The organism is Bacillus sp. AFS012607 (assembly GCF_002558005.1).
Taxonomy (GTDB): domain Bacteria; phylum Bacillota; class Bacilli; order Bacillales; family Bacillaceae_G; genus Bacillus_A; species Bacillus_A thuringiensis_S.
Genome location: NZ_NTVM01000009.1, coordinates 1 through 214,085 on the forward strand (window position 1 = coordinate 1; position 214,085 = coordinate 214,085).

Consider the following 214,085-nt stretch of genomic DNA (forward strand, 5'->3'; position numbering starts at 1 on the left):
TTCCTTATGTTAACATCTTCATTTTTCAATGTCAACTAAGTTTTTCAATTTCTTTTTTGTCGTTTTCTGCGTTTCCGCATCAGCGACGGTTATTAATATATCATGCAGTATATACAGGGTCAATACTTTTTACAAAAAAATTTCACATCCCGTTAAAAACTTAAAAATCGCTGTAAAAATCATTATAGCACCCATTCATTCTTCATGGCTCCCCTCCTATCCATTTCATATCTTATCCCTTTATCAATTTACTCGAGAGTGAAAATTCTAAATTTTATGTTATATTATTATTATAGGAGTGTGGTGAGAATGAGCATTAAGTATTCAAACAAAATCAATAAAATCCGGACCTTTGCATTAAGTTTAGTATTTATCGGCCTCTTCATTGCATACTTAGGTGTCTTTTTCCGCGAAAACATTATTGTTATGACAACGTTTATGATGGTTGGCTTTTTAGCTGTTATCGCTAGCACTGTCGTTTACTTTTGGATTGGTATGTTATCTACTAAGACTATCCAAATTATTTGTCCAAGCTGTGATAAGCCAACAAAAATGCTCGGCCGTGTCGATGCATGTATGCACTGCAATCAACCTTTAACACTAGATCGAGATCTAGAAGGAAAAGAATTTGATGAAAAGTATAATAAGAAGAGTTATAAATCATAAGTATCAAGGGAAATACGAGTTTGCAACACTACAAACGTTTCAACTCATTAAAAAGTTGATTTCTTAAGAAATCAACTTTTTAATTGTTTTATTAAATTTATTACACCTATTTTTTCGAAATAACAGTAAACATCCCTGTCATGTTAGGCGAATAATCTTTAAAATCATATTTTTCGTAGAATGACGTTTTACCTTGCGACGCAAACAAACCAATGAATGCTTTATCTGGAGCATTCTGATTTAAGTATTCTACTAAAGTATTCATTATTTTCTTTCCAATACCATTCTTTTGATACTCTGGATGAACCACTATATCTTGAATATAGAAATAGATAGCCCCATCACCAACAATTCTCCCCATGCCGATGATTTGATTATTATCCTTGACTGTTATACAGTAAATCGAATTTTGAAGTGATATTTCCGCAACCTCAAAGTTCATATAATTAGTCCATCCCACAGAATCACATAAATATTTATATTCTTCCAATGTTGGAATGTCACTTTTAATCTCATATTTCTTCAAAATGTCCCCTCCAAGAATTCATTTCCACCAATACAAAGTAAATTCGACAAACTTTTATCTAACCCTTCTTACTAACTTAGCACTGTAAATCCCGATTAACCTCACGCTAATCCTTATATAATAAAGAAAGAGGCTGACGTATAGCCGTCAGCCTCTTTCTTTATTATATATTACGCCTTATGACACTCTGGACAAACGCCATAAATTTCTAAGCGATGACTATTAATAACGAAGCCTGTCGTTTTTGCAGCTTCCTCTTCAAGTTGTTCCAAACCTCCATAAGGAAAATCAACAATCTTACCACATTTTTCACAAATCACATGATAATGTTGACTTGTAACATAATCAAATCTACTTGAAGCGTCTCCATAAGTTAATTCCTTTACAAGTCCAACCTCTTTAAATACACGTAAGTTATTATAGACAGTTGCAACACTCATATTTGGAAACTTACCTTCTAATGCTTTATAAATGTCATCCGCTGTTGGGTGCGTCATTGATTCCACAAGGTACTCTAAAATAGCATGACGCTGTGGAGTAATGCGTACACCCGTATTTTTCAGCATTTCTAGCGCTTCTTTTAATTCTTCTTTGACCACCGTCATGCACCCCGATTCTATACGGATTATTATTTTATAATTCTTATAAAGAGTGTACTCCTTTTCTTATAAATCGTCAATATTTCTACTATAAGTATGTGGTTTATTTTTATATTCAGGGCTTGTTTTTATGTATCTTTCCCTTTTTCTTCATATATTACATAGAAAAAAGTGCGACATAATCGCACTTGGAATACTATCATCTGAGGAGGTATGCCCTACACTTCCACTTTATGTAAGGCAGTAAAATATGTATAGACACTTGCCTTGTTTCTGCATATTTTATCTCCACTATAGATTTATTTTATATAAGAAAGAACATCCTCAATATGTCCTTTCACTTTCACTTTACGCCACTCTTTCACAAGTTCACCATCTTTATTAATAAGGAATGTAGAACGCTCGATTCCCATATACTCTTTCCCAAAGTTCTTTTTCAGCTTCCAAACATCATATAACTCTGCTACTTTATGATCTTCATCTACTAAAAGTGTAAATGGCAATTCATGTTTCTCAATGAATTTCAAATGTCTATTCGCTGAATCAGGACTTACTCCAAGAATAACCGTATCCTTCTCTTGAAATACTCCATACGCATCACGAAAATCACATGCTTCAGTTGTACATCCTGGCGTCATATCTTTCGGGTAAAAATAGAGAACTACATTTTTACCGCGGAAATCAGCTAGGCTAACTTCTTCTCCGTTACTTCCCTCTAATGTGAATTCCGGTGCCATTTCTCCTACTGTAATCATAGTTATCACTCCTACTCTTTTCCTTTACTATAACAAATGCTTCCTTATTTTTCATTGTCTATTACAGACCTCATCACAAAAGCAAAAGGGAGTGTATATCCAATTAGCGCTTCTGCAATTGCAATCCATCGCCCAATTCCAATCGGAGATATGTCACCATATCCAACAGACAATAAAGTAACTGCGCTAAAATATAAACAAACTTCAACGAGTTGAAAAGAATGAGCGTTCAAACTTTCTCCGTCCTCTTTCAAAACTGCGAAACCCATTTCCTCTAATACAACGTAACTTAATCCAAACGCGATCAGTACTGTTGTATAGATTAAAAATAATGTGGCCAAATTATACAGCGAAAAAAAACGCGTTGAATCTGAATAGGAACTCCATAATAATTGGACACTTTTCAAAATAGCGATTGCTGCAAGTAATAGAATAAATCCCCATAACATGTCCTCCACCTCATTTTATATGTATGAGACGACCATTGGATTTATCCCTTAGAAACAAACAAGCTTCTATAATTAATTCCCAGCACCACGGTACCTTTTTACCCCTTGATTCCAAAGAGTGATTGCAATCGTAAAACAGATAACACCAACAATTGGCGTCGCGAATGCATAACTATTCCATTCTGTTTTTCTTAAAAAGTATGCTGCTGGATATACTCCAACAAACGCAAACGGTAAAACAAACGTTAAAATGAAACGAATTACACGATTATAAATATTAACAGGATAGCGCCCGTAATTACCTATGTTATACATAAGGGGCATAATTGAACTTTTCGCATCTGACCAAAAACCAAGGCTCGCAAGCGTAACAAATATCCCTCCATATACAAGTGCGCCTCCTCCTACCATCAATATAAATAAGAAGAAATCATACCAGTAAAAAGATAATTGTAACTCTACAGCTGCATATCCCATTACAATCATTCCTGTAATGGCCCCAATTAAAGACTCAAGTTCCATTCTTTCTAATATAATTTGAAACAAGCTATGAATCGGTCTCGTTAATATACGATCCATCTCCCCTTTAATAATGTAACGATCATTAAAGTCCCATATGTTAAAGAAAGCTGAGAAAATGGCAAACGGCACTAAAAAGAAACCATAAATAAAGATTACTTCTTCTCTACTCCAGCCTTTTAATGCTTGTGTATGCCCAAACACAACGAGAATAAAGATTAAATTAACAGCCTGTAGTGATAAATCAGAAAGTAATCCAACGATAAAATCGCCCCGATACTCCAATTTTGTTTTTATATATTGGCTTGCATATTGCAAAAATAGTTTTATATATATCATCTCATCATCCCCCTTGTACAATTAGACGTTTTCTCGCCGTTCTCCACATAAGTACAATTGGAATAATAAGGACAATCGCCCAAATTACTTGGAATAATAATGCCTCATACAATTTATTTCCTTGTATACCTTCTGAAAAAATCATACTCGGAATATAACTAATGGCTTGAAACGGTAAAAACATCATTGCCTTTTGGGCCCATAACGGATAAAAACTAATCGGTAATAATAGACCAGAAAATAAATCAATAACAACGCGTTTTGCATACATAATTCCACTATTATTAAATAGGAAGAACGTGAGCATTCCCGTCATTAAATTAATTTGTGTATTAATAATAAAACTAAATATTAGAGACAAGAAGAAATATAACCACGTTTGAAAATTCGTTGTAATTTGCAATGAAAATAATAACGTAACGATAACCATACCTGGAATTGAAAAAAATGCAAAACGAAATATCCCTTCCCCAAGACCTTGCATCACTTTCATCCCTAAATAATTATATGGACGAATCAGTTCTACCGCTACACGTCCTTCTTGAATCTCCATCGCAATTTCCCTATCTATATTATTAAAATAAAAGGCACGTGCCATCCACGCAATTGCGATATACGTAGTCATTTGCGAAATAGATAAACTTTCAATGTTCTCTTTTCCGCTATAAATTGCTTGCCATAAAAAATAATACGCACCGATATTAATCGTATAAATTAAAATCCCGCTATAATAATTTGTGCGATACGCAAGCATCATTAAAAAGCGAATTCGAATCATTTCAATATACTTACCCATGTTTAATACCTTCTTCATAAATGTTACGAATAATTTCCTCTGTAGACACTTCATTAATTTTTAAATCTTTAATTTGAAAGGCTTGTACTACTTTAGAAATAAGCATTGAAATAATAACTTCTTCATTCGGTATTTTTGCAACCCACGCGTTTTCCTCTTTCGCTTTCGACCAAACGACATGACTATCTGGCATAACCATTGATAAAGCCTGATAGGAAACTGGTGCAATAAACTGAAAATGTATTTCCTTCTCTGCTCCCCACTGCGTACGAAGATTATTTAAAGAACCGTCATACATAATATTTCCTTCATCCAGCATGATAACACGCTCACATAATGCTTCAATATCAGTAATATCATGGGTTGTTAATAAAATTGTTGTTTTATAACGTTCATTCATTTCTTTTAAAAATTCACGTATTTTCAATTTCACAAGTACATCTAGCCCAATTGTTGGTTCATCTAAAAATAATAACGGTGGGTTATGAATTAATGCTGCCGCTAATTCACAACGCATTCTTTGACCTAGAGATAACTTTCGAACTGGCTTATCTAATAAAGGACCAATATCTAACGTTTCAATCACGTGTTCCATATGCTCTTTATACTGAGCGTCTGATACACCGTACACTTTTTTTAATAAACGAAAAGATTCTTGTACAGCAATATCCCACCAAAGTTGTGAACGTTGACCGAAAACAACACCAATGGTTCTTACAAATTCTTCTCTCTGCTTATGTGGGTTCATCCCATTTACTAAAATCTCTCCTGATGTCGGAGTCAAAATCCCCGTAAGCATTTTAATTGTTGTTGATTTACCAGCACCGTTCTCACCGATATAACCAACCATCTCACCTTGTTTTACAGTAAAAGATACATCATTTACTGCTGGTACTATTTTATAATTACGATTTAATAAATCGCGAAATGCACCCTTTAAACCCGGACGACTTGAATAGGCTGTAAATTCTTTACGTAACCCTTGTACCTCAATTACCGATTTCATAATCGGACCCCCCTCCTAAATGTCACAACGAATAGTTTACCCAACTGCCTTCTCTATCACAAACAATACGTCTTTTCGAAAAACATGTTAGAATAATACATAGATTTTTGTAAGGAGATGAATGGTAGTGAAATTCACAAAATCAGAAGCATTACATAAAGAAGCTTTAGAACATATCGTTGGCGGCGTTAATAGTCCTTCTCGTTCTTTTAAAGCAGTTGGCGGTGGCGCTCCTGTTGCTATGGAACGTGGAAAAGGTGCTTATTTCTGGGATGTAGACGGAAATAAATATATCGATTATTTAGCAGCATACGGTCCTATTATTACTGGACATGCTCACCCGCACATCACAAAAGCAATTACAACAGCTGCTGAAAATGGTGTACTTTACGGAACACCAACAGCGCTAGAAGTAAAATTTGCAAAAATGTTAAAAGAGGCAATGCCTGCTTTAGATAAAGTACGCTTTGTAAACTCTGGTACTGAAGCAGTAATGACGACAATTCGTGTTGCTCGTGCTTACACAGGCCGCACAAAAATCATGAAATTTGCTGGTTGTTACCACGGTCATTCTGATTTAGTACTTGTAGCAGCTGGATCTGGTCCTTCTACACTAGGAACACCTGACTCAGCCGGCGTACCACAAAGTATCGCTCAAGAAGTTATTACTGTTCCATTTAATAATGTAGAAACTTTAAAAGAAGCGTTAGATAAATGGGGACATGAAGTAGCGGCTATTCTTGTAGAACCGATTGTTGGAAACTTCGGTATTGTAGAGCCAAAACCTGGATTCCTTGAGAAAGTGAATGAACTTGTTCATGAAGCTGGCGCACTAGTAATTTATGATGAAGTTATTACCGCTTTCCGCTTCATGTACGGTGGTGCTCAAGATTTACTTGGCGTAACACCAGACTTAACAGCTCTTGGTAAAGTTATTGGCGGCGGACTTCCAATCGGTGCTTACGGTGGTAAGAAAGAAATTATGGAACAAGTTGCTCCGCTTGGCCCTGCATATCAAGCAGGTACAATGGCAGGAAATCCTGCTTCTATGGCATCTGGTATTGCTTGTCTAGAAGTTCTTCAACAAGAAAGACTTTATGAGAAATTAGATGAACTTGGTGCCATGCTTGAAAAAGGAATTTTAGAGCAAGCTGCAAAACATAATATCGATATTACATTAAACCGTCTAAAAGGCGCTTTAACTGTATACTTCACAACAAATACAATTGAAGATTACGATGCAGCACAAGATACAGACGGTGAAATGTTCGGTAAATTCTTCAAGCTAATGCTTCAAGAAGGAGTTAACTTAGCACCTTCAAAATACGAGGCATGGTTCTTAACGACAGAACATACCAAAGAAGATATTGAATATACAATTGAAGCTGTAGGCAGAGCATTTGCTGCTTTAGCAGATAGCAAATAATCTCGTCATTAAAAGGAAAAAAGAAAGCACATCTTTCTTTTTTCCTTTTTTCTATTTCATAAATCCCACATTAATAGTATAATTATTCATAATTATCTGTTTTATATTCTTTTACATCATTACTATCTCTGTGTACAAGGTGATTCACACCTTAAATAGTAAGATTATTCTAACTTTTACAAGAGGGGGGATTGACGGATGCTCAATAAAACAAATACATGGACACCGTCTTTATTTCGAGATTATAGAAATGCAGAACATGATGCGTGTGGAATCGTTTCCGTTATGGAGAAACGAAAAATTCCTACAAAAGAAAACATTGACCTTTGCATACAATCACTCGTCAAAATGAATCATAGAGCTGGTTTCATTAATGGCGAGGGCGATGGCATCGGCATTCACATTGATGTACCAAAAACGCTTTGGAATGAAAAACTAAAAAGTAGTGGATATAATCCAACGATTGTGGATCATCCCCACTTTATCGTTGGACATTTTTTTCTAAATAAAAAAGAAAACATTACTGCCTTAAAAGATTATATTCGTACGCAATTAAACAACAAAAACTTTACTATCATTTTCGAAAGTGATGATGTAACAAACTCAGATGCGCTCGGTCCACTCGGTAAACAAGAAGAACCTTTATTTTGGCAAGTTGCCCTTATCGCAGAAAATGAAATTACAAATATTGAGCAAACATTATTTTCTGTCACAATAAAAATAGAGGAAAACGAAGCAATTCATGTTGCTTCATTAAGTCGTGATCATGTTGTATATAAAGTTCTAGGTGCTGGTGATACACTTGTTGCCTACTATAATGATTTACAACATCCACTTATCGCTTCAACTATGACATTAGGACATAACCGCTACTCTACTAATACATTATCTAATTTTTTTCGTGTACAACCATTTAGTATTCTCGGACATAATGGTGAAATTAACACAATCGCAAAATTACGCGATCAAGCTGAAATGATTGATGTACCACTTACTGCTGGAGGCAGTGACTCTCAAGATTTAAACCGCACCTTAGAAACCCTACTTGTTCAATACGACTACAGTTTATTTGAAGCAATGGAAATACTATTTCCACCAATTATTAATGAAATTAAACTTTATGAAACACCTTTACAAGATTTATATACGTATATACGTGAAGCATGGGGACATTTTGCACAAGGACCAGCTGGCATCATTTCCCGTTTTAAAGATGAAGCTGTTTTCAGCGTTGATTCCCTTGGATTACGCCCAGTATGGAAAGTAGAGACAGAAAGCTCTTATATTTTCTCTTCTGAACCTGGAGTTGTATCACCAACTAAATATGTAGCAGAACCAAAGCCACTCGCCCCTGGAGAAAAGGTCGGATTAAAATGGAATGAACAAGATGAACTTGTTCTTTATGAATATGACAAATATCAAATCCAAGTATATAACCGTTTTAAAAAGCGAATTGATACTACCAATTATCATTTAAATTTATCTATCCCTGAAACGCAAAAAATCCAAGGGCTATGTGATTTTGTTCAAGTTGAAACGAAACAATACGTCGCTTTCGGATGGGACCGAGAACATATTCAGCTTCTTGAACAGATGGCAACAAAAGGTGTTGAACCAATACGCTCACTTGGGCATGACTCACCACTTGCCGCACTTGATACTGATAGACGAAATATCGCTGACTTTATTAAAGAAAGTGTAGCTGTTGTTACAAACCCAGCAATTGACCGTGACCGTGAAATTGAACACTTCTCTACACGTACTGTACTTGGAGAGCGTCCAAGTTTATTAAGCGGCGCAAAACGGCCATTTGTAGTTGAAATGCTTTCACCAATTATTTTAGAAGGCAGCGTGGCACAACCTATTGCAGAGGAATTACACACAATTACGTACGAACAACTCACAGCGTTATTTAGGACTCATAACTCTATTGCCACAATCTCTGCTACATTCAGCTCGTCAGAAACCCTGCAATGTGCATTAAGCCGCATTAGTTCTGAAGCGATAGCTGCTGTTAACAATGGTGCTTCCCTACTAGTATTAGATGACGCAAAAGCCCATCTAAATGAACGCTTGTGGATTGATCCACATTTAGTTACCGCGAAAGTACATCAAGAATTAAGTGAAAATAAATTACGCCGCAATTGTTCTCTCGTTATACGTTCTGGTGCCCTTCGCTCCTTACATGACATTGTCACGCTATATGGATTAGGAGCAGATAGTATTAATCCATATTTATTATTCGCGACTGTAAGTGATGGAACAAAAACACCAATTACGAATCTGTATAATGCACTTAATAAAGGATTAGAAAAAGTCATTTCAACAATTGGAATTCATGAGTTACGTGGTTACGGACGTCTCTATTCATCTATTGGGTTACATGAGGAAATTGCAAATATATTACAAATCACAAATTTCTTCGGTTCAAATGATTTAGCTTTTTCACTTGAATCACTTGCTGAAGATGCAAAAATACGAGCAGAGGATTATAACAATCCTAAAATTAGAATGCGAAAATCATTTCATATATTCCCGCGAATTTGGAAAGCAATCGGCGATGTTGCAAAAGGAAATCCTTATGATGACTACCGTGACAAGTTAAGTGAACTAGAAGAGAATAATCCAATCGCAATCAGACACCTTGTTCAAACGAAACAAACAAAACATGTCGTTCCAACTGAAGAAGTATCTATCGGCATTCAAAATCATAATTTACCATTTATTATTAGTTCTATGTCATTTGGTTCTCAAAACGAAATTGCCTTTCGCGCATATGCAGAAGCGGCCGATCAGCTAAATATGATTAGCTTGAACGGTGAAGGCGGCGAAATTAAAGATATGATCGGGAAATACCCACATACACGCGGACAACAAGTGGCATCTGGGCGATTTGGAGTAAATGCCGAACTACTAAACTCATCGAATTTAATTGAAATCAAAATCGGTCAAGGCGCAAAGCCTGGTGAAGGTGGGCATTTACCTGGTTCAAAAGTGACAGCCAAAATCGCTGAAGCACGTAATGCGACAATCGGCTCAGATTTAATTTCACCTTCTAACAACCATGATATTTATTCAATTGAAGATTTAGCTCAAATGATTACGGAAATTAAAACAGCTAATCAACTTGCCAAAGTAGCCGTGAAAGTCCCTGTTGTTCCTAATATCGGAACAATTGCTGTCGGTATCGCCAAAGCTGGTGCTGATTTTATTAACATTAGCGGATTCGATGGTGGAACAGGTGCTGCACGTATTCACGCCTTGCAACATGTAGGTCTTCCTGTAGAAATTGGTGTTAAAGCCGCTCACAACGCTTTATTAGAAGCGAGCATGAGACATAAAGTAGAGATTTGGGCAGATGGTGGTATTCGAAGTGTAAATGATGCCTTGAAAATCATGCTCCTCGGAGCAAACCGTATTGGATTTGGCACACTGTCAATGATTGCAATCGGCTGTACTACTTGCCGTGGGTGCCATCTAGATACTTGCCATGTTGGAATTGCGACACAAATTGAGTCTGAAGCACAGGCAAAAGAACATGGATTACGCCGCTTCGTCCCACGCGAATTAGAAAGCGCAGTTGCTGGCCTGCTAAATTTATTCACCTCTTTCGGTGTAGAACTAAAACGATTAACAGGACAGCTTGGGTATACAAATTTACAAGCAATTGTCGGGCGTTCTGATTTATTAGAGCAAGTTCGGGGCGAAAATTTATTAAACTTATGTAATTTACTACAAATAATAGAACATCCATCTGTTACAACAACAAAAGACGTACCAGAAAAACAATTTAAAACAGTTCATTCCGCTGACTCAAAAGAATTAGTAGGCGTTGGTGTAGAGCAACGCGTTATGGGCGGTCTAGAATCATGTTATCGCGTTCGCAGTAAACTATATGAAGCTACTCAACTTGAACCACTTACATTAAAGTATACGAATGGTTCTATCCCTGGAAATGGGTTAGGTGCTTACAATAGTGAAAATTTATTTATACACGTAAATGGCGGCGCACAAGATGGCATTGGTAAAACTTCCTTTGGTGGTGGTATTTATATAACGAAATCAAAAGGAAAAGACGGAGTATATTATAACGGTTCTGTCGGAAAAGGATTTGGATATGGGGCACAAAAAGGGGCACTATACGTGCAAGGGAACGCTGATGCTCGTGCTGGCATTCGCCTTTCTGGGGCAGACATGATCATTGGAGGTAGAATAACAAAACCACTCCGTGAAAAAGAGCAAGGAAATATAGGTGCATACTCCAATATTAAAGGTTTTGCTTTTGAATATATGACAAATGGGCGAGCGCTTGTTTTAGGTGACCCTGGTCCATGGATTTGCGCTGGCATGACTGGCGGTGTTGTTTATTTGCGTCATGATTCAAACTTAGGCTTAACAGAACAGGCCTTAAAAAGAAGAATTGCAAAAGGGGCAAATGTTACATTACAATCAATTAGTAAAAATGGTTTGAAAGATGTAACTGAATTATTGCTAGACTATATTCGTGTACTAAACGAGCATGAGCAATATGAGGAAGTTGCTTTGTTAACCCCATTATTAGATGATATACAGAACCAGTTTTTTGAAATTATCCCAAAAAAAGAACAGGCAGATCCATCTATCTCAACAGAGTAACATGAGTAATTTTCATTATTAAGAAAAAATTGACGAAGTACACTTCTCATAGTAATCTATAGTAACAATTTGAGACCTGCTGAAATTCAGCAGGTCTTTTTACTAAAAACTGATGTTTAAAAGAAATTAGGAAAAATTATAAAGTGAAACTTTAATTAGCCTACAGCAATTGAGCGTTTACCGGCATCCAGCTACTGAATTTAGAGGCGGGAATCTTACTGTTCGCAATTAGCCGGATAAAATGAATACTAATTTCTTTTAACGTCACTAAAATATCACTTGCTAACATATTGTAATGAATGTATAGTATCATGTTGTACATTCATTATGACAAGAGAAAGGATCTTATTAAGGGTATGAAACTTGGTGCTCGCATTTTAAAAACGGGTATTGCCATCACGTTAGCTTTATTTGCTTGTATTTTACTTCAATTACCGAGTCCGGTATTTGCGGGAATTTCAGCTATCTTTGCTGTTCAACCGTCTGTATACCGTTCTTATTTAACCGCACTTGAACAGATTCAAGCAAATGTAATCGGTGCGATATTTGCTATCGCATTTGCTACTGCTTTTGGACATAATCCTTTTATTATTGGATTAACATGTATATTAGTAATTGCTCTTACACTGCAATTACGATTAGAAAACACAATATCAATTGCTTTAGTAACAGTTATCGCCATTATGGAGTATCAAGGCGAAGACTTCTTTAGTTTTGCCTTACTTCGATTTGCGACAATTATGATTGGTATTATTGCAGCTTCACTTGTAAATTTAGTATTTATGCCGCCGAAATATGAAACAAAACTTTATCATCGTATCGTTGATAATACAGAAGAAATTGTAAAATGGATTCGAATGAATAGCAGGCAGGCTTCTGATTTTACAACGCTAAAAACTGATATTGATCGTATGAAAGAAAAAATGATCAAACTAAATCATTACTATTTGCTGTATAAAGAAGAAAGAAGCTACACGAAAAAAGTAAAGTTCGCAAAAATTCGTAAGCTCGTTTTATTCAGACAAATGTTAGCGACAACAAGCCGTGCTTTAAGTACGTTAAAATCATTACACCGTACTGAAAATGAACTACGCTACATGCCGGAAGAATTTCAGGAATCTATCCAAAACGAACTTGATTCATTAACGCATTATCATGAACAAGTTTTATTAAAATTCATTGGTAAAGCAAAAAAACAACAATCAGTTGAAATGCTTGATGAAGTTGAAACAGGTAAACAAGAATTAATTGATATCTTTATGGAATATCAAAACAAGGACGATGAAGAAGCATATAAAACATGGTTACATCTCTTCCCTCTTATTTCTTCCATCATTAACTATAGTGAAGAAGTAGAGCATTTAGATTTACTTGTAGATAGCTTCTACACATACCATAAACCAGAAAAAGAACTCCAAATCGATGATAAAAAAGAAGACGAATAAAAAAGCAGCTCCTTTTATGCTAAAGGAGCTGTTTCTGTTATATGTTGAAGTTGATATAAATTATAATAAAATCCTCTTTTTCGCATTAACTCTTCATGAGAACCGGTTTCTTTAATCTGACCGTCTTCAATATAAATGATCGTATCAACATGCGTAATTGTCGCTAATCGATGTGCAATTATAATCGTTGTCCGGTCAGCAGCTAACGTCTGAAGCGCCTCTTGAATATACCTTTCATTTTCTAAATCTAAAGCCGAAGTTGCTTCATCCAATATAAGTACCGACGGATTCTTTAGAAATACGCGTGCAATTGCCACGCGTTGCCTTTGCCCACCCGATAGCTTCACACCACGTTCTCCAACGACAGTATTATAACCATCTGGTAAATCTATAATAAAATCATGAATTTGCGCAGCTTTGGCAGCTGCAATCACTTCTTTCTCTGTAGCTTTCGGATTTCCATATAAAATATTAGCTTCAATTGTATCGCTAAACAATAAATTATCTTGCAGTACAATTCCAATATTACTACGTAAATTTCTCATATTATACTTCCTTACATCTATGCCATCTACATAAACCGTGCCTTCAGAAACATCATAGAAACGCGGGATCAAACTAGCAAGAGATGACTTCCCTCCTCCACTCGCTCCTACAAGCGCTACTTTCTCTCCAGACTGCATAGTTAATGACAAGTTGTGTAATATCTCTTTTTCATCTGCATTATAACGAAAAGAAACATTATCAAATACAATTTCTCCATTTAATTTTTCCGTTTGTATCGCATTTGGCACATTAACAATATCGTATTTTTCATCTAACAGTTCAAACACACGATCCATCGATGCAAAAGATTGTGTCAATGTTGTAGATGAATTAACAAGGCGGCGAAGCGGACTATATAAACTATCCATATATCCAACAAAGGCTACCATCGTCCCTAGCGTTAACTGCCCCTGAATTACTTCATATGCTGCAAAACCAATCACAAGTAACGGACCTAAATCGGTTAACGTATTTACTGCCGAAAATGTTCTCGCCGTCCAACTTGTATGGTTTAATGCTTTCGTTAAAAATTCATTATTTCTTTTTTCAAACTGCTTCCCCTCATACTCTTCTAACGCAAAGCTACGTGTCACTTGCATTCCTTGAATACGTTCATGCAAATACCCTTGCATCGTCGCTAACGCTTGTGAACGCTCTTTCGTCAATTTCCGAAGACGTCCGAAAAAATATTTCACTGCTATTACATAAATAGGTAAAATCAATAACGCAACAAATGTTAATTTTATATTCATAGAAAACATAACAATGATAGCGATAGCAATTGTTGCAGTATCTAACCAGACGTTCATCAAACCTGTAATTACAAAATCTTTCGTTTGTTCTACATCATGGATGACCCGTGAAATAATCTCCCCTGTTTTCGTATTCGAATAATAACGTAAGCTTAACTTTTGTAAGTGACCGAAAATATGCTTCCGCAAATCATACAGTATTGTATTTGCGATACGTTGCGCGAAATATTGACGATAATATTCAATCGGTGGTCTTAATACCGCAAAAATAAAAAAAGCAATTCCAATCGCTGTTATTAATTGAGATGTTTTATCTTGAAGTGAACCCGCCCCTTGAATTACATCATCGATAATATACTTTAATAACCACGGCATAATAAGTGGAATACCGAACTTAACTAGTCCAATAATAATTGTAATAGCAATAAGCCATCGATATGGTTTAACAAATTGTAAATATCTTTTTATGCCCTGCACATAATCCCCCCTCTAATAGGACAAACCTGCCGGGAAATTCCCTGCAGGTTTGTTTTAATTTCTGTACATTAAATATCGTTCATACCACATATCTACGAAATCTGGTGCGAATGGACCTTTTCTTTGATGAATCCACTGTGTTAAATGTGCTACATTTCGTTTTAAAATTGTATCTATAACAGGTGGATACTGCATAATTTGACTATGTTTTTCATACTCATCTTCATCTAGAAGCGTATATGTCATATCTGGATACACTTTAATATCTAAATCATAATCAATATACTTTAATGCTTCAGAATCATACGCAAAAGGTGAGCTTAAATTGCAATAATAATATACGCCATCCTCCCTAAGCATCCCAATCACATTAAACCAATAGTTAGCATGAAAATAACAAATTGCTGGTTCGCGCGTAATCCATGTTCGACCATCTGATTCTGTAACTACTGTACGATCATTCGCTCCGATCACAAGACTCTGTGTCCCTTTTAAAATTGTTGTTTCTTCCCACATTCTATGAATGGAGCCATTATGTTTATAACTATGTATTTGTACTTTTTCTCCTTCTTTGGGAAATCCCATATATGCTCCCTTCTTTCAACTGCAAATGCCCTTTGAACGGCATTCACTTTTTTTCTATTATAACTTTTTTGTCAAAATTTTAAAACTAAAGGGATAACACTCTATTTTCCACACTGAATATGCAGGAGGTTTATCGTTGAATACAATAATCCCCAATCTTCTCAGGAAACAAGGATTGTATTGTATTATTTATAAAGTGAAACTTTAATCAGCCCTCACCAATCGGGCTTTTACGGGCAGCCCGCCCCCCACCTAACTTCTTTGCTTTCGCTGAATTTTGAGGTGGGGGTCTTATTGCCCGGCAAATAGCGGGATAAACGAGGACATGTAATAAAAAAAGCCCTTCTCTATTTGAAGGACTTTTCACCTGAGACAATGATATATCTTATCCTAAATTTGAAATCATTTTTTCAGTTGCAAAAGATTGGATTACACTATTTGTTTGTTCTTCAAATTTCTCATGTAACATCTTCAACGCTACTTCTGTTCTATATATTTCCTGACGGATAAAATGCAGTTCCTTTTTATCGCACATATCTTTTTCATTCATTTCAATTTGTTGATACTTCTCTAGATGTGCTTGTAACTTTAACAACTCATCCATCGTTTCTAATTGCTCCCCTACCAACTTATCAAAATCGTTCATTACTTACCCCCTTTGGACTTATTCATCAGTTATTATTCCTAATTACATATTTCTAATTGTTAACTTCCTTTTCCTTTGACTACATTTGTTGACTTATTAGAAGTTATGTCGTTCATTTTCTTTTCATTACAAAGATCCACACACAAAGAAAACACTTCTCTCGAATTGGAGAAGTGTTTTTCTTTCATTACTCGTTTGAACTAGAAGATTGTGATTGTTTTGCAGCTGACTTAGCATTTTGTTTTTTCACAGCATGCACGTCTGTTTCAGTTGCAAATTCTGTACCATAGCTAGCGTTTGCACTTTGTGCACCAGAAGCTTGTGCTTTCTTTGCTTCTGATTGTGCGTTTGCTTGTTTTACTGCTTGTACATTTGTTTCAGTCGCAAACTCTGTACCATAACTAGCATTTGTACTTTGAATGCTAGCACCAGAAGTTGCCTTGTTATAACCTTGTTGTTTTTTACTCATCTTTCTCACCTCCACAACCAATAATGTAACCAATTCACTTAGAGGCTATCCGTAATTTTATTTTGAATAATTTCCGCATATATCTTTTGTTACTTATTCAAACTATAAGAAATGGAGGTGGAAATATGTATATAGGACGCGATATGACTGAACTAACAATGGTTTCAAAACATGAATGGAAAGAAGATGAATTAGCTTATTTTCATCACTCACTACAACAGATTCTGCCTTATTTAAATGCAGAAGGTCAAAGTATTTACAAAGAAATTGTAGTAGAAATTGAATCAAGAGGCGGCTTACAAGAAGGTGAAGCTAGTTGGACTCATGGGACAAAAATTTCTTACGACTAAAAAAGTGTTCCCTAGATTGGGAACACTTTTTTATTTATTGTATTGTAATTTTCTCCACGCAATTTTCGTAAATAGTACGATGCGATTTCGAAAAAGGTAATTGCTCAAATGCTTCTTTCGATACAAATTTCAATGTATCTGTATCAACAATATTGCCAGTTACCTTTCCATAAAATACAAATATATCCCAAGTACGATGTGTAAACGTATGTTGTACATTCATTGCATATTCATCAATAGAAACCGCGAGTTCAAATTTTTCTTTCATATAATCTATAAGCTGTTCCTTCTGATTTCGAATACCTTCTCCAAGTTCAGCATTAGGAAACTCCCACATATTAGCTAACAAACCTGTACTTGGACGTTTATTAATAACGTAACGACCGTCTTCAGTTTGAAGTACTCCTGCAACAATAGGTACCATTTTAGGAGCTTTCGCTTTACTTTTTACTGGTAATTCTTTTTGAACACCTTCAGCATATCCTCTGCAATGCTCACGTACAGGACAAAGTAAGCACGATGGATTTTTAGGAATACAAATCAGTGCACCTAATTCCATCAATCCCTGATTAAAATAAGATGGGTTTTCTACTGAAATAATTTCACGCACAATCTCTTCAAAAACTTTTCGAGTCTTCGGTTTTGCAATATCATCCCATACTGATAAAATGCGAGATAATACACGCATAACATTTCCATCAACTGCCGGCTCTGGTATACCATATGCAATACTTAAAATAGCACCTTTTGTATATGGTCCGACTCCTTTTAACTTTTCAATTTTCTTTACATCACTTGGTACAACCCCGCCGTATACTTCTTTTACCTCTTTTACTGCCGCATGTAAATTACGTGCTCTAGAATAATATCCTAAACCTTCCCATGCTTTTAATACTTCTTCATCATCTGCGTTCGCTAACGCTTCAAGTGTAGGAAACTTCCCCATAAAATTTGCGTAATATGGTTTTACGGCTTCTACTCTTGTTTGCTGTAACATAATCTCAGAAACCCAAACGCGGTATGGATCTTTATTTTTTCTCCATGGTAAGTCGCGCTGCTCCTCTTCAAACCAACCAATTAAATCATTTTGAAACTGCTCTATATTAAATTTTTTTAGTATTTCAAGTGTCAAACTTGATCCCCCTCATTTTTTTGCATATAAGTACTATTATAAAGATTTTAGGAAAAAATTTAAGTAAGATGACATAGGAAATTGAAGGCAAAGGACTTGAGGTATCGAATAAAAAGAGTTACATTAATAAAAAACGGAGGTGGATTTTTATGGACACAGCCACTCACCTTGTTATGGGTATCACTTTAGGTAGCTTAGCAACATTAGATCCAGCCATAGCACAAAGTGATATTGGCCCACAAGCTGTTATGCTTGCTACAATTGCTGGTTCCAACATTCCTGACATTGACACAGTTTTAAAATTGCGTAATAACGCTAAATATATAAGAAATCATCGCGGAGTTACTCATTCCATTCCCGCGGTAATTCTTTGGTCATTTCTTATAAGTGGCATCTCTTTCGCCTTCTTTTCAGACGCTCCATATCTTCATCTACTACTTTGGTCATTTATTGCAGTCTTCCTTCACGTCTTTGTCGATATTTTTAACGCCTATGGTACACAAGCATTACGGCCCTTCACAAAAAAATGGGTCGCACTCGGCGTGATTAATACATTTGATACCGTAATTTTCTTTATCCATATACTTGCAATTGCTTGCATGCTCGTCGGTTCTCATAAAGGATACACAGCCTTAGCAGCATATATATTAATGATTATTTACTATATCGGACGGGTTATGATGCACCGAAATATAAGAAGCGTTGTACACAAACGTTTCAAAAATGTCGAAAAGATTATCATTTCTCCTTCTTACCGATTTTATCATTATCATTTAGCAGTCGTTACAGCTGATTATTACTACGTTGCGAGATGGCACCGTGGTAACATCATGATATATGACAAATTCGATCGGGTACCGTTCCCAGAAAATGATATTATGCGAGCAGCTAAACAAGATGAAAACATCTCGGCCTTCCTATCTTTCTCTCCTGTATATCGCTGGGATATTTTTGATCATGATCATTATTATGAAGTACGATTCATTGATTTACGGTATCGCAGTAAAGATTATTATCCATTTGTCGCGATTGTTCAGCTCGACCATAATTTAAATATTATTAGTTCCTATACAGGATGGATTTTTAGTGAAGAAAAACTTCGAAAAAAGCTGGAATTACTTCCACATTAAAAAAAGCGACTTAAGTCGCTTTTTTTAATGTTTCAAATGATCTTCTTGATTAATTAAATGGCTATACTTCGGATTATTTGTACGCATTTCATGAAGGCGTACACCATGATTATTAATCCATGATCGTACCACTTGCTCAGTCATTTCCTCACCTTGATAACGCCCTGATTTTGCATAAGTTGTTTGAAAATCTTCCCAAAGTAATTCAACCCACGCACGTGCTTGTCCGTAAGAAAGCTTGTCATTCTTATCTAATAATTCTTTCGTTAATGCTTCATAAATATCATTCATGTTCTAATCTCCTTTTCCCTATTTATCCCTTCATTTCTAAAGGATAGTTTCTTCTGTTTTGCACATTCTATAAGTGATACTTCTTAAAGAGGTATCAACTGATGATGAGGAGGGCGTTCGCAATGGGTAAACAAGCCGAATTTTGGTCTGAGTCAAAAAACAACAGCAAAATCGACGGTCAGCCGAAAGCGAAATCACGCTTCGCTTCGAAGCGACCTAACGGCACAATTAACACGCACCCACAAGAACGTATGCGTGCTGCAAATCAGCAGGAAGAGTAATACAGTTACAACCTAAAAAATTAACTTCCTACACGAGGTGATAAAGATGAGCTACCGTGATCGTTTAGATAGTCGTTCTGAATTATTTAACCATACGTGGACTCGTCCGAAACATGCGAAAGCGCAAGTTAACGGACAGACGCAGCAAACCCAGTCTCTCATTATATTGGCCAACGAATGTAAAAAACGCCAATTTTAGAATCTCCTATCTCCTTTAACGCCTACCAAAGATGAAAACCAGAGAGATATTTGCTCTCTGGTTTTTATTTTTCTTGCAATAAGGAAATTGGTATTCCAATCTCTTCATTATCATTTTGTTTATAACCCCAAGCGAATACCCCATTGAAGTAAGTAATTTTAAATAATATACCAGGTTCTTCTATTAATTCATATGTTTCACCAATATGGAATTTGTTTATATCAGTCATATAAGCGCGAGCCATTGCCATCTTTCTCATTAATACATCGAACTCATTTACAATTCCAAGCTGTTCAGCCTTTATTGCTTGCTCCTTCAAATCCCCAATTTCTTCTCTAAGCTCATGTGGTGTCATTTCACTGTAGCGTTTTGGCATATTCATCTCATTATTCCCCTCATCCCTCTTCACGTTTCATTTGTAAAAATATCTCTATCTCATCAATAGAGAATCCTTTTCGATATAACGCTTGTTTCATCTTGTTTTCAAATGTCCATCCATCATACTTCTTATATTTCTCATAATACTTATTCCCATGATAGTGTAACGCTTCTTGTTGCTTTTCGTCATCTCTTTCGTCTTTCAATTCTTCCAAACAAATTTGAATTACTTCTCTAGAATACCCTTTTCGAACAAGCATCTCATCCAACTTTAGCTTCATTTGTAAAAAAGAATGCTTTTGATAAGATTTTTTTTTCTTTTCTATGAGAAACAAGGCATTCTCAATTTGCTTTTCCTTCGGATATTCTTGTAAACTATGCATAATAATTAAATCCTGAACACCTTTATTTAACAACTCTCTTTTAATAACAGTTGGACCTTTTCGATTCACATTACTTTGCGTTCGCGTATATAAAACCGCGTACTCTTTATCATTAATATATCGGTCATGTAATAATTTCGAAACGACTTCAGAGATGATGGCCTGTCCCACTTCTTTTTTTCGTAAAAAATCTTCTATTTCTTGTTTTGTTCTCATTTGATAGGATAAATAGGAGATTGCTTGTAAATATGCTTTTTGTACCTCTTCATTGTACAAAATATTTCCTAACTCTATTTCATCAATTTCTAAGCCTTTTTGTAATCCATGTTTCATTAAGATTACTTGATCCACACTAAACCCGTACTCTTCACCTTGGCCTTTATCAATATAAATATTAAATCGTTCTTTCGATCGCTTTTGTACTTCTATTTTTGTAATGACAGCCATACTCTCACCTCCCTATTATTTTAACATAGTCGAGGAACATTTTTTCTTTTCAAGAATATATATAATGAGGAGGAAATGATTATGAAAATCGCAATTTCTGGTGGCACTGGTTTTATTGGTAAATACCTCTCTACTTTTTTTATTCAAAAAGGATATATGGTCTACATTCTTACTCGAAAGAAAACTACTAGAACCTCAAACCATAACCTTCAATACGTACACTGGACACCAGATTTATCTACCTTTCCACTCTCCTCTATCGATGTAGTCATTAATCTAGCTGGAGAATCTATCAATAGTAGATGGACAAAAAAACAAAAAGAAACAATATTAAACAGTAGAATTCAAACAACAAAAGGACTTATTCAACAACTACAAGTAATGGAAACAAAACCACATACATTTATTAATGCAAGTGCTATTGGATACTACGGAACATCTGAAATAGAGTCTTTTACTGAGCAACAAGAAACTCCCGGAAATGATTTTTTAGCAGAAACAGTATTTTTATGGGAGCAAGAAGCAGCTAAAGCATGTTCTCTCGGAATAAGAACAATTTACACAAGATTTGGCGTTGTATTAGGTGCAGATGGCGGAGCCTTGCCAAAGATGTTACTTCCCTATCAATTCTATATCGGCGGCACCATTGGTTCTGGGAAGCAATGGTTATCATGGATTCATATAGACGATGTCGTTCGTATGATGGATTTCATCATACACAAAAAAGAAATTGATGGCCCTCTTAATATGACAGCACCAACACCTATAAGAATGAAGGAATTTGGAAAAACCATCGCTGTCGCAACGAGAAAACCACATTGGCTGCCTGTCCCTTCATTTATGCTTCACGCCTTATTAGGTGAGATGAGCATACTTGTACTAGAAGGGCAACATGTATTACCTAGTAAAGCAATTAAACATGGATACCAATACACATTTCCGGCAATAGACCATGCATTACAAAATATACTTTCGCATACAATGTAGTACTTCTAAAACAAAATTTTACATGGGCCCTTTTAAAACTTTCATTTTCTAGGATCCGAAGCATTACCATACAAATAACCTTTCAGTTACTTTCCCTTAACTTCCATTAGCATTATAAAGTAACAGAAATGAGGTACCTATGAAAATATTGCTCAAACAAGCCATTGTATACCCTATTACATCTCCAAAGTTTCAAGGCGATGTACTCGTTACAGAAGAGCGAATTACCGAGGTCAAACCTTTTATTCAACCTACTCAAGATATGACCGTTATAGATGCACGGGCACTCCATCTCTTACCTGGCTTTATTGATGTCCATACTCACCTTGGTCTCTATGATGAAGGTACTGGTTGGGCTGGAAATGATGCCAATGAAACATCTGAAGTTTCAACACCACATATTCGTTCTTTAGATGGTATCCACCCTTTCGATATTGCCTTTCAAGACGCTGTGCAAAATGGAATTACAACCGTTCACGTTATGCCTGGTAGTCAAAATATTATCGGGGGTACTACTTGTGTAATAAAAACAGCTGGAACTTGTATTGATCATATGATTATTCAAGAACCTGCTGGTTTAAAGATTGCCTTTGGAGAAAATCCTAAAAAGGTCCATAGTAATGGAACGAAAGAATCCATAACACGTATGGGGATTATGGGGTTACTACGGGAATCATTCTATGAAGCACAACACTACGGGCACGAAGCTGATTTTCGAATGCTTCCTATTTTAAAAGCATTACGTCGTGAAATACCCGTACGTATCCACGCTCACCGAGCAGATGATATTAGTTCTGCGCTACGCTTTGCAACGGAATTCAACCTCGATCTACGTATTGAACATTGTACAGAAGGACACTTTCTTGTTGAAGAGCTTTCGAAACACAATTTGAAGGTTTCAGTTGGTCCCACTCTGACACGCCGTTCTAAAATCGAACTAAAAAACAAGACATGGGATACTTACCATATATTATCCAAAAATGGTGTGGAAGTTTCTATAACGACAGACCATCCTTATACACCCATTCAATATTTAAATATTTGTGCTGCTGTTGCAGTAAGAGAAGGGTTAGATGAGAAAACAGCACTAGAAGGAATCACCATATTCCCAGCGCGAAATTTGCGTTTAGAGGATAGAATTGGAAGTATCGAGGTTGGAAAAGACGCCGATCTCGTGTTATGGACTCATCATCCTTTTCATTATTTAGCCAAGCCTGTACTAACTATGATTGATGGAAAAATAATTTACAAAAAAAATAAAAAAAACTAGTTTATTTTTTTGACTAGATAAAGTATTATACGATTATAAACTGAATGAAACCATAATCAATTTGTGTCGTGATTATCATTTTCAAATTGATGAATGGGGAAGGCAAATGGTGCGCCACCAGCGTTAGAAACTGGTTCTAGTGGGTTCGATTCCCACCCCGAAATTTTTTAAAGATTGATATAAAAATTTCGAGGGTGGGGTGTTTTTTCGTCATGCTACCCTCGTGTGAGGAGGAGTTAGTATGTTGAAAAAACGCGACTTACACGACAGCCACGTTCTATACGAGTTAATGGTGGATCCAGCTGTCTTCCCTTTTGTGCGTCAAAAGGCTTATTCTTATGAAGAATATTTATTCTTAACGAAACAAACAATTGAAGCTGAAGAGCGTGGTGAATTAATTTCACGCACAATTTTAGATGAATGGGGTAACCCCATCGGAACAATTACTTTATTTGATGTGCAAGAAAAAGCTGGGTTTCTCGGGACATGGCTCGGCAAACCATATCATGGAAAAGGCTATAATAAATTAGCAAAAGATTCATTTTTTAGTGAACTTTTCTATGAATTAGATATTGAAACAATCTTCATGCGTATTCGTAAAATAAATATTCGTTCTATTAAAGCTGCAGAAAAACTGCAATATGTAAATCTAGCAAACGAAACAAGAAAAGCCGTATATGATGAAATTAACGCAAACGAAGAAGTATATAACTTATATGAAATTCCAAAAGATCAATACACACTTGCTACAATGCGAGATACAACCTTCCAAGATGCTCATCAATTAAAAGAAGCATAATCTAAATTTTCTGAAATGATAATCAATCATTAACATTTTCCATATGCGTATATCCCCTCATGTCTTTGGAAACGATAAATAGTAACTTTAAGACACGAGGTGATTTGTAATGGATAAAAAGAAACGTGATAAAGCAAAAAATACATTATCTAGTACACAAGAAGTTCTCTATCAACGAGAATTTCAAAAAGCAGATCGTGCAGCAGGATATCGCTCGAAAAGCATTTAAAGTGAAAATGAATAATTAGAAGTTTCCCCCCTAATTATTCATTTTCATTACATAATTTTCTCGACTGATAGAAGTAAGCAAAAAGGACCCTTATACATAAGGGTCCTTTTTGCTGTGGACAACTTTATCCACAAAACCAACGAAATTGTTAGTAATTTTCAAAAACATTTAATATTTTTCTATATTAAAGTATATATCAGCTGTTTTAATTGTGGATATTTTTCTAAAAATTGTGGACAATGTGGATATAGTTGTTAATATTCCGACTTTACTGTTTAATGAAAGCGCAATCCTTTTGTGGATAACTAGCTGAATTTTCTTTGAAAATAATAAAGAACCCTCTTTACATATACAAAGAGGGTTTCATATTAAGTAAAAGATTGTGCAAGAGCAGGTGATTTAATAGGTATATGCCGCGGTTCTGCATGATTTTCTGCCAAAATTGCATCTACAATATGACCAGCTGGCTCTGGAAGATAGATGCTTTTCATTGCTTCTTTCATTTGAAGAAGCTTCACATCATCTTGTAATAATGCCTCTGTTTTTGCAAAAACCTCACTATCATCGCGAATGACAACTGCTGCTCCTTTTTTTTCAAAGTACATCGCATTTTCATTTTCTTGTCCTGGAACAGGTTTATATAAAATGACAGGTACTTGCAACGCTGCTGCTTCACTTAATGTTATTCCGCCTGGCTTCGTAATCATACACGAAGTAACTCGGAATAATTCATCAATATTTTCAACATACCCAAACACTTTTAATGCATCGGAATTTTGATTCTGTAAACTTAATAAATCCTGTTTTAAAGCTTCATTTTTCCCACAAACGACAACTACTTGTAAATTAGGCACTGACATAAATGATTGGCATAGTTCTTTTACATTTCCTAATACCCCATGAGCACCTGCTACAATTAGTAAAATCTTTTTATTCTTACATAACTGATATTTATTATATATGATGTCTGGATTTACCTTTAACTCAAAACTACTCCGAATTGGAATTCCTGTTTCAACAATTTGTTCCGCAGGTACACCGATATCAACCATCAATTCTTTCACGTGATCCGTTGCAACAAAATAACGATCTACTTCTCGATGAATCCATATTTTGTGCACGCAAAAATCAGTTAATACGTTATAGACAGGAATTGAAATTCCTGTTTGTTTCTTCAATTCTGGTACAGCGATAATTGGAAATGTATTAATTACAATATCTGGTTTCTCCACCTGTAACAGTGTTTTCAAACGTTTTCTTCCAAAGTTCGCATACCAAGATGCTATTTTCTTATCATAAATTTTTTCTACCCCGTAATAAAACAAACGATATAATTCTTTTCCTATTGTATAACTTTTTAAATATAAATATTTTGTAATGTCAGTTATAAATGGATGTGATTCTCCAAACAAGTCGCATACAATAACATCTTCAATTCCTTTTTGGCGAAATGTTTGTTCTAATGTTTTTGCTACTTGCACATGACCATTACCGTAATGTGCAGTTAATATTAAAACCTTGGGGTTTTTTATCAAACAAATCCACTCCTAGCTTTTTGTTTCTCCATATTGCATATACGACAATAGGAAAAACATTTTCCTTAAAAATTACATAAACAGATTCTAATAATTCCCTTTTCAGCTATGTACCTGTCGTGGATATGCAAAGCATATAAGATTGACCCCTTAATCCTATCTGTGCTCATATCTTTACATTATACTTTCCTATAAGAGCTTTCGCAATAACTTACAAATGTTCTCTATTCCATGATACTCACTCTTTTACTTCTTAATTCTTTTTACTATTTTGATTTCCCTTTACAATTATGTAAATTTCTCCACTTATTCCGTACAAAATTATGGATATTCTACTTTCAGTATACTCTTTTATCAATATATACTCTAGATTTTATTGTAAAGAAAGCAAAAAGCCTAATCCAATATTTGGATTAGACCGCTTGTAAAATATGTTTAGCATGTTCTACATTTTTCTCAGTAGGTGGTTCTACATTTGCGAGTGGATACTTATGTCCAAGCGCCTCCCATTTATATACACCAAGCTTGTGATATGGTAACACTTCAACTTTTTGAACATTAGACAGACTTTGAATAAAGCTAGATAGTTTTTGTAGATCCTCTTCATTATCCGTAACACCAGGAACTAATACGTGTCGTACCCAAATCGGTTTATCCTTATTCGATAAATAACGAGCGAATTGTAAAATATGTTCATTTGGTTTCCCTGTTAATTTACGATGCTTTTTGGAATCGATATGTTTCAAATCCAATAAAACTAAATCTGTATAATCCATTAAAATATCTAGCTTACTTTGGAATTCTGGTTCCTCAGAATAACAACCACCCGAAGAGTCGATTGTTGTATGGATACCAGCCTCTTTACACTTTTTAAACAACTCAATTAAAAAGTCTAGCTGTAATAATGGCTCTCCACCGCTAACTGTTATACCGCCTCCGGAGGCTTCAATAAATGGAAGGTAACATGTCACATCCTGCATCACTTCTTCAACTGTTATTTCTTTACCTTTACCGATTTCCCAAGTATCAGCATTATGACAATATTGACAACGTAATAAACACCCTTGTGTAAATATGACATAACGAATCCCTGGGCCATCAACAGTACCACAAGACTCTACAGAATGTATTCTTCCTTTTACCATGTTACTTCCTCCTTTATTGAAACAGCCTCCCTTCGCTATATATTAAGAGCGAAGGGACACTTTTTTCATTTACATGCTTTCATGCATTGTACGGTTAATTACATCAATTTGTTGTTCACGAGTTAATTTAATAAAGTTTACAGCGTAACCAGATACGCGAATTGTTAATTGTGGATATTTCTCAGGATGTTCCATTGCATCCATTAATGTTTCACGATTAAATACGTTAATATTTAAGTGATGGCCTTCTTTTACTGCATAGCCATCAAGCATAGATACTAAGTTACGTACTTGTACATCATCTTCTTTACCAAGTGCTTTTGGAATAATAGAGAATGTATTAGAAATACCATCTTGTGCATCTTCATATGGTAATTTAGCTACAGATAATAATGAAGCTAATGCACCTTTTGTATCACGTCCGTGCATTGGATTTGCACCTGGTGCAAATGGTTCTCCAGTACGGCGTCCATCTGGAGTGTTACCAGTTTTCTTACCGTATACAACGTTAGATGTAATAGTTAAAATTGACATTGTATGAACGGAATTACGATATGTTTTATGTTTACGAAGTTTATTCATAAATGTTTTCACGAGATTTACAGCGATTTCATCTACACGATCATCATTGTTACCGTATTTAGGGAAGTCTCCTTCAATTTCGAAGTCCACTGCAATACCGTTTTCATCACGGATTGGTTTTACTTGTGCGTATTTAATTGCACTTAATGAGTCTGCTACTACAGATAGACCCGCGATACCTGTTGCCATTGTACGAAGAACATTCGTATCATGAAGTGCCATTTCAATACGTTCATAGCTATATTTATCATGCATGTAATGGATAACATTTAGTGTGTTTAAATATAGACCCGCTAACCATTCCATTGTCATATCAAACTTATGCATAACTTCTTCGTAATTTAATACTTCAGAAGTAATTGGTGCGTACTCAGGACCAACTTGTGCTTTTGATTTTTCATCTTTACCACCGTTAATCGCATATAATAATGCTTTCGCTAAGTTTGCACGAGCTCCGAAGAACTGCATTTGCTTACCGATTCTCATTGCAGATACACAACAAGCAATTCCGTAATCATCGCCGTAATCAGCACGCATAATGTCATCATTTTCATATTGAATTGCTGATGTTTTGATGGACATTTTCGCACAGTAGTTTTTAAAGTTCTCTGGTAATTGTTTAGACCAAAGAACTGTTAAATTCGGTTCTGGAGCTGGTCCTAAATTATCTAATGTATGCAAGAAACGGAATGAGTTCTTTGTTACTAATGGACGACCATCTAATGCAATACCACCGATAGATTCAGTTACCCAAGTTGGGTCACCAGAGAATAATTCATTATAATCAGGTGTTCTTGCGAATTTCACAAGACGTAATTTCATAATGAAGTGATCTACAATTTCTTGTACTTCTTCTTCTGTTAAAGTACCATTTGCTAAATCTCTTTCAATGTAAATATCTAAGAATGTAGAAGTACGTCCAAGACTCATTGCAGCTCCGTTTTGCTCTTTAATCGCCGCAAGATATGCGAAGTATAACCATTGGAACGCTTCTTGTGCATTTGTTGCTGGTTTAGAAATATCGAAACCATGAGAAGCAGCCATTTGTTTTAGTTCTTGAAGTGCACGCATTTGCTCAGATAATTCTTCGCGTAAACGCATTGTATCTTCGCTCATTACACCGCCAGTTAAATTTAAATCAGCTTTTTTCGCTTCAATTAAATGATCAATACCATATAATGCTACGCGTCGATAGTCACCGATAATGCGTCCACGACCGTATGCATCTGGAAGACCAGTAATAACGCCTGATTTACGTGCATTTCTCATTTCTGGTGTATAGGCATCGAATACACCTTGGTTATGAGTTTTTCTCCAATCTCTAAAAATACGACTAAGTTCTTTGTCCATTTCGTATCCATAAGATTCACAAGCTTGCTCCGCCATACGAATACCACCATATGGTTGTAAAGAACGTTTAAATGGTTTATCAGTTTGGAAACCGACTACCTTTTCAATATCTTTATTTAAGTATCCTGGGTCATGTGATGTAATAGAAGAAACAATTTTTGTATCCATATCAAGAACGCCACCGTTTTCACGTTCTTTTGTTGTTAAATCCATTACTTGATCCCAAAGTTGTTTCGTTGCTTCAGTTGCTTCTGCTAAGAAAGATTCGTCTCCTTCGAAAACGTTTACATTATTTAAAATGAAATCGCGAACATCAATCTCTGCTTTCCATTTTTCACCTTTAAAGTTTTCCCATGCGTTTTTAACATTTTCTAATACTTGAGTCATCCTAATCTCCTCCATTTTTGATTAGTACAGGACTAAGATTTTTTATATAACAGCTTACACACTTAGAATACTACTTTTTTAAGAAAGTGAACGAAATAGTTGTGACATGTTTGTGAAAAGTTGAGCAAACCACTATATATATAGTGGTAACTTCATTTAAAAGTCTTTAAAATTAACCCTTTCCTTAATTGTATTTTTTTGGTATTCTTATATACGAGTCCTATTTTGTAATATAAGAACAATACCCATTGTAGAGCTGTAATACTCTTATCTCCTAATCTGTTATAGTTTTTATAACAGAACAAAAAAGTGTACACATGTTGTACACTTTTTTGTTACTTCTATAAAACATCTCTTTTTCTATTGCCATCATAGAATCCGCCACGATTGTCTGTTAATGCAATTATTTGCTCTAGTCCCTCTATATGATCACCTATAATTCGAAGTACAGCTGGAGGATGACCTATTTTTGCAAAATGTTCACTGGGACGAATACGGTTCATCTTATCAACCTCAACACGATATACACACGCAATTTCAAATCCAGAAAGAAGAGCCTTCACTTGTGCTACACAAGGTGACAATAAAGATTTATACCCAATTGCTTTCAAACACTTGTGGCTAAATGCATTAGGTACCGCAATAAGTGATCCTACCCCTAAATCCTTTCTATCACAAGCTAAATTTAGTGCATACTTAAACGCAGTTACAAGATGAAGTGGTACTCTTAGATCTAAATAATGATTTAAATCATTTAATGCGACGTCCTTTCCATCTGCAATAGCTTTTGCAAAAGGATATAGCTCCCTAGCTGGAATAACAAAATCACCATCTATAAATAACACAATTTCTCCTTTTGCAAAATAAGTTCCAAGTGAACGCCCTACATCGTTTCCAAGGGCTTCTTTATATACAATTGTCGTTGCGCCCTTGTCTTTTGCAATCGTTGCTGTTTTATCTGACGAACCATTTACGACGACGATGATTTCAAAAGGTTCAATTTTACGAAGCTCTTCTATAACGTTTCCAATTGTTTTCTCTTCATCTTGTACAGGAATAACAACCGATAGTTGCTTTCCTTTATACAAATTGGATGTAACGCCCCATCCTTGATAAAAATCTTCGAAATTTAAAGTATGATAGACGCTATTCCTTTTCCTATTTCCATCATAATATCCCCCGCGTGTATCACTGCTTACTATCCGTTCCGCAACAGCTTCTATATGATCACCTATCATTCTTCTTTCAGATTGAGAAAGGCTCGTGCCATATGCAGCATGTTCAACCGGTCGAAATTTATTCGGCGTAATAACATCAATAGCACAATGACGGCTAATTCTCCATTTACTTTGTGCTATACGTAAATGAGCTACAATAGGATTAACTAAACATTCGTATCCAATACTCTGGACGACTTCTTTCGTCAACGCATGAGGTACAGATAATAAAGAATCTATTTTTAATTCTTCACGCTCTAACATTGCATTTAATATTTGACGCCACACTGTAACAGAATGGGGTTTTTGTTTCTTTAAAAACAATGCGTCCAAATTATTTAAAACGATGTCAGTCTGATCATGTAAAATCGGATTAAGAAACAATTGTAATTTTGAAGTTGGAATAGCAAAGTCCCCATCTATAAATAGTAATACATCACCTATCGCATATTTTGCGCCAACTGCACGTCCAACATCGTTTCCTAATAGTTCTGTATGCCTGATTACTTTACATCCTAACCGATTAGCAACCTCTTCTGTACCATCATTACAACCATTTGCTATTACAATAATCTCTACTGGATTTAACGGTTTTACCGATTGAATAACGTCTGAAATTGTATCCACTTCATTACTTGCAGGAATAATAACTGATAGCGACTTAGCCATTGTTTTCTTCATGAAACCACTTAATAGTTTCTTTCAATCCTTGTTCCCACGTTACTGTCGCTTGAAATTGAACAAGCTCTCTTAACTTCGTTACGTTCGGCCTTCTATTTGGAATTTCTTCAAAGCCATGTGGATATACTTCCTCAAAAGGAACTTGTATAATTTTTGAAGAAGATTTCGTTAGTTTTTTAATTGTTTCTGCTACTTCTTTTATACTCTTTTCGTTCTCGGAACCTATATTAATAATCTCACCATTTACCTTCTCATCCATTGCTCGAATCGTTGCCTCTACCGCATCACTTACATACGTAAAGCAACGTGTCTGCTTTCCATCTCCATATACGAGAATATCTTCTCCTTGCAGGGCCGCACTGATAAATCGCGGGATTACCCCTGCATACGGACCATCTTTCGCTCTTGGACCATAAATATTAAAATAACGAACAATTGTTACCGGTAAACCTTCTAATGCGTAGCCTAAACATAATGTTTCTTCTAATGTTTTACACACTGCATAACTCCAACGTATTTTAGAAGTTGCCCCGTACAATCGGTCCCCTTCTTCTGAGAAAGGCGGTTTGCCCTTGCCATATACTTCGGAAGTAGATGCAAAAACTACTTTCTTCTTTCCTTTTAATGCTGCTTGTAAAATGTTTCTCGTTCCATCAAAATTCGTTTCAATGAGCTCTATACTTTTTTCCATTGTCGTTTTAACACCTAAAATTGCTGCTAAATGAAACACTACATCATGTTGATTTACTAACTCATAAATAGAATTTTTGTCTAAAACACTTATTAGAATAACCCGCATCTCTCTCATTAGCTCATTATGATACTTATTTTTCCCTTTATAGAAGTTATCCACAATCGTGACTTCATAACCCCTTCTCACCAACTCTTCAGCTAAATGAGATCCAATAAATCCGGCCCCACCTGTAATTAAACATTTCTTACTCATACACTCACCTTCTTTATAATTCCCCTTGTATCTATTACTCGGTTCATTCCTTTAAAAAGCTTCCAATCGATATTAGAATGATCAGTTAAAATTAAAATACAACCTGCCTCTTTAACTGTTTGTTCATCCAAGGCAACGGATTGATACACCTTATCTCCAATTTCTGCAGAAGAAATATATGAATCATGGTATTTTATCTTGTATCCTTCTTTTATTAGTAATTGAATAATTGGCAAAGCCGGTGATTCCCTCAAATCATTTACATCTTTCTTATACGCGATTCCTACAATTAAAACTAGTCCGGGTGATTGCACCATGCCCTTTACTTTCCGGACAATTTTCTCTGGCATTTCTTCATTAATTACATGTGCCGCCTCAATTAATTGACTAATTGCCCCATTCTTTTTTATTCTCCATTGAAAATATAAAGGATCTACGGGAATACAGTGCCCCCCTATCCCTGGTCCTGGCCAATACGGAGTAAATCCAAACGGTTTTGTAGATGCCGCTTCAATAACCTCATAAAAATCAATCCCTAAACTTTCACATAGTGTGTTTAACTCATTTACTAAAGAAATGTTAACTAAGCGCTGAATATTTTCAAATAGCTTACACATCTCTGCTACTTTCGGAGAGCTAACAGGTACAACTAAGTCAAAAATGCTACTATATAAATCCTGTACTTTTTGTTTGCACTTTTCTGTTTGTCCACTAATAACTTTTGGAATAGCTTGAACTGAATATTGACTATTTGCTGGATCAATTCTCTCAGGAGAATATCCAATATAGAAATCTTCTCCTACCTTTTTGCCGGCTTGAGAAATAATAGGAATAATAACTTCCTCAAGTGTGCCTGGGTATGTGGAACTTTCAAAAATGAAGGTTTGTCCTTTTTGGAGATTTTGTTGTATATAATGCGAAGCTGAAATGAGGGCACTTAAATCTGGTTCTCTTCGTTCATTAATTGGAGTTGGAACAGTAACAATAACATAATCACTATTTTGGAAATCAGTAATACCTTTATCTGGTGTATTTACTATTAATTTATTTTTAGTCAATAAACTTTGTAACACTTTAGAAGAAACATCTGGAATATAACTTTCTCCTTTTATAATCGATTCTATTTTTCTAGTATCTTTATCTAATCCTAGTACGGTATATCCTCTTTCTGCAAAATGGACTGCTAAAGGAAGACCAACATACCCTAATCCAATAATAGCTACTTTACTACTAGCATTCATCTGTATTCTTTTCTTCCTTTCTCAATTGTTGAATAATGTCTCTATCGCGATCTCCATCCGTAAAACTCCCACGTTCGTCTGTATATTGTAATAGATAAGCAATCGCCTCAAGTTGATCACCGAAAATACGGTCAAATGCCGGAATACGTCCATTTACAAACCCATGTTGCTCCGGGCGTACCCGATTGGTTTTTATAACATCTACAAATTCTACTGCTGTAATAGAAAAAACCTCCAAAATAGCTTTCATTTGGGCTAATGGCGGAATAACAAGCGAGTCATATCCTATTTTCTCTATTACCCTTTTATGCATAGCATGTGGTACTGCCGTTAATGAGTTATTCCATAAATCCGGTCTTTTCGCTACTAAATTCACAAAATATTTCCCCATACTAATTGGATCTGCAGGATGAAACATATCTAATAAGCATTGTAAATCATTTAAAACCACGTCACTTCCATCTTCAACAGCTTGCAAAAATGGAGTGAGTTTTTTTGCTGGAATAACAAAATCACCATCAACGAATAAACAAATATCTGCCGTAGCATGCATGGCACCTATCGCTCGTGCTACATTATGTCCAAGCGCCTTCGTAAATTCAACAACAATAACATTTTCTAGCTTTGCGTGTTTAACAGTCTCAAAATCTGCGCCATTCGCGACAACAATAATTTCATCTACCCCTGCTTTTTTCACTTCTTGTATAACAGATCTTATCGTCATTTTTTCTTCTGACACTGGTATAATCGCACTATATTTCGCTTTTTCCTTCTTTAATACAACGGGTTTATAGTTCCCTATAAACTCTCTATCCCTGTTTCCCTCCGAAAAACCGCCGCGTTTACCATATGTTTCGATTACGTATTGTAAAGCACGTAAATGATCACCCATAATACGGCTAGTCGCTTTCGGATAAGGAGAACCAGGTGATGTTCCCGTATGCACAGGACGAACCTTATTTGTGTGAATTACATCGACCGAAGCCGTATCAACAATATCTACTCCTCTAGACATCGCCATCGCTTGAAATAGTGCTGGATCTGCTAAATTCCACCACCCAAGTTTCTCGATAACTTTCCTGTTCATCGCATGTGGAATTGCGATTAAAGATCCAACAACAAGCTCCTTTTTATTCAAATAACGATTCAACATGAACTTTCCAACTGTCGTATAATGTGGTCTCATCTTTAAATAAACCGACCATGTTAAATTATTCACAACAATTTGATGCCCTTGTTGAATCCCTTTCACGAAACGTTGTAACTCTTTACTATCAATAACAATATCACCATCTAAAAACAAGACAATTTCACCTTTTGCTTCTCTAGCTCCAATAGCCCGTCCAACATCATTGCCAAGAGAATGTTTATAATAAATCATGTGACAATGATGTTGTAACGCTATTTCTTTCGTCCCATCTGTTGACCCATTATCTACCACGATAATTTCGTAAGGCTCGAGCTTCTCCACTTCTACTAAAACTTGCGATAAAGTACTCGCTTCATTGTGCGCTGGAATAACAACTGATACTCTCATACTTGTATCACGCTTACCCTTCCAATCGAACATAAGCAATAATAGGAGTACGCACAATTACATCTTCCGGTGGTCCATAAGAAGGAGAAGTACGCACAATTATCGCCCCATCTGTCACAGATAAAAGAATGCCTGTAACAATTTCTACAGCTGTCACAACTTGCACTAGCTCACCAACATGGTTACGTAATTCATCAGTAAATAACATATATAACTCTCCTTTCTTACACTTCTTTAATTGATATAATGCTTGTAAATGGTAATAAAACTTCAGTTCCTATTCCTTCTTGCAATGTTAAGAAATCATCACCAACTGCTACAATAACGCCTGTTAATTGTCCAACCGTCACCGTAATTTCTACGTTTTTACCTAAATACTGCTTTGCAATTTCTTTAAAAGGTGATGTATTGCATTCTTTTAAAATATTACAAATAATAGATTGAAATTGACTTGATTTTATAAATTCTTCCGTAGCTTGCTTAGAGTTTCTTTGAATAAACCTTGCAAAGTTTTGCGAAAATAAAAGTCGTTCCACAGCAGGCAATAATTTGTCATCTAAAAAATAGCCTAATTGTCTATTAAATAATCTTGATAACTTATGCCAATATTTTCCGAACAGACACATACACTTCTCCTCCTATTATTTTTAGATTACAAAATTTTACATCCATACATCTTAATGTATACAAAACAGATATTTTTGTGATAGGTAAGACATACATTTTCTAAAAGAAATATTTGTTTAAGGGCATAAAAAAAACTATCCAAAAGGATAGTTTCTTACACTTCAATATTCCGCAACATTGTATAAATGTCGTTATTCACTTTACCAAACGATTTAATGTTGTTTTGGATGTTAGATAATAAAACGACATACACACTTCCGCTTTTACTAAATCCATTTAAGCAATTCCATCCTGGCATTACACCGTGATTCGAATAACTTCCTGGGTCTACGTACCATCCAAATCCGTAATCTTTTTTTCCGCCTGTAAACATTTGATCATAGCTCTCTTTTGAAATTAACTTTCCAGAGAAGAGTGCTTCGTTAAATAAATATAAATCATGTGCACTCGTATATATATCACCACAACCATATAGTTGTGACATGCTCGGAATATTAGGTGTTGTCATATTGTTATTTACTATTTTATAACCCGTTGATGGGAATCTTGTTTGTTCTAATTCTGTGCCAAAACCAGAATGTTTCATACCCACAGTAGCAAAAATATGTTGTTTAATATATTCTTCGAGCGGCTGTCCACTTACCTTCTCGGCAATGTATGCAAGTATAGAGTAGTTCGAATCGGAATACTTCCACTTCTCTCCTGGACCACCAATACGCTTTTGATTTCCTATTCGCTTTATCAGTTCTTCATGAGAAATATCTTCTTTTCCCTGCTCATATTCTGGAATCCCTGATGTATGTGTTAATAGATGTTTTAGCTGAATACTATTACCTTGTGGAAAATCTGGAATATACTTCGCAACAGTATCTTCTACTTGTAATTTTTTTTGATCTTTCAACTGCATAATAGCGGTTGCTACAAACGCCTTTGAAATAGAACCAATATAAAAAGTCGTCTCTGAATTATTGGGTACTTGCTGCTCTTTATTTGCCATACCGTACCCTTTATTCAGAAGAACTTTTCCGTTCTTCACAATAACAGCTGTCCCGCTAAATCCTGCGTTTTGTAAATACTGGTCCAATTGAGCGTTTTCATTAATTTCTTGAGGTGGTCCTTCAGTAGGCTGTTCCGCAGCTTGCGCTTGCTTCACTTGTTCTTCCTGCTCTTTTTGTTTTTGTTCTTCTTGCTTCTTTTTTTCTTCTTCTTTCTTTTTTAGCTCTTCTTGTTTCTTCATTTCTGCTGCCGCTTTTAAAGTTTCTTCTTTCTTATTATGCTCAACAATTTTTGTATACATGAAATATACAAGTGATAATAGTAAGACGAGAATGATTGTCCTTTTTATGTATACAATCGGCCGATGTGCTTTCCCATTCGCATTATTTTTTTCCTGATCCATAATTGCTTTTTTCCCCTTACTCACCAATAATTTAATTCCTCTACTAAAGATTTATTTTAGTAGATTATGGATAATCCATTCTATATCATCCCTACTTTATCACGCACTGCAGATATTACCAACCCATATGTACAAAAAAGAAAAAGAAAATTTACAAAAGTAAGATTCCCTTTAAATTATAAAAAAAAAAGAGGATATCCTGTAAAAAATTGATGTTATCAATCTTTTTGGACATCCTCTTATCTCATTATTTATACGTGTTTTTTCATATCATCGGCAACAGATTCAACATTTGTACCTACGATAACTTGTACACTTGTGTCACTTAATTTCATAACGCCTTTTGCACCGGCACGTTTTAATGCTGCTTCGTTTACTTGACTAGCATCTTTTACTTGTAAGCGTAGACGTGTTGCACAGTTATCAATAACTGTTAAGTTTTCTTTTCCACCTAGAGCTGCTACGTAAGTTTCACCAATTGAACCTGCAACTGGTGCATCCACATCTTCAACTAACTCATCGTCATCTTCACGACCTGGAGTTTTTAAGTTGAACTTCTTAATTAAGAAGTAGAATACTGCAAAGTAAATTGCTGCATAAATTAAACCGATACCTGCTAATAATACAGGTTTTGTTGCAATACCAAAGTTAATAACATAATCAATAGCACCTGCGCTAAATGTGAAACCATCACGAATGCCAAGTGATGTTGTTATGAATAAAGAAAGACCTGTTAATACTGCATGCACACCATATAATACTGGTGATAAGAACATGAATGAGAATTCGATTGGCTCTGTAATACCAGTTAAGAATGAAGTTAATGCTAAACCAGCTAACATACCAGTAACTGCTTTGCGTTTTTCTGGTTTAGCAGCCGCAATCATTGCGAAACACGCTGCTGGTAAACCAAACATCATAACTGGGAAGAAACCAGTCATAAACATACCTGCTGATGGATCTTTTGCAAAGAAACGAGCAATATCACCATGAACAAGATCACCAGCTGCATTTGTAAAGTCACCAAGTACAAACCAGAAATAAGTGTTCATTACGTGATGTAAACCGATTGGAATTAATAAACGGTTTAATAATCCGAATAACCCTGCACCGATTGAACCTAGGTTTACAATACCGTGTGACACTGCATCAATACCAGTTTGGATTGTTGGCCAAATTTGACCAAATAATAATCCTAAAAGAAGCATTACAATAGACGTAATGATCGGTACGAAACGTTTTCCAGCGAAGAATCCTAACCATTCTGGTAGTTTAATCTTATGGAATTTGTTGTATAGTAATCCAGCGATAACCCCGGCAATAATACCACCGAGTATAGCCATATTTATTTTTGGTGTCAAAGCTGCTGCTTTAGAAACTTTATTCATCGTATCTGCTAATTTAGTTGGATCTACTGAACCGACTAAATCTTGAACACTTTTTAATTTATCATTTAATTCTGCTGTTGAGTAAGTAACACTTAAAGCATTAGTTGTATTCTTCATAACTAAATAACCAATTGCACCTGCAAGACCAGCTGCACCACTACCGTCAACAGATAAGCCGATTGCAACACCAATTGCAAAAATAAGTGCTAAATTATCAAAAATTGCTGCACCGGCCTGTGCCATAACAGGAATGTTTAATACGTCTTCTTGTCCTAGACGAAGCAATAATCCTGCTGCTGGTAGTACTGCGATCGGAAGCATTAAAGCTTTACCAATACGTTGTAAAAACTGCAACATTTTAATTCCCCCTAATTCAATTTATGAAATCGTTATCATTATAAGTACGCCTTAGAAAACGCTTTCTATTTACATAACCATAATAACATATAGTTGTATAGATGTGTAGTTTTTATTTTTGGATTTTTTATGGATAAATCTCCTATTTCCAAACTGTTATATAAAAGGGAAATTCTCCTTTTTTAATACAGAGGACGCGAAACGAACGACCTGCTATAGAACATGTAACTTTCGTTTTATCATTCCACTTTTTCATGTTATTATTTATTTCCGAGCATATCGGGAAAAGTAAACTTAGTTAATTCGAAATAGGAGCGTTGGTACTATGCAGTGCATTGAAACAAACAACTTACAACAGTTGTTAGAACAAGTAAAACCATATACAAAAAAAGGAAAACTTGCTACTTATATCCCCGAACTAGGAAATGCAAATCCAGACGATTTAGGGATTGCCATTTTCCATAAAGAATCAGAATATATCCATGCAGGCAACTCACAAACACTATTTACTCTTCAAAGTATTTCCAAAGTAATTACACTTGCCCTTGCCCTTTTAGACCGTGGCGAAGAATATGTATTTTCTAAAGTTGGAATGGAACCAACGGGTGACCCATTTAATTCTATTATTAAGTTAGAAACGACAAGTCCGTCCAAACCCCTTAATCCAATGATTAATGCAGGAGCATTAGCTATTACAAGCATGTTAGCAGGAAAAGATAACGAGGAAAAAACGGAGCGTATCCTTCATTTTGTACGTGAAATAACAGATAATCCTACTATTAATTATTCTTCTAAAGTTGCCAATTCAGAATTAGAGACAGCTTACTTAAATCGTTCACTTTGTTACTATATGAAACAAAACGGAATTATCGATTGTGACATCGAAGAACTTATGGATTTATACACTCGTCAATGTGCAGTTGAAGTAAACTGTATTGATTTAGCACGTATTGGCTTAATTTTTGCAATGGATGGATATGATCCATATAAAAAGAAACAGATTATCCCTAAACATATTACAAAAATTTGCAAAACATTTATGGTCACATGTGGTATGTATAACGAATCTGGTGAATTTGCAATCCGTGTTGGTATCCCTGCAAAAAGTGGTGTAGCCGGTGGCATTTTCGGCTGCGTAAAAGGTGAAATGGGAATCGGTATTTTCGGGCCAGCTTTAGATGCAAACGGAAATAGTATCGCTGGTTTTAAAATTCTTGAACTTCTTTCTGCTCAAGAAGGCTGGAGTATTTTTTAATGGAAAGTTATCCTGCTAGTATAGCGGGATTTTTTTATTTGATCTGTTATCAATATCCATACAAAAACGGTATTGAAAGTTTCTCTTTATTATGCATATTTGCTCCCCCCTCCCGAATAATATAGTACAACCTAGCGCTATATGTGGAGGTGTGAAAGATGAAACTAATATTTCAAATGGGAAAACAACCTGTTCTTGAAAAAACAATTCTTCTTTTTATATTGAGTATTGTAGAAAGCTTAAAGCTAAAAGTTGTTTCACTCGACGAAGCTCACCGATACATATTCAATTTAGAAGTACTTGAACTATTAATGGACCGGAACATCGATGATCAAGTACTTGAACTTATTCATTTCGGAATGGGACTTGAAGACATTCACCATGTGCTTCCTGAAGAACTTGAGCATACGATCGAAGAATTAAAGTGGCTTTGCATTCAAGTATTAAGTGAGTACAGTATGCATGAAGAATCCGAACAATTAATTGAAGATATACGGTAAAAAAAGCACCTATGTAGGTGCTTTTAATGTTTTTTTAAACTATTTTTATACGCCTCAATATTTACTGGTAGCTCTTCCTCTTCCAAAGTATGTTCATTTACATCTTTATGAATGAACGCACCTTTAGGTGGTTGATGATCATGCCCTTTTTTCTTATGATCAAATGCTTTCCCGCGTCCCATACAAATCCCCCTTTCTTAAAAGAAATCCGTATTAGTATGGAGAAAAGTACGTCGATATATGCAATCCCTTGCTGTATTTCCAAGGAAATACTCGAACCTTGTTTTCTACTCTCCTTACAACAACTGATCGATCCCAATAAGAATTAATAACACTCCTGCAATAACCGTCGCCCATTTCCCTAAGTATTCTGCTAAATATCGTTTTCCTACATACCCAAAACCACTTATGCAAATAAAACTAAACACCCCAGAAATAGTCGCTGTAAGCCAAAGGTTTAAATTTGTTACTCCAGCATCGAACCCACCTGCGATATTATTAATAGACAATGCAACCCCTAAAACAAGTGCTTCAGAAAAACTAATTGTTTTAGATCCATCGAAATCTGCTTTTTCTGGATCACGTAAAATTCCCATAAGTACATTATCATCTTTAGAACCTGCTGTATTTTTTTGACTCAAGAAAGGCTGGCATAAAATAAACACCCCGATTATCCCTAAAACGATTGCTCCAATCAAGTTTGCTGTAAACTCTGAAATAAATAACGCAATCCAGTTCCCAAAAAATCCCGCTAATAAAGTAAATAAAAATCCAAAGAATGCGATGATAAAATTGTTAAACCACGAAATACGAATTTTACGAATGCCATACGCAATTCCAACACCTGCATTATCTAAATTAGAAGCGATCCCGATTAAAAAAATTGAAAATAAGCCTGCCGTACTCATAAATAGTCACCCCTTTTTCTCACTTTTCAATGCATATTATGAAAATGTTGAGCAACTGTGCCTGTCTGTTTCATATACTTGTAATAAATGCTCAACATTTTTTCAACACTAAAAAAGGAGTGCCTACACTATGGCTAATGAAAACCCGAATGATCGGCTTGGTAAATTAATAAAAAAACTTTTAAAAGAACGCGCCCTATCTATGCGCCAACTAGGAATACTTACAAATATTGATCCTGCAACGGTCTCAAGAATTATTAATGGCAAACAACCGCCGAAACAAAAACATCTACAAAAATTTGCAGAATGTCTTCAAGTTCCACCCCAATTGTTATTTGATGAAATGTACCCTGATTCTCCTCACATAAATAAAGAAAAAACGGATATGTACACATCTCTTGATACCATTCAGCAAACTTTACAATCCTCTAACTTATTCGATTTCGATTACACTACAACTCGCGTAAAACAAGAACTCGAAAATTACGAACGCTATGCCCAGACAACAGAAGGCGAAAATCGTATTCGTGACAGTTTCGCAAGCAAATTAGAGCAAATTGATAGTGCTGGTCCTTTTATTGAACAATTAACAGATATGTATCAACAATTTTGCAATGAAACCATTTCAAAAGAAGAACGTGCAGTTCTTGGGAGCGCATTACTTTATTTCATTTTATCGACAGATATTATTCCCGACTATCTCTTTCCAATTGGCTATTTAGATGATGCGATTGCCGTTGAATTAGCAAAAGAGAAATTACTTGAAATGAAACGAAAGACATAGCAAAATAAAGAACTATTTCAGTTGTTTCTATTTAACTCTGAAATAGTTCACTAAAAAATAGTACAAGTATACATACCTGTACTATTTCAACATACTAATCTATTTTTTCATATGACACCATTCATATATAAATGCTGTTATTACTTTTGTAAATTCAATTAACTGCTCTACTTCTACTTTCTCATTTATTGAATGAGCTTCCTCTAATGTGCCTGGTCCGTAAATAACAGCCGGAATATGAAATTCACTAAACCAACCACCATCCGTTACCGTTGCAGACATATCTAAAATTGCGTTTTTAGAAAGAATTGATTCATGTACTGAGCTAAGCGTTTTTACAGCTGTATGTTCACTATCTATTTCTAAAGAAGGAAAAATTTCACCACGATCTACAATCATTGATTCTCCGCCCCACTTAAATTGTGGCGGATTTTCACTTAACCATGGATCGGCAGCTGCCACCTTTCCAATATACTCTTCAATTTCGTTTATTATTTGTTCATGTGTTTCATTCGGATAGAAGTGCACTGTTATCCACAATCGGCACTCATCCGCAATGAACGCCGCATGCCTTCCTCCCTCAATAACAGCTGGATTAATTGTTGTTGTTCCAGATGGATAGCCTTCATATGTTTTCATGACTGCCCAGTGGCGCTCTAATTCTTGTAAGCTTTGCACAATTTTCATCATTTTTTCAATCGCACTCGCTCCAAATAAACGTCCTCCAGCATGGATCATTTGTCTACGCGTTGCATCATGAAACGTTTGCGGACTTTTCACTGTAATCCATCCAGTAATGACACCGCCTTGCCCTTGCATATGTAAATCACTCGTATCCACTACGACTGCAAAATCAGCATCGTAACCCCTTTTGCAGCATTGAAGTGTACCTGCTTCTCCAACTTCTTCTCCAATTACTGATTGAAAAGTTAAATCTCCAGGTAATTCAATACCAGCTTCTTGTAAAAGTTGAATGGCAAATAGCGCTCCAGCCAACCCACCTTTCATATCTGCTGCGCCACGTCCAACTAACCAGCCATCTTTTATAAATGGATTAAATGGATTTGTTTCCCACGCCTCATCTGCTGAAACTTCAGCTACATCCATATGCCCATTAATAATAAGACTTTTATATGAGTCACTTTTTATTCCTTTTTTTACTCCAACAACGTTCGGATCATTCCGATATACATCCCATTTATCAATACTAAAATTTCGTTTTCTTAAAAACTCTGCAATAAATTCTTGCGCTTCATTTGTATTTCTCGCTGGTGGTGCTGGTGTTTCAAAACGAATTAAAGTTTTTGTAAGTTCTAGTAATTCCTCTTTCCTTGAATCTATTTGTTTTAACAACTGCGAAACTTCTGGATTCATCGCTAATTCCCCTTTGCATACATAGTATGTTTCCAGCTTTATTTTCACAAAAAAAGAGACTGTTTACAATTTTACAGTCTCCTAATTAATCACTATTATAAATTCTCTACTTCCGTTGTATTTGTCTTTTCAATATGCTCCACATTACTTCCCTTATTTCTTGTAGCACGATAAAACAGTAAACAAACAATCATAAATGGAATACCACAATACAATGCCATTCTTTGTTCTGGAATAAAGGCCATGCCAACGATTACTGTTAAATTTAATACTAACGCAAGAAGTGGTACAAATGGATACAATGGTGTTTTAAATTTCAAGTCCTTAACATCCCCGCCCCGCTTCATGTATGACCTTCTAGCTAATAAATTTGATAAAGCAATAGATGCCCAAACTAGTATCGCTCCGAACCCAGCGATAGAAAGCAGCCATAAATAAACTGTATCTTCCGCATAAATACCTGATAGTAGTGAGAGACACCCTACAATTGTGCTTACGATTAATGCATAAATAGGAACACCGTTTTTAGATAACTTGCCAAAAATTGGACTAATCATTCCTTGATTAGACATAGACCATAGCATACGCGAAGTTGCATATAATCCTGAATTCGCAACGGATAGTACTGCTGTAATAATAACGAAATTTATAATATCTGCTGCATAAGGAATACCAATTTTATCAAATACAACTACGAATGGACTTTCTATTACTCCTGCTTGCTGCCAAGGGAATAGTCCAGCAAGAATAAAAATAGATAGTACAAAGAAAACAAGTATACGCCAAACTGTATTGTTAATTGCCTTCGGGATCGTTTTCTCTGGATTTTCACTCTCACCTGCTGCAATACCAACTAATTCTGTTCCTTGGAAAGAAAAATTAACTGCAATCATTGTAATTAAAATGGCTGATAATCCATTTGGAAACAATCCACCATAATCAGTAAAGCTAGAGAACATTGGCGCTGGTTCATTTCCTTTCATATCTAGAAAACCAAACATTGCTGCCCCGCCCAAAATAATAAATACAATAATTGTAATTACTTTAATACTTGCAAACCAAAATTCCACTTCCGCAAAACTTCTTGAAGATAACGCATTAATAGCAAAGAGCAGTACTGCGAACACTACACACCAAATCCATGACGGTACATCGGGAAACCAGCGTTTCATCAAAATACTAACTGCAATTAATTCAATGCCTATCGTAGCAGACCAGTTTAACCACGACATCCATCCCACTACATAACCCGCTGCAGGGGAAATGTGCTTTGTCGCATACGTTTGATAAGACCCTGCGTCAGGCATCGCAACAGCTAATTCTCCTAAACAGAGCATCGTTAAATACATTACAAATCCACCGACAAGATACGCTACAATTGCTCCTCCAGGTCCAGCTTCATGAATCGTATAACCTGACCCTAAAAAAAGTCCTGTACCAATAACTCCACCGAGTGCAATCATAAATATGTGCCTGCTTTTCAATTCTCTTTTTAATCCTTGGTTTTGATCCATCATATAAATCCCCCTTTTCACTTTGCCAACCCATTTAATGTAAGCGTTTTTAAAATTATTCACCGTAAAAATAATGAGTTAAAAGAGCAAAATTACACGTCACTTACATTAATCACTGCCTGTTACTAAAAGGTCATCCCTTACTGTTATTAATAACTTTTGATCAGCAATAGCTTGTCCTTCTACTACTTCTAATGATTCAATATAACCACTGATCCCTATCTTAATTTCTACTTTCTGTTTATCTATTGTTTCAATTAACGCTAATTTCTCCCACTCGTATACGTAAGAACTTTCCGTAACAAATAACTTCTCTACTTTTCCATAACAAGGACTATACACACCTTCTATAACTGTCTTCACTTTATAAATTCCCCCTCTTATTAATTGACACCGCAACGTTGTATATCCTATAAAAATTCATATTCTCCCCTCTAGAGATTTCGAATATTATTTATGCAAAATACGTACCAAGTCTCTGATTCATATATTAAATGAGAGTTTCACACAAAAAAGCGTGCACAACCGCAAAATTTTTCTATCATTTGAGAAGTTTTAAAAGGAAAATAGCAAAAAAATTTTGCGGTTTTATAAGAATTTTAATAAAATTATAAAAAGTCAGTCTTCATAGGGTGAAATGAGGAGAAGATAATCTATGCGTACAGAAGACATTAATTTTAAACAGATCATTGAAATGAATATGCTATATGAAACTTTACTCAATGAACTCGATATCGGGATTCATATTATTAATGAGGAAAGTAAAACGATTGTCTATAACCGCAAAATGATGGAAATTGAATCAATGGATCGCTTAGATGTGCTATATAAAAGTCCTTTAGAGGTATTTGCATTTGAAGAAAATAAAAATAGTACTCTTATAGAGGCATTAAAATTTGGAAAAACAAAGAAAAATATAAAACAAACGTATTTTAACAATAAAGGACAAGAAATTACAACGATTAACGATACTTTCCCTATAATAGAAAATGGAAAAATTAAAGGTGCCATTGAAATATCAAAAGAGATCAGTCACTTAAAGCAAACAATAAGAATAGGCCCTTCTCGAAAACAAAGCACTAAATTTACCTTTGATCACATAATTGGTGATTCTGAAGCAATTCAATCCATCATTACAGAAGGAAAAAGAGTAATTCGTACATCTTCCTCCATACTTCTCGTAGGAGAAACAGGTACTGGTAAGGAACTATTTGCACAAAGCATCCATAATGAAAGTCAGCGTTCAACAAAACCTTTTATTTCACAAAACTGTGCCGCTATACCTGATACCTTAATGGAAAGCCTATTATTTGGTACAAATCGAGGTGCCTTTACAGGAGCAATAGATAAACCAGGTTTATTCGAAGAATCAAACGGAGGAACTTTGTTATTAGATGAAATCAATTCATTAAGCCCAATTCTTCAAGCTAAGTTGCTACGGGCTATACAAGAAAAAACAATAAGAAGAATCGGAGGTACACACGAAAAAGAAATTGATGTTCGTATTATAGCAACTATTAATGAAGATCCCTTCGAAGCCATCGCACATGATCGATTAAGAGAAGACTTATATTACCGATTAAGCGTCGTTACTTTATGTCTTCCGCCTTTACGGGAAAGAAAAGAAGATATTCCAGCTCTTGTTCAGCACTTTATTAAAAAATATAATACTCAATTCGTGCTCAACGTAACCGATGTAGATGTAAATGTAAGTGAATTTTTCTATGCATACGATTGGCCTGGAAACGTACGGGAATTGGAACATATAATTGAAGGTTCCATGAACTTGATAGAAGATGAAACCATCATTACAGCTTTTCATCTTCCTACTCGCTTTCGCGAACAAATAAAAAAAGAATTCAACATGCAGCATACACTAACTAATCACAATACTGATGCACCTAAAACTTTAAAACACACAATAGAAAAAATGGAAAAAAACTACATCAATCAAATTCTTAAAGAGAATCACGGTAACATCTCACAAGCTGCAAAATTTTTAGGATTAAGTAGACAAAATTTACAATATCGAATTAAAAAACTGCATTTACACATATGAAATGAACATTTCTCCAAATGCAAAAAATAATTTGGTAAAATATGTTACAATGAACATATAACATGCTAGAAAGGGGCTATATATATGAGTAATGATAAAAAATTAAAGTTATTACAATACTTATACTTTTTCCCTGCCATGCTCTGTATGATGTTATTCATTAATTCCGATGTAAGCAGCTCTCCTTATGCAAAGCTATTAGGAACAATTTCGGGCTCCTTTGCAGCTATTATGCTTGCTGCTTTTTGGAATTTGAAGCTACATATAAAAAACGAGAAATCTTCGTAATACTAAAAAAATCGAGCTACTTAGCCCGATTTTTTTATTTGCCATTAAAACTCAACATTCTCTAAATACAACCCACTTGCCTCAGCAAGACAATTAATTTGATTGCGCTGCTTTTCTTCTAAAATGTTTGGAATTGCTTCAGCATCTAATTGTCCTAATCCAACTTCAATTAATGCCCCAACAATTTTTCTTACCATGTTATGAAGGAATCCGTTCCCACTTACTCTAATTTGTACAAATCCTGCCTCTTCCATCACATCAAGTGTATATACTTCTCGAACCATAGATTTTTTCTTTGATTTCGCATTTGAAAAAGCAGTAAAGTCATGTGAACCAACTAAATGTTTTGCAGCTGCTTTCATGCTTTTCACATTTAATTTTTTATTCACATGCATGCTGTATTTACGCATAAATGGATTTGTATGCTCTTCATTCCAAATTTTATACAGATATGTTTTTGCTTTAGAATTGTAACGAGCATGGAAACGATCATGTACTTCTTCCACATTCGTAATGCTAATATCATTAGGTAAATATTGATTTAAATATTTTTTCACTTTATGTTCCACTAACTTCTCATCACTTTGAAAGTTAGCAACTTGATTCAAAGCATGTACACCAGCGTCTGTTCTACTACAACCGATAATTTCAATTTCTTTTCCGATCATTTCAGATATGACACTTTCGATTTTTCCTTGAATCGTATTATCGTTATTACCAAGACGTTGCCATCCTTTAAAACGTGCACCATCGTACTGAATCGTTAATTTATAATTATTCATCGTATTCTCCTTGTCTTAATGGGCTAAAAATATAATCCCTCATACAGCTTTTCCATATGAGGGAACTATAACATATTGTTACTTCATTCTAAAAGGAATAAAGTAATCTATTTACTAATTACGATTCGTTCGAATCCAGGAATCTCCTAAGTATGTTCTAATTTTTAACCAACCAAATGATGTTGTAGATTCTTCAACTACAAATACAGTTTGTGGTGCAAAAGTACCGATTGCTCTACCGAAAGGTTGATCAAATGCCGTAAATACATTTGGGACATGGTAATAAGATCCTTGTGGTGCAATCCATTTTTCCCCAACCTCAACCTTAATTTTCTTCCAACCATTTTCTCCTTGTTGAAGTACTCTTACAGATTTGGCTGAGAATTTCACACCGTGATGCATGTACTTAGGTTCATTGTATGCATAAAAATCACGATTAATATGTTCCACGTGTGGATAACGAACAATCCACTTTGGCCCTAAATACGTGTTAATTAAAGACCAACCGTTTTCTTTTGTCTGCAAAATATTAACCGTTTGTGGAGCGAACCAAGCATCTGGATTTTTAGCTTCAGGGCTACTGTATGCTGCAAAATTCTGCTTCATTATTTGTGGCATTCCATTTACACTTGTCCACTTCTGCCCCAAATATGTATCAATCAAAATTTCACCTCTTAGTGTACCATCACGTGCAATAACAGTTTGAGGACCAAATACGTACTTCGCACTGTCCATATTAATCCAATCAAAAGCTTCAAAAGTTCGATTAATTTCTACTTTAGCGCCCTCTGGTGCGATAAATCCACCACTTATCTTCCACCATCCACTAGGATGTTGATTTGTAACATAAACCCTTTCTCCTGGCTGCAGTTCTTTTTTCACAGGCGAATTAAAACTACGACTTTCATATACTTTTAATGTTTTTGTTGTTTCATATGATTCCGCATGTGCAGAAGTTGCAAATAAAGAAACCATCCCAAAAACAAACAATGCCAACCATTTTTTCATAAATCTTCTCCCTTTCAGCTTATTTTCTATAGCAAAATTGCTATGTTACATCCATATTGTAATTTATTAATACAAAGTGGTCTATACAATCTGAATACTGTATATTTTTACAAATTCTTTTCAAATGCAGAAAATAATTTCATATACTTCATACAGAAAGTATGTATATTGATTACGTAACGTGATTTAGCTGCCAGCATAACAAAAAATGTTGATGTAGTTAACTACATCAACATTTTTAATCCTTCTTATTTCAACTTTAATCTAACTACATTTTCTACATGCGCAGTATGCGGGAACATATCAACTGGTTGCACATACTCCACTTCATAACTCTTCATTAATGCTTGTACATCACGTGCTAATGAAGAAGGATTACAAGACACGTACACAACTTGTTTCGGTTTCACCTTTAAAATCGTTTCCAGTAATTTATCATCGCAACCTGTACGTGGTGGATCGACAACAATTACATCTGGACGCCATCCTTCTTTTACCCATTTCGGTAACCATTGTTCAGCTTTACCTGCTTCATATTTCGTATTTGTAAATCCGTGACGCTTCGCATTTTTTCTTGCATCTGCAATCGCTTCTGGAATTACATCCATACCACGTACTTCCGCTGCATCGTTCGCAAGCCAAAGTCCGATTGTACCAACACCACAATACGCATCTACAATTTTCTCATCGCCTGTTAACGCAGCTGCTTTTTTCGCTTCATCATATAAAACAATTGTTTGTTCTGGATTTAACTGGAAGAATGCACGTGCTGATAATTCAAATGATAAATCGCCAAGTGTTTCTTGAATTACTTCTTTTCCAGCTAATTTAAATGTTTTATCTCCAAAAATAACAGATGTTTTACGCCAGTTTACATTTTGCATAATTGATTTAACCGCTGGCATCTGTTTTTGTACTTCTGCAACAAATTGTTCTTTATTTGGTAATTCTTCTTTTGTTGTAATAAGTGTAACTTGTACTTCCCCTGTTTGAACTGCAGTACGTGTTACAATTGTGCGTACTAAACCTTTTTGTTTTTTCTCATTGTAAATAGAAACATTTAATTTTTCTAAAATACGTCTTACAACTTTTGTCGCTTCATTCGTTGCTTTATGTTGAATCATACAGTGAGCAATATCAATTAACTGATGTGAGTTTTGTTTATATAGCCCTGTAATAACCTTTTCGTCTTTACGCCCCACTTGTAATTGACTCTTATTACGGTAATGCCATGGATTTTCCATGCCAAGCGTTGGACGAATTTTCTCTTCCATACTGTTTTTCATGTACTTCTCAAATGCTTGTACAACGATATCACGCTTTTGATTCAATTGTTCTTTATAATCTAAATGTTGCAGCTGACAACCGCCACACTCCTCATATACTGGACACGGTGCTTTCACACGATGCGGTGAAGCTTTACGAACTTTTTTCACTTTCGCTTCAGCGAAGCCACGCTGAATTTTCGTTGTTTCTGCAACAACTTCTTCTCCTGGTAATGCCCCTGGAATGAAAACAACTTGTCTCTTAAAATAACCAACGCCTTCTCCGTTAATCCCAAGACGTTTAATTGTCACAGGAAACGTTTGACCAACTTCCAACTTACTCTCATGTTGCTTTTGTATCATTATTACACCTCTACTCTATACTTTTCCATAAATATAACGCTGCATAACTGCAGTATGGTTCACACTCTTGTTTCACTTTTTCTAAAAATGCATCATCAGGTTTATCATCTAATTGAAATATACCTTGCACTGCACGCTGAATCCCAATGTCCGCTTTCGGAAACATATTTTTCCGTCCAATCCCAAACATTAAAAAGTTTTGCACTGTCCATGCACCAATTCCCCTAATTGGCAACAATTGTGCTGAAACTTCTTCTTCCGTCCCAGTTTCTATACTCGCTAAATTTAATGTACCACTGACAATACTTCGACCTAATCCTACTATATATTCAGCCTTTCGCTGACTAAACTTCTGCTCTCTCAATTCTTCTATTGAAATATTTGCTACTATTTCCGGAGTGGGGAAAAAGAATACACCATTCTTCTCTGTTCCATACCGTTTCACAAATTGTTCTGTTAACACAGTAGCAAATTTCAAATTTATTTGTTGGTGAATGATACAGCGAAGAAGACAAGCAAAATAATCAAATTCTAAAATAATTGGAGTATAAGCATATGTTTCAAATAGTGGACGTAATGATGTGTTTAAAAAATGATTTTGTATATCTTGAAACGGTTCATTCCAATGAAAAATGGCCCTCATTCGTTTCATGACTTTCTCCGGATCTCCTGTCTGACTAGAAATCCAAAACTGTGGATTTTGAACAGTACCAATCCCTTGTAAGCGAACAACAACCTGTTCCTCTTCTATGCAAAGCGGGATATAAATGACTTTCTCATCTAATTGAATGACGTTAAGAGGATCAAAAGATAAACGTTTTAATACTTCTTCAAAATGATACGGATACTCTAACGTAACATGTTCGCTCCACATACGTTTCCCCATCCTTTTTACACATCATTATAGCATGAGAAAACCGTAAGCATACATGCTTACGGTTGATTGCTTTTTACTAAGTCATCTAGACTTTTAAAATGATACCCTTTCTCGCGCAAATCATCAATGATTTTCGCAAGTGCTTCTGCATTATCTTTTGATATTGCATGAAGTAATAAAATAGATCCTGGGTGAATCATCGTCATAACATTATTATGCGCATATTGCCATCCTCTTTGCTGATCCACTTTCCAATCCAAAAATGCAAGTGACCAAAATACATTATAGTAGCCCATTTCTTTCGTAAGAGCTAACGTTCTTTCACTAAATACGCCGCGCGGAGGACGTACATATTTCACTTCTTTTTGCCCAGTTACTTTTTTAATTTCTTCCGTTACACTCGTTAATTCTTCACGAAGCTTCTCATCATTTACCGCTGTAAAATCAGGATGACTCCAAGAATGATTTCCAATAATGTGTCCTTCATCCTTCATTCTTAACAATAAATCTTTTTGTGTTTTAATGTAATGCCCCGTTACAAAGAAAGTTGCTGGTACTTTTTTCTCTTTTAATACATCTAAGATTTTCCCTGTGTATCCATTCTCATATCCATTATCAAATGTTAAATAAATATCTTTTTTCTTCGTATCTCCTAAATAAAACCCGCCATTTTTTTGCAGTAAATCCGTATATAACTTTCCTGCATCTGGTACTGTTTCATTTTTAGGACGCGGGATTCCCCAGTTATGTGGAGTATTTGTATAAGCCAATGTTGAAACTGGAACAAGTGCCATCATAATTGAAAAAATGAGACCGATATATAACCATTTATATTTCATAAATAGTCTCCTTTCCATATATAATCGTACCTGTAGTTTCTGTTTCCTTACTTACTTTCATGCTGTGCATGTTTTTCTATATATACCAAAAAATGCATCTCGAAAGATTCGAGATGCATTTTTGTTTATTTAAATACCGGCTCTTTAAAGCTCGCTAATTTTTCAAGTGATGTTTTATCAACATCTGCATGTAAACTATTACCATGAGAGTCCATCGTTACAACTGCTTTAAAACCTTCAATGCGTAAATGCCACATTGCTTCTGGAATACCAAATTGTAAGAAATCAACATCTTCCACTTCTTTAATACATTCAGCATAATATTGCGCGGCACCGCCGATTGCGTTTAAGTACACGCCACCGTGTTCTTCTAAAGCCGCTAATGTTTTCGCACCCATACCGCCTTTTCCAATAACAGCGCGAATACCAAATTTCTTCATAATATCGCCTTGGTACGGTTCTTCACGAATACTTGTCGTTGGACCTGCCGCTTTAATTTGCCAATTGTCATTGTCATCTTTCACAACAACTGGACCACAGTGGTAAATAATTTGTCCGTTTAAATCTACTGGACAATCATTATCCATTAAATGCTTATGGATTGCGTCACGACCTGTATACATCATGCCATTAATTGTTACAACATCACCAACGCGAAGTCCACGAATTTGCTCTTCTGTAATTGGTGCTTGTAATACAATCTCACGTTGCTCTGTTTTTTCTTGTGCTTCATGCTGAAGTGTATCTTCACCTTCTTGATATAACCAATCCATAATTTCACCTGTTTCAGGATGGATTGTTACACCTAGGCGGCGATATGCCCAGCAATTATACGCCACAGATACGTAGAAGCTAGCTGGCAGGCGGTTATACACGCCAATTTTACAGCCCAGTAAAGTTGTTTCTCCACCAAATCCCATCGTACCAATGCCAAGCTTATTCGCATTTTCTAATACGTACTCTTCAAGTTGTTGTAACTCTGGTACTGGATTGACATCATCTAATGTACGGAATAATTGATTTTTTGCTAATTCATAACCTGATGTGCGGTCTCCCCCGATACCAACACCAATTACACCAGCACTACATCCTTGACCTTGTGCTTGGTATACTGCATGAAGAAGGCATTTACGAATTCCTTCTAAATCACGGCCAGCTCGTCCAAGTCCTTCTAGTTCACACGGTAAGCTATATTGAATATTTTTATTCTCACAGCCACCACCTTTTAGGATTAAACGTGCATCAATATAATCTTTTTCCCATTGTTCAAACTTAATAACCGGTGTACCTGGTCCTAAATTATTTCCACTATTGTCTCCAAAAAGAGAGTCAACAGAATTTGGACGAAGTTTACCATCTTTTGTCGCCCGCTCAAGCGCATTATAGATAGCTTCCTTCAACTTTAATTGATTCACACCAACTGGTGTATAAATTTTAAACGTTGGCATCCCTGTATCTTGGCAAATCGGTGAGATGTTATCATCAGCCATTTTAATATTATTTGTAATTGTGCCAAGTGCCATCGCAGAACGAGTCCCTACATTTTCTCGCTCTTTCGCTTGTTGAATCGCACGACGAACATCTTTCGGTAAGTTCGTTGACGTTTCAACAATTAGTTGATACATGCTTTCTTGAAGCTTTTCCATTGTTACTTCCCCCTCAATTGTGAACGCTACCAAAACGTTATGAGCTGAAAATTCCATTGTTATGCTCTTTAGCTTTTTATTTGTTTCACGCTATTAAAGCATAAATGAAATTTTTCACAACTTGATTATACCTCTTTTTCTATCGTCCTTCTATTATCCGCACAGAAAAAGGCTACCAAATTGGAATTGGCAGCCTTTTTAATATATTATTCGTCTTTTTTAAATTGCTCACATTTTAATTCTAATTCATCTAACATTGCAAGAAGACGATCTACATCTTCTAATTCTACTTCTTCAGGTTCAATTGTATCAATTACTTCAATGAACATATTTAAACGCTCTTTTAAATATACTAATTGTGTATCTTTATCTTGAATTGCTTTTCCCATGAAGGCACTCTCCTTTTAATTCGAGTTGCTTTTATTATACCGCAAAAATGATTGCTATGGGCATGAAATTTCACCAATTTTGTCACAGTCATCCACTATAATGTAAGCCCTCTCTCTTTTCATGCTAAAAAGTTTCACTTTATAAAAAGCACATATTCTTCTATTATAGAGAATGGACAAATTGTTATTTCAATAGTCAAAGGAGTATTTCATATGACGATATCACAAAAAATGAAGCCGATTACTCCTTCTTACGATCCATGGGAAGCGTATATGGACCTTGAAGAGTACGGCAAACTACTATTAACAAATGTTGAATTTACAACGACGACGTTATGCAATATGCGCTGTGAGCATTGCGCTGTTGGTTACACGTTACAGCCGAAAGACCCAAATCCGCTTCCGATGGATCTTTTATTAAAACGATTAGATGAGATTCCTCATTTACGTTCTTTAAGTATTACTGGCGGAGAACCTATGCTTTCAAAAAAATCCGTCGACAACTATGTAACACCACTCTTAAAATACGCCCATGAACGAGGCGTTCGCACTCAAATCAACTCTAACTTAACTATAGATTTAGCACGTTACGAACAAATTATTCCTTATTTAGACGTGTTGCATATCTCTCATAACTGGGGAACAATTGATGACTTCGTTGAAGGCGGATTTGCAATGATGGAGCGTAAACCTACTTACGAACAACGTGCAAAATTATTCGAAAGAATGATTACAAATAGTAAGGCTCTATCAGATGCAGGTGTACTTGTATCTGCCGAAACAATGTTAAACAAAAGAACTCTACCACATATTGAACATATTCACCGCCAAATCGTCGAAGAGATGGGCTGTAAACGTCATGAAGTTCACCCAATGTATCCAAGTGACTTCGCGAGTAATCTAGAGATTTTAACAAAAGCTGAAATTCGTGATGCGATTGAGCATTTACTAGAAATTCGCGATGAAAATGTATGGATGTTATTTGGAACTTTACCTTTCTATGCTTGTAGCGATGACGAGCGAGACATTGCCACATTTAAAAAATTACAAGAGAGCAAAAATGTAACCGTTCGTAACGATCCAGATGGCCGTTCTCGTTTAAATGTAAATATTTTCGATGGAAATATTATTGTGACGGACTTTGGTGATGTTCCACTTCTAGGAAACATACAAACAAACACATTACAAGAAGCATATGACAAATGGAGTGCTTCAAAAACAGCAAAATCATTAAGCTGTCACTGTCCTGCAGTAAAATGTCTTGGACCAAATGTTCTTGTAAAAAACAGCTACTATCCGACAGAAGATTTCTTATCAAAAACAGCAAACATTACATTATAAAAAAACGTCAGCTTATAAGCTGACGTTTTTTTATGTTATTGCGAGTGGGAAGAAGAAATGAATTTAAAAAATAAATGATCATGAATTGGAATCGCCGCTCCAATTCCTTGAGAAGTAATATTTTTCACAACAAGTCTTTTTTGATTTCCCTTTAATACAAGATACACTTCTCCAAATGTTACTTTTCCCTTTTCATTTACTGCTGGTGTATAAGCGTATAAATATCCGAGTTGACTCGGACTAATATTATACACACGCTCATGTCCAGTACCATAACCAATAGTTGTTTTAAACGAAAGGGGCAATTGTACTTTTTCAAGCGCTTTGAGAAGCATCATTTTTTTCACATCTGCAGCATCTTTCATATCTGCTGTTAAATCGCCTTCAACCGTCTTTTGTGTTTCTTGCTTATAGCGAAGTGGATATAAACGGTCTCCTCCGCGATTATCATACACATTTCGATTCACTTGTTTATATTCCCAATTAATCGATGTGTCTACTGATTCATAATGTAAAGCCCATTGACCTAAATAAATTTTTGCCCGGTACCCTACTGCAAGCGGCGCATTTGAAATTGTCGTTTCATTAAACATCCGAATTAAGTCTGGATTTTCAATTTTAATATTAGCTGTTTTCAATAGTTCTTGAGCAAACTTACTTGGCTGTAAACGTGGCAAATCTTGCGCATCATTTGGAAATGTATTGTCTTTTGAAATATTTAAAACAGATGAAGGCATTTTTGTTCCTACTGTTGTCTTTGCAAAACTCATGTTAGGAAATAATAAAATAAACGAGACCATAGTTGAAAGACATATGCTGTATACTCGTTTCACCTGTCTGGCTCCTTCCTATGTAAAGGTATATATACTACTTTGTTTATTGTTTTCTCTGAGCACAATTGTTATGCCTATTTTTCATAATAAATAAAAACCAATTCCCATAATGACATACGCCGCTAGTAAAGTGCCGCCTTCAAACCAGTTTGTATCTCCATCATTTGAAATCGCAATCGTTAAGAAAACGGCTGTAATCATAGATACAAGTTCTGGTATGGTAAATACTAAAGGCATCCTCTGCGCGAAGAACATAGATAGCAATACTAGTACAGGAGCAACAAACATGGCGATTTGTAATGTAGAACCTATTGCAATTTCGACTGCAATATTTACTTTATTTTTATAAGCCATAATAATTGCAGATGCATGTTCCGCTGCATTTCCAACAATTGCAACGATAATAACCCCTATAAATAATTCTGACCAACCAAATGATTTTGCAACAGTTTCAAAAGTATGCACGAGCGCCTCTGATACATAAGCTACCGCCAGTGTTGCTATCGCTAAAATAAGGAGTGCCTTCCCTTTCGACCACTCTGGCTCTTCTTCATGCGCTACTTCGTCACTTTTATGTTGATATACACCACGGTGCGTAACTAACTTAAATAGTAATGCAGCAATGTACATGATAATCATAATAATAGAAACACCTATACTTAATTGATACGTCTTGCCAGCGTCCATCTTCATTGAAAAAATCTCTGGAATAACAAAGGCCACGACAACAGCAAATATTAATAAAGCTGAATTATGCCTTGCATCGTAAACGTTAAAGCTTTGCCTTTTATATTTAAGTCCACCTACAAAGAAGGATAGTCCTCCTACTAATAATAAATTTCCAAGTACAGAACCCGTTAAAGAAGCTAACACCACTTCAATTAACCCTGCTTGAAGTGCAAAAATTGAAATGATAAGTTCAACAGCATTACCGAAAGTAGCATTTAATAATCCGCCTATTCTAGGACCAGATACAATTGCTAAACTCTCTGTTGCTCTCCCCATAAAACCAGCTAACGCGATAATCGTAATACAATACACAGCGAACATAATTGTTTCTGGCCAATGAAGTGTTTTTCCAAGTACAGATAGTGGTACACCTATAAGTGCTACTATAAGAAATATTTTATTAAACATGCTTTTCACCCTTCCATCGTATGTATTTCTCCTCAATATTATTATTATTCTTCTCCTAACTTGTCCGATTTCATCACAATTACGTTTAAAAAATCGACTTGAAGAAAACAGTATGAAAGATATTTAAATTATCTTGTTTAAACAGAGAAAATATAAATTAGGAAAAGAGGTAAAGAATATGCACTTAAAAGAGAAAATTGCAACTATTATCCAAGGACAACGTACCGGTGTATTATCCACAGTACGTAACGAGAAACCGCATAGTGCCTTTATGATGTTTTTCCATGAAGATTTTGTACTATATGTTGCAACAGATCGACAATCAAAAAAGATAACAGATATTGAACAAAATCCTAATGTCCATGTACTACTCGGACGAGAAGGAAAAAAATTAGATGAAGATTATATTGAAGTTGAAGGATTAGCTTCAATCGAGGAAGACTCAACATTAAAAAACAAGTTTTGGAATAATAGCTTAAAACGTTGGTTACTCGGTCCTGAAGACCCTAATTACGTATTGATAAAAATCAATCCCGACACAATTTATTACATCGATGGTGCCGGTACGACGGAGCCTGAGTTTTTACGACTATAAAATAAAACAAGCCCCCTTTAGGTGGGCTTGTTTTGTCGAAAAGTTCTTTTGAAAAAAACAATAAAATAGGTGGAACTTTCTAAAGATTCTGTTATATAATAGCAGTAACTTAAATAAACTGTATTAAAACAGATTGAGAGGAGAAATAAAATTGATGAAGAGAGAAGAACGCAAAAATATGATTGAGTTTATTGAAAAGAAGAAAGGGATTGAGCGTGACGAATTACTGTTTATGACAGACGATGAAGTAGAGCATATTTATAATGTAACGTACTTTTTATATGAGGAAATTGCAGAGTAGCATAATAATCCCCACCTTATTAAAAATATAAGGTGGGGATTATTTCGTTATTTAGCCCACTATTTGCGGGCAGTAAAACTCCCACCTTAAAATTCAAGTGGAGCAAGAAGTTAAGTTGGAGTCATGCTTCCTATAAACCTTAATTACTTCAACTTTATACATGAGAATCATTTTCATGTATAATACTGTAAGATTGGAGGGATTTTACTATGAGTTCGTGGCTCTTATTTGCACTATTATCAGCAATTGCTGCTGCCCTTGTATCGATTTTTGGAAAGTTTGGTTTAGACGGAATCGATGCAAACGTTGCAACAACAATTCGATCTATTATTATGGCATTATTTATGATAGGCGTTATTATCATACAAGGTAAATTTCAAAATATCGGCGACGTACTGCTAAATAAAAAAGCACTGCTATTTATCACATTAAGTGGGATTGCAGGTGCTTCTTCATGGCTATTTTATTTTCTTGCCCTCAAAACAGGAAAGGTTTCACAAGTAGCTCCTGTCGATAAATTAAGCGTCGTATTTTCTATCATTCTCGCTATGATTATCCTCGGTGAAAAGTTAAACTTTATGACCGGTGTTGGTGTAGTCTTTATTACAGCTGGTGTATTATTTATTGCTTTCAGCTAAAAAAACCGCTATTAGCGGTTTTTCTTTTTCTTTATGTAAAACCATACAACACATGTAACAACTGCTGAAATTAATAAAATCCATATTCCATAATGATGTAAACTATACTCAACGAAGCGCCACTTCTCGCCTAACTTCCAGCCAAGCCCAATAAAAACACTTATCCAAATGAGCGCACCACCGTAAGCGTACAAACAAAAACGCCAAAGTGTCAAATTTGATACCCCAGCAAAATATGCCGTTAAATGACGTACTCCCGGTATAAAATAACCAATCATTAAAAGAAATGGCCCATATTTTTCAAATAAAATATGTGTTTTTTCAATGTGATGTTCTTTAATTCTAATTTTCGGCCCATATTTCTTTAAAACAGGGAGCCCAAGTTTTAAACCTAATATGTAGCTTAACGTAATCCCTAACATCGCACCAGCCATCCCACTTAAAAAAGCAGCAGTTCCTGACATAACTCCTTTTGAAACATTATAACCAATAAAGGTCAATAAAAACTCGTCTGGTATCGGTAATCCGACAATCCCACCAGCCAAAGCTATAACAATTCCAAAATAGCCATAATGCGCGATTAACTCGCCAATATGTTGTTCCATTCGGAAGACACATCCTATGCACGATCGTTATTCCACATTGTACCCTTTCTATCTTTAAGGCAAACATGGTATACATATTCACTATACATTGTTTTTATAATGAACTCTACTTCTATTCTTTCCTTTAACAGAGATAAAGTGAAACTTTAATCAGTGGGGCTTTTCTTCATCCTCTACTAATTATTAATCTACGCCAATCTTGCTTCTACAGACATCCCGACTCCCACATAACTCACTTACATTCACCAATTTTGAGAGTAGATTCTTACTGCCCGCAAATGACCCGATAAAAAATAAAAATTCATATGCGTGTTTTTTTGTTACAATAAAGGAAAGTTACTTTTCGCAACGGTTTAACTCTCAAGAAAAATGATATATCTAGCAAAAACATAGTTTGGTCTATATAATGCAACTTCTACCTATTAAAAGAACATGAACCCTTTTACATACAACATCATTTTTCTAAATTATACAGGGGGGAACGAACATGACCATTGAAAATCAATTTATTCAAAAAGTTTACTATAAAACATTTTTAACAGAAGAAACTTCTACTCCTGCATCGGAAGTACTCGGTGAAGCATATATAAATGAATCTAAAAATGAATTCTCCAACATTTCTAATATTCGATTTGCTCAAGGTGAATTTTATTATCAAAATAAAGATTTTGAAGCAGCTATATTTAAATGGGAAAAAGTAAATAATGCTCTTGCACTTTGGGCAACAAAAAATATTGCAGATGCTTATTTTGAACTAGGATTTTTACCAAAGGCAGAAGAAATTTATCAATCCATTCAAACAGAAGATACAACTCTTACGATGGAGGTTTCCTTACAACTTCTTTCTCTTTATATCGAACAAGATCGTTTAGGACTTGCTTTTAAGACGATTAGTGAAGCTGTTGCATTCCAACCGGATTACCCAAATATTACTGCAATTGCACGTTCTTTCTATGAAAAACAAGAAGATTGGAACAACGCTATCGAACTAGCTGTTCAAGAAGGTATTCGAACACAATCTTTACACTGGTTTGATACGTTAATAAATTACATAAATAAAGGATTTACAAAAAATATTAAGCCTGAATATTTCTATGAGTCTTTAAAAGCTCTATATGCTGTTGATCAAGCTCAATTTAAAGAACTTGTTATTGCTCTTTGGAATAGCTATCAACATGAATCCTTATACCTTCCTTGGATTCAAAGTATTAATCATTTATTCTTGCATATTGAAACAGACAATAATGACGATTGGAATGAAATTTCTACTCGCTATCAAGAAACATACTTTGCATTAATTACCGGAAATCATTTTATGCATGAATTAAACGGACTTGTACCAAATTTATTAACAAATTGGTTCAGTTTAACGAAAGCAAAAGATTCTCTAGTTGTCTCTGCAGCAGTGTTAGCATGGAATGAAGTCTCACCTACAACTTTAGAATCATTACTCGTAAAAAGTGCTGGATCCTTACTTTCTAATACATCTGCTGAAGCAGATGTAAATATGGAAACAGTTTCTCATTTATTCGAAACAATCGCTGTGTGGGCTGAGAAAAATGATGTAGATTTAAGTCATCAATTTACGCTACTCGTCCATGAACTATGCGATTTAAATGTCACGCCACTACTAATAGCTGGAACTAGTGACCATGATAAAACATCATTTGTTAATTCAATATTAGGAGAGAACATCTTAAATGAAACTTTAACAACTCCTATTCTATTTAAAGACGCTAGTCAAACTGAAATAACAGAATTTACCGCGTTAGATATACGAAGTATCCCTAACCTTGATGAATTCCATCAAATAACGGCTACATCTGCTCAGTCGGAACTTGAGAAAAGATGTATAGAAATTAAGCTACCAAGTAGGTTTTTAAGAAAAAATAAGTTTACATTTCTTATTACACCATCCATTCAAGGACAATTGGATAAAAACAATGCATACTTTGAATACTTACAAGCAGCAGATAGTCTTGTTTACGTATTAAATTCTTCTTCACCATTGCATAGTGAAGAAATTGATACGTTAATTTATTTACGTGAACAAGTATCAAACTTACAAATTCACTTCGTATTACACACAAATAATACGACTACTAATGAAAAACTAATTAGTAAACTTAAAGTGCATTTTCCAGATGCACAATTCTTCCCATACTCTCCTTCGCAAGAGAGTAGCCAGCAACTTGGAGATGTAACAGAATCTATTCTCTCTAATCTTGCAAAACGCGATATAGAAAAAGAACGTATAGAAAAGCTAATATGGTTTACGCAAAAGACGATTGCTTATCTCATAAACGAACGTGTGGAATTAGAAAATACATTAGTAAAATCCGTACGCTGGAATAAACACATCTCAGTGAAACTTACTGGATTTATTAATAACCTTACTGCTCTTGAAAAAGATAAAATTCGCTCTATTACCGAATCCTATCTTTTAACGAAAGAAGAAATTACACGAGATATACATTCTCAAATTCCTGAATTATTACAGAGCTGCTCTGATCTTGTTCAAGAAGATAGTGATTTCAAACTAGTTCATGAAGAATTAAATGCTGCAATGAATGAACGAGTTCAAAAGCATGTACAACAGGTACTTCTTCCTAAATTTACTGGGTCTATTCAAGAATGGATTGAAACAGCACATAATGAATTTATTCAAGCTCAAGCTTATTTAGATGAAATGAGTGAAACATTTAATAAATTATATAAAGAAGAACGTATGAAACTTCCTTGCGATTTCAAATTATTAGATGATTGGAATCGAGATGTTGTACGAATGACAAATCGAATTACAGTAACAAACATCAATATTTTATTACGCTTTACACCGACACAGTTTTTCTTAAAAAGTGCCGGAAAATTATTTGGTAATATGCAAAAAAACCAATCTATGCTCGCCAACAAATATAAACAATATATTGAAACAGAAGACTATACAGAAATTGCTCACACAATTTCAAAACAATTCTTCCTACAATTTGAAGTATTTGAAGGGGCATTAGAACGCGATATCATGATGTTCTTTAAAGATCCACTTAGCATATTGAAACAAAATGTGGATGCAGCTCAACTTGAGATACAGGAAGATGAACAAACATTAGCAACGCTAAGAAGCAATCCAGAAACATATCATGATCCTTTAGCGTTATTTAAACTACAATTGCTACAACATAAATTCGTTTTAAGTACTACAAAGAAACATGAAGATATCTTTGTATCTAACGAATCTCCTACTGTTTAACAGAAAAACCAAGCAAACTAAAATTTGCTTGGTTTTTTTACTTTATTATCTTCATATGTTCAAACGGATAATAAATGCCTGCTAACTTTCCTAACACATCTTCTCTATCAATAAAACCTAAACCATTTCTACTATCTTTACTTATTAGGCGATTATCTCCCATAACAAAAATCTTATTTTTAGGAATTGTAATCGGTCCAAAGTCCTCTGTTAAATTCATAAGTTTTTTTTCTGCTTGTTTTTTATTACTATCCAAATACTCTTCATCTTTCACTTCAGAATTTACATATAATTGATCATTTCTCATCTCAATAATATCTCCTGGCAATCCAATCACTCTTTTGACATAAAAATTATCTGTTTTCACAACAATAATGTCTTCTCTCCCATAGCTTTCAAATTGTTTTGCTAACTTATTAACAATCACCTTATCTCCATCTTGCAACGTCGGCCTCATGGATGCTCCTTTTACAGTCGTAGGGAAAAACACAAAAATTTTCGCCAAAAACACCAATAAACATGCAATTGCAATCGTTCCAAAAAATTCACGCCAACATTTTTTCCTTTGCATCATTTCACCATCTCATCATCTTTTTACTTTTATTATAAATAATACGACTGATATTTTTCTACAAAATTCTGAATTATTAAATTATAATATTAGAAATTTCAAAATAACAATACTGATCAAATTAAACAAGCAAAAAAGATACTCTCAAAATAGTCTATCCACTATTTTTGAGAGTATCTTTTTATAATCCCACATATACAATACACATTTGAGCAGCTACATATGTAAACCAAATCCAAAGTGGCTCATACTTCAATTTGCGCCCTCCGATATCTGTCACGCCAATAATAAAATCAGAAATCACAAACAGTAAACCACCAAACGCTGGTATCCACCATATTCCTGTATTTTCATAATATAAGGCGAATGCAAAGCACGCCATTCCCCCAACCCACAATCCATAAATTAGAGCTCCTATCGTAAACAATTTATCCTGTATATCATTTCGGATAAAGAAGAACCATCCTACAATTAGAAAGAGCCCATATACAAGTAAGCCAATCCAAAAACCATTCCATGAAATTCCTGTTTGCAAAAATGCTTTTACATAAAAACAATGAGCAAGGGCGAAAGTAACCATCCCACCAATTAATCGATGACCAATTGGAATCAACCCAGCCATAAACAAATCTCCCACAGTTGATAAAGTCATACCAAGTGCAACCCACGTACTATACTCTACAGATGGATCTTGTAACCATATCCAAATTGCACTACCTGTTAAAGAAAAACTAAGAATAAGACGGATTGCTAAAGGTAACGGCATATTAACTTTCGTTCTTTTTGTCTGCCCTATTGCATAAATTGCACCAATAAAAAAAAGAAGTATTTGCCCAATTAACACCACGTAAAGTAGATTCATAATATGTTCTCCTCAATAAATGCTTTTTGTATCTTTTTTCGTTACACTTAGTCTATTATCCTTTTTCTAAAAAAGAAGAACAGCACTGTTCTTCCATTGTAATCGCTTTTCTGCTCTCTATGCCACTTGTTTTTCTTGCTCTATTTTTTGCTTAGCTGGCGTCCGATTTACCACAATAATTCCCGCGGCTACACATGCTAAACCAAGTAGCACAAATGAATGAATTGCTTCACCTAAAATCATGCTCGATAATAACACACCAAATACGGGTATAAAGAACATATACATAGATACTTTTCCAACCTTGTTGTATTTCATAATTGTATTCCAAATGCAAAAACCAGCTGCAGATAAGAAAGATAAATAAATCAGCATAAGTAGTGCGTGTAGACTAAATGTAAATGGCATTACTCCAACTTGTAAAGCCCCTATACATAATAATCCTATAGAACCAAAAATCATTTGGTATGCTGTCATATAGCCAACATCTAATGTTTTACTACCTTCTTTTGCTAATATGTTTCCATATGAATACAGCATTGCTGCACTAAGAAGTAATAAGCTTCCGATTCCAAAATGAAATGATAAGCTACCATCACTCGGCACATTTACTAAAATGACGCCACAAAAACCAATCGATACCCCAATTAATTTTCTCATATTGAGAGCATCATCTTTATATACAAAATGGGCGAGTAAAATTTGAAAGAATGATGATGTCCCTGAAATGATAGCTCCTTCAATCCCCGAACTATAACTCATTCCAATATAAAAACAGATATATTGAAGAAACGTTTGGAATAAACCAATTTGTATTAACTGTTTCCCCGTTCCTTTTTTGAAGCTCATATTTTTCCCTAACACTTTAAAAAAGAATAAAAGCATTACCCCAGATAACAAGAAACGATAACCAGCAAATAATATTTGCTCTCCAACTTCTTGTGGTTGAATTCCAAGTTCAACATAACTTAATTTAATAAAAGGAAATGCGCTTCCCCATAAAAAAGTTGCTACTATTGCAGCAATAAATACGCCAATCGGATGGGTAAAAAATTTCTCTGTCTTCACTTGTTGTCTTCCTTTCCGATCTTTTATGAACAATATTCATATATACCAGAGGAATTGCGAAAACACAAGTTTTCCGTTTATACTTGAAACAAAACCGTACCATCTCATAAAAACATATGATATACTATAGAATAATTACAACATAATAACGATTAAAAACAGATTCAACAGAAATGCTGCTATCCATTATGGATGGCAGCTTTCGTCGTTTTATAGGGGTTTCGATTTTGATTATTTTTCTCAATAAGAATTCGGAAGGAGCGAGTAGTAATGAACTCAGAAGTAAAAACGTTACAGGCAAAAGAAGCAATTTCCCATCCCTCTTTATGGGACACATTAAAAAAACATTATGAACTTGTATTTGCAGTAGCATCTGGTATTTTTATTTTAGTTGGCTGGTTATTCACAAAGAACGATGCAATGAATGTAGGTATTACTTGCTATATCCTTGCTTATATAGTTGGTGGATATGCAAAAGCGAAAGAAGGCATTGAAGATACGATTGAAGAAAAAGAGCTAAATGTTGAAATGCTAATGCTCTTTGCAGCTATTGGTGCTGCAATTATTGGCTACTGGGCAGAAGGGGCTATCTTAATCTTTATCTTTGCGCTCAGCGGTGCTATGGAATCTTATACGTTAAGTAAAAGCCAAAAAGAAATTTCCGCTCTTCTTGACTTACAACCTGAAGAAGCATTACGTATTTCCAACGGAACTGAAGAACGTGTTCCTGTTGGAGAGTTACAAATTAACGACATTATTTTAATTAAACCTGGTGAACGTGTTCCTGCTGACGGTACGATTCATAACGGTGAAACAAATATCGATGAGGCAGCAATCACAGGAGAACCTATTCCAAATGAGAAAAGACATGGCGATGAAGTATTTGCCGGTACTGTAAATTTACGTGGTGCTATCGAAGTTAAAATTACGAAGCCGAGCGATCAAACATTATTCCAAAAAATTATCCGTCTCGTCCAAAGTGCACAAAGTGAAAAATCACCATCACAACTATTCATCGAAAAGTTTGAAGGAACATACGTAAAAGGTGTACTACTCGTTGTTGCGCTTATGATGTTCGTTCCTCATTTCTTACTTGACTGGAGCTGGAATGAAACGTTTTATCGCGCTATGATTTTACTTGTAGTCGCATCTCCTTGTGCGCTCGTAGCTGCCATTACACCAGCTACGTTATCAGCCATTTCTAACGGAGCGAGAAACGGTATTCTCTTTAAAGGCGGTATACATTTAGAACGCCTTGCTTCTGTGAAAGCAATCGCGTTTGATAAAACAGGAACATTAACAGAAGGTAAACCTACCGTAACAGATGTATATGTTCGAGAAAATATAACAGAAAAAGAAGTACTTTCTATTACAGCATCAATTGAAAGTCACTCTACACATCCTTTAGCTGAATCCATTGTTAAATATGCACAACATGCGTACGACATTACATTAAAAAAACCAGAAAAGGTTGAAGATGTAACTGGTTTTGGTCTAAAAGGAAGATTGGAAAACAGCGCTTATAAAATAGGTAAAGCTGATTTTATCGGTGAAGAAACAAAGACCTTTCATAATGGTATTTCTGCCTCACTTGAAAAAGAAGGTAAAACTGTCGTTTATATTAGTGATGAGGGAGGCATTCTTGGACTTATCGCTTTAAAAGATACGCTTCGCCAAGAAACAATAGCTGCTATTCGTGATTTACAAAGCATTGGTGTCGAAGCAATTATGATTACTGGAGATAATGAAGAAACGGCAAAAGCAATTGCCTCTGAAAGTAATATAAAGGAATATTACGCATCATGCTTACCAGAAACAAAAGTTGAAACGATTAAAAAGTTAAAAGAAAAATACGGTACAGTAGCAATGGTCGGAGACGGTATAAATGATGCCCCTGCACTAGCTACTGCTAGCATTGGTGTCGCAATGGGAGAAGGAACAGATGTAGCTTTAGAAACTGCAGATGTTGTACTGATGAAGAACGAACTATCTCGCCTTTCCCAAGCAATTCGTTTATCAAAACGAATGAACCGTATTGTGAAGCAAAACGTAATCTTTTCGCTAGCCGTTATTGCCATGCTAATTTGTTCAAACTTCTTGCAATTTTTAGCTCTTCCATTCGGTGTTATTGGCCATGAAGGAAGTACGATTCTTGTCATTTTGAATGGCTTACGATTACTAAAAGGAAGCAAATAAAACGGGTTCCTCATAGAGGACCCGTTTTTTTTTAATGATAGCTATTATGACCGTTCGCACTGCTACTCGTTTTATGCTTTGGATGCGAACTGCTCTTTTGTTTATTATTACTTTTATTATTATGGTTCTTTTTATTATTACTCATGAAATATCCCCCCTGTTCCTTTTTATTATGGAACAAGAGCTCATTATTCATTACGGGAATTATTGTCACCGGTTCTATAATGGTGGAGTAAACCATTAATTTCACCGCCAAGTAAAATTACCCATCCAGTTAAATAAAACCATAACATTAAAATAATGATACCACCGAGACCACCATATGTATTGGCGTAATTCGCAAACTTATCTACATAATAAGCAAATGAGTAAGACACCACAATCCATCCTACAGTAGCAAATAACGCCCCTGAAATAACTTCTCTTCTTTTTAACTTTCGATCTGGTGCAAATGTATATAAGAAACTAAACAAAGCAAATAGTACGAAGAAACTCGCTACTAATCGTGTAATGCTCCATACGAAAGAAAAACTATCTGATAAACCGAGTGCTTTAAACACTGCTGCTCCAATAACTTGTCCGAATACCGGAACAATTAACGCAAAGACAATCATAAAAATAATAGCTAATGTAAACACAATTGATAACGCTCTTGTTGTAATAAAAGAACGTGTTTCCTTCACGTCATAAGCTCGGTTAAAAGCATTCATAACCGCATTAACACCATTTGAGGCAAACCATAACATGGATAATAAACCAAATGATAATAAACCACCATTTTGCTGGTTTACAACTTTATCTACATTTACCTCAATTAAGTTCATTGCATCATCTGGTACATAAACCTCTAATAAACTAAGCACATCCTCTGTTTGAATGGGAATAAATCCAAGAAGCGTAATTAAGAAAACGAGCCCAGGAAAAATTGCAAGCAAGAAGAAATAAGCGAGCTGTGCTGCCAAGCCCGCTACATCATCGCGCATCGTCCGGTCATATAAATCTTTACCAAACGAATAAGTACGATTTCTTCTCACCTTTTCTAAAATTTTTCTCATATATGTTTAAACGCTTTTCTTCTCTTCTTTATCTTGCTTTAACTCAATGTACGCTTCAGTTTTTTTTTCCACTGCATTTGAGTCTTTTATAAATAATTCACGCGCTTCTTTCATACCACCATCTTCAGCAACTACTGGCTCTTCTTCTGCTTTCAGCTCATCTACCTTTGGAGATACAGCTTGAATTTCAATCGTTTCTGGTTTTTCTTCTGGCTCAACTTTTTTCTTACTAAAAATTTCTTTCGTTTCTTTTAACGTCTCTACAACAGATGGCGTTAATTTTTTAATTTCTGCTACTTTCGCTTTTACCACATTGAAATCAGCAAGTTCGCGTCCTTTATCTGTAACAGTTTGCACTTTTTCTTTGATCTTTGCATTTTCACCAATTTCAATCATCTTTGTTTTTGCTTTTTCTGCTGTATTTTTTACTTTTTCACGGTTTTCTTTCTTTAACATGGATACAGCTACACCTGCCGCTACACCAATCGCAATGTTTCGAGCAATATTATTTTTCTTTGCCATATTCCTTCACCCTTTCATTTCTTATGTTAGAAAGTATTTCTTTCTAAGCTTCCTCATATTCCTTGTTCATTTCGAATGAAAGCTAATAGCTTTGCACACCCTTCTGTTACAAGGTCATATACTTCTTGGAAATTCCCTGTATAGTAAGGGTCAGGAACGTCTGTCCAGCCACCGTCTGGAACAAAGTCGGACAGTCTACCAATATAGCCTCCAGTTTTACCTAAACTTTTTAAATCTGCTATATTCTTGTTGTCCATGGCAATAATATAATCAAACTTTGTTAAGTCTTCTTTTTCTACTTGCCTTGCTTTAATTCCTTCAAAAGTGACTGCATTTTCTTTTAAAATTTTTTGTGTTCCTTTATGTGGCGGATGGCCAACATGCCAATCTCCAGTTCCTGCAGAATCAATGACAATTTTCTCTTCGAGTCCCTCTTTTACGACAAGATCTCGAAAAATCGCTTCTGCCATTGGAGAACGGCAAATGTTCCCAAGACAAACAAACAATACTTGAACCATGTTTTTGTTTCTTCCCTTCTTGGTGCATTTCTTCATATATACTTATAGTATAAACAACCAATTATTAAATATAAAGGAAATCCCTACTAATTTAATAGGATTGAAAAGATTCATTAACGAAAATGATAAAAAATGTTAAGATAGCCTTATGTTATTTTAAAGGGGGACACTTCGGTGGATTTATCCGTAAAGTCAGAAGAAAACGTTGAATATATGGTCGAAGCTATTAAAGAAAAATTACGTATGGTTAATGCTGGAGCGATGAGAGCTGCTAGTTTTAACGAAGAAATGTACGAAGATTTACGTGACATTTATGATCATGTTATGAAACGTGAAACTTTCAGCATTAGTGAAATGCAAGCTATTACAGAAGAATTAGGTACATTAATTAAAAAGTAAAAAAGCCTCTCTTATATGAGGCTCTTTTTTATTTCCAACAAATTCATGACAACTCTTCTCTTTCCCTCAACCAACTGTAAAATATTGTACAATAGAAGTAGAACCTCATCTTAGATTTTTTCTCCATACATACTACTCACAAATAATAGCAACACTACCATTGCTAACTGTTTTTACTGGAGGTGCTTACTTATGAGCAATTGGTACAGTAAGACGAAAGATCAAACATTAATTGACCTAGAAACAAACGAACAACACGGTTTAACAGATGAGATTGTAAGTGACCGTTTAAAGCAATACGGTTCTAATGAATTAGCTACAAAACAAAAACGCACTTTATGGCAGCGTATTTTCGCCCAAATTAATGACGTCCTCGTATATGTCCTTATTATTGCTGCCCTTATTTCTGCCTTTGTAGGTGAATGGGCGGATGCCAGTATTATCGCGCTCGTTGTAGTTTTAAATGCTGTTATCGGTGTTGTCCAAGAATCGAAAGCAGAACAAGCTTTAGAGGCATTGAAAAAGATGGCGACGCCTAAAGCTATCGTCAAGAGAAATGGTGAACTAAAAGAAATTCCATCTGAGCACGTCGTTCCAGGGGATATCGTTATGCTCGACGCCGGACGATATATCCCATGCGATTTACGCCTTATCGAAACCGCAAATTTAAAAGTTGAAGAATCTGCTCTAACTGGTGAATCTGTCCCTGTTGATAAAGATGCAATCTACCACCCTTCCATGCAAAGTGATGAGCAAGTACCACTCGGCGACCAAAAAAACATGGCCTTTATGTCTACTCTTGTAACATACGGAAGAGGCGTCGGTGTTGCTGTTGAAACTGGAATGAACTCACAAATTGGTAAGATTGCTACCCTGTTACATGAAGCAGACGATGATATGACACCACTTCAAAAAAGCTTAGCACAAGTCGGAAAGTATTTAGGCTTTGTTGCTGTAGCTATTTGTATCGTGATGTTTCTCATCGGCTTTTTACAAGGACGAGATACACTAGAAATGTTTATGACTGCTATTAGTTTAGCCGTTGCAGCTATTCCAGAAGGCTTGCCAGCTATCGTTTCCATCGTTCTTGCAATTGGTGTGCAGCGTATGATTAAACAAAACGTCATCATCCGTAAACTTCCTGCTGTTGAAGCTCTCGGGTCTGTCACAATTATTTGTTCAGATAAAACAGGCACATTAACGCAAAACAAAATGACTGTTACTCACTTTTATAGTGATAACACATACGATCACTTAGAACATTTGAATGTAAATAATGATACGCAACGTCTATTGTTAGAGAATATGGTGCTATGTAATGATGCGTCTTACAATAACGAATCACAAACCGGGGACCCGACTGAAATTGCTCTTCTGGTGGCCGGAAGCACTTTTAACATGCAAAAAGATCATTTAGAAAAAATACATGAACGTGTTAACGAGCTACCTTTCGACTCAGATCGTAAAATGATGTCAACCGTGCATACATACGATGAAAACTGCTATAGCATGACGAAAGGTGCTATCGATAAGCTCTTACCTCGATGTAACCATATTTTTAAAAACGGGAAAATCGAGATTTTAACTGATTCTGATAAAAATCAAATATTAGAATCTGCCGGAGCAATGTCTCAAGAAGCTTTAAGAGTACTTTCATTCGCATTTAAAAAATACAATTCAAACGATGTGGATATAAATCATCTTGAAGAAAATCTTATCTTTATCGGTCTTGTCGGTATGATTGATCCACCGCGAACTGAAGTGAAAGATTCAATTACAGAATGTAAAAAAGCCGGTATTCGCACAGTTATGATTACCGGTGACCATAAAGATACCGCCTTTGCAATTGCCAAAGAACTTGGCATTGCTGAAGAAATATCTGAAATTATGATTGGAACTGAATTAGATAACATTTCAGATACAGAACTAGCTAGCAAAATTAATCATTTAAATGTATTCGCTAGAGTCTCTCCAGAGCATAAAGTGAAAATTGTAAAGGCATTACGCGCAAAAGGAAATATCGTTTCTATGACTGGTGATGGTGTCAATGATGCACCATCTTTAAAGCAAGCTGATGTTGGCGTAGCGATGGGCATTACAGGAACAGATGTCGCAAAAGGAGCAGCTGATGTCGTGTTAACAGATGATAATTTCTCATCTATCGTGAAAGCTGTTGAGGAAGGTAGAAATATTTATCGTAACATAAAAAAATCAATTCTCTTCCTACTCTCTTGTAACTTTGGAGAAATTATCGCTTTATTTTTAGCGATTTTACTTGGCTGGGCAACACCCCTACGACCTATTCATATTTTGTGGGTAAATTTAATTACAGATACACTGCCTGCATTATCACTTGGGGTTGATCCTGAAGATCCAGATGTGATGAAGGAAAAACCACGACATGCGAAAGAAAGCCTATTTAGTGGTAGCGTTCCTTTTCTTATTTTCAATGGGGCTGTCATTGGGATTTTAACGTTAATAGCCTTTATCGCCGGAGCAAAATTCTATACTGGAGATACAAATTTATTCCCTCTTTTCCCAGAGCGAATTGATGAGGATGCTCTATTACATGCCCAAACGATGGCATTTGTCGTTCTTAGTTTTTCTCAGCTTGTTCATTCATTTAACTTGCGTTCAAGAACGAAATCGATTTTTTCAATTGGGATCTTTACAAATAAATATTTAGTCTTCTCCCTTCTTATCGGTGTTCTTATGCAAGTTTGTATCATCTCCATCCCGCCCCTTGCAGATATATTCGGTGTACATGCATTAACGATGCGAGATTGGGGATTTGTTCTCTTATTAAGTATCATTCCACTTGTTGTGAATGAAATTATTAAATTAGTGAAGAGAAACTAAAAGGCAATGAGGACTATTCCTCATTGCCTTTTCATTTATCCTTGTAATTCTTTTTTGATATTCTCTGTTAATGTAGCCATACGCTTGCGACTTTCTTCACGCTCACGTTTATTTTGTTCTTCAATTTGTTGTGTTTCTTGCATACCTCTTGAAATAATGTTCCAAGTTTCCTCAAGTGTTTCCATTTTAATACTAGAAGAACCTGATAATCTCGCTACTTCTACACTTTGCGTTGCGATATTTTGTGCATTTTTCTTAAGTAATTCATTTGTACGGCGATCAAGTTCAGCCATAGAATCTGCAACAAGCTTTTGACGTTTCGCATTTACTGCTTGAATGATACCATTTTTAAAGATAGGAATCGTCGTAATAAATGCTGTATTGATTTTACCAATTAATTTATTATTACCACGTTGAATCATGCGAATTTGTGGTGCTGTAAGTAGCGCAACCATACGAGCTTTTTCTAAATCATCAATACGTTGCTCTAAAATTTCAACCGAGTTTTTAAGCGACTCTAATTCAATACCTGCTAATTGATCATTATTACGCACGCGCTCTTCATACATCGGAACTAATTCTGTATTTAAACGCTCTAATAACATTTCTCCTGCTACTACATACTTCTCTAAGTCTAAATAATATTTTAAGTTTTGCTCATACAAGCCATCTAACGTACCAATTGATTTTTTCATCTCATCTTGGTACTTCGTAATTTCCACATAAACTTTATCAATTTCGCGGCCCATCGTTTGATATTTACTAAAGATTTGTTCTATCATTTTATCCGCTTTTTTGAACATGCGCGAGAAGAAACCACTTTTTTCTTCCGCAAAGTCTTTACTATCAAATCTGTCCATAATTTTACCAAGTTGCTTTAACAATTCACCAGAATCTTCTATCTTTGATAGAGACATTGTATGTAAAATTTGATCAGCGAAACGTGAAATTTCCATAGAAGGTTCTTTTCCAAGTTCAATTAATTCCAGTTGATCTTTAATATCTACTGCGTTATAAATACGTTGCACATCTGCATCTTGTCTAAGTTGCAAGCGAACATCTTGTGCGGTTTGCTCATTCAATTCAGTTTTCGAATCTAGTACGACTGGGTTATTCATATGGTATTCTCCCTTTCCTTATAAAAATGGACGAAATAGTCCTTTTATTGTTTGTGATAAATTTTTATAGGCTGATGAGCCATGAAACTCAAGATCGAAATTAACTTCTTCAAGCCAATGGGAATCGAATGCTCCTGCTTCAACATACGGTTCAATATCGTTTCTGCCCGTGGGATTGAAATGGAATACATCTACTCCAATTTGATTCAAAAATAGTAATAAAACAGCGTCAGAACGAGTTAATTCTCCACTCTTCTCATTATTAAATATAACAATTTTCGGTACATCTTGTGAATAATCAAATTTCTCAAGCTGTTCTAAAATATTAGGTGGTATTTGAGAAAGTTGTGCGAAAACATACAGTGCTACATCTTGTTTCGTTTCTTTCGCAATTGGTTTGCATATTTCACTTTCGCACGTATGGATAATCGCCTCTGCAATCCCATGTTGTAAACCTTCCGGTAAACGCTTATGCGGCCACCAATGGCTATTCATAATTAGATCAGGATGTAATTTCCCAGCTCGGTCCAATGCATCTCGATAATGATATTGGAAATTTGCTTTTTGCTCTTTCGTAAATGGGAATGTATTAATTAATAAACTGTTATCAAATGATGTAACAACCTTTAATCGTTGAAAATATTCTTTATCATTCTTTGAAACGCCTGATATTTTCGCAAATAAAGAAGGAATATAAATATGTTTATTTTCAACAAAGAATGTTGGACGTACAAATGCCTTTTCTTTCGTAATTAAAAAGAGTTCATCATATGTCGTTTTTAACGTACGTGCTACAGGTGTATACGAACGAAATTGCCACGGTTTATATAATAGTGAATTATCGTGGTGAAGTACTTGTTCAATTTCTTTCGAAGCTTGATACGCTACTGTTGCAACACGCTCACGTCGACGATCAGGGAATGGTTCAAGCGAAATGCGACCCGGATGAGATACAACAAAAGTTCTTCCCTCTTCATCAATATTTTCAAATCCATCTTTTCCTTCGGGGTGATAATAAAGCACATCACAACCGAGCATAATAAGAAAATATAAGAAATATATACGGCTTTCCTGTGCATCACCATACCAAACGATACGCGGCATTTGTTTCTTATAATTAATCGTAGAGAACCACTTCGCTACGTAATTTTCGCTTAGTTTAATTATGTCGATTAAGAAACGACGGAAACCTTCTGTCTTTAACGACTGATTATGTTGTTTCTCATATAATTTCAATACTGAAATGAACGTCGCATGTATGTAATGCTGTAAATCAGGATTGTCTACTTTCGGTAAAAGTTGTTTCCCAGATAAGTGTGCAACTAGCCTATTTACTGTCAGACCATTTGGTGCTTCTTGATGTAATCCGAACACTTCTTGAATATGACGAAGCTTTTCCGAATCAATCACTTTGTTTAAATTTTGTTCGTGTAAAACTTCGATTCCTTTCGCTTCACTATAATCAAACAGTTCATTAAAATATTCATCTACATCATTAGGAACGCCAAGGATTCGACATGCTATATAACTAAATTTCATTTCATTCTCTGTCAGCTCATATTGTGGGCGTTTTTCTAAAAGTGTTTCAAATTGCTTTAAATCTGATTCATCTTTTAATGCATATAGTTGAAGTGTAAAACGTGAAAACACAACAGTTCACCTCCAAAAACATTTACGTTTTTTCTAAATCTTTCTTCTATTATAAACTATTTTTGGTTATAAAAAATGGGCGCTCGTAAAACGAGCAAACCCATTTCAATTATTTATTGTCTTCTTTAGTAGCTGCAACTTCTTCTTTAGCTTGTCCAGAATTCTTCATGTAGTGAATTATAAATGTTGCTCCAAATGCTACAACTAAAATAATGAAGAACAGTGTATGACTAATATGAATATCAATTAGAGACAATAGCATCTTCGATGCGATAATTAAGATTAAAATATATGCTGTCGTTTCAAGCTCTGGAATACGCTCTAACAATTTTAAGAATACACCAGCGATACCACGCATCATTAAAATACCTAGCATTCCGCCTAATAATAAAATCCAAACTTCATTAGATACACCAAATGCAGCAAGTACGCTATCTACAGAGAACGCGATATCCATTAATTCAACCATCGCAACTGTTCCCCAGAAGACACCGAACATTCTAAAGAAAATACTGTTTTGATTCATACCGTGAGCTTCGTCTTCTTCACTTGCACCTTTACGCTTATCAATAAAGTATTTTACTGATAACCAAGCAAGGTAAAGTGCACCAAGAAGTTTTACCCACCATAATTTAATTAAGAACATTCCAATTCCAATCGCAATAAAGCGGAACACATAAGCTCCAATAAGTCCATAGAATAATGCTTTTTTACGTTTTTCTTCCGGAAGGTGTTTTACCATTACTGCTAACACAAGTGCGTTATCGGCAGATAACAAACCTTCAAGTACAACAAGTGTACCTATTAATCCCCAAGATACTGGATCTTGCAACACTTTAATCCACATGTCCAAGTCGAAAAACTGAGCATACGTATCAAGGATTCCTTGCAAAATACTCATCTTACCTTTATCCCCTATTCTTTGCTAGATTTATAGAAAGGTCAAAAAAAGGAAACGAATATCGTTTCCTTTCTATGCATCCAAGCCATACGCTCTTACAAGCGCACCTAAACCACCTTGGAATCCACTTCCTACTGCATTAAACTTCCACTGTCCATTATGACGGTATAATTCACAAAAGACAACTGCTGTTTCAATGGAGAAATCTTCCCCTAAATCAAAACGAAGAACTTCTTCATTCGTCTCTTCATTTGCTAAACGAACAAACGCATTTCCTACTTGTCCAAAGTTTTGACTACGGCCTTCTGCATCATAAATCGTAACTGTAATAGCAATTCTGTGCACATCTGCTGGAACTTTCTTTAAGTCCACAACAAGTTGCTCATCGTCACCTTCACCTTCACCTGTACGGTTATCTCCTGTATGTAAAACAGATCCACAAGGAGACTGTAAATTATTATAGAAGATAAAATCAGTTTCCTTCGTACATTTTCCGTTTGCATCTAATAAAAAGGCAGATGCATCTAAATCGAAATCTGATCCACCGTCATAAGATTTAATATCCCATCCAAGACCAATTACTGCTTTTGTTAAACCAGGGCTTGTCTTACCCAAATCAATTTTCTGTCCTTTTTGTAATTGAATAACCATCTATATTCACCTCTATATTTTTATCTTTAAAAATATATCCATCGGTAAACATACATTTCACCGATGGATATATAAATTAAATCTATTACTCTACGTCTAAACCAAAGTTATTACATAGAGACGCTAATCCACCTTGGAATCCACTTCCGATTGCATTGAATTTCCAGTCACCTGCATGACGGTATAATTCACCTACTACTACGGCTGTTTCAATAGAGAAATCTTCTCCTAAATCGTAACGAATTAATTCTGCATTCTTTTCTTCATCTAAAATACGTACGAAAGAGTTAGAAACTTGTCCGAAGTTTTGGCTACGACCTTCTCCATCATAGATTGTAATTGTGAAACAAATACGTTCGATATGTGCAGGTACATTTTTCAAATCTACTTTGATCGATTCGTCATCGCCTTCACCTTCGCCAGTTCGGTTATCTCCTAAATGCTCGACAGCACCATTCGCACCTTTTGGGTTATTATAGAAGACGAAATCCTCTGCACCTGAAACTTTACCGTTAGCGCCTACTAAGAAAATACTAACATCTAAATCGAAATCGTTTTGTCCGTCATAACGATTCGTATCCCAACCTAGTCCTACAAGAACTTTTGAAAGACCCGGATTCGTTTTTGTTAAGTCTACCTTTTGTCCTTTTTTCAATGAAATTGATGCCATATTCAATTCCTCCTCGGTTTATTTTATTGATAACGTGATACAATCTCACTTAAGTTTTTATCTTGTGTGCCTTCTCCAACAGCTGAAAACTTCCATTCACTTCCGTGACGATACATTTCACCTGCAATTAGAGTCGTTTTGCCAGCATAATTATCCGATAAATTATAGCGTGCTAATTCTTCACCAGTTTGCGGGTTTTGAATACGAATATATGCATTACGAATCATCCCGAAATCTTGACGACGATTTACACAGTCATAAATATTTACAACGAATACTAAACGATTAATACGGCTCGGAACTTTATGTAATTCTACGAAAATTGTTTCGTCATCACCAGCGCCTTCACCTGTTAAATTATCTCCTGAATGAATAATACTACCACAAGTAGAAAGTTTATTTCCGAAGTAAACTAAATCATTTTTGTTTAAAAAACGATCTCCTTCTAACATAACAACAGATGCATCACAATCTACATTTGGTTTACTTCCAAATAATGAAGACAGAAATCCACCTGATTGCCCAATTGGATCCCAGCCTAAGCCAACCTGTAGTTTTGCTACTTTTGGTTGTCCTTTCGTTAAATCGATCTTTTGACCTTTTTCTAAAATAATAGGCATGAAGTTTCTCCCTTTCTACAAAGCATTTTCCAAATCGGAAAATATTGTATTCTTCTCTTATATTGTAGCATTATTTACCTAGCGATAAAAAGGATAAATTCTCAGTTATATGAAAACATTCATATAACTTACTTATGATGATGTAAGAAGTGGTAAATAGCACCAATCATTCCTGCACAATTACCGTTTTGTGCAAGTTCAATCTCACAATTATTATAAATCTCTTGATTTAAGTATTTACTGACCTCTTCTTTTACTTCTTTTAAAAACTCATTTCCTCTATCGGTAATTCCTCCACCAATAATAATCTTTTCTGGATTGAAAATATAAGCAAGATTACTAATTCCGATTGCCAAATGTTTAAAGAAGATCCTAACTACTTGAGCAACTTCCCGATCTCCTTTATCATACAACTCGAAAATTAATCTCCCATTCCACTCACCTTTGCCTTTATATTTTCTGACAAGACGAATTAATCCTGAAATCGAGGCAACCTCTTCAAACGGTTTTCCTTCTATTAACATATTCCCCCATTCACCAGCACTAAATGAATGCCCTCGGTACAATTCTCCGTCTATAAAAATCGCTCCCCCAATCCCTGTTCCAAGGGTGAGCATAATAAAGTTCTCTTTCTCTCTTCCACTACCATTCCATTTTTCTCCAAACGCTGCACAATTCACATCATTGTCAATCGATACTGGAACTTTTAATATCTCTTGCAATCTATCAATAATAGGAATAGTACGATATCCCGGAATATGATCCGCACCTCCCGTCACAATTCCTTTATTAATATCAACAATCCCCGTGGTGCTAATACCAATTCCTGCAATAGTATGTTCATTCATTATTTTTTTTGATACATATATAAGTTTTTGAATAGTTTGTTCTCCGCCTAAATGAATTTCTGTTGCAACTGTTTTACGCTTTAATACTCTCCCTATTTCTGAAACAATGCCATACTTAATTTGCGTACCGCCAATATCAAACGCTATATACTCTTTCATCTACTGCCACTTCCTCTACCGTTCTGAATGTAAATTCTCCGCCTCTACTATTTGTAGGAAATCTACATTAACTCTTTTCTGCTTTGAGAAATACACCACCTTTTTCTATATATAGTTTTTTTTGCATAAAACTCTTTTTCCTAAGAAATATTACAAAGGGATGTATTTTAGATGGAATATTAATTTCTTAGGAGGAAAACCATGACGAAAATCTTCATTTTAGCATCAACACTCTCTTTATCTTTTTTTAGCGGTTTAAATATTGGTAATGCTGCAACTGAAAACTTCCGCCCATTAACAAACGCTATTGTACAAAATAGTGATCATTTTGCAGAAGGAAACTCAAAGGATAATAATAAACCTCCAGGAAATAACGGTTCTCAGAACGATAGTGGTTCTGGCGGCAATGGTTCTGGTGGCAGTGGCTCTGGCGACAATGGTTCCGGCGGTAACGGTTCTGGTGGCAGTAGCTCTGGTGACAACGGTTCTGGCGGCAACGGCTCTGGTGGTAACGGTTCTGGTGGCAGTAGCTCTGGTGACAACGGTTCTGGCGGCAACGGCTCTGGTGGCAACGGTTCTGGTGGCAGTAGCTCTGGTGACAACGGTTCTGGCGGCAATGGCTCTGGTGGCAATGGCTCTGGTGGCAATGGCTCTGGTGGCAATGGCTCTAAAGGCGGTAATCGTGTTAAAGGCGATAGCAGTTCTCAAGGTGGTAATGGCTCTCAGGGCGGTAACCGTGTTAAAGGCGATAGCAGTGGAAACGGCTCTCAAGGTGGCAATGTAAAAGATAATGCGAAAAAACAAGGCGATAAGTTACCGAATACGGCAACACATTATCCTGCATCTATTTTAATGGGGCTTTCAACATTCCTAATTGGTATGTTACTATTTATTCGCCGTAAAAACGCAAAATAAAACACATCCTTCCATCTAAAAAATACATGAAATAAATTGTAAAAACTAAAAGGACTTTAGGTTGCATTTTATTATGCAGCCTAAAGTCCTTTTTATCACCTATCAGAAGGATTATTAATACGCTTTTCCCCAATACACCATTTGTTTAGCTTCTTTACCACAACAAATACATTCGTCAGCTAAATGCTCTTGCTCAAAAGGCATACAACGTGAAGATACTCCAACTTCTTCTTTTAGTTTCTCTTCACAAGCTAATTCTCCGCACCACATTGCCTTAATAAATCCTTGCTTTTCATCAGCTACTTGTTTCATCTCTTCAAAATTCGTCGCACTATACGTATTCTCATCGCGAAATACTTTTGCCTTATTAAATAAAGAGTCATGAATTTCCTCAAGTAGTGCTGGAATACGTTCTTCTAATTGATCCATTGATATAAATTCTTTTTCTTTCGTATCTCTTCTTACAAGTACAACTTGATTCTTTTCAATATCTTTAGGCCCAACTTCTAATCGAATTGGAATGCCCTTCATTTCATACTCATTAAATTTCCAGCCCGGTGTTTTATTACTAGCATCTATTTTCACGCGTGCAACTTTTTGAATATGTCCTTGTAACTCTGTTGCTTTCGCTAAAACTCCTTCTTTATGCTGAGCAATTGGTACGATAACAACTTGCACTGGAGCAACTTTTGGTGGCATTACAAGTCCATTATTATCGCTATGAACCATAATTAGCCCACCTATCATTCTTGTTGATACACCCCAAGATGTTTGGTGTACATATTGCCACTTACCGTTACGATCTAAAAATTTAATATCAAATGCTTCAGAGAAATTCGTTCCAAAGTTATGGGATGTTCCTGTTTGAAGTGCTTTCCCATCATGCATTAAGCTTTCAATTGTATAAGTTGCCTTTGCTCCAGCAAACTTCTCTTTTTCTGTTTTTTGTCCTTTAATAACTGGTATCGCTAAATAATCCTCACAGAAAGAAGCATATAAGTTTAAAATATTTAATGTTTCAGCCTGCGATTCTTCTGCTGTTTCATGGATTGTATGACCCTCTTGCCATAAAAATTCTGTCGTACGAAGGAATGGCCTAGTTGTCTTCTCCCAACGAACTACTGAACACCACTGGTTGTATAATTTTGGCAAATCATTATAGGATTGCACAATTTTTGAAAAATGCTCACAGAATAAAGTTTCAGATGTAGGACGTACACAAAGTCTTTCCGCTAACTTTTCATCTCCGCCATGCGTAACCCATGCTACTTCAGGAGCAAACCCTTCAACATGATCCTTCTCTTTTTGCAATAAACTCTCTGGGATAAACATTGGCATATATACATTTTCATGGCCAGTTTCTTTTAGCTTCTCATCCATCACCTTCTGCATATTCTCCCATAAGGCATAACCATATGGACGTAAAATCATGCACCCTTTTACACTTGAATAATCAACCAGTTCGGCTTTTTTTACAATATCGGTATACCACTGCGCAAAGTCCTCTTCCATCTTCGTAATGGCTTGCACTTGTTCTTTTGCCATAGTCAGTCTTCCTCCTTCTTCCAGAAAATACAAAAAAGCCCACGTCCCTAAATAGGGACCGAGCTTTGCCGGCGTTACCACCCTGATTCATACACAAAAATTGTATATGCTCTCTTCTTGATAACGGGAAATTCCCGCTGCATATGCAGAACTCAAAGGCAGGTTCCATATTGCCTTTTTAAGAATCTTTCAGCCTGGCGGATTCTCTCTCTGCTAAAAAGGTTGAACATGTACTAGTCCTTTTTCATCGTTATAATGAAATAAATTTGTTGATTATCATAATACAAATTCTTTTTTAAAACAATAGCTAATTTTCTTATTATTATATATTCTTTTCGTTTTTTACAGTTTTATACGTAGCTTTTTCGAGAGATTTTTACAAGTTGATGTGCAATCATACCAATAAGTGTACCTAGTAGAACGAAGAAACCAATAAATCCATATCCCATTCCTTCCCACCCACCAATAACCATCATGGTAACAGGAAATGATGCTAAGCAAAGAAGTATTACAATCAGTGCAAATATAATATCAAACTGTTTGTCTGGAAAACGTTTCTTTAGTAAATATGAAATAGCAAATACAAGGAGAATTGTGATGCCACCAATGATGTAAAATATACCGAATCCATCTAACCAGTCCATACTATTCCCTCCGTCCGTAGATTCCCTTATACTTATTATATGTTTAATTTTTCTGAAAATAAACAATAAATTTTATTCGAAAACATATTTTTATTACTAGGTATTAATAGTAATATATAAGAATAGGTTTTATATAATTAGGAGGATTACTTTATGGATAAAGCATTAACGAATCGTGTCATTATTTTATCATTCGACTGTTTATCAGCTTTAGATTTTCCTATACTACAAAAACTACCTCATTTCCAATCTCTAATAAAAAAGGGCACGGTTGTCGAAAAAGTAGAACCAATTTATCCTTCTGTAACATATCCAAGCCACTCAACAATCGTAACCGGTAATTATCCTAACAAGCACGGTGTTGTTAGTAATACGTTACTTCAACCAGGACGTGAATCACCTGATTGGCATTGGTACCGAAAATCGATAAAAGGAACAACATTGTATGATGAAGCGCGTAAAGCAAATTTAACGACAGCTGCCCTTCTATGGCCTGTTACTGGGAGAGCAAACATTGATTACAATTTACCAGAAATTTTCCCCAATAGACCGTGGCAAAATCAAGTGTTAGTTTCCTTATTTAGCGGTAGCCCACTATACCAATTAGATTTAAATCGTCGTTTCGGCCATATAAGAAATGGTTTATCACAACCAGAGCTGGATGATTTCGTCCTCGCCTCTGCTGTACACACCATTCAGACGAAAAAGCCTAATGTTATGTTCGTACATTTCACTGATTTAGACACGCAAAGACATTATCATGGCTTTGAATCTAACGAAACAATAGCTGCAATTCATAGACATGATGAGCGGCTAGGGAAAATTATTCAAACTTTAAAAGACAGTGATCTATACGAAGAAAGTACAATTATTGCCCTTGGTGATCATAGCGCTTTAAGTGAAAACAAATCCATCCAATTAAATGTGCTATTCCATCAAAGAGGACTTATATCTCTTAATAAAAAAGGCAAATTAGTAGACTGGAAAGCCTATTGCCAAAGTTGTGATGGCTCTGCCTATGTATATGTGAAAGACAAAAATGATACGGATACAATTCGAGAAGTACAACTACTCCTTGAAGAACTGCTGCAAAATAAACAGAATGGAATTGAATTTATACTTCATGATGAAGCTGCGAAAGACTGCGGTGCAGATGGTAATTGTTTATTTATGTTAGAAGCGCAAGAGGGGTATTATTTCACTGAAAACTATACAGGAGATTTTATAAAAGAAATTACTGAAAAAGATGTTACGCCTAGTAAAAAATATACATTTGGTACGCATGGATACTCTCCAACAAAACCTAACTATGAAACAATTTTTATCGCTGCTGGAAAAGGAATAAAAACCGGCGTTACCGTCCCGTATATGAGACTTATTGATGAAGGTCCAACTATCGCTAGACTACTCGGTTTACACTTAGGCGAAACAGACGGAGCAATTGTAGAGGATTTACTCCAATTGTAAAGAACTGTGTATATATGTAAAAGTTATGTAAAATTCATCACTGTTTCTCTTTTTATAATTTTTATTTTTGTACACTGTTAGTAAAACAAATTTAAGGGGGAACATTATATGAAAAAAATGTCCAGACAAGAAAAAAGCTGGATATTATACGATTGGGCGAACTCGGTATATTCGCTCGTCATTACAACTGCATTATTTCCAATTTACTTTAAAGCAGCTGCAAAAGAAGCTGGACTATCCGGGGCAACTTCAACAGCATATTGGGGATATGCAAACTCGTTCGCTACACTTTTAATTTCTATACTTGCTCCTATTCTCGGCACAGTTGCTGATTATAAAGGATTTAAAAAACGATTTTTCACATTCTTCTTTGGACTCGGTATCGTATTTACAAGTATGTTAGCAGTCGTTCCAACATCTCAGTGGTACTTATTATTAGGATGCTATATGCTCGCCTTAGTCGGTTTTGCTGGAGCAAACATTTTTTATGATGCATTTTTAGTAGATGTCACTTCTGAAGATAGAATGGATCGAATTTCTACGCGAGGTTTCGCATTAGGCTATATTGGGAGTACTATTCCTTTCATCGGTTGTATCGCTCTTATTATTCTTTCTCAAAAAGGAACTATCCCTTTATCTGTTGGTATTGCTAGTCAAATTTCATTTGCGATAACAGCTCTTTGGTGGGGGTTATTTACGATTCCAATGCTAAAAAACGTAGAGCAAAAGCACTATATTGAACGTCACCCTAGACCAATTACAATGAGCTTCAAACGCCTTGCTGCTACTTTTAAAAATATTAAAGAATATAAAACTGTATTCATGTTCCTAATCGCTTACTTTTTCTATATTGATGGGGTCGATACAATTATTACCATGTCCACCGCTTACGGAACAGATCTCGGTATCAGTGCAACGAATCTATTAATCATATTATTTGTAACACAAATTGTCGCTTGTCCATTTGCTTTATTATATGGAAAATTATCAGCAACATTTACAGGTAAAAAAATGCTATATGTCGGTATCATTATTTATATCATCATTTGCATATATGCTTATTTCTTAAAAACGACACTTGATTTTTGGATTTTAGCAATGTTAGTTGCTACATCTCAAGGTGGTATTCAAGCACTAAGTCGTTCATACTTTGCAAAACTAGTACCAAAAGAATCTGCTAATGAATTCTTCGGATTTTATAATATCTTTGGTAAGTTCGCCGCAATTATGGGCCCGGTATTAGTCGGTGTTACAACGCAATTAACAGGAAAAACAAACGCTGGTGTTCTTAGTATTATTGTTCTGTTTATTATCGGTGGATTCTTATTAACTAGAGTTCCAGAAAATAATACATCCGTTACACCAACTAGTCCAAAGACTAAAACACTATAAGAAAAGATCCTCTTCTCATGAGAAGAGGATCTTTTTTATTTTTAACGGTGCGCCTTATAATAAACGACTCTACTGCTTGTACAAAAATAATTTATCAACAGTTGTTCCTAATACTTCAGCTAAACGGAATGCTAACGCTAAGCTTGGATCATATTTATTATTCTCAATTGCATTTATCGTCTGTCTAGAAACCTTGCATTTATCAGCTAATGCGCCTTGTGAAATATTATTTTCAGTGCGTAATTCATAGATTTGATTTTTCACACCATTGCTCCTAACCTGTAAAATCGTTTTTACAACATCAGTATATAATTGGCTCATATAGTTGTCAAAAGTTCCTCAAAGAAAAAGGGAGCAATTTTGCTCCCTTAAAATAGTTATTTCGAAGCTAACGAATTTGTTAGTTTCTCTTTATTAACGACATCTTCTTTCTTTATTTGCATGCGTAGAACTGGCCCTATCGCTAATAAAACAAGTGCCATTGCTATACAAAACACAATAACTAGTGAAGTTAGTTCCTTTAATCCTCCAGCTAGTGAAGTTCCAATTAGCATTGCCCCCATAAACAGTGGTAAAATCGTCCCGTTTACTCTTCCAACCATATTTTCTGGTACAAGTTGAATCATAAGCGTACCGACAACGATATTAACACAAGCTAAACAAATACCTGTTCCAAATCTCATGAAACTAGTAATCCAAAATGATGTAGATAGCCCTTCTACTAAAAATGACATCGCTAATATGCTCATACCGAATACGAACATCTTTTTCGGATTCACTTTTGAAGCGAAAACTGCAGCAACAATACCACCGATTAACATACCTATTCCATCAGCTGCTGCTAAATATTGAACAGCTTCTTTTTCCATGCCTAAACGTTCAATTACAAGGAATACTTCTAATGGATTCGTTAATCCAACAGCTAAACCCATAATAGTAAAAGTGATCGTAATCATACGTAAATTTTTCGTGTGAAGAACGTATTTCCATCCTTCTTTTATATCATTTTTTAATGAATCTCTTGCCACTTTCTCTTTTTCAACCCATTTTGGTAAAAATGAAAGGGCGATAGCAGATAACAAAAATAAAATGATTAAGCTATATAGTGACGTAAATAAACCAAGTTGTGTATACACAAGCGATCCTACCACTGGCCCAAAAATTAGAAATAATGACTGTAATGTTTGGTTAAATGCAATCGCATTTGCTACCTCTTCTTCTTTTACATAGCGCTTAAATATACGCGAAGATGAGGGCTGAGAAAACTGACCTACAATCGCGGAAATGAGTGTTGCAAAAAATATAGCCTGCCAATAATCCAGCTTTAACAACAGGACAATTCCTATAATAGACAGTACACTCAACACATCTCCAGCGACCATTGTTCTTTTCGGATTCCAGCGATCTGCTAATGCACCACCAATGAACGAGAAAATAAAGATAGGTGCATACTCCATGACAGATAATAGAGACACTGAAACTGGATCATTATTTGTCCGCTCCATTATGAAATATAAAAGAGCCATATTTCTGATCCAAATTGCAAATTGTTGTAAAATATCAGATGCCATAACGAGCATAAATGCTCGGTTTTTAAATAAAGCTTTCACTTTCATTCCCCTTCCATAAACCGACCGTTCGGTCTAATTTGTTTTGTAAGAAAAGCAACTGACTTATTATTCAGCTGCCATTCCTTTTAACAATACATCTATTGCCTTTTTATAAATACGTTTCAGCTCTTTATAATCTAACTCGTAGTAAAGTACTCCAAGCCCTGATAATAATCCGTTCACAATATACATAAGATCACGAGTATTATCTTCACGGAACTCTCCAGACTGTATACCTGCTTCAATTAATTTCTCAAACATAACATATGATTCTCTAGTTAAAGCTAACAGTTCATCCAGAATCTCTTTACTTACAACTTGGCTCATAGAGAATTCCTCTATTGCATTTGAAATTGGTTGCTGTATGTCCTCTACATGATATTCCGCGAGACCATATAGTTTTTCAGTACTAGTACTATACAACTTCTCTTTTTCATTCCATTTTTCAACCCAATCATACGTATGCTGTTTCACTACAAATAAAAATAATTCTTCTTTACTTTTAAAGTGATAATAAATACTTCCTTTACTTCGCTCTGTAATTTCACAAATCTCTTCCATAGATGTAGCAGCGTAGCCCTTCTGTGAAAATAGACTTTCTGCTTTATATGCAATTTCTTTCTTTATCTCTTCTGCGCTTCTTCTCATATTCACACCTCTTTAAACCGACCGTTCAGTCTAATAATAACAAATCAAAAACCTCTATCGCAAGAGGCTATATTCCTTATTTAAGAAAATGTACTTTCAAACCAAGTTCGAATCATATGTATTGTTCCAAATTTAAATGTTAATTTAACAAGAAATACGCCTCCCGCAGCTAATAAAAATAACACTACTTTCCCCTTATTTTTCACTCTCGGTTCCCTTTTCATTTCCATTCCCCTTAGTATGTTAAAAATATTAATCAAACGTTTGTTTAACTGTGTTTATGCATATGTAAGCCAACTAATCAAACGTTTGTTTAAAAAGAAATACGCCTATATAAGGCGCATTTTCATCAATCACCACCACCGCAGCTTCCCCCGCTATCTCCCCCAAAAGACCCTCCACAATCATGTGAACCGCCATCATGCGAGCTATCATTATCAGATCCAGCAAAGAAAAATAATGGTGATGAGCTGTTAGATGAATTATGAATGTTATTTTGTTTTGTAAGATTTACCTTCTTTTTGTTCGATCGAACTGCTGTTACGATTATTCCAACTACAACAAATAATAGTATGACGATAATAAATTCCATATAAAAGCCTCCCTTATTCCTCGAATAATTGAATGGTTCTCTCTAGATTTTCAAGTGAAATGAAGCGCGATTCTCGAAGGATCTCTTTTCCATTATAAAATAATAAAATTGTCGGTCCTGTAAATACGGCATATCGCCCCGCAATCTCTTGCATGTCTTGTAGTAATATCTCTATTTTCTCTACGTAATCATAATTCTCTAATACGCAATTTACTTTTCTTAGCATAACATCACAAACACCACAATTTTCCGTTTTAATAAACAGAAGTACCAATTGTTGTTCTTCGATATAGGTCGCTATTTCTTCTATCGTTTTAAATGTAGTCATCTTATCCCTCTTAGCGTAATTTACGAAATACTTTGTCTTGATACATACGAAAAGCTGAACTATCTTTAATCTTTCTCTTTTCCATTACCTGCTGAAAACGTAACGTTTTTATTGTTAACTCTTCTCGTAATTTCTTTCTCTCTTCTTCATCATAACAGCAGGCAATTAGATCCTCTATTTTTAATATATCTTTTTGTAGTTCCATCTCTGGTGGAATCATTCCCGCATTTTTTAAAATTTTATAACTCATTCTAAGTTCTGGAGGTACCATTGAAAAATCTTCTAATTGTAGTGGTTTTCCTTTTCCCGGAAGATAATCAAGATCACCATTCCGTATTGCTTGGCGAATTTTTTCTTCAGCAATGTTCAAAAACACATCCACACTATTCCCTCCTTTACATATTTTTACTATTATTTTACATGATATTTCCTTATCTTTCTACGTCTTTAATAATTGGCTCCATACAATTTTTTCTCAAATTTATTTATAATGAGCTATTTCCTCCCATACCGACCTTTCGTTTTCATATATAGTTTGTATTCAAGCCTTTTTGTATTGAGAAAGTCTTTTTCAACTTAATAAAGCGTTTACACTAAATCTTACATTTGTTACGATTTAATCACCCCCAGCTCCCTTGTATAGACTTCGTGATGTCTGATCATTTTATCTAGACGTTTCATACGTCTAGATTCATTTTGATTTATTGGCGTATGCCTTTAAATATATCTTTTATTTTGAAAGGAGAAATGGCTATGAGGTCTCAAAAATTCACACTGCTATTACTATCTCTACTACTTTTCTTACCTCTTTTTCTCACAAATTTTATTACTCCAAATCTCGCATTAGCAGATTCACCAAAGCAAAGTCAAAAAATTGTTGGGTACTTTCCTTCGTGGGGCGTTTACGGACGTAATTATCAAGTTGCTGACATTGATGCATCAAAACTTACTCACCTTAACTATGCTTTCGCGGATATTTGTTGGAATGGAAAACATGGAAATCCTTCTACCCATCCGGATAATCCAAATAAACAAACGTGGAACTGTAAAGAATCTGGTGTACCATTGCAAAATAAAGAGGTTCCTAATGGTACTCTCGTACTCGGTGAACCATGGGCTGATGTTACCAAATCGTATCCTGGCTCAGGTACAACTTGGGAAGATTGCGATAAATATGCCCGTTGCGGAAATTTCGGAGAACTAAAACGATTAAAAGCTAAATATCCTCATTTAAAAACAATAATTTCCGTTGGTGGCTGGACTTGGTCTAACCGCTTTTCTGATATGGCCGCTGATGAAAAGACAAGAAAAGTATTTGCCGAATCTACAGTAGCTTTTCTTCGCGCATATGGATTTGATGGCGTAGATTTAGACTGGGAATATCCGGGCGTTGAAACAATTCCTGGTGGTAGTTATCGTCCTGAAGATAAACAAAATTTCACTCTTCTTCTTCAAGACGTCCGAAATGCTTTGAATAAAGCAGGTGCTGAAGATGGCAAACAATATTTACTAACAATCGCGTCAGGTGCAAGTCAACGCTACGCTGATCATACAGAGCTAAAGAAAATTTCTCAAATACTCGATTGGATTAATATTATGACATATGATTTCCACGGTGGATGGGAAGCTACTTCTAATCATAATGCAGCTCTATATAAGGATCCAAATGACCCAGCAGCAAATACGAATTTTTACGTAGATGGTGCTATAGACGTTTATACCAATGAAGGTGTTCCAGTGGATAAACTAGTATTAGGCGTACCTTTTTACGGACGTGGCTGGAAAAGTTGTGGAAAAGAAAATAACGGACAATATCAACCTTGCAAACCAGGTAGTGATGGGAAACTTGCTTCTAAAGGTACTTGGGATGATTATTCTACCGGTGACACAGGTGTGTATGATTACGGTGATTTAACAGCCAATTACGTTAATAAAAATGGTTTTGTACGCTACTGGAATGACACAGCTAAAGTACCTTATTTATATAATGCAACTACAGGCACATTTATTAGCTACGATGACAATGAATCTATGAAATATAAAACAGACTATATAAAGACGAAAGGTTTAAGTGGAGCAATGTTTTGGGAACTAAGCGGAGATTGCCGTACAAGTCCAAAATATAGTTGTAGTGGTCCAAAATTACTTGATACGCTAGTAAAAGAATTACTTGGTGGACCTATTAACCAAAAAGATACTGAGCCACCAACGAATGTTAAAAACATTATAGTTACGAATAAAACTTCAAGCTCAGTTCAATTAAGCTGGACTGCATCCACTGATAACGTAGGCGTTACTGAATACGAAATTACTGCCGGAGAAGAAAAATGGAGTGCAACAACAAATAGCATTACAATTAAAAACTTAAAACCTAATACGGAATACACATTTTCAGTAATTGCCAAAGATGCTTCTGGAAATAAATCACACCCTACCGCTCTTACTGTCAAAACGGATGAAGCTAATACAACACCTCCTGATGGAAATGGCACTGCTACATTTTCAGTCACTTCGAATTGGGGAAGCGGTTATAACTTCTCGATTATAATTAAAAATAACGGAACGATTCCTATTAAAAATTGGAAATTAGAATTTGATTATAGCGGCAATTTAACACAAGTTTGGGATTCTAAAATTAGTAGTAAAACAAATAATCATTATGTAATTACGAACGCAGGATGGAATGGCGAAATTCCTCCTGGTGGATCAATTACAATTGGTGGTGCAGGAACGGGTAATCCTGCCGAACTTTTAAATGCCGTCATTAGCGAAAACTAGACGTAATATCCATTAATTATTTCACTAAAGTTTGAATTTAGGTTTGAGCAATACCTCCTAAATTCAAACTTTTAATTTTATGAAAAATAAAAAGCATCACAATAACCTATTATAATTAACTTCTAATATGAAGTTGATATGAAGTTAATTTGAATTTTACATGAATTTCCTTTAATTTCTATTGTCTTCCTATAATATCCACATTATTCTTTACATATAGGAATTATTTTCATTCCACTTTGAACTATCTATATATATAAAGAAAGATAGTCACCTGTTAGGGAAAGGCTTTCGTATTATTATAAATATAACAAAAGAAAAAGCACGCTTATAAGCGCACCATAAGAGTGCTTCTTCATACAATTCTCATGTAAGAGTTCTCGAAAATCATGTTAATCACAAAGAAAAGACATTAGCTCATAAAAGCTAATGTCTTTTCTTTATTCATATTGTTCAGCATTCCACTCTTCTATATTCCATACTTTTGTTATCCACGATTCATAGAAAGAAGGTTCATGTGAGACAATTAAAACCGTTCCTTTATATTGTTGTAACGCTTCTTTTAAAGCCATCTTAGTTTCTACATCCAAATGATTAGTCGGTTCGTCTAAAATTAAAACATTGCTTTTCGTTACGATAAGTTCACATAAACGCACTTTCGTTTGCTCTCCACCGCTTAATAAACGAATAGGTTTTAATACGTGTTCTTCTTTCAATCCACACTTCGCTAATACTTGGCGCACTTCTTTCTTTGTCATATCTGGTCGTTCTGCCCAAACTTTCTCTAACGGTGTTATTTCTGAAGCAAACTCTTCCTGTGCAAAATAAGCAGGATTTACTCGTTCCCCAACAAAAATTGAACCGCTTAGCGGCTTTATTTGACCTAATAACGTCTTTAACATTGTCGTTTTTCCAATACCGTTATGACCAACAACAGCTATCTTTTCTCCTTTTTTCACTTGTAAATTCAAGCCTGGAAATAACGGCTCACTATAACCCACTCTTAGTTTCTCAGCCTGTAATATACGACTTACTGGTTCATTATAAACAGTAAAAGCAAAACGGGACCGAGGTATATTATTAACCTTTTCAACCCTTTGCATTTTCTCCAATACTTTCTCTCGACTTTTTGCCTGTTTTGCTTTTCGAATCTTATTTTTTTGAATAAATGTTTCTAACTGAGCAATTTCTTTTTGTTGTTTCACATACGCCGATTGTAATTGTTTCCTTTGTACTTGGTAACTTTGTAAAAACTTTTCATAATCCCCTACATATCGCTTAACTTTTCGTTCTTCTAGATGGTAAATGACATTCGTAATATTGTTCAAAAATACTTCATCATGCGAAATGATAATATAAGCTTTTTCGTACAGTTTCAAGTACGATTGCAACCATTCTATATGTGCTGTATCTAAATAGTTCGTTGGTTCATCTAGCAATAAAACATCAGCTTTTTCTAGAAGAAGCTTTCCTAGTAATAACTTTGTCCGCTGTCCTCCACTTAACTTTGAAACATCCTTTTCCAATCCTATTTCAAACAGCCCTAAACCAATTGCCACTTCTTCAATTTCTGTATGAATTTGATAGAAATTAGAGTTTTCCAATATAGTTTGTAACTCTCCATACCTTACTAACAATTTTTCTACTTCTACTGCTTCAGCCATCTCTTCTGCAATTTTTAACATTTCATATTCAATCGCATACAAGTTAGAAAATGCACTTTGCAAGTATCCTGCAATTGTTATTCCTTCTTGTAAATCTATATGCTGCTGCAAAAATCCAACCTTTACATGTGGAAACCATTCAATGTTCCCATCATCATGTATAAGTTCTCCTGTTAAAATTCTTAGCAGTGTTGATTTTCCAATCCCATTTTTCCCTACTAACCCAACATGCTCCCCCTTTAATAATCGAAAGCATGCATTATATAAGATGGTTTTCTCACCATACGAATGACTTAAATTTTCTACTGTTAATATACTCATTTTTTTCTCTCCTTTACTTATCGTCCATAAGCTAAATAGAGAGACCAACAGTATGAATCCTTATTTAATTATGCATATAAAAATGGGTAAGGTGAATACACCTTACCCATTACATATTATCGTAAAAAAGGATTAAGGTTCTTTACCTGCTGTCTTCAATTTAGCTTAATCTTAAAAAATGGGCAGACTTCTCCCATATCAAGCTAAAACCATTTGAAGAACAGTTGATAAAGTCATTTTATCCTTTCACTCCTTTAACATTTGTTATATTAAGAGTATAAACTACTCTGTTATATTCTATTCTCTATTTTCCCTTTTGTTCCTTCTCCATCTTTTCATATTCTAAAAAAAGCCTCTTAACAGTAATTATACTAACAACTGTTAAAAGGCTTTTTCTATTTTTTCATATAAGGAGCTAACACACTTAAAATCTCTTCTTTATCCTTTTTTAATTCGAGTGATGTTAACATATCCATCGTTCTCGGTCTAGGTAATTTCACTTGTACCTCGCCAACAATTGACGCTGGTCTTTGAGATAAAATAAATACGCGATCTGAAAGCAAGATTGCCTCATCTAAGTCATGTGTAACCATAACGATTGTTTGCTTCTCTTGATGCCAAGAGTTTAAAAGCCAGCTATGTACTTCCATTTTTGTAAATGCATCTAACTTTCCAAAAGGCTCATCAAGCAGCATAATTGGCTTTTCACATAAATATGTGCGCAGAAAACTAATTCTTTGACGCATACCACCAGACAATTCATCTGGATAATGGTCTGCATATTCATCTAGTTCGAACTGCTTTAATGCTTCCATTCCTTCTGTCAGCCTTTGTTTTTTCGGCTTTCCTTCAATTTCTAACGGAAGAACGATATTTTGCAAAGCTGATCGCCACGGTAGTAATAAATCTTGTTGTGGCATATAACTAACAACATCTTGCTCTTGTACTTGCTTATCTTTATACGTTACGTTCCCGCTTGTTGGTTTTTCAACATTTGCAATCATGTTTAATAATGTGCTTTTCCCGCAACCACTCGGTCCTACAAAGGAAACAAACTCTCCCTCTTGTATAGAGGCACTAATATTCTCTAATACATTCTTTCCGTCGAAAGATTTCACTATATTTTTTATTTGTAATCCGCTCATTTTTCACTTGGAAGGAATTCATTTGTAAAAGCATCTTTTACATCGATTTTCTTTTTAATAACTTTGTTGTCATATAAGAAATTCATGTAATTCGTCCAAATTTCTTCCTTCTGTACACCCCATGCTTTCGCATCATCTTGATACTTCGTACTTAACCATTTCTGGCTTTCTTGAACTAAATCTTTATTTACATCTGGAACAGCTTTAATTAGAATATCAGCAGCTTCTTTCGGTTCCTTAATTGCAAAATTATAACCTTCTGTTGTTGCACTCATAAACTTTTTCACAAAGTCTTTATCTTGCTTCGTATGTTTTTCACTCGTAATAATAACAGGACTATAGAAATCAAGCGCTGGGTCTAAGTCTTTCACCATAATCGTATTTAACTCTTTTCCTTGGCGCTTCGCTTCAATTCCATCCCATCCGTAATAAATCCATTCAAAGTCTGCATCACGGCCGATTGATTTAAAGAAATCGGTTTGTCCTAAGATGATTTTTTCAACTTTATTAAAATCAGCTTGATGCTTATCCATAATCGTCTTTAATGTCGCTTCTTCTGCTGGTCCTCCCCAGCCGCCGTAACGTTTACCTTCAAAATCTTTCGGTGACGTCATATTACCTTTCTTAAGTGATGCAAATGCTGAAGTGTTATGCTGAATAATCGCTCCGACAGATACAACAGGAATCCCTTCCACACGAGCCAACGTTACATTTTCTTGTGCGCTTATTGCGAAGTCAGCTTTTCCTGATGCTATCATTTGCTCTGCTGTTACATTGTCACCCGGTTGAATAATTTCTACATCTAATCCTTGCTTTTTGTAATAATCTTTCGTTTGTGCTACATATAAGCCAGTATGATTCGTATTTGGAAACCAATCTAATACTACTTTTACTTTTTGATCTTTACTTTTACTTTCTTCTTTCTTCGCCGGATTACATCCAGCCACACCTACCGCTAATAAGGCAGCTAACATAACTTTCAAACCTTTTTTCATTTTCTGCCGTCCTTTCTATATATCCATGGTGCTGTTATTCTTGCCATAAACTCTACGATAAAATACAGGCACAATGTCACCATAACGATGATTGCTGCAACACCAAATACTCGGGCAGTCAAAAATGATTTTGTAGCCCTCGTAAGCATAACGCCTAATCCTTCACTTGCACCGAGCCATTCTCCGATAATTGCCCCCATTACGCTATATGTAACTGCAATTTTTAAGCCTGAGAAAAAGTATGGAAGCACTGCTGGAAATTTTACTTTCTGGTAAACTTGCCATTTCGTCGCCTTCATTGTTTGTAACAGCTTCAACATGTTTTTATCTACTGTTTGAAAACCTTCTAAAATACTAAGCGCAATTGGGAAGAAACAAACGAGTATTACGACCATTACTTTCGGCAACATCCCATATCCAAACCAAATAATAAATAGTGGTGCAAGTACAACAATTGGAATTGTTTGCGAAATAACGAGCAATGGATTTATTAAAATACGAAATAACGGTATAACGTCCATAATAATTGCGATGCTCGTCCCCAATAAAATTGCAAAGAATAGTCCAATTATAACTTCCTGCAGTGTTTGCATCGTATTTGGTAATAGTAAATCTTTCATCCCAATTAATTCTTGAACAATGGCAGAAGGCTTTGGTAAAATCCACGGTTCGATTTTAAATAATGAAACAGATCCTTCCCATATCGCAATGAGAAGGATAAGCCAAATAGTTGTAATAAGTTTAGATTGCTTCTGGTTTTGCATATTCATCACGGTACTTCCAAACCTTTTCATCTATCGTTACACCAGTGCTTGGACGATAATGGATTTTAATAGAAGTAATCACTTCTTCTGCTCCAGCATCGACGCAAGCTTGTTGTGCACGTTTAACGACATCAAGAAGTACATCTAATTCTCCTTCCAAAGTTGTTTCCATTGCCCCTACTTCATAACGAACTCCCGATTGTTGCACAACTTCAATTGCTTTATCGACAACAGAATATACATCTTTCGTTTTCGCTTGTGGTACTACTGAAAATGACATTGTAACTTGTTGTGACATAATAAAATCCCCCTTATAAAATTAAATTTCAAAAATAAGAAAAGGCTTTCCTACTGCGTAGGAAAGCCTTGTATGCAAGTTATTATAGAATAACATATGCTACATCACTTTAAGTAACTCCCTACGCTGGCATTATCCAGATCAGGTTGAGGGTCGATGTTTACTTACATCCTCTCAGCCAATTGGCTCCCCGGTCCTTAATTCGTTTTCATTGTAGCATGATTTATTTTATTGAACAAACAAAAGCATGCATAATCATTTCATTATTTTTGGAAAATAACCAACTTTTTCACCATGAGCTAATAACTGCTGTATAAATTCTTTATTAATTGCTGGTACTTTCAATTCTTTTTTCTTAATCCATTCATTCGTTCTACGCGTACCCATTACAATTTCAGATTGCTGCGCTCCATCTCCTGCAACTTGAGAAGCAATTAACTCTGCTATTACTTCATTTCCCTTTGCTAATTCAAGTCCGGCATTTTCATATTCTGAAAGTGTAACCAGTTCAAGATTGTATCCACACTCTCCAATTAGCTGTATAAATTGTTCAAACTCAATTTGATGTGGATGACAGATGTGCAATGTTTCTCCATCTATTTGTGAATCTTGTACATACGTTACAATTGATTTACTAGCAAAATCAATTGGTGTGAAATCAACTTTCCACTTCACATTTGGTGCTTTTCCAATTAATAGCATTGTTTTAATAAGACGATAAAATGCGTTTCCTTCAATATTTTGTTGGAACGAACCTGTTTCTGAATGACATGCTAAATTACCTGCACGATAAATATTTCCACGCAAACCATTTTTCATTGCTTCACGAACAATGTTTTCCGCTTGTAGTTTACTATTTGAATATACATTCTCTAAGTCTACACTGTAATTAAAATCACCAGTTTTCATGTATGTATCCCATTGATCTACTGCTAATTCTAACGGGATACCAATCGTAGAAATAAAATGGAATGTAGCATCTTTTTCCACTAATGCTAGCATACGGCTAGTTCCTTGGACATTTATATTTTCAAATTGTTTTACATCTCCAAAATGTCTTACATCTGCACCGCAATGAATTATCGTATCCATCTTAGAACTGATGAACATAAATTCTTCTTCGCTCATCCCAAGATACTCTTCTCCCAGATCACCAGCTACGGCCTGTATACGCTGTAACCATTCTTCACATATATCATTAAAGTAAGCTGTTAATGTATCTATAATTCTTTGCTGCACATCTTTGGTTGGTCTTACTAAACAATAAATAGTAGCAGATGTATCTCTCAGCAATTCATATAATATGTGTGATCCTAAATAACCAGTAGCTCCTGTTAAAAAGACATTTGAAATCTGGGTTTCTTCCAAAACGTTTGCATACGTAATAGTATCCGGTTCGTGAATCACTTTATATTCACGAAATACTTCTTCTTTCTCTACTTTTACTTCTCGCTCAATTCGAGCTAATCCATATATCGTTCTTTCTTTAAAGAAATCTTGAATTGTTAAATGTGAGAAATCTTCTTTTAACAATGTTAAGACTCGTAATACTTTCAATGAATGTCCACCAATTGTAAAGAAATCATCATGCACTCCAACTTTTGAAATTCCTAATACTTCCGCCCAAGCGTTCGCTATTTGTTTTTCTGCTTTATTAGAAGGTGCAACATATTCTTGTAGACGAACCGGTTCATACTTTTCTTCTAACTGAGCTAACTTCTTAACATCAATCTTTTTATTAGGTGTAAGTGGTAATTCATTAATATAAATTAGTTTAGATGGCACCATATAATCTGGTAATTGCTCTTGTAACTGATAAACTAATTCTGGTATTTCTTTTTTATTTAAAGTTGTATAGAACGCGATTAAATATTGGCTACCTTCCTTACTCTTCTTAGCAAAAACAGCATTTTCTTTTATATTATGATTTTGAGAAATTTTACTTTGGATTTCTCCTAGTTCAATACGATGTCCTCTAATTTTTACTTGATCATCTTTCCGATGTAAAAACTCTATATTTCCATCCTCTAGCAACTTAACAATATCACCTGTTTTATATATATTAACTATAGGATTAAAAGGGTTCGGAATAAAAGCTTCAATTGTTTTATTAGGTTTATTAAAATACCCTTTTGCTAATCCTACTGAATCTATATATAATTCACCAGGTACACCAATTGGACAAAGATTCATATTCTCATCCAAAATCATAACTTGATAATTAGAACATGGTTTACCAATGGGAATACTCGCAACATCCTCATTTAACTGACTAGGTATTTTATAAGTTGTCGTCACTACTGTACATTCTGTCGGTCCGTATACATTATGAATTTCAACATTTGTACCTATTCTTTCTCTCCACAATTTAATAACCTCTACAGGCAACATTTCACCGCCAATCGCAATTCTTTTTAGGGAAGCTAGCTTATATATATCTTCTTCTGCTAAATAAGTTGCTACTTGTCGAACAAAAATTGTTGCTAATGCCAAGATCGAAGTTGCTTTCACTTTATAGATTGCATGTGCAAATGCTTCTACAGACAATCGCTCTTCCTCTAATAATACATACAAGTTTCCTCCACAGAATAAAGAAGCAAATGACTCCCATACAGAAGCATCGAAACTAAAGGAAGGAAATTGGGCAAATACATCCTCTTCTGTCAATTCATATTGCTTTTGCATCCAAATGTACAGATTAACAACGCCTCTATGTGCTAACATCGTTCCCTTTGGATTCCCTGTTGAACCAGATGTATAAATCATATAAGCTACATCATCACAATGAATAGACAACTTTACATCTATATCTTCACAAGTTTCACTATCATACATTGAAACTGTTTGAACCCCATCACATGTTATAGGCGTCTCTTTCATCAATATAACTTTCGCTTGGCTATCTTGAATAATGTACTGTATTCTACTTTCCGGATAATCTGGATCAATCGGAACATACGCTGCACCAGCTTTTAATATAGCTACCATACTTACTACTGTGTCTATGCTACGTTTCATAAATATTCCAACATAGTCTCCTAATTGGACGCCGTTTTTAATTAACATATGAGCTATTTGATTACTTTTTTTATTTAGCTCCTCATAAGTTAAAGTACCTTCCCTTGAAGATAAAGCTATACGATTTGGAAATTGAGTAACAGTATTATAGAACATATCGACGATACTTTTCTCAGGATATACTGCTGTCGTATCATTCACTTGACTATAAAGTGCCATCTCGGCCTCTGTAATAACATTAAAATCATTTATATAATTATTATTATTTTGTAATGCATTGATTAAAACACCTTGTATTTGTTGTGCATAACGAGTAATCGTTGTCTCTTTCCAATTAACACTATTAAATATTATTTCTACGCTTTGCATATTTTTACTGAATACAAATTGTAATGTATTCGTGTCTTGTAGCTCATAATATGTTTCACCAATAATAATAGGTGACATTTCATATAATGTATTACCGTTTTGAAACTCTTCTATTTCTTCCTCATTCATTTCTTTAATTTGTTCCAGTTGCTCTTCAATCTGTAAATTCAAACTTTCATAGGAGAGAAAATTAGAAATTTCAATAGTAATCGGAAATAAACTTCCTCTTACATGATAAAGCACGACAATATGTTTTTCTTTAGAAATATGATATAACCACGTTGCAGTCGCTCCTATTAAATCTACAATGTGAGTCAAATTTGGAAATAGTTCAGTTTTTCTTTTTACCCCAAATTCTGTTCCTTGAACATCTTTAGGTATTTTAATACTTCCTTCTACTTTTCCTAAAAATTCTTTTACCATCTCATTATAAGAAATTGCTAATTTCATATTTATGTAAATTCCTCTCTCAAATATAATAAAGGTGTGAAAATTCACACCTTTTTCATCCCTTATTAACGGGCAAATTAGTTCAATTCATAATCAAAGGGGGATCCCCCTTCGATTAGAATTGATCTTTCTTCTTATTCACTTTTAAACTCACCAATTAGCTCTTGTAATTCCTGAGAAAGCCAACTTAAAGAAGTCGCTAATTCTGCAATATCTTGTACTGATATTTCTTGCTCTTTCATGCTTTCTTCAACATTACTACTGCTGTTGGCATAAGTATTTGCAATATGTGATAATTCATTTACGACTTGAACAATATTCTGGCTATTTTGTAAAATGTCACTCGAATTACCAGAGACAGCTTTTACTTGATCTGTAACAGATTGCGCTGATTTTGAAATTTTTTCAAAGAAATCTCCACTACTTTGAACAAGTGAAATTCCAGTTTCTACTTCTTTTGAACCTTTTTGCATTGAAACTACAGCATCTTCTGTCTCAGCTTGTGTTTCACCAATTAATTTCGCTATATCTTTTGCAGACGCTTCAGTTTGTTCTGCTAATTTTCGTACTTCATCAGCAACAACTGCAAACCCTCTTCCAGCTGCTCCAGCACGTGAAGCCTCAATAGAAGCATTTAAAGCTAATAAATTTGTTTGATTTGAAATACCTGTAATTACAGTTACGATATCACTAATTTCTTTTGACCTTGTTTCTAACGAATAAATGATGGAAGATAAATCCTGTACTGCATTTTGGATTAAACTCATTTGATTAATAATTTGTCCAATCACTTCATTACCTTCAATTGAATGTTGCTCCATACCTTCAGAAGCAACCGCAACTTGTTTTGCAGCCCCAGTTATCTCTTCTACCTTATCTTCCATTCCATGTACAATTCCTAAACATTGTTGTACTGAAGTTTTTTGAGACTGTGCCCCTACTCTTAAACCTTCAATAGAACTTGCAATCTCTTGAACTGCCATACTGTTTTCCTCTGTACTCGCCGACAATTCTTGTGAAGAAGAAGAAACTTGCTCAGCAGTTTGCCTTACTTTATCTATAATCCCTTTAAATTTTTCAATCGTGTTATTGAAATAAACATTAATAATTCCAATATCATCTGGTCTTTCTTTTAATTTAATACTTAAATCACCTTCACCAATTTTACGTAATCCTTCTCGTAAATCTTTTAATGGAGCTAGCGAGTGACGCACGATAAAGAATTGAGTAATAGTCGCAATTGCTAATGAAATAATGATAAAGAGTAAGCCCTGTATCATAAACTTCTCTTTTGTAATAGGAACAATGGAAGCATCTAAGTCAGCCGCAATAATTGCAACAATATTGTTTTCTCCATCTGTAATTGGTTCTAATATTGTCACCCACGAACCTATTTCATCTTCATATACTTCTGTCATTTGGGCCTTTTTCGTATCAATGACCTTATCGTACGCCTTCATCCAATGAGCGGGTTGTTCATAATAATCTCCCGGCTTTATAGGGAATGCATTTGTTAACTCTGTAGTCAAACCAACGAGTTGTAATTCCCGCTTTTCATTCGGCTTTGCTCCTGTAACATACGTTTGTCCAACACTTTTCAATTCTTTTGACACTTCATCTAATTTCTCTGTTAACTTTTCTTTTTTCACTTTTTCGGCTGTAGGATCTTTCGCCATGTCTCTAACTAATTCTACATCCAATTTTTTCAACACTATTTCTCCTGTTTCAATAGACTGTCTTTCAAATAAAGACATCATACTATTTTGAAACATGTTGAAACTTAACGCACCCATACTTCCAACAAGTGTCAAAATAACTAATACGGTTAATAAGACGTTCTTTTGAAGGAACGATAACTTATGCCAATATTTTTTCATTAATATCCACCTTCCTTAATGATTCTAAACAAAAAAACAAAATATATGAATATTTTGTTTAAAGATGTTTCTCAATATGTTCGAGAATAAAAAAAAGCCAATGTAAAAGCATTGGCCAAGACCAACCCTATCCGTCCGGTAACTGGCTAGCATAGCCTTTCGACCTTAGCTCCTGTAGTTTTGCGTCCTCATGTTTCCATCAGTTTGCCTTTCTCGCTGAACGAGTTGAACGATATGGGAGTTCTATGAGAATCATATATTCTCTATCAAAGGTTACAACATATAAATCAAAATGTCTACTTATTTAGAGATATAAATACAAATTTTTAACGAATTGCTTTTTCGAAATAATTTCAAAAAGTACGTGAATGTTACTTTTTTTGTGTTATATAATAAAAAATGTATAAATAACAAGGATTTCTTCGGGTATTTATTTAATTTTCATTCAAATTAAACTATTCGAATATATCTTAACTAATGAATTTCGGAGGTAGTTTATCATGTTTTGGCTACAATTTCTTACCTTGTTACTCTGTATTTTTATTGGTGCACGCCTAGGCGGAGTTGGTTTAGGAGTAATGGGTGGAGTTGGTATGGCAATACTCGTTTTTGTCTTCCACTTACAACCGACCGCGCCTCCTATCGATGTAATGCTTATGATTTTGGCAGTAATTACAGCCGCTGGTGCTTTGCAAGCTGCTGGAGGAATGGACTATCTTGTTCACCTAGCTGAAAAAGCATTACGAAAAAATCCAAAGCGTATTACTTTTTTTGCTCCAATTGTTACTTATTTATTCACACTATGTGCAGGTACTGGTCACGTTGCCTATTCTGTACTTCCTGTTATTGCAGAAGTCTCTCGTGAATCAGGGGTTAGACCGGAACGCCCAATGTCGATTGCCGTAATCGCTTCTCAACAAGCAATTACAGCTAGCCCAATTTCAGCTGCCACAGTTGCTCTTTTAGCAATGTTAGCTGACTATAAAATCACTTTATTAGATATTTTAAAAGTGAGTATTCCTTCTACTTTCATTGCTTGTATGTTAGCAGCATTCGTTGCTAGTAAGATGGGAAAAGAATTAAATGAAGACCCTGAATACTTAAAACGATTAAAAGAAGGAATGATTCCTAAGCTTGAAGAGAAAAAAGAATTTGTAGGTGTAAAGGGCGCCAAATTATCAGTTATCCTTTTCCTTGTAGGAACCTTCCTTGTTGTACTTCTTGGTTCATTTGAAGCACTTCGTCCAGGATGGATAGTTGATGGGAAGTTAGCCCGTCTTTCCATGCCGAACACAATTGAGATGGTTATGTTAACTATCGCGGCTCTTATTATTATTTTCTGTAAACCAAATGTAGAAAGCATTGTGTCTGGTAACGTCTTTAAAGCAGGAGCAACAGCAGTTGTTGCTATTTTCGGTATCGCTTGGATGGGAGATACTTTCTTTAATGGAAACTTAAATATGATTCAAGGATCTATTCAGCATTTAGTAACAAGTGCACCTTGGCTATTTGCCATCGCACTATTCATTCTATCTATTTTACTGTACAGCCAAGCAGCAACAGTACGTGCCTTAATGCCACTTGGACTATCCCTTGGTATTCCACCAGCACTACTGATTGCGATGTTCCCTGCAGTAAACGGATATTTCTTCATTCCAAACTACGGGACAATCGTTGCTGCCATTAACTTTGACCGTACTGGTACAACAGGTATCGGTAAATACGTATTAAATCATAGCTTTATGATTCCAGGCTTAATTGCAACATTTACTTCTATCGGAATTGGAATGCTTTTAATTTCTATTATGTTTTAAAGAAAAAGCACAAACCCTTATTTAAAAAGGTTTGTGCTTTTTTAATAAGGGTTTGTTTAAATTTTTTGGGCAGTCTACTTCTCGATGTAGCACTTAAAATACTACATGTCCTTTTCTACAAACTTCTCTTTACTTCTTCAGCTAATTTTCTCGTACTTTCATACGCAGATTCAGCTAAACTAATTGCTGAAATAACTGAAACACCGTCCGCACCCGCTTCTATAACTGCCGCTGTATTTTCAATTGTAATCCCACCAATACCAACGATTGGCACTGTAATTCCTTGTTCTCTAAAATAAGCTAATCCTTTCGTTCCTTGAACCGCTTTCGTATCTTTTTTCGTACTCGTTGGGAAAATAGGTCCAACACCTAAATAATCTGCTCCATTTTCGATTGCAAAGCGTGCTTCTTCAATTGTATGAGCAGATACGCCGATAATTTTATCTCCCATTTTTTCACGAACAGATGTAATCCCTTCATCATTTTGTCCTACATGAACACCATCTGCATCTAATTCAATGGCTAATTCTACATCATCATTTACAATGAAAGGAACACTATATTCCTTACAAAGCGTCTGCAATTCTTTTGCAAAGCGCACTCTATCTCCTCCGATTAAAGAACCTTCCCCCTTCTCGCGAAACTGAAAAAGTGTCACTCCACCATCTAACGCTTCTTTCAATACAGCTAAAGGATCCCTCGTGCAGTTATTACTTCCCATAATAAAATACACTTGTAATAACTTAGACATTTTCTTTGTTTCAATGCGCATCGTATGTTTCATCCCCCTTACTCTAACTCCTCAATCTTCCCATACTTCTCAATATCAGCTGAAGTTGTATTCGCTAATTGATTTAAAAATTCAATTTGGAAACTACCTGGCCCTTTTTCTACTGTTTTAACAGCTGCCAGTTCCGCAGCTACACCATAAAACGTTAATGCGGCTACTACTGCTTTTACATAATCTTTTTCTACTGCTACAAATGCTCCTATTACCGAAGTTAGTAAACACCCTGTTCCCGTAACCTTTGTTAAAATAGGATGACCATTTCGAATAAGAACAGTTCGCTCTCCATCTGTAACAACATCTTCTTTTCCAGTAATGACAGCAACTGTATTTAGTTCATCTGCTGCCTGCCTTGCAATACTTACAACATTGCCATTTCCAGTACCAGCGTCTACCCCTTTAATTTCCCATTTCTCATTAATAACGTTTGCTATTTCAGCCGCATTGCCGCGGATAATTGCTAAATCTATTTCGGCTGGAATATGTCTCGCAACTTCTGTTCGATACGAAGTTGCTCCTGCACCAACTGGATCAAATAGTACTGGCACATTGTTCACATTTGCTGATTTACCAGCAAGTAACATCGCTTCTACTTCCTCAGGACGAAGTGTTCCCATATTTAATACTAACGCTCCAGCAATGCTAGCCATTTCTGCTACTTCTTCTTTTGCATACGCCATTACAGGCGATGCCCCAAGTGCCAACAAACCGTTAGCAGTAAAATTTGTTACAACAACATTTGTAATATTATGAACGAGCGGATTAGATTCTCTCACCAAATCCACTACTTTACTAATTTCTTTCATATTCATCCTTTTCATCTCCTAACTATAATGATGGGAGATACACAAAAAGGCACTTCGCGCGTACGCAAAGTGCCTGAACATGTGCTTTTACACTCTCCCTACGCTGGCATTATCCAACAGGTTCAAATGGTCAATGACGGACTAGTAGCCATACTCTCAGTTTGTATCCACAAACTCCCATGTGTTTCTTATTCATCTACTTCAAAGTCTACTCTTATTCTAGTAAAATAACAAGTTCTTTACTTTTCTATATAAAGTGAAACTTTAATCAGTGAGGATTTTGTTCATTCCACTAAAAACAGCTCAAATATGAAGCGAAACTGAATCTCAAGAAGATGTATGCTATATTTAACTTATGGAAATTTGAAAGGATGTTTTTAATATGTCAAAAAGCGTTGTAATCGCTGAAAAGCCTTCCGTTGCACGAGATATTGCTCGTGTACTGAAGTGTGATAAAAAAGGAAACGGCTATCTTGAGGGTAGTAAATATATTGTAACTTGGGCTTTAGGTCATCTCGTTACATTAGCAGATCCAGAAAGCTATGATGTGAAATATAAACAGTGGAATTTAGAAGATTTACCGATGCTACCAGAGCGTTTGAAATTAACGGTTATTAAACAAACTGGTAAACAGTTTAATGCTGTAAAGAGTCAGCTACTTAGAAAAGATGTAAATGAAATTATTGTAGCAACAGACGCTGGACGTGAAGGGGAATTAGTCGCACGCTGGATCATCGATAAAGTTAAGCTAAACAAACCAATCAAACGTTTATGGATTTCTTCTGTAACCGATAAAGCAATTAAAGATGGTTTTGCAAATTTAAAACCAGGTAAAGCCTATGACAATTTATACGCTTCAGCAGTTGCACGTTCAGAAGCTGACTGGTATATCGGTCTTAATGCAACTCGCGCTTTAACGACTCGCTTTAATGCTCAGTTAAATTGCGGTCGTGTACAAACGCCTACTGTCGCTATGATTGCTAGTCGTGAAGATGAAATCAAGAACTTCAAAGCACAAACTTACTACGGCATCGAAGCTCAAACGATGGAGAAACTCAAACTTACTTGGCAAGATGCAAATGGCAATAGCCGTAGTTTTAATAAAGAAAAAATTGATGGTATTGTAAAAGGTTTAGATAAACAACATGCTACTGTTGTGGAAATTGATAAAAAACAGAAGAAGTCATTCTCTCCTGGTCTTTACGATTTAACTGAATTACAACGTGATGCAAATAAAAAGTTCGGTTACTCTGCGAAAGAAACATTAAACATTATGCAGAAGTTATATGAACAACATAAAGTGCTAACGTACCCTCGTACAGATTCACGCTACATTTCATCTGATATCGTTGAAACACTTCCAGAACGTTTAAAAGCATGTGGCGTTGGAGAGTACCGTCCTTTAGCACATAAAGTATTACAAAAGCCTATCAAGGCTAATAAATCATTTGTTGATGATAGTAAAGTAAGCGATCATCATGCGATTATTCCAACAGAAGGATACGTTAACTTCTCAGCATTCACAGATAAAGAACGTAAAATTTATGATTTAGTTGTAAAACGTTTCTTAGCTGTTTTATTCCCAGCATTCGAATACGAGCAACTAACATTACATACTAAAGTTGGTAGTGAAACGTTCATTGCACGCGGAAAAACAATTTTACATGCTGGTTGGAAGGAAGTATACGAAAATCGATTTGAAGACGATGATGTAACTGATGACGTAAAAGAGCAGCTTCTACCCCACATCGAAAAGGGCGATACATTAACTGTAAAGTTAATTATGCAAACATCAGGTCAAACGAAAGCACCTGCACGCTTTAATGAAGCAACTTTACTTTCAGCAATGGAGAATCCTACAAAATATATGGATACGCAAAATAAACAACTTGCTGATACGTTAAAATCGACTGGTGGATTAGGTACTGTAGCGACACGTGCAGATATTATCGACAAACTTTTCAACTCTTTCTTAATTGAAAAACGTGGTAAAGATATTCACATTACATCAAAAGGTCGTCAATTACTTGATTTAGTACCAGAAGAGTTAAAATCCCCTACGCTAACTGGTGAATGGGAACAAAAACTTGAGGCTATCGCAAAAGGTAAGCTGAAAAAAGAAGTATTCATTTCTGAAATGAAGAACTATACGAAAGAAATTGTTTCTGAAATTAAATCGAGTGATAAAAAATATAAACATGACAACATTTCAACGAAGTCTTGTCCAGACTGCGGTAAACCAATGCTAGAAGTAAACGGCAAAAAGGGAAAAATGCTCGTATGCCAAGATCGTGAATGTGGTCATCGTAAAAATGTATCCCGTACAACAAACGCTCGCTGTCCGCAATGTAAGAAGAAACTAGAATTACGTGGTGAAGGTGCAGGTCAAATCTTTGCATGTAAATGTGGCTATCGCGAGAAATTATCAACATTCCAAGAGCGACGTAAAAAAGAATCTGGAAACAAAGCTGATAAACGTGACGTTCAAAAATATATGAAACAACAGAAAAAAGAAGAAGAACCATTAAACAACCCGTTCGCAGACGCATTAAAAAAACTAAAGTTCGATTAAACAAAAAGGTTCCTACCGCTCTCGGTAGGAACCTTTTCTTAATGAATGATTTTACTTCCTTTTGCATTCTCAACAAATTTTTCACTTGATTTGTTAATTGGTGTTTTCAGTAATAACGCAGCAACAATCATAACTACTACGAAAACACTTAACACAAGTAAATCTCGTGTTACGATATCCCAAAGCATTCCGCCAACTGTTTCACGAATTGCACTAATTGCATACGTGAACGGTAAGAACGGATAAATTGCTTGGAAGAACGCTGGTGTCATTTGAATTGGGAATGTTCCGCCCGATCCTGCTACTTGCAGTACAAGTAAAATGATCGCCATCGATTTCCCAACGTTTCCGAAAATAGAAACGAGTGAGTATACGATACAAACGAAGACTCCACCAATAAATAAACTAAATAACACAAACCAGAACTTATCGACTACGTACGTACCGAGTAAGAATATATCTCCCATCGATACGATAAACGCTTGTGAAAGACCTATCGTTAAGAATGTTAATAAACGTCCGAAGTAAATTTCATGGCTCTTATAATTCGCGCCCTCTTCGTGTACTTCTACTGTTAATAATGAAACCATTAATAATGCGCCTACCCATAATGCAAGCACTGTATAGAATGGTGACATTGCTGAACCGTAGTTCGGCATCGCAAATAATTTATTCTCTTTTAAATTTACCGGATTCGCAAAGTAATCACTTTGCTTCTCAACATCATTTTTCAATAAGCGTATGATGTCTTTTAAATCCTCTTCAGATTCAAAATCACGAATTTTATCTGCTAATTCTTTAATCTTTTTCTCAGTAGCTGGCATTTCAGCTTTAATGTCTGCTAATTTCTTTTTACCATCTACTAAACCTTTTGATGAATCTTCTAGTAATTTTTTAACATCTGGAAGCTTTTTGTCTGCCTCTTTTAAAATTTGAGATGTGTTTTTAGACATCTCTTTTGTGCGAGCAATTGCTGCATTGAAATTTGGAGTGATTTCTGAGTCATATTTAGCTAAAATGTCACCAATTTGGCCCGAAACACTTTTAGACACTTGATTAATACTTTCAATAACATCTGCTGCTGGTTTTTGACCTTTATTAATAGCGTCAATTCCTTTATCAGTTAACTCCATTCCTTTTTGTAAACCATCTTTTGCTTTATTTAACTTAGAAATTGTACCATTAAGGTTTTTATCACTATTCACATCAGCTAACACTTTATTTGTACTTTCCAGAACTGGAATCATGTCATTAACTAAATTCCAACTTGCTTTGAACTGCCCATTCAAATCATTTAAGGCTACTTTTGTAGAATCTAATCCATTAACACCTTTGTTACTTAAGTCTTCTCTTGCTTTTTCAAGCTCTGTTTTTAATCTGCTGTAATCATTTACAGCTTTATCATATTTCTCTCTACCATTGTTTAATATCTCATTAGCCTTATTTATATCTTGATTTAAATTGCCTCTAAGCTGCTGTGCATTTTCTTGCGCATTTTCAGCCTTACTTTTCAGTTGCTCAGCTGTACTTACTGCTTTTTCAAAATCAGCTACAAACGTTGCATTATAATCCTTTTCAGCTTGATTTACTAAATTATTTACTGCATCTAATTTTTGATTTACAGCATCTCGCACATCTTGTTTAACTTCTTGTCCGGAACTAATTAAATCTCCTACATGCTTAACCCTATTGTTAGCATCCACCATAGAATTTTTAAGCACCGTTAAACTTTCCACTCTGTTTCCAAAGAACTGTTTACCGAATTCCGTGGAAGCTGATTCCTTGAAAGCTGTAAAGAAATCAATCAAATATGAAACACTATCGATACGCTCTTGGAGGAGCTTTGAAGCATCCTGCACATTTTTCTGTGCTACAGCTGGATCCACGCCTTTATTTTGAAGGCCATTCATAACACTCTTTACATATGCCGTTCCAACACGAGTAGAATTGAAAACAGTGTTTACAGTTTGATCAATATTTTTAGCAATATTTTTATACCCTTCACCATTCACTTGTGGTAATGCTGGAATCTCTGGTATTTGTGGAATAGTTATATTAGGTAAGACTGGTAATTTAGCTGGATCTGGCAATGTCAGATTAAAGTCAAATGCCGGATTTTTTAAGTAATCCGTAATTTTCGCTGCAGCATCCAATCCCTGCTGCATTACCATTAAATTATTCTTAATAGTTCCTGGAGCACGTTGCAATGTTTCATCATTTCTCGCAAAGAATTTATCTAAATTCCCTAACGCTTCTTGCCCATCATTCATAACACTCTCTACAACCGGCAACTCTTTTTGCGCCACTTTCACAATATCTTCTGCTCGAGTCGCATCATCTAACGCCTTATCCATGAGTGTATTCATTTCTGGGAACTGCGCTTCTAACTTAAATACAAGATCTTTTACTTTTTCGATACTTGGTAAGTTTGTTTCTAAATCGATTCCAAGGTCATTGAAAATTTTAAAAATCTCACCGTTTGCTGTTTTTACAAAGTTTTTACTAATTTCTTCTGTAATACCTGATGCACCTTTTGCTGTAATCTTCGGTGCAATCGCGTTTACTTTTTCATTCACATAATAATCCAGTTCTGGTTTTTTCGGATTTTCATCCAGAACAGTTGCAATTTTTTCAGAGAAGTCTTTTGGAATCGTAATACTTGCATAATAATCCCCACGCTCAACTCCGTAAATTGCTTGTTTTTCATCTACAAATTTCCAGCCAAGATTTTTGTTTTTCTTAAGGGAGTCTACAATCTCTTTCCCGATATTAATGTCTTTCCCTCTTAAATTAGAACCTGCATCTTGGTTAGAAACTGCAATGGGAACCTCTTTTGTATTTCCATACGGATCCCAAGAAGCTTTAATGTTAAACCATGCATATAACGATGGTAAAATCATTAATCCTAAAACAATAACAATTGCAGCCCAATGTTTGGCTACATTCCGTAAATCTGTCTTATAAATACGCCAAATCTGTTTCATAGAAGTTATCACCTAATTATATATTTTTCCTTCTTTAGAAAATGATACATACATTTTGCAATTATATCACTTTCTACATCGTGTATTAACCAAAAACGTACTATTTTTTCCCATTAACTTTCACTTACTTCATTATATAACGAAGTGAGTCAAAGTATGAATACAAAATGACCAAATCGGTTTTACATTCAATAATAACAAATATATATGAAATGTCATAAAAAATACAAGTATTTTCTCTTGGAAATACTTGTATTCCTAAAAAAAATCCTCACAGCTTTTATTCTCTGTGAGGATTTCTTCTATTATATATCCAATTGAACCTCTACACCGAAATGATCTGAAATTACATTTCTGTTTGTACCATTAAAAATAACTTTTGAAGAATGAACCTTTTTACTTTGGTTACACAATATTAGATCGATTCGCAAACTATGTTTATTTTCATCCCAACCAGCAATCTCGCCTTGGACAGTCGTTCCTTCATCCTTCTCTATTGCTAATTCATATGTGTCATACAACCCTTTTTGCATCATATACTCATAACCTTCGCCTTTCAATCGAGCATTGTTATTAAAATCTCCCATTAAGAAGGCGAGCTTATTGCTATCTACACGCTCCATCAAACGATCGACTTGACCTTTGAATGACTCTTCTTCATCATTCCACCAACCGAGATGGCAAGAGTAAAACGTTATATCCTTACCATTATAAGCAAGTGTTGTACTTACAATTTTACGCGTTTTCCAATACGTTGTATCCTCGTTTTCTGAAATAAAGAACGTATCTTCTTTTATAATATTATGCTTCGTTATAATCGCTAATCCTTCTTCATACACGTCATAACCAATATGAGAGAAATCCCAAGTAATATTGTAATCTTTTACATGTAGCGCTTTTAACTCTTCTAATAGTAAAAGTCCAAAATTATCTTCTTTCTTGTTACCGCATACATTTTCAGCTTGTATGGACTGACTTACTTCTTGCAATGCGATGACATCGTACTCTTCTTCTTGAATTACTTTAGCAAGGTATTGTATCTTTTCTATTTGATTCTCTTCTTGCCAAGAATGACAGTTTAAAGTTAGCAATTTCATATTATTACGCACCTAACATATCTTGAATGTCTGACTTTAATACGTCAGCTTTCGGACCATATACCGCTTGTACACCTTTATCTTTTACAATAAGCCCTAAAGCACCATTTTGTTTCCACTGTGCTTCTGGTGCAACAACATCTAAGTCTTTTACTGTTACACGTAAGCGTGTCATACAAGCATCTACGTCAGCAATATTTTCTTTTCCACCTAATAAATCGATAACTTTTGTTGCTAATGAACCGTCTTGTACATTTCCTGTTCCTTCTGATGCCTCATCTTCATTATCAATATAGTTACCTGCACGCCCTGGTGTTGGTAAATTGAATTTTTTAATTAAGAAATTAAATAGTGTAAAGTTAAGACCGAAGAACACTAATGAAACAATAACAAAGTTGATTAAGTCTCTTGTTAAACCTGCATTAACCATCATTGGTGTACGAGTAATTAACTCAATAAATCCAAATGCATGAACACGTAAGTTAATTAAATCAGCTAGCGCGAATGCAAGTCCTGTTGTAATAGCATATACAACATATAATACTGGAGCAATAAACATGAACATGAATTCAATTGGTTCTGTTACACCTGTTAAGAATACTGCTAATGCTGCTGATAAAAACATTGGTTTATATTTTGCACGCTTTTCTTTATCAACGTTACGGAACATCGCAAATGCAATCCCCATTAACGCTGCTGTTGAGCCGATAACTTGTCCAGCTTTGAAACGAGCTGGTACAACGTTATTTAATAAATCGTTATATGCCTTCGTATCTCCATTTGCTAATAAATTATTTAAATCTGTAATCCATGCAAGCCATAATGGATCTTGTCCTGCTACAACTTGTCCAACTTTTGAACCAGTTAGCATCGTATATGTTCCGCCTAGCTCTGTATAGTTCATCGGAATCGTTAACATATGGTGTAAACCAAATGGTAATAATAAACGCTCTAACGTTCCATATACAAACGGTGCAACAACTGGTGCACTATCTTTTGAAGCTGCAATCCAGCGACCAAATTCATTTAACCCACTTTGGATGAATGGCCATAGAAGTGATAATACAATCGCAGTAACTGTAGACCAAAGAATTACAACGAATGGCACAAATCGTTTTCCATTAAAGAATGCTAATGCCTGTGGCAGTTTATTATAGTTATAATATTTGTTATATAGATTAGCTCCTAAGAAACCTGTGATAATCCCCACGAAAACTCCCATGTTTAATGCTGGTGCACCAAGTACAGAAGTAAAATAATCTTTTACAAGTAAATCTCCTGCTATTACTGAAGAAACTGTCGCTTTTGAATCCGCTAACATTTGAGCGTTTACGCCAAATATAGCTCCTGTAATTCGGTTTGTTAAGACGAATGCTAATAGTGCTGCAAATGCACCGCCTGCACGATCCTTCGCCCAAGATCCCCCAATTGCTACTGCGAATAAAATGTGTAGATTTGTAATGATTGCCCAACCGATGTCTTCCATTACGCGAGCAATTGTATGAACTGCGTTAACATCCCCAGCAGACATCCCAATTAACTTACCGATGGAAATCATTAAACCGGCTGCTGGCATTACAGCTACAACAACTAATAACGCTTTCCCGAACTTTTGCCAAAAATCAAAAGACGTAATTTTCATCTGTTCTTCCTCCCCTTTATTTATAACAACATAATGATTTAAATTGTAATTTCTGTTCCCTTTATGAAAACGATTCCTTATATTACTTTATTTTTATCTTTACGCAACCGTTTTCATAAATCTATTTTAATAAAAGCGTTTTCACTTTGCAATAGAAATTTATTTTTTTTCATAAAAAAAGATGCTCAAAGAGCATCCTTTTTTATTATGAAATGCGATAAACCCTTGTTTCATAAGGTTTTAAAGCAATTGTTGTTACTTCTTCATGTTCCGCAACTTCATAGTTATTTAAAAGCAAACGTTTGCGTTCTAGTGCAAATGAACCCTCATTATACACAGCTTCCTCTTTTGAGATATTACTAATTACAATGACTTTTTCATCCTGTAACGTACGTGTATATGCATAAATTTGTGGATCGTCTTCTAAAAGTAAATCGTACGTACCATAGTTCAGTACATCGTGCTCTTTTTTCAGGGCAATCATTTTCTTATAGAAATTGAAAATAGACTTTTCTTCATTTTTTTGCTTTTCAACATTAATTTCTTTGTAATTTGGATTCATGCTAAACCAAGGTGTACTTGTTGTGAAACCAGCATTCATCTCATCATTCCACTGCATAGGTGTACGTGAATTATCGCGGCAAGAAGCCCATATAATCTCCATCATATCTTGATGTGGTACGCCCTCTGCAATTTTCTCGCGATATAAATTTTTAATTGCTACATCATCGTAATCTTCAATATTTGGTAACTGAACATTTGTCATACCAATTTCTTGGCCTTGATAAATAAACGGTGTACCGTGCATAAAGAAATACATCGCCCCTAGAGCTGTTGCACTTTCACGCCAATATTGTTTGTCATCTCCCCATGTTGAAACGATACGTGGTTTATCGTGATTCTCAATATATAAAGCGTTCCATCCTTTATTTTCTAATCCTTTTTGCCATTTCGTTAATACTTTTTTCAATCCTACAACATCAAGGTCTTTCTTCTTCTCTGCATCCCATAAACTTAAATGTTCAAACTGGAATACCATATTGAACTTACCTTGCTCTTCTCCAACCCAAAGCTCAGCATCTTCAATCTTAACGCCATTTGCTTCACCAACAGTCATAATATCGTACTTAGAGAATGTATTTTCTTTTAGCTCTTCTAATAAAGGTTGAATACCTTTCACATTCATATGTTTATCAAAAGATGGCACATATTTTAACTCTTTTGGATTTGGCATATCCTTAAAGCCTTCTTCTTTTTTAATATGACTGATTGCATCAACGCGGAAACCATCAATACCTTTATCAAGCCACCAATTAACCGTATCATATAGTACTTCGCGAACTTCTTTATTCTCCCAGTTCAAATCTGGTTGTTTACGTGAGAATAGATGTAAATAATATTGTTCTGTTTCTTCATCATATTCCCATGCCGAACCATTAAAAATACTTTCCCAGTTGTTTGGCTCCGCACCATCTTTACCATCATGCCAAATATACCAATCACGCTTCGGATTATCTTTAGATGAACGTGATTCAATAAACCATGGATGTTCATCACTCGTATGATTAATAACTAAATCAATAATAAGCTTCATATCACGCTTATGAACTTCATCTAGTAAAGCATCAAAGTCTGCCATTGTACCAAACTCATCCATAATATCTTGATAATCACTAATATCATAACCATTATCATCATTAGGCGACTTATACATTGGACAAATCCAAATTACATCTATACCTAAGTCTTTTAAATAATCCAGTTTTGCAATAATACCTTGTAAATCTCCAATACCATCACCATTTGAATCCATAAAGCTTCGTGGATAAATTTGATAAGCAACTGCTTCTTTCCACCATGTCTTATTCATAGTCCTTCTCTCCTTTTGCATCCCATCAGAATTTTATGCAAACGTTTTCGTAACACTATCATAACAAAATATGAACAGTTTGCAACTGTTTTCATTGAACTCTATGTAGATTCTTTATTCTTATGCTTTATTTATTTCTCACAAAGGTAAATCTCATTCTCCACCTCTCCTTGTCCACGCGTATTACAGACATTTTTCATATATTAATAAAAAGCTCTGATTATTTTGGAAAGGAGTAAGAAATTGAAGCAAACAAAATTAACAGGTCGTATCGTTGTTCCCACAGATCCTGACTACAATGTAGCCCGAATGAATTTAAATTTAAGTATTCCAAAACTCCCTTGTATTATTGTTTTTTGTCAAAATAACAAGGATATCTGTAACGCCTTAAAATGGGCACGTGAACGTCATATACCATTTCGGTTAAGAAGTGGACGTCATAGCTATGAAAATTTTTCTCTTTTAAATAGAGGACTTATTATTGATGTGAGTGAAATGCATCGCATTACTGTTAATACAGAGAAATTAACAGCAACAATTGAGGCTGGTGCAAATCTTGGCACTGTTTATAAAGAACTTTGGAATTACGGTGTTACAATTCCTGCTGGTACAAGTGCAAGCGTTGGAATTGTTGGATTAGCACTTGGCGGTGGTATTGGTATGCTTTCACGCTTATTTGGATTAACATGTGATCAATTAATGGAAGTGGAAATGGTACAAGCGTGTGGAAAATTTGGTGCAAAACCCATTCGTGCAAATGAACAAGAAAACTCTAACCTTTTTTGGGCATGCCGTGGTGGCGGTGGTGGAAACTTCGGAATTATCACTTCCTTAACTTTTCGAGTCCACCCCGTAAAAAATGTATCAATTTTCTCAATTACATGGGAATGGGAAGACTTTATTGCTGCATTTCAAGCGTGGCAAAACTGGGCACCTTATATAGATGAACGTCTCACTTCATCGATCGAATTATTCGCCAAGCAACGAAATAAAATCGAAGCACAAGGCGAGTTTGTCGGTTCTCCCTCTGAACTCCATTCCCTATTATCCCCTCTTCTTGAAACTGGCAGCCCCTCTCTCTTTATAGAAGAAGTTCCTTATATAAAGGCTGTCGAATTTTTTAATGGCGGTAACATCCCTGAAAATTTCAAGCGCTCTGGTTCCTATGTCTATAAACCTATTCCCCTTAAAGGCATTCAACTCATGCAATACTTTCTTTCTCATGCCCCAAATAAAGATGCTAGTATTTGGCATCAATCGCTCATAGGTGCTGTTGAAAATATTTCGCCGAATGAAACGGCTTATTTTCATCGTAAAGCAATTATTGCCCAAGAATACATTACCTCTTGGAAATGCGATGATGAAGAAAATCGAAATATACGCTGGGTTAAAGATTTACGAGAAAGCTTAGATCCTTATACACTAGGTGACTATGTGAACTGGCCCGATATCGACATTAAAAATTGGCAAACTAGTTATTATGGCTCTAACTTTCACAGATTGCGTAAAGTAAAAACTATGTATGATCCTTGTGATGTTTTTCATTTCCAACAAAGTATTCCTCCTTTTCATACGTGAAAAAGAGGATAACATAAAAAAATCATCCAATATACCGTTACCTCACAGTATGTTGGATGATTCAAGTTGATTTTCTATATCGTTTCAAATTCTTGCTCCTACTCATAAACTTTTACTTACAGATTAATTGTATTTCGTATCATTTTCATGCAATGAATGTAATTTAATATTTGGTACTTTATCTTTTTCCATACCTCTATTATAAGAAACAGGAACTTGAAATTCGAATTGCTTTGTCTCATGTTTTTGTAAATAGACTGGTTTCGGTACTGGATAGCTTTTTGAATTCTCGTTTGCATTATCATATAAAACAACTTTTAATGCTTGTGAATGATTACGATAATTTTTTAAAGTAACAATGCACTTCGGTTGGATATTATCTCCATTTTTCTCCATTCTACACTGGCTATCTTCTTTTTTATATTCTATTGCTTCTACCCCTGTTTTTCCTGCATAGTACCATGTTTTATTCAATGTCTGGAGGATTGTATTTAAAATAAACGGCATCATTACAATCAAAATACTAATGCCTACTACTTTTATCTTATTCATTTTTCTAAATGTACTAGACTCCTTTTTTCCTAGCCATTTTAAAAATAATATAAATGCAATTACATGTAGTATGAAAGAAACAATCAATATATTTGAGACTTTATAATCCATATAAACATACGTATGTATCGGAACCTTATAGACATTGAATAGTTTTTCCCCAATTAATTCATTATCATTTGGAATTTTTAATAATAACAAAACCCCTATACTGTAACAAATAGCTACTAATCGATCATACTCAATACGAATCATTCTTTCTCCCCTTCACTTTGTTTTTTATTATCGATTTTAGCTATTATTACCATACTATACAATCTTTTTATAGAGGATAACGTAAAAAAGTTCCTTATAAATATATAAAGAACCTTATTAATATACATTATGAATTAAAAAATCAATATACAATTTTCACATTGAGATTTCTTCAAAATATGTTGGATTGTGTATTGTAATTTTTTTATCTAAAATTGTAACAATGCTATCATTTTTTAATTGTTTTAATACGCTGCTAACTGTCTCTCGAGATGTTCCAGATATTTTGGATATTTCAATTGTTGTAAGTGGACATGAAATTACAATCTTTTCCCCACTCTGTTCTCCTAAATCCTGCATTAAATAATTTAACGTTTGGATAACACGATCTTGTGCATTAGGAATTGTAATATTTTGCACTCGATTTTCATTCAATTTTAATATAGATGATAATTGCTGAACAACGTACATCAATTGCGTTCTGCTGGATTTTACCATATCTTCAAAGATTACCGTTGGAATATAATATACCTCCACATCCGTCATTGCTTCTGCTGTATAGTTATATCCTCTGTCTGTAAACATACCACCATAAGGAAAAATAGAATACCGCTTTACATAGTCATCGTATAATAAGTTCCCATTTTGATTAACCCGCTCTAACTTTACAAAACCATCTAACATGAAGTAAATTCTTTCCCTTGAATCCCCTTCTAAAAATAAAAATTGACCTTTTTTATAAGTTCGCCAATAAACAAACTCTGTTAAGCCTTTCAATTTTTTTTCTGTTAAATGAGCAAATAATTCGAACTGCTTTAAGTCTTTCACTACGTTCCGTCTATTCATAAAATTCCCTCTCTCTTGCTGTATGTTGGAGCGAAAAATCAAGAAAGCGTATTCAATTTGAATTTTATCATAATTAACTTATATATTCAGATTTCATCATGAAAACTTTATGAACAATGAGTACAAAAAATATTAATAAATAAAAAGAATGAAGTTATTAACCTCATTCTTTTTTTTACTACTAAGTAGCGTACATAATAATTTAAACATACATGCATACATTCTGTTTTGAAATAATAGTACCAGCTTTTTCTTCTAGTGCTTCATATACTTTTTCTAAAGACGTAATAATTGTTTTTCTTTTTGGATTTGTATTAACAAAATTAATAGCAGCTTCAATTTTTGGAAGCATGCTTCCCGCAGCAAATTGTTGTTCTTCAATATATTCTTCTAATTGATTCACTGTGACATGCTCTAATTTTTTTTGATTCGGTTGATTATAATTTACATACACATGATCAACTGCAGTTAAAATAACGAGCGTATCGGCATCTACTAATTCTGCTAATTTCTGCGCAGCGAAATCTTTATCGATAACCGCTTCAGTTCCTTTTAACCCTTCTTCGGAATCAATTACTGGAATTCCACCCCCGCCAACAGCTATCACTATGTTTCCATCTTCCACCAAAGAATTAATCACTTTATGTTCATGAATACTTACAGGCTTCGGTGATGGAACAACACGTCTCCATCCTCTACCAGCATCTTCTTTAAACACTGCTTTTGTTTCATCCATTAATCTTCTGGCCTCTTCTTCTGTATAAAAAGGACCAATTGGTTTAGTTGGATTTTTAAATGCCTCATCTTTTTTGTCCACAACAACGCGCGTTATAACCGTTGCTACATCTTTTTGTATATTCCGTTTTTTTAATGCCTTTTCAATCGCATTTTCCATCCAATATCCAATCATCCCTTGGCTCATTGCCCCACAAGTATCTAATGGCATTGCAGGTGTCTTTTCCGTTTCTGCAGCTTTTTGCTGTAATAAAATATTCCCCACTTGTGGGCCATTTCCATGCGCAATTACTATATCCACATCATTTTCCATTATTTTCACAAGTTGTTCCGCCGTTTTTTCCAACGCTTCTTGCTGCGCTCCCGCAGTAGCTTCTCCAGACTGTATCGCATTTCCCCCTAGTGCAACTACAATTTTTCTTCGTGCCATATTTCAGCCCTCCAGTTCATTTCGCTTTCACAGCGCTTTATAAAGTAATACTGCCTGTAATTAATCCATAAATCGCAAAGAATGCTAAAGCACCAATTGCTACGGATGATGCTAATTCCACTCGAGTAAATATTTGCTTCGAACTCTTTTGCTTTTGAACATTGTAAAAAATAAAAATACCTGGCGCATATAAAGTCATTGTTAATAATAAATACTCTAAACCAGCTGCATAAACTAACCACACACCATAAATACTTGCTATCAAACCAATTATTATATTTTTATTTCGATCTACTTCTTCAGATTTTAAGCTATGCTTCAGTTGATAAAATGCTGAAAAAGCATATGGAATTAAAATGGCTGAAGATGCTAAAGAGAATGCAAAGTTATACGCCTGATCAGAAACGACGAATGTTAACAAGAATATTTGAATTAAACCATTTGTTATCCATAATGAATTTACTGGAGCCTTATTTTTATTTTCTTTTGCGAACCATTTTGGAAATACTCCATCTTTAGCCGCTAAATATGGAATTTCAGAAGCGAGCAAAGTCCAACCTAACCAAGCACCTAATACAGAGATGACCAAACCTAAATTTATAAAGATAGCACCCCATTTTCCAACAACACTTTCAAATAAATAAGCCATAGCTGGATTTTTCAAACCAGCAATATCTGCTTGCTGCATAAGTCCAAGAGACAATAATGTGATTAAAATGTAAATGATGAGTGTACCAATTAAGCCAATAACCGTTGCTTTCCCTACATCACTTCTATTTTTTGCTCGACTGGATAAAACAACCGCCCCTTCTACCCCAATAAATACCCATAGAGTTACAAGCATTGTACTTTTAACTTGGCTGCCAACTGCTCCCCATGAAAAAGAACCAGTTTGCCCCCAAAATCCATCTAAGAATGTATCAATATGAAACGCGAAGATTCCTATGACAATAAATACAAATACAGGTACTAATTTTGCGATTGTAGTTACTAAATTCACAAGTGCTGCTGATTGAACTCCACGTAAAATTAACATGTGAACACACCACAATAATACGCTTGCACCAATAATGGATTCTACATTTTGACCGCCTTCAAAGATCGGGAAGAAATATCCTAATGAAGAAAATAATAATGTACCGTAAGCTACATTCCCAAGCCAAGCAGATAGCCAGTATCCCCACGCACTATTAAATCCCATAAAATTACCAAATCCTGCTTTTGCATAGCTAAAAATACCACCATCTAAATCTGGCCGTTTTACAGTTAGATTTTGAAAAGATAATCCAAGTGCAATCATCCCAATTCCTGTTATAACCCAGCCAATAATAATGGCTCCAGCACCAGCACCTTTTGCCATATCACTCGCTAAATTAAAGGCTCCACCGCCAATCATAGACCCAACTACAAGAGCCGTTAGTGTAAACAACCCTAATTTCTTATCTTCACCCATTCCACTCACCTCTCTTTAATTGCAATAACAATACAAAAGCAATAGTGAATGATAGTGTCTAAAGGAGGAGAAAGAAGAAAGGAAGACTCCCTTTCTTCTTTACTCCATGTTTCCTAAAGTAGCTGCCATAACCGCTTTAATTGTATGCATTCTATTTTCAGCTTGATCAAATACTTTTGAATGTTTACTGCGGAATACTTCGTCAGTTACCTCCATTTCTTTCAACCCATATTTCTCGTAAACTTCTTCGCCATACATCGTTTCAACATCATGAAATGCAGGTAAACAATGTAAGAAAATCACGTTTTCATTCCCTGTTTCTTTAATCATTTTCATATTTACTTGATAAGGTCTCAATAACTCGACACGTTCAGCAAATTTTTCTTCTTCCCCCATAGACACCCATACATCTGTATAAATTACATCTGCATTCGCAACAGCTTCTTCCACATTACTTGTTATCATTACCTGTTCATTATATTTTTTTGCTAAATCAATTACTTCTTGTGCAGGCCATAAAGATTCTGGTGTGCAAATACGTACATCCATTCCAACGATTGCTCCACCAACTAGTAAGCTATTAGCAACATTATTTCGTCCATCTCCAACGTAAACGAGCTTCACATTTTTCAACTTCCCTACATGTTCTCTAATTGTTAATAAATCTGCTAGTGTTTGTGTTGGATGCCACATGTCTGTTAATCCATTCCAAACTGGCACACCAGAATTTTGTGCTAAAGATTCTACAGTCTCATGATTAAATCCACGAAACTCAATTCCGTCAAACATACGCCCTAACACTTTTGCTGTATCCTCTACGGATTCTTTTTTCCCAAGCTGAATATCACCTTTCCCTAAATATTCAGGATTCGCCCCTAAATCTGTACATGCTACTGTAAATGCACAGCGCGTACGAGTGGAGGTTTTTTCAAATAAGAGCGCTACATTCTTATCTTCTAAATAATGATGCGGGATACCATTTTTCTTTTTCTCTTTTAATTCTGCTGCCAAATCTAGAAAATATAACAATTCTTCTTGTGTAAAATCTTTTTCTGCTAGAAAGCTTCTTCCTTTTAAATTTGGTCTAGTCATTAACATACTTCATCCCTACTTTCTCCGTTATTTATACTAAATATCTTTACGAACAATTGGCATACTCATGCAACGTGGACCCCCACGACCACGAGATAATTCCGAACTTAGCACTTCAATTACTTCTATACCGTGCTCCCGTAATAACGTATTGGATACATAGTTGCGATCATATGTAACAACTACACCTGGTGCGATTGCTAATGTGTTCGAGCCATCATTCCATTGTTCACGAGCAGAAGCAATTACATCTCCTCCTCCACATGGAATAAGAACTAATTCACTTAAGCCTAATACCTCTTTTAATGCTTCCATTAAAGAAGTACGATGTGTAATTTTAAGAGTTTCCTCATCTGATCCTTTTTCTAAAATATAAATATTCATATTCCCTTTTGGCCCTTGAATGGCTGGATGAATTGTAAACTTGTCATAATCAACCATTGTAAATACTGTATCTAAATGCATAAATGCTCGGCATTTTGGAATTTCTATTGCTAACACTTTCTTAATTTTATTTTGTCGGCTAAAGAGATTTTTAGCTAAACGTTCAATTGCTTTAGCTGAAGTACGAGCAGACACTCCAATCGCAATTGTTTCTTCATTTAAAATTAGCTCGTCGCCACCTTCAATTGGAAATTTATAATCACGATCTAACCAGATTGGTACATTATGTTTTGCAAATCTTGGGTGATATTTAATGATGTACTCCATGAATAATGATTCACGTCTACGCGCTGGTTCTCTCATCTTATTTATCGTTAAGCCATCGCCCACGCTAGCTGCTGGATCACGAGTAAAATATAAATTAGGCATTGGATCTAAGTAAAACGGATAATGATCTTCCATTAATTCATATAAATGTGTCTTCTTACTTGTTTCAATTTCGTTTTTCCGTACACCGCCCATAATTTTTTGAATTAATTCTTCATTTGAAAAGGAAAGTAAATATTCTTTTAAAGTTTGATGTGCAACATTTACGTCAGCCTGTCCTTCTTTTAAAATACGATCAACAAATTCTTCTCGAAGTTTTTTATCTACTAACGCCTCAGCGGCTAGTTTTTCTAAATAAAGAACTTCAACACCCCGATTGCGTAACGTTTGTGCAAAATAATCATGCTCTTTTTGAATAATTGGTAAGTATGGAATATCATCAAATAATAATTGCTGCAAATAATCTGGCGTCAAGTTTTCCACTTCTTTACCCGGTCGTTTTAATAAAACCGTTTGTAATTCCCCAATTTCTGAAGTAACATGTATCGGATGTTTCATTTGTTGTACCTCCTTTTAAATATGTTTGATGTCTTACAAGTACATAATAAATGCTCTGCACTTTCATCTTTGTGAAAGCATCCACATTATCATTGTGAAATATTAAACAAGTTATTTTTTTAAAATCATACGAATTTGTATTTTTATAACAAACTCTCTCGCTTTTTCAATAAAAAACACATATATTACGCATATATGTTGAATATTCAACTTCCGTATTTAAACAAAAATCCTGTTTTTAATTTTATTAAAAACAGGATTTTTACATCTAAATAATTAAATTTAATCTTTCTTCTATAATCTCCCTATCTGATTTCGACTGTGAAATTATAAGGCATGTATCATTTCCACATATACATCCTATTTTTTCTTTCCAATCTAACTCATCAAATAAAACACCAATAACATGTGCATTACCAGGTAATGTTTTAATAACCATTAATTGATCTACACAATCAATTTTCACAACAACTTCTCGTAATTTTTTCTTTAACTTTATATCAGTTTGTAAATGCTCTTCTGAGAAAACTTTATATATCATTAATCCTTCTTGAGAAGGTACCTTCGTTAAGTTTAACTCACGAATATCGCGAGAAACCGTAGCTTGTGTTACTAATACATCTTTTTTTGCTAACAATTCTACTAATCTTTCTTGCTTATCTATTTCATACTCCTTTACAAATTGTTTAATTAACCGTTGTCTTTTTTCTTTTTTCATAAAAGACACCCCTTTTAATATTATAGCTCGCTATAATTTTCATCCGAAAGGGAGAGAAAAGAATGTTGCGGAAACGTTCATAGTTTAACTGTAAATATTAAATCAAACTAAATAAAAAAGAGAAGAACAGCATTCTGTTCTTCCTTTTACATTGAAAATCGTTCAATTGTTTGTTTCAAATCAGTTGCTTGCTTCTCTAAATCTTTTAATAATTGATCGATTACTATCATATTTTTAGACTGTTGTAGCGTCACACGCGCCACTTCTTGCGAACCAGCTGACGTTTCTTCAGCAATTGCTGCTACAGCTTTTGTTTGTGCTCCTGTTTGATGAATGTGGCTCAATTGTTCATTCATATAACTACTAATTTGCTGAGTTGCATCGGCTACTTCCATAACACTTGATGACATTTCTTTTAAAATTAATTCCGTAGCTTCCCCACGTTTCGCCTCTTCTTTAGCTATTTTCACTTGTTCTGTCATTTTCATTGCAACTTGTTGTACTTCATCTTGCATATTCCGTAATAACTGAGATATGTTTCTTGCAGAATGATCACTTTCATCAGCAAGTTTACGTACTTCTTCCGCAACAACCGCAAAACCTCTTCCATGCTCTCCTGCGCGAGCTGCCTCAATAGAAGCATTTAGTGCTAATAAATTCGTTTGGCTAGCAATCGCACTCACAACAGACACAATATGTTCTACTTGTTTCATTCGTTCTTCTAACTTCTGTACATTTTGCATTGAATCTTCATTTTCTTTTGCCAATGTTTGAATACCTTGAATTAAAGACGTAAAGACACGAGTACTATGCCCTAAAGCTTGAACCATTTCTGAAGACAACGTATCAGACTGCTTCGCTTTTTCTTCTACTTCACTTGCAATAGACGTCGTTGTATCAACAGCAGAAACAATTGCTTGAATTGATGCTGCTGATTGCTCAGCGCCTGAAGAAATCTCTGCAAGAGTCTCAGATACACCTTGCGCTTGTCTCGTTGCTTCTCCTGTTTGTTTTCTAATCTGCTGTACTTGATTGTTTGTATAAGAAAATGTTGTATCAATATTTTTTACCATGCCCCTTAAGTTTCCTAACATCATATTAAATGCAACACTTAAAGATTTAATTTCATCATCTGTCTTCGGTAATGGAACATCTTCACGAATATCACCCTCAGCTGCTTTTCTTGCCGCTTCCTCTAACTTGCGAAGTGGTTTAATTAAAAATACGGCTGCTCCATATGCTAAAATTCCAGACCATACTACCCCTAATAACATAACGATAATATTATATACAGTTTGACTTACATAACTTTGAAAATAATCGTATATCACGTAAATAAAAAATATACTTGTTGAATATGTAATAAAAGCTAAAACTGTAGTGAATAGCATAAGTTGTGTACGTAATCCAAAAGAAAATGTTTTTCTTTCTTTTTCCATCTTCCCTTTCCCCCTTTTTATAAGCAATATAAATACTACCTATATATTATTATCCATATTTTCATTATAGAAGGATATAGAGATTTTAAAAATCATTATTTCTTTGAATATCAAATTGCACGAAAAAAATAAAGGATTCTGACAATTTATGACTAATAACAGAAATACGGGGCAACATTTGTAAAATATATTTTTAACTGGGGGTTTTGTATGATTCAAGTTCGAAATCTAGTAAAATCATTCGGTTCACTTGATGTGTTAAAAGGAATTGATTTAGAAGTAAAAGAAAAAGAAGTTGTTGTTTTAATTGGTGCCAGTGGTTCTGGTAAAAGTACATTACTTCGCTGTCTTAACTTTTTAGAAATGTACGATGAAGGCGAAATTCACTTACAAGGTGAGCGAATTGATCCAAAGCATTCAAATTTAAATAAAGTCCGTGAAAATGTCGGTATGGTTTTTCAGCACTTTAACCTCTTTCCTCATATGACCTCACTAGAAAACATCATAGAAGCACCTATTCATGTAAAAAAATTAGAGAAAGCAAATGCACAGGATATTGGAAATCAACTTCTCCAAAAAGTCGGCCTTCAAGATAAAGCGGATGTAACTCCTCATCTTCTTTCAGGTGGTCAAAAACAGCGCATTGCCATTGCACGAGCTCTTGCAATGAGCCCTAAGATTATGCTATTTGATGAGCCTACCTCAGCTTTAGACCCTGAACTTGTTGGAGAAGTATTGCAAGTTATGAAAGAACTTGCTGAAGAAGGGATGACAATGGTTATTGTTACTCATGAAATGAATTTCGCAAAAGATGTAGCTGATCGCGTCATCTTTATGGACGATGGAAAGATTGTAGAAGATGCTCCGCCAGCACAATTCTTTTCAGCTCCATCACATGAACGAGCAAAACAATTTTTACGTAACGTTTTATAATGTAACTTCTGTTTCAAACGAAAAGGAATACATTCATACGGTGCACAACTAATCATCCAAATAAAATATTTCAATAACATACTGAAAAACATCCGTATGATCAATATATAGGAGGGGTTTTATGAAAAGAAAACTATTAACCATTGTTGCGAGCATTACACTATGTACATCCTTCATACTAGGAGCTTGTAGCAAAGAAAGTTCTACTACTTCATCAAATGGTGAAAAAGAATTTCGCTATGCGATGAGTGGATTATACAAACCTTTTAACTATAAAGAAAATGACGGCAAACTTGTCGGTTTTGATGTAGAAATCGGTGAAGCTCTTGCTAAAAAGATGAACATGAAGGCTACGCCAGTTACAAACCCATGGGAAACGCTAATTCAAGGTCTTCAAGCGAAGAAATATGATGTAATACTGGGTAGTATGGCAATTACAGAGGAGCGCTTAAAAGCTGTTAGTTTCTCAAATCCGTACTATCGCTCTGGCGCCCAAATTTTTGTAGCTAAAAAGAATACCGCTATCTCTTCTCCAGAAGATTTAAAAGGTAAGAAAATTGGTGTTGTAAAAGCTAGTACCTTTAAAAATCTTGTTGCAAAATATACAGATCAAATCACAGAATATGACAGTGATATTACTGCTCTTATGGATTTAGAGCCTGGGCGTGTTGACGCAGTAATTACGGATCAAATGGTTGGTCTACGTATGATAAAAGAAGGAAAATCGAATATAAAAGAAGCCGGAAAACCATTAAATCTTGATGAAATGGGAATTGCTATTCGCAAAGATAATAAAGAAATGGTTGAGAAAGTAAATAAAGCGTTAGATGAAATGATTAAAGATGGTACGTATGATAAGATCAGTAAAAAATGGTTCGGACGTAATATTCTTGGTGAAGAGGAAAAAACGAAGTAAGTAAGTTAGCCATTCAAAAGATTCATAAACAGTGCCCCACTGATTAAGTGTTCATTTTATGTGGGGCATTTCATTCTCTACTAAAATCTATACAATATGAGGTGAAACGCATGTTTGAAATTTTTATCTCTTCCTATCCCACACTCTTAAAAGCTACTATTGTCACATTACAATTAACATTAACTTCCCTAGTACTCGGTTCATTAATTGGATTATTATTCGCTTTCTTTCGAATCTCTAACAATAAAGTTTTAAATAGTATCGCTCATGTCTACATTGCTATTATTCGTGGTACACCTTTAATTGTTCAAATTGCCATTCTCTATTTTGGAATTACATCTGTTGTTGTTTTCACCCCTTTTTGGGCAGGAGCAATCGCTTTAGCAATTCATAACGGTGCATATATTACGGAAATTTTCCGTGGATCTATTCAATCCGTTGACCGAGGACAATTAGAAGCAGCTCGCTCTTTAGGCATGCCTTATCCTTTAGCTATGCGACGAATTATATTACCACAAGCATTTCGTCTGTCTCTTCCTCCTCTAGGAAACCAATTTATTATCGGATTAAAAGATTCTTCACTTGTTGCTTATGTAGGAATGTCCGAATTATGGGGATCGGGTTTATCAATTGCAGCAGGTAACTTCCAACAATTAGATACTTACATAATCGTTGGTGCATACTATCTCGTACTTGTTCTTCTATTTACTTATTTTGTTAATCTTTTAGAAAAACGATTACAACGAAAAGAAACTAACTCCTTCCAAGTCAATAAAAAGAACAAAAAGGAAGTTTCTTTATAAGAAAAAGCAAGCCTGAGATGGCTTGCTTTTTCACTGCAAAAATATATTAATTTTTACTGATTTATTTTTTTAATACTCTCTTTTTCTTCTATATGTTCCTCACGATATGAAATATTATGAGGGTCTAAGCCATTTCCTAAAGAACCGTAGAAATGCTCTCTATGCGGATCAACTAATTCACTTCCGTGATAATACACACGTGGTGTATTCCAAAGTGCTGCCAATGCTTTTGTCATCGGCATTTCGTGATAACGTTCCGGCCACATTTCTTTAATCTTCTCTTTTACTAACGGATAGTATTTAGAGCTCATAGCAGGGAACAGATGATGTTCTGTATGATATGAGAAATTGAAATGCAAAACGTCTACCCAGCGCGGCACTGTTACTGATAAGCAGTTTGCTAACGGATCATTTACTGGAACAATTGGATTTAAGCGGTGATTTGTTGCGATATATGCCATTACAATAAAGTTAGCAATTAACAACGGAATGACATATGCAAATAACCATTTTCCAGGTCCCATAATAAACAATAAACTAATCCAAACTGTCCAAGGCAAAAGAAGTTGAAGCCATACAGATTTTTGATTGGATGACTTGAACTCTTTTATAAAATGAAAGAACATTCGAGTCGAATGCAATGTAAATTGAATTGTTAGTGACAGAAAACTAAAGAATGAACGTACATGTAGAGGCATACGATATACCCAACTCAAAAACTTACTCTTCTTAAGTTTCTCAAGTGTCGGCCATGCATCCGGATCATTCTCTTCATGCTGTGTATGAACATGATGCGTTGCATTATGCCACTTTCTCCAAAGCTTTGGCCCTGTTGATAATGGCATAAATGCAATCGCTCCTAAGAAGTCACGAAGCCATGCCTTTCTTACAACAGTTCCATGTAAAATTTCATGCCCTAAAAATCCTAGTGAAGCAAAACATAATCCAAGAACAATCGCAATTCCTAGATTCGCCCACACATTCAATTCAAATACACCAATCGATATTAATCCCGACAATGCCACAAGCAAATAAGCCAATCCACCAAATAAACGAGTAGGCACTGGTTTAAATGCTTTTTTCGGCAAATGTGGTGATACACGTGCTGCATACCACCCAAATGTATGAAGCTCCTTCATCCTTTTGCCCCTTTCTTATGCCGCGCCTTGCGCAACTTACATATATCAATTCTTGCTTCCAGATTGATTTTACTAAATGATCCAAAAAGCATGTATTATAAGGAAAATATACTCACTCTATCGTCACTTATTTTTCGCTTTTATTATCAATGAAAAACATTTCTCTTTTTACTCTCTATCAACCTTTCCACATGATGAATCATAACAATAGAATTTCTATATTGTCAACAACTTTTATGACCTAGTAATAAAAGTTGGTTATATTTTTATAATCATACTTTATTTCACTAAAGAAAATGTATATATTACATAAGGATTTATCCACTATCTATAGACATTTTCTTAAACGCCATAGACCCTATCTCATTCAATAAATCTCTATGTAATCAACAAACAGAATCACTTGAATTTAGTTTTATATAAATCCTACTTCTTCATAATGCCCCACCTAATTAATTATATCAAAATAATTTATAACCTCTTTTAATAAAAATAGACTTCTTCTAAAACAACACACATGAATTTCATATAATATGGAAATATTAAAAGGAAAATTGTTCTAAAATCAGGAGGTTTCAGCAATGACAAGTGATACATTTCCACAACTGCCGCTATCTTATTGGATTGAATCTACTCAGTTTCCTACTTTCCCTCGTTTATCCGAAAATATAAAGGCGAAAGTTGCTATTATCGGTGCTGGTATTACAGGTATTACTACTGCCTATTTACTTGCAAAAGAAGGCATCGATGTTGTTTTAATTGATTCTGGTCGTATTTTAAACGGGACGACTGGGCATACAACAGCGAAAGTAACAGCACAACATGATCTTATTTATGATGAATTAATAAATCACTTCGGTGTAGAAAAGGCCGGGCTTTACTATGAATCAAATAATCAGGCTCTACAATTCATAAACGAAACTGTTCAAACATATAAAATCGACTGTAATTTCTCAAATGAAGATTCATATTTATATACAACTACTGATAACGGATTAAGAAATTTATCGAAAGAATATGAAGCTTATCAAAAATTAAATATACCTTGTGATTATGTTCAATCTCTATCGATTCCTATTCCAGTACAATCTGCACTTGTCATGAAAAATCAAGCACAATTCCATCCCCTTCTTTATTTAAAAACACTTTTAGAAAAGTTTGTGGAGATGGGTGGAAAGGTCTACGAACAAACAACAGCTATGGATGTGGAAAAGGGAGATTATCCACAAATAATTACAAAAGAGGGCCATCATATCACTTGTGAATATGTTGTCTCTTGTTCACATTTTCCTTTTTATGATGCGAATAGCTTTTTCTTTACGCGAATGTACGCAGAACGCTCCTACGCTCTTGCAATAAAAGCCAAAACAGATTATCCAGGTGGCATGTATTTAAGTATTGATGATCCAAAGCGCTCCTTACGCTATATAACAAACAATGGAGAGAAATTAATTTTAATTGGCGGAGAAAGTCATAAAACAGGACAAGGAATAAATACGATGCTTCATTATGAAGCACTCTATTCTTTTGCTGAAGCAACTTTTGGAATAGACGAGGTTCCTTATAGATGGTCAGCACAAGATTTAATCACTCTAGATAAGCTTCCTTATATCGGACATATTAACGAAAGAAATCCAAATATATTTGTTGCAACTGGATATCGCAAATGGGGAATGACAACTGGAACTGCTGCCGCTCAGCTACTGAAGGACTCCATCCTAAAAGTCCACAGTCCCTATAAAGAACTGTATGCACCATCACGCTTCCATGCAAATCCAGATATAAAAACGTTCCTCTCCCAGAACATTGATGTTGCGAAACATTTAATTGAAGGAAAGATCGAAACCGCATTACGTAAGCCAGAAGATCTCGAAGTTGGTGAAGGATCTGTCGTACATGTTAACGGTAAACGAGCAGGTGCTTATAAGGACAAAGAAGGAAAATTACATATCGTCGATACAACTTGTACACATCTCGGCTGTGAAGTTGAATGGAATAATGGTGATTGTACCTGGGATTGTCCTTGCCATGGTTCTCGTTTTTCAATTGAAGGAGACGTTCTTGAAGGTCCAGCAGATCAACCGTTAAAACGAGTTGATAATGAGTGAACAAATAAAGAAGTTCAACNNGTTGAACTTCTTTATTTGTTATAAAACCTTTTCAGATAAATTTCAACACAGGGAGGAAAATATTAACATTAAATGAAATAATATATTCATCTACAAATTAAAAAGGGGGGGAATATTATGCAACCTTCAGCTCCACCTCATCTAGAATCTACAGAAACTATCTTTTCAAGCTCTATTACAAAACTTGTTGTTTTTATTTGTTGGCTAGCCATTTTAGCTGATGGATATGATTTAGGTATTTACGGTGCCGTTCTACCAAAGCTCCTAGAAGACAAAAGCTGGGCGCTATCACCATCGCACGCTGGCACAATTGCAAGCTATGCTTTATTTGGGATGTTTATTGGGGCTATTCTAGTTGGAACGATTACAGATCTAATTGGACGTAAATGGACGCTTATATGCTGTTTAGCACTTTTTTCTATCACAATGGGTTTAGCGGCTATCGCTCCTTCTCCTGAGTTATTTGGATTATCTCGATTTATAGGAGGAATCGGATTAGGCGGTGTTATCCCAACAGCTTCAGCACTTACTGTTGAATATTCACCCAAAAAAAGGAAATCTTTTATTTATGCTCTTATGTTTACTGGCTATCCTTTAGGTATCGTGTTAGGTGCTATTTTGTCTATATTTATGTTAGAAGATTTCGGATGGAGAATTATGTTTGGTATCGGAATGATTCCACTACTCCTCATTCCTTTCATTATTCGCTATTTACCTGAGTCCATTCAATTTTTATTATCACGTAATCGCCAAGAAGAAGTGAACCAAATTCTTAATCGTTTTCCAATTGAATTTCATGTGAAAAATAAAACTCATCAAGCTCCATCTACTATACAAAAGAAAAATGGATTTACTACGTTATTCTCAAAAGAATACATAAAAGCAACGCTACTTTTTTGGATCACTTATATAATGGGAATGTTTTTAATATACGGTTTAAACACTTGGTTACCACAGATGATGCGCCAGGCAGGATATCCTCTTGGGTCTAGTCTGTCATTTCTACTTATGCTAAATATTACCGCAGCTATCGGCGCATTATTCGCTGGAGCAATTGCTGATCGTATAGGAGCAAAAATTGTTATTAGCATCTCTTATCTTATGGCAGCTATATGTATCGGACTATTAACAATCAAACCATCTGTTACAATCATTTATCTTTTAATTGGCCTTGCTGGTATTGGATCAGTCGGTATTACTCAAATATTAAATGCATATGTAACACAATACTTCCCATCACATATCCGAGCTACCTCCTTAGGCTGGGGACTGGGGCTTGGCCGAGTTGGTGCAATTGCTGGCCCAATTCTTGTCGGTATTATTATGACAATGCAATATGACTTAGCATGGAATTTTTACTTATTCTCCTTTGCAGGTCTTATCGCAGCTATATCTGTTTTCTTCATTCCTACAAAATAAAAAGGGCACAAACTTACTTGTGCTCTTTTTCATATGCTTCAAACAACATATCTCGAAACAATGTATTTAAACTCTCAATATCGATTCCTGATCCCTTTTCAATTCCTTTTACATATTCCTGATAGTAATGAATTTGTTCTTCTAAAAATTGATTTAGCACCTTAATTTTCAATCCAACATCTAATTCAGTACCTGCTTTTTTCTTTATTAACAACTTTTCAATTTCATCTAATACACTACGTTCTAATGATAATTCTGTAATCAATCGGTCAAATTCTACAGGAGGTAAAGTCGTTTTCTCTTCTAGCCACTTACAAGCTAAAATGGGACGTAATACATAAAAGTACTTTTTCAGCTTTACATTCTCACCTTGCAAAAATTCACGATAATTTTTCGACGCCATATGTAAATAATGATATATCGTTGCTTTTGGATCAAAATTCTTCTCACTCATCTGTTGAAGTAGTTCTGGAAAATTAGAGTTTTTCGAATAAAAAATTGGTGATCGAATCCACTCAAGTAAAGCAGGATTCGACTTCGCGAATAGTTGCAATGCCTTTTTAATATCCCAACCACTTATATCTAAATCATCGCTAATTGGATATTCAATTACATCTCGTTTATCATGAATTGATAAATACCATTCTACTGGATGTATATAAATAAACCTAACATCATAATCGCTATCTTTCGATGGAAACCCCCAAGCACGACTCCCTGATTCCACCGCAAATAAAATTTTCACATCATTCTCTTTTTCAATTCTTTCTAACTCCAACTCGATTTTCTCTCTCATTTCATAACAACTCCATTTTTTGATTATTTCCTTGGAAATTCGACAATACACTATTAATTTTACTACATACTAAAAAAACTGTCAGAAATTACTGACAGCCTAATGAAACGTCTATTGTTGCTTTTCAATTACAGTAGCAGCAATTCGTTCAAACTCTTTTTGAATCTCCTCTTTATATGCATCTACTATTGAAAAATCCATAGCAGCAATATAAATTCGTTCTAATTTATCACGAACCGATTTTGCTTTCGCTAAGAAAGACATCGCCTCATTCATTTTTGCTTTATATTGAATGGAGACATCACGAATTTCCTTCGCATATTTCTCATCCGTCCCTGGCGTAACAATAAGGGCATACATATCAATAATTTCATCACCCTCGCGACTTGGAAAATATTCATGTGGTGCGGTGCTATCAAAAATTGCAAATCCTAATTCTCTTACGATAACCATATCAAGACTATTCGGGTCAAATCCGCAATGATATACTTCAACTTCAAACCCTTTTTCCTCAGCTGCCTTAGCTAACTTTTTGAGCATCGTTGATTTTCCAGAGCCTGGGCGCCCTTTTATAAAATAACGATGTGGTAACCCTTCTGTTAAATTAGGAACAAAATCAACTGCTCCTTTCGGTGTAGCAGCTCCTAAAAAACGATGTTTTACAAGCGATTGTCTCCCGCTTTTATCTGCAAATAATTTCTGGATTAGCTGATTGGTTAGTTCATTTGCTTTATTAAAATCTATATTATCAATATATATCTTCTCCCACTCATCATGTATAACCAATGCCTCTTTAAAACGTGCGTAAGCAGACTGAAAAGCTTTGCTTGCTTCTGAAACAAATCTTTCAATTTCTAACTTCTGCTTTCTTAGTTTATCTGAGTCCCAAGCAATTCCTAAATTTATATACTCTTCAACAACTCCTGGCATTTTTGGCTCAATAACATGCGGCGATGTCCCATCAACAATTCCTACTTTTAATTTTGGGATAATTACACCATCAACCGATTTATTATCAGAAGAACAATGTAACAATTCAATATCATATCCTTTTTCAATCCATTCACGACCTATTGCCTTTATTAAAGAAGATTTTCCCGTTCCTGGGCCACCCTTTAAGATAAATAATCTGTCTAATCCTTTTAAATTCTCTTCGTATAAATTGTGAAATCCCCTAGCTGTATTACCACCAGCATAATAATTTAATACATTTCCTGTCACTGCACTCACTCCTTCGCAGCATTCTATTTACATAACCTACAATATGCGAGCAGCTTTATTTGGGTGAATACCTATTTTGTATTGCACGAAAAAAGGAAATGAATTACAATTTAACTATCGGAAAATTCCGTTTTCAAAAAAACTGAATACTTCTTTATCAAGAGAGGCAGAGGGACCGGCCCTTTGAAGCCCAGCAACCTCAGTTTATACAAACTGAATAGGTGCTAATTCCTGCAAAATGCATTGCATTTTGGAAGATAAAACTCAACTAGCATGTAAAGCTCACCTTTCTTGATATTGAAGGGTGAGCTTTTTATTATTTGAAAAATATATATTGGAGGTATGTAAAATGAAAGTAATTGATTTATCGCAAACATTTGAAAATAATATGTCTCAATTTCCTGGAACACCTAAAATACAACTAGAAGCTGTTACAAGTGTTGAAGAATCAGGCTATCAAGTTACAGATTTTCATTCTGTCGTTCATGTTGGCACGCATTGTGATGCTCCTGCGCATTTTATTTCAGGCGCAACGACCATCGATCAATTACCGCTGGATCAATTTGTAGGTGAAGCTGTTCTTATAGATGTAACACATATTCAAGAGCGAAAATTACCTAAGGCAGTATTGCATAATACTGACATAAAAGAAGGTGATATTGTTATTTTTCATTCTAATCTATCCACCAAATGGAATACAGAAGCTTATGAGAAAGAAGCATTTTATCTTTCTGAAGAATTAGCTGAAGAATTAGTTCAATTAAAAGTAAAATCTATCGGTTTAGATTTCATTTCTCCTGATGAAGTCACAACAGAAACATCACCGATTCATCACATATTACTAGGGAATAATATTTACTTAATTGAAAACTTAACAAATCTAGATGCTATCGAAACAAAACGTTTCTTTTTCTCAGCCGCACCTTTAAAAATTAAAAATAGTGACGGTGCTTTCGCAAGAGCATTTGCTGTTATATTTTAAACACAACCTATAAAGTGAACCTTTAATCAGTGGGGGTTTTGTTCATCCCACACCTAACTTCTTTGCTTCCGCTGAATTTTGAGGTGGGGGTCTTACTGCCCGGCAAATAGCGGGATTAAAAAAAGCAAAGGCCACTACTGGTCTTTGCTTCTATATTTTCTATTTAAATTAAGAAAGAATTGTTCCACACGGGGACGCACCCAAGCTAAACAATCTATCTCTTTCTTCTTTGTGCAAGCTATCTCTTCTCCATCTACCATTTCAACAAGTTCTAGTTCTAACAGTTGCCTCGTGAATGCTAACATATTCACTTCTTCAGATGGATACTCTTCTTTTAATTTCTCCTCAATTTCTCCCAATAAAAAACCGTCACGCATCATTGCCAATGCATCAATCCAAAGTGGCGGCATTTCATATTTTTCTCCTGTAATTGTATCTTTTACAATATAATTCTTTTGCTCTTTTCGAAATTGAATCGTGTGTAAACATACAGTCGAATTTAATGTTAATTCCATCATACCACCTCTTTCATAATATCTGCATAGAAAAAAGGATGCGCGTGCACCCCTTCTTATCTTTTCATAACACTACTGAACCGTTACATGAGTAATCAATCTCATGTCGATATTTTCCTCCATTATAAACGAAGTATTTTATAAAAAAAACCCTTCTTGAAACATTTTATAAAATGTTTATATTTACACAACAAGAACACTTTTCTGAAAAATCTTTTCTCCCAATACATTAAACGGTCGGCAGAAAAATTTCTACTTTCGTTCCTACTCCTAGACTACTTTGGATTGTGATACTCCCTTGATGTTCCTTAATAATTTTATATGTAATCATTAATCCAAGTCCTGTACCAGTCTCCTTTGTTGTGTAAAATGCCTTGCCGATTTTTTCCAACTTTTCATTCTCTATACCAAATCCTTGGTCTTCAACAGAAATACACAAATGTCCTTGCGTTTTTTGATATGCACGGATATGAATTTCTCCGCCCTCTGGCATTGATTCTATTCCATTTTTAATGATATTTAATAACACTTGTTTTAATTGCTTATCATCACCGTTTATAGCCGGTAAATTCCCATCTACTTGTAAATGACATTTAACTCTATATTGCATTGCATAACTTTCCATTAGATGCACAACATATAGAAGGATGTCTCGTATATTACACCTTTCATAATTTGTTGGCTTTGGTTTTCCTAACAACATCAATTCACTAACAAATCCATTAACCCTTTCAATTTCTTGTAACATAATGTCGTAGCTCATCGTATCAGCTGGATTTCTTTCTTTTTGCATTTGCGTAAACCCTTTTAACGCTGTTAACGGATTTCGAATTTCATGGGCAATTGTTGTAGACATAGTTCCAATCACAGCTAAATTTTCCGTCTCTTTCATATTGTTCATCATTTCAACCACTGTTCTTACATAAGATTGAAATCGTTTTAATAAAGAATGTGAAATAATGAAATAGAATACACATAAAACAAGTGGAATTACCACTTTTAAATCTTGTAATAGCAATGTGAGAAATACGTACTTTCCAATTACACTAAAGGAAACTAAATAAAAGTATTTTCTATTCACGAAAACTGGGGCAAATAAAATTAATAACATTTCTACCATACTACCATGTTCAAAAGGTCTATCCGTTCGCAAATAAATCATTAAATTATTAACAAGATTGATAAACATGTACCCAAATAAAAATAAATATTTTACAGAATATACATACCCTCTTTTTTGAAGGTATATAGAAATAGGAAATATTGCTATTACAAATATAGGCACACCTATCCCAAGACTACCTTCTGGCCAACCTACCGCTGTTCCACTAATATTCATAGCAGGATACACAAAATAATATATAGCGTCATATAAAAAGAATATAATATAGAATAATAATATAAATACCTTTAAGGCTCTTCTTTCTTCATAAATCAAGCTCTTGTATTTGTTCATATAAAAACTCCCCTTGATCGATACAAAAAACTTTCATTGTTATCTCCTTAAAGTATAAGTATGAAATTGCTTTCAGGGCAATATTTAACCTTATAATACTAAAAGGAAGGAGATCTCTCCTTCCTTTTGGTAACAAATTACACCCATCTTACCCTGTCATGTAACAATCCATCAGTAAAATTATTATGCCCCATTACAAAATCCTTCATATATAAATTTAAATACTCACCGTACTTACTTTCTGTATTTAATAACAACTCCTCGACGTAATAAGCACCTTGTTCAAATCGATCTAAAAGTAAGCTGGACAAGCCCGCATAAATCCCGCACCCTACCTGAAAATACGTTGCATTCGTTTTATATTTACGAAAAACTTGGCTACTATTCATCACATTATACATATATGTCTCACTATTTTCATAAACGAGTAACACACCGACCAAGTCCTCTCCAGCAACCTCTTCTTCCGCTGGATTAAACACTTTACGATTCCAGTTCCATAAATCTTCTACTTGGTCTAAATTCTGTCTAATTATATTTGTTGTATACTCATTAATTCGGTAAAGAAAACCAACTTCCATATTAAAGTTTTTCCCTAAAATTAATACTTCCTCATGTGGCATTAAACAACCATAGAATTCTTTTTCTCCCAACTTCACTTTATACTCTGAAGCATATACATCTTCATAAAAGTAAAGAGGACGATGTTGACTCATATACATCGGATAACTCCAGATTGCTTCATCTAAAAATCGCTCTACTGCCCATGAAGCATAAAGTGTATGTGGCTTTATAAGCGCTATATCATTCAAAAACGACGTGTCATGTTCTACAATATAACATGCTCTTGGCCTTTCATTTGGTCGTTCCTTCATAAGTTCAACAACCATCCATTGAACAACACCTGGATTCATACCTGAACCTATAATCGCTTTTGTATTTGTAAATTTCTCTTTCTCCTTCTCAAACCTTGTATATCTTTCCGTAAGCTGAAAGCCGATTAAGCTATCGTCCTGATCTACGGCCTCATTTTCCAAGGCTGAATTAATATAACAAATTCCTAGTTCATTACAGCAGCTTAATACTCTAATTGTATCTGCTCCTGAAACATCAATCACAACACTCGTTCTTTTTTCTTTTAAATGTTGTTTAAATTCCACTACATTTTGAAGGTTTATTTCATATAAATATAAGCGACCTTTCAAATTCGAAAACAACTCATCATAATAAGTCCTATCTTTTTGTTTTATATCCACCAAATGAAATTTGGCATTCTTTAATACTTCATAAATTGGATCTTTTTCATTTGCTATCGCTTGATTTAAAATTGCTAAAACTGCTTTTGCTGCTCCACCAGCACTACCAAGCAATGTAATTGATAACGAATTCGGAAACTGCTCCACAAACAAAACCCCTTTAATAAATTAGTTGAGCAGCTCCTCCTCAAAAAATAAATTGAATACATAAAAAGATAGCTCGTACATATTTCTTTATAAAGTAGTGCAAAATTATTTTTAAAAGATCACACTATAATATATTTATATTCAATTCATTTTTCCCCTCATATCCAAATTAAACTAAATAAATAGGCTCGACCTTTTCTTCTGCATATAAAAGAAAAAGCCAGCCCTTCCAACTAATCTACGGACAATGGACGGATTTTACATGTTGAATATTCACATACATTTTTGCATCACGTGCTTTTGATATTTCAATATGACCTTCATCAATTTTCGCCATTTTTCCAATTTTATTGGACTCCTCACCTAAATCGAACACCATAATTTTCCCTGTCATTTTAATAAGCTGTTCTTCAAACGTTCTAGCTAACGTAATATTTAACGGATTTACGGGGAGTTCATTTTTATTGAGGGCATACGGTACTTGGTTTTCTTTATACGGAATTAACCATTTTAAATGCTTTAAAGATATATATACCGTTTTATAAACCGGACTATAAAAAACAATATAATCGTTCATCACACTTGTAACATAACCATGTATTGGAGCATTTCCTGCTACATAAACTTCTGTAAAAATACCTTTAGAAGTACTTAATACTTTTCTCAAAGAAATTGAAGGGGATTCCCTCTTAATTACAGAATCAACATCTGGTTTTGATATTTCTTCGTCATATGGTCTTAAAAATTTATAGTATTGTACATGATATAAAGATATATATACGTAATCTTGTCCATTGTAAAGAACAACGATATCATTTCCTACATCAATTAATACACCTTTAAATCTTTTTTCACCGATTAATTTAACATATATATTTTCTCCAATACTTTTATTCAACTCATTCATCTATATCCTCCTTCCTATGAATATCAGCTTTCCTATCTTCCGTTTCAAAAAAAATAATCAGGGCAATGTTTTGTCTTAATAGTAAGTAATTCCTTTTCATACTATCGAAATAAGAAATTGTTCTTCTCTTTCCCTCATAATGCCCCTCTTATTTATTAAACATTATTCATCTTCATTCTTTTTACATTTCACTACTTGACTCACACTCTTAATATGATAATTAATGATATAAATGACTTCATCGCAGTTTACTAGTGTAATACATTCTTCATGCACTTCACTTAATAATCCTTCCACACATTCTGGACCGCCACGATTAATCTTTACCCACTTATACTTCAAGTCACGTAATACATCGACAAAAGTATCATCATCAGAGCAGAAACATGAAACATAGGAATCGCCACATTTACTTTCTTTCACTTTCTTAGCTAGACTCTTCACATGTTTCAATTGGTAATATACTAATTCACCAAGAGGAAGTTGTAATGTAAGGTAATCTCTCCCTAACGATACAAGTACCCCCACTCGACTCTCTGGTCCACGAAGATTTACTTTTACAGTCTCACCGACTAAGCATTTAATTTGCTCACAGCATAATATACTTTCCAAATTTGTATCCTCCTTTCTTATTATCTTCCTCTACTTGACTGTCTTTGTGCGCGAGCTCGACCTGAATTATCGCTACTACTTTCCTTACTATTACTATCTTCGCTCTCATCGCTCTCTCCGCATGCTAATGCATTATAGTTAACACTTTTAATATGCTTTATTGCAATTAATATAACTTCTTCTTTTACAATTAATGTAACGAAGTCACAAGAAACATCTTGTAAAATGCCTTCCACTTTCTCTGGACCACCGCGATTAATTTTCACCCAGCAATATTTGAAGCTTAGAAGTAGTGCTTCAAAGTCGTCTGCACATTCGCAATCTTCCCAATCACAATCACTTGATCCACAGTCTTTTGCATTTTTCGTAATACTTTTCAGATGGCTAAGTTGATAGTAATAAAGCTCACCTTTTTCATTCTTCAATACGAAGTAGTCCGGACATACTGATATTATTGTTCCTTTTTGAGATTCTGGACCACCCCTGTTTACTCTCACAAAAGATCCAATTAAGTCTTTCAGAAAATCACAATGAAATAAACTCACGAGAAAACCCCTTCCATTAATTTATAAGCTTTTGCACTGATAGTATATGTATCTGTACAGGTTACGTTCTCTATGTTTGTCCTAGCTAGAAAAAAATATGCTTTTAACATGGTAGACTACTACCTATCAAAAATATAAGAAATTCTGCGTGCCCATTAGGATTTTGATACATTTAAACAAAAATCCCGTATGAAGATACATTTCTGCATATCTTCATACGGGATTTCCCAAAGTTTAGTCTTCGTCTTTAACATCCATATCTTCTGGAATTGGTTCATTTAATATTTCTTCCACTAACTGCTTATATTTCTCCATTTGTTCTAAATGTGTATTGAATTGTTCTTTATTTACTAAATATTGCTCTCCATCGAATAGCGCACGAATTTTCTTTTGCTGAATTAACTCTTCAATATACGATTTCGGTAAATTCAAATACTCCGCAGTCTCTTCTACTGTTATATACAATGCGTTCATTCCTTTATTATTTTTTCATCTATACTGTATCTTACTTTACTTTATTTTTGTAAACAAATAAAAAAGATTTTGTAAATGCAGTTCAAAAAGCAGGTAGATGCATTCCATATATTGTATAGTATTATATAGTAAGAATTTTTTAAATATAGAATGGTATTACCCATTTACACAAAGGAGAGTTAACATATGGCTACTCGTCACATCATTACAATGTTAGAAAAAACACTACAAGTTGAAACAGAAAACACAATTTCTCATTTGAATGTATCTTTATCTGATCGTTTTCTTTCTCAAAGCACAGCAATACATGAAAACAATTGTTATCATACAATTGGTGAATGGTACAAAAATCATTTCTTATTCCAACAAGATGATTTCCTTTGGGCTAAATATGCTTTCTATGACGCATATTGTGAAGCCATCAAAAAACAAGGCCATCTTACAAAACGCGTCCGTCAAATATTAGAATCATTGGCTCGAAAACATGGAAAACAATATATTGCTTCTATACTAAATATGCCATTTCCTAATGAACGCGCTAAAGGGACAGCGTAATTTAGCCATGTTCTGCGTAAGCAAAACATAGCTAAATTGTTTTCTAGGATGCTTTACCAATAAAATGTTCATATCATATGAACTGATGAAACCGGTGTCATTATAATGATTGAAAATATAGTAAACAGGAAAACCCCCACGTACATCTCTCATCCATTTGAATAGAGAAGTATGTGGGGGTATACTTGTTCCTTATTATTTCATCATCTGTTTAATCAGTTCTCGATTTCTCTTCTTAAATACTTCATTATGAGAAGAAACCATTCCGTACTCACTTGCATCTGGTTGGATAAATTGCTTTGCTTTATTCACAGCATTTCCAGCATCTTGGAATGCACCTGCAATTAAGTGTAGTTTCCCTTCGTGCTTTAAAATATCTCCAGCAGCATATAATCCATCTACTGAAGACTCACTATTTGCATTACCTGCAATATAATAATTATCTATAATCGCAACGTCTAACTCACTATTTTCTAATAATGTAATGTCACGTTCATATCCATGATTAATAATAACTTCATCAATAGGTAAATGAGAAACCTCACCTGTTTCATGATTTGTCAATTCTACATATTCGATCGCTTCATGATTATCACCAGCAATGAGTTTTGTAATCGATGTATTAAAGAAACACTCCGCCGAGCTGTTCAGCAGTTGTTTTACTTGTGCTTCATGACCAGATAATTCTTCTTTTCTATATGTTACATACACTTTTTTCGCAATTGGTTCTAATTCATTTGCCCAATCAACCGCAGAATTTCCTCCGCCGGAAATAATGACCGTCTTACCTTTGAAACGCTTTAAAGATTTCACTGTATAATTTAAATTAGATACTTCAAATCGCTCAGCACCTTCAATTGATAACTTTTGAGGTTTCAATATACCACTTCCAGTTGCGACGATAACTGTTTTTGAAAAATGTTCTTCGCCATTGCTTGCTTTTAACGTAAAAGTGCCATCTTCGTTACGAATAATCGATTCTACTTTTGTATTTAATACCACTTCTGGCTTAAATGTTAGCCCTTGCTGTACAAGTTGTTCAATTAATTTATCACCTGTAACTGGCAGCAGCCCTCCTACATCCCAAATCATCTTCTCTGGATAAACATGTATTTTTCCACCTAACTGTGGTTGAAATTCTATTATTTTCGTTTTCATCTCTCTGAGTCCACTATAAAAAGCTGAATAAAGCCCTGCAGGTCCTCCGCCTATCACAGTTACATCAAACAATTCTTCTTGATTCATTCGTGTCACTCCTCAGCTACTAGTCATTGATTATCATTCTCAATAAAATATAACCTGTTTCCGCAAAATTTACAATCAAAATTACTATTGACAATACACCTATATAAAATTATATTATTTAAAGAATCAATAGTGATAATCATTATCAATTTGTTAATAATTAGCAAATTGAGATTACATCTCCTTTCATTAATATGGTTAATACTATATTATAAAATCTCATATTCAAGATTTTTAATAAATTATTTTGCATTACCACTACTCTTTCAAAAAGATTACAGTTAAACAAATTATTGTATACACATATCATCTATGTTAAAGGAGAAAGACGATGAAAAAGTTATTTATTTCACTAACAGTTCTTTTCGTTCTTGTTATGAGTGCTTGTAGCAATGGCTCTACAGACAAAAAGAACGATGCAAAAGGTAGTAAATCAGAAACAATTACATACCAATCTGAAAATGGTAAAGTAGAAGTTCCTGCAAATCCAAAACGCGTTGTTGTATTATCATCATTCGCTGGTAACGTAATGTCATTAGATGTAAATCTTGTTGGGGTAGATTCATGGTCTAAACAAAACCCACGTTTTGATAGCAAACTTAAAGATGTTGCTGAAGTATCAGATGAAAATGTTGAAAAAATCGCTGAACTAAATCCAGATTTAATCATCGGTTTATCAAATATTAAAAATGTCGATAAGTTAAAGAAAATCGCTCCTACTGTAACATACACTTACGGAAAAGTTGATTACTTAACACAGCATTTAGAAATTGGTAAGTTATTAAACAAAGAAAAAGAAGCAAAAACTTGGGTTGATGACTTCAAGAAACGTGCACAAGAAGCTGGTAAAGAAATTAAAGCAAAAATCGGTGAAGATGCAACAGTTTCTGTTGTAGAAAACTTCAACAAACAGCTTTATGTATACGGCGAGAACTGGGGCCGCGGAACAGAAATCCTGTACCAAGAAATGAAATTAAAAATGCCTGAAAAAGTAAAAGAAAAAGCATTAAAAGAAGGTTACTACGCATTATCTACTGAGGTATTACCGGAATTTGCTGGTGATTACTTAATCGTAAGTAAAAATAAAGAGACTGATAACTCATTCCAAGAGACAGAATCATATAAAAACATCCCAGCAGTAAAAAATAATCGCGTATATGAAGCAAACATGATGGAATTCTATTTCAATGATCCACTTACATTAGATTTCCAACTAGACTTCTTCAAGAAGAACTTTCTTGGTAAATAATACAAACATGAGGAATTCTTAATTTAAGAATTCCTCTTCCTTTATTCTATGAACAGAAAAGATGTGAAACGAATGACAAAAGATCATGAAAATCCACGTTCTATAGCTTTTACATACAAACTAATTTTAAGCTTAATTGCATTCTTTCTTATTTTTATGGTTGCAATGGTATTAGGTGCTGCAGATACTTCGATAAAAGATGTATGGTTAGCACTCACTTCCTCCGCTAAAGGAGACAAAATATCTATTATTCGAGAAATACGTTTACCACGTGAAGTTGCTGCTATTTTTGTAGGAGCTGGATTAGCCGTTTCTGGAGCGATTATGCAAGGATTAACACGAAATCCACTTGCAGATCCTGGTTTATTAGGGCTATCTGGTGGAGCAAATGCTGCGCTTGCACTGACACTTGCTTTCAATCCTTCCATCAGCTATCTTTACTTAACATTAGCTTGCTTTATCGGTGCGGCAATTGGCGCAATCATGGTATTTGGAATTGGTATGGTGAAAAAAGGCGGCCTTTCTCCTCTTCGAATTGTATTAGCGGGCGCTGCAGTTTCCGCATTTCTACTCGCAATTTCAGAAGGAATCGGCATTTATTTTAAAATTTCACAAGATGTATCACTTTGGACTGCTGGGGGCGTAATTGGAACAACTTGGAGCCAATTAAAAATTATTATTCCAGTCATTTCAATTAGTATCTTTATCGCTATCTTACTAGCAAAAAAATTAACAGTTCTTAGTTTCAGTGAGGAAGTGGCTATTGGACTTGGTCAAAAAATTATTGTTATTAAAACTATTTTATTTATCATTATTATCTTACTTGCAGGTGCATCTGTAGCGCTTGTTGGAAATATGGCATTTATCGGTTTAATGGTACCTCACATGGTACGCCCAATTGTCGGTCCAGATTACCGATTTGTTATACCGATGTCAGCAATTGCTGGAGCTTCCTTTATGCTACTTGCAGATACAATCGGACGTACTATTAACGCTCCGTACGAAACACCAGTTGCGGCAATTGTCGCGATTGTAGGGTTACCATTCTTCCTATTCATTGTACGTAAAGGAGGAAAAACATTCTCATGATGCAATCTATTCTAAGAAAACAACGTCTTATTATACTCGCTTTACTAATACTGACCATCACCACCATTGTAGTTGGAATGGGACTTGGTTCAGCATCTTTATCTTATGATCGACTACTCCCAACATTAATGGGACAAGGGACTTTTAAAGAGGAGTTTGTTTTATACTCTTTAAGACTACCTAGAATTGTGATTACATTATTAGCTGGTATGGCTCTCGCTTTATCAGGGGCTATATTCCAAGGAATTACTCGAAATGATTTAGCTGAACCTGGTATTCTCGGGATCAACTCTGGGGCCGGTGTTGCTGTTGCTATTTTCTTTTTATACTTTCCAATAGATGTAGGTTCATTTCTTTACTTACTACCAGTCGTTGGATTTATCGGGGCTTTTCTGACAGCTGTTCTAATTTACGTATTTTCATATAGTAAATCAACTGGGCTTCAGCCAATCCGACTAACATTAACCGGTATTGGTTTTTCATTTGCACTATCTGGAATGATGATTGTCCTTATTTCATCCGCTGATCGTATGAAAGTGGACTTTATCGCCAAGTGGATTGCCGGAAACATTTGGGGAGATGACTGGGTCTTCGTTTTAGCAATGCTCCCATGGTTAATCGTATTAATTCCGTTCGTTTTCTATAAAGCAAATCGATTAAACATTCTAGCATTAAACGAGCCAGTCGCAATCGGTGTTGGAATTGAAATTGAAAAAGAACGCAGATACTTATTAGTTGCAGCCGTTGCGCTTGCAGCTGCAGCTGTTTCCGTAACAGGAGGAATTAGCTTTATCGGACTAATGGCTCCTCATATCGCGAAATCTTTAGTAGGTCCAAGACATCAAATTTTCATGCCTATTGCCGTTTTAATCGGCGGATGGCTATTGCTATTAGCAGATACAATTGGCCGAAACATCGTTGAACCTAACGGCATCCCAGCAGGTATTGTCGTTGCTTTAATTGGGGCTCCTTACTTTATGTATTTGTTGCTTAAGAAAGCGTAAAAAACACCCTCAAGATCTTTTCTTGAGGGTGTTTTTGTTTCATTCTACTGCTGCCCATACCCTTCAAACTTCTTCGCCAAATTCTCCATCTCATCTTCTGGCAAAAGCTTCGGTTCTCCGACGCTTTTCGTTTGATAATAAATTTGAGCACAAAACTCAATCTCTTCTGCAACAGTAAACGCCATTTTTATATTATTTGCACCAGCAATTAAACCGTGATTTGCAAGTAGCACAGCACGACGATCAATCATGCCTTCAAAAGCAGCATCCGCTAATTGCTTCGTACCAAATGTTTCATACGGTGCACAGCGAACATTCGGGCCTGCGAAAGCAATTAAATATGAAACAGCAGGAAGCTCCCATCCTAATGACGCAATCGTCTTTGCGTAAGGAGAATGTGTATGCACAAGCGCATTTATATCTTCACGATTTCTATAATAAATAAGATGCATATCTAGTTCGCTTGATGGCTTTCTCTCTCCCTCTACCACTTCACCATCTAAGTTTAATATAACTACATCTTCAGGTTTTGTTTCATAATACTCTAAACCACTTGGACTAATCGCAACAAGACCTTGTTCGCGATTGAAAATACTAATATTACCCCCAGTCCCCTTTGTTAAACCACTAGAGATCATTTTCTTTCCATACGCTACAATTTCTTCTCTTTCTTTTTGTAATAACATATACATCCCCCTAAGTATGAAGCTTATGATGACTGACTTTTATATTTATCTATTTATTGAAATAGCTTTTTTAAATTCTCCGTAAACGGTGCCTTTACAATCCCTTTTTCTGTAATAATCGCTGTTACATTTTCATATGGAGTAACATCAAATGCTGGATTATATACTTTACTTTCTTTCGGAGCTGAATATTGTCCGAAACGATTAATCACTTCAGAAGCATCCCTTTCTTCAATCGGAATTTCTTTTCCTGTCGGTGTTTTTAAGTCGATTGTTGGTGTTGGCGCTGCTACATAAAACGGAATGTTGTAGTATTTAGCTAAAATAGATACGCCTAATGTGCCAATTTTATTTGCTACATCACCGTTTGCTGCCACGCGGTCACATCCAACGATTACAGCATCGATTTTTCCTTGTGACATGACCATAGCTGCCATATTATCCGTAATGACAGTAACATCAATTCCCGCTCGCTGTAGTTCTAATGCTGTTAACGTTGAACCTTGTAACCTAGGACGAGTTTCATCTGAATAGATTTTTAAGTCCCATCCTTTTTCTTTCGCTAAGTACATTGGTGCTGTCGCAGTACCATACTTAGTCGTCGCTAACGCACCAGCATTGCAATGTGTTAATACTCCCATTTCATCATGGAATAATGTTAATGCATGCTCTCCAATTTGACGATTAATTTCTTCATCTTCTCTATGAATCTCTTTTGCCTCTTCTAGTAATCTGTCTTTCAACTGGACGATTGATAAGTGCGCGTTCTCTGTCGCTACCGCTTCCATTCTTTCAAGTGCCCAGAATAAGTTTACTGCTGTTGGCCTTGATGTTGCCAAATATGCACATACCTTTTTGACTTCCTCTATAAAGTCTTCCATCTTACTTTGAATAACTTCCTTTGTTCCTAAATACACACCGTACGCTGCCGAAACACCAATTGCTGGTGCTCCTCGTACTTTCATTACTTGAATGGCATCCCACACACTTTCAGCTGTCTTGAAAGATTCATAGACAACCTCATTCGGTAATAATGTTTGATCTAATAAAACTAAAGCATCATCTTTCCACTGAATGGGTATTAATTGCTCTTCCATCATATTCTCCCCTTACTTCGCGTAGTGCATTGACTGTTCTTTTAACGTTTCTACAAAACGTGCACCCGTTCTATATTGATTCGCTCGTAAAATAAAACTCTTCGCTACTTGAAGACAAATTCGCTCCGCTCTAGCACGTGCTTCCTCATTCTCAATACAAGTAATATCTTTTACTTTCGCTAATCCAACAATACGGCGAATTAATTCCAGACCTGTCACTGCAGCCGTATCCTCTAATACAGATTGTAAATATACTTCGCTAAAGCCTTCTTCCTTCGCCATAATCTCGGTCACATGAATATCCCAAGCATCTAAAAACTTCTTCTTAAATAAATCAATTACCTGTACCATCGTAGTTTGTAACCAATCCATATACGTATCTTTCTCCGCTCCAGGTGGTATCGTTGCATCTGCATTCACCCAAGCAAACATTAAATTCGCCATTACATTCCCAACGTCATATCCCATAGGTCCATAAAAAGCAAACTCAGGATCAATAACCTTTGTAGAATCATCTCTTACAAAAACAGAACCAGTATGTAAATCACCATGAAGTAATGCCTGTGCATTCGTCATAAAAGAAAATTTACGTTTCGCTACTTCCATACGAAGCTCTTTATCACTATAAATATGTTCCCTAATCCATCCCTCATTTAACGGAAATAACTCATTACGCTTATTATGATTGGTAAATGGTTCTGAATATACGAGGTCCTCTGTAATCTCACATAATTCAGGATTTATATAATTCTTCACAAGTTCCTTCTTCTCTTTATGATTCATTACAACATCCGATGTTAATAAAAGTGTATTTACCATAAAAGTAGTTAAATCATCCGCAAGCCTCGGAAATATTTGATGATTTATAAGTGCTGTACGTAATATTGTGTGATCCGATAAATCTTCCATTACGCAACAATTCATCACACTATCAAATAAATACACCTTAGGAACAAGTCCGGGTGCTAACTCATCCTCTAACTGCAAAACATCTGATTCTATACGAATACGGTTTGTCGACAACTTAAACTCATCTGAAATGCGAGCTGTATCCCCAGCTTGCTTTACGATGACTGACATGTTCTCTTTTTCATCCCAAACGCGGAACACATAATTTAAATTGCCATCACCTATTTCTTTACACTGTAACTCCTTTGCATGTTCAAACTTAGACAATTTCTCTTTCACATATGCAATCACATCTTTAGCTTCCATTAAAAAATACTTCGTGAACTTAGACATGGTTTCCCCTCCACACTAATTGTAAGCGTTTTCTAAAAGCTATAAAAAATAATAGGTTGAATTTTTTCATCCTATAAATATGTATTCTTCTTTTTGAAAGATATATCTAGGTTTTATTATATCTTGTTAGCACTTTGAGTCAATGTTTCTAACTATCATCTTAATATACTTCCTAATTATATATTTGAGATGACAAAAATTGTTCAAAAAATTTCCGATTCATTTTATTTTATTTATCACAAAATTCTTTGTAAAATAGAAGTAAGCAGTTCCTTTTCAAAACCACAACTTCTAAGAAATATTTCCTTCCTAAAAAATTAAACTTACACACTATCTCTAACATACACACTATCTCTAACATACACACTAAACTTTTCAAACACTCATCTAAAATTTATAGACTTAAAATTACCTTTCTATTCCCTGATAGCCTTAATTGAGAATAAATATTAATTAAATTGGAATAAAGTTGGTTTATTCGCTTGACAAAATAACCAATTCTATATGATAATTAATATCGAATTAGAATTATTATAGTTAATTAAAAAATATATTTTATGAGCACACTATTTTTTGATGCTCAAACCAACATTTAGGAGGAATTTTAACATGTTATTAATCGGCACAGAAGTAAAACCGTTTAAAGCTAATGCTTACCATAATGGAGAATTTATCCAAGTTACTGACGAAAGTTTAAAAGGAAAATGGAGTGTAGTTTGTTTCTACCCAGCTGACTTCACATTCGTTTGCCCAACTGAACTTGAAGACTTACAAAACCAATATGCAACTCTAAAAGACTTAGGCGTTGAAGTATACTCTGTATCTACAGACACTCACTTCACTCACAAAGCATGGCATGATAGCTCAGAAACTATCGGCAAAATCGAGTACATCATGATCGGTGACCCAACTCGAACAATCACTACAAACTTCAACGTTTTAATGGAAGAAGAAGGTCTTGCTGCTCGTGGTACATTCATCATCGATCCAGACGGCGTTATCCAATCTATGGAAATCAATGCTGACGGTATCGGCCGTGACGCAAGCATTCTTGTTAACAAAATTAAAGCTGCTCAATACGTACGTAACAACCCAGGTGAAGTTTGCCCAGCTAAATGGCAAGAGGGTTCTGCAACACTTAAACCAAGCCTTGACCTTGTAGGCAAAATCTAAGGAGTTCGATCAAAATGATACTAGATGCAGATATAAAAACACAACTATCCCAATACCTTCAGTTAATGGAGAACGATATTTTACTTAAAGTAAGCGCAGGAGACGATAACGTATCTAAAGATATGTTAGCTCTAGTAGACGAATTAGCTACTATGTCATCTAAGATTACAGTAGAAAAAGTTGAATTAGAGAGAACACCAAGCTTTAGCGTAAACCGCCCTGGTGAAGACACTGGTGTCGTATTCGCTGGTATTCCATTAGGACACGAATTTACATCATTAGTGTTAGCTTTACTACAAGTAAGTGGACGCGCTCCAAAAGTTGAACAAAAATTAATCGATCAAATTAAAAACATTCAAGGCGAATATCATTTTGAATCTTATATCAGCCTAAGTTGTCATAACTGTCCTGATGTTGTACAAGCTCTTAACGTAATGAGCGTTCTTAACTCTAGTATTACACATACTATGATTGATGGCGCTGCATTCAAAGAGGAAGTAGAAAGCAAAGACATCATGGCAGTACCAACTGTTTACCTAAACGGCGAATCTTTCGGAAGCGGTCGTATGACACTTGAAGAAATTTTAGCTAAAATGGGTAACGGTCCAGATGCATCAGAGCTTTCTGATAAAGATCCATACGATGTTCTTGTTGTTGGTGGCGGCCCTGCTGGTGCAAGTGCAGCAATTTACGCAGCACGTAAAGGCATCCGCACTGGTATCGTTGCTGAGCGCTTCGGTGGTCAAGTAATGGATACTATGGGCATTGAGAACTTCATCAGCGTAAAAAAGACTGAAGGTCCTAAGCTAGTAGCAAGTCTTGAAGAGCACGTAAAAGAATACGATATCGATGTAATGAATCTACAACGTGCGAAACGTTTAGAGAAAAAAGAACTTATTGAAGTGGAACTTGAAAACGGCGCTATTCTGAAAAGTAAGAGCGTAATCGTTTCAACAGGTGCTCGCTGGCGTAACGTTGGCGTACCGGGTGAAGCTGAGTTCAAAAATAAAGGTGTAGCATACTGCCCACACTGTGACGGTCCATTATTCACTGGAAAAGACGTAGCAGTTATCGGCGGAGGTAACTCTGGTATTGAAGCAGCTATCGACTTAGCAGGTATTGTTAAGCACGTAACTGTTCTTGAATTCATGCCAGAATTAAAAGCTGATGCTGTATTACAAGAGCGTCTTAACAGCTTACCAAACGTAACTGTTCTGAAAAACGTTCAAACGAAAGAAATTACTGGTACTGATAAAGTAAACGGTATTTCTTACATCGATCGTGAAACTGAAGAAGTTCATCACGTTGAATTACAAGGTGTATTCGTACAAATCGGTCTTGTGCCAAACACAGACTGGTTAGGCGAAACAGTTGAACGCGCTCGCGGTGAAATCGTAACAGACAAGCACGGCGCTACAAACGTACCAGGAGTGTTTGCTGCAGGTGACTGTACAAATAATCCGTACAAACAAATCATCATCTCTATGGGTTCAGGTGCAAACGCAGCTTTAGGTGCATTTGATTACTTAATTCGTAACTAATAAAAAAGACGCGCTACCAATAGGTAGCGCGTCTTTTTTATTACATTGTATCCAAATGTTCGTCAAATTCCTTCCAGCATATTAAATCATATGGTGGTTCTATATCTAATACTACATTTACATCTTCTGCTACTACTTGTATTCTTTTTTCTGGGTTATCTCTTTTTCCTGAAGGATAAATAGCAAGCTTAATTATTTCCTGCTTTCCATCTTCATAAATTCTTTTCTTTAAGTCTAATTGGTCAATTTGTTCTTTTGAAGGAATCTCTTTCCCTTCCCAATCACATATTTCAAATAGAGGATATCGATCCCCATACCATTCTTCAATAATCTCGATGACTTTCAGAATAATATACTTCCCCGACACTAATTCATAACTAACAGCATCACCTGCTTTTAAAGAAGTATTTGCTATAAATCTCTTCGGTATTTTTTTAGCTTGTGGCTGCGGAGAATGTAACTGTTCTCTAAGTTTATTTAACACTACTTCACGTTTTCTCTGTAATGTATGTTCTTCTTCCCAGCGTGCTAAATCTGCGCCGCTCTCTATTATTTGCAATGCCTCATGTTTAACATTGTCTTGAAGCCTTCCTAACTTCCATTGTATATAAGCAAATGCTAACCAAAAAACAAGTATCTCTTCATCATCTAGTTCAGTCTGGTATTCATCAATTACAACCCTACTTGCTTCTTCATTTGAATATTCATTTCCTAATAAGTCCTTATAAATTAACTGAATATCTTTAGCAATATCATCTGATAATATCGCTACTCCCCAAGCCCCCATACATTAGCACTCCAATCTATAAACTAAAAACCTCTCATTCCCATTCTTCTCATAAGCCCCTGGCAACCTTACTTCCCGCTTCAACTCAAACGCTGTCTGATTCTCCAAGAAGAAAATATAATCTTCAGAAGGATAGTATAAAATAATATCGACTTCTCTCTCCGCCTCTTCTACCGAAAGCAAAATGTTATTTACTACATTCATAAACACTTGTACAGAAAATGGATTAAAGAAATAAAACCGGTTATCACGCGGATCAATTTCATATTCCTGCGCTAAACAACATTCAAAATCAATTTTATCTTTACCGTTTCTTACCTTTCTTGCATAACGATCTCGATTATCCATCGCTTCTTTATAAAACTCTTCATTCATTTCAATTCCAACTGCTGATGCACCACATTTATGATGCATATAAAAGTTTAATCTTCCTTTTCCGCACCCAAAGTCTACAATTCGGTCGCTACTTCGTATTTCATATTGATTCAGTAACTCATCTAATCCGCTATAGGGCGTCGGTTCATAGCGGTGATAATGCATAGACTTGTTAAACCCCTTTTGCTCACCGACTGTTTTTATATGTAAAACTGCATCGTAATATTGTTCGTTCATTCGTTTTCTCCTATTAAAAAATGGTACTTATTATTATACACCATGTACTGGAGATTCATTTTTAATCAAATTAATAGGTACGTGAAATTATATTAACGATTTTCTTAATATATCTATCGTAACTTCAAATATATCAACGATTTTTCAAATATATCGATTTACCGACAATCCACGACAAAAAAACAGGAGCTCTCTAGCCCCTGTCTTCTAACACTTTCAATACAGTTTGTTTCAATATTTCTACTCCATCCATAATACAACTATGATCAAACCTCATATACGGATGGTGTAATCCAGGTTGTAGGTCTGCTCCTAGTCCAAGCATGACAGCTTTTAAATGTGGTCTTTTCACTGTGTAATAATGGAAATCATCGCTTCCTGTCGTATAGAGAGATCCCGTACATCTCTCTTCCCCATACACTTCGATAATACCTTTACGCATAAAGCGCTCTGCTTCTTCGGAAACCTCTGCTCCTGGTGCAAGATCCATCCATTCATATGAAGTTTTCGACCCCATCGATGCAGCTGATTCTATTACATGCTCAATCTTTTCCTTTAATTCTTCTAATAGTATATTACTCTCTGCTCTTACATCTAAACTGAAATGACCATTTCCCGGAATGATATTTAAATTATCGCCACCAGCTTGGCATCTCGTCATTTTTACTGAATAGGAACTTTGCGGTGGCAACCAAATATTTTTCAAACCGATATTAATCATGGAAATGACATCAATTGCATTCACACCTTGGTGTGGTCTCGCCCCGTGTGCATCCTCCCCATGAATCATCCCCTCTAAAAATCCAGCTGCTCCATGGCGAATAGATGAGGCTCCTTGTTTCAAAGATAGTTCTTCAATCGGTCTTAGATGGACACCAAATAAGAAATCAGCATCATCTACAGCACCTTTCTCCACCATCTTCAAAGCACCATTACCCTTCTCTTCTGCCGGCTGAAAAATAAACCTAACCGTACCACTTTTCCATCTCATATTTTTCAATTGTAAAATAACTCCCATTACAATGGTCATATGAGCATCATGACCACATGAATGGTTCGCTTTAAATTCTCCATCTACTTCTTGCCAAAGTGCATCCATATCAGCACGAATCGCAATAACTGGATTCCCGCCTCCAATCTCAGCAATTACACCTGGACAATCATCAAATGTTCTATATGAAATTCCTTCTTCTTTTAAAAAGTCAGTAATATACGCTGTCGTTTCATATTCTTTCCAACTTACTTCAGGGTTTTCGTGTAAATGCTGAAAAATCTCCGTTAAGCGCTCTTGTAGTTCTAATGTTTTCAACGTTCCAGTCTCCTTCCCAAATTATAAACCATCAGGTTAATTATACTTATGAAAAACAGATGTTTTTATGAACATATTGAATTTTAAGAAAAAAGTCAATTGTTTATTTTTAAATACGATCGACAACTCACTTCATAACGATAGAACATTCCTTATTTTCTGTTTTTATGTTGACGCTTACATAAACTTTTAGTTATCATAACCTAATAAACGTCTATTTTACGACAATTCTAAAAATACAAACAAACATACGTAACAAGGAGGAACTTTATGAAAAAAGAAATACCTTTTGGAATAGCGATTATCCCTATTATCATTACCGTTGCAGTTATGATGGTTACAATTGTTGTATTAAAACAAAGCCCTCACGTTCCACTTATTATCGGTACAACCGTTGCTTCTATTGTCGCTTGGCGTTACGGTTACAAATGGAATGATCTTGAAGAAGCAATGTATAAAGGGATTCGTCTTGCATTACCCGCTATCGTCATTATTATTCTTGTTGGCTTAACAATTGGTGCTTGGATTGGCGGTGGAATTGTCGCAACGATGATTTATTACGGTTTAAAACTTTTAACTCCATCACTATTTTTAGTTTCCATTACTGTCATTTGTTCTATCGTTGCATTAGCGATTGGTAGCTCTTGGTCTACAATGGGTACAATTGGTGTTGCTGGAATGGGAATTGGCCTAAGTATGGGAATTCCAGCTCCAATGGTTGCTGGTGCCATTATTTCAGGCTCTTATTTTGGCGATAAAATGTCACCGCTTTCAGATACAACTAACTTAGCCGCAGGATTAACAAATACAGATTTATTCGCACACATTCGTCATATGTTATTTACTACAGTTCCCGGTTTAATTATTACTCTTATCGTATACGCGGTCTTAGGAAGAAGCTTCGGCGCTAACAATATTGATGCGAAGAGCATCGATCAAACGTTACAAGTATTGCAACAAAACTTTGTTATCTCACCTTTCCTACTCATTATACCCGTAGCCGTTATGGTATTGGTCGCTAAAAAGGTTCCTGCCATACCAGCCATTCTCGTCGGTATTATTTTAGGATTCTTATCACAAGTCTTTATTCAAGGTGGTTCTGTCTCAGCATCTGTCGGTGCACTCCAAGCTGGATTTGTTATAGACACTGGAAACAAGCTAGTAGACGAACTATTTAACCGCGGTGGCTTAGATTCGATGATGAATACAGTCTCTATGACAATTGTCGCTATGACTTTCGGAGGAGTATTAGAACATACAGGTATTCTTCGCTCAATTGTAAATCAAATTTTAAAGTTAGCGAAATCAGCAAAAGGGCTTATCGCTTCTACTATCGCATCTTGTTTTGCAACAAACCTTACTTGCTCTGAACAATATATTTCAATTGTTGTCCCTTCAAGAATGTACGCAAATGCATACACAGAAAAAGGACTACATTCAAAAAACTTATCCAGAGCATTAGAAGATGGCGGAACATTAACTTCTGTCTTCGTTCCTTGGAATACGTGCGGTGTATTTATTCTCGCTACACTTGGCGTAGGTGCATTTGAATATGCTCCTTATGCTATTTTGAATTTCATCGTACCTATTATCTCAATCATTTATGGTATAACAGGTTTCACAATTGTAAAACTATCAGACATTGAAAAAGCAGAACTGCTAAAGAAACAAAAAGCTCAACTAGAAGCTTAAAAATAGCGGTAAATTCAGTTCATATAGTGCGCGAGGTCGCCCTTGTTGATAGGGCATTTCCTCGCCGCAAATATGAGCATACCCGTAATCAACTAATTTCTTTAACAACCTTTCTGTCGATCTTCGAGTCACTTGTAAGTACTCAGAAAGGTCAGCTGCTGTAAATTTCAATGACGGATGCGATTGACTAAATTGAATAATTTTTGACAAGTTGGCCGGACTAAGCTTCGTTTCCTTCGCTATTTTCATTAGTTCCGGATTATCATTTTTCAAACTTTGTACTCTCTGTTCTTTCGGGAATGGACCAAACAAATCTTTATCACTTGTTAGTATATAAAAACAACGATCTATTGGATTATTCTTTGCAAAACTTTGAGCAATTTTTGCATTTTGCTCCGCTTCTTTCACGGTTTTTCCATAACCAAATCCAATAGCTATCGTTCCTTCTACACTCGCAAACAAGTTATCTATCGCATTTGTTTTAATAATTGATTCGATATCACCACGAGTTGTATACAAAATGCATGTCATTTCATCCACTTGTTTAAATGAACCACGTAGTTCTTTTGAAATGACATCTAGTTTTTCAAGCAAACTCGTTCGTAATTCTAAGGACGAAATAATACAAGTACCAACAGTAGCTGAATAGCTTTTTGCTAACTCAGCTTTTATTTTTGCATCTTTTAGCCCATGTATAATGGATTGTGCTGGATCAATCATACGCTCTGAAGGAACACCCATTTTTTGAAGCTCGTCGTAAACAGCGTGAATACTAGTTAAAGCTAAATGAGCTTCTCCAGATTGATATTTAGCTACATGAAAATCGATAACTCTATTTATTTCATCTTTACTCCACAGCATATTTTCATAATCCAACACTTGCGGACTTTCTTTTATACCGATATCATGGAACACATTTGTAATAAACGAGCGGTCTACTAAATCGATGGAAATGTTATGTGGTTGAATACTTTGATGATACATGATAGAAAGAATGGAAGATGCGACAGTTGTCTCGTCTTGCTGTAAGTATGTACTTGGAATTCGTAATTGTTCTCTTACTTCTTTTGCCATATAATAAGGTAAAGCACCTGAGAAAAAGATGACATCACAAGGCTTTAGACACTTTAATAGTTCAGAAGATTCTGCCGGATGAAGGTAAATATAGGAATCAATTTCTATTCCTTCTAATTTTTGAGCAATAGGAAAAAGGTTATCCATAAACTCCTTTGAACCGACAACTGCAATTTTTATCATCATTTTCTCTAACTCCTTATCATTAATTAACGACTATTTAACGTCAACTATATCAAATGTATAAAACTATTGTAAAACAGGAAGGAGTTTCTATTCAATGAAAATTACAGCTATTCATCTTTACGCAATTCGTTTACCGCTTCGCAGTCCGTTTGTTATTAGTTATGGCTCTTATTCTGATATGCCCTCTATTATCGTCAAAATGGAAACAGATGAAGGTATTATCGGTTACGGTGAAGGCGTTGCTGATGATCACGTCACAGGTGAATCATGGGAAAGTACTTTCCATACTTTAAAACATACGCTAACCCCTGCTCTAATCGGGAAAAATCCAATGAATATCGAAAAAATACACGACATGATGGACAATACAATTTACGGTGTTCCAACAGCGAAAGCCGCAATTGATATTGCTTGTTTTGATATAATGGGCAAAAAACTAAATCAACCTGTATATCAATTAATTGGTGGGCGCTATCATGAAGAATTCCCTGTCACTCACGTTTTAAGTATTGCCGATCCTGAAGATATGGCTGAAGAAGCTGCTTCTATGATTCAAAAAGGTTACCAATCTTTCAAAATGAAAGTTGGTACGAATGTAAAAGAAGATGTGAAACGTATTGAAACTGTACGAGAACGTGTAGGAAATGACATCGCTATTCGCATTGATGTAAACCAAGGCTGGAAAAATAGCGCGAACACATTAACAGCACTGCGTTCATTAGGACATTTAAACATTGACTGGATTGAACAACCTGTTATCGCGGACGATATTGATGCCATGGCTCATATTCGTTCTAAAACAGATCTCCCGCTTATGATTGATGAAGGACTAAAAAGTTCTCGTGAAATGCGCCAAATTATTAAATTAGAAGCTGCCGATAAAGTGAATATAAAACTAATGAAATGCGGCGGCATATATCCAGCTGTAAAGCTCGCTCATCAAGCTGAAATGGCCGGCATTGAATGCCAAGTGGGATCAATGGTCGAATCCTCTGTTGCCTCTTCCGCAGGATTCCATGTCGCTTTCTCAAAGAAAATCATTACGAGCGTAGAGCTAACAGGACCATTAAAATTCACGAAAGACATTGGAAACTTACATTACGATGTACCATTCATTCGCTTAAACGAAAAGCCGGGACTCGGCATTGAAATAAACGAAGATACACTACAAGAACTAACCGTCTTTCAAGACGTTGTACGCTAAAGGAGGACTATCATATGACGGTTCTATACGAAGGAACATTAAAACAAAATAACGAATCATTTCACGTTACATTACTATCACTAGAGCACATCGAACAAATTTTATCACTACAAAACATTGTAGTTGAAGCACTAGAAGATAAAAGTCGTTTACAACCACTCTCACAAGAAGAATTTCAATACATTCTAAAAGGAAACGGCATGATGATCGGTGCTTTTATCGAAAACGAACTCATCGCATTTCGCGCTCTACTCGTCCCGCCTATCGATGATGAACATTTAGGGCTTGATATTGGTTTGCCAGAAAGTGAACTACACCGCGTCATCTATCAAGAAATCTCAAACGTTCATCCGAACTGCCGAGGAAATGGTATGCAAAAAATATTAGCAAACGTCATCATGGACGAATTGCAAAAAGAAGATAGCAAATATGATTATGTATGCTGCACCGTTGCTCCTTTTAACATCCCGAGTTTGAAGGATAAATTTGCGCAAGGGATGGAGATTGCTGTGTTGAAGGAAAAATATGGTGATAGTCTGCGGTATGTTTTTGTGAAGAAATTGCGCGGAGATAATGAAAGAGATTGGACGGATGTTCAAAGTATTCTAATGAGTGATGCTAGTGGACAGCAGGCTTTGCTTTCGGAGGGGTATCGTGGGTATGAGATGGAGAAAGTTGATGAAGAATTTGTTGTGAAGTTTGGACGATAATCTATATACTCGAAAAGAGGAGATGTCCCTTGTGGCATCTCCTCTTTTCGATTTGTTGAACAATCCTGTAGTAAATGAAATTATATCAACGATTTTTCGAATATATCTATCAAAACTCACAATATATCAACGATTTTTAAAATATATCTATCAAAACTTACAATATATCAACGATTCGACAAGAAATATCGATTTACCGACAAAAATTGATATCCCTTCCTAAACCGTCATCTTCCAACTAGATAAAGCTAACCAGTTCTCCATTTCCTTATAATCAGGCATTATCTTCCCGACAAGACGCCAAAAAGAGCGATCATGATTTAAATGAACCATATGACACATTTCATGAACGACTACATAGTCAATTACTCGCTGTGGTGCCATTGCTAGCTTCCAATTGAATGTTAGTTGTAAATTCGAATCGCAAGTACCCCAAGTACGACTACTATCTGTAATACGAATAGAACGTGGTTTTGTTTTGAAATTACTTTGATGCGCTTTAATACTCTTCTCTACTAAAGATTTACACTGCTTATAGTAAAATCGTTTTAAAGCTTGCTGTATTTTCTCATCCTTTAGCTCTTTTACATAAATATGTAACTTATCCCCTTCAAAAATCGCATTGTCTTGCTCAATGCTTGCATCTTGGGAAATCTGTATCGGATACGTATTCCCTAAATACAAAAAGCCCTCTCCTTGATCATAATCCTTTTCCTGTGGTCCATGCGCTCGCTCCGCCATTTCCTTACGAGTTGTCTGAATCCAATCCCACTTCTCCTCTAGCAACTGGACTAAGTATTCAACAGGTGTCCCTTTCGGAGCCTGCACTTCCACATTTCCATACGAATCTACAAAAAGACGCACGGACTTTTTCTTCTTATAAGTTATATGAAAATTAATTGTCTCACCTAAATATGTATGTACCATTTCATCACCTAGCGTATTATTTTACAAATAAAAAAGAGTAGGATACAAACGTCCTACTCTACCTATTATATCATTTACTGCTTTAACGAACTCATTATCCTCTATACTTTACACCTAATCCCTTAATGAAATTCCTTGCGTATCTATCGCCGCACTCTTTGTAATTTTTATGACCTTTTTTTCTTAATAGAGCGCCTAACTCTCCTTTTGTTACCGTAACGCCTACGCTATCTAATATATCAAGTACATCCTCACTCGTTAAAGATAGTGCGATTTTCATTTTCTTTAGAAGAAGGTTATTGGCACTCTCCTTACTCTGTACAGGTGCAGGCTGCCCTGGTTTCGGATCTTGCTTTCCTCTTTTTAAAGTAATAAATCCATTGAAAAATGCCTCTAACATCATCATATCGCGTGTTTTTACGTACTCATCTTCGATTACATCCGCATCTTCAGCTTCATGCTGAGGAGCTCTCTTTATTTTTGTAAGCATATCAACTACGTCTTCTTTCGTTACTTCCATCCCGCCGAGTTTAAAGATTTCCACCATATCTATATCTCTTATATCTAAAGCGTATCGTACTCTTTTTAATATATCGTTGTTGCTCATTGCCATTGGGTTTCCTCCTGAAATGTTGATTATTTATTCAGCAGTTAAAGTTTATCCTATAACGTGCTTTAAATTATCATGTTTAAATCTAACCTTTTAGTTATTGTCCGCTAAATTAATACTTTAACATTTTAAAGATATGTTTTATAGTCTTACCCGAACTTTTCTCTATCATTGTATCTACAGAGCTCTTACGTGTTTTTTATATGCCTTTAAAAAGATTTCTCTCTTAACATTAACTAAAAGAAAAAAACAGTGCTTTGATTTCTCAAATACACTGTTCTTTTCCAGCTCTACGCTTATTTTCAACTCACTCATGTCATACACTACATATGAAATGATTTAACTGCTTAAAAGTTAAACCGTCTCACTATCCTGAGCAACACCAACACTATCCTCAAACTTATCCAACAAAGCACGCACCTCATTGGTCGATTTCGTACTCATCAATTGATTTCTCAATTCCGCAGCTCCTGGGAAGCCCTTCACATAAATTTTGAAGAAGCGGTGAAGCCCTGTGATTGAGCGTGGCAGTACTTCTGCATATTGATCTTGTAAATCCAGCTGTAGTCTTAAAAGATCTAGATGTTCTTTACTGCTATGCTCTCTTGGCTCTTTTTCAAACGCAAATGGATTTTTGAAGATGCCTCGCCCGATCATTACGCCATCAATGCCGTATTTTTCAGCAAGTTCCAGTCCCATTTTACGATCAAGGATGTCTCCATTGATTGTTATTAACGTATTTGGTGCGATACGGTCACGTAATTTTTTAATTTCCGGAATTAGTTCCCAATGCGCATCTACTTGGCTCATTTCTTCTCTTGTGCGTAAATGAATAGAAAGGTTCGCAATATCTTGTTTGAAAATGTGCGTTAACCAATCTTCCCACTCGCTTAACTCTTTAAAGCCAAGTCTTGTTTTTACGCTGACAGGTAGTCCGCCTGCTTTTGCAGCTTGAATAAGTTCTGCTGCAACGTCTGGACGTAGAATAAGACCACTACCTTTTCCTCTTGATGCTACATTCGGTACAGGGCAGCCCATATTAATATCAATGCCTTTAAATCCTAACTCTGCCATACCAATACTCATTTGACGGAAATATTCAGGATTATCTCCCCAAATATGTGCCACCATTGGCTGTTCATCTTCTGTAAAAATTAAACGACCACGTACACTTTTCATACCTTCTGGATGACAATAGCTATCTGAGTTTGTGAACTCTGTAAAGAATACATCTGGACGACCAGCCTCACTTACTACGTGACGGAAAACAACGTCTGTCACATCTTCCATTGGTGCAAGTACGAAAAATGGTCGTGGTAATTCACGCCAAAAATTATCTATCATTTCAAATTCAAATCCTCTCACTATGAATACAATTTCAAAATCTCAATTTATAATTTGTGAAAATCAGCAATATTTATTTTAACTAAAATCGCTTATGAATGGTATTTTTGTAAACCAAAAAGCAGATGATATAGATTTTCCTATATCAACTGCTTTCCTATTATACTAACTTAAGCCAAGCCACACACTCCACATGAGTCGTATGCGGGAACATATCAACAGGCTGTACTTCCTGTGTTTTATATCCGCCTTCTTCTAGTACTTTTAAGTCACGTGCTAATGTTGCTGGGTTACACGATACGTATACGACGCGGTTTGGCTTCATGTCGATGATTGTGTTTAGTAATGCTTCGTCACAGCCTTTACGCGGTGGATCTACGACCATTGTGTCGGCGATTACGCCTTCTTTGTACCATTTTGGAATGACTACTTCTGCTTCTCCTACGCCAAATTCAGCGTTTGTCATGTTGTTTAGTGCTGCGTTTCGGTTTGCGTCTTCGATTGCTTCTGGGACGATTTCAACGCCGTACACTTTTTTCGCTTTTTGCGCTAGGAATAACGAGATTGATCCGATTCCGCAATAGGCATCGATTACTGTTTCGTTACCATTTAATTTTGCGTATTCTAACGTTTTATCGTATAGCACTTTCGTTTGTTCTGGGTTTACTTGATAGAATGAACGTGCTGAAATCGCAAATTTAATGTCACCGATAAAGTCATAAATATATTCTGATCCGTACAGTACTGTCGTTTTATCTCCGAAAATTACGTTTGTACGCTTCGTATTTACGTTTTGAACGATTGATTTTACTTCTGGGAATTTTGCTGCAATTTCTTCAACGATTGCTTTTTTGTTTGGCAATTCCGCTGTACGCGTAATGAAGACAAGCATAATTTCCCCTGTTACTTGTCCGTAACGAGCCATTACGTGACGAAGTGTTCCTTTGTTACGCTCTTCGTTATACGCAGTGATACCGTGCTTTTCACAAATACGTTTTACTTCTTGAATTAATGTATCGTTTTCTTCTGCCTGAATTAAGCATGATTCCATATTAATGATGTCATGCGTTCCTTGGCGATAGAAACCAGCTACAAGCCCACCTTCACGTTCTCCGATTGGTACTTGTGCTTTATTGCGGTATACCCACGGGTTCTTCATGCCAAGTACAGGATGAACAGGAACATCACCTAGTCCTCCGATACGCTGCATAACGTCACGTACTTGTTTTTCTTTCGCTTGTAATTGTCCTTCATAAGTTAAGTGCTGAAGCTGACAACCGCCGCACTGATTATATACTGGGCATTCAGCATCTTTACGATATGGACTTTCTGTATGAAGCTTCATTAAACGACCAAATGCAAAGTTTTTCTTCACTTTAATAATTTTAATTTGCGCTTCTTCACCTGGTAATCCGTTTTTAACGAAAATAGGATAGCCCTTTACTTTCGCAACACCGGCACCATCATGTGTTAAATCTTCAAATACTACATCTATAAACTCGTTTTTCTCAACTGGTGGCGTCATTTTAGTACTCATTTTCCGACCTCTCTTTTTCATAACACTGCGTTACATTTTATCATACTTATATGGTCTTTTTCTATTGGAAGAAAAAAAGCTATTGACGATACTTCTCTGTTAATGTTACGCTACTACTAATTTAATACGGACGATGTTACCTCATATATACTTGATAATATGGATCGAGAGTTTCTACCCGGCAACCTTAAATTGCTGGACTATGGGGAAAACTAATGAATATTAGCCTATGCGTAAAAAAGGACTCATATTGATTAGCTTTCTCTCATAGATGAAAGTGAATCCATATGGGTCTTTTTTTATTTTTATTTTTCTAAAAGGTCAGACATCTTACGTATGACATAAAACCTCGTTCTTTTATTTTTAGTAATATAACGAACGTTTTATGTACAAACTTTATACGAACTTCTGAAAGGGGCAACTACATGCAATATGTAATGAGCATTATCGGTATTCTTGCCGTGTTAGGTTTATGTTTTGCTTTGTCAAACAACAAAAGTAAAATCAACTTCCGTGCAATTGCAATTATGATTGGTTTCCAAATTTTAATCGGTTGGTTTATGTTTGCTACAAAGATTGGTCAACAAATCATTATTTTCATTAGTAAAGTTTTCAACAAACTAATTAAACTTGGTACGACAGGTGTCGATTTTCTCTTTAATGGAATTCACAGAGATTTTGTCTTTTTCTTAAACGTATTATTAATTATCGTATTTTTCTCAGCACTACTTTCAATCTTTAGTTATTTAGGTGTTTTACCATTCATCGTTCGTGTTGTCGGCGGTGCAATTTCAAAAATTACTGGTTTGCCGCGCGTTGAGTCATTCCACGCAGTAAACTCTGTATTCTTCGGTTCAAGTGAAGCGTTAATCGTCATTAAAAACGATTTACAGCATTTCAATAAAAATCGTATGTTTATCATTTGTTGTTCTGCGATGAGCTCCGTTTCTGCTTCTGTTACAGCATCATACGTAATGATGTTAGATGCAAAATACGTACTAGCAGCTCTTCCGCTAAACTTATTCTCAAGCTTAATCGTTTGTTCGTTATTAACACCAGTTGATACGAAAAAAGAAGATGAAGTGATTCAAAAATTTGATAGAACTCTATTCGGAGACAGCTTTATCGGCGCAATGATTAACGGTGCGCTTGATGGTTTAAAAGTAGCTGGTATCGTTGCCGCATTAATGATCGCCTTTATCGGTGTGATGGAAGTTGTAAACTACGTAATTAGTGCAGCTTCAGGCGCAATGGGACATGCTGTTACTTTACAACAAATCTTCGGTTACGTACTTTCTCCATTCGCATTCTTAATGGGTATTCCAACTCAAGATATTATCCCAGCTGGTGGTATTATGGGTACGAAGATTGTTTTAAACGAGTTTGTAGCAATCCTTGATTTAAAAGACACAGCTACAACATTAGCTCCACGTACAGTTGGAATCGTTACAGTATTCTTAATTAGCTTCGCAAGTATTAGCCAAATTGGTGCAATCGTTGGTACAATCCGTGCCCTTTCTGAAAAACAAGGAAGCGTTGTTTCTAAATTTGGTTGGAAAATGCTATTTGCATCAACACTTGCTTCTATTTTATCTGCAACAATCGCTGGATTGTTTATTTAATAAAAAATCACCTTACTTTAACGAGTAAGGTGATTTTTTTGATTCTTTATGAAATCGAACGGAATTCGACTACTTCCTCGTTACTAATAAGTTTTCCTTCGTGTATGCCTTTTACTGAAATAACCATAACAGATTTATCTTCTCCTTCAAGCTTTCCTAAAGAGAATAAATAGATTAAATTTTCTTTTTGTAACATCCATTGTTTTCCATTTACTCGACCTAATATTCTTTTTTCTGAAGATGGCTTTATTTCTCCAACATACTGACATTCTCCAAAAGAAGTTTTTATTATATTCTTCTCTGTATCAATTACTAGATGCTGGAATAGTTCTAGGTTTCTACTTGAAACAATTTCAATTTCATGGTTACTTTTTTGCTTAAATTGAAGTTTTCCATCACTTGTATTAGATAAACTACTATTCTCAACGGCGTTTCTAAAAAAGTTATATTCTTCTTCTGTAATACCAAAGTTAGGATGATACGGCTTCACCTGTTTATCTATATGCCCTGATATGTAGTTTACGTACCACTCTTTATCATTCTTCACATGATCACTCATCTTTTTAGTAATAACCTCTACTTTTTTACGTGTATCACGATCCATCTCTAGTGTCATAATATCCGCCGTCACTTCCGCATTCATAAGATGCGATGGAATATACTCTTCCACACTATTCGCTTTACTCACTTCACTTTGGCAACCAACTATAAATAGTGATATGAAAAAGATATATATTATTTTTTTATATTTCATTTCTATTCTCCACTCCATACATTATTCTTACTTAGTTTTATAGCGGTTTTTATTATAGTATAAAATCTTTATATTTTAATAAAATCCATATCTGTATGCAAAATTGCATATCAATAAGTCTTCTTCTTACTTTAAAATTAGCTTAAATTACTTTCCAAATTATACAAATAACAAGCTTAAAATGTTATAATTTTCAAAAAACATTGGAGGATATTATGAAAGCCCACGCAATTTTCGATTTCTTACATTTACTAGTCTTAACGCTGAAAAGCTATTATGTATGGGGAATGCCTATCTATGTCTTCATTATTCCTCTTATCTTTGTAGTTGGTTATATCATTATTAATTCTAATAAGAAACAAAAAAATACATCTATTCAAAGTCACTAATCTATTACCTTAATAGCCTCCTAAAAATCATATTCCCCTCATTTTCTTCAAATGATATGATGAACAAGGGTATATCCCCACCACTCTTATAGCGGTGGGGATTTTAATGTCAATATGCAACATACTACACAATAGAAGGTGATTTTCATGAGAAAATACGCAGCAATTGCTTTATGTACGTCTGCCATTCTAGCAGGCTGCAATACTAGCAATGTAAGCCAAGAACCTAAAAAAGAGAAAAAGGTTCAAGAAGTAGCTAAACAAAAAGAGACTGTACAAGAACAAGGTAAAATTTCTTATACTCCCATCACATACGAATCTACAGACACTACTATTCATATGACAGATATAAAAGATAATTTAACTGAAGTACAATATAAAATTTGGCGCACAGCTGATGGCAAGGAAAGTGCTAAATCTTTTTCTTCTAAAGAAAAAGAGAAGCAATTCACACTTCCTTTTGATATAAAGGAATTTGAAGGAAAACGCGGTGAGTTCCAAATTGAAGCAACAGGAATGAAAGAAGATGGGAAAACAATCCCGCTTACGAAATCTACTATTACTTTCGAACAAAAGGTTCCTGTTCTTATGTATCACGCAATTGATGATTATCATGGTCAAGGTATTAAAGACTTATTCGTATCACCAGCTAACTTTGAAGCACAAATGAAACATTTAAAGGACAATGGTTATACGCTGTTAACGTTTGAACGCTGGGGCGATATAAATAAAGTAAATAAGCCGATTTTCGTTACATTTGATGACGGTATGAAAAATAATATGAATGCATTTCGCGTTTTACAAAAGCTAAAAGATGATACTTTTAAACCGGCAGCAACAGAATATATGATTGTTGATAACGTTGATGTAGAAGGAGCATTGTCTACTTCTGAAATAAAAGAAATGGTTGATTCCGGCATTTTCTCGGTGCAATCTCATACTGCAACACATGCAGACTTACCGAAAATTACAAACTATGAGGAAGAGTTAAAAGGTTCAAAAGAAAAACTAGAAAAAATAACAGGTAAGCCTGTTATCGCGATTGCTTATCCATTCGGTCATGTAGATGATAAGGTTGTTACAGAAACGAAGAAGTATTATCAATTTGCGACGACGACAAAGCCTGGGCAATTCATTACGAAGGGTGAACCTGATGAATTGTTAAAGATGAAGCGCGTTCGTATACACCATACAACGACTGTAGAGCAGTTTGCTTCTTCAATTAAGTAAATATAAGGGCTCAATACATTTTGAGCTCTCTTTTTACTTTATATTTATATATATTTTTAGAATTTTCTTGTATTATATATAGTAAGAAATCTTTCAAATTAAAGGAGATTATACATATGTCATTTGAACAAACGTTAGAGAAATATGCTGCTCTTGCAGTTAATGTTGGTGTTAATATTCAACCTGGACAAACTTTATCAATTAGTGCACCTCTTGAAGCTGTACAATTTGTACGCCTCGTTACAGAAAAAGCATATAAATCTGGTGCAAAACACGTATATGTAGATTGGAATGATGAGACGTTAACACGCTTAAAGTTCGATCTAGCTCCTGAAGAAGCTTTCGCTGAATTTCCATCTTGGAAAGCACATGCTCGTGAAGAATTAGCAAAAGAAGGCGCTGCATTTATGTCTATCTATGCAGAAAACCCTGATTTATTAAAAGGTGTAGAAGCATCGCGTATTGCAACAGCTCATAAAGTAGCTGGAGAAGCAATGAAAGTATACCGTGATTACGTACAAGCAGATAAAGTAAGTTGGTGTGTCATTTCTGTTCCTACGAAAGAATGGGCTGCGAAAGTATTCCCTGACGTAGCGCCAGAAGAACAAGAAGCAAAGTTATGGGATGCTATTTTCAAAGCTACTCGTGCTGATTTAGAAAATCCTGTAGAAGCATGGAAAGAACATGATGAAACATTACATACAAAAGTGGATTACTTAAACGAAAAGCATTATAAAGCTCTTCACTATACAGGTCCTGGAACAGATTTAACAATCGAACTTCCAGAAAAACATGTATGGGCTGGTGCTGGTAGCTTAAATGAAAAGAACGTACCATTTATGGCTAATATTCCAACTGAAGAAGTATTTACAATGCCACTTAAAACAGGTGTAAACGGCCAAGTTTCTAGTACAAAACCGTTAGTATTTGCAGGTAATATTATCGATAATTTCACGTTAACATTTGAAAACGGGCGTATCGTAGACTATAAAGCTGAAGCTGGTGAAGAAGCTTTAAAACATTTAGTAGAAACAGATGAAGGTTCTCACTTCTTAGGAGAATTAGCTTTAGTACCTCATGACTCACCAATTTCAAACACAAATGTTTTATTCTACAATACACTATTTGACGAAAATGCATCTTGCCACCTTGCAATCGGAAATGCTTATGCATTTAACTTAGTTGGCGGAAAAACAATGTCTAAAGAAGAACTTGCTGAAAACGGCGCAAACGCTAGTATCACACACAACGACTTCATGATTGGATCAGCTGAGCTTGATATTGACGGTATTACTGCTGATGGCAGACATGAGCCTATCTTCCGTAAAGGTAACTGGGCGTTTTAAATTTATTACCATAAAGAAACACATTGGATAATCCAATGTGTTTCTTTATTTATTTGGTTTCAATTCAAATTTTATCGTTCTATTTTCATGCGTAAACTCCGGTCTATATGTAGCGATATACGTATTTTCTTTCGCTACGTCAAATAGCATGATATCTTGAATTTTTTCATCTGGTGCTAACTTTTTACTAATAAAGCTATCAGGGTTATTATATTCTTTAAATCTTGTACCTTTCTTATCGGTAATCTCAAATTCATAAAATGCAAAAGGTATTTCCTTTTTACTATTATTTTCCACTTTGAAAATAACCCCCAAAATCTCTTCTTTCTTTTTATCCTCATCATAATCCGGATATCCTAATTCAACTGAATCGATAGTTACTTGCAAACCATCTACGTCTACTGTCTCCCCTATTTTATACACTTTATCTTGAACATCTTCTTGTTTACTTTCATTACTATCTTTAGTCTCAGTGCAAGCACTTAAACTAAAAGCTATGCCAAAAATTAAAACAATTTGACTCACCTTTTTTAACATACTCTTTCCTCCACATAAGACAATATTTCATATGTATCATAACAAAACGCTTTACTCTTTCTTGTCATATTTTGTCGTATTAATTGCTAACTGCACAAATAGAAAAAAGCTATCTTCTACAAAAGATAGCTTTCATGATGCCGATGAAACCTTAAGCCCAATGACACCCAAAACAATAAAGAGAATACAAAATGCTTGGAATAAGCTAATATGCTCTTTAAAAAAGTACACACTAATGATTGTAATAAGTAACGTTCCAACGCCAGACCAAATGGCATAAGCAATACTTAAATGAATCTTTTTAACGACGATAGCAAACACGCTGAAACAAATTCCATAAAATACGAAAATAAGTACACTTGGAACGAGCTTTGTTAAACCATTTGATAGTTTCATCGCAATTGTTCCAGCCACTTCAAAAATAATTGTAACAAGTAATAATAGCCAATATACCATACTAGAATCTCCTTCTCTGTTACCTTATAGAGATTCTAGTATACTACTTATAGTCCTAATGAAATATATTTAATTTCTAAATATTCCTCGATGCCGAAATGGCCTCCTTCACGGCCGATACCACTTTCTTTAAATCCACCGAATGGTGCTTGTGCAACTGATGGAAGACCATCGTTTAGACCAATAATACCGTACTCTAGCGCTTCACTAATTTGGAATGCTTGGCTAATGTCTTTCGTGAAAATATACGCAGCTAAACCGTATGGTGTATTATTTGCACGTTCAATTACTTCATCAACTGTTTTAAATTTCGCAACTGGTGCCACTGGCCCAAATGTTTCTTCATTCATACAAAGCATCGTATCATTTGCCAACCCAATTACAGTCGGTTGAATGAAATGTCCCTCTAACTCTGCGACCTTTTGACCACCATATAAAACTGTTCCACCTTTTTGAATAGCATCTTCAATATGTTCTTGTACTTTTGAAACTGCATTCTCATCAATAAGTGGCCCGACAGTCGTTCCGTCACCGAAACCGTCTCCTACTTTCAACTGCCCTACTGCCTTTTGGAACTTCTCTACAAATACTTCGTATACTTCTTCTTGAACGAATACTCGGTTTGTACATATACACGTTTGTCCTGCATTACGGAATTTCGAACCAATCACCGCTTCTACTGCTTTATCTAAATCTGCATCATTCATTACGATAAACGGAGCGTGTCCCCCTAACTCAAGCGAAACTTTTTTCATCGTTTGCGCCGCACTAGCCATTAACTCTTTCCCGATTTCCGTTGACCCTGTAAAGGACACTTTTCGAACGCGACCATCTTCCATCCATGTATCAGCAATTGCTTTTGCACTACCTGTTACGATATTGATTACGCCCTTTGGAATATCTGCTTCATGGGCTAATTCAGCTAATTTCAATGCAGTTAATGGCGTTTGACTTGCTGGTTTCACAACGGCTGTACAGCCTGCTGCAAGCGCTGGGGCTACCTTTCTCGTAATCATAGCAGCTGGGAAGTTCCAAGGTGTAATAGCTGCCATAACGCCAACTGGTTGCTTCATAACTAAAATGCGCTTATTCGGATGAGAAGCAGGAATCATTTCACCGTATACGCGTTTCCCCTCTTCTGCATACCATTCAACAAAACTGTTTGCATAATTTACTTCACCAAGCGCTTCTGCAAACGGCTTTCCTTGTTCCTTCGTCATAATCGCTGCGATCTCTTCTTTATTTTCATCAATAAGCGTAAACCACTTTTTTAACTTCGTGGCACGATCTGCTGCCGTTAACTTAGACCACGTTTTAAAAGCTTCATGTGCAGCATCAACAGCTTGCTTTGCCTCTGTTACTCCGCCTTTTGGTACAGTTGCAAATATTTCCTTCGTCGCAGGATTATTTACTTCAATTTGTTCTTGTAGTGTAATCCACTCACCATTTATATACATCGCCTTTTTATCTATACTTACGAAAGTCGCCTTTTTATCCAATGTTTTCTTCCTCCTCTATGAACTTCTTAATTTTCCTAGTAGCAGCAGATTGACTAATTTGCAAAAACTCAGCCACTTTATAACTTGATCCATACGTTTTATACGCTTTAAGAATAATATTTCTCTCTACCTCTTCCAGCATTTTATAAAGGCTTTGCCCCGATTGTTCAACTGCAGCCTCTTGCATAGAGAGTGGCAAATCCTCTACCGTTACAACATCATCGACAGTAATAACAATTCTCTCAATTACATTCTCTATCTCTCTATTGTTTCCTTCCCACGGATATCCGACAAACATTTGTAATGTACCCGGTGCTAGTTTCACATCACGTCCGTACTTTTTATTAAAGTGCTGCAAGTAATGATAAATAAGCGGTAAAATATCTTCTGTTCTTTCCCTAAGCGGGGGAATTGCAATTGGAATGACATTCAGACGATAGTATAAATCTTTCCGAAATGTTCCTTGTTTCACCATCTCGCTTAAATCTCTATTTGTTGCCGCCACAATTCGAACATCTACTTTTTTTAATTCTCTTCCGCCTATAGGACGAAATGTTTTTTCTTGCAATACTTGCAAAAGCTTCGCTTGAATTTCAAGCGGCATTTCACCGATTTCATCTAAAAAAAGAGTTCCTTTATGCGCGGATTCTAATAGTCCCTTTTTCCCTTCACGATTCGCACCTGTAAAAGATCCACCTGAATATCCAAAAAGCTCCGATTCAATTAAATTAGTTGGTAATGCCGCACAATTAATTTCATAGAAACTTTCATGCTTACGGTGACTCACTTCATGTAAATAGCGTACTAATCGACTTTTTCCTACTCCAGTCTCGCCTAAAACGAGAACAGTACTATCCACTACAGATACTTTTTTGATTGTATCGACTATTTTTTGCATAGCTAGACTTTTAAAAATAAGTCCTTCATGCTCATATGTTTCTCTTAATTCTTTTTTATATGTTTTTAGCTGATTATCCATTTCCTCTACCTTTTGACGTAATTGATAGAGTTCAGTAAGGTCGCGAGAATAACTAATCACTCTTCTTAAATTTCCCTCATCATCAAAAACAGGCCTTGTACGAACGTGTAAATACTCTCCTGATTTTGTAGTTTGAACGAGTTCAATTGGCCTCTTTTTTTCAATCACTTCTAATGTCGCTGATGGATAAAAGATTCCATCCTTTTGTAGTTCTTTTACATGCTTACCAACTAACTCTTCTGCAGCTAGTTGGTAGTGCCTTTCACATGTACTATTTACACGTACAACGATCCCTTGCTCATCTGTAACAAAAATTTCGTCAAACGCATATTCAAATACATCTTTTAAATCCATTAACACTCGTTCCTTTTCTGCAACCATCCTAGCCACCCCTAACTTCAAATCCATCGATCCACTTCACTATCTTTATTATAAAGTGAATTTTCTGCATTTAATATAGAGTCAGCTAGAATGTTTGCTATTTATACTTCAGTTTTTAAACGCGAGCGATGTTCGTTTGCTCATAACAAGCTTGCAATGATTCTTCAATTATTGTTAAACCTTCTTCAAGTTGCTCATCTGTAATAACTAAAGGCATTAACACACGGATAACATTTCCATACGTTCCTGCTGATAATAAAAGTAACCCACGCTTATTTGCTTCTGCACATAGATTAGCCGTTAACGTTTTGTCAGGTGCTTTCGTCTTACGATCTTGAACGACCTCAAATGCACACATTGCTCCTAACCCACGCACATCACCGATGCAATGATATTTATTTTTCATCTCTTCGAATCGGTTCATTACGACTTTTCCTAATTCTATCGCTCTATCATTTAATTTCTCATTTTCTATTACATCGAGAACAGCTAATGCAGCTGCACATCCTAATGGACTTCCTGCATACGTTCCACCAAGTTCACCTGGTGCAGATTCATTCATAATTTCTTTACGTCCAATGACACCACTTATCGGTACACCAGCCCCTAATGATTTAGACACTGTAATTAAATCTGGAACGACATCATAGTGATCAATTGCAAAATATTTTCCTGTACGACTAAAGCCTGTTTGTATTTCATCCGCTACAAATAAGATGCCGTTCTCTGAACAAATGCGGCGTACTTCTTGAACAAATTTCTTACTTGGGACGATAAATCCACCTTCCCCTTGAACAGGTTCCATTACAACAGCTGCAATTGTTTCTGGTGCTACTTCCGATATGAAGAAGTTCTTAAACTCTTCAATAATAAAATCATCATACTGCTCTTCCGTTAATCCCTCTGGGCGACGATATTCGTATGGAAATGGCGCTTTATATACTTCTGGAGCAAAGGGACCAAACCCAAATTTATATGGCTTCACTTTACTTGTCATCGTCATTGTCATTAATGTACGACCGTGGAAACCTTTAGAAAATGCGATAATACCAGGTCTCTTCGTATATTTACGAGCGATTTTCACCGCGTTCTCAACTGCTTCTGCACCACTATTTAAAAATAGGACTTGCTTATCGAAACTTCCTGGTGCCAATGCCGCAAGCTTTTCTGCTAATTCAATATATGGCTCATACATCATGACATTAAATCCAGTATGAATGTATTGATCGACTTGTTTATGGAGCGCTTCTTTAACCGTTGGATGACAATGCCCTACGTTAATTGTCCCGATTGCTCCTGCAAAATCAATGTACTGATTGTCATCAACATCTGTTACAAGAGCACCATTTGCAGATTGTACAAACGTTGGGATGCCGTTACTTACTCCTTTTGGTACTATATTTTGACGGCGTTCTAATAAAGATGACGCTTTCGGTCCTGGAATTTGTTCATTTACTTTAGCAAATTTTTTTGTGTTCATTGCGTACCCCATCCTTTTCTTTACATTGTTTTCTCTTCTTATTGCAAAATATATGCCAACTTTCCTTTCTAGCATTTATCCTATATTCTTTGTATCCAGGCATAAAAAATAAGTCTATAAAGACTCATTAAGAGTCTTTATAGACTTATTTTCCTTACACATTAGACTTTTCTTTCTCCCAGAAAAACTCACCCGATTGAGAAATAAACTCTCCAACAGAATCTAACACTAAATCAGCAAGTGGTTCTAATGTTGGACGGTCTCCCGTACCAGATAGCACCCCAATTGCATAGCAATCACCACCATTTTTAGCTAAATGTAAATCAGTTGGCGTATCTCCAACAACCGCAACCTCACATGATTCTAAATTAAATTTCTCACAAAACACTTCTATAATCTTTTTATCTGGTTTTTGCGCAAGGAATGTATCCGAGGCTATAATATAATCAAAAAAGTTCTCCAACTTATATTGTTTTAAAAATAATTCTGTTGGTGCGAAATCATCCGCCGTGACAACCCCTAATATAAATCCTTTATCTTTTAATGCCTGTAACACTTTCGGTAAATCTGCTGTCATTTTCATATGCGAACGATGCTCATACATAAGGGAAAATAACTTCTCACTTACCCAATGATACATCTCTTCTTCTCTAGCAGACTCAATATAATTACAAAGCCCCTTCGCTACATCAAGGCTTGTTCCAGCAGCTATTGCACTCCTCGGATTAACAAATGCTCCCTCTACACCAATCTCTTCTAATAAGGTCTGCCCTATTGTACTTGGTAAATGATATAAACTTATACATTCAGCTACAAGTTCTTCAGCTACTTTTATCCAAATTGAATGAAAATCCATTAATGTCCCATCTTTATCAAATAGTATTGCTTTTACCTTCTCCATAGCATCCTACCTCTCGTTTCTTATCTCCTCCAGTGTATCAATAAAATATGGATGTAAAATAAAAGAATTGTAAAAATACCATAAAAATCAAACTAACTCCCAATTTACAATTCATTTTAACAAAGTAAAAAAGGATGCCTTTACAAGGCATCCTCTTGATGTTCAGGAACAAATAGTTCTAAACAATGATATATATTTTCAAATTCCATCGGTGCATCTCCACCATACTCACCATCTAAATTAATCATTAGTTTATCTGGTGAATGTACTTTAATTCGGTTCGCTTGTGTATATAACACTTTTGGATTATTAATATGTTCACCACGTTGTGCTTGTGTTGCTGCTTTAATTAAATCAGCGATAGAACCTTTTTTCAGTACTAATAGGTCAAATAACCCATCGTTAATAGATGCATACGGTGCTACCTTTTCAAATCCACCTACTGAACGAGTATTCGTAATTAAAAACATCGTAATTTCTTCTTGTAGTAACTTTCCATCATACTCAATTTCAACATATGTCGGATGCAATGATGGTAACATCTCGATACCTTTTAGGTAATAAGCAAGTTGTCCTAATACTGTCTTTAACTTACTCGGTACTTCGTATGTTAATTCTGTAATACGACCGCCACCAGCGATGTTAATAAAATATGTATCGTTCGCTCTACCGAGGTCTAATGGCACTGTTTTTCCTTCGCAAATAATATCTGCTGCCTCTTCAATAGAACGAGGTACACCAATCGCACGTGCAAAGTCATTTGTCGTTCCAACTGGAATAATTCCAAATTTCGGGCGGAATTCATGTCCAACTAAACCGTTTACTACTTCATTTAATGTACCGTCGCCACCAGCGGCAATAACAACATCAAACTTACGATCCGCAGCTTGCCTCGCCGCCACAGTAGCGTCTCCAGGACCCGTTGTCGCATGACAAGATGTCTCATAGCCAGCTTGTTCTAATTTTTGTAATACTTCTGGTAAGCTCTTCTTAAATAGCTCACGCCCAGAAGTAGGATTATAAATAATTCTTGCTCGCTTCATCATTTATTAGCACAGGAAATTTCTTTATGCATCGAAAAAGAACATACCGAACTTCTATTCAGTATTCCCATGCCTACCTCCTCTCATCTTGCTATCCTTCTTTTATCCCGCTCAAACAGGCAGTAAGAACCCGATTCGTGTAGTCCATCAAAAGTAAATATTCATTTCAATGGTTTTGTTTTATTTGACCAAAAAATTTATCCCGCTATTTGTGGGCAGTAAATGCCCGATTGGTGTGGGCTAATAATCAGCTTTGGATGAACCTCCCACTGATTAAAGTTTCACTTTATTTCTATCCATTCTTCCATAAAAATTTACATATAACGAATAATAACTATCTATTATTTCATGAGATGAAAAAAAACCTCTATGTTTAGATTTATCATTATTCCCACCTTTTTGCAACTATCATACCATAGTTGCTATACAAACATTTTTCCACTTTTGACAGTTAATCAAACGTTTGTTTAAACGATTTTGTCTCATTTAAACAAACGTTTGATTAACCTAGAAAAACACCCATGTACGGGTGTTTTTCTGCTTAATCTTTAAAAGTCACTACTATTATCGCTTATTAATCTCTTCAAGTAAGATTTTGTTAACAAGCGGTGGATTTGCTTGTCCTTTTGTAGCTTTCATAATTTGACCAACTAAGAACCCAATTGCACGGTCTTTACCGTTTTTAAAGTCTTCGATAGATTGCCCATTATTATCAAGAATTTCTGTTACAACTTTACGAAGTGTACCCTCGTCAGAAATTTGAACAAGACCTTTCGCTTTAACGATTTCTTCTGGGTCTCCACCTTTTTCGATTAATTCATTAAATACTTTCTTCGCAATTTTAGAAGAAATTGTACCTTTTTCAATTAATTGAACCATTTTAGATAAACCAGCAGGCGTTAATGCAACGTCTTTTAATTCTTTTTGTTGTTTGTTTAAGTATGCAAGTACTTCACCCATTAACCAGTTCGATGTTAATTTCGCATCAGCACCGTCTGCAACAGTCGCTTCAAAGAAATCAGACATTTCTTTCGTTAATGTTAATACGTGTGCATCATAAGCTGGTAAGCCAATTTCTGCAACGTAGCGAGCTTTACGCGCATCTGGAAGTTCTGGAATAGAAGCTCGAACTGCTTCTTTCCACTCATCGTCGATGTAAAGTTCAACTAAGTCTGGCTCCGGGAAGTAACGGTAATCGTCAGATCCTTCTTTCACACGCATTAAGATTGTTTTCTTCGTTGCTTCATCATAACGACGTGTTTCTTGTTGGATGATACCACCAGATAACAGTTCTTTTTCTTGGCGCACTTGCTCGTGCTCAAGACCTTTTTGTACGTAAGTGAATGAGTTTAAGTTTTTCAGTTCCGCTTTTGTACCAAACTTCTCTTGTCCAACTGGACGAAGAGAAATGTTCGCATCACAACGCAGAGAACCTTCTTCCATCTTACAATCAGATACACCAGTATATTGAATGATTGATTTTAACTTCTCTAAGTATGCATATGCTTCTTCTGGCGTACGCATATCTGGCTCAGATACGATCTCGATTAAAGGCATACCTTGACGGTTGTAGTCTACTAATGAACCATCAGCTGTATGCGTTGATTTACCAGCATCTTCTTCTAAATGAAGACGTGTAATACCGATACGTTTCTTTTTACCGTCTACTTCGATTTCAATCCAACCATTTTCACCAATTGGCTTATCAAATTGAGAAATTTGGTAAGCTTTCGGATTATCTGGATAGAAATAGTTTTTACGGTCGAACTTCGTTTCCGTTGCGATCTCACAGTTTAATGCCATTGCAGCTTTCATTGCAAAGTTAACTGCTTCTTTATTTAAAGTAGGAAGTACCCCTGGGTATCCTAAGTCAATTACACTTGTTTGTGTATTTGGCTCCGCTCCGAATTCTGTTGGACTCGCAGAGAAAATTTTCGAATTTGTTTTTAACTCAACGTGAACCTCTAAACCAATAATTGTTTCTAAATTCATCTATGCTCGCCTCCTTACAGACTTGCTTTTTTTGTATGATAGTCTGTTGCTTGCTCAAACGCATGTGCAACGCGGTAAATTGTCGCTTCATCGAAGTGTTTACCAATGATTTGTAGACCAAGTGGCATGTTGTTAGCACCGAATCCACATGGAACTGAAATCGCTGGAACACCCGCTAAGTTTACTGGGATTGTTAAAATGTCATTTGCATACATTGTCATTGGGTCGTCAACTTTTTCTCCAACTTTAAATGCCGGAGTTGGTGTTGTTGGTCCAATAATAACATCATAGTTAGCAAATACATTTTCAAAGTCATTTTTAATTAATGTACGTACTTGTTGTGCTTTTTTGTAATATGCATCATAGTAACCAGAGCTAAGGGCAAATGTACCAAGCATAATACGACGTTTAACTTCATCACCGAAACCTTCACTACGTGTGTTTTTGTAAAGATCTAATAAGTTATTTACATTATCAGAACGAACACCGTAACGCACGCCATCAAAGCGTGAAAGGTTAGCAGATGCTTCAGAAGAAGATAATAAGTAATACGTTGCTAGAGCGTATTTAGAGTGCGGAAGAGATACTTCCTCCCAAGTTGCGCCCATACCTTCTAATACTTTTAAAGCAGCTAGTACTGACTCACGAGCTTCTTCGCCAACACCTTCGCCTAAGTATTCTTTCGGTACAGCAATGCGTAAACCTTTAACATCGCCTGTTAAACCAGCTAAATAGTTTCCAACTTCAACATTTGCAGAAGTTGCATCCATGCGGTCAATACCTGAAATAGCTTGTAATAAGTATGCATTGTCTTCTACTGTACGTGTAATCGGTCCGATTTGGTCAAGTGAAGATGCGAATGCTACTAATCCGTAACGAGATACGCGTCCGTAAGTTGGTTTTAAACCTACAACACCGCAATATGCAGCCGGCTGACGGATAGAACCACCCGTATCAGAACCTAGAGAGAATAGTACTTCTCCCGCTGCTACAGCTGCTGCAGAACCACCACTAGATCCGCCCGGAACGTAATCTAAGTTCCATGGGTTTTTCGTAGCGTAGAATCCTGAGTTTTCATTTGAAGAACCCATTGCAAACTCGTCCATGTTTAATTTACCGATTGTAATCGTGTCAGCAGCTTTTAGCTTTTGCACAACTGTCGCATCATAAATTGGATCGAAGTTTGCTAACATTTTACTCGCACAAGTTGTACGAAGACCGTTAGTTACAATGTTATCTTTTACACCAATTGGCATACCGAATAATAAACCATTATCTTCAGCGCCGATTTTTGCATCTAATTCTTTCGCTTTTGCGCGTGCATTTTCTTCATCTAATGTAAGAAAAGCTTTTACGTTATCTTCAACATCCGCAATACGTTTGTAAGATTCTTCTACTAAATCCGTAACGGAAATTTCTTTGTTGTTTAATTTCTTATGTAACTCTGATACTGAATGATCAAATAATGACATCGAAATTCCCCTCCTCTATTCTAATACTGCTGGAACACGGATTTGATTATCTTTGTGATCCGGTGCATTTTTTAATACTTCTTCGACTGGTAAACCTTTTTCTGGTACATCTTCACGCATAACATTTTTCATAGTTAATACATGAGTTGTTGGTTTTACATCTGTTGTATCTAATTCATTTAACTGTTCTGCAAATGTAACAATTGCATCTAGTTGTTTTTGAAATTTTTCAGCTTCTTGATCAGTAATTGCAAGACGTGCTAAATGTGCTACGTGCTTTACATTCTCAACGGAAATTCTTGACACGGCTAGGCCACCTCCATAATATATCGTTCAATCTACAATACTATTGATGATACCAAATTTTCAGTACTTCAAGCAAGTCAACACACGGCACTTACGCCATTTTTACATAAAAAAAGAAAGGCAAATGCCTTTCTTTACAATTTACTCTTTATCTAACGGTTTATTTTTCGGAAATCTCTCGTTATCTTCTTCATTATCACGAATTGTTTTTTGTAACACAAAACAAGACATCGTTAAAAATAGTGTTCCAATTAAATAGTATCCTTTTACACTAAGCGTTTCATCTAACGTATAAATCCCAATTAGCATACCTGAAAGCGCACAAACAAATGAAGTCCATGCTAAAAATGTGAACGCTTGCGTATTACGTCTTCTCATCGTTCTCCCCCTCGTTAGCTGTATACCCATTATAGATAAGTATATTTACCATGATGGATTTTTATGTAAATTCTAGTTTTATATTTATAAATCTATCATAAAAGAATACTATTTTAAAGGTAGTTTTCTTTTTAATCTGAAAAATCAATTAAAAACATTGACAATTATTTCTATTCTACATAAAATAAAAATAAATATTACGAACCTCGAAATATACGGGAGTGGAATTAATTGTTGCAATATGAACATTTTTTAGACTTACTGCTAGATAACGCCAAGAAACTTTTCTATCCTGAAGAATGGGTAAGCCTAGATTTAACACTTTCTAAAACAGAAGTATTTTGTTTACTTTGGATGGAGCGAAATACAGATATTACAATGACAAAAATTGCTGACCTTCTTGATATACCGATGAGTACAACGACAGGTGTTGTAAATCGCCTCGTAAAAAAGGGATATATTGAAAGGTACCGTGATGAAAACGACCGACGCATTGTATTAATTCGTTTAACAGAAAACGGCGTAATGCTCGTCCAAGAAGTAAAACAAAATGCAGCCCATTACTTTAACCTAGTGACAGAAGCATTATCAGAAGAAGAAAAAGCATTCTTACTACAAATCTTCCAAAAGATCATGAATCACATCGCTACGTCACAGCAAAAAACAGAAGAAAAGGTTTCTACACCTAAAATGAAAAACATTCCGATTGAATAAAACCCTAGTTGGGTTTTTATTCAATATTTTATTTCGATACTCGTAATATTCGACACTCGAAACAAAGGGGATAGAATAATGAGAATTATTTTGTATACAGGTAAAGGCGGCGTAGGAAAAACTAGCATTTCAGCAGCAACAGCGCTTCAAAGCGCAAAACAAGGATTAAAAACATTAGTAATGAGTACAGATCCTGCTCATAGTTTAGGAGATTCATTTGGTATAAAGCTATCTTCTGAGCCATTAGAAATTCGTGAAAATTTGTGGGCACAAGAAATTAATACGATTTATGAGATGGAAAAAGGCTGGGGGAAATTACAGAAATATATTACGCTACTCTTCACTTCCAAAGCAGCTGATGATATTACAACAGAAGAGTTAACGATGTTTCCTGGTATGGAAGATTTAATTAGCTTACTTCGCGTACTCGATTATTATAAACAAAACACATATGATGTTATTATCATTGATTGTGCTCCAACAGGAGAAACATTAGCAATGCTCAGCTTTCCAGACATGCTCAGCTGGTGGATGGAAAAACTCTTTCCTATTAAAAGAAAAGTTTTAAAAGTTGTTCGCCCTGTAGCTCAACCACTTCTTGGTGTTCCTCTTCCAACCGATGATATTATGGACGAATTAACGAATACACTTGAACAGCTCGGAGAAATGAGAGATATTTTATCAAACCGAGAAATAACAAGTATCCGCATCGTTGTAAATCCCGAAAAAATGGTCATTAAAGAAGCTCAGCGTAGCTTTACTTATTTAAATTTATACGATTATAACGTAGATGCCATTATGATTAACCGCGTCATCCCTAACACTGTCACCGATCCTTATTTTCAAGCATGGAAAGATACTCAAAAAAAATATAAAACATTAATTCAAGATAGTTTTCAGCCGCTTCCTATTTACGAAGCTCCAATGTTTGAACAAGAAGTTGTTGGTTTACCTATGTTAGAGCGTGTAGGAGATGCTTTATTTAAAACTGATCATTGTCCTACTGAAGTGAAATTTAACGGCCGCACACAATATGTAAAAAAAGATGGCGATGATTATATTTTCATTCTTTCTATTCCCTTCTCAAATAAAAGTGAACTTTCATTAAATCAAAAAGGTGATGAACTTATTATTCGAGCCGGTTCTGTTAAACGGAACATCACGTTACCCAAAACATTAACACACCTTTCTATTCAAGGAGCAAAATTTGAAGAAGATGTACTAAATATTCGCTTTGGAGGTGTAGTACATGCATGAGGAATTACTACGAAGGGTAATTCTTACAAAAGTAAAAGTCGGGATGCATATATTAGAAGAGCTACCTAATCCAATCCAGCAATCAGCTAAGCAAATATTAAATATTTTACAAGAGGAACTAGCTGCTTATCCGAAAGAACGAGAGCATCATGATGTTAATTTAAAAAATATCATAATTGAATAACTATCTCTGTATAGAGGGCCTTTTTTAGGCTTTCTATACTTTATTGGAGTGATGTAAGTTGATGAAAAAGCATTCCACTACTATACTCTGGATCATTCCCTTATTATTTTTCATTCATAACCTTGAAGAAGCTTTCCAAATGCCACAATATCTTGCTAATCAATTTTCAATCCGTATTATAACTAGCCAACAATTCTTCATTGCCATTTCCGTATTAACAATCTTTGTATTACTTATCGTCTTTCTATATCAACTTAACTTCTTGTCTTCTATATGCTGGATTATTTTTATACAAGGGGCCATCTTCTTTAACTCTGTTCAACATATTATTTTGTTTTTCATTTATCGCTCCTATAACCCCGGCGTAATATCAGCATTTTTCATTACTCTCTTTTCTATTTTCTTTTTTTTATCAAAAAAACACTTAATTCATCAAAAGCAATTCGTAATTACACTCCTTTTCAGCTTATTTTCTTATCCCATTATAATTTGGATTACCTTACTGTTCGCTATCTACTTTCATTCATAAAAAAAGACCAGGAAAACTCCTGGTCCATTACTCTACTTAACAAACATTGGATTCTACGTTATACAAAATTGGAAGGTACAGAATTAGGGTTCGTTTGTTAAGTAGATTATATGTTGAACGAACTAACAGCGGAGGGGTTCCTTCTGTTAGTCCATTAAACCCAATCATTATTTTACGATTTTTTCAAGCTCCTCAAGTGAAAGGTCAACTGAAATTGAACCATCATTTGTTTCTTTCTTAATTGCATCTGTTACTTCTTTTGAATGATATAATTCAATTACTTTTTTCAGTGTTGGATCATCTTTATCTTTCGTACGAGCTGCGAAAATATTAATATAAGGCTTCGCATTTTCATTCTTTGGATCTTCTAAGAAAATAGGATCCTTAGCTGGATCTAATCCAGCTTGACCAGCAACACCGTTATTAATAACTGAAGCTGCTACATCTTTTAATACACGAGGTGTTTGCTGTGCGATAACCGGCGTGATTTTTAATTTCTTCGGATTTTCAGCAATGCCGCTTGGATCTCCAAATAAGCCAAAATCTTTTTTAAGCTTTAATAATCCAGCTGCATCAAGAAGTTTTAATGCACGTGCTTGGTTCGTTGGATCGTTTGGAATTGCAATTTCTGAACCATCTGGGATTTCATTTGCTTTCTTATATTTTTCAGAGTATAAACCCATTGGTGCAATTTGCGTTGTACCAACAGCTGTAATATCTAACTTATGCTCTTTTTTAAATTGCTCTAAGAAAGCAATATGCTGGAATGAGTTTAATTCAATATCTCCATCAGCTAACGCTTTATTTGGCGTTGTGTAATCAGAGAACTCAATCAGTTTAACTTTAATCCCTTCTTTTTCAGCTTTTTTCTTCAAAATTTCCCAAGCGTCTCCATCCGTTCCAGTTACACCGACGCGAACTACTTTTTCTTTCGCTCCTGCACCCGTGTCTCCACTTGAGCAGCCGCTTAATGCTGAGATTCCTACAATCGCTGATAATGCAAATGCTAAAATTTTCTTCATTTTCTTTTCCTCTCTTCCTTTTTATGATCTGCGTAACAAGACTTTCGCAAAGTAGTTTCCTAAATTTTGAGCTATCTGTACGAGAATAATAAGTAACACGACCGTTACGAACATAACCGATGTATCAAAACGTTGATAACCATATGTCATTGCCAAGTCACCAAGACCGCCACCACCGACAAGCCCAGCAACTGCAGAAAATTCAATTAAACCAACTGTCATAAACGTGACACCTAAGATTAATGGTGCTAACGCTTCTGGTACAAGGATTTCAAAAACGATTCTAATTGGCGAGGCGCCCATTGCTTGCGCTGCTTCAATTACTCCTTTCGGAACGGAAACAAGATTTGTTTCAACCATTCTAGCAATACCAATTGATGCGACTAACGTCATCGGGAAAATTGCCGCTGCTGTTCCAATCGTCGTTCCAATAACGCTTCTTGTTAGTGGGCTTAAAGCTACTAAAAAGATAATGAATGGTACCGGACGAATTGTATTAATTATGATGTTAAGAATAGAAAAGACCCATTTATTTTCTAAAAAGTTTCCTTTTCTCGTTACATATAAAAGTAAACCTAGAGGTATACCCAGAATTGTAGCGAATATAAGTGTTACAATTACCATTAAGAGGGTATCTCCCGTCGCATCTAGTATGCGCGGCCAAAATATACTCCAATCAACTCGCATGAGCTTCTACCTCCTTCAGCTGCACTTGCAGTCTTAGATGTTGTAATGCTTTTTGAATTTCCCTCTGCTCACCTTGCAATTCTACAAGCAGATTTCCAAATAGCACATTTTGAAGTTCAATAATATTTCCGTACAGTACATTTACATCAACGTTATAGTTTTTTGCGATATATGATAGTACCGGCTGTCCTGTCTCCTCACCAGTAAATGTTAGACGATAAATTTGACCACCATTTTGAATTTTCGCTAGAACACTTTCTGGTAAATGATCATTAATAACAGAACGTACAAAGTTTTGAGTCGTCTTTGTTTTTGGTTGCGTGAAAACATCAAACAGTTTTCCTTCTTCAATAACTTTTCCCTTCTCCATTACAGCTACACGGTGACAAATTTCTTTCACAACATGCATTTCATGTGTAATAAGAAGAATTGTTAAATTGTATTCTCGATTTACTTTCTTTAATAAGTTTAGAATTTCTGTCGTCGTTTCTGGATCTAAGGCTGATGTTGCCTCATCACATATAAGAATATCTGGCGATGTCGCAAGTGCTCTAGCAATACCAACACGCTGCTTTTGTCCCCCTGATAGCTGTTCTGGATAATAGTTTGCTTTATCTTCTAACCCTACAAACCTCAGCAGTTCATTCACTCGTTCCTTTATCTCGTTCTTTGGCAATTTCGCTAACTTTAATGGATAAGCAATATTCCCAAACACTGTTCTTGAATTAAATAAATTAAAGCTTTGAAAAATCATTCCGATTCTTTGTCTTAGTTTGCGTAATTCTTTCGTCGATAATGATGTAATATCTTTATCATCTATTGAAATCGTTCCTGCCGTCGGTCTCTCTAACATATTTACTAAGCGTAATAATGTACTCTTTCCAGCTCCACTAAAACCGATAATGCCAAAAATTTCGCCTTTCTCAACTGATAATGTTACATCCTCCACCGCATGAACAAATTGCCCAGCTGATTCATACACTTTACTTACATTTTTAAAAGAAATCATTTTTCCCCCTCCTATATGCTGTAAAAACTTAAAGTAGAGCTTTCGAGGTAAAATAAAAAGTGCCCTCCTTCTTATCAACCATAAAGATAAGAAGGAGAGCACTTATATGTACTCGTTCACATCTTCTCATCTTCCAAGCCTTTATATGGCTTGCTGGAGTTAGCACGGTATTAAAAAACCCGTTGCTGAGGTATCGTAGGGCCAGTCCCTCCACCTCTCTGGATAAGAATGTATCGATTTAATTGTCGTTTAATTAATTCTCATTATAGAACTCAGAATAATAAGAGTCAATACATTTTTTAGAAAAATATTAATTATTCCTTTATTAAAATTTTCAGATGAATATTCATCTGAAAAATAGTAACTTTCAAGGTTATTTAAAATTCTTCTTCCTCATATTTTTAAACAGGAGAATCCTCTCTACAAATTGAATAAATTTATTTGAATATGAAACTCGGAGGAAGATAAATATATGAAAACAGCTCTTTTACTCGTCGATATTCAAAACGATTATTTTCCAAATGGAAAGATGGAATTGCGTAATCCAGTAGAAGCAAGCGAATATACTAATCAGTTATTACAACACTTTAGAACAAACAGCGAACCTATTTTTCATATCCAACACGTAGCTATAAAAGATGACGCTACTTTTTTCCTACCTAATACAGAAGGTGTACATATTCATGAAAGCGTACGTCCACTTAGAGAAGAAACAGTTATAGTCAAACATTATCCAAATAGCTTCCGAGAAACTAATCTTCTAGAGCAATTAAAACGTTTAAATATTGAACATGTCGTTGTATGCGGGATGATGACTCATATGTGTATCGATGCAACAGTAAGGGCTGCATTCGATTTTGGCTTTCAATGTACCGTTATACATGACGCTTGTGCTACAAAAGACCTTTCTTTTAAGAACGCTACTATACCAGCTGTTTATATTCACAATACAATTTTAGCTAGTTTAAATGGCGTATATGCAAATGTAATAAGCACGCAAGAATTTTTAGCTACATAAAAAAACACTCCTTTCAGTGAGCAAAACTGAAAGGAGTGTTCCTTGTCGAACCATAGATTTTCTTTCAAATTGTATTATACAGGAAATTCTCAAAATGAATACTAAAAAATATGACTAATAAGTCAACTTTTCTCATCATTTTATTTCTGTTCACATGTTTATCACGCTATTAATAGGTTTTAGCTCATTCCCTTCGAACGATGGTAATATATAGGATTTCAATTTTAAAAGGAGCTCTTCACATTCTGTGAAGAGCTCCTCTACTATTTCTTATAAAGTTTCAGAAGTAGTTTTTGCTTGCATGTGAAGTGCTAAGTAATCAGGTCCACCAGCTTTAGAGTCTGTACCAGACATGTTAAAGCCACCGAATGGTTGGTAACCTACGATTGCACCAGTACATCCACGGTTGAAGTATAAGTTACCAACGTGGAAGTCTTCGCGTGCTTTTTCAATATGGTCACGGTTGTTAGTAATAACAGCACCTGTTAAACCGTATTCCGTATTGTTTGCAATTGCAAGTGCATGATCGAAGTCTTTCGCTTTACAGAATGCTACTACTGGTCCGAAGATTTCTTCTTTCATTAAGCGAGCATCTTCTGCAACGTCAGCAACGATTGTTGGTTGGATGAACCAGCCTTTAGAATCGTCTCCTTCGCCACCTGCTAAGATTCTACCTTCTTCTTTACCAATTGCAACATAGCTCATTACTTTATCAAATGCAGCTTGGTCATTAACAGGACCCATGTTTGTACCTAATACTGCTGGGTTAGCAACTGTTAATTCTTTCGTTAATTCAACAGCACGATTTAATACGTGATCGTATACATCTTCATGGATTACTGCACGAGAACATGCAGAACATTTTTGTCCTGAGAATCCGAATGCTGATGCAACGATAGACTTAGCTGCTAATTCAAGATCTGCTTCTTTATCAACAACGATTGTATCTTTACCGCCCATTTCAGCGATAACACGTTTTAACCAAATTTGTCCTGGGTTTACTTTCGCTGCACGCTCATAGATACGGATACCTACATCACGAGATCCCGTGAAGCTTACGAAACGTGTACGAGGATGATCTACTAAGTAGTCACCAACTTCAGAACCGTTACCTGGAACGAAGTTTACTACGCCAGCTGGTAAGCCAGCTTCTTCTAATACTTCCATAAATTTCGCTGCTACTACAGGAGTTGTACTAGCTGGTTTTAGTAATACTGTGTTACCAGAAACTAAAGCAGCTGTTGTCATACCTGCCATAATTGCGAATGGGAAGTTCCAAGGAGAAATGATAACACCTACTCCTAATGGAATGTAAGAGAAACGATTATATTCAATTGGACGGCTTTCTACTGGAATACCGTCTTTTAATTTTAACATTTGACGACCATAATATTCCATAAAGTCGATTGCTTCTGCTGTATCAGCATCTGCCTCATTCCATGGCTTACCTGCTTCTTTTACAAGAATAGCAGAGAATTCATGTTTTCTGCGACGAACGATTGCTGCAGCACGGAATAAAATGTCTGCACGCATTTCTGGCTTTGATTTTCTCCAAGTTTGGAATGTTTCATCCGCTACTTGCATTGCTTTTTCAGCTAACTCACGGCTTGCTTTTGAAACACGACCAACAAGTTCCTCTTTATTTGCAGGGTTTACAGAAACAATTTTGTCTTCTGTAGTGATTTTTTCTCCCCCAATAATTAATGGATAGTCTTGTCCAAGATAAGATTCTACTTTCTTTAAACCTTCTTCAAACGCTAATTTGTTAGCCTCCACTGAAAAATCTGTAAATGGCTCATGTTTGTATGCTACTACCATTTTTTTTAGCCTCCCCTTAGAAAAACGTTTACATTTTACAACATTATTCTACACGATAATTTAGATTTATTCAAATATTCCTAGACTTATATTTTAAAAATTAATAAATTTTTAAAATATAATAAAAAAAGAGATTCATACATGCGTATGAATCTACAAAATATGAGTATATTCCAAAACATTTTTCCCGATCAATAATATAGTAACTAATAAAAATAAAGTTCTTACATATCCAACACCTTTTTGAACCGCAAACTTCGATCCAAAATAAGCACCTAAGATCATTGATAATCCCATGATAATACCGTATTCAAAATGAATTATGTCTAAAAATAAAAAAGTAATTAAAGATACAATATTACTAACAAAGTTCAAAAGTTTTCCAGATGCTGCCGCTTGAATAAAATCCAAGCCAATTAATAAAAATGCAAAAATTAAAAACGACCCTGTCCCTGGTCCAAAAAATCCATCATAAAATCCTATCATTAAAATAGCAAAGAAAAATATTAATGTTTTTCTTTGCGTCATCTTCTTATAGGTAGACACACTTCCCCAATTCTTTTTTGCAATAATATAAATAGCAATAAATACCAACATTACAAGTACTAATGGGCGTAAAATATCCGATGGAATAAATTTTACTACTAAAGCGCCTGCAACAGCTCCAACAATAGTTAACGGGATTAACTTTCCTACAATTTTAAAATCAACTTTTCCTGATCGAATGAAATACATCGCACTCGTAAACGTCCCCATCGTTGCCGCTAATTTATTCGTTGCAATTGCCGAAGCTGGCGATAAGCCAACAAACATAAGCGCCGGAAGCGAAATTAACCCTCCTCCTCCAACAACCGAATCAATAAAAGCTGCTAAAAAACCGAATGCAATTAATAAAATAATGACTTGAAAACTTAATTCTTCCATGAGCTTTACCCCTTACCCCTATTATTTACAACATTTTAAATTATAACAAAATTGCATAAGAAAAAAAGCTGTTCCTTAGAGGAACAGCCTTCATATTTAATCTAAAATTTTCACAAGTGGTTCATCTTGTTTTGCTTCACGTATAATAATGGCTTCTGGGCGTTCTACAGATTTAATCGTTACTTGTACTTTCATATAATTCGGGAAGTATTCCATAACAAGCCCTGCCACATATTGTGTAAAACCAACTATTTCAGCTTTTCCATTAAATTGGACAGGAATATCAAGCTTCATTTCTCTTAATTCATCATCTCTATACATACCCGTACCAATAACAGCTGTATAGTCGCCTTGGAAATAATCGCTTAGTTTTGCCTTAAAGTTGGATACTCTTGCAAGATCTTCACGTTTATTATCTGTTTTCGCTTGCTCTGATGGAAACAAATAATATTTTTCATTAATTTGTTTCCAATCTTCAACCGTTTCACTACCTTTTTCAACATTTGCATAAGAAACAAAATTACCTGGCACAAGTGACGCCTTCGGAGCCTGACGATAAATTGCAAATGTTATCGGAAGGTTTTTTGTTTCAGGATCTTTTTGATGCATAAACTTCAAGACTTCTTGCGCCATTTTTTTCCCTTCAGCTAACATTTTTTCATTCGAGATTGTAGCTTCACGTGGGTAACCATGTTCTTCATTATAATAATGCACTGAATTCATTGCTAATCCAACTACAATGCCGCTACGCTCATCTTTGTCGCCGTTTTTCACATAATAATCATGCTCTAAAATATTGGAAATATATATTGGATTTTTTTTGTTTTTTTCTTCTAGTATTTCGGATCCTTCACCTAAAGCTGGATTTAATCCTATGTTTGGAAATTTAACTGCATCTTTTTTTAATGTATCTTCTAGTTCTTTCTGTTCAGCATTTGTACGCTTTCTTTTAACAAGCATTTGTACATATTGAGCCTCTAGAGTATCTCCGCCTTTAAAGAAATGATCTTTCGTACTAAATGATTCCTTCGCAATACGCATTAATCCTGTTTCAAATTCATCTATATCAAGACGATTATTTACTCCTTGCACGACTAAACCACGTGCCTTTCCACCATAAAATGGAATAGTCGTCTTATAATATTCATCCGACATAGCGTATTTTGGGACAACTGATTGTTCTTTTGCTTTCCCCGATTTCTCAGACACTTTTTCATCTTTGTCGGCACCTGCACTACACCCACTTACAAGTAGGCCAAGGCTTAATACCGCTAATGCTATTTTTTTCATGGTAAGTTTGCACCTCTTACTTATTTAGCTCTTGTAAGAACCTCTCTTCATTCCAAACCTCAACATTATGTTTCTCCGCTTGTGCTAATTTCGAACCAGCCGATTCACCTGCAACAACCAAATCTGTACTCTTACTAACACTTCCTGTTACTTTTCCACCTAATGCCTCAATCTTCTTCTTCGCTTCACTTCGTCCCATAACTTCTAGCTTACCTGTTAAAACAACCGTTTTTCCTGCGAAGTAAGATTCAACATTTTGTAAATCTGCAATTTTTATACCTTTGTATGTCATATTCACGCCATACTCTTTAAACTGCTGTAATAACTCTAATACATCTTCATTATCAAAATATGTCACAACAGATTGAGCCATTTTTTCGCCAATTTCATTAATTGCTTTTAGTTCTTCTTCTGTTGCTTTTACAAGCTCATCCATCGTTTCAAAGTGCTCTGCAAATGTACGTGCTGCTTTCGCTCCAACGTGTCGAATTCCAAGACCAAATAATAATCGCTCTAACGAGTTTTCTTTAGAATTTTCAATTGCTTGTATTAAGTTTGTTGCTGATTTTTCACCAAAACGTTCTAACTGTAATAACTGCTCTTTCGTTAATGCATATAAATCAGCAAATGTACGAATATAATCTGCATCAAAAAGTTGTGTAATGACACGTTCTCCAAGCCCATCAATATTCATTGCATTTCTTGAAACGAAATGAATTAATCCTTCGCGAATTTGAGCTGGACAAGTTGGATTTATACATCGAAGTGCTACTTCTTCTTCTAAACGAACAAGTTCACTCTCACATGCTGGGCAATGCGTTGGCATGCGGTATTCTTCTTCTTCACCAGTACGCTTATCAAAAATAACGTTCACAACTTCAGGAATAATATCTCCAGCCTTCTTCACAACAACGTAGTCACCAATTCGAATGTCTTTTTCACGAATTAAATCTTCGTTATGTAAAGAAGCACGACGAACGATCGTACCAGCAACTCTCACTGGCTCTAGCTCTGCAGTCGGTGTTACAACCCCTGTTCGGCCAACACTTAATTCAATGCCTGTTAATCTCGTTACAACTTCTTCAGCCGGGAATTTATAAGCAATCGCCCATCTTGGACTCTTCGCTGTAGTTCCTAGACTTTCTTGAAGAGCAACATCATCTACTTTTATAACGATTCCATCAATCTCATAATCAAGATGCGGACGTTTTTCTTGCCATTCTTCTACATAAGCTATAACCTCTTCGATTGTTTCACATGTACGGCGATTTGGATTTGTCTTAAATCCGAGTTCACCTAGGAAATCAAGCGATTCACTGTGCGATGGAATTGTTTTTTCTTCTACATTCGCAAGACCGTACACAAACATAGATAAGTTACGCTTCGCTGCAATTTTCGGATCAAGTTGACGTATTGAGCCTGCTGCCGCATTACGCGGATTCGCAAATACATCTTCTCCATTTTGCTCTTTTTCTTCATTTAGTTTAACAAATGAACGCTTCGGCATATAAGCTTCGCCTCGTGCTTCTAACGTTACTTCTTCATTTAAACGAAGTGGGATAGCTTTAATCGTTTTTAAATTTTGAGTAATATCTTCACCCGTTACACCATCACCACGTGTCGCCCCTTGAATGAAGCGTCCTTTTTCATAATGAAGCGAAACGGCAAGCCCGTCAATTTTTAATTCACATATATATCTTACATTCGCATCATCAATTCCTTGACGTACTCTTCTGTCGAAATCACGTAAATCTCCTTCGTTAAATGCATTTCCTAAACTTAACATTGGTGACTTATGTGTTACTTTTTCGAATATATCAAGAATAGTTCCCCCAACGCGAACGGAGGGAGAATCCTCACTCATAAACTCTGGGTTCTCTGCTTCTAATTTTATAAGCTCCTGCATATTACGGTCATATTCCGCATCAGAAACAGAAGGATTGTCTAATACGTGATATTGATAATTAAATGTATTTAACAAATCACGCAGTTCTTCTATACGTTTTTTTGCTATCTCTTTTGACATATCCTCATTCCTTTCTATTGTTTCGTCACAGGTGCAAATTTTGCTAACAAACGTTTAACACCAATCGGGCTTGGGAACGCAATATCTAATTCTTTTGCATCACCTTCACCTTTTACACTTACAACTGTACCGATTCCCCATTTTTGGTGGGAAGCTTTATCGCCTACTGCCCAGCCAATTTGCTCACCGCCTGTCGTCTTAGCTGCAGGACGCGCGAAAGCTGAACGAGAGCGTGTTGTGGTTGTCATTTTACTGCTACTTGCTGTTCTGCCTTTTGCACCAAACGAATTTTCACGCTTCGGCGCTGTTTCATTTAATGATTCCACTAGTTCTGTCGGGATTTCTGTAATGAAGCGAGACGCAGCGTTCATACTTGTTCTACCAAATAAAGTACGCATTTGCGCATTAGATAAATATAGCTCTTCTTCTGCACGAGTAATACCTACATAAGCAAGACGACGTTCTTCTTGCATTTCATCCTCTTCCATAAGAGAACGAGTATGAGGGAATATCCCTTCCTCTAAACCAACAATAAAGACAACCGGGAACTCTAATCCTTTCGCTGAGTGCATCGTCATTAAGATAACTTCTTCACCAGCAGTTGGGTCTTCATCTACACGATCAATATCAGCAACAAGTGCTAAATCTGTTAAGAATGCAACAAGACTCTTATCTTCGCTTTGAGATTCAAATGTTTGCGTAACAGATAAGAACTCGTCTAAGTTTTCTAAACGACCTTCCGCTTCTAAAGAACGCTCATTTTTCAACATATCGCGATAGCCTGTTTTTTCAATAACTTCTTCTACTAATTCTGTAACAGATAAATACTCTTGCATATTTACCCAGTTGTGTAATAAACTTGCGAATTCTTTTACTGCCTTTGTAATTTTTGCACTTACTCCAACATGCTCAATCTCATCAAATACAGCAGTTAATGAAATTCCGTTTTGCACACCATAATTAATAATTTTATCAATAGAAGTCGCACCAATACCACGCTTTGGCATGTTAATAATACGTGCAAAACTAATTTCATCATCTGGATTACCGATTAAACGTAAGTACGCCAAAATATCTTTAATCTCTTTACGGTCGTAGAACTTCGTACCCCCGACAATTTTGTACGGGATGTTAGATTTAAGGAAAATCTCCTCGACCATACGAGACTGAGCATTCGTACGATATAGTACTGCAAAATCAGTATATTTTCGTTTCCCCATTTGAAGATCGTCACGAATTTTTTTCGCAACAAAATATGCTTCGTCTTTTTCCGTTGCAGCACGGTAATATGAGATTTTGCTTCCAACTTGATTATCTGTCCATAATTTCTTCGGTTTACGGTTTGAATTTTTTTCAATAACAGCATTCGCTGCATTTAAAATATTTTGTGACGAACGATAGTTTTGTTCTAACAGAATAACTTGCGCATTCTCATAGTCTTTTTCGAATGACAAAATGTTAGAAATGTCAGCCCCGCGCCAGCGGTAAATAGACTGATCTGAGTCACCTACAACACATAAATTTTTAAAACGTGCTGCTAAATGTTTTACAAGAAGGTACTGCGCTTTGTTCGTATCTTGATACTCATCCACGTGAATATATTGGAACTTACGCTGATAAAACTCTAGTACTTCTGGAACACGTTCAAATAGCTGAATCGTTGTCATAATTAAATCATCAAAATCTAATGAGTTATTTTTCAGAAGACGTTTTTGATATTCTGTATATACATCGCTCGTTAATTTTTCATATGGATCAGCGATTGTAATTTTTTTCGCATATTTATCTGCAGATAACAATTCATTTTTCGCATTACTAATACCAGCTAAAATAGAGCGCGGCTCAAATTTCTTCGGATCAATATTGCGCTCTTTCATAATTTTTTTGACTACAGTTAACTGATCGCCTGAATCTAAGATTGTAAAGTTACGATTAATACCAATACGATCGATATCACGTCGTAAAATACGTACACACATAGAGTGGAACGTAGAAATCCAAATATCTTCTGCTTCTGGTCCGACAAGTGTATCAATACGCTCGCGCATTTCACGAGCCGCTTTATTTGTAAAGGTAATAGCTAGTACATTCCATGGCGCTACACCTTTTTCACCAAGTAAAAACGCAATACGATGTGTTAACACACGTGTTTTACCACTACCTGCACCTGCCATTAATAGAAGTGGTCCGTTCGTTGTTTGTACTGCTTTTTGTTGCTGCGGATTTAAACCATTTAATAATCTATCTGTCTTACTCATATACGCCTGCACCTACTCTCCTTTTACTGCTTTTACTGCTTTAACTGTTTTTAACGCTGCTTTTATATCATCATAAATAATATTTCCAACAACTACTGTATCAGCATATTGTGCCATTTCTTTCGCCTGTTCAGCATTAGAAATACCGCCGCCATAATATAACTTCGCTTGTTTTAATTCTGCTTTTACATTTTTAACAAGTTCACTGTCTCCATACGTACCGCTATATTCTAAGTAAAATATTGGTAAACGTAATAACTTGTCTGCTAAACGCGCGTATGCAATCACATCATCTTCTGTTACATCACATTTCGCATCTGTAAGCTGGGCTACTTTCGCTTCAGGATTTAAAACACAATACCCTTCCATGAAAATTTCGTTCCAATCCATAATATCCCCAAATTCTTTCAAAGCCTCATGATGAACGCCTGTTACCCATTCTACTTTTCGGCTATTTAAAACGCTTGGGATATAATAAAAATCAAATCCTGGTGTAATTGCTTCCACATCAGAAACCTCTAACACACAAGGAACAGCATATCTACGAATGCTAACTAGCATGTGTAATACGTTATCAATTGTAACCCCATCACTTCCGCCTACAATAACCGCATCAGTTCCAGACTCACAAATCATTTCTAAATGTTCATCGCTTAACTCCTTATTTGGATCAAGCTTAAATACATGTTTCCATCCGGAAATATCGTACATGAAAACACCCTTCCTTTTTTCTAGTTATATCTATAGTTCTGTTTAAAATAACAGTTAGTTTTCATCTTGTTTTTTAAATATTTTTCAAAAAGAATGATTTAATTTCATCTTCTTTTTATGCATTCTTTCATTATAACAAAAAAAGCTACTGACACACACGCCCATTCCAACATCTTTTTCAACGTCAAATGTTGGATTACATATCCCCAAAATCACACGGGATACTAATAAGAGAAGTAGTATTTACTATTTCAATTTTCATAAAAAGGAGTGTTTTTCTAATGAAGCAAAACATCGGGACAATAAACGCTCTAATTCGAATTACACTTGGGCTTGTCCTCTTCGGATGTAGTGCAACTAAACTTGTACGCAAGCCATGGTGCACTTGGTCTAACATTTTTCTATGGATTGGTGCAATGAAAGTTGCAGAGGGAATTGTTCGCTTCTGCCCTATTGTTGAAGCGTGGAAGTTTGGAAAATACATGAATATGGGTGCATTTAAAATGCCTAGCATGAATTTTACTGAAAAAGGACATGCTAAAGAAGAAGTGAATCAAACTTCCTCTCATGACAAGCCAAAGTCAAAAGGAAGTTATGACGCTTCTGACAAAGAGATTGAGTCAGCGATTGAAGAAATAATCCTGGCAAAACCGCTTTGAATCATTTGTCACGATGCAAGATGCTCTCAAAGGGACTTAGCTGCTGCAGTGGGCGGTTAAGTCTTCTTTATTTTACCATAAAAACAGAACGTATATTCCCTTTTTAAGCTTAAAATGTATATAAAAGATATCAATCAATAAAATTCAGAAAATTAGGTGCATACCTCTTGCTTAAAATGATATAAAAGTGATATCATTTTTATATCAGGAGGCGATCATATGAAAGAAAAACAAGTATTTTATGTAAATGGTTTTCTCGGTATTATTGGAATTTTGATTTTAGCGGCTATCGGTGTATTTTTCCTTGCACAAGAAATTTTTATAGGAGCAGCACTAACTATTGTATTAGCCGCAATTCTCGCTACGGGTATCGGGATTGTTCAACCAAATCAAGCGAAAGTTATTACGTTCTTTGGTAATTATTTAGGAACAATTCGTCAAAACGGTTTATTTTTAACGATTCCATTCGCATTCCGTCAAACTGTATCTTTACGTGTTGAAAACTTTAATAGTAAGAAATTAAAAGTAAACGATGTTGAGGGAAATCCGATTGAAATTGCAGCTGTTATCGTATATAAAGTAGTTGATTCTGCAAAAGCAATGTTCGGTGTTGAACATTACGATCGATTTGTAGAAATTCAAAGCGAAACGGCAATCCGCCACGTCGCAACAAAATATCCATATGACAATTTCCAAGATGAAACTTGCATTACGTTACGCGGAAATACTGAAGAAATCTCTGAAGAATTAAAACGTGAGTTAGAGGCACGTCTTGAAATTGCTGGTGTAGAAGTATTGGAAACTCGTTTAACGCATTTAGCTTACGCAACAGAAATTGCCCATGCAATGCTACAACGTCAACAAGCAAAAGCAGTATTAGCTGCTAGAAAAGAAATTGTTGAAGGTGCTGTGAAGATGGCCAAAGATTCAATCCATATGTTAGATGAAGAAGGCGTACTGGAACTTGATGACGAGCGTAAAGCAAATATGGTAAACAACTTATTAGTTGCCATCGTTTCAGATAAAGGTGCGCAACCGGTTATTAATACAGGAAGCCTATACTAAAGGGTTGTAAATCATTATGGCTAAAAAGAAAAGCTTTCCATTACGTATTGATCCTGAATTACACGCAGTCATCGAAAAATGGGCGAATGATGAGTTTCGTAGCGTCAATGCACACATCGAGTATTTACTTCGAGAAATGGCAAAGCAAAAAGGAAAATTGAAAAAAGATAAAGATGCATAAAAAATCCCGCTGAGAAATCAGCGGGATTTTTACATATTAGCTTCTCGTCATCTCATGCCCAATTGCACGATATCCTATATCACTTCGGTAAAATAGACCATCACTCTCAATTTTGCCGATTTCTTTATACACCTTATCTTTCGCTGCTTGTAAACTGTCCGCCTTACAAGCAACAAATAGTACACGGCCGCCATTTGTTACAAAGTCACCATGCTTCATGGCTGTACCTGAATGGAAAACAATTACATCTTCCAGTGTATCTAATCCTTTAATAATGTCACCTTTTTTATATGCTTCCGGATATCCTTTCGAAGCAAGTACAACACCAATTACCGCTTCCTCTGACCACTGTAACGTTAATTCACTTTCATCTAATACCGCGTTACATACATCAACTAAATCATTTTCTAAGCGAGGTAATACTACTTCCGTTTCAGGATCACCAAAGCGTGCATTAAATTCAATTACCTTCGGGCCATCATTTGTTAAAATAAGTCCCGCATATAAAATTCCTGTAAACGAACGGTTTTCTGCAATCATTGCCTTGGCAGTTGGATGTAATACCATTTTTATTGCCTCTTGAACTGCTGATTCTGGAATTTGTGGTACTGGAGAATACGCACCCATTCCGCCTGTATTTGGACCTTTATCACCATCAAAAGCTCGTTTATGATCTTGCGCAATTCCCATCGGATGCACAGTTGTTCCATTTACAAATGCCATTAATGAAAATTCTTGTCCATCTAAAAACTCTTCAATAACGACCTTCTTGCTCGCTTCGCCAAACTTCACATATTGTAGCATCTCTTTCACAGCTTGTAATGCCTCTTCAAGCGTCATTGCTACCGTTACACCTTTACCAGCAGCTAGGCCGTCAGCTTTAATAACGATTGGCGCACCAACTTTTTGAATATACTGTACTGCTTCTTCATAGTCTGTAAAAGTTTCATATGCCGCAGTTGGAATATCATATTTTTTCATCAATTCTTTTGTGAAAGCCTTACTACCTTCAATAACAGCAGCCGCTTTATTTGGGCCAAACACACGAAGTCCCTCTTCTTTAAAGCGATCAACAATTCCATTCATAAGTGGAATTTCTGGTCCAACGAAAGTTAATTCAACCTTATTCTCTTTAGCAAATAAAACTAATGCATCAAAATCATTTTCATCAATATCAACTGGTGTTGCAACATCGCGCATACCTTCATTACCTGGTGCTACATACACCTTTTCTACTTTTTCAGATTGTGCAAACTTCCAAGCTAAAGCATGCTCACGCCCACCGCGGCCAATTACTAAAACATTCATATTTCATCCCCCAATAATTAAATAAGTACAAACTAGAAGCTATGCTCCTAGTTTGCTTTCTCATATCAATAAAAGTTTAAAAGGAGGATCGAGAGAACCGAGCTGGTCTAGGCGCATTTGCCAGGAGGACACGGAGTGTAGCTTTCCTACATGAGTACCGCACTGGCATTGCAACGACGACTTGCGAAGGTTATCTCGACCGGACCTTTTAAACATCCATATCAATAGAAGTTTAAAAAGGAGGATCAAGAGAACCGAGCTGGTCTAGGCGCATTTGCCAGGAGGACACGGAGTGTAGCTTTCCTACATGAGTACCGCACTGGCATTGCAACGACGACTTGCGAAGGTTATCTCGACCGGACCTTTTAAACATCCTCTATTAGTGTTTGAAATGACGTACGCCAGTGAACACCATAGCAATCCCATACGTATCCGCCACTTTAATAGAATCTTCATCACGGATTGATCCGCCCGGTTGAATGATTGCTGTAATTCCTGCTTTTGCTGCTTCTTCTAATGTATCTGGCATTGGGAAGAAAGCATCAGATGCAAGTGCGCTACCTTGTGCTTTTTCACCAGCTTGTGTAATTGCGATTTTTGCAGAACCTACACGGTTCATCTGCCCTGCACCGACACCAATTGTCATATCATCTTTCGCTAAAACAATTGCATTTGATTTCACATGCTTTACAACTTTCCAAGCTAGTTTTAAATCTTTCCATTCTTGCTCTGAAGGTTCACGTTTCGTTGGAATTGAAATTGTACTTTCATCTAATGATAACGTATCTTCCTCTTGAACGAGAAGCCCACCTTGTACAGAAGTTAGTTTTTTGCTTGCACTTGTCGCTTTTTCAATATTTACAGTTAGTAGACGTAAGTTTTTCTTACTTTGCAATACTTCTAAAGCTTCTTTTGAGAAAGAAGGTGCAATAATGATTTCTAAGAAAATTTCGTGTAACTTTTCTGCTGTAGCTTTATCAATTTCACGATTTGCTGCAATAATACCGCCGAAGATTGATACTGGATCTGCTTCATAAGCACGAGTATATGCTTCGTGAATATCAGTTCCTACTCCAACACCACATGGATTCATATGTTTTACTGCTACTACTGCTGGTTCTGTAAATTCTTTTACGATGCTGAGCGCTGCGTCTGCATCATTAATATTGTTATACGATAATTCTTTACCGTGTAATTGTTCTGCGTATGCAACAGAAGAAGTTGCTGCGAATGGCGCTTTATAGAAAGTTGCCTTTTGATGTGGGTTCTCGCCATAACGTAAGTCTTGCTTTTTCTCGAATGTCACAGTTAATGTTTCTGGACTTTCTTCACCCATTTGCTCTGTTAAATAGTTAGAAATTAGCGCATCATATGCTGCTGTATGACGGAATACTTTCGCTGCTAGTTTACGTTTCGTTTCATCCATTACTTCGCCGTTCTCTTTTAGTTCTGCTAATACAACATCATAATCTACTGGATCTACAATTACAGATACGAATTGATGATTTTTCGCAGCAGAGCGAATCATTGTCGGGCCACCGATATCAATATTTTCAATTGCATCAGCAAATGTTACATCAGGCTTAGCGATTGTTTCTTTAAATGGGTATAAGTTAACAACAACAAAGTCAATTGGCTGAATACCTAATTCATTCATTTGTGTTACGTGTGTTTCATTATCACGAACTGCTAATAGACCACCATGAATATTTGGATGTAATGTTTTCACACGGCCATCCATAATTTCAGGGAAACCAGTTACTTCAGAAATACCAATTACTTGTAAGCCGTTTGCTTCTAGTAACTTTTTCGTACCACCTGTTGAAATAACTTCAATCCCTTGTTCTAGTAACCCTTTAACAAATTCTACTACTCCTGTTTTATCTGAAACACTTACTAATGCACGCTTTTTCATTTATCTTTCACCCCTGGTTGTATGTTAGTTAACAGTTGATTCTTTCACAGACTGAACAATTTGATTCACTGTATTTACGTATAATTTATGCTCAACTTGTTGAATTTTATTTTGTAAGCTTTCTCTCGTATCCCCTTCAGAAACAACTACTGCTTCTTGCGCAATAATTGGCCCTGTATCCATACCTGCATCTACATAATGAATCGTTACTCCAGTTACTTTCACACCTGCTTCTAATGCTTGACCGACAGCATCTTTACCCGGAAAGCTCGGTAGTAATGATGGATGAATATTAATAATCTTCCCGCCGTATGCTTCTAGTAACGTCGGCCCAATTAAACGCATATATCCAGCTAAAATAACATAGTCAATTTCATATTCTTCTAGCTTCTTTAATATCTCTTTTTCAAACGCTTCTTTTGACTCATATGCTTTCGCTGAAAAAGCAAAACACGGAATATGATGATAATGTGCCCGACCAACAGCGCGTGCTTCTGGTTTATCACATACTAATAAACTAATTTCTGCATCCAATCTTTTTTCTTCTACCGCATTAACGAGAGATTGAAAGTTAGATCCGCTTCCAGAAGCAAAAACCGCTAATCTACTCATAGTGCTGTGCCCCCATTAAAAGTAACACCAGCTCCTTGTATAGTACGTCCAATAATACGAGCCGTTTCTCCTTGTTCTTCAAGAAGACGAACAACATCTTTTGCATCTTCTTCCTTTACTGCCACTACCATACCAATACCCATGTTAAAAATATTGAACATGTCTTTCTCTTCCAGGTTTCCAACTTCTTGAAGCAAACTAAAGATCGGCTGAATTTTCCAAGATCCTAGTTCAATCTCAGCACCGATTCCTTCTGGCAACATGCGTGGAATATTTTCAATAAATCCGCCACCTGTAATATGCGCCATACCGTATACTTCATGTTTCTTCAATAGTTCTAAAATAGGTTTGACATAAATTTTCGTTGGTTTTAATAATTCTTCACCAAGAGGTAGCTCTAAGCGACCATAAATACGCTCTAAAGATAGTTCTCCATCTTCTAGTAACACTTTTCGTACTAAAGAGTAACCATTGCTATGAATACCGCTAGATGCTAAGCCAATTAACACGTGACCAGCTTCAATTTTTTCACCTGTTATAATTTTCTTCTTATCAACAATCCCAACTGTAAAACCAGCTAAATCATATTCTTCCGTAGAATACATTCCTGGCATTTCAGCTGTTTCTCCACCGATTAATGCACAACCAGCTTGGCGACAGCCCTCTGATATACCTTTGACGATGTTTTCAATTTTACTAGGTTCAGCTTTACCACAAGCAATATAATCAAGGAAGAAAAGCGGCTCTGCTCCTTGGACAACAATATCATTTACACACATTGCTACTGCATCAATACCAATTGTGTCATGTTTATCTGCCATAAAAGCGAGCATCAATTTCGTTCCCACGCCATCTGTTCCAGATACTAATACAGGTTCTTCTAATGCAAATTTTGATAGATCAAACATACCTCCAAAACCGCCTAAACCGCCTAGTACTTCTTTTCTCATAGTTGTTTGTACGTGTTTTTTCATGCGAGATACCGCTTCATATCCAGCTTCAATATCTACTCCTGCTTGCTTATATGCATTCGCCATCGTTATTTACACCTCGTCTTTTAATTTCTCCCCATCCAGGGCGGGCTATTTTAAGAAAGGAGCTAGCTTCTACATCAAAAGAAGTAGAAGCTTTTTTCACTTTTCTTATTTCATACTTTCTAAAAGCTCTTGCTCATAATCATAAAGAGCTGTTGGATAGTCCCCATTAAAATAAGCCATACATAGACCGCCATATTTCCCTTCATATGGACGCCCAATTGCATCTACTAATCCATCTTCGCTTAAAAATGTTAAAGAATCTGCTCCGATCATTTCACGGATTTCTTCTACTGTATTATTTGCTGCAATTAATTCTTTTCTCGTTTGAATATCAATGCCATAAAAACATGGATACTTAAGAGGTGGTGAAGCGATTCTTACGTGAACTTCTGTCGCTCCAGCTTCACGAAGCATACGAACAATTCGTTTACTTGTCGTTCCTCTTACGATAGAATCGTCAATCATAACAACTCGTTTCCCTTCCACTACACCTCTTACTGCTGAAAGCTTCATCTTAACCCCTTGCTCACGCAGTTCTTGAGAAGGCTGAATAAAAGTACGTCCAACGTAACGATTTTTAATTAATCCTAATTCATACGGAATGCCTGTTGCCTCCGCATAGCCAATCGCTGCTGAAATACTAGAGTCTGGTACACCAGTAACAACATCCGCTTCAATAGGAGCTTCCGCTGCTAAACGTTTTCCCATATTTTTACGCGCTGCATGAACGTTAACACCAGCAATATTAGAATCTGGTCGTGCAAAGTAAATGTATTCCATACTACAAATCGCATGTTCTACATCGTTTGTAAAACGATCTACGTGAATTCCTTCATCATTAATGATAAGTAATTCACCAGGTTCTACATCGCGAATGTATGTTGCACCTACTACATCAAAAGCACATGTTTCAGATGCTACAACGTAAGCATCCCCCATCTTTCCAATTGAAAGCGGACGGAATCCATTTGGATCTAACGCAACGATCATTTCATTTCCAGTTAGTAAAAGATACGCAAACGCACCTTTCACTTTATTCAGAGCCTCTTTTACACTTTCAATTAAAGAGTCTTTCGTACTACGTTTAATAAGATGTAAAAGTACTTCTGTGTCTGAACTTGTTTGAAAAATACTTCCCTCTGCCTCTAATTCACGGCGAAGCATTTTTGCATTAATTAAATTCCCGTTATGAGCTAGCGCCATACTATGATCAGAAAAACGGAACAACAATGGTTGAACGTTAGCAACTTCACTTCCACCAGCTGTTGCATATCGTACATGTCCGATTGCTGATTTTCCATTTAATCCTTCTAGCTCGCCTCTTGAAAACACTTCTGATATTAAACCTAACCCCTTGTGACCGACAATTTTCTCACCATTATTTACGACAATGCCTGCGCCTTCTTGTCCACGGTGCTGTAAACTGTGCAATCCGTAGTATGAAACTTGTGCTGCATTTTCATGCCCCCAAATTCCGAAAACGCCACATTCTTCGTTTAACCCCTTTATTTCAGCAAGCATGGGATTGCCCCTTTCCAAGCCTTTCTCATTTCATCTACATTTGCTGTAAGTAATACTTCATTTTCTTCATTATGAATTGTTACTTCATTTGTACTTGTTACTTCTCCAACTTGGATTGCTTCTACCGCTTTCTCAAACGCCTCTTTATTTTCACGTTTTACAGTAATCACGAAGCGAGACTGTGATTCAGCGAATAATGCTGCTGTTGCTTCTCCATCTAATTTCACAGTAGCACCTAAGCCTTTAGCACCAATTGCACTTTCTGAAATCGCAACTGCTAAACCACCCTCAGCAACATCATGTGCAGATTGAACAAGACCAGCTTGAATTGCTTCTAATACTTGTTTTTGGCGTTTTAATTCTACATCTAAATCGATACTTGGTGATTGCCCGAAGATTTTACCGTGAATCATTTTCTGTAATTCACTTCCGCCAAACTCAGCTTTCGTCTCACCGATTACATAAACTAAATCGCCAGCTTGCTTAAACTCTTGTGTTGTTACATGTTTTAAGTCATGTACAAGTCCGACCATCCCAACAGTTGGTGTTGGATATACAGCTTCGCCACTACGCTCGTTATACATCGATACGTTTCCGCCGATAACTGGTGTTTGTAATGTGCGACAAGCTTCACTCATACCGTCTACTGATTTCTCAATCTGCCAGAAAATCTCTGGTTTTTCTGGGTTACCGAAGTTTAAGCAATCTGTAATTGCAAGTGGCTCCCCGCCAGAACATACGATATTTCGCGCTGCCTCTGCTACTGCAATTTTACCGCCCATTTCTGGATCTAGATAAATGTAGCGAGAGTTACAATCTGTCGTCATTGCTAATCCTTTTTCTGTACCGCGTACACGTACAACTGCAGCATCTGAACCTGGTGTCACAACTGTACTTGTGCGAACTTGGTAATCGTATTGATCGTATACCCACTCTTTACTTGCAATTGTTGGTTGCTGTAATAGAGCGAATAACGCTTCTTTATAATTTTCTACTTTTGGCGTTTCCATTTTCATTGCTTGGAATTCAGCAAAGTATGCTGCTTCTTTTGATGGCTTATGATAAATTGGTGCTTCTTCTGCTAAAGCATCTGCTGGAACTTCAGCTACCTTTTCACCTTTATGGAATAAACGAAGCATTTTATCTTCTGTTACTTTCCCCATCGTAACTGCTGCAAGACCATACTTCTCAAATAAATCTACTATTTCTTGTTCTCTACCTTTTTTCACAACAATTAACATACGCTCTTGTGATTCAGATAGCATCATTTCATATGGTGTCATTCCTGTTTCACGCTGTGGTACATCATCTAAGTACATTTCAATACCCATTCCTGCTTTACTTGCCATTTCTGCAGAAGATGATGTTAAACCAGCCGCACCCATATCTTGAATTCCAACAAGTGCATCAGATTGAATTAATTCTAAACACGCTTCAATAAGAAGTTTCTCCATAAATGGATCCCCTACTTGAACCGCTGGACGTTTCGCTTCTGAACTTTCAGATAGTTCTTCCGACGCGAATGTTGCACCGTGAATACCGTCACGACCAGTTGATGCTCCTACGTACATTACTGTGTTACCAGCACCGTGCGCTTGCCCTTTTTTAATGTCTTCGTGGTTAATCAAACCTACGCACATTGCATTTACAAGTGGATTTCCTTCGTAACATGGATCAAATTGTACTTCGCCGCCAACAGTCGGAATACCGATGCAGTTACCGTATCCTGCAATTCCTGCTACTACTTCTTCGAATAAATATTTCACACGTGGTGACTGTAATTCACCGAAACGAAGTGAGTTTAATAGAGCTACCGGACGTGCTCCCATAGAGAATACGTCACGAATAATACCACCAACACCTGTTGCAGCTCCTTGATATGGTTCAATAGCTGAAGGATGGTTATGACTTTCCATTTTAAATACAACTGCTTGATTATCACCTATATCTACAATTCCAGCACCTTCTCCAGGTCCTTGCAGAACACGCTCACCTGTCGTTGGAAACTTACGAAGAACTGGTTTTGAATTTTTATAACTACAATGTTCAGACCACATTACAGAGAATAATCCTGTTTCTGTATAATTTGGCAGACGACCTAAAATCCTTTCAACCATGGCAAACTCTTCGTCTGTTAGCCCCATTTCCGCATATATACGCTCTTCTTTAATTTGTGTTGGATTTGGTTCAAGCATTAACGACATATGTTTCCCTCCACTGTTTTAAGATAGATTGAAAGACTTTTAACCCTTCAGCACCGCCAAGTAATTCATCTACAGCACGCTCTGGATGTGGCATCATACCAAGTACATTTCCTTTTTCGTTTACAATACCAGCAATATCTGAAACGCTACCGTTAGGATTTTCTACGTAACGGAATGCGATTTGATTATTCTCTTCTAATTGTTTAAGAGTCTCTTCGTCACAATAGTAATTCCCCTCACCATGAGCGATTGGAATATTGATTATTTCATTTTTTTCATATTGTGATGTAAACATCGTTTCATTATTTTCAACACGCAACTGAACAGTGCGACACATAAATTTTAAGTTTTCGTTTCTCATTAACGCTCCTGGTAGTAATCCTGATTCAACAAGAATCTGGAATCCATTACATACACCTAAAATCGGCTTTCCTTGCTCAGCAGCTTTTTGCACTGCTTTCATTGCATTAGCAAAGCGAGAAATAGCACCGCAGCGTAAGTAGTCACCATAAGAAAATCCACCTGGTAGTAGAATTGCATCATATTCATCTAAATTCTCTGTATCGTGCCAAACGTAATCTACTTCTTCGCCAAGCTCATCTTTAATTGCATGGAACATATCGACATCACAGTTCGAACCCGGAAATACTATTACGGCAAATTTCACTGTGCGACAACCTCCTCAACTTCATAACGGAAGTCTTCCATTACAACGTTCGCTAATAGTTTTTCACACATTTCTTTTACCTTGCTATCTAAATCAGATACAGATTTATCAATTGTTAGTTCCATGTACTTTCCGATTCGAACGTCTTGTACTTCTGTAAATGAAAGACTATGAAGTGCTCCTTTTACTGCTGTTCCTTGTGGATCTAATACGCTTTCTCTTAATGTTACATATACCTTAACTTTATACATGTGAAATTCCCCCTAAACGTTTTAAAATCTCTTCATAAGCTTCTGTTAAATTTCCAAGATCACGACGGAATACGTCTTTATCAAACTTTTCATTGCTCGTTTCATCCCATAAACGGCAAGTATCTGGTGAAATTTCATCCGCTAAAATGATTTCTCCTTCTTCCGTTACACCAAACTCTAATTTGAAATCTACTAATCTTACACGACAGCTTGCGAAATGATCAATCAACACTTGATTGATTTGTAGAGCCATATCTCGTAATACACTTACTTGCTCTGGCGATGCAACGTTTAATACACGAATATGATCTTCCGTTACAAGCGGATCTCCTAAATCATCATCTTTGAAGTAAAATTCTACGATTGGTTCTGCAAGTACAGTTCCCTCTTCCATTCCTAATCGTTTTGAAAGACTTCCTGCAATTACATTTCTTGTGACAACTTCTAAAGGAATAATACTCACTTTTTTAACAAGTTGTTCTGTTTCAGATAACTTCTCAACAAAATGTGTTTTAATTCCCACTTCTTGTAACTTTCTGAACAATAAAGTTGTAATTTCATTGTTCAAACGACCTTTTCCTGTAATCGTCTCTTTTTTCTCCCCATTGAAAGCAGTCGCACTATCTTTGTACTCTACCCAAACCATATCTGCTGATTCTGTACGATAAATTCTTTTTGCCTTACCTTCATACAGCAATTCTAGCTTTTGCATTTCGCAAGCCCCCTGTAGTTTGAAAAATGTGAATAATGTTTTTATAAATAATGGCACAGAATGACTCTATTCTGTGCCATATGAAATTTTACGCTTCGTTTAATCCAAGGCGTTCAAAGATTGTATCAACGTGTTGCATGTGATGCTCATAGTTGAAGCATTCATTAATTTCTTCTTGTGTTAACTTGCTTGTAATACGCTCATCAGCTTCTACAAGCTCTTTAAATTGTACTTGTGTTTCCCAAGCTTCCATCGCTTTAGGCTGTACGATATCATAAGCTTCTTCACGTACCATACCTTTGTCGATTAGTGTAAGCATTACGCGCTGAGAATAAATTAAGCCGTATGTTCTTGTCATATTGCGTTTCATATTCTCTGGGTATACAGTTAAGTTTTTAACGATATTACCAAAGCGATTTAACATGTAATTTAACGCGATTGTAGCATCTGGTAAAATTACGCGTTCTGCTGAAGAGTGAGAAATATCACGCTCATGCCATAATGGAACATTCTCATAAGCTGTCATCATATAACCGCGGATAACACGAGCTAAACCAGTCATATTTTCAGATCCAATTGGATTACGCTTATGCGGCATTGCAGAAGAACCTTTTTGACCTTTTGCGAAAGCTTCTTCAACTTCACGTGTTTCACTCTTTTGTAAACCACGAATCTCAACTGCCATCTTTTCGATAGATGTTGCGATTAGTGCAAGTGTTGACATGTAATGAGCATGGCGATCACGTTGCAATGTTTGTGTTGAAATTGGTGCTGCTTCTAATCCTAAGTTTTCACAAACATACTTTTCTACGAATGGATCGATATTTGCATATGTACCAACCGCACCAGATAATTTACCAACGCGAACTGTATCAGCTGCTTGCTTGAAACGCTCTACGTTACGTTTCATTTCTTCATACCAAAGACCAAGTTTTAAACCAAATGTTGTTGGTTCTGCATGAACACCGTGTGTTCTTCCCATCATGATTGTGTATTTATGCTCTTTCGCTTTGTTAGCTAAAATGCTTACAAAGTTCTCTAAGTCTTTTAATATGATTTCATTCGCTTGTTTTAAGATGTAAGATAATGCTGTATCTACTACGTCTGTAGATGTTAAACCGTAATGAACCCATTTACGTTCTTCGCCTAATGTCGGCGTTTCTGATACAGCACGAGTGAATGCAACTACGTCATGACGTGTTTCTTTTTCAATTTCATAAATACGATCAATATCAAATGATGCATGTTCACGAATTTTTTTAACATCTTCTTTTGGAATGTCGCCAAGCTCAGCCCATGCTTCACAAGCTAAAATCTCAACTTCTAACCACGCTTTAAATTTGTTCTCTTCCGTCCAAATCGCACCCATTTCAGGGCGTGTATAACGACTAATCATCTTTTTCCCTCCAACAGTTGTTCTTGATGGTCCCAAATATGCAAACTCTTCGCTTTTTCTAGAGCAACTTCAATATTATCATTTAAAATATTAACATGCCCCATTTTTCGCTGTGCTTTTGCTTCTTCTTTTCCATACAAGTGTAAATAGCACCCGGTTAATCTATTCACTTGTCTTAGGACCCCTTCTATATGTTCGCCTAAAATGTTTACCATGACAACTGGTTTTAACAAATTTGTTTCTCCTAGAGGTAAATTGCAGATTGCTCGAATATGTTGACCAAATTGGCTCGTTTCACATGCATCCTGTGTATAGTGTCCTGAATTGTGAGGTCTTGGTGCTAATTCATTAATGTAAATCTCACCATTATCTGTAGCAAACATCTCTACCGCTAGTGTTCCCACAAGTTCTAATTCATCCGCAAGTACCTTTGCATACGCAATTGCTTTTTGAGAAAGCTCTTCTGTAATGCGAGCTGGAACGATAGATTCATGCAAAATGTTATTTACATGGATATTTTCCGCTACCGGAAATACTTTCGTTTCACCACTTACACTACGAATCACAATAACGGATACTTCTTTTTCAAAAGGCACCCATTTCTCTAAAATACACTCTGCTTTATCCACAAGATTTCTTGCTGTCTCAACATCAGCCTCACTTCTTAAAACAACTTGCCCTTTCCCATCATATCCACCTGTCGTCGTTTTTAAGACGGAAGGGAATGATAACTCAGTAATTGCTTCTGTAAGCTGATCTTGATTTTGAACTAATCTATACGTTGCTACTGGTAACCCAGCCTTCTCAATTGCATTCTTTTCTGTAAAACGATTTTGCGTTTTATTTAACAACTGACTACCTTGTGGCAAGTAAGCATGTTTTTCAAGCCATTGTAAACATCTATAATCAATATTCTCAAATTCATATGTGACAACATCACTTATCTCTGCTAAATACTGAATTGCCTTTAAATCGTCATACGGTGCAACAATTTCAATATCAGCAACTTGTGCACATGGTGATTGCTTTATAGGATCTAAAACAGCAATTTTATATCCCATCTCCTTGGCTGCCAATGCCATCATTCTTCCTAGCTGGCCGCCTCCAATAATGCCGATCGTTTTTCCAGGTAAAATGATTCTCGTCATACTAGCTCACTACCTTCACGCACATCTTTTTCAATCGCTTCTCGTCTCAATTCTAATGCATCATGTATATCATCATGGAATGATCCAAGTATTTGTGCAGCAAGTAATCCAGCATTTGTTGAACCGGCTTTACCAATTGCAACAGTTGCAACTGGAACGCCTCCTGGCATTTGGACGATGGATAATAATGAATCTAGGCCGTTTAATGCTTTTGATTGAACTGGAACTCCGATTACAGGAAGATTTGTCTTCGCTGCAACCATTCCTGGTAAATGTGCTGCTCCACCAGCTCCAGCAATAATAACTTTCAATCCACGTTCACGAGCCGTCTCTGCATATTCAAACATATAATCCGGAGTCCGATGAGCGGATACAACCTTTTTCTCATACGGTATATTTAATTCATCTAAAATGTCACAAGCATATTTCATTGTTTCCCAGTCTGACGTACTTCCCATTATGACTCCAACTAGTGATTTCATATTAGAATCCCCCCGATTCAAATAAAAAAAGCCTGAAATAGAACAGTTTCTCTTTTACTATGAGAGAAAGCGCTCTACTCAGGCATACGTATCCCTTGTGAATAGAAAAATACCGAGTGACTTTCCCTCATAGTCTAACGAATAACGGTCGTTAGGTAGAGACTTGCAGGCCATATCCCCGCGATTATATGAGGTCTTATATTATTGTTTCTATGGCTATATTAACAATATTTCATAAACGATGTCAATAAATAATCGAATGTTTTTTTATTAGTAGTCAATAACGTTCGTGTTTTAGTTATATTCAAAAGAAGAATTGCAACTATATGCAAGAAGAAAAGGGAATTAGAATATATATTTCTAGAGATCTATTTACTTATAATCGTTTATATAGTACTTCAGTATGTTTTAAATCAAAATATGTACACTCTTGTATTCTACACATCAATAGAACTTTTATTATAACGATTTAATTTCTAAGGAGGATAAACATGAAAGAAAGAACTACGCTATTATCCTATTTATTTTTTCTATTGCAGTAATTGTTGTAATTATTGAATACTTATTTATAGCATCTCATTATTTAAAATATATACTTATGATAGAAATAATGTGTCCTATTTTAAAAGTCTCTATTTCATTCTTTTTTCGTCTTTAGCGTTATTAAATTTATGGATTATAACATTCGGTAAATAAAAATAAACACAAAAA

At 35.6% G+C, this 214,085-nt stretch carries 197 protein-coding genes, 5 pseudogenes, 7 riboswitches and 1 other annotated feature; of the genes and pseudogenes, 60 read left to right on the plus strand and 142 right to left on the minus strand.

Going from position 1 to position 214,085, the window contains the following annotated elements:
• The first annotated feature begins 309 nt into the window (after positions 1 to 309).
• Positions 310 to 666, plus strand: coding sequence for a YgzB family protein (locus CN409_RS09210; RefSeq protein ID WP_000025067.1), 357 nt, complete (start codon positions 310 to 312; stop codon positions 664 to 666).
• A gap of 106 nt (positions 667 to 772) precedes the next feature.
• Here the strand turns inward: CN409_RS09210 and CN409_RS09215 are convergent, their stop codons facing one another.
• From CN409_RS09215 to CN409_RS09245, 7 genes are all read right to left on the minus strand, one after another.
• Positions 773 to 1,192 carry a GNAT family N-acetyltransferase gene (locus CN409_RS09215; RefSeq protein ID WP_000759743.1) on the minus strand — a complete coding sequence of 140 codons (420 nt, stop codon included), beginning with the start codon at positions 1,190 to 1,192 and terminating at the stop codon, positions 773 to 775.
• 170 nt (positions 1,193 to 1,362) lie between these two features.
• Complete coding sequence (gene perR / locus CN409_RS09220) at positions 1,363 to 1,791, minus strand: peroxide-responsive transcriptional repressor PerR (protein ID WP_000237831.1); 429 nt, start codon at positions 1,789 to 1,791, stop codon at positions 1,363 to 1,365.
• A 299-nt stretch (positions 1,792 to 2,090) separates the two neighbouring features.
• Complete coding sequence (gene bcp, locus CN409_RS09225; protein ID WP_000633711.1) at positions 2,091 to 2,546, minus strand: thioredoxin-dependent thiol peroxidase; 456 nt, start codon at positions 2,544 to 2,546, stop codon at positions 2,091 to 2,093.
• A 44-nt stretch (positions 2,547 to 2,590) separates the two neighbouring features.
• Entirely contained in the window at positions 2,591 to 2,995 is a 405-nt protein-coding gene (locus CN409_RS09230; protein ID WP_000964360.1) for a potassium channel family protein, read from the minus strand.
• A gap of 72 nt (positions 2,996 to 3,067) precedes the next feature.
• Complete coding sequence (locus tag CN409_RS09235) at positions 3,068 to 3,853, minus strand: ABC transporter permease (protein WP_000639350.1); 786 nt, start codon at positions 3,851 to 3,853, stop codon at positions 3,068 to 3,070.
• 4 nt (positions 3,854 to 3,857) lie between these two features.
• On the minus strand, positions 3,858 to 4,649 hold the full coding sequence (locus CN409_RS09240; RefSeq protein WP_000521515.1) for an ABC transporter permease: 792 nt from the start codon (positions 4,647 to 4,649) through the stop codon (positions 3,858 to 3,860).
• Complete coding sequence (locus CN409_RS09245) at positions 4,642 to 5,655, minus strand: ABC transporter ATP-binding protein (RefSeq protein WP_000843649.1); 1,014 nt, start codon at positions 5,653 to 5,655, stop codon at positions 4,642 to 4,644. The genes CN409_RS09240 and CN409_RS09245 overlap by 8 nt, the downstream gene beginning before the upstream one ends.
• A gap of 121 nt (positions 5,656 to 5,776) precedes the next feature.
• Between CN409_RS09245 and hemL the strand changes: the two genes are divergently transcribed.
• The 3 genes from hemL to CN409_RS09260 all read left to right on the plus strand — a co-directional run bounded on the left by hemL (position 5,777) and on the right by CN409_RS09260 (position 13,161).
• Positions 5,777 to 7,081, plus strand: a complete 1,305-nt coding sequence (gene hemL / locus CN409_RS09250; protein ID WP_000260537.1) for a glutamate-1-semialdehyde-2,1-aminomutase — start codon at positions 5,777 to 5,779, stop codon at positions 7,079 to 7,081.
• 198 nt (positions 7,082 to 7,279) lie between these two features.
• On the plus strand, positions 7,280 to 11,716 hold the full coding sequence (locus CN409_RS09255; RefSeq protein WP_000933013.1) for a glutamate synthase-related protein: 4,437 nt from the start codon (positions 7,280 to 7,282) through the stop codon (positions 11,714 to 11,716).
• A 356-nt stretch (positions 11,717 to 12,072) separates the two neighbouring features.
• Positions 12,073 to 13,161 (plus strand): aromatic acid exporter family protein, encoded by a 1,089-nt coding sequence (locus tag CN409_RS09260; RefSeq protein WP_000765787.1) that lies wholly within the window; start codon positions 12,073 to 12,075, stop codon positions 13,159 to 13,161.
• Between the two features lie 14 nt (positions 13,162 to 13,175).
• Here CN409_RS09260 and CN409_RS09265 read toward each other — a convergent pair whose 3' ends face one another.
• From CN409_RS09265 to CN409_RS09280, 4 genes are all read right to left on the minus strand, one after another.
• Positions 13,176 to 14,936, minus strand: a complete 1,761-nt coding sequence (locus tag CN409_RS09265) for an ABC transporter ATP-binding protein (protein ID WP_001161591.1) — start codon at positions 14,934 to 14,936, stop codon at positions 13,176 to 13,178.
• Positions 14,937 to 14,990: 54 nt separating this feature from the next.
• Positions 14,991 to 15,521: a nucleoside tri-diphosphate phosphatase gene (gene ntdP / locus CN409_RS09270; RefSeq protein ID WP_000506625.1), complete on the minus strand. Its 531-nt coding sequence runs from the start codon at positions 15,519 to 15,521 to the stop codon at positions 14,991 to 14,993.
• Between the two features lie 385 nt (positions 15,522 to 15,906).
• Complete coding sequence (locus CN409_RS09275; protein WP_000997574.1) at positions 15,907 to 16,167, minus strand: YgaB family protein; 261 nt, start codon at positions 16,165 to 16,167, stop codon at positions 15,907 to 15,909.
• Between the two features lie 187 nt (positions 16,168 to 16,354).
• Entirely contained in the window at positions 16,355 to 16,636 is a 282-nt protein-coding gene (locus tag CN409_RS09280; protein ID WP_000039034.1) for a gamma-type small acid-soluble spore protein, read from the minus strand.
• Positions 16,637 to 16,761: 125 nt separating this feature from the next.
• On the opposite strand from CN409_RS09280, the gene CN409_RS09285 reads away from it, so the two are divergent.
• Positions 16,762 to 16,986 carry a hypothetical protein gene (locus tag CN409_RS09285; protein WP_000275441.1) on the plus strand — a complete coding sequence of 75 codons (225 nt, stop codon included), beginning with the start codon at positions 16,762 to 16,764 and terminating at the stop codon, positions 16,984 to 16,986.
• Positions 16,987 to 17,020: 34 nt separating this feature from the next.
• Here the strand turns inward: CN409_RS09285 and mutY are convergent, their stop codons facing one another.
• A complete protein-coding gene (gene mutY, locus CN409_RS09290; RefSeq protein WP_000171380.1) occupies positions 17,021 to 18,118 on the minus strand; it encodes an A/G-specific adenine glycosylase in 1,098 nt (365 codons plus the stop codon).
• 149 nt (positions 18,119 to 18,267) lie between these two features.
• Here mutY and CN409_RS09295 point away from each other — a divergent pair, with 149 nt between their 5' ends.
• Positions 18,268 to 19,248: a metal-dependent hydrolase gene (locus CN409_RS09295; RefSeq protein WP_000379114.1), complete on the plus strand. Its 981-nt coding sequence runs from the start codon at positions 18,268 to 18,270 to the stop codon at positions 19,246 to 19,248.
• A 24-nt stretch (positions 19,249 to 19,272) separates the two neighbouring features.
• Here CN409_RS09295 and CN409_RS09300 read toward each other — a convergent pair whose 3' ends face one another.
• The gene (locus CN409_RS09300) at positions 19,273 to 19,539 is read right to left on the minus strand and encodes a YfhJ family protein (RefSeq protein ID WP_000998159.1); all 267 of its coding nucleotides are present in this window, start codon (positions 19,537 to 19,539) and stop codon (positions 19,273 to 19,275) included.
• Between the two features lie 122 nt (positions 19,540 to 19,661).
• On the opposite strand from CN409_RS09300, the gene CN409_RS09305 reads away from it, so the two are divergent.
• Both CN409_RS09305 and CN409_RS09310 read left to right on the plus strand, forming a co-directional pair.
• Positions 19,662 to 19,820, plus strand: a complete 159-nt coding sequence (locus CN409_RS09305; RefSeq protein WP_000517891.1) for a small, acid-soluble spore protein K — start codon at positions 19,662 to 19,664, stop codon at positions 19,818 to 19,820.
• Between the two features lie 46 nt (positions 19,821 to 19,866).
• A complete protein-coding gene (locus CN409_RS09310; RefSeq protein WP_000122093.1) occupies positions 19,867 to 20,019 on the plus strand; it encodes a YpzG family protein in 153 nt (50 codons plus the stop codon).
• Between the two features lie 64 nt (positions 20,020 to 20,083).
• On the opposite strand, the gene CN409_RS09315 is transcribed toward CN409_RS09310, so the two are convergent.
• Positions 20,084 to 20,401, minus strand: coding sequence for a YfhH family protein (locus tag CN409_RS09315; protein ID WP_001057028.1), 318 nt, complete (start codon positions 20,399 to 20,401; stop codon positions 20,084 to 20,086).
• Positions 20,402 to 20,414: 13 nt separating this feature from the next.
• Entirely contained in the window at positions 20,415 to 21,227 is an 813-nt protein-coding gene (gene recX / locus CN409_RS09320) for a recombination regulator RecX (protein ID WP_000268512.1), read from the minus strand.
• Between the two features lie 81 nt (positions 21,228 to 21,308).
• Between recX and CN409_RS09325 the strand changes: the two genes are divergently transcribed.
• The 4 genes from CN409_RS09325 (at position 21,309) to CN409_RS09340 (ending at position 24,512) form a co-directional block, all read left to right on the plus strand.
• Positions 21,309 to 22,214, plus strand: coding sequence for a TIGR01777 family oxidoreductase (locus CN409_RS09325; protein WP_000684388.1), 906 nt, complete (start codon positions 21,309 to 21,311; stop codon positions 22,212 to 22,214).
• 139 nt (positions 22,215 to 22,353) lie between these two features.
• Positions 22,354 to 23,484: an amidohydrolase gene (locus CN409_RS09330; RefSeq protein ID WP_000698293.1), complete on the plus strand. Its 1,131-nt coding sequence runs from the start codon at positions 22,354 to 22,356 to the stop codon at positions 23,482 to 23,484.
• A gap of 241 nt (positions 23,485 to 23,725) precedes the next feature.
• A complete protein-coding gene (locus tag CN409_RS09335; RefSeq protein WP_000914737.1) occupies positions 23,726 to 24,283 on the plus strand; it encodes a GNAT family N-acetyltransferase in 558 nt (185 codons plus the stop codon).
• Between the two features lie 109 nt (positions 24,284 to 24,392).
• Positions 24,393 to 24,512 (plus strand): YfhE family protein, encoded by a 120-nt coding sequence (locus CN409_RS09340; RefSeq protein WP_000358482.1) that lies wholly within the window; start codon positions 24,393 to 24,395, stop codon positions 24,510 to 24,512.
• Between the two features lie 368 nt (positions 24,513 to 24,880).
• Here the strand turns inward: CN409_RS09340 and CN409_RS09345 are convergent, their stop codons facing one another.
• The 13 genes and pseudogenes from CN409_RS09345 to CN409_RS32645 all read right to left on the minus strand — a co-directional run bounded on the left by CN409_RS09345 (position 24,881) and on the right by CN409_RS32645 (position 39,160).
• Complete coding sequence (locus CN409_RS09345; RefSeq protein ID WP_000594686.1) at positions 24,881 to 26,047, minus strand: diglucosyl diacylglycerol synthase; 1,167 nt, start codon at positions 26,045 to 26,047, stop codon at positions 24,881 to 24,883.
• Positions 26,048 to 26,460: 413 nt separating this feature from the next.
• On the minus strand, positions 26,461 to 27,192 hold the full coding sequence (gene pflA / locus CN409_RS09350) for a pyruvate formate-lyase-activating protein (protein ID WP_000238468.1): 732 nt from the start codon (positions 27,190 to 27,192) through the stop codon (positions 26,461 to 26,463).
• Between the two features lie 69 nt (positions 27,193 to 27,261).
• The gene (pflB, locus tag CN409_RS09355; protein ID WP_000195467.1) at positions 27,262 to 29,511 is read right to left on the minus strand and encodes a formate C-acetyltransferase; all 2,250 of its coding nucleotides are present in this window, start codon (positions 29,509 to 29,511) and stop codon (positions 27,262 to 27,264) included.
• 152 nt (positions 29,512 to 29,663) lie between these two features.
• Positions 29,664 to 29,884 (minus strand): annotated as a pseudogene (locus CN409_RS09360) (hypothetical protein).
• Positions 29,853 to 31,397 (minus strand): glycosyltransferase family 2 protein, encoded by a 1,545-nt coding sequence (locus tag CN409_RS09365; RefSeq protein WP_012614731.1) that lies wholly within the window; start codon positions 31,395 to 31,397, stop codon positions 29,853 to 29,855. Before CN409_RS09365 ends, CN409_RS09360 begins: the two are co-directional and overlap by 32 nt.
• Positions 31,390 to 32,355, minus strand: a complete 966-nt coding sequence (locus CN409_RS09370) for an NAD-dependent epimerase/dehydratase family protein (protein ID WP_000037051.1) — start codon at positions 32,353 to 32,355, stop codon at positions 31,390 to 31,392. The genes CN409_RS09365 and CN409_RS09370 overlap by 8 nt, the downstream gene beginning before the upstream one ends.
• Entirely contained in the window at positions 32,352 to 33,596 is a 1,245-nt protein-coding gene (locus CN409_RS09375) for a nucleotide sugar dehydrogenase (protein ID WP_000994265.1), read from the minus strand. The genes CN409_RS09370 and CN409_RS09375 overlap by 4 nt, the downstream gene beginning before the upstream one ends.
• Positions 33,586 to 35,133 carry a glycosyltransferase family 2 protein gene (locus CN409_RS09380; protein WP_003309053.1) on the minus strand — a complete coding sequence of 516 codons (1,548 nt, stop codon included), beginning with the start codon at positions 35,131 to 35,133 and terminating at the stop codon, positions 33,586 to 33,588. Before CN409_RS09380 ends, CN409_RS09375 begins: the two co-directional genes overlap by 11 nt.
• A gap of 13 nt (positions 35,134 to 35,146) precedes the next feature.
• Positions 35,147 to 35,341 carry an LSm family protein gene (locus CN409_RS09385; RefSeq protein WP_000899475.1) on the minus strand — a complete coding sequence of 65 codons (195 nt, stop codon included), beginning with the start codon at positions 35,339 to 35,341 and terminating at the stop codon, positions 35,147 to 35,149.
• A 16-nt stretch (positions 35,342 to 35,357) separates the two neighbouring features.
• Positions 35,358 to 35,759 carry an LSm family protein gene (locus CN409_RS09390; RefSeq protein WP_000335512.1) on the minus strand — a complete coding sequence of 134 codons (402 nt, stop codon included), beginning with the start codon at positions 35,757 to 35,759 and terminating at the stop codon, positions 35,358 to 35,360.
• Positions 35,760 to 35,914: 155 nt separating this feature from the next.
• A complete protein-coding gene (locus CN409_RS09395; protein WP_000371815.1) occupies positions 35,915 to 37,159 on the minus strand; it encodes a serine hydrolase domain-containing protein in 1,245 nt (414 codons plus the stop codon).
• Positions 37,160 to 37,410: 251 nt separating this feature from the next.
• On the minus strand, positions 37,411 to 38,904 hold the full coding sequence (gene nagE / locus CN409_RS09400; RefSeq protein ID WP_000938888.1) for an N-acetylglucosamine-specific PTS transporter subunit IIBC: 1,494 nt from the start codon (positions 38,902 to 38,904) through the stop codon (positions 37,411 to 37,413).
• 142 nt (positions 38,905 to 39,046) lie between these two features.
• The gene (locus CN409_RS32645; protein ID WP_079245029.1) at positions 39,047 to 39,160 is read right to left on the minus strand and encodes a transcriptional regulator; all 114 of its coding nucleotides are present in this window, start codon (positions 39,158 to 39,160) and stop codon (positions 39,047 to 39,049) included.
• 69 nt (positions 39,161 to 39,229) lie between these two features.
• Here CN409_RS32645 and glsA point away from each other — a divergent pair, with 69 nt between their 5' ends.
• Both glsA and CN409_RS09420 read left to right on the plus strand, forming a co-directional pair.
• Positions 39,230 to 40,159, plus strand: a complete 930-nt coding sequence (gene glsA, locus CN409_RS09410) for a glutaminase A (RefSeq protein WP_001149847.1) — start codon at positions 39,230 to 39,232, stop codon at positions 40,157 to 40,159.
• Between the two features lie 158 nt (positions 40,160 to 40,317).
• Positions 40,318 to 40,659, plus strand: coding sequence for a DUF3969 family protein (locus tag CN409_RS09420; RefSeq protein WP_000766603.1), 342 nt, complete (start codon positions 40,318 to 40,320; stop codon positions 40,657 to 40,659).
• 23 nt (positions 40,660 to 40,682) lie between these two features.
• Here CN409_RS09420 and CN409_RS31740 read toward each other — a convergent pair whose 3' ends face one another.
• Together CN409_RS31740 and ytaF are read right to left on the minus strand one after the other, a co-directional pair.
• Entirely contained in the window at positions 40,683 to 40,841 is a 159-nt protein-coding gene (locus tag CN409_RS31740) for a hypothetical protein (protein WP_000532409.1), read from the minus strand.
• A 114-nt stretch (positions 40,842 to 40,955) separates the two neighbouring features.
• Positions 40,956 to 41,567, minus strand: a complete 612-nt coding sequence (gene ytaF, locus CN409_RS09430) for a sporulation membrane protein YtaF (RefSeq protein WP_000100730.1) — start codon at positions 41,565 to 41,567, stop codon at positions 40,956 to 40,958.
• A 130-nt stretch (positions 41,568 to 41,697) separates the two neighbouring features.
• Here ytaF and CN409_RS09435 point away from each other — a divergent pair, with 130 nt between their 5' ends.
• Entirely contained in the window at positions 41,698 to 42,351 is a 654-nt protein-coding gene (locus CN409_RS09435; RefSeq protein WP_001262777.1) for a DUF1232 domain-containing protein, read from the plus strand.
• A 99-nt stretch (positions 42,352 to 42,450) separates the two neighbouring features.
• Here CN409_RS09435 and CN409_RS09440 read toward each other — a convergent pair whose 3' ends face one another.
• From CN409_RS09440 to CN409_RS09450, 3 genes are all read right to left on the minus strand, one after another.
• A complete protein-coding gene (locus CN409_RS09440) occupies positions 42,451 to 43,725 on the minus strand; it encodes an acetylornithine deacetylase (RefSeq protein WP_001067752.1) in 1,275 nt (424 codons plus the stop codon).
• Positions 43,726 to 43,820: 95 nt separating this feature from the next.
• Positions 43,821 to 45,242 (minus strand): amino acid permease, encoded by a 1,422-nt coding sequence (locus tag CN409_RS09445; RefSeq protein WP_086396638.1) that lies wholly within the window; start codon positions 45,240 to 45,242, stop codon positions 43,821 to 43,823.
• A 105-nt stretch (positions 45,243 to 45,347) separates the two neighbouring features.
• Positions 45,348 to 45,602, minus strand: a complete 255-nt coding sequence (locus CN409_RS09450) for a biotin/lipoyl attachment domain-containing protein (RefSeq protein WP_000859489.1) — start codon at positions 45,600 to 45,602, stop codon at positions 45,348 to 45,350.
• A gap of 292 nt (positions 45,603 to 45,894) precedes the next feature.
• Here CN409_RS09450 and CN409_RS09455 point away from each other — a divergent pair, with 292 nt between their 5' ends.
• Both CN409_RS09455 and CN409_RS09460 read left to right on the plus strand, forming a co-directional pair.
• Positions 45,895 to 47,298, plus strand: coding sequence for a sigma-54 interaction domain-containing protein (locus CN409_RS09455; RefSeq protein ID WP_001258425.1), 1,404 nt, complete (start codon positions 45,895 to 45,897; stop codon positions 47,296 to 47,298).
• 84 nt (positions 47,299 to 47,382) lie between these two features.
• Complete coding sequence (locus tag CN409_RS09460; protein WP_000063865.1) at positions 47,383 to 47,586, plus strand: hypothetical protein; 204 nt, start codon at positions 47,383 to 47,385, stop codon at positions 47,584 to 47,586.
• Between the two features lie 44 nt (positions 47,587 to 47,630).
• On the opposite strand, the gene truA is transcribed toward CN409_RS09460, so the two are convergent.
• The 7 genes from truA to CN409_RS09500 form a co-directional block, all read right to left on the minus strand.
• On the minus strand, positions 47,631 to 48,368 hold the full coding sequence (gene truA, locus CN409_RS09465) for a tRNA pseudouridine(38-40) synthase TruA (RefSeq protein ID WP_001067298.1): 738 nt from the start codon (positions 48,366 to 48,368) through the stop codon (positions 47,631 to 47,633).
• Between the two features lie 114 nt (positions 48,369 to 48,482).
• Positions 48,483 to 49,376, minus strand: coding sequence for an S-layer protein (locus tag CN409_RS09470; protein WP_097980810.1), 894 nt, complete (start codon positions 49,374 to 49,376; stop codon positions 48,483 to 48,485).
• 248 nt (positions 49,377 to 49,624) lie between these two features.
• On the minus strand, positions 49,625 to 51,004 hold the full coding sequence (rlmD, locus tag CN409_RS09480) for a 23S rRNA (uracil(1939)-C(5))-methyltransferase RlmD (protein ID WP_000615212.1): 1,380 nt from the start codon (positions 51,002 to 51,004) through the stop codon (positions 49,625 to 49,627).
• Between the two features lie 10 nt (positions 51,005 to 51,014).
• Positions 51,015 to 51,878, minus strand: a complete 864-nt coding sequence (locus CN409_RS09485; protein ID WP_000269427.1) for a DNA-3-methyladenine glycosylase family protein — start codon at positions 51,876 to 51,878, stop codon at positions 51,015 to 51,017.
• A gap of 59 nt (positions 51,879 to 51,937) precedes the next feature.
• On the minus strand, positions 51,938 to 52,720 hold the full coding sequence (gene pdaA / locus CN409_RS09490) for a delta-lactam-biosynthetic de-N-acetylase (RefSeq protein ID WP_000875970.1): 783 nt from the start codon (positions 52,718 to 52,720) through the stop codon (positions 51,938 to 51,940).
• Between the two features lie 125 nt (positions 52,721 to 52,845).
• Positions 52,846 to 54,366, minus strand: a complete 1,521-nt coding sequence (gene fumA, locus CN409_RS09495) for a class I fumarate hydratase (protein ID WP_000413535.1) — start codon at positions 54,364 to 54,366, stop codon at positions 52,846 to 52,848.
• A gap of 206 nt (positions 54,367 to 54,572) precedes the next feature.
• On the minus strand, positions 54,573 to 54,755 hold the full coding sequence (locus CN409_RS09500) for an SE1561 family protein (RefSeq protein ID WP_000513558.1): 183 nt from the start codon (positions 54,753 to 54,755) through the stop codon (positions 54,573 to 54,575).
• Between the two features lie 213 nt (positions 54,756 to 54,968).
• On the opposite strand from CN409_RS09500, the gene yfkAB reads away from it, so the two are divergent.
• On the plus strand, positions 54,969 to 56,096 hold the full coding sequence (yfkAB, locus tag CN409_RS09505) for a radical SAM/CxCxxxxC motif protein YfkAB (protein WP_000156022.1): 1,128 nt from the start codon (positions 54,969 to 54,971) through the stop codon (positions 56,094 to 56,096).
• Between the two features lie 35 nt (positions 56,097 to 56,131).
• Here yfkAB and CN409_RS09510 read toward each other — a convergent pair whose 3' ends face one another.
• A complete protein-coding gene (locus CN409_RS09510) occupies positions 56,132 to 56,929 on the minus strand; it encodes a YfkD famly protein (protein ID WP_002083605.1) in 798 nt (265 codons plus the stop codon).
• Positions 56,930 to 57,010: 81 nt separating this feature from the next.
• Positions 57,011 to 58,066: a calcium/proton exchanger gene (gene cax / locus CN409_RS09515; protein ID WP_000482131.1), complete on the minus strand. Its 1,056-nt coding sequence runs from the start codon at positions 58,064 to 58,066 to the stop codon at positions 57,011 to 57,013.
• A gap of 178 nt (positions 58,067 to 58,244) precedes the next feature.
• On the opposite strand from cax, the gene CN409_RS09520 reads away from it, so the two are divergent.
• From CN409_RS09520 to CN409_RS09530, 3 genes are all read left to right on the plus strand, one after another.
• Positions 58,245 to 58,661: a pyridoxamine 5'-phosphate oxidase family protein gene (locus tag CN409_RS09520; RefSeq protein ID WP_000550220.1), complete on the plus strand. Its 417-nt coding sequence runs from the start codon at positions 58,245 to 58,247 to the stop codon at positions 58,659 to 58,661.
• 154 nt (positions 58,662 to 58,815) lie between these two features.
• Complete coding sequence (locus CN409_RS09525) at positions 58,816 to 58,962, plus strand: BH0509 family protein (protein ID WP_000817786.1); 147 nt, start codon at positions 58,816 to 58,818, stop codon at positions 58,960 to 58,962.
• 209 nt (positions 58,963 to 59,171) lie between these two features.
• Complete coding sequence (locus CN409_RS09530; RefSeq protein ID WP_000100295.1) at positions 59,172 to 59,600, plus strand: EamA family transporter; 429 nt, start codon at positions 59,172 to 59,174, stop codon at positions 59,598 to 59,600.
• An 11-nt stretch (positions 59,601 to 59,611) separates the two neighbouring features.
• Here CN409_RS09530 and CN409_RS09535 read toward each other — a convergent pair whose 3' ends face one another.
• On the minus strand, positions 59,612 to 60,205 hold the full coding sequence (locus tag CN409_RS09535) for a DedA family protein (RefSeq protein WP_000434870.1): 594 nt from the start codon (positions 60,203 to 60,205) through the stop codon (positions 59,612 to 59,614).
• A gap of 487 nt (positions 60,206 to 60,692) precedes the next feature.
• Between CN409_RS09535 and CN409_RS09540 the strand changes: the two genes are divergently transcribed.
• Positions 60,693 to 63,455 (plus strand): tetratricopeptide repeat protein, encoded by a 2,763-nt coding sequence (locus tag CN409_RS09540; RefSeq protein WP_086389648.1) that lies wholly within the window; start codon positions 60,693 to 60,695, stop codon positions 63,453 to 63,455.
• A gap of 37 nt (positions 63,456 to 63,492) precedes the next feature.
• On the opposite strand, the gene lepB is transcribed toward CN409_RS09540, so the two are convergent.
• The 3 genes from lepB to CN409_RS09555 form a co-directional block, all read right to left on the minus strand.
• On the minus strand, positions 63,493 to 64,029 hold the full coding sequence (gene lepB, locus CN409_RS09545) for a signal peptidase I (RefSeq protein ID WP_000983696.1): 537 nt from the start codon (positions 64,027 to 64,029) through the stop codon (positions 63,493 to 63,495).
• 178 nt (positions 64,030 to 64,207) lie between these two features.
• Positions 64,208 to 64,888: a lysoplasmalogenase gene (locus CN409_RS09550; RefSeq protein ID WP_097980811.1), complete on the minus strand. Its 681-nt coding sequence runs from the start codon at positions 64,886 to 64,888 to the stop codon at positions 64,208 to 64,210.
• A 117-nt stretch (positions 64,889 to 65,005) separates the two neighbouring features.
• Positions 65,006 to 65,956, minus strand: coding sequence for a DMT family transporter (locus CN409_RS09555; RefSeq protein ID WP_000845710.1), 951 nt, complete (start codon positions 65,954 to 65,956; stop codon positions 65,006 to 65,008).
• A 270-nt stretch (positions 65,957 to 66,226) separates the two neighbouring features.
• Here CN409_RS09555 and CN409_RS09560 point away from each other — a divergent pair, with 270 nt between their 5' ends.
• The gene (locus CN409_RS09560) at positions 66,227 to 68,152 is read left to right on the plus strand and encodes a heavy metal translocating P-type ATPase (protein WP_086396634.1); all 1,926 of its coding nucleotides are present in this window, start codon (positions 66,227 to 66,229) and stop codon (positions 68,150 to 68,152) included.
• Positions 68,153 to 68,340: 188 nt separating this feature from the next.
• On the opposite strand, the gene CN409_RS09570 is transcribed toward CN409_RS09560, so the two are convergent.
• The 3 genes from CN409_RS09570 to CN409_RS09580 are packed head-to-tail and all read right to left on the minus strand — an operon-like array spanning position 68,341 to position 70,247.
• Positions 68,341 to 69,207: a YihY/virulence factor BrkB family protein gene (locus tag CN409_RS09570; RefSeq protein ID WP_001226536.1), complete on the minus strand. Its 867-nt coding sequence runs from the start codon at positions 69,205 to 69,207 to the stop codon at positions 68,341 to 68,343.
• A 6-nt stretch (positions 69,208 to 69,213) separates the two neighbouring features.
• Positions 69,214 to 69,729: a DUF4075 domain-containing protein gene (locus CN409_RS09575; RefSeq protein WP_001085387.1), complete on the minus strand. Its 516-nt coding sequence runs from the start codon at positions 69,727 to 69,729 to the stop codon at positions 69,214 to 69,216.
• 53 nt (positions 69,730 to 69,782) lie between these two features.
• A complete protein-coding gene (locus CN409_RS09580) occupies positions 69,783 to 70,247 on the minus strand; it encodes a low molecular weight protein-tyrosine-phosphatase (protein WP_000250910.1) in 465 nt (154 codons plus the stop codon).
• Between the two features lie 174 nt (positions 70,248 to 70,421).
• On the opposite strand from CN409_RS09580, the gene CN409_RS09585 reads away from it, so the two are divergent.
• A complete protein-coding gene (locus tag CN409_RS09585) occupies positions 70,422 to 70,646 on the plus strand; it encodes a DUF1128 domain-containing protein (protein WP_000366196.1) in 225 nt (74 codons plus the stop codon).
• Positions 70,647 to 70,838: 192 nt separating this feature from the next.
• A complete protein-coding gene (locus CN409_RS09590; protein ID WP_086389650.1) occupies positions 70,839 to 73,505 on the plus strand; it encodes a cation-translocating P-type ATPase in 2,667 nt (888 codons plus the stop codon).
• Positions 73,506 to 73,540: 35 nt separating this feature from the next.
• Here the strand turns inward: CN409_RS09590 and CN409_RS09595 are convergent, their stop codons facing one another.
• The 7 genes from CN409_RS09595 to CN409_RS09625 form a co-directional block, all read right to left on the minus strand.
• Entirely contained in the window at positions 73,541 to 74,623 is a 1,083-nt protein-coding gene (locus CN409_RS09595) for a toxic anion resistance protein (RefSeq protein ID WP_001064413.1), read from the minus strand.
• A gap of 18 nt (positions 74,624 to 74,641) precedes the next feature.
• Positions 74,642 to 76,273, minus strand: coding sequence for a YceG family protein (locus CN409_RS09600; protein ID WP_097980812.1), 1,632 nt, complete (start codon positions 76,271 to 76,273; stop codon positions 74,642 to 74,644).
• A gap of 109 nt (positions 76,274 to 76,382) precedes the next feature.
• Complete coding sequence (locus tag CN409_RS09605; RefSeq protein WP_000025702.1) at positions 76,383 to 77,174, minus strand: TerC family protein; 792 nt, start codon at positions 77,172 to 77,174, stop codon at positions 76,383 to 76,385.
• A 72-nt stretch (positions 77,175 to 77,246) separates the two neighbouring features.
• Positions 77,247 to 77,825, minus strand: a complete 579-nt coding sequence (locus tag CN409_RS09610; RefSeq protein WP_000236653.1) for a TerD family protein — start codon at positions 77,823 to 77,825, stop codon at positions 77,247 to 77,249.
• An 85-nt stretch (positions 77,826 to 77,910) separates the two neighbouring features.
• Positions 77,911 to 78,495: a TerD family protein gene (locus CN409_RS09615; protein WP_000146729.1), complete on the minus strand. Its 585-nt coding sequence runs from the start codon at positions 78,493 to 78,495 to the stop codon at positions 77,911 to 77,913.
• 23 nt (positions 78,496 to 78,518) lie between these two features.
• Complete coding sequence (locus CN409_RS09620) at positions 78,519 to 79,115, minus strand: TerD family protein (protein WP_001121586.1); 597 nt, start codon at positions 79,113 to 79,115, stop codon at positions 78,519 to 78,521.
• A 128-nt stretch (positions 79,116 to 79,243) separates the two neighbouring features.
• The gene (locus tag CN409_RS09625; protein ID WP_000666113.1) at positions 79,244 to 80,122 is read right to left on the minus strand and encodes an ROK family protein; all 879 of its coding nucleotides are present in this window, start codon (positions 80,120 to 80,122) and stop codon (positions 79,244 to 79,246) included.
• Positions 80,123 to 80,323: 201 nt separating this feature from the next.
• On the opposite strand from CN409_RS09625, the gene CN409_RS09630 reads away from it, so the two are divergent.
• Positions 80,324 to 81,037 (plus strand): LPXTG cell wall anchor domain-containing protein, encoded by a 714-nt coding sequence (locus CN409_RS09630; RefSeq protein WP_097980813.1) that lies wholly within the window; start codon positions 80,324 to 80,326, stop codon positions 81,035 to 81,037.
• A gap of 114 nt (positions 81,038 to 81,151) precedes the next feature.
• Here the strand turns inward: CN409_RS09630 and proS are convergent, their stop codons facing one another.
• Together proS and CN409_RS09640 are read right to left on the minus strand one after the other, a co-directional pair.
• The gene (proS, locus tag CN409_RS09635) at positions 81,152 to 82,582 is read right to left on the minus strand and encodes a proline--tRNA ligase (protein ID WP_001040982.1); all 1,431 of its coding nucleotides are present in this window, start codon (positions 82,580 to 82,582) and stop codon (positions 81,152 to 81,154) included.
• Between the two features lie 50 nt (positions 82,583 to 82,632).
• Positions 82,633 to 82,839, minus strand: a binding site (T-box leader).
• 93 nt (positions 82,840 to 82,932) lie between these two features.
• Entirely contained in the window at positions 82,933 to 83,226 is a 294-nt protein-coding gene (locus CN409_RS09640; RefSeq protein WP_000383860.1) for a YesK-like family protein, read from the minus strand.
• Between the two features lie 153 nt (positions 83,227 to 83,379).
• On the opposite strand from CN409_RS09640, the gene CN409_RS09645 reads away from it, so the two are divergent.
• Both CN409_RS09645 and CN409_RS09650 read left to right on the plus strand, forming a co-directional pair.
• A complete protein-coding gene (locus CN409_RS09645; protein WP_000356443.1) occupies positions 83,380 to 84,693 on the plus strand; it encodes an alkaline phosphatase family protein in 1,314 nt (437 codons plus the stop codon).
• Between the two features lie 108 nt (positions 84,694 to 84,801).
• Positions 84,802 to 86,085 carry an MFS transporter gene (locus CN409_RS09650; protein WP_000738826.1) on the plus strand — a complete coding sequence of 428 codons (1,284 nt, stop codon included), beginning with the start codon at positions 84,802 to 84,804 and terminating at the stop codon, positions 86,083 to 86,085.
• 69 nt (positions 86,086 to 86,154) lie between these two features.
• Here CN409_RS09650 and CN409_RS09655 read toward each other — a convergent pair whose 3' ends face one another.
• From CN409_RS09655 to CN409_RS09685, 7 genes are all read right to left on the minus strand, one after another.
• Complete coding sequence (locus CN409_RS09655; RefSeq protein WP_002023181.1) at positions 86,155 to 86,406, minus strand: helix-turn-helix transcriptional regulator; 252 nt, start codon at positions 86,404 to 86,406, stop codon at positions 86,155 to 86,157.
• A gap of 56 nt (positions 86,407 to 86,462) precedes the next feature.
• Positions 86,463 to 87,695: an MFS transporter gene (locus tag CN409_RS09660; RefSeq protein ID WP_000645357.1), complete on the minus strand. Its 1,233-nt coding sequence runs from the start codon at positions 87,693 to 87,695 to the stop codon at positions 86,463 to 86,465.
• Positions 87,696 to 87,761: 66 nt separating this feature from the next.
• Entirely contained in the window at positions 87,762 to 88,343 is a 582-nt protein-coding gene (locus CN409_RS09665) for a TetR/AcrR family transcriptional regulator (RefSeq protein ID WP_001254448.1), read from the minus strand.
• An 80-nt stretch (positions 88,344 to 88,423) separates the two neighbouring features.
• Positions 88,424 to 88,567, minus strand: coding sequence for a hypothetical protein (locus CN409_RS09670; RefSeq protein ID WP_000817987.1), 144 nt, complete (start codon positions 88,565 to 88,567; stop codon positions 88,424 to 88,426).
• 125 nt (positions 88,568 to 88,692) lie between these two features.
• On the minus strand, positions 88,693 to 88,935 hold the full coding sequence (locus CN409_RS09675; protein ID WP_000394363.1) for a hypothetical protein: 243 nt from the start codon (positions 88,933 to 88,935) through the stop codon (positions 88,693 to 88,695).
• A gap of 13 nt (positions 88,936 to 88,948) precedes the next feature.
• Positions 88,949 to 89,263: a thioredoxin family protein gene (locus tag CN409_RS09680; protein ID WP_000206513.1), complete on the minus strand. Its 315-nt coding sequence runs from the start codon at positions 89,261 to 89,263 to the stop codon at positions 88,949 to 88,951.
• Between the two features lie 10 nt (positions 89,264 to 89,273).
• Positions 89,274 to 89,645, minus strand: coding sequence for a DnaJ family domain-containing protein (locus CN409_RS09685; protein ID WP_000382370.1), 372 nt, complete (start codon positions 89,643 to 89,645; stop codon positions 89,274 to 89,276).
• 371 nt (positions 89,646 to 90,016) lie between these two features.
• On the opposite strand from CN409_RS09685, the gene CN409_RS09695 reads away from it, so the two are divergent.
• The gene (locus tag CN409_RS09695) at positions 90,017 to 92,041 is read left to right on the plus strand and encodes a glycosyl hydrolase family 18 protein (RefSeq protein WP_001257483.1); all 2,025 of its coding nucleotides are present in this window, start codon (positions 90,017 to 90,019) and stop codon (positions 92,039 to 92,041) included.
• A gap of 440 nt (positions 92,042 to 92,481) precedes the next feature.
• On the opposite strand, the gene CN409_RS09700 is transcribed toward CN409_RS09695, so the two are convergent.
• From CN409_RS09700 to CN409_RS09730, 7 genes are all read right to left on the minus strand, one after another.
• Positions 92,482 to 94,026, minus strand: coding sequence for an ABC-F family ATP-binding cassette domain-containing protein (locus CN409_RS09700; RefSeq protein ID WP_000025946.1), 1,545 nt, complete (start codon positions 94,024 to 94,026; stop codon positions 92,482 to 92,484).
• Between the two features lie 395 nt (positions 94,027 to 94,421).
• Positions 94,422 to 95,171, minus strand: a complete 750-nt coding sequence (locus CN409_RS09705) for an ABC transporter ATP-binding protein (protein ID WP_000016083.1) — start codon at positions 95,169 to 95,171, stop codon at positions 94,422 to 94,424.
• Entirely contained in the window at positions 95,168 to 96,166 is a 999-nt protein-coding gene (locus tag CN409_RS09710) for an ABC transporter substrate-binding protein (RefSeq protein ID WP_086389653.1), read from the minus strand. Before CN409_RS09710 ends, CN409_RS09705 begins: the two co-directional genes overlap by 4 nt.
• Entirely contained in the window at positions 96,163 to 96,936 is a 774-nt protein-coding gene (locus tag CN409_RS09715) for an ABC transporter permease (RefSeq protein ID WP_001057166.1), read from the minus strand. Before CN409_RS09715 ends, CN409_RS09710 begins: the two co-directional genes overlap by 4 nt.
• A complete protein-coding gene (locus CN409_RS09720) occupies positions 96,908 to 97,228 on the minus strand; it encodes an MTH1187 family thiamine-binding protein (RefSeq protein ID WP_000082906.1) in 321 nt (106 codons plus the stop codon). The genes CN409_RS09715 and CN409_RS09720 overlap by 29 nt, the downstream gene beginning before the upstream one ends.
• 101 nt (positions 97,229 to 97,329) lie before the next feature.
• Positions 97,330 to 97,431: riboswitch (TPP riboswitch) on the minus strand.
• A gap of 52 nt (positions 97,432 to 97,483) precedes the next feature.
• Positions 97,484 to 101,065, minus strand: coding sequence for a non-ribosomal peptide synthetase family protein (locus tag CN409_RS09725; RefSeq protein ID WP_097980814.1), 3,582 nt, complete (start codon positions 101,063 to 101,065; stop codon positions 97,484 to 97,486).
• Positions 101,066 to 101,199: 134 nt separating this feature from the next.
• Positions 101,200 to 102,942: a methyl-accepting chemotaxis protein gene (locus CN409_RS09730; protein WP_000761081.1), complete on the minus strand. Its 1,743-nt coding sequence runs from the start codon at positions 102,940 to 102,942 to the stop codon at positions 101,200 to 101,202.
• A 134-nt stretch (positions 102,943 to 103,076) separates the two neighbouring features.
• Positions 103,077 to 103,161, minus strand: a riboswitch (cyclic di-GMP riboswitch).
• A 281-nt stretch (positions 103,162 to 103,442) separates the two neighbouring features.
• Here CN409_RS09730 and CN409_RS09735 point away from each other — a divergent pair.
• Positions 103,443 to 104,756: an anaerobic C4-dicarboxylate transporter family protein gene (locus tag CN409_RS09735; protein WP_000498722.1), complete on the plus strand. Its 1,314-nt coding sequence runs from the start codon at positions 103,443 to 103,445 to the stop codon at positions 104,754 to 104,756.
• Positions 104,757 to 104,871: 115 nt separating this feature from the next.
• On the opposite strand, the gene thiE is transcribed toward CN409_RS09735, so the two are convergent.
• Positions 104,872 to 105,540, minus strand: a complete 669-nt coding sequence (gene thiE, locus CN409_RS09740) for a thiamine phosphate synthase (protein WP_003255464.1) — start codon at positions 105,538 to 105,540, stop codon at positions 104,872 to 104,874.
• Positions 105,541 to 105,545: 5 nt separating this feature from the next.
• Positions 105,546 to 106,355: a hydroxyethylthiazole kinase gene (thiM, locus tag CN409_RS09745; RefSeq protein ID WP_001056107.1), complete on the minus strand. Its 810-nt coding sequence runs from the start codon at positions 106,353 to 106,355 to the stop codon at positions 105,546 to 105,548.
• A 72-nt stretch (positions 106,356 to 106,427) separates the two neighbouring features.
• A riboswitch (TPP riboswitch) is annotated at positions 106,428 to 106,540 on the minus strand.
• 191 nt (positions 106,541 to 106,731) lie between these two features.
• On the opposite strand from thiM, the gene topB reads away from it, so the two are divergent.
• A complete protein-coding gene (gene topB, locus CN409_RS09750) occupies positions 106,732 to 108,921 on the plus strand; it encodes a DNA topoisomerase III (protein WP_000047318.1) in 2,190 nt (729 codons plus the stop codon).
• 38 nt (positions 108,922 to 108,959) lie between these two features.
• Here the strand turns inward: topB and CN409_RS09755 are convergent, their stop codons facing one another.
• The 4 genes from CN409_RS09755 to CN409_RS09770 form a co-directional block, all read right to left on the minus strand.
• Positions 108,960 to 111,905: a YhgE/Pip domain-containing protein gene (locus CN409_RS09755; RefSeq protein ID WP_097980815.1), complete on the minus strand. Its 2,946-nt coding sequence runs from the start codon at positions 111,903 to 111,905 to the stop codon at positions 108,960 to 108,962.
• Between the two features lie 305 nt (positions 111,906 to 112,210).
• Positions 112,211 to 113,002 (minus strand): endonuclease/exonuclease/phosphatase family protein, encoded by a 792-nt coding sequence (locus CN409_RS09760; RefSeq protein ID WP_000771990.1) that lies wholly within the window; start codon positions 113,000 to 113,002, stop codon positions 112,211 to 112,213.
• A gap of 4 nt (positions 113,003 to 113,006) precedes the next feature.
• Entirely contained in the window at positions 113,007 to 114,644 is a 1,638-nt protein-coding gene (locus CN409_RS09765) for a PTS transporter subunit IIBC (RefSeq protein ID WP_000705569.1), read from the minus strand.
• Between the two features lie 205 nt (positions 114,645 to 114,849).
• Complete coding sequence (locus tag CN409_RS09770) at positions 114,850 to 116,514, minus strand: glycoside hydrolase family 13 protein (RefSeq protein ID WP_001044700.1); 1,665 nt, start codon at positions 116,512 to 116,514, stop codon at positions 114,850 to 114,852.
• Between the two features lie 243 nt (positions 116,515 to 116,757).
• Here CN409_RS09770 and CN409_RS09775 point away from each other — a divergent pair, with 243 nt between their 5' ends.
• A complete protein-coding gene (locus CN409_RS09775) occupies positions 116,758 to 118,092 on the plus strand; it encodes an FAD-binding oxidoreductase (RefSeq protein ID WP_000814907.1) in 1,335 nt (444 codons plus the stop codon).
• A gap of 123 nt (positions 118,093 to 118,215) precedes the next feature.
• Here the strand turns inward: CN409_RS09775 and CN409_RS09780 are convergent, their stop codons facing one another.
• The 9 genes and pseudogenes from CN409_RS09780 to CN409_RS32795 all read right to left on the minus strand — a co-directional run.
• The gene (locus tag CN409_RS09780; protein WP_000619192.1) at positions 118,216 to 118,899 is read right to left on the minus strand and encodes a hypothetical protein; all 684 of its coding nucleotides are present in this window, start codon (positions 118,897 to 118,899) and stop codon (positions 118,216 to 118,218) included.
• Between the two features lie 156 nt (positions 118,900 to 119,055).
• Positions 119,056 to 119,745 carry a Crp/Fnr family transcriptional regulator gene (locus CN409_RS09785; RefSeq protein ID WP_001081906.1) on the minus strand — a complete coding sequence of 230 codons (690 nt, stop codon included), beginning with the start codon at positions 119,743 to 119,745 and terminating at the stop codon, positions 119,056 to 119,058.
• Positions 119,746 to 119,947: 202 nt separating this feature from the next.
• Positions 119,948 to 120,910, minus strand: coding sequence for a carbamate kinase (arcC, locus tag CN409_RS09790; protein ID WP_000113953.1), 963 nt, complete (start codon positions 120,908 to 120,910; stop codon positions 119,948 to 119,950).
• A gap of 37 nt (positions 120,911 to 120,947) precedes the next feature.
• Positions 120,948 to 122,363 carry an arginine-ornithine antiporter gene (gene arcD / locus CN409_RS09795; RefSeq protein ID WP_000503413.1) on the minus strand — a complete coding sequence of 472 codons (1,416 nt, stop codon included), beginning with the start codon at positions 122,361 to 122,363 and terminating at the stop codon, positions 120,948 to 120,950.
• Between the two features lie 99 nt (positions 122,364 to 122,462).
• Positions 122,463 to 123,461 (minus strand): ornithine carbamoyltransferase, encoded by a 999-nt coding sequence (argF, locus tag CN409_RS09800; RefSeq protein WP_000930283.1) that lies wholly within the window; start codon positions 123,459 to 123,461, stop codon positions 122,463 to 122,465.
• A 30-nt stretch (positions 123,462 to 123,491) separates the two neighbouring features.
• Positions 123,492 to 124,724 carry an arginine deiminase gene (gene arcA / locus CN409_RS09805; RefSeq protein ID WP_000682331.1) on the minus strand — a complete coding sequence of 411 codons (1,233 nt, stop codon included), beginning with the start codon at positions 124,722 to 124,724 and terminating at the stop codon, positions 123,492 to 123,494.
• Between the two features lie 268 nt (positions 124,725 to 124,992).
• A complete protein-coding gene (gene argR, locus CN409_RS09810; protein WP_000711826.1) occupies positions 124,993 to 125,442 on the minus strand; it encodes an arginine repressor in 450 nt (149 codons plus the stop codon).
• A gap of 146 nt (positions 125,443 to 125,588) precedes the next feature.
• Positions 125,589 to 126,161, minus strand: a pseudogene (locus CN409_RS32790) (methyl-accepting chemotaxis protein); the annotation flags it as partial.
• Positions 126,162 to 126,530: 369 nt separating this feature from the next.
• Positions 126,531 to 126,881: pseudogene (locus CN409_RS32795) on the minus strand (HAMP domain-containing protein); the annotation flags it as partial.
• A 210-nt stretch (positions 126,882 to 127,091) separates the two neighbouring features.
• On the opposite strand from CN409_RS32795, the gene CN409_RS09820 reads away from it, so the two are divergent.
• The 3 genes from CN409_RS09820 (at position 127,092) to CN409_RS09830 (ending at position 129,533) form a co-directional block, all read left to right on the plus strand.
• Positions 127,092 to 127,814 carry an amino acid ABC transporter ATP-binding protein gene (locus tag CN409_RS09820; protein WP_000616926.1) on the plus strand — a complete coding sequence of 241 codons (723 nt, stop codon included), beginning with the start codon at positions 127,092 to 127,094 and terminating at the stop codon, positions 127,812 to 127,814.
• 121 nt (positions 127,815 to 127,935) lie between these two features.
• Positions 127,936 to 128,730, plus strand: coding sequence for an ABC transporter substrate-binding protein (locus CN409_RS09825; RefSeq protein WP_097980817.1), 795 nt, complete (start codon positions 127,936 to 127,938; stop codon positions 128,728 to 128,730).
• A gap of 47 nt (positions 128,731 to 128,777) precedes the next feature.
• Entirely contained in the window at positions 128,778 to 129,533 is a 756-nt protein-coding gene (locus CN409_RS09830; protein ID WP_003255986.1) for an amino acid ABC transporter permease, read from the plus strand.
• A gap of 53 nt (positions 129,534 to 129,586) precedes the next feature.
• On the opposite strand, the gene desB is transcribed toward CN409_RS09830, so the two are convergent.
• Positions 129,587 to 130,672, minus strand: a complete 1,086-nt coding sequence (desB, locus tag CN409_RS09835) for a Delta(10) desaturase DesB (RefSeq protein WP_000661228.1) — start codon at positions 130,670 to 130,672, stop codon at positions 129,587 to 129,589.
• A gap of 581 nt (positions 130,673 to 131,253) precedes the next feature.
• Between desB and CN409_RS09840 the strand changes: the two genes are divergently transcribed.
• Together CN409_RS09840 and CN409_RS09845 are read left to right on the plus strand one after the other, a co-directional pair.
• On the plus strand, positions 131,254 to 132,780 hold the full coding sequence (locus CN409_RS09840; RefSeq protein ID WP_000199973.1) for an FAD-dependent oxidoreductase: 1,527 nt from the start codon (positions 131,254 to 131,256) through the stop codon (positions 132,778 to 132,780).
• Between the two features lie 138 nt (positions 132,781 to 132,918).
• Positions 132,919 to 134,220 (plus strand): MFS transporter, encoded by a 1,302-nt coding sequence (locus CN409_RS09845; protein WP_097980818.1) that lies wholly within the window; start codon positions 132,919 to 132,921, stop codon positions 134,218 to 134,220.
• A gap of 13 nt (positions 134,221 to 134,233) precedes the next feature.
• Here the strand turns inward: CN409_RS09845 and CN409_RS09850 are convergent, their stop codons facing one another.
• Both CN409_RS09850 and CN409_RS09855 read right to left on the minus strand, forming a co-directional pair.
• Positions 134,234 to 135,016, minus strand: coding sequence for a nucleotidyltransferase domain-containing protein (locus CN409_RS09850; protein ID WP_001208229.1), 783 nt, complete (start codon positions 135,014 to 135,016; stop codon positions 134,234 to 134,236).
• Between the two features lie 111 nt (positions 135,017 to 135,127).
• Positions 135,128 to 136,237 carry a PRK06851 family protein gene (locus CN409_RS09855; RefSeq protein ID WP_000147466.1) on the minus strand — a complete coding sequence of 370 codons (1,110 nt, stop codon included), beginning with the start codon at positions 136,235 to 136,237 and terminating at the stop codon, positions 135,128 to 135,130.
• 151 nt (positions 136,238 to 136,388) lie between these two features.
• A riboswitch (SAM riboswitch) is annotated at positions 136,389 to 136,501 on the plus strand.
• A gap of 85 nt (positions 136,502 to 136,586) precedes the next feature.
• On the opposite strand from CN409_RS09855, the gene CN409_RS09860 reads away from it, so the two are divergent.
• A complete protein-coding gene (locus CN409_RS09860) occupies positions 136,587 to 137,219 on the plus strand; it encodes a cyclase family protein (protein ID WP_000862976.1) in 633 nt (210 codons plus the stop codon).
• A 134-nt stretch (positions 137,220 to 137,353) separates the two neighbouring features.
• Here CN409_RS09860 and CN409_RS09865 read toward each other — a convergent pair whose 3' ends face one another.
• From CN409_RS09865 to CN409_RS09900, 7 genes are all read right to left on the minus strand, one after another.
• Positions 137,354 to 137,734, minus strand: coding sequence for a hypothetical protein (locus CN409_RS09865; RefSeq protein ID WP_000424116.1), 381 nt, complete (start codon positions 137,732 to 137,734; stop codon positions 137,354 to 137,356).
• Positions 137,735 to 137,963: 229 nt separating this feature from the next.
• Positions 137,964 to 139,190: an ATP-binding protein gene (locus tag CN409_RS09870; RefSeq protein ID WP_086389655.1), complete on the minus strand. Its 1,227-nt coding sequence runs from the start codon at positions 139,188 to 139,190 to the stop codon at positions 137,964 to 137,966.
• A 137-nt stretch (positions 139,191 to 139,327) separates the two neighbouring features.
• Entirely contained in the window at positions 139,328 to 140,593 is a 1,266-nt protein-coding gene (locus CN409_RS09875; protein WP_000434723.1) for a hypothetical protein, read from the minus strand.
• Positions 140,594 to 140,831: 238 nt separating this feature from the next.
• Positions 140,832 to 141,500, minus strand: coding sequence for an LSm family protein (locus CN409_RS09880; RefSeq protein WP_001004281.1), 669 nt, complete (start codon positions 141,498 to 141,500; stop codon positions 140,832 to 140,834).
• Between the two features lie 162 nt (positions 141,501 to 141,662).
• Positions 141,663 to 142,112 (minus strand): hypothetical protein, encoded by a 450-nt coding sequence (locus CN409_RS09890; RefSeq protein WP_000443833.1) that lies wholly within the window; start codon positions 142,110 to 142,112, stop codon positions 141,663 to 141,665.
• Between the two features lie 20 nt (positions 142,113 to 142,132).
• The gene (locus CN409_RS09895; RefSeq protein WP_000051518.1) at positions 142,133 to 142,657 is read right to left on the minus strand and encodes a hypothetical protein; all 525 of its coding nucleotides are present in this window, start codon (positions 142,655 to 142,657) and stop codon (positions 142,133 to 142,135) included.
• 234 nt (positions 142,658 to 142,891) lie between these two features.
• A complete protein-coding gene (locus CN409_RS09900) occupies positions 142,892 to 143,131 on the minus strand; it encodes a helix-turn-helix domain-containing protein (protein ID WP_001998970.1) in 240 nt (79 codons plus the stop codon).
• A gap of 186 nt (positions 143,132 to 143,317) precedes the next feature.
• Here CN409_RS09900 and CN409_RS09905 point away from each other — a divergent pair, with 186 nt between their 5' ends.
• Positions 143,318 to 143,686 (plus strand): hypothetical protein, encoded by a 369-nt coding sequence (locus tag CN409_RS09905; protein WP_000235474.1) that lies wholly within the window; start codon positions 143,318 to 143,320, stop codon positions 143,684 to 143,686.
• A gap of 195 nt (positions 143,687 to 143,881) precedes the next feature.
• Here CN409_RS09905 and CN409_RS09915 read toward each other — a convergent pair whose 3' ends face one another.
• Entirely contained in the window at positions 143,882 to 144,931 is a 1,050-nt protein-coding gene (locus CN409_RS09915) for an NAD(P)/FAD-dependent oxidoreductase (protein WP_001070938.1), read from the minus strand.
• Between the two features lie 331 nt (positions 144,932 to 145,262).
• Here CN409_RS09915 and CN409_RS09925 point away from each other — a divergent pair, with 331 nt between their 5' ends.
• From CN409_RS09925 to CN409_RS09935, 3 genes are read left to right on the plus strand one after another with little or no spacing between them, the layout of a single operon-like run.
• Entirely contained in the window at positions 145,263 to 146,180 is a 918-nt protein-coding gene (locus tag CN409_RS09925; RefSeq protein WP_000732570.1) for an iron-hydroxamate ABC transporter substrate-binding protein, read from the plus strand.
• Positions 146,181 to 146,228: 48 nt separating this feature from the next.
• On the plus strand, positions 146,229 to 147,269 hold the full coding sequence (locus CN409_RS09930) for a FecCD family ABC transporter permease (RefSeq protein WP_002153558.1): 1,041 nt from the start codon (positions 146,229 to 146,231) through the stop codon (positions 147,267 to 147,269).
• Positions 147,266 to 148,273, plus strand: a complete 1,008-nt coding sequence (locus CN409_RS09935; RefSeq protein ID WP_000983742.1) for a FecCD family ABC transporter permease — start codon at positions 147,266 to 147,268, stop codon at positions 148,271 to 148,273. The genes CN409_RS09930 and CN409_RS09935 overlap by 4 nt, the downstream gene beginning before the upstream one ends.
• A gap of 44 nt (positions 148,274 to 148,317) precedes the next feature.
• Here CN409_RS09935 and CN409_RS09940 read toward each other — a convergent pair whose 3' ends face one another.
• From CN409_RS09940 to mtnK, 3 genes are read right to left on the minus strand one after another with little or no spacing between them, the layout of a single operon-like run.
• The gene (locus CN409_RS09940) at positions 148,318 to 148,959 is read right to left on the minus strand and encodes an L-fuculose-phosphate aldolase (RefSeq protein ID WP_000926560.1); all 642 of its coding nucleotides are present in this window, start codon (positions 148,957 to 148,959) and stop codon (positions 148,318 to 148,320) included.
• A 53-nt stretch (positions 148,960 to 149,012) separates the two neighbouring features.
• Positions 149,013 to 150,056 carry an S-methyl-5-thioribose-1-phosphate isomerase gene (mtnA, locus tag CN409_RS09945; protein ID WP_000392488.1) on the minus strand — a complete coding sequence of 348 codons (1,044 nt, stop codon included), beginning with the start codon at positions 150,054 to 150,056 and terminating at the stop codon, positions 149,013 to 149,015.
• Positions 150,057 to 150,068: 12 nt separating this feature from the next.
• The gene (mtnK, locus tag CN409_RS09950) at positions 150,069 to 151,298 is read right to left on the minus strand and encodes an S-methyl-5-thioribose kinase (protein ID WP_097980819.1); all 1,230 of its coding nucleotides are present in this window, start codon (positions 151,296 to 151,298) and stop codon (positions 150,069 to 150,071) included.
• A gap of 609 nt (positions 151,299 to 151,907) precedes the next feature.
• Between mtnK and ahpC the strand changes: the two genes are divergently transcribed.
• Both ahpC and ahpF read left to right on the plus strand, forming a co-directional pair.
• Positions 151,908 to 152,471, plus strand: a complete 564-nt coding sequence (ahpC, locus tag CN409_RS09955) for an alkyl hydroperoxide reductase subunit C (protein WP_000924420.1) — start codon at positions 151,908 to 151,910, stop codon at positions 152,469 to 152,471.
• Between the two features lie 14 nt (positions 152,472 to 152,485).
• Positions 152,486 to 154,012 carry an alkyl hydroperoxide reductase subunit F gene (ahpF, locus tag CN409_RS09960; RefSeq protein WP_000599506.1) on the plus strand — a complete coding sequence of 509 codons (1,527 nt, stop codon included), beginning with the start codon at positions 152,486 to 152,488 and terminating at the stop codon, positions 154,010 to 154,012.
• A gap of 40 nt (positions 154,013 to 154,052) precedes the next feature.
• Here the strand turns inward: ahpF and CN409_RS09965 are convergent, their stop codons facing one another.
• The 3 genes from CN409_RS09965 to CN409_RS09975 form a co-directional block, all read right to left on the minus strand.
• Positions 154,053 to 154,799, minus strand: a complete 747-nt coding sequence (locus CN409_RS09965; protein ID WP_097980820.1) for a hypothetical protein — start codon at positions 154,797 to 154,799, stop codon at positions 154,053 to 154,055.
• Between the two features lie 3 nt (positions 154,800 to 154,802).
• On the minus strand, positions 154,803 to 155,411 hold the full coding sequence (locus CN409_RS09970) for an SAM-dependent methyltransferase (RefSeq protein WP_097980821.1): 609 nt from the start codon (positions 155,409 to 155,411) through the stop codon (positions 154,803 to 154,805).
• 193 nt (positions 155,412 to 155,604) lie between these two features.
• Positions 155,605 to 156,720 (minus strand): M20 peptidase aminoacylase family protein, encoded by a 1,116-nt coding sequence (locus tag CN409_RS09975; RefSeq protein ID WP_097980822.1) that lies wholly within the window; start codon positions 156,718 to 156,720, stop codon positions 155,605 to 155,607.
• A 270-nt stretch (positions 156,721 to 156,990) separates the two neighbouring features.
• On the opposite strand from CN409_RS09975, the gene nhaC reads away from it, so the two are divergent.
• Positions 156,991 to 158,412, plus strand: a complete 1,422-nt coding sequence (gene nhaC / locus CN409_RS09980; RefSeq protein ID WP_000711513.1) for a Na+/H+ antiporter NhaC — start codon at positions 156,991 to 156,993, stop codon at positions 158,410 to 158,412.
• Here nhaC and CN409_RS09985 read toward each other — a convergent pair.
• The gene (locus CN409_RS09985) at positions 158,401 to 159,672 is read right to left on the minus strand and encodes a transcriptional regulator (protein ID WP_097980823.1); all 1,272 of its coding nucleotides are present in this window, start codon (positions 159,670 to 159,672) and stop codon (positions 158,401 to 158,403) included. The two genes, nhaC and CN409_RS09985, sit on opposite strands and share 12 nt — an antisense overlap.
• A gap of 94 nt (positions 159,673 to 159,766) precedes the next feature.
• Here CN409_RS09985 and CN409_RS09990 point away from each other — a divergent pair, with 94 nt between their 5' ends.
• Together CN409_RS09990 and CN409_RS09995 are read left to right on the plus strand one after the other, a co-directional pair.
• Positions 159,767 to 160,876, plus strand: a complete 1,110-nt coding sequence (locus tag CN409_RS09990; protein ID WP_097980824.1) for a mandelate racemase/muconate lactonizing enzyme family protein — start codon at positions 159,767 to 159,769, stop codon at positions 160,874 to 160,876.
• Positions 160,877 to 160,890: 14 nt separating this feature from the next.
• On the plus strand, positions 160,891 to 161,586 hold the full coding sequence (locus CN409_RS09995) for an N-acetyltransferase (protein WP_086389659.1): 696 nt from the start codon (positions 160,891 to 160,893) through the stop codon (positions 161,584 to 161,586).
• Between the two features lie 219 nt (positions 161,587 to 161,805).
• Here the strand turns inward: CN409_RS09995 and CN409_RS10005 are convergent, their stop codons facing one another.
• From CN409_RS10005 to rlmD (CN409_RS10020), 4 genes are all read right to left on the minus strand, one after another.
• A complete protein-coding gene (locus CN409_RS10005; protein ID WP_000233754.1) occupies positions 161,806 to 162,513 on the minus strand; it encodes a M48 family metallopeptidase in 708 nt (235 codons plus the stop codon).
• 94 nt (positions 162,514 to 162,607) lie between these two features.
• On the minus strand, positions 162,608 to 163,126 hold the full coding sequence (locus tag CN409_RS10010; RefSeq protein WP_097980825.1) for a YehS family protein: 519 nt from the start codon (positions 163,124 to 163,126) through the stop codon (positions 162,608 to 162,610).
• Between the two features lie 351 nt (positions 163,127 to 163,477).
• A complete protein-coding gene (locus tag CN409_RS10015) occupies positions 163,478 to 164,467 on the minus strand; it encodes a tRNA dihydrouridine synthase (RefSeq protein WP_000566714.1) in 990 nt (329 codons plus the stop codon).
• Between the two features lie 160 nt (positions 164,468 to 164,627).
• Positions 164,628 to 166,004 (minus strand): 23S rRNA (uracil(1939)-C(5))-methyltransferase RlmD, encoded by a 1,377-nt coding sequence (rlmD, locus tag CN409_RS10020; RefSeq protein ID WP_000105037.1) that lies wholly within the window; start codon positions 166,002 to 166,004, stop codon positions 164,628 to 164,630.
• 121 nt (positions 166,005 to 166,125) lie between these two features.
• A riboswitch (purine riboswitch) is annotated at positions 166,126 to 166,227 on the plus strand.
• Between the two features lie 202 nt (positions 166,228 to 166,429).
• Between rlmD (CN409_RS10020) and CN409_RS10025 the strand changes: the two genes are divergently transcribed.
• Positions 166,430 to 167,626, plus strand: a complete 1,197-nt coding sequence (locus tag CN409_RS10025; protein ID WP_001200491.1) for a NupC/NupG family nucleoside CNT transporter — start codon at positions 166,430 to 166,432, stop codon at positions 167,624 to 167,626.
• A 46-nt stretch (positions 167,627 to 167,672) separates the two neighbouring features.
• Here CN409_RS10025 and CN409_RS10030 read toward each other — a convergent pair whose 3' ends face one another.
• Positions 167,673 to 168,380 (minus strand): hypothetical protein, encoded by a 708-nt coding sequence (locus CN409_RS10030; protein ID WP_000875605.1) that lies wholly within the window; start codon positions 168,378 to 168,380, stop codon positions 167,673 to 167,675.
• 215 nt (positions 168,381 to 168,595) lie between these two features.
• On the opposite strand from CN409_RS10030, the gene CN409_RS31745 reads away from it, so the two are divergent.
• The 3 genes from CN409_RS31745 (at position 168,596) to CN409_RS10040 (ending at position 171,345) form a co-directional block, all read left to right on the plus strand.
• Positions 168,596 to 168,769 carry a hypothetical protein gene (locus CN409_RS31745; RefSeq protein ID WP_000643592.1) on the plus strand — a complete coding sequence of 58 codons (174 nt, stop codon included), beginning with the start codon at positions 168,596 to 168,598 and terminating at the stop codon, positions 168,767 to 168,769.
• Between the two features lie 147 nt (positions 168,770 to 168,916).
• Positions 168,917 to 169,999 (plus strand): polysaccharide deacetylase family protein, encoded by a 1,083-nt coding sequence (locus CN409_RS10035; protein ID WP_001233739.1) that lies wholly within the window; start codon positions 168,917 to 168,919, stop codon positions 169,997 to 169,999.
• 116 nt (positions 170,000 to 170,115) lie between these two features.
• Positions 170,116 to 171,345, plus strand: a complete 1,230-nt coding sequence (locus CN409_RS10040; protein WP_086389761.1) for an aminopeptidase — start codon at positions 170,116 to 170,118, stop codon at positions 171,343 to 171,345.
• A gap of 45 nt (positions 171,346 to 171,390) precedes the next feature.
• Here the strand turns inward: CN409_RS10040 and CN409_RS10045 are convergent, their stop codons facing one another.
• The 11 genes from CN409_RS10045 to CN409_RS10095 all read right to left on the minus strand — a co-directional run bounded on the left by CN409_RS10045 (position 171,391) and on the right by CN409_RS10095 (position 182,769).
• Positions 171,391 to 171,882, minus strand: coding sequence for a DUF4352 domain-containing protein (locus CN409_RS10045; RefSeq protein ID WP_000915102.1), 492 nt, complete (start codon positions 171,880 to 171,882; stop codon positions 171,391 to 171,393).
• 132 nt (positions 171,883 to 172,014) lie between these two features.
• Positions 172,015 to 172,338, minus strand: coding sequence for a DMT family transporter (locus CN409_RS10050; protein WP_000263262.1), 324 nt, complete (start codon positions 172,336 to 172,338; stop codon positions 172,015 to 172,017).
• A gap of 47 nt (positions 172,339 to 172,385) precedes the next feature.
• A complete protein-coding gene (gabD, locus tag CN409_RS10055; RefSeq protein ID WP_000358137.1) occupies positions 172,386 to 173,837 on the minus strand; it encodes an NADP-dependent succinate-semialdehyde dehydrogenase in 1,452 nt (483 codons plus the stop codon).
• Positions 173,830 to 175,197, minus strand: a complete 1,368-nt coding sequence (locus CN409_RS10060; RefSeq protein ID WP_000225147.1) for a sigma-54 interaction domain-containing protein — start codon at positions 175,195 to 175,197, stop codon at positions 173,830 to 173,832. The genes gabD and CN409_RS10060 overlap by 8 nt, the downstream gene beginning before the upstream one ends.
• A 115-nt stretch (positions 175,198 to 175,312) precedes the next feature.
• A complete protein-coding gene (gabT, locus tag CN409_RS10065) occupies positions 175,313 to 176,677 on the minus strand; it encodes a 4-aminobutyrate--2-oxoglutarate transaminase (protein ID WP_097980826.1) in 1,365 nt (454 codons plus the stop codon).
• Between the two features lie 154 nt (positions 176,678 to 176,831).
• Positions 176,832 to 177,578 (minus strand): HAD family hydrolase, encoded by a 747-nt coding sequence (locus CN409_RS10070; protein WP_097980827.1) that lies wholly within the window; start codon positions 177,576 to 177,578, stop codon positions 176,832 to 176,834.
• 140 nt (positions 177,579 to 177,718) lie between these two features.
• Positions 177,719 to 178,624, minus strand: coding sequence for a diacylglycerol kinase (locus CN409_RS10075; protein WP_000977679.1), 906 nt, complete (start codon positions 178,622 to 178,624; stop codon positions 177,719 to 177,721).
• A 561-nt stretch (positions 178,625 to 179,185) separates the two neighbouring features.
• Positions 179,186 to 180,613: an Asp-tRNA(Asn)/Glu-tRNA(Gln) amidotransferase subunit GatB gene (gene gatB / locus CN409_RS10080; protein WP_001047684.1), complete on the minus strand. Its 1,428-nt coding sequence runs from the start codon at positions 180,611 to 180,613 to the stop codon at positions 179,186 to 179,188.
• Between the two features lie 14 nt (positions 180,614 to 180,627).
• Positions 180,628 to 182,085, minus strand: coding sequence for an Asp-tRNA(Asn)/Glu-tRNA(Gln) amidotransferase subunit GatA (gatA, locus tag CN409_RS10085; RefSeq protein ID WP_000051441.1), 1,458 nt, complete (start codon positions 182,083 to 182,085; stop codon positions 180,628 to 180,630).
• 15 nt (positions 182,086 to 182,100) lie between these two features.
• Positions 182,101 to 182,391, minus strand: coding sequence for an Asp-tRNA(Asn)/Glu-tRNA(Gln) amidotransferase subunit GatC (gatC, locus tag CN409_RS10090; protein ID WP_000086999.1), 291 nt, complete (start codon positions 182,389 to 182,391; stop codon positions 182,101 to 182,103).
• A 141-nt stretch (positions 182,392 to 182,532) separates the two neighbouring features.
• The gene (locus CN409_RS10095; protein ID WP_001254393.1) at positions 182,533 to 182,769 is read right to left on the minus strand and encodes a YiaA/YiaB family inner membrane protein; all 237 of its coding nucleotides are present in this window, start codon (positions 182,767 to 182,769) and stop codon (positions 182,533 to 182,535) included.
• A 231-nt stretch (positions 182,770 to 183,000) separates the two neighbouring features.
• On the opposite strand from CN409_RS10095, the gene CN409_RS10100 reads away from it, so the two are divergent.
• The 4 genes from CN409_RS10100 to CN409_RS10115 all read left to right on the plus strand — a co-directional run bounded on the left by CN409_RS10100 (position 183,001) and on the right by CN409_RS10115 (position 185,453).
• Positions 183,001 to 183,483 (plus strand): MarR family winged helix-turn-helix transcriptional regulator, encoded by a 483-nt coding sequence (locus CN409_RS10100; protein ID WP_000942477.1) that lies wholly within the window; start codon positions 183,001 to 183,003, stop codon positions 183,481 to 183,483.
• A gap of 75 nt (positions 183,484 to 183,558) precedes the next feature.
• The gene (locus CN409_RS10105; RefSeq protein WP_079997070.1) at positions 183,559 to 184,740 is read left to right on the plus strand and encodes an ArsA family ATPase; all 1,182 of its coding nucleotides are present in this window, start codon (positions 183,559 to 183,561) and stop codon (positions 184,738 to 184,740) included.
• A complete protein-coding gene (locus CN409_RS10110) occupies positions 184,733 to 184,924 on the plus strand; it encodes a DUF3926 domain-containing protein (protein WP_000544101.1) in 192 nt (63 codons plus the stop codon). The genes CN409_RS10105 and CN409_RS10110 overlap by 8 nt, the downstream gene beginning before the upstream one ends.
• Before the next feature lie 61 nt (positions 184,925 to 184,985).
• Positions 184,986 to 185,453 (plus strand): HXXEE domain-containing protein, encoded by a 468-nt coding sequence (locus tag CN409_RS10115; RefSeq protein ID WP_002083648.1) that lies wholly within the window; start codon positions 184,986 to 184,988, stop codon positions 185,451 to 185,453.
• Between the two features lie 167 nt (positions 185,454 to 185,620).
• Here the strand turns inward: CN409_RS10115 and CN409_RS10120 are convergent, their stop codons facing one another.
• Genes CN409_RS10120 through CN409_RS10130 form a run of 3 tightly spaced genes read right to left on the minus strand, consistent with a single transcriptional unit; the run spans position 185,621 to position 188,171 of the window.
• The gene (locus CN409_RS10120) at positions 185,621 to 186,475 is read right to left on the minus strand and encodes a MetQ/NlpA family ABC transporter substrate-binding protein (RefSeq protein ID WP_000721588.1); all 855 of its coding nucleotides are present in this window, start codon (positions 186,473 to 186,475) and stop codon (positions 185,621 to 185,623) included.
• 21 nt (positions 186,476 to 186,496) lie between these two features.
• The gene (locus CN409_RS10125; protein ID WP_001261865.1) at positions 186,497 to 187,162 is read right to left on the minus strand and encodes a methionine ABC transporter permease; all 666 of its coding nucleotides are present in this window, start codon (positions 187,160 to 187,162) and stop codon (positions 186,497 to 186,499) included.
• Entirely contained in the window at positions 187,152 to 188,171 is a 1,020-nt protein-coding gene (locus CN409_RS10130; protein WP_097980828.1) for a methionine ABC transporter ATP-binding protein, read from the minus strand. The genes CN409_RS10125 and CN409_RS10130 overlap by 11 nt, the downstream gene beginning before the upstream one ends.
• A 123-nt stretch (positions 188,172 to 188,294) precedes the next feature.
• Positions 188,295 to 188,400, minus strand: a riboswitch (SAM riboswitch).
• A gap of 243 nt (positions 188,401 to 188,643) precedes the next feature.
• On the opposite strand from CN409_RS10130, the pseudogene CN409_RS10135 reads away from it, so the two are divergent.
• Positions 188,644 to 189,209, plus strand: a pseudogene (locus tag CN409_RS10135) (cysteine hydrolase family protein).
• Positions 189,210 to 189,459: 250 nt separating this feature from the next.
• Here CN409_RS10135 and pruA read toward each other — a convergent pair.
• The 6 genes from pruA to pcrB all read right to left on the minus strand — a co-directional run bounded on the left by pruA (position 189,460) and on the right by pcrB (position 198,216).
• The gene (gene pruA, locus CN409_RS10140) at positions 189,460 to 191,007 is read right to left on the minus strand and encodes an L-glutamate gamma-semialdehyde dehydrogenase (protein WP_000259555.1); all 1,548 of its coding nucleotides are present in this window, start codon (positions 191,005 to 191,007) and stop codon (positions 189,460 to 189,462) included.
• A gap of 153 nt (positions 191,008 to 191,160) precedes the next feature.
• Positions 191,161 to 191,931, minus strand: a complete 771-nt coding sequence (locus tag CN409_RS10145) for a TSUP family transporter (RefSeq protein ID WP_000391975.1) — start codon at positions 191,929 to 191,931, stop codon at positions 191,161 to 191,163.
• A 96-nt stretch (positions 191,932 to 192,027) separates the two neighbouring features.
• Complete coding sequence (locus CN409_RS10150) at positions 192,028 to 193,221, minus strand: CamS family sex pheromone protein (RefSeq protein ID WP_000717037.1); 1,194 nt, start codon at positions 193,219 to 193,221, stop codon at positions 192,028 to 192,030.
• A gap of 16 nt (positions 193,222 to 193,237) precedes the next feature.
• Positions 193,238 to 195,247, minus strand: coding sequence for an NAD-dependent DNA ligase LigA (ligA, locus tag CN409_RS10155; RefSeq protein WP_000031434.1), 2,010 nt, complete (start codon positions 195,245 to 195,247; stop codon positions 193,238 to 193,240).
• Positions 195,248 to 195,261: 14 nt separating this feature from the next.
• On the minus strand, positions 195,262 to 197,505 hold the full coding sequence (gene pcrA, locus CN409_RS10160) for a DNA helicase PcrA (protein WP_141527703.1): 2,244 nt from the start codon (positions 197,503 to 197,505) through the stop codon (positions 195,262 to 195,264).
• A gap of 12 nt (positions 197,506 to 197,517) precedes the next feature.
• Positions 197,518 to 198,216, minus strand: coding sequence for a heptaprenylglyceryl phosphate synthase (gene pcrB, locus CN409_RS10165; RefSeq protein ID WP_097980830.1), 699 nt, complete (start codon positions 198,214 to 198,216; stop codon positions 197,518 to 197,520).
• Positions 198,217 to 198,497: 281 nt separating this feature from the next.
• On the opposite strand from pcrB, the gene CN409_RS10170 reads away from it, so the two are divergent.
• The 3 genes from CN409_RS10170 to CN409_RS10180 all read left to right on the plus strand — a co-directional run bounded on the left by CN409_RS10170 (position 198,498) and on the right by CN409_RS10180 (position 200,121).
• Positions 198,498 to 198,875, plus strand: a complete 378-nt coding sequence (locus CN409_RS10170) for a YgaP family membrane protein (protein ID WP_000812342.1) — start codon at positions 198,498 to 198,500, stop codon at positions 198,873 to 198,875.
• Positions 198,876 to 199,094: 219 nt separating this feature from the next.
• Positions 199,095 to 199,940, plus strand: a complete 846-nt coding sequence (locus CN409_RS10175) for an SPFH domain-containing protein (protein ID WP_000660674.1) — start codon at positions 199,095 to 199,097, stop codon at positions 199,938 to 199,940.
• Positions 199,941 to 199,956: 16 nt separating this feature from the next.
• The gene (locus CN409_RS10180) at positions 199,957 to 200,121 is read left to right on the plus strand and encodes a type II toxin-antitoxin system antitoxin (RefSeq protein ID WP_001085171.1); all 165 of its coding nucleotides are present in this window, start codon (positions 199,957 to 199,959) and stop codon (positions 200,119 to 200,121) included.
• A 36-nt stretch (positions 200,122 to 200,157) separates the two neighbouring features.
• On the opposite strand, the gene purD is transcribed toward CN409_RS10180, so the two are convergent.
• The 12 genes from purD to purE all read right to left on the minus strand — a co-directional run bounded on the left by purD (position 200,158) and on the right by purE (position 213,374).
• Entirely contained in the window at positions 200,158 to 201,429 is a 1,272-nt protein-coding gene (purD, locus tag CN409_RS10185) for a phosphoribosylamine--glycine ligase (RefSeq protein ID WP_097891886.1), read from the minus strand.
• Between the two features lie 379 nt (positions 201,430 to 201,808).
• The gene (gene purH / locus CN409_RS10190) at positions 201,809 to 203,344 is read right to left on the minus strand and encodes a bifunctional phosphoribosylaminoimidazolecarboxamide formyltransferase/IMP cyclohydrolase (RefSeq protein WP_000745400.1); all 1,536 of its coding nucleotides are present in this window, start codon (positions 203,342 to 203,344) and stop codon (positions 201,809 to 201,811) included.
• Positions 203,345 to 203,368: 24 nt separating this feature from the next.
• Positions 203,369 to 203,956 (minus strand): phosphoribosylglycinamide formyltransferase, encoded by a 588-nt coding sequence (gene purN, locus CN409_RS10195; RefSeq protein WP_000088578.1) that lies wholly within the window; start codon positions 203,954 to 203,956, stop codon positions 203,369 to 203,371.
• Positions 203,953 to 204,993, minus strand: coding sequence for a phosphoribosylformylglycinamidine cyclo-ligase (purM, locus tag CN409_RS10200; protein WP_001262424.1), 1,041 nt, complete (start codon positions 204,991 to 204,993; stop codon positions 203,953 to 203,955). Before purM ends, purN begins: the two co-directional genes overlap by 4 nt.
• 105 nt (positions 204,994 to 205,098) lie before the next feature.
• Positions 205,099 to 206,514, minus strand: coding sequence for an amidophosphoribosyltransferase (gene purF, locus CN409_RS10205; RefSeq protein ID WP_000879026.1), 1,416 nt, complete (start codon positions 206,512 to 206,514; stop codon positions 205,099 to 205,101).
• Complete coding sequence (gene purL / locus CN409_RS10210) at positions 206,499 to 208,718, minus strand: phosphoribosylformylglycinamidine synthase II (RefSeq protein ID WP_000055594.1); 2,220 nt, start codon at positions 208,716 to 208,718, stop codon at positions 206,499 to 206,501. Before purL ends, purF begins: the two co-directional genes overlap by 16 nt.
• Positions 208,702 to 209,385 carry a phosphoribosylformylglycinamidine synthase subunit PurQ gene (gene purQ, locus CN409_RS10215; RefSeq protein WP_000666782.1) on the minus strand — a complete coding sequence of 228 codons (684 nt, stop codon included), beginning with the start codon at positions 209,383 to 209,385 and terminating at the stop codon, positions 208,702 to 208,704. The genes purL and purQ overlap by 17 nt, the downstream gene beginning before the upstream one ends.
• Positions 209,382 to 209,636, minus strand: a complete 255-nt coding sequence (purS, locus tag CN409_RS10220; protein WP_000278823.1) for a phosphoribosylformylglycinamidine synthase subunit PurS — start codon at positions 209,634 to 209,636, stop codon at positions 209,382 to 209,384. Before purS ends, purQ begins: the two co-directional genes overlap by 4 nt.
• The gene (gene purC, locus CN409_RS10225) at positions 209,629 to 210,348 is read right to left on the minus strand and encodes a phosphoribosylaminoimidazolesuccinocarboxamide synthase (RefSeq protein WP_001170545.1); all 720 of its coding nucleotides are present in this window, start codon (positions 210,346 to 210,348) and stop codon (positions 209,629 to 209,631) included. Before purC ends, purS begins: the two co-directional genes overlap by 8 nt.
• Before the next feature lie 88 nt (positions 210,349 to 210,436).
• Positions 210,437 to 211,744: an adenylosuccinate lyase gene (gene purB, locus CN409_RS10230; protein ID WP_000625687.1), complete on the minus strand. Its 1,308-nt coding sequence runs from the start codon at positions 211,742 to 211,744 to the stop codon at positions 210,437 to 210,439.
• Positions 211,741 to 212,892 (minus strand): 5-(carboxyamino)imidazole ribonucleotide synthase, encoded by a 1,152-nt coding sequence (purK, locus tag CN409_RS10235; RefSeq protein ID WP_097980831.1) that lies wholly within the window; start codon positions 212,890 to 212,892, stop codon positions 211,741 to 211,743. Before purK ends, purB begins: the two co-directional genes overlap by 4 nt.
• Positions 212,889 to 213,374 carry a 5-(carboxyamino)imidazole ribonucleotide mutase gene (gene purE / locus CN409_RS10240; protein WP_000839367.1) on the minus strand — a complete coding sequence of 162 codons (486 nt, stop codon included), beginning with the start codon at positions 213,372 to 213,374 and terminating at the stop codon, positions 212,889 to 212,891. The genes purK and purE overlap by 4 nt, the downstream gene beginning before the upstream one ends.
• 110 nt (positions 213,375 to 213,484) lie before the next feature.
• Positions 213,485 to 213,586, minus strand: a riboswitch (purine riboswitch).
• 279 nt (positions 213,587 to 213,865) lie between these two features.
• Between purE and CN409_RS32315 the strand changes: the two are divergent.
• Positions 213,866 to 214,070 (plus strand): annotated as a pseudogene (locus tag CN409_RS32315) (hypothetical protein).
• Positions 214,071 to 214,085: the final 15 nt, after the last annotated feature.

Coding starts and splice junctions, on each gene's coding strand:
- CN409_RS09210 (WP_000025067.1), top strand. CDS start 310: ATGAGCATTAAGTATTCAAACAAAATCAATAAAATCCGGACCTTTGCA.
- bcp (WP_000633711.1), bottom strand. CDS start 2,546: ATGATTACAGTAGGAGAAATGGCACCGGAATTCACATTAGAGGGAAGT.
- CN409_RS09230 (WP_000964360.1), bottom strand. CDS start 2,995: ATGTTATGGGGATTTATTCTATTACTTGCAGCAATCGCTATTTTGAAA.
- CN409_RS09235 (WP_000639350.1), bottom strand. CDS start 3,853: ATGATATATATAAAACTATTTTTGCAATATGCAAGCCAATATATAAAA.
- CN409_RS09240 (WP_000521515.1), bottom strand. CDS start 4,649: ATGGGTAAGTATATTGAAATGATTCGAATTCGCTTTTTAATGATGCTT.
- CN409_RS09245 (WP_000843649.1), bottom strand. CDS start 5,655: ATGAAATCGGTAATTGAGGTACAAGGGTTACGTAAAGAATTTACAGCC.
- hemL (WP_000260537.1), top strand. CDS start 5,777: ATGGTAGTGAAATTCACAAAATCAGAAGCATTACATAAAGAAGCTTTA.
- CN409_RS09255 (WP_000933013.1), top strand. CDS start 7,280: ATGCTCAATAAAACAAATACATGGACACCGTCTTTATTTCGAGATTAT.
- CN409_RS09260 (WP_000765787.1), top strand. CDS start 12,073: ATGAAACTTGGTGCTCGCATTTTAAAAACGGGTATTGCCATCACGTTA.
- ntdP (WP_000506625.1), bottom strand. CDS start 15,521: ATGGGATTTCCCAAAGAAGGAGAAAAAGTACAAATACATAGTTATAAA.
- CN409_RS09275 (WP_000997574.1), bottom strand. CDS start 16,167: ATGAACGATTTTGATAAGTTGGTAGGGGAGCAATTAGAAACGATGGAT.
- CN409_RS09280 (WP_000039034.1), bottom strand. CDS start 16,636: ATGAGTAAAAAACAACAAGGTTATAACAAGGCAACTTCTGGTGCTAGC.
- CN409_RS09285 (WP_000275441.1), top strand. CDS start 16,762: ATGTATATAGGACGCGATATGACTGAACTAACAATGGTTTCAAAACAT.
- CN409_RS09295 (WP_000379114.1), top strand. CDS start 18,268: ATGGACACAGCCACTCACCTTGTTATGGGTATCACTTTAGGTAGCTTA.
- CN409_RS09300 (WP_000998159.1), bottom strand. CDS start 19,539: ATGAATGATATTTATGAAGCATTAACGAAAGAATTATTAGATAAGAAT.
- CN409_RS09305 (WP_000517891.1), top strand. CDS start 19,662: ATGGGTAAACAAGCCGAATTTTGGTCTGAGTCAAAAAACAACAGCAAA.
- CN409_RS09310 (WP_000122093.1), top strand. CDS start 19,867: ATGAGCTACCGTGATCGTTTAGATAGTCGTTCTGAATTATTTAACCAT.
- CN409_RS09315 (WP_001057028.1), bottom strand. CDS start 20,401: ATGAATATGCCAAAACGCTACAGTGAAATGACACCACATGAGCTTAGA.
- recX (WP_000268512.1), bottom strand. CDS start 21,227: ATGGCTGTCATTACAAAAATAGAAGTACAAAAGCGATCGAAAGAACGA.
- CN409_RS09325 (WP_000684388.1), top strand. CDS start 21,309: ATGAAAATCGCAATTTCTGGTGGCACTGGTTTTATTGGTAAATACCTC.
- CN409_RS09330 (WP_000698293.1), top strand. CDS start 22,354: ATGAAAATATTGCTCAAACAAGCCATTGTATACCCTATTACATCTCCA.
- CN409_RS09335 (WP_000914737.1), top strand. CDS start 23,726: ATGTTGAAAAAACGCGACTTACACGACAGCCACGTTCTATACGAGTTA.
- CN409_RS09340 (WP_000358482.1), top strand. CDS start 24,393: ATGGATAAAAAGAAACGTGATAAAGCAAAAAATACATTATCTAGTACA.
- pflA (WP_000238468.1), bottom strand. CDS start 27,192: ATGGTAAAAGGAAGAATACATTCTGTAGAGTCTTGTGGTACTGTTGAT.
- pflB (WP_000195467.1), bottom strand. CDS start 29,511: ATGACTCAAGTATTAGAAAATGTTAAAAACGCATGGGAAAACTTTAAA.
- CN409_RS09365 (WP_012614731.1), bottom strand. CDS start 31,397: ATGGCTAAGTCGCTATCAGTTATTATTCCTGCAAGTAATGAAGTGGAT.
- CN409_RS09370 (WP_000037051.1), bottom strand. CDS start 32,355: ATGAGTAAGAAATGTTTAATTACAGGTGGGGCCGGATTTATTGGATCT.
- CN409_RS09375 (WP_000994265.1), bottom strand. CDS start 33,596: ATGAATGCTAGTAGTAAAGTAGCTATTATTGGATTAGGGTATGTTGGT.
- CN409_RS09380 (WP_003309053.1), bottom strand. CDS start 35,133: ATGAGAGTATCAGTTGTTATTCCAGCGCACAATGAAGCGAGTACTTTA.
- CN409_RS09385 (WP_000899475.1), bottom strand. CDS start 35,341: ATGTTATTTACTGATGAATTACGTAACCATGTTGGTGAGCTAGTGCAA.
- CN409_RS09390 (WP_000335512.1), bottom strand. CDS start 35,759: ATGTGTCTGTTCGGAAAATATTGGCATAAGTTATCAAGATTATTTAAT.
- CN409_RS09395 (WP_000371815.1), bottom strand. CDS start 37,159: ATGGATCAGGAAAAAAATAATGCGAATGGGAAAGCACATCGGCCGATT.
- nagE (WP_000938888.1), bottom strand. CDS start 38,904: ATGTTGCAGTTTTTACAACGTATTGGTAAAGCTTTAATGCTTCCGATC.
- CN409_RS32645 (WP_079245029.1), bottom strand. CDS start 39,160: ATGAAAAAGTGGAATGATAAAACGAAAGTTACATGTTCTATAGCAGGT.
- glsA (WP_001149847.1), top strand. CDS start 39,230: ATGCAGTGCATTGAAACAAACAACTTACAACAGTTGTTAGAACAAGTA.
- CN409_RS09420 (WP_000766603.1), top strand. CDS start 40,318: ATGAAACTAATATTTCAAATGGGAAAACAACCTGTTCTTGAAAAAACA.
- CN409_RS31740 (WP_000532409.1), bottom strand. CDS start 40,841: ATGGGACGCGGGAAAGCATTTGATCATAAGAAAAAAGGGCATGATCAT.
- ytaF (WP_000100730.1), bottom strand. CDS start 41,567: ATGAGTACGGCAGGCTTATTTTCAATTTTTTTAATCGGGATCGCTTCT.
- CN409_RS09435 (WP_001262777.1), top strand. CDS start 41,698: ATGGCTAATGAAAACCCGAATGATCGGCTTGGTAAATTAATAAAAAAA.
- CN409_RS09440 (WP_001067752.1), bottom strand. CDS start 43,725: ATGAATCCAGAAGTTTCGCAGTTGTTAAAACAAATAGATTCAAGGAAA.
- CN409_RS09445 (WP_086396638.1), bottom strand. CDS start 45,242: ATGATGGATCAAAACCAAGGATTAAAAAGAGAATTGAAAAGCAGGCAC.
- CN409_RS09455 (WP_001258425.1), top strand. CDS start 45,895: ATGCGTACAGAAGACATTAATTTTAAACAGATCATTGAAATGAATATG.
- CN409_RS09460 (WP_000063865.1), top strand. CDS start 47,383: ATGAGTAATGATAAAAAATTAAAGTTATTACAATACTTATACTTTTTC.
- truA (WP_001067298.1), bottom strand. CDS start 48,368: ATGAATAATTATAAATTAACGATTCAGTACGATGGTGCACGTTTTAAA.
- CN409_RS09470 (WP_097980810.1), bottom strand. CDS start 49,376: ATGAAAAAATGGTTGGCATTGTTTGTTTTTGGGATGGTTTCTTTATTT.
- rlmD (WP_000615212.1), bottom strand. CDS start 51,004: ATGATACAAAAGCAACATGAGAGTAAGTTGGAAGTTGGTCAAACGTTT.
- CN409_RS09485 (WP_000269427.1), bottom strand. CDS start 51,878: ATGTGGAGCGAACATGTTACGTTAGAGTATCCGTATCATTTTGAAGAA.
- pdaA (WP_000875970.1), bottom strand. CDS start 52,720: ATGAAATATAAATGGTTATATATCGGTCTCATTTTTTCAATTATGATG.
- fumA (WP_000413535.1), bottom strand. CDS start 54,366: ATGGAAAAGCTTCAAGAAAGCATGTATCAACTAATTGTTGAAACGTCA.
- CN409_RS09500 (WP_000513558.1), bottom strand. CDS start 54,755: ATGGGAAAAGCAATTCAAGATAAAGATACACAATTAGTATATTTAAAA.
- yfkAB (WP_000156022.1), top strand. CDS start 54,969: ATGACGATATCACAAAAAATGAAGCCGATTACTCCTTCTTACGATCCA.
- cax (WP_000482131.1), bottom strand. CDS start 58,066: ATGTTTAATAAAATATTTCTTATAGTAGCACTTATAGGTGTACCACTA.
- CN409_RS09520 (WP_000550220.1), top strand. CDS start 58,245: ATGCACTTAAAAGAGAAAATTGCAACTATTATCCAAGGACAACGTACC.
- CN409_RS09525 (WP_000817786.1), top strand. CDS start 58,816: ATGAAGAGAGAAGAACGCAAAAATATGATTGAGTTTATTGAAAAGAAG.
- CN409_RS09530 (WP_000100295.1), top strand. CDS start 59,172: ATGAGTTCGTGGCTCTTATTTGCACTATTATCAGCAATTGCTGCTGCC.
- CN409_RS09535 (WP_000434870.1), bottom strand. CDS start 60,205: ATGGAACAACATATTGGCGAGTTAATCGCGCATTATGGCTATTTTGGA.
- CN409_RS09540 (WP_086389648.1), top strand. CDS start 60,693: ATGACCATTGAAAATCAATTTATTCAAAAAGTTTACTATAAAACATTT.
- lepB (WP_000983696.1), bottom strand. CDS start 64,029: ATGATGCAAAGGAAAAAATGTTGGCGTGAATTTTTTGGAACGATTGCA.
- CN409_RS09550 (WP_097980811.1), bottom strand. CDS start 64,888: ATGAATCTACTTTACGTGGTGTTAATTGGGCAAATACTTCTTTTTTTT.
- CN409_RS09560 (WP_086396634.1), top strand. CDS start 66,227: ATGAACTCAGAAGTAAAAACGTTACAGGCAAAAGAAGCAATTTCCCAT.
- CN409_RS09570 (WP_001226536.1), bottom strand. CDS start 69,207: ATGAGAAAAATTTTAGAAAAGGTGAGAAGAAATCGTACTTATTCGTTT.
- CN409_RS09575 (WP_001085387.1), bottom strand. CDS start 69,729: ATGGCAAAGAAAAATAATATTGCTCGAAACATTGCGATTGGTGTAGCG.
- CN409_RS09580 (WP_000250910.1), bottom strand. CDS start 70,247: ATGGTTCAAGTATTGTTTGTTTGTCTTGGGAACATTTGCCGTTCTCCA.
- CN409_RS09590 (WP_086389650.1), top strand. CDS start 70,839: ATGAGCAATTGGTACAGTAAGACGAAAGATCAAACATTAATTGACCTA.
- CN409_RS09595 (WP_001064413.1), bottom strand. CDS start 74,623: ATGAATAACCCAGTCGTACTAGATTCGAAAACTGAATTGAATGAGCAA.
- CN409_RS09605 (WP_000025702.1), bottom strand. CDS start 77,174: ATGAGTATTTTGCAAGGAATCCTTGATACGTATGCTCAGTTTTTCGAC.
- CN409_RS09610 (WP_000236653.1), bottom strand. CDS start 77,825: ATGGTTATTCAATTACAAAAAGGACAGAAAATTGATTTGGGTAAGACA.
- CN409_RS09615 (WP_000146729.1), bottom strand. CDS start 78,495: ATGGCATCAATTTCATTGAAAAAAGGACAAAAGGTAGACTTAACAAAA.
- CN409_RS09620 (WP_001121586.1), bottom strand. CDS start 79,115: ATGCCTATTATTTTAGAAAAAGGTCAAAAGATCGATTTAACGAAAGGA.
- CN409_RS09625 (WP_000666113.1), bottom strand. CDS start 80,122: ATGAAAGAGTATATAGCGTTTGATATTGGCGGTACGCAAATTAAGTAT.
- CN409_RS09630 (WP_097980813.1), top strand. CDS start 80,324: ATGACGAAAATCTTCATTTTAGCATCAACACTCTCTTTATCTTTTTTT.
- proS (WP_001040982.1), bottom strand. CDS start 82,582: ATGGCAAAAGAACAAGTGCAAGCCATTACGAAGATGGAAGAGGACTTT.
- CN409_RS09640 (WP_000383860.1), bottom strand. CDS start 83,226: ATGGACTGGTTAGATGGATTCGGTATATTTTACATCATTGGTGGCATC.
- CN409_RS09645 (WP_000356443.1), top strand. CDS start 83,380: ATGGATAAAGCATTAACGAATCGTGTCATTATTTTATCATTCGACTGT.
- CN409_RS09650 (WP_000738826.1), top strand. CDS start 84,802: ATGAAAAAAATGTCCAGACAAGAAAAAAGCTGGATATTATACGATTGG.
- CN409_RS09655 (WP_002023181.1), bottom strand. CDS start 86,406: ATGAGCCAATTATATACTGATGTTGTAAAAACGATTTTACAGGTTAGG.
- CN409_RS09665 (WP_001254448.1), bottom strand. CDS start 88,343: ATGAGAAGAAGCGCAGAAGAGATAAAGAAAGAAATTGCATATAAAGCA.
- CN409_RS09670 (WP_000817987.1), bottom strand. CDS start 88,567: ATGAAAAGGGAACCGAGAGTGAAAAATAAGGGGAAAGTAGTGTTATTT.
- CN409_RS09675 (WP_000394363.1), bottom strand. CDS start 88,935: ATGGAATTTATTATCGTCATACTATTATTTGTTGTAGTTGGAATAATC.
- CN409_RS09680 (WP_000206513.1), bottom strand. CDS start 89,263: ATGACTACATTTAAAACGATAGAAGAAATAGCGACCTATATCGAAGAA.
- CN409_RS09695 (WP_001257483.1), top strand. CDS start 90,017: ATGAGGTCTCAAAAATTCACACTGCTATTACTATCTCTACTACTTTTC.
- CN409_RS09700 (WP_000025946.1), bottom strand. CDS start 94,026: ATGAGTATATTAACAGTAGAAAATTTAAGTCATTCGTATGGTGAGAAA.
- CN409_RS09705 (WP_000016083.1), bottom strand. CDS start 95,171: ATGAGCGGATTACAAATAAAAAATATAGTGAAATCTTTCGACGGAAAG.
- CN409_RS09710 (WP_086389653.1), bottom strand. CDS start 96,166: ATGAAAAAAGGTTTGAAAGTTATGTTAGCTGCCTTATTAGCGGTAGGT.
- CN409_RS09715 (WP_001057166.1), bottom strand. CDS start 96,936: ATGAATATGCAAAACCAGAAGCAATCTAAACTTATTACAACTATTTGG.
- CN409_RS09720 (WP_000082906.1), bottom strand. CDS start 97,228: ATGTCACAACAAGTTACAATGTCATTTTCAGTAGTACCACAAGCGAAA.
- CN409_RS09725 (WP_097980814.1), bottom strand. CDS start 101,065: ATGAAATTAGCAATTTCTTATAATGAGATGGTAAAAGAATTTTTAGGA.
- CN409_RS09730 (WP_000761081.1), bottom strand. CDS start 102,942: ATGAAAAAATATTGGCATAAGTTATCGTTCCTTCAAAAGAACGTCTTA.
- CN409_RS09735 (WP_000498722.1), top strand. CDS start 103,443: ATGTTTTGGCTACAATTTCTTACCTTGTTACTCTGTATTTTTATTGGT.
- thiE (WP_003255464.1), bottom strand. CDS start 105,540: ATGAAACATACGATGCGCATTGAAACAAAGAAAATGTCTAAGTTATTA.
- thiM (WP_001056107.1), bottom strand. CDS start 106,355: ATGAATATGAAAGAAATTAGTAAAGTAGTGGATTTGGTGAGAGAATCT.
- topB (WP_000047318.1), top strand. CDS start 106,732: ATGTCAAAAAGCGTTGTAATCGCTGAAAAGCCTTCCGTTGCACGAGAT.
- CN409_RS09755 (WP_097980815.1), bottom strand. CDS start 111,905: ATGAAACAGATTTGGCGTATTTATAAGACAGATTTACGGAATGTAGCC.
- CN409_RS09760 (WP_000771990.1), bottom strand. CDS start 113,002: ATGAAATTGCTAACTTTAAACTGTCATTCTTGGCAAGAAGAGAATCAA.
- CN409_RS09765 (WP_000705569.1), bottom strand. CDS start 114,644: ATGAAAATTACGTCTTTTGATTTTTGGCAAAAGTTCGGGAAAGCGTTA.
- CN409_RS09770 (WP_001044700.1), bottom strand. CDS start 116,514: ATGAATAAGACATGGTGGAAAGAAGCAGTTGCTTATCAAATTTATCCA.
- CN409_RS09780 (WP_000619192.1), bottom strand. CDS start 118,899: ATGATTCGTATTGAGTATGATCGATTAGTAGCTATTTGTTACAGTATA.
- CN409_RS09785 (WP_001081906.1), bottom strand. CDS start 119,745: ATGAATAGACGGAACGTAGTGAAAGACTTAAAGCAGTTCGAATTATTT.
- arcC (WP_000113953.1), bottom strand. CDS start 120,910: ATGGCACGAAGAAAAATTGTAGTTGCACTAGGGGGAAATGCGATACAG.
- arcD (WP_000503413.1), bottom strand. CDS start 122,363: ATGGGTGAAGATAAGAAATTAGGGTTGTTTACACTAACGGCTCTTGTA.
- argF (WP_000930283.1), bottom strand. CDS start 123,461: ATGTTAATGACTAGACCAAATTTAAAAGGAAGAAGCTTTCTAGCAGAA.
- arcA (WP_000682331.1), bottom strand. CDS start 124,724: ATGAAACATCCGATACATGTTACTTCAGAAATTGGGGAATTACAAACG.
- argR (WP_000711826.1), bottom strand. CDS start 125,442: ATGAAAAAAGAAAAAAGACAACGGTTAATTAAACAATTTGTAAAGGAG.
- CN409_RS09820 (WP_000616926.1), top strand. CDS start 127,092: ATGATTCAAGTTCGAAATCTAGTAAAATCATTCGGTTCACTTGATGTG.
- CN409_RS09825 (WP_097980817.1), top strand. CDS start 127,936: ATGAAAAGAAAACTATTAACCATTGTTGCGAGCATTACACTATGTACA.
- desB (WP_000661228.1), bottom strand. CDS start 130,672: ATGAAGGAGCTTCATACATTTGGGTGGTATGCAGCACGTGTATCACCA.
- CN409_RS09840 (WP_000199973.1), top strand. CDS start 131,254: ATGACAAGTGATACATTTCCACAACTGCCGCTATCTTATTGGATTGAA.
- CN409_RS09845 (WP_097980818.1), top strand. CDS start 132,919: ATGCAACCTTCAGCTCCACCTCATCTAGAATCTACAGAAACTATCTTT.
- CN409_RS09850 (WP_001208229.1), bottom strand. CDS start 135,016: ATGAGAGAGAAAATCGAGTTGGAGTTAGAAAGAATTGAAAAAGAGAAT.
- CN409_RS09860 (WP_000862976.1), top strand. CDS start 136,587: ATGAAAGTAATTGATTTATCGCAAACATTTGAAAATAATATGTCTCAA.
- CN409_RS09865 (WP_000424116.1), bottom strand. CDS start 137,734: ATGGAATTAACATTAAATTCGACTGTATGTTTACACACGATTCAATTT.
- CN409_RS09870 (WP_086389655.1), bottom strand. CDS start 139,190: ATGAACAAATACAAGAGCTTGATTTATGAAGAAAGAAGAGCCTTAAAG.
- CN409_RS09880 (WP_001004281.1), bottom strand. CDS start 141,500: ATGAATGAGTTGAATAAAAGTATTGGAGAAAATATATATGTTAAATTA.
- CN409_RS09900 (WP_001998970.1), bottom strand. CDS start 143,131: ATGAACGCATTGTATATAACAGTAGAAGAGACTGCGGAGTATTTGAAT.
- CN409_RS09905 (WP_000235474.1), top strand. CDS start 143,318: ATGGCTACTCGTCACATCATTACAATGTTAGAAAAAACACTACAAGTT.
- CN409_RS09915 (WP_001070938.1), bottom strand. CDS start 144,931: ATGAATCAAGAAGAATTGTTTGATGTAACTGTGATAGGCGGAGGACCT.
- CN409_RS09925 (WP_000732570.1), top strand. CDS start 145,263: ATGAAAAAGTTATTTATTTCACTAACAGTTCTTTTCGTTCTTGTTATG.
- CN409_RS09930 (WP_002153558.1), top strand. CDS start 146,229: ATGAACAGAAAAGATGTGAAACGAATGACAAAAGATCATGAAAATCCA.
- CN409_RS09935 (WP_000983742.1), top strand. CDS start 147,266: ATGATGCAATCTATTCTAAGAAAACAACGTCTTATTATACTCGCTTTA.
- CN409_RS09940 (WP_000926560.1), bottom strand. CDS start 148,959: ATGTTATTACAAAAAGAAAGAGAAGAAATTGTAGCGTATGGAAAGAAA.
- mtnA (WP_000392488.1), bottom strand. CDS start 150,056: ATGGAAGAGCAATTAATACCCATTCAGTGGAAAGATGATGCTTTAGTT.
- mtnK (WP_097980819.1), bottom strand. CDS start 151,298: ATGTCTAAGTTCACGAAGTATTTTTTAATGGAAGCTAAAGATGTGATT.
- ahpC (WP_000924420.1), top strand. CDS start 151,908: ATGTTATTAATCGGCACAGAAGTAAAACCGTTTAAAGCTAATGCTTAC.
- ahpF (WP_000599506.1), top strand. CDS start 152,486: ATGATACTAGATGCAGATATAAAAACACAACTATCCCAATACCTTCAG.
- CN409_RS09965 (WP_097980820.1), bottom strand. CDS start 154,799: ATGGGGGCTTGGGGAGTAGCGATATTATCAGATGATATTGCTAAAGAT.
- CN409_RS09970 (WP_097980821.1), bottom strand. CDS start 155,411: ATGAACGAACAATATTACGATGCAGTTTTACATATAAAAACAGTCGGT.
- nhaC (WP_000711513.1), top strand. CDS start 156,991: ATGAAAAAAGAAATACCTTTTGGAATAGCGATTATCCCTATTATCATT.
- CN409_RS09985 (WP_097980823.1), bottom strand. CDS start 159,672: ATGATGATAAAAATTGCAGTTGTCGGTTCAAAGGAGTTTATGGATAAC.
- CN409_RS09990 (WP_097980824.1), top strand. CDS start 159,767: ATGAAAATTACAGCTATTCATCTTTACGCAATTCGTTTACCGCTTCGC.
- CN409_RS09995 (WP_086389659.1), top strand. CDS start 160,891: ATGACGGTTCTATACGAAGGAACATTAAAACAAAATAACGAATCATTT.
- CN409_RS10005 (WP_000233754.1), bottom strand. CDS start 162,513: ATGGTACATACATATTTAGGTGAGACAATTAATTTTCATATAACTTAT.
- CN409_RS10010 (WP_097980825.1), bottom strand. CDS start 163,126: ATGGCAATGAGCAACAACGATATATTAAAAAGAGTACGATACGCTTTA.
- CN409_RS10015 (WP_000566714.1), bottom strand. CDS start 164,467: ATGATAGATAATTTTTGGCGTGAATTACCACGACCATTTTTCGTACTT.
- rlmD (WP_000105037.1), bottom strand. CDS start 166,004: ATGAGTACTAAAATGACGCCACCAGTTGAGAAAAACGAGTTTATAGAT.
- CN409_RS10025 (WP_001200491.1), top strand. CDS start 166,430: ATGCAATATGTAATGAGCATTATCGGTATTCTTGCCGTGTTAGGTTTA.
- CN409_RS10030 (WP_000875605.1), bottom strand. CDS start 168,380: ATGAAATATAAAAAAATAATATATATCTTTTTCATATCACTATTTATA.
- CN409_RS31745 (WP_000643592.1), top strand. CDS start 168,596: ATGAAAGCCCACGCAATTTTCGATTTCTTACATTTACTAGTCTTAACG.
- CN409_RS10035 (WP_001233739.1), top strand. CDS start 168,917: ATGAGAAAATACGCAGCAATTGCTTTATGTACGTCTGCCATTCTAGCA.
- CN409_RS10040 (WP_086389761.1), top strand. CDS start 170,116: ATGTCATTTGAACAAACGTTAGAGAAATATGCTGCTCTTGCAGTTAAT.
- CN409_RS10045 (WP_000915102.1), bottom strand. CDS start 171,882: ATGTTAAAAAAGGTGAGTCAAATTGTTTTAATTTTTGGCATAGCTTTT.
- CN409_RS10050 (WP_000263262.1), bottom strand. CDS start 172,338: ATGGTATATTGGCTATTATTACTTGTTACAATTATTTTTGAAGTGGCT.
- CN409_RS10060 (WP_000225147.1), bottom strand. CDS start 175,197: ATGGTTGCAGAAAAGGAACGAGTGTTAATGGATTTAAAAGATGTATTT.
- gabT (WP_097980826.1), bottom strand. CDS start 176,677: ATGAACACAAAAAAATTTGCTAAAGTAAATGAACAAATTCCAGGACCG.
- CN409_RS10070 (WP_097980827.1), bottom strand. CDS start 177,578: ATGGAGAAGGTAAAAGCAATACTATTTGATAAAGATGGGACATTAATG.
- CN409_RS10075 (WP_000977679.1), bottom strand. CDS start 178,624: ATGATGAAGCGAGCAAGAATTATTTATAATCCTACTTCTGGGCGTGAG.
- gatB (WP_001047684.1), bottom strand. CDS start 180,613: ATGAATTTAGAAACAATTATTGGTTTAGAGGTTCACGTTGAGTTAAAA.
- gatA (WP_000051441.1), bottom strand. CDS start 182,085: ATGTCATTATTTGATCATTCAGTATCAGAGTTACATAAGAAATTAAAC.
- CN409_RS10095 (WP_001254393.1), bottom strand. CDS start 182,769: ATGAGAAGACGTAATACGCAAGCGTTCACATTTTTAGCATGGACTTCA.
- CN409_RS10110 (WP_000544101.1), top strand. CDS start 184,733: ATGCATGAGGAATTACTACGAAGGGTAATTCTTACAAAAGTAAAAGTC.
- CN409_RS10115 (WP_002083648.1), top strand. CDS start 184,986: ATGAAAAAGCATTCCACTACTATACTCTGGATCATTCCCTTATTATTT.
- CN409_RS10120 (WP_000721588.1), bottom strand. CDS start 186,475: ATGAAGAAAATTTTAGCATTTGCATTATCAGCGATTGTAGGAATCTCA.
- CN409_RS10125 (WP_001261865.1), bottom strand. CDS start 187,162: ATGCGAGTTGATTGGAGTATATTTTGGCCGCGCATACTAGATGCGACG.
- CN409_RS10130 (WP_097980828.1), bottom strand. CDS start 188,171: ATGATTTCTTTTAAAAATGTAAGTAAAGTGTATGAATCAGCTGGGCAA.
- pruA (WP_000259555.1), bottom strand. CDS start 191,007: ATGGTAGTAGCATACAAACATGAGCCATTTACAGATTTTTCAGTGGAG.
- CN409_RS10145 (WP_000391975.1), bottom strand. CDS start 191,931: ATGGAAGAATTAAGTTTTCAAGTCATTATTTTATTAATTGCATTCGGT.
- CN409_RS10150 (WP_000717037.1), bottom strand. CDS start 193,221: ATGAAAAAAATAGCATTAGCGGTATTAAGCCTTGGCCTACTTGTAAGT.
- ligA (WP_000031434.1), bottom strand. CDS start 195,247: ATGTCAAAAGAGATAGCAAAAAAACGTATAGAAGAACTGCGTGATTTG.
- pcrA (WP_141527703.1), bottom strand. CDS start 197,505: ATGAGTAAGACAGATAGATTATTAAATGGTTTAAATCCGCAGCAACAA.
- pcrB (WP_097980830.1), bottom strand. CDS start 198,216: ATGTACGATATTTCCGGATGGAAACATGTATTTAAGCTTGATCCAAAT.
- CN409_RS10170 (WP_000812342.1), top strand. CDS start 198,498: ATGAAGCAAAACATCGGGACAATAAACGCTCTAATTCGAATTACACTT.
- CN409_RS10175 (WP_000660674.1), top strand. CDS start 199,095: ATGAAAGAAAAACAAGTATTTTATGTAAATGGTTTTCTCGGTATTATT.
- CN409_RS10180 (WP_001085171.1), top strand. CDS start 199,957: ATGGCTAAAAAGAAAAGCTTTCCATTACGTATTGATCCTGAATTACAC.
- purD (WP_097891886.1), bottom strand. CDS start 201,429: ATGAATGTTTTAGTAATTGGCCGCGGTGGGCGTGAGCATGCTTTAGCT.
- purH (WP_000745400.1), bottom strand. CDS start 203,344: ATGAAAAAGCGTGCATTAGTAAGTGTTTCAGATAAAACAGGAGTAGTA.
- purN (WP_000088578.1), bottom strand. CDS start 203,956: ATGAGTAGATTAGCGGTTTTTGCTTCTGGAAGCGGATCTAACTTTCAA.
- purM (WP_001262424.1), bottom strand. CDS start 204,993: ATGGCGAATGCATATAAGCAAGCAGGAGTAGATATTGAAGCTGGATAT.
- purF (WP_000879026.1), bottom strand. CDS start 206,514: ATGCTTGCTGAAATAAAGGGGTTAAACGAAGAATGTGGCGTTTTCGGA.
- purL (WP_000055594.1), bottom strand. CDS start 208,718: ATGTCGTTAATGCTTGAACCAAATCCAACACAAATTAAAGAAGAGCGT.
- purS (WP_000278823.1), bottom strand. CDS start 209,636: ATGTATAAAGTTAAGGTATATGTAACATTAAGAGAAAGCGTATTAGAT.
- purC (WP_001170545.1), bottom strand. CDS start 210,348: ATGCAAAAGCTAGAATTGCTGTATGAAGGTAAGGCAAAAAGAATTTAT.
- purB (WP_000625687.1), bottom strand. CDS start 211,744: ATGATTAGTCGTTATACACGCCCTGAAATGGGTGCGATTTGGACGGAA.
- purK (WP_097980831.1), bottom strand. CDS start 212,892: ATGACGAGAATCATTTTACCTGGAAAAACGATCGGCATTATTGGAGGC.
- purE (WP_000839367.1), bottom strand. CDS start 213,374: ATGAAATCACTAGTTGGAGTCATAATGGGAAGTACGTCAGACTGGGAA.